The sequence below is a fragment of the Streptomyces sp. XM4193 genome (assembly GCF_023072595.1).
GTDB lineage: Bacteria > Actinomycetota > Actinomycetes > Streptomycetales > Streptomycetaceae > Streptomyces.
Genome location: NZ_JALLGK010000004.1, coordinates 1 through 230,686, shown reverse-complemented (window position 1 = coordinate 230,686; position 230,686 = coordinate 1). Strand labels below are relative to the sequence as shown.

The window sequence follows — 230,686 nt, the reverse complement described above, 5'->3', positions numbered from 1 at the left end:
CTCGCCGCCGTGGCGGAGGGCGCCGTACTGGTCGACACTCGCCCCGCAGACCGTCGGCGCACCGAGGGGGCGATAGCCGGCGCGCTGGTCGTCGAGCGCAACCATCTGGAGTGGCGACTGGACCCGTACAACGAGGGCGCACTGCCGCAGGCCACCAACCGTGGCATCCGCTGGATCGTCTTCTGCGACGAGGGGTACGCCTCGACTCTGGCCGCCGCCTCCCTGCGGCAGATCGGGCTCACCCGTGCCACGGATCTGGACGGCGGTTTCCGGGCCTGGCGCCGAGCCGGCCTTCCCGTCCTCCCACCGACCGGTCCCCACCCGGACGACCCCGTGCCGCCCGCCCACTGACCCGCCGTCGCGCCCCGGCACCGTTCCCCGCCCGTCCGTCCGACCGTCCGTCTGACACCGACGCCGGTCCCGGCCGCCCCAACCCGTCCCTTCGCGCCCGCGGTTGACCGGACACGAGCCCGGTGGACCGCGGGCACGCACGGCCGACGCCCGCTGTTCGCCCCGGGCGCGGGCGCCGCACGCTCCGGCACGCGGGCACGCGGACCGCGCACGCGGGCACGGGCACGGGCGGCCGTTCGCCGTGGGCGATTACGCCGGGAGCCGACCCGCCGCCGGCTCTCCCCCGCCGAGCGCACCATTGCGGCATGCGACTACTGATTCTTGGCGGAACCGACTTCGTCGGAAGGGTGATGGCCGAGGAGGCCGTCGCCGCAGGTCACGAGGTCACCGTGCTGAGCCGCGGCACCAGTCCCGCGCCACCGGGCGTACACGCGCTCGTCGGCGACCGCGAGAGGGACGACGGACTCGACGCCCTCAACGGCGGCGAATGGGACGCCGTCTGTGACACCTGGACCGGCGCGCCCAGGGTGGTGCGCCGCTCGGCCGCACTGCTCGCGGACCGGGTCGCCCACTACGTCTACGTCTCCACCCGTTCCGTCTACGCCCAACCGACACCGGCCGGAGCGGACGAGGACGCGCCCCTGGTGGACGCCTCCCCCGACGCCGGGTTCATCGACTACCCGGCCAACAAGCGCGGCGGTGAGCTGGCCGTACAGGAGTCCTTCGGCGACCGCGCACTGCTGCTGCGTGCCGGCCTGATCCTCGGCCGCTACGAGAACGTGGGCCGGCTGCCGTGGTGGCTGCGGCGGATCGCACGGGGCGGGCGGGTCCTGGCGCCGGGGCCCCGTGATCTGCCGCTGCAGTACATCGACGCCCAGGACCTGGCGCGCTGGACGCTCCGGGCCGTGGACGCGGGTGTCGGCGGGGCGTTCAACACCGTCTCCCCGTCGGGGCACGCCACCATGGGCGAGCTGCTGGCCACCTGTGTCCAACTCACCGGTTCCGACGCGGAGTTGGTGTGGCTCACGCCCGAGGAGATCGAGGCGGCCGGCCTGGAGCCGTGGAACCAGCTGCCGGTCTGGATTCCGCCGGGCGAGCTCCACGACACGATGCACCGCGCCGACGTGAGCCGCGCGCTGGCGGCCGGACTGCGCTGCCGGCCGCTGCGCGAGACGGTCGCCGACACCTGGGAGTGGCTCTCCGCGGGGCCTCCGGTCGAGCTCACCCACCCCCGCCGGGCCACCGGTCTCACCCCTCGGGAGGAGGCCGAGGCGCTGGCCGGGCGCTGAACCGCCACGAGCACCGCTCCCGGCCCGGACACCGCGGGAACACGCCGAGCCGCCCACCACTTCCCGAAGGAGGTGGTGGGCGGCTCGTTGTTCACTCGACCCCTGAGCGGGGGTCAGCCGTGGTGAGCGATGCTCACTTGGCGGCCTCACCGGTGCCGACGTTCAGCAGCACGTTGTCGGTGTCCGCACCCGGGTTGGTGATGGCGTCCTTGGTGCCGGCCTCGACGAGCGCGGCCTCGACGTCGGCCGGGGCGGCCTCGCCGTTCTCACCGAGGTACAGCGCCGCGGCGCCGGCCACGTGCGGGGCGGCCATCGAGGTGCCCGAGATGGTCTCGACCTCGTCCGGACCACCGATCCAGGGAGCGGTGATGTCCGAGCCCGGCGCGTAGATGTCCACGACCGAACCGTAGTTGGAGAAGTCGGACTGCTCGTCGGCGTCCGTGCTGGAGGCGACGGTGATGCCGTCCTCCACACGGGCCGGCGAGCCCTGACCGGCGTCGCTGGACTCGTTGCCCGCGGCGAGGGTGTAGGTGATGCCCGCGTCGATGGACTTCTGGACGGCGGCGTCCAGCGCCTCGTCCGCGCCGCCACCGAGCGACATGTTGGCGACGGCCGGGCCCGAAGCGTTCTCGGTGACCCAGTCGATGCCGGCGATGACGCCCTCGGTGGTGCCCGAGCCGCCGTCGTCCAGCACGCGGACCGCGACGACGTCGGCCTTCTTGGCCACACCGTGCGCGGCACCGGCGATGGTGCCGGCGACGTGGGTGCCGTGACCGTTGCCGTCGTCCGCGTCCTCGTCACCGTCGACCGCGTCGAAGCCGTGGGTCGCACGGCCCTCGAAGTCGGAGTGCTCGATGTTCACACCGGTGTCGATGACGTAGGCGGTGACGCCCTCACCCGCGCTGTCCGGGTAGTTGTAGGCGTTGTCGCCCTCGGTCTCGGCCTGGTCGATACGGTCCAGACCCCACGACGGCGGGTTGTCCTGCGTCGCGTTGATCGAGAACTTCTTGTTCTGCACGACCTTGTCGACGGCCGGGTCGGCGGCGAGGTGCTTGGCCTCGCTCTCCGAAAGGCCCTTGGCCGAGAAGCCGTTGATGGTGGAGCCGTAGGTCTTGCTGACCTTGCCGCCGTACTCGGACACCAGGTCCTTGCCGGCCTTGGCCGCGCCGACCTGGCCGTCCTTCAGCAGAACGACGTAGCTGCCGTCGATGGCACCCTTGGCGTCGGTACCGAAGACGGTGCCCTCCGCCTGGGACGCACCGGCGGGCAGTGCCATCAGGGTGGCACCGGCGGCAACGGCGACTGCTGCACCGATGGCCAGGGACATACGGCGCTTGGAGCTCTTGTGTTGAGCCATGACGAGGGTCCTCCTCGTAATTCTGTGGGGGGCGGTCGCTGCGCCACGGACGTGGTCGTCGTCACGCAGCAGTCGAACCGGCAAGGCAGTTGGGGTCGCCCTCAGCGGGAGATCCCGACCTCACCCCGTTCGGTTGGTTCGCAACTCTGACCGAAAGAGCCCCCTGGCTCAACCATTAGCCGTACGTGTGACATACACAACATTCTTGCGTAACTTCATAGCAGCATAAGGAAGTTGAAAAGCGACACCCTGGGCGATTCCAGCCCCCGGCAGACGAGCCGACACCAATCCGGATGCACGACCAACCTGTGGAGTTCGAGCCGGAGTTGCCGTTCGCCGCATCGAAATCGGACAGCAGTCGGGCAGCCGGCGCACCCATTGCCCCGGCTTTGCCCCGACTTTGACGCGCCTTTGCACCGAGCGCACTGCCCGCCGCACCCACAGACGTTCACAGACGCTCGAACACCCGAACACCCGAACACCCAGACCCCGGATGCTCGGACACGCGGACACGCGAACACCGGGCGCCCGAACACGCGGACGCCCGAACACGGGGCGACATCCGCCGATGCGTGGCGGGGGCTCGGTGTTCGTCGGCGACTTCGCGCTGCGCGACTTCGCGCTGCGCCACCCCGAGCCGTGCGGACACCCGCCACACGGGCTCGCCGGATCAGGAGACCGAGCGGGCATCCTTCCAGGCCGCCTCGAACTCGTCCCAGTACGTACCGAACAGGCCGTCGTCCTCGCTCCGGTACCCGCCCGGACGGGTGTCGCTGTCGTGCCGGAGCGGCGCCCGGCCTCCGCCGCGCAGCACCAGCACCGGCGCCTCCATCCCGCGCGAGCGGCGCAGATAGGACTGCACCACGGCCAGGCCGTCCGGTCCGTCGCCGTCCACCATGTACGCGGTGAAGCGCGGGGTCTCGTCCGAGACCTGGATGTCCACGGCGCCGCTGTCCCGCACCCGGGAGCGCACTCGCCGCATGTGCAGGATGTTCATCTCCACCGCACGGCTCAACTCGCCGCGTTTGAGGCCAAGTTCGCGCTCGCGTCGACGCACCGCGCTGCTGGCCGGGTTCAGGAAGAGCAGCCGCATCCGGCAGCCGGACTCGGCCAGCCGCACCAGCCGGCGCCCCGAGTAGTTCTGCACCAGCAGATTGAGACCTATCCCCATGGCGTCGATCCGGTGCGCACCGCCGAACAGGTCCTCGGCCGGCAACTGCCGCTGCAACCGCACCCGGTCGCGGTGGACCCCCACCACGTCGGAGAACCGCTCGCCCACCAACTGCTCCATGGCGTCCACCGGCAGGCGTCCGGCCGAGGGCGCGAAACTGTCCGCGGGCCCGAGCAGCTCCAACAGCCGTGCGGAGGTGCGTTCGGCCTGGGCCAGCACGGTGGCGGGCAGTGCCCGGTTGCGCGAGACCGCGCTGCGGGCCACCTCCAGTTCGTCCAGGGCGAGTTCGAGCTCACGACGCTGGTCGAAGTACTGCTCGTAGCAGGGCCAGTGCTGCACCATCAGCTCGCGCAGCTGCGGCAGCGTGAGGAAGGAGAGCAGGTTGTCGTCGGCGGGATCGAGCACATACCCCTTGCGGCGGCTCACCTCCCGGACGGCCACCGCGCGCTGCACCCACTCCTGGCCGGTGGGGCCGGCCGCCGCGACGACCCACTCCTCGCCGTGCACCGGCTCGTATATGGGACGCAGCACTCCGGCGACCACCGCGCGCAGCCGCTGCTCGACGAGGTTGAGCCAGATGTACGCCCGCCCCGCGCGCTCGGCGCGCAACCGGACCTCGGCCCAGGAGGCCGCGTCCCAGTCGAGATCGACGCCGATGTCCATGGGCCTGGCCAGCGGCACGGTCTCGGGCTGTGTGCCCGCCGCCACCGAGCCGTCCGCGGTGTCGCCGGCGCCGCGGCCCTCGGGGGCACCACTGTCACCTGACGGGAGCTGAAGCCCTCCCGAACTCACCTGCACACCTGCCTTCCGCCCCACTCCCGGACACGGAAGCCTACTTCTCCCCTGCCGTGCGTCACAGCAGTATCGCCCATCAACTCCCTTGGTATTGCTGATGATCCGCGTTGCTCCCGGCCACCTTCCGGCGAGCAGTGCGGACGGTCCGTGCGGCCCGCCGAATGTGGGCCGACCGCCCACCGGAGTGCGCGACTCCCGCGGGCGGCCGTCCGGGTGCGGTCAGCCCGGTTGGGGTCAGCCCGGATGGACCATGCAGTAGCGGTGCCGGTCGACCGGGTAGCCGGCGCGCGCGAACGCGGCGGCCATCGGATGGTTGCCCAGGTCCGTGGCGGCGGCTATCTCCTGGGCGCCCGCCTCCGCCAGTTGACGGGTGCACTCGGCCAGCAGGTCGTAGGAGTACCCCCTGCCGCGGTGCTCCGGCAGGACACCGATGAACCCGACGATCGGACGGTTCGGATTGCGGGCGGGCGCCTGGAAGCCGACCACCTCGCCGTCCGGCGTGCAGGCCACCCGCCACCATTCCCTGGGCGAGGGGCACCAGTTGAGGAACTCCAGCTCCTCGCGCGCCGCCCGCGCCGGATCGCCGGCGGCCTGTTCGTGGGCGTCCAGACTGCCCTGCTGGATTCGTGTCAGCAGTTCCAGTACGACCTCGTCGTCCGGCTCCGGGCGGAAGACCAGCCGGTCTCCGCGCTCGGGCAGCCCGTCGGCGGGCGTCCATAGGTAGGTGAAGCGTTCGACCAGCTCGCGGTAGCCGGCCGAACGCGCCGCCTCGATACGGCTGTTGGCCTCGGCGTACACCCGCGGATCGGCGCGCCAGCCGGCCGGCAGGATCAGTTCGTACTCGGGGTGGCGCGGCATCGCGCGCAGCAGCTCGACACCGGCCTCCTGGTCGGGACAGTCGAACCAGTCGAGCACCAGGGGCTCCTGGTCCTCCGGGGCCGCCCACCAGGCGGCCCGGGCGACGACGACGCCCTCGCGCTCGGCGACCCACGTCCATTCGGGGCGGTACTCGCCGCCCTCGGCGAGAGTGCGGTAGGGACGGCCCAGCAGCGGCCTGCCCACCAGGCCGGCGTCGGGCAGGGAGGTGAAGACGGCACGCGCCTCGGACTCGGCGAGCGTGCGAACGACCAGAGTGGTCAAGGGAGTTCCTTCCGGAAGGGCGAAGCAGCGCCCCCGGTCAGATCCGTGACGCCCGGTGCGACGGACGGGAGCGTGGAATGCGGTGGATCGGCATCGGGCTCGCCCCCTTCCTCTGTCTCTGTCGTGCGACTGCGAGCGTCGCCGTGACCGTACTCCGTGCCGTGCGCGTTGCGCATCTGCTTTTCGTCGCGCAGCACGGGGCAACCCCTCCCGAACCCCGTCCGCTTCGGCACATCCGTGACGCGCGGCGGCGTACGGGCCCGGGTTCGGCGGCTGCGCACCCCCGAACCCGTCTGGACAGTGACCGAAGCGACCGGAAGAATGCCTGTCCATGACCTCGCTCGAATTCCGTGCCGTCCCGCCGCGTCTTTCGGATGCGGAGCGGGACCAGGCGCTGAGCCTGCTGCGGGAGAGCGCGGTGCGGGGCCAGGTCTCCCAGGACACGTTCGCGAGCCGGGTGGAGCTGATCCTCCAGGCGCAGAGCGCCGACGAGCTGCACAAGGTGCTCCACGACCTCGGGCGCCCCCAACTCCTGCCCGCCGAGGGCCCGATGGTCCGCGCGGTCTCGCGGATGGCCTCCCTGCGCGGCAGGCTCCGCCGGGCATGGACGGCCGAGGACCTGCCCGAGCTGCTGCTGCCCGCCTCCGGGCCGTACGCGCTCTCCATCGGTCGCGCTCCGGGATCGATCCTGCGCCTGACCGATCACACGGTCTCGCGGGCACACGCGCAGGTCCGCTACACCGGGCAGGGCTGGACGCTGCGCGACCTCGGCTCCTCCAACGGCACCTGGGTCAACGAGCGGCGCATCACCGGCGCCGTCACCGTACGGCCCGGCGACCGGGTGCGGTTCGGACGGGTGGGCTTCCGGCTCACCGCCCCCTGATTCCCCGTCAACCCGTGATTCCCCGTCAATCCGCCCGCGTCCGGGGGTGGTTCGGCCCTGACCACTGGCTCCACCACCACCGACCCGCCTCCACCGCGCGCGGGTTCGCGCTCCGGGGCCGCTCAACGGGCCCCGGAGCGGGCGGAGTTCAGCCGTCCGTCACCGGAGTCAGCCGCAGCGAGACGCTGTTGATGCAGTAGCGCTGATCGGTCGGCGTCGGGTAGCCCTCGCCCTCGAAGACGTGCCCCAGATGGGACCCGCAGCGCGCACAGCGGACCTCGGTGCGGGTCATCCCCATGGAGGTGTCGCTGAGCAGCTCCACGGCGTCGCTGCTCGACGGGTCGTAGAAGCTCGGCCAGCCGCAGTGCGAGTCGAACTTGGTGCCGGAGCGGAAGAGCTCGGCCCCGCAGGCGCGGCACTCGTACACGCCCTCGGTCTTGCTGTCGGTGTACTCACCGGTGAACGCCGGCTCGGTGCCGGCCTGGCGCAGCACCCGGTACTCCTGCGGGCTGAGCTCCGCCCGCCACTGCTCGTCGGTCTTCTCGATCTCGTAGGCCATCAGCGCTCTCCCTCTTCGGACGCGGCCAGCCGGGTCAGAATGCGGGGGCCGAGGTCGGTGACGTCCCCGGCGCCCATGGTGAGAACGAGATCGCCGGGCTTGACCATTCCCGCCAACACCTGCGGGATCTGCTCCGCGCCGTCGACGGCCTGGACGTCCGCGCCCGCCTGCCGGGCCGCGTCGATGATCAACTCGCTGGTGACACCGGGGATCGGGTCCTCCCGGGCGGGATAGATCTCCAGCACCAGCGAGGCGTCCGCCAGCGCCAGCGCCGCGCCCATCTCGGTGCCCAACTCCTGTGTGCGGCTGAAGAGATGGGGCTGGAAGACGACCAGCACACGACCCTTCTCACCCGCGGCACCCGCAGCGCCGTCCGCACCGCCCGCGCCGTCCACGATCTCCGCGCCGTCGGCGCCGAGCGCGCCGCGGATCGCCTCCAGATCGGCGGTCATCTCGGTGGGGTGGTGGGCGTAGGAGTCGATCACCTGCACCCCGGCCGCCTCGCCCTTGAGCTGGAGGCGCCGCTTGACCCCGGTGTAGGACGCCAGCGCGGGGGCGAGCTCGGCCACCGGCACGCCCGCGGCGGCAGCCACCGTGAGAGCGGCGACGGCGTTGTGCGCGTAGTGCCGGCCGGGGACGGAGACGGCCAGGTGCACGTCCCCGTCGGCGAGGTCGGCAGCGGCGCCGCCGAAACGCACGACGACTTCGCTGCTCAGCCCGCGCGGCCGTACCGAGAGAACCCGGACGTCCGCCTGCTCCGACTCGCCGTAGGTGAGGACGGCGACGTCCGAGCGGGCGCGAACCCTGGCGGTCAGCTCTCGCGCGCCTTCCTGGTCGGCGTTGACGACCAGGGTGCCGCCAGGCTCGATCCGGTCGACGAAGATCTCGAAGGACTCGTGGATCTCCTCCATCGAGGCGTAGTTGGCGTGGTGGTCCAGCTCCGCGTTGAGGACGACGGCGACCCGGGGTGCGTACCGGTGGAAGCTGCGGTCGCTCTCGTCCGCCTCGGCGACGAAGAGGTCGCCCGCGCCCTGGTGGGCGTTGCTGCCCGGCTCGTCGAGGTCGCCGCCGATGGCGAAGGAGGGGTCGAGCCCCAGGGTGCGCAGGCCGACGGCGAGCATCGAGGTGGTGGTCGTCTTGCCGTGGGTGCCGGCGATCGCGAGGGCGCGGGTGCCGTCCATCAGCGCGGCGAGCGCGTCCGAGCGGTGGACGACCGCGACACCGCGCTCGGCGGCGGCGACGAGCTCGGGGTTGTCCTCACGGATCGCGGAGGAGACGACGACACAGGTGGCGTCGGGTGCCAGATGCTCGGCGGCGTGGCCGATGCGGACGGTGGCACCGAGCGACTCCAGCGCTTCGGTGACCGGCGACCCCTTGGCGTCGCTGCCGGCGACCCGGGCGCCGCGCTGGGCGAGGATCTTCGCGATGCCCGACATCCCGGCTCCGCCGATGCCGATGAAGTGCGGCCGTTCCATCGAGGGCGGGATCGCCGGTGCCATAGATTCAGTCTCCCTGGTCGTCGCTGTCGGCTCCGATTGTCGCACCCGGACGCCCGTCGTCGGCCCCGCGGCCCGGCGTGGGCGGCGCACCGGCCGATACAGCTCGCACCCACCCGCGCCACGCGCGGGACGCACCTCACTCCGAGTGCGCGAAGAGCTTGAGCACGGGTACGCCGACCCGGTGCCTGGCCCTGGACGCCCAGTCGCGGTGGAAGAACTCCTCCACGAAGTGCGGTGCGGTCAGCACGATCACCTCGTCCGCGCCGACCTCCTCGACGACCGCGGTCAGCGCGTCGAGCGGATGACTGTCCACCACCCGGCCCTCGGCCCCGAACCCGAGCTCGCGCAGGGAGCGCACCGAGTGCTCCAACGCCACCCGGGCGGGCTGCCCGGCCTCGTCGCCCTCGGGCTCGTCGGCCTCGCGCACCGCGTCCTCCAACTCGCCGAGCGCCACGTCGTCCAGCGCGCGCAGCAGCCGGTCCTGGTGACCGCGCGGCTGCATCAGCACGAAGAAGGTGACGTCCTCCTCGCCGTGGAGGGTGCCGACCATCTCCACGTCGGTGGGCACCAGGGGCTTCTCGATCATCAGTACGGTCGTGAACACGGTGGCGCCCTTCTTCTCGCGGTCGGCTCGGAGCCGGGGCGGAGTCCGCGCTCCCACACCCGCGCGGATCTTCCGAGGTGTCGCTGTCCGCTTGTCGCTGTCGGTATGCCGCTGTCCGTATGCCGCTGTCCGTCCAAGCTAAGCGGAATGCCTTATTCCGGCGATTGCCGCACCCTGCGGTAGCGCGTGAAGAGAAAGCCGGCCTCCTCCAGCAGCGAGTCCAGTGCGAAGTCCGAGGGAAGCTCAAGGTCCGGGCCGTGCGCGATCCGCGGGGCGCCGCCGGCCACCAACCGGGGCGCCACGGTCAGGCACAGCTCGTCCAGTACGTCGGCGGCGGCGAACTGCCCCAGCAGCGCCGGGCCGCCCTCGGTGAGCTGCCGCCGCAGTCCGCGTGCGCCCAGCAGCGCGGGTACGCGGTCCACCTCCACCGCCGCGCCCTCCCCGGCGAGCACCACCTCGACCCCGGCCCCGCGGGCCGCGGCCAGCCGGTCCGGCGGCGCCCCGGCGCCCGTGACCAGCAGCGTCGGAGTCGTGGGCGAGGTGAACAGTGGGCTGTCGAAGTCCAGATCGAGTCCGGAGGTGACCACGGCGATCGCCGCCGCCGGGGTCTGGCCCGCCGCCGCCCGCCGCTGCGCGAACGCCTCCCGCGGCTTGGCGCCCCCGTAGCCCTCCTGCCGCACGGTCTGCGCACCCACCACGACGACGTCCGCCAGCGCCCGCAGTACGCCGAAGATCCGCATGTCGGCAGCGCAGGAGAGGGGTTGGGAGCGGCCGTCGTGATGTGCGGCGCCGTCCAAGGAGGCCACCATGTTGCCGCGCAGCCAGAACTGCCCCTGCTCCAGCGGCGGATAGGCGTACCCGTCGGCGATTTCCGTCAGGCTCCACTGCCGGTCGGCCGTGCTCGGCTCCGCCGCCTCGGGCGCGGTGGAGCCCGGTGCCTCCCCGCCGGACGGAGCGCTTCGTGCGGCCGGCTCGTGCCGCGCGGACGGCTCGGACACGGGACCGGCGAGGGGGAACAGACGTCGCATGGCCGCAGTGTGGCACGGGACACCATGGCCCGGCGGGCGGCCCCGAGCACCGTAGAGTGAGGAGAGTGTCAAGTGTCGCGCCCCGATCCGCAGAAATCTCCGGTCCCGCAGCCGGCCGTCCCGCGTCGCAGGAGGAGACCCCGCACTCGCTGTGCGAGCGGGAGCCGCATGTGCCCGCGGAGCGGCTGGTCGCCGAGATGGTGCCCCCGCCCCGCTTCGGCGAGGTGCGCTTCGACACCTACATCCCGGACCCGCAGCAGCCGAGCCAGACCGAAGCGGTACGGGTGCTCGAGGACTTCGCCCGCGGCCTGGACGGGGCGTCGGCGACCGGGAGCGGCAAACGCCGCTGGTTCCGTCGTGAGCCCAAGCCCTCCGGGAACGGGCCGCGCGGGGTCTACCTCGACGGCGGATACGGCGTCGGCAAGACCCATCTGCTCGCCTCGCTGTGGCACGCCACTCCGGCCGACCCCGCGCACAAGGCGTTCGGCACCTTCGTGGAGCTGACCAATCTGGTGGGCGCGCTGGGATTCCAGCAGACCGTCCGCACGCTCAGCGACCACCGGCTGCTGTGCATCGACGAGTTCGAGCTGGACGACCCGGGCGACACCGTGCTCGTCTCCAGCCTGCTGAGCCGGCTGGTCGAGGAGGGGGTGGCGCTCGCCGCGACCTCCAACACGCTGCCCGGCAGGCTCGGCGAGGGCCGGTTCGCCTCGGCCGACTTCCTCCGCGAGATCCAGGGGCTGGCCGCGCACTTCCGGCCGCTGCGCATCGACGGCGAGGACTACCGCCACCGCGGTCTGCCGGAGGCGCCGAAGCCCCACGACGAGGACACCGTGACCCGGGCCGCGTACCGTACGCCCGCCGCCAGCCTGGACGACTTCCCGAGCCTGCTCAACCACCTCTCCCGGGTGCACCCCAGCCGTTACGGCGCGCTCTGCGAGGGCGTGGACGCCGTATGCGTCACCGGGGTCGAGCCGGTGCCCGACCAGTCGACGGCGCTGCGGCTGGTGGTGCTGGCCGACCGCCTCTACGACCGTGAGGTGCCGGTGCTGGCCTCCGGGCGGCCGTTCGACGAGCTGTTCAGCGAGGAGATGCTGCGCGGCGGCTACCGGAAGAAGTACTTCAGGGCGATATCGCGGCTGACCGCGCTCGCCCGGGACGCCGGCCGGCTGGTGGACGACTCGCGCTGAGACCGCGCCGCCGTCCCCGTCGGACGGAGGGGAACTCCCCGTCCGACCGCGACGTTCTACCGCATGAGGCCCTGCAGCTCCCCCGACTGCAGGGCCTCACCACTGTCCGCGGCCGACCGCCCTCGGGACGGCGGCCGCGGTGAGTGCGGCGGCCGTCAGGCGAGCCCGGCGATCAGATCGCCGACCTCCTTGCGGCGCCCGGTGTAGAACGGCACCTCCTCGCGCACGTGCATCCGGGCCTCGGAGGCGCGCAGATGACGCATCAGGTCCACGATCCGGTGCAGCTCGTCGGCCTCGAAGGCGAGGATCCACTCGTAGTCGCCCAGCGAGAAGGACGCCACCGTGTTGGCGCGCACATCGGGGTAGCCGCGCGCCATCTTGCCGTGGTCGGCCAGCATCCGGCGACGGTCCTCGTCCGGCAGCAGGTACCAGTCGTAACTGCGGACGAAGGGGTAGACGCTGATGTAGTCGCGGGCGCGCTCGTCGGCCAGGAACGCCGGGATGTGCGATTTGTTGAACTCGGCGGGCCGGTGCAGCGCCATGTTCGACCAGACCGGCTCCAGCGCGCGACCCAGCTTGGTGCGGCGGAAGCGGTTGTAGGCGTCCTGGAGTGCGTCGGAGGTCTCGGAGTGCCACCAGATCATCACGTCCGCGTCCGCGCGCAGCCCGGAGACGTCGTAGGTGCCGCGCACCGTGACGTCCTCGGCGTCGAGCCGCGCGAACAGCTCCTCGACCTCCTCGGCCCAGCCGGAACGGTCGTCGGGCAACACGTCCCGCAGCCGGAACACGGACCACAGGGTGTACCGGATGGTCTCGTTGAGGTCCTTCGCCTTCTTGCCGGCGTGGGGTGATTTCTCCGAAGCAGCAGTCATGGCCCCATTCTCGCGCGCCGCCGCGAGCACTCTGCACCGGCCTCCCGCGTACGCGGACGCCCGCGGCCGGCGCCGCTCAGACCAGATGCGTACGGGCCCCGACCGAGGTCACGACCTCGTCGACCGCGCGGCTCGCCGACGCCACGCACGCCGGGATGCCGACCCCGTCGTACGCCGCACCGCAGACCGCCAGCGCCGGCCGCGCCGCGACCGCCGCGCGGATGCGCGCCACCCGCGCCAGCTGCCCGACCGGGTACTGCGGCAGGCCCTGCTCCCAACGCGTCACGCGCTGTCCCACCGGACGGGCGTCGATGCCGGTCGCCTCGCGCAGATCGTCGAGCGAGAGCCGCAGCAGCTCCTCGTCGTCCCGCTCGTACGCGCCGCGTTCGCCGTGGCGGCCCACGGAGGTGCGGACCGCGAACAGCTCCGGATCGCTCGCCGAGACCCAGTCCCACTTGTTGCCCACCAGGGTGGCCGCCTTGATGGTGCGTCCGTCCACCGGCGGGACGAGGAAGCCGCTCCCGCCCGGCAGCCCGGCCAGGTCGCGGCGGCGGAACACGTACGAGCAGAGCGCCGTGGCCGCGTACTCAACGGAGTCCAACTCGACTGCCGCACGGGGGACTTCGGCACGCAGCAGCCGCGCAGCCGGCCCTGCGGGCAGCGCCACGACGACGGCGTCCGCGCGCCGCACCGTGTCGGTGCACTCCAGCTCCCAGCCCTCGCCGGTACGCCGCAGAGCCCGTGCCCCGACGCCGGTCAGCACCGTGCCGCCGGCCGCGCGCACGGCGCTCGCCACCGCCTCGGGCAACCGCCCCACGCCGCCCTCGATGCCCAGGAAGACCGGTGGTGCGACCTCGCCGGCCGCCTCCCTCGCCAGCGCAGCCGCGCGGGTCGCCGACTGAACCGAGCGCACCGCACCCATCAGCGTGCGTTCCTCGGTGGCGGCGGTGTAGAGCTGGGGAACGGCCGCGCGCAGCGAGATCCGGTAGGCGTCACCCGCGTACACCCCGCCGAGCAGCGGCTCCACCAGCCGGTCGACCACCTCGCGCCCCAGCCGCGAGGCGACGTACTCGCCGACGGCTACGTCCTCACCGAGGTCGGAGGGCGGCATGACGGCGTCCTCGGCGATACGGGCCAGCCCCTCGGGGGAGACCACGCCGCGCACGCTCTCCGCGGTGCCCGGAACCCCCATCACATGTCCCTGGGGCATGGGCCGGATCTCGCCCCTGGTCCAGATCGCTCCGCCCGCGACGTTCGGCGGGCGGAGCGCCTCGCCGAGTCCGACCTCGCGGGCGAGTCGGACGGCCTCCGGCCGGCGGGCGAGCATCGCCTCCGCGCCGAGATCGACGGTGACTCCGGCGACCTTGCCGCGGCGCAGCTTGCCGCCGAGCCGGTCGCCGGCCTCCACCAGCGTCACCGTGAAACCGCGGCCCAGCAGTTCGTGGGCCGCCGCGAGGCCGGCGATGCCGCCGCCGACGACCAGTGCGTGCGGCGGCGCGGCCTCAGCGCGCGGTGCGCTCATGGACATGGGCGACGAGACGGGTCAGCGCCTCGGGGTCGGTGTCGGGCAGTACGCCGTGGCCGAGGTTGAAGATGTGCCCCTCCAGCCCCTCGGCGGCCCGGAGCACCCGGTCCGCCTGCTCGGCGACGGCGCTGTGCGGGGCGAAGAGCACCGCCGGGTCGATGTTGCCCTGCAGCGCACGGCCGGGGCCGACCCTGCGGGCCGCCTCGTCCAGCGGGACGCGCCAGTCGACGCCGACGACGTCCGCTCCCGCCTCCCCCATCAGACCCAGCAGCTCGCCGGTGCCGACGCCGAAGTGGATGCGCGGCACGCCGTAACCGGCCACCGCGTCGAAGACCTTGACCGAGGCAGGCATGACCCGCTGTCGGTAGTCCTCGGGGGCGAGCGCTCCCACCCAGGAGTCGAAGAGCTGCACCGCGCTCGCGCCCGCCTCGATCTGCACCGAGAGGAAGGATGCGGTGATCCCGGCGAGCCGGTCGAGCAGCTCCGCCCACAGCTCCGGGTCGCCGTACATCATCGCCTTGGTGTGCTCGTGGTTGCGGGACGGGCCGCCCTCCACGAGGTAGCTGGCGAGAGTGAACGGGGCGCCGGCGAAGCCGATGAGCGGGGTGCCGCCCAGCTCCCGGGTCAGCATCCCGATCGCCTCGGTCACGTACGGCACGTCGTCCGGACCGAGCGGACGCAGCCGCTCCAGGTCCGCGCGGCTGCGGATGGGCTGCGCCACGACGGGGCCGACGCCCGGCTTGATGTCCAGATCGATGCCGATGGCCTTGAGCGGCACCACGATGTCGCTGAAGTAGATGGCCGCGTCCACGCCGTGGCGGCGCACGGGCTGGAGCGTGATCTCGGTGACCAGGTCGGGCCGCATGCAGGAGTCGAGCATGGCGATGCCCTCGCGCAGCTTGCGGTACTCCGGCAGCGATCGGCCGGCCTGCCGCATGAACCAGACAGGGGTGTGCGGCACCGGTTCTCGGCGACAGGCCTTGAGGAAGGCGGAGTCTGCGGTCGCGCTCGGCGGGCCCTTCGGGCGGTCATCGGCAGTCACGCGTCCGAGTCTCCCACGGGCTCCGACATGCCGAGCACGCGCCGGGTGTTCCTACCGTCGCACACGGTCCGTAGCCCTTACCCTTCGGCCCATGGCAGCGGCACGAGCACAGGCGGCGGAGGGTATGAACGACGACGGGGAGGCCGTGCCGACGGCGTTTCGGAACGCCGTGGCGACTCTGGACGAGATCACTCCCCGCACGGAGATCCGGCTCGACCCGCTGCCCGCCCCCAAACGTCTGGCTCCCTACGCGTTCGCCCTGGAGGCGTCGCTCGGCGTCGACGACGAGGAACTGGCCGACGGCCGCTTCGTGCTGCTGCACGACCCGCAGGGCCAGGACGCCTGGCACGGCACGTTCCGCGTGGTGACGATGGCCCGCGCCGAGCTGGAGCCGGAGATGGCCGCCGACCCGCTGCTGCCCGAGGTGACCTGGTCGTGGCTGACCGGCGCGCTCCAGGCCCGCCGGGTTCCGTACGGCGCCTCCAGCGGCACCGTCACCCGCGCTTCCTCGCACTACTTCGGCGGGCTGGCGGACCGCGAGGCGCAGGCGGAGATCGAGATCCGCGCCTCCTGGTCCCCGGCGGGGCACGGCTCCTCGATCACCGGACAGCTGGACGCGGGGGCCCATCTGATGGCGTGGTGCGAGCTGCTGGCCCAGTGCGCCGGCCTGCCGCCGGAGAGCAGCCCCGAGGCGGGCGTCGTACAGCTCCCCCAGCGTCGCGGGCCCCAGCCGGGCTGACCCCGGACCCGGGCTGCCCGCTCCCGTCGTCCGCAGCGTCACCGCGTCGCGCGTCAGCGCATCACCGCGCCTCGCCCTGCCGCCGGCCTGCCACCGCCCTGTCGTACGCCCTGCCGCCGCTCGGGTTCGGCGCGACCCCTGTCCCGTCCGCAACATCCGGCAGGGCGTACGACGATCCGGGCAGGTGCGCGATTTTCAGCCGCGCCTCTGGTGGATTCACGCCGTTCTCGACACGGATTTCCCGAGGCTCGCGCGCGCCGCACACCACGGAAACGCGGGCCCGTATTCGGACAGCCGAGGGGAACGGACCGGGCGCCGACTCGACCTTCTGTCCGATTTGCGAGATTTGTACTCACTCGTTCGTGATCTTCCCCTAAAGCAGCCCGGGAGAGCTGCCGAAGGTTTGGTTGACCCTTCCACGAGGGATCGTCCCCGGCTTCACCCCCGAGCCGGCCGTCCCCAATCTCCTCTCCCAGGAGGCCCGGTGTCTGTTCTCCTCGAGCACCCCACAAGCCTGGTCGCCTACCGCCCGAACAAGCCGACGGCCATGGTCGTCATGGCTGACCCCCGAGTCCGTTCCACCGTCACCCGCCATCTGTGGGCGCTGGGCGTACGGGACGTGATCGAGGCGTCGTCGGTCGCGGAGGCGCGTCCACGAGTAGGCAACCCACGAGACATCTGCGTCGCCGAGGTCCACCTCCCCGACGGGTCCGGCCTCACGCTGCTGTCCGAGACCCGCGCGGCGGGCTGGCCCAACGGCCTCGCACTCTCCGCAGCCGACGACATCGGCGCCGTACGCCACGCCCTGGCCGGCGGCGTCAAGGGCTACGTCGTCACCGGCACCCGCAACAACCTCGCCGTGGGCCACCGTCCCGGCGCCGCCCAGATCGGCATGGCCGCCGCGCGGATGCACCGGCGTCCGCACGGCGCACCGGGCCACCCGGGAGGCCACCGGGAGCTGTCCGGCCGTGAGGTCGAGGTGCTGCGCCTGGTCGCCGAAGGCCAGTCGAACAAGGCGATCGGTGTGTCGATGGGCCTGTCCGCGCTCACCGTCAAGAGCCACCTGGCGCGCATCGCCAGGAAGCTCGGCACCGGTGACCGCGCCGGAATGGTCGCCGTCGCACTGCGCACCGGCATCATCCACTGAGGAGGCCGACCGGCCCGCAGCCGGAGCCGAGCGCTCCCCCGGGGCCTCCGGTCGGCCGCCCGAACCACCGGACCGACTGACCGACCCATCGCCGGCGAGACCCGCCGCACCCGAGCACCTGCCGACGGACCCTTCCGCCGGCAGGTGCTTCGCTCATCACCGGCCCGGCTACCCTTGCCTGGTGACCGAAGCCCATGAGACCGCGCGAGAGAAGACGACAGCAGCCACCGCACAGGACGACGGTTCCGCGGCCGAGGGCCCGGCGCCGGTACCCCTGCTCGCGCCCCGGGAGGGCACCCCGGAGGTCACCGCGTCCGCCGACGCCCTCGCCGAGGTCGTACGGGCGTTCGCCGCGGCCGAGGGCCCCGTCGCCGTGGACGCCGAGCGCGCGTCCGGCTACCGCTACGGCCAGCGCGCCTATCTCGTGCAGCTGCGCCGCGAGGGTGCGGGGACGGCGCTGATCGACCCGATCGCCTGCCCCGATCTGACTTCGCTGCACGAGGCGCTGGCCGACACCGAGTGGGTTCTGCACGCCGCGACGCAGGACCTGCCGTGTCTGCGCGAGACCGGCATGGTCCCCAGCCGGCTCTTCGACACCGAGCTGGCGGGCCGACTGGCGGGCTTCGCCAGGGTGGGTCTCGGCGCCATGGTCGAGAACGTCCTGGGATACAGCCTGGAGAAGGGCCATTCCGCGGCCGACTGGTCCACCCGTCCGCTGCCCGATCCCTGGCTGCGGTACGCCGCGCTCGACGTGGAGCTGCTCACCGATCTGCGCGACGCGCTGGAGGAGGAGCTCCGGGAGCAGGGCAAGCTGGAGTGGGCCCACCAGGAGTTCGAGGCGATCGCCTCCGCTCCCCCGCCGCCGCCCCGCAAGGACCCCTGGCGGCGCACCTCGGGAATGCACAAGGTCAGGCGGCGCCGACAGCTCGCCGTCGTGCGGGAGTTGTGGACCGCGCGCGACGAGGTGGCGAGGCGGCGGGACATCTCGCCGGGCAAGGTCCTCTCGGACGCCGCGATCGTGGAGTGCGCACTGAACCCACCGGCGGACGTGCGGGCGATGGCCGCGCTGCCCGGTTTCGGCAACCGCGCCGGTCGCCGCCAGCTGGGGCAGTGGCAGGAGGCGGTCGACCGGGCGCTGGCACTGACCGAGCAGGAGCTGCCGGTCCAGGTCAAGCAGCCCAGCGGCCCGCCGCCGCCCCGCTCCTGGGCGGACAAGGACCCGGCCGCCGCGGCCCGGCTGTCGGCCGCGCGGTCCGCGATCAGCTCGCACGCCGAGCGGCTGCGGATGCCCCAGGAGAATCTGATCACCCCCGACACGGTGCGGCGGCTCTGCTGGGAGCCGCCGGCCGACCCGTCGCCGGAGAGCGTCGCCGAGGTCCTGCGCGGTCTCGGGGCCCGCCCCTGGCAGATCGAGCAGACGCTCCCGCTGCTCGTGGGCGCGCTCACCGCACAGTCCTGAGGCTTCCGGGCCGTCCCTCTGTGACACGCACCGCACAGCTTCGCCGGGCCCTGGCCTTGCCTAGCAGTTACTGGCAAGTAGCATGGGGGCAGGAAGCGTGCCGCGAGGCGGCCCGCAGTCTCCCGGGCGAAACAACCCCGGAACCCCGGCCGCACTCTGTAGGAGGAGAGCCAACGTGCCTCGTACCGCAAGGGACGTCGTCTTCGTCGACGGCGTCCGCACCCCGTTCGGCAAGGCGGGCCCCAAGGGCATCTACCACGAGACCCGCGCCGACGATCTGGTCGTCAAGTGCATCCGTGAGCTGCTGCGTCGCAACCCCGACCTGCCGCCGGAGCGCATCGACGAGGTCGCGCTCGCGGCGACCACCCAGATCGGCGACCAGGGCCTGACCCTGGGTCGTACGGCGGGCATTCTCGCCGGGCTGCCGCAGTCCGTTCCCGGCTTCAGCGTCGACCGCATGTGCGCCGGCGCCATGACCGCGGTGACCTCCACCGCCGGTTCGGTCGCCTTCGGTGCCTACGACGTGGTCGTGGCCGGCGGTGTCGAGCACATGGGCCGCCACCCGATGGGCGAGGGCGTGGACCCCAACCCGCGGTTCGTCTCCGAGAAGCTGGTCGACCAGTCGGCCATGTTCATGGGCATGACAGCGGAGAACCTGCACGACCGCTTCCCGCACCTGACCAAGGCGCGCGCCGACGCCTACGCGGTGGCCAGCCAGGAGAAGGCGGCCAAGGCGTACGCCAACGGCAAGATCCAGCAGGACCTGGTGCCGGTGTCGATCCGCCGCACCAACCCCGAGGGCGGCGAGACCGGTTGGGGCCTCGCCACCGCCGACGAGCCGATGCGCCCCGGCACCACGCTGGAGAGCCTGGCCGGGCTCAAGACCCCCTTCCGGGCCCACGGCCGGGTCACCCCGGGCAACGCCGCCGGCCTCAACGACGGCGCCACCGCCTCGCTGATCGCCGCCGAGGACGTGGCCCGCGAGCTCGGGCTGCCGGTCCGGATGCGTCTGGTCTCCTACGCCTTCGCCGGTGTGGAGCCGGAGGTCATGGGCATCGGCCCGGTCCCCTCCACCGAGAAGGCCCTCGCCCAGGCAGGTCTGTCGATCGACGACATCGGCCTCTTCGAGGTCAACGAGGCCTTCGCCGTCCAGGTGCTGGCCCTGCTCGACCACTACGGCATCGCCGACGACGACCCGCGTGTGAACCAGTACGGCGGCGCGATCGCCTACGGCCACCCGCTCGCCTCCTCCGGTGTCCGGCTGATGACGCAGCTGGCCAGGCAGTTCGAGGAGCAGCCGCACGTCCGCTACGGCCTGACGACGATGTGCGTCGGCTTCGGCATGGGCGGCACCGTGATCTGGGAGAACCCGCACTTCGAAGGGGCAGGCAAGTGACCACCACCGCAGAGCTGTTGAAGGGCGCGGCCGAGCTCTTCCCCGACGAGGTCGTGACCCAGGCGCACGTACGCCACCTCGACCTTCCGCAGGGCGCCGGCCGGTTCGCGCTGATCACGCTGGACAACGGCTTCGACCACTCCAAGCCGACCACCTTCGGCCCGGCCTCGCTGGCGAACCTCAACACCGCCGTCGACCAGGTGGAGAAGGAGGCCGCGAACGGTGAGATCGTCGCCGTCGGCCTCACCGGCAAGCCGTTCATCTTCGCCGTGGGCGCCGACCTCAAGGGCGTCGAGCTGCTGAAGAAGCACGAGGAGGCCCTGGCCATCGGCAAGGGCGGCCACGACGTCTTCAAGCGCCTGTCCGGGCTGGCCGTACCGACCTTCGCGTACTACAACGGTGCCGCGATGGGCGGCGGTGTCGAGGTCGGACTGCACTGCACCTACCGCACCGTCTCCAAGGCCGTGCCGGCCTTCGGCCTGCCCGAGGTCTTCCTCGGTCTGGTGCCGGGCTGGGGCGGTTGCGCGCTGCTGCCGAACCTCATCGGTCCGGAGAGCGCCGTCAAGGTCATCATCGAGAACTCGCTCAACCAGAACCGTCAGCTCAAGGGCCCGCAGGTCTTCGAACTCGGCATCGCCGACGCGCTGTTCGAGGGTGCTGACTTCCTCGAGGAGTCGCTGAAGTGGACGGCCTCCGTCCTCAAGGGCGACATCGAGGTCGAGCGTGCCGACATCGACCGCGGCGAGGCGTGGGACAACGCCGTCGCGCAGGGCAAGGCCTTCGCGGACAGCAAGGTGCACGGCGCGGCCCCGGCCGCCTACCGTGCGCTGGACATCATCGCCGCGGCGAAGAACGGCGACCTGCGCGCCGGATTCGACGCCGAGGACAAGGCGCTGGCCGACCTCATCATGGGCGGCGAACTGCGCAGCGGCATCTACTCGTTCAACCTGGTGCAGAAGCGGGCCAAGCGGCCGGCGGGCGCGCCGGACAAGAACCTGGCCCGCCCGGTCTCCAAGGTCGGCATCGTCGGTGCCGGTCTGATGGCCTCGCAGCTCGCGCTGCTCTTCGCCCGCCGTCTCGAGGTGCCGGTCGTGCTGACCGACATCGACCAGGAGCGGGTCGACAAGGGCGTGGGCTACGTCCACGAGGAGATCGACAAGCTGCACCTCAAGGGCCGCGTCAACCAGGACGGTGCCAACCGTCTGAAGGCGCTGGTCACCGGTTCGCTCGACAAGGCCACCGCCTTCGCCGACGCGGACTTCGTGATCGAGGCCGTCTTCGAGGAGATGGGCATCAAGCAGAAGGTGTTCGCCGAGGTCGAGGCGGTCGTGCCCGAGCACGCCATCCTGGCCACCAACACCTCCTCGCTCTCGATCACCGAGATGGCCTCGCAGCTGAAGAACCCCGAGCGGGTCGTGGGCTTCCACTTCTTCAACCCGGTCGCGATCCTCCCGCTGCTGGAGATCATCCGCGCCGAGAAGACCGACGACGCCTCGCTGGCCACGGCGTTCGCCGTCGCCCGCAAGCTGCGCAAGACCTCGGTGCTGGTCAAGGACGCCCCCGCGTTCGTGGTCAACCGCATCCTGACCCGCTTCATGGGCTCGGTCCTCGGCGCCATCGACGAGGGCACCCCGGTGGAGGTCGCGGACCGCGCACTGGCACCGCTGGGTCTGCCGATGTCCCCGGTCGTGCTGCTCGACCTGGTCGGCCCGGCCGTCGCGCACCACGTCGCCGGCACCCTCAACGCCGCCTTCCCCGAGCGCTTCGGCGTCTCGGAGAACCTCGGCCGCGTCGTCGAGGCCGGCAAGCGCAACCTCTACCGCTACGACTCCGGTGCGCCGGAGCTGGACGCCGAGGTCGCCGAGCTCTTCCAGGTCGGCGACACCGTCCTGACCGAGGAGCAGGTGCGCGACCGGGCGCTGGACGCCATCGCCGAGGAGATCTTCCTCATGCTCGACGAGGGTGTCGTGGCCGAGCCGCAGGACATCGACCTGTGCCTGATCACCGGCGCCGGCTGGCCGTTCCACCTGGGCGGCATCACGCCGTACCTGGACCGCGCGGGCGTCAGCGAGCGGGTGCGGGGCCGGAAGTTCCACGCACCGGGCGTCGCCAGCGTCCCGGCGTAGGGCGCTGCTCCCGCCGGCCCCGAGGGGGCGGGGCGGGACCGGACCGCGGGCCTCGTTCGCACCTTTCGGGTGCGGGCGGGGCCCGCGGGCGCACCCGGGCTCGGCGGCAGCGCACCGGATGCCACAACGGCGCCACGGCAGCGCCACGACGGCTCCGCGGCAACGCGGGCGGACGTCCCGCCGCGGCCCGCTGCGGCCCGTCCGCGCACCCGTCACCGGGCCGCCGGGGCCGGGGTTCGGCTGACTACACTGCCGGGATGACCTACCTCATTACGGGCGGCGCCGGCTACATCGGCGCACATGTGGTCCGGGCGATGACGCAGGCGGGCGAGCCGGTCGTGGTGCTGGACGACCTCTCCAGCGGCGTACGGGAGCGGGTGCCGGCCGAGGTTCCCTTCGTGTCCGCCTCGACGCTCGACCGGGCGGCGCTGGACCGGGTGTTCGCCGAGCACGACATCCGCGGCGTCGTCCACCTCGCGGCGAAGAAGCAGGTCGGCGAATCGGTCGAGCAGCCGCTGCGCTACTACGACGAGAACGTCGGCGGGCTGCGCACCCTGCTGGAGGCCGCGGTGGCCGCCGGGGTGCGGGAGTTCGTGTTCTCCTCCTCCGCCGCGGTCTACGGCTCCCCCGAGGTCGACCCGGTCACCGAGAGCACCCCGTGTGTGCCAATGAGCCCGTACGGAGAGACGAAGCTCGCGGGCGAGTGGCTGGTGCGCGCGGTGGGCCGGGCGCACGGGATGTCCACCGCCTGCCTGCGCTACTTCAACGTCGCCGGGGCCGCGTCCCCGGAGCTCTCGGACACCGGTGTGTTCAACCTGGTCCCGATGGTCTTCGAGCGGCTGACCGACGGCGAACCGGCCCGGATCTTCGGGGACGACTACCCGACTCCCGACGGCACCTGCGTGCGCGACTACATCCACGTCGAGGACCTCGCCGACGCGCATCTGGTCGCGGCCCGCCGCCTCTCCGAGTGGGCCGGTGACGGCACTTCGCGCGATCTGACGCTCAACATCGGTCGCGGCGAGGGTGTTTCGGTGCGCGAGATGGTCGACCTCGTCGCGGAGGTCACCGGCCGTCCCGACCTGGCGGTCGATGTGACGGAGCGGCGTGCGGGCGACCCGCCGAAGGTGGTCGCCTCCGCGGAGCGGATCGCGGCCGAGCTCGGCTGGAAGGCCCGTCACGACGTACGGTCCATGGTCGAGTCGGCCTGGGCGGGCTGGTTGCTGCGCCATCCGCAGGCGGCGGGCGACCGCTGAGCAGGCGGGCGGGGAGACGGCTGTGAGCGGGGAGCGCACGGACCACGGTCCGCCGCCGCTGGTGCTGGTGGATGCGGCGAACGTCGTCGGTTCGGTGCCGGACGGCTGGTGGCGCGACCGTCACGGGGCGACCGAGCGGCTGCGCGACTCCCTGGCCGAGCGTGCGGCGCCGGGTGTGGCGGGTTTCGGTCCGCCGGTGGAGCTGGTGCTGGTGGTGGAGGGCGCCGCCCGCCGGGTGGCCTCCGCATCGGCGGTGCGGGTGGTGGCGGCGACGGGCAGCGGCGACGACCGGATCGTCGAGCTGGTGGCCGCGGCGGAACCGGGGCGAGCCGTGCTGGTCGTCACCGCCGATCGCGAACTGCGCGAGCGCGTACGGGAGTTGGGCGCGCACACCGCCGGCCCGCGCGCCGTACGGGAGGGCTGAACGCCGTACGGGTGGGTTCAACGCCGTACAGCAGGGCTGAACGCCGTGCGGGAGGGCTGAACGCCGACGGGCACGCGCAGGTCCCGGGGCGGTGAGCGCCCGCCTCAGCGCGGCGCGGCGGGTCCGCTTTCGGCGGGCTCGGGCCGGTCGGCGGGCTCCCTGGGTTCCTCGCGGTCGGCGCGCCCGGCCGGGTCCGCCCGGCCCTCGGTCCGGCCCTCGCTCCGGTCCTCGGCGTCGCTCCGGCCCTCGGCGTCGGTGCGGTCCTCGGCGTCGGTGCGGACGTAGACCACCGCACCGCTCACCACCGCCATGCGCTCGTACTCCCCGGCGAGGATGCGCTTGAGCCGCGGCATGCGGGCGGGCTCGTACGGCTGGCCCCGCGAATCGTCCACGATGACGCGCGGCGGGTCCGCCCGCAGCTCGGCCAGGAGCGTGGGCCAGGAGCCGTCCATGCCGTACCGCTCCCCCACCGTCGGACCGTCCCGACCGCCGCTGAAGTTGGTCAGCAGTCCGGCGGTGAGGTAGCGGGAGGCGGGCGGGCGGTCGGCGAGCCAGTAGTGCTCGGGGTGCATGCCCCAGAACAGCACCCGGTCCCCGGGCTCGGTACGGGTCTGTACGGCCTTGGCCAGGCGTTGGGAGTGCTCGACACCGGGATGGGTGGTGTTCGCCGCCCAGCCGACGAAGACCGTGGCGGTGACGGCGGAGCAGGTCACCGCCAGCCGCAGCCAGTCGACGGCCAGCAGCTGGAGCGCACCCGCCCCCAGCAGCGCGAGCGGCGGCAGCAGCTGGAGGTAGTAGTGGCCGAAGAAGTGGAAGCCGGTGACGACCGCGAGCCCGGAGGCCGCCAGCCACACCCAAAGGTCCGGGGTGAGCACACTGCGGTGCGCCAGCTTCCGCCGTACGACCGTGACCAGCGGAATCACCAGGCCGAGGCAACCGACTGTGAAGATCAGCGTGTTGACCAGGCCGCGGCCGAGCACATGCAGCTCCGAGCCGGTGAACGAGGCGTACGAGCCGGACCCCGTCACGGTCCAGAACAGGCTCTGCCGCACGCCCAGGAGCAGCCCGGTGGCCACCAGCGGAACGGCGAAACCGGCGAGGACGGTCAGCAGCGCGCGATGCCTGGCCCCACCGCGCGGAGTGCCCCGCCACAGCAGGAAGAGCACCGGGATCAGCACCGCACCGCCGGTCTGCTTGACCAGGAACGCGCCGGCCACCGCGATCCCCGCCGAGGTCCACCGCCCCCGGTCCGCGCACCACATGGCGGCGGCGGTGAAGGGCAGCATGAAGATCTCGAAGTTCGCGGCCTGGGCGTCCTCGGGGTTCAGCCCCACCGAGGCGAGTACGCACAGCACCGCCGCGGTGGCGCCGGCCCGGTTGCCCCAGCGCCGACGTGCGATCGAGGCGACCAGCAGCGCGGTGGCGGCGACCGCCAGGACGGCCAGCACCCGCAGCGGCCACAGCGACTTGTCGCCGAAGAGCGCGAACGCCCCCTGGTAGAGCAGCGGGGCCAGCGGCGGTTTGCGGTCCACCACCGTCTCGTACATCACCCCGCCCGCGGCCAGCATTCTGGCCTGGGTGGCGAGGAAGCCCTCGTCCGGGTTCCAGATGGGCTGGAAGAAGGAAGGCAGCCGGGTCAGGGCGGTGAGCAGCAGGACCACCGGCAGCAGCCGCAGCCAGTACCGGCGCGAATCCCAGCGGGTGAACTGGGTGCGCAGCACCCCGAGGGCCGCATCGCCCACGCTGCGCGCTCGCTCGGCGACGCTCCGGACCGGGCGCACGGGCCGCTCGACCGCCGGGTCGGCGGGGGCAGCGGCCTCGGCGGAGATGCTGCCCGATGGCTCGGCGGTCGGCATGGTTCCAATCTATCCGGGGCGGTGCGCACCTGCGCAAGCGACCTCGATCGGGCCGCGACCTGGGACATTCGTCGCGCAGGGCGACAATCCGGAGCGTTGTGAACGGGGTTCGCCGGCGCGCGGGCGGCGACTGCGAGGCAGCCGCACCGGACCGCCGCACACGGGTTCCCGCGGCGCCGGTCGGGCTCCCCGTACGAGGGGGAGCCCGCCCGGCGGCCGGCTCAGTCGCCGATGCTCTGCTCGCCCGCCCCGGCGGGGGCGAAGCCGTCGTCCTCCCGGCGCACCAGCCCGGTGATGCGCCGCGCCAGGTCGGGAGCGGTGAGCCCGATCTCGGCCAGCACCTGGTCCCGCGAGGCGTGGTCGAGGAAGCGCGGCGGAATGCCGTAGTCGCGGAAGGGCAGGTCGACACCGGCGTCCCGCAGCGCCTGCGAGACGGAGCTGCCGACGCCGCCCGCGCGGCTGTTGTCCTCGACCGTGACGACCACCCGGTGCTGGGCCGCGAGCGGCGGCAGCGCCTCGTCGACCGGCTTGACCCAGCGCGGGTCGACCACCGTAGAGCTGATTCCCTCGCGCTCCAGCAGCTCGGCGAGCTCCAGGCACATCGGCGCCAGCGCGCCGACGGAGACCACCAGGACGTCCGGGCTCTCGGTGCCCGGCTCGCGCAGCACGTCCATCCCGCCCACGGTGCCGACCGCCGGTACGGCGGGGCCGACGGCGCCCTTGGAGTAGCGCACCACGGTGGGAGCGTCCTCGACGGTGACGGCCTCGCGCAGCTGGAGCCGCAGCTGCGCGGCGTCGCGCGGCGCGGCCAGCCGCAGGCCGGGAACGACCTGGAGGATCGACATGTCCCACATGCCGTTGTGCGAGGCGCCGTCGGTGCCGGTGACACCGGCCCGGTCCAGCACGAAGGTGACACCGCAGCGGTGCAGCGCCACGTCCATCAGGACCTGGTCGAAGGCGCGGTTGAGGAACGTCGCGTAGACCGCGAAGACCGGGTGCACCCCGCCGGTGGCCAGACCCGCCGCGGAGACCGCGCCGTGCTGCTCGGCGATGCCGACGTCGTAGACGCGGTCCGGGAAGGCCTCGGCGAAGTCGTGCAGTCCGACCGGCCGCAGCATGGCGGCGGTGATGGCGACGATGTCCTTGCGCTCGCGGCCGAGGTGGACCATCTCGTCGGAGAAGACGGAGGTCCAGTCGGGGGCGGAGGAGGTGGAGACGGGCAGGCCGCTGTCGGGGTGGATGACGCCGACGGCGTGGAACTGGTCGGCCTCGTCCTGACGGGCGGGACGGTAGCCGCGGCCCTTCTCGGTGAGGCAGTGGACGATCACGGGGCCGCCGAAGCGACGGGCGCGCTGGAGCGCGGACTCCACCGCGGCGATGTCGTGACCATCGATCGGGCCGACGTACTTCAGGCCCAGGTCCTCGAAGAGGCCCTGGGGGGCGACGAGGTCCTTGAGGCCCTTCTTCGCACCGTGCAGCGTCTCGTAGAGCGGCTTGCCCACGACCGGGGTGCGGTTGAGCATCTCCTTGCCGCGGGCGAGGAAGCGCTCGTAGCCGTCGGTGGTGCGCAGGGTGGCCAGATGGTTGGCGAGACCGCCGATGGTCGGGCCGTAGGAGCGCTCGTTGTCGTTGACGACGATGACCAGCGGGCGGTCCTTGGCGGCGGCGATGTTGTTCAGCGCCTCCCAGGCCATGCCGCCGGTGAGCGCGCCGTCGCCGATGACGGCCACGACATGGTCGTCCAGGCCGCGGACCTGGTGGGCCTTGGCGATGCCGTCGGCCCAGCCGAGCACCGTCGAGGCGTGGCTGTTCTCGATGAAGTCGTGCGGCGACTCGGCGCGCGAGGGGTAGCCGGAGAGGCCGTCCTTCTTGCGCAGCCGGCTGAAGTCCTGGCGTCCGGTGAGCAGTTTGTGGACGTAGGACTGGTGACCGGTGTCGAAGAGCACCTTGTCGCGCGGGGAGTCGAAGACCCGGTGGAGCGCGATGGTCAGCTCCACGACCCCGAGGTTGGGGCCGAGGTGCCCGCCGGTCTTGGAGACCGACTCGATGAGGAATTCTCTGATCTCGCCGGCGAGCCGGTTCAGCTCCTCGTTGCTCAGTCTGTCCAGATCACGGGGCTCCGTGATCCGCGCCAACAGTCTGTTGGGCCCGTCCGTTACAGTCTCGGCTCGACTCACGTCACGCGGCACCTTTGGCACTGAGCCTCCTCGCTTGATCACACCGGCTCGGATTCAACCGATCCGGGAAGTCTAATGTCCGCGAGGCGCGCGCATGGGCGTGCGGGTGTACTCAGCACTGTCAGACAGGTCACCAGAAGCAACTCCCGCGGTCACGCACCGGAAAAGGTGCGCGACCGCGGGAGGACGCCGAAAGGCGGCTGCGGTACGGGATTTCGGCTCAGGTGCGGCCGGCGGTCTTCTGGGTGCGCCGGGAGACCGAGTCGATCACGACGGCGGCGAGCAGCACACCACCGGTGATCATGTACTGGACGTGGGCCGGGCTGCCGAGCAGCGCGAGGCCGCTGGCGATCGAGCCGATCACCAGCATGCCGAGCAGTGCCGACCAGACCTTGCCGCGCCCGCCGAAGAGGCTGGTGCCACCGATGACCGCGGCGGCGATGGCCTCCATCAGCAGGTTGCCGGAGCCGGCGCCCTGGTTGGCGGCGGCGATGCGCGAGGCGATCATCAGTCCGCCGAACGCCGCCATGGTGCCGGCGAAAGCGAACACCGAGATGCGTATCGCCACCACGTTGATGCCCGCACGGCGTGCCGCCTCGGTGTTGCCACCGAGGGCGAACACTTTCCGTCCGTAGGTGGTGCGGCGCAGCACGAGGTCGAAGACGACCAGCACCACCAGGAAGATCAGCAGTGCCAGCGGCAGACCGCGGTACTGGTTGAGCATGTACGCCGCGGCGAAGGCGAAGACCGCCAACACCCCGGTGCGCACGGCGATTTCGGCCAGCGGGCGCGAGGGCACTCCGGCGGCATCGCGGCGCTTGGCGTCCAGGTACTGCGCCAGGCCGAAGACCAGCACGGCGACCGCGGCGAGCCCGTAGGCGGCGGCGACGTCGTCGAAGTAGTGGCTGGTGAGCTTGGCGACCAGGCCCTCGTCGTCGAGGTTGATGGTGCCGCTGCGGTCCAGCACCTGGAGCATCAGGCCGTTCCACGCCAGGAGTCCGGCGAGGGTGACGACGAAGGCGGGTACGCCGATCCTGGCGAAGAAGAAGCCGTGCACGGCTCCGGCTGCGGCGCCGGTGGCGAGCGCCGCCAGCAGCGCGAGCCACTCGGGCGTCCCGTTGTTGACCGCCATGACGGCGAAGACCGCGCCCGCGAGTCCGCTGACGGAGCCGACCGACAGGTCGATCTCGCCCAGCAGCAGGACGAAGACGATGCCGACCGAGATCAGTCCGGTGCCGACGATGTAGATGGAGAGGTTGCTGAGGTTCTGCGCCGACAGGAAGCTGCTGTCCAGGGACTGGAAGATCGCCCAGATGACGATCAGGCCCACGACGACCGGCACCGAGCCCAGTTCACCGCTGCGCATCCGGCGCAGGAACTCGGTCGCGTAGCCGCGGAATCCCTGCTCGCGCACGAGCAGCCTGGGGTCGACGGCGGTGACGGCGGCAGCGGCGGGCGGCTCGGCTGCGGGCCCGCTGCCCACGCCGCCTTCCGGCTCGGGGGACTTGGACACGTCGGTGCTCACTTCTTGTCCTCCGCGATACGCGCCGTACGGCGGGTCACGGCGTTTTCCGTGGCGCCGGTGATGGCGGAGATGATCTCTTCCTGCGAGGTGGTCGCCACATCGAACACCCCGTTGTTGCGGCCGAGTCGAAGTACCGCGACCCGGTTGGCGACCGCCTTCACATCGGCCATGTTGTGGCTGATGAGGATGACGGCGAGTCCGCGCTCGCGAAGCCGTTCGACGAGGTCGAGGACCTGGGCGGTCTGCTCGACGCCGAGCGCCGCGGTGGGCTCGTCGAGGATCACCAGTCCGGGCTCGCCGAGCATGGAACGGGCGATGGCGACGGTCTGCCGCTGGCCGCCGGAGAGGGAGGCGACCGGGATGCGGACGCTGGGGATGCGGATGGAGAGCTGGTTCAGCAGCTCGCGGCTGCGGCGCTCCATCTCCACCTCGTCGAGCACGCCGGCGCGGCGGATCTCGCGGCCGAGGAAGAGGTTGCCGACGACGTCGAGGTTGTCGCAGAGCGCGAGGTCCTGGTAGACGGTCGCGATGCCCAGGTCCTGGGCGTCGTGCGGGCGCTGGACCTGTACGGCCGCGCCCTTCCACAGCAGCTCGCCTTCGTCGGCGGGCCCGACGCCGGCGATCGCCTTCACCAGCGTGGACTTGCCGGCACCGTTGTCGCCGACGAGAGCGACGACCTCGCCGGCGTTCACCTCCAGGTCCACCTCGGTGAGGGCCTGGACCGCGCCGAATCGCTTCGACACTCCGCGCAACGCCAGCACTGGCGTAGCGGACATGGGATCAACTCCTTGAGAACGTACGCCGTCCGCGGGGGTGCGGACGCAAGGGGGCGCACGTGGGACGTACCTGGGCTTGACGGGTCTGACCGCCCGGCCCGGCCCGGAGAGCGGGGACTGCACCGGGCCGGTGCCGGGCGGAGCGGGAGAAACTCCGGGTGGCGAGGGGGAACGCGGACGGGCGGGCGGCGCCGGTGCGGCACGGGGCCGCGGCGCCGACCGCCCGGCGGGCGTTACTTGATCCCGGCCTTCTCGCAGGCGGTCTTGTACTTGGCGGTGCACAGGTCGCTCACCTTGTACAGGCCGTCCTTGATGACCGTGTCGTTGATGTTGTCGACGGTCAGCGAGATCGGGCTGATGAGGGTGGCCGGCACGTCCTTGGTGGTCGGGCTGTCCACCGTGGTCTCCGCCTTGACGTCCTCGCCCCGGCCCAGCGCGATCGCCATCTCGGCGGCGGCGTCGGCCTCGGGCTTGTACGGCTTGTAGACGCTCATGTGCTGCTCACCGGCGATGATCCGCTGGACCGCGGCGACCTCGGCGTCCTGGCCGGTGACGGGCGGCAGCTTGTCGTAGCCGGCGCTCTTGAGCGCGGTGATGATGCCGCCGGCCATGCCGTCGTTGGCGGAGTAGACGCCGACGATCTTGTCCTTGCCGAGCGCCGCGAGGGCGCCGTTCATGTTCTTGTTGGCCTCGCTCGGCTTCCACTCGGTGGTGTCGTAGGACTTGCCGATCTTGACCTTGCCCTTCAGTACGGACTCGGCGCCCTTCTTGTACGAGCCCGCGTTGGGGTCGGTGGGCGAGCCGTTCATCATGACGATCTGGCCGTCCTCGGCCTCGTCGCCCAGCTCCTTGAGAAGCGCGGTGCCCTGGACCTTGCCGACCTCCTCGTTGTCGAAGGAGGTGTAGGCGGAGATCGGGCCCTCGGCCAGGCGGTCGTAGGCGACGACGGGGATGTTCGCTCCGTCGGCCTTCTTGACCGAACCGGCGATGGACTTGGAGTCCACCGCGTCCAGGATGATCACGTCGACCTTCTTGGTGATCATCGAGTCCATCTGCTGCTGCTGGACCGAGGCGTCCTGCTTGGCGTTGACGTAGGTGACCTTGCAGTCGCCGCAGAGTTCCTTGATCTTCTTCTCGATCAGCGGGCGGTCGAAGTTCTCGTAGCGCGCGGTCTGGTCCTCGGGCAGCAGCAGCCCGATGTTGAGCGGACCGTCCTTCTTCTTCTCGCCGGAGTCGCTGCCTCCGTCGGCTTCCTTGGCGCTGCCGCACGCGGCAAGCGACACGGAGAGCGCGGTGACGGCCAGAGCGACGGCGGTACGACGCACGGTCGCGTTCATGTGGGTTACCTCCCTGACAGGGCCGCGTCCCTGCGGCCGAGGTGGCGTGAAGTCAACCCCCACCCCAAGGTGGCGTCAAGAAGTAAATCCTTAACGAGATGGCAACGATGCCATTCGTATGCAGAGTGAACGCTCAGTGGTGCGGGAGGAGTTCACCGCGGTGAGCGTCGGCAGGTGCGGAAACAGGGGCAGCAGGAACCGCCCCGTGGACCGTCGGCGGACCGGACGTAGGGCGGACGCCGGGGTTGGCCGGCGGGGTCGACCGGCGTGCGGGAGGGCGCCGGGCAGTGCCGCTCGGAGCGGCCCGCGGGGCGTGGAGGCGTTTCTTGCCGGCGCTCGGTGGCGCTCGGCGGAGTTCGGTGTTGGGTCAGCGCGAGGCGGCCACCGCCTCGGGCGGTGCGGAGAGCAGGGGCGCGTCGCCCATCTCGTTCAGCACCAGTGCGAGCGCGCCGAGCACCTCGGCGCGCGAACCGAGCGCCCCGGACACGACGGACAGCTGGCGGGCGGCGCTGGGGATCGCGTAGCGCGCCACCGAGTCCCGCACCGGGTCCAGCACCAGGTCGCCGGCCTCGGCGAGGTCGCCGCCGAGCACCAGCCGGCTGGGGTTGAGCAGGTTGCAGAGGTTGGCCACGCCCCGCCCGACGTGCCGGCCGACGTCCGAGACCACCCGCTGGCAGCCGGGGTCGCCGTCCCTGGCCAGGGTGACGACCTGCGGCATGGTGAGCTCGGAGCCGTAGCCCGGCGCGAGCAGCGGCAGCACGTACCGGGCGGCGGTGAAGGTCTCCAGACAGCCGCGGTTGCCGCAGCGGCAGACCGGGCCGGACTCGTCCAGCGTGATGTGGCCGATCTCCCCGGCGGTGCCGCCCGGGCCCCGGTAGACCTGGCCGCCCATCACCAGTCCCGCGCCCACGCCGCTGGCGACCTTGATGTACGCCAGGTCCGCGACTCCGCGACCGCTGCCCCAGACCAGCTCGCCCAGCGCCCCGAGGTTGGCGTCGTTGTCCACGTGCACCGGGGTGCCGAGCCGGGCCTCCAGCTCGTCCCTGGGGTTGGTGCCGGCCCAGCCCGGGAGGATCGCGGTGGAGCCGAGCGTGCCGGTCTCCACGTCGATCGGTCCGGGCACCCCGAGGCCGACGCCGATGATCTTCCGGCGGTCGATGCCCGCGGAGTCCAGCAGCTCCTTGACCAACTGCTCGGCGCGGTCGAAGCCCTGGGAGGCGGAGGCGTCCACGTCGATGGGCTCGGCCTGCTCGGCGAGCACCTTGTGCGCCAGGTTGCCCAGCGCCACCCGCAGATGGGCGTGCCCGAAGTCGATGCCCACCACGATGCCCGCGTCGCCCGACAGCGAGACGCTGCGGGCCCGACGGCCGCCGGCGGAGGTCGGGGTGACGTCGACCGTGCCGCTGTCCTTCAACTCACGAACGATGTTGGAGACGGTCGCGGCCGACAACCCCGTCGACCTCGCGATCTCCGCCTGGGTGAGCGAGCCCGCCATCCGTACGGCCCGTACGACGCGCTCCAGGTTGGCCCGGTGCAGAGAGGACTGCGACCCCGGTGTCTCCACTACTGCTCCACTCCCGCCTGGGCGTGCGGCACGCCGGCCACCCGCCCGCCGCGCCAGCTCGACTGGGTACGGCCTGTGTCCAACACATGAACTCCAAGGGGACCCCGGCGGCGTACCCTCCGTCAACCCCTTGAAGACCGCAGCCGCTCAGATGGGCACGTCGAAAAGGCGATGAGCGACACCGGAGTGCCGCTCATCGCCGTGGCCCCGGGCTTCTCGATGCCCGCCCCGCGTACGACTGTTGACCGCTCGACGCCCGTACGGACGCCGTACGGGCGCTACTTGACCGCGCCGGCGGTCAGGCCCTGCTGGACCTGGCGCTGGAAGATCATGTAGACGACCAGGATCGGCACCATGGCGATCGAGAGCCCCGCGAACAGCGCGCCCCAGTCCCCCTCGTAGCCCTGGGCGACCGAGAGTTCGGCGAGTCCCTGGGTGAGCACCGCCCGGTCGGGGTCCTCCGCGTTCAGCGCCAGCGGCAGGAAGTACTGGTTCCACTGCCCCAGGAAGTTGAAGATGCCGATGCTGATCAGGCCGGGCTTGGCCATCGGCAGCATGATCTGGAAGAACGTCCTGGTGTGCGAGGCGCCGTCGATCGTCGCGGCCTCGGCCACACCGCTGGGCAGGGTGCGGAAGAACGAGGTCATGAAGAACGTGGTGAACGGCAGCGAGTAGGCGATGTAGACCAGGATCAGACCGGGCCTGGTGTCCAGCAGCGCCAGGTTGTCCAGCACGAAGAAGAGCGGGACCACCGCGAGGATGATCGGGAACATCATTCCGCCGGCGAACAGCAGATAGACGAACCGGTTGCCCGGGAAGGTGTAGCGGGCGATCACGTACGCGGCCATCGAGCCGAGCAGCATCGTGCCGGGCAGCGAACCGGCCAGGATCAGCACCGAGTTGAGGGTGTACTGGCCGATGTTCGCCTCGGACCAGGCGTTGGCGAAGTTCTCGAAGCTGAGCGAGGTCGGCCAGCCGAACGGGTTGCCCTGGATGTCGCCGGAGTCGCGCAGCGAGTTGACCATGACCCAGATCAGCGGGCCGGCCGCCATGATCGCCCACACGACGAGGATGCCGCCGGAGAAGACGTTGAGCACCCCGCCCTCGCGCTCCTGGCCGCGCTGCTCGCGCCCGGAGCCCTTCGCCTCGGCCTGCGCTCCCTCTGCGTCGGCCTGTTCGGGCGTGTCCGGTTCGGTCGTCTCGGTGGCCGCCATGGTGTGCTTCTCCCCGCTCATCAGTACTCGATCCGCTCGCGACGGCTGAACAGCATCATCACGACCGAGAAGGCCATCGTGACCAGGAGCAGCAGCACTCCGATCGCGGTGGCGTAGCCGGCTTCGCCGGAGTCGAACGCCTTCTTGTACAGGTAGACCGGGGTGACGAGCGTCGAGTCGCCCGGGCCGCCCTTGTTGATGGTCATGATGTGCACGATGGCGAACGCGTCCAACGCCTGGATGCCCATGTAGATCCAGCCGGTGTGCACGGTGTCGCGGATCAGCGGCAGCGTCACCCGGAAGAACGTCGTGGGCCGGCGGGCGCCGTCCAGCAGCGCCGCCTCGTAGATCTCCTTGGGGATGGCGCCCATCGCGGCGGAGAACAGCACGACGTAGAAGCCCACGAACATCCAGCACAGCACGAACAGCACGCACCACAGTGCGATGTTCGGGTCGGCCAGCCAGTTCTGGGTCAGCGAGTCGAGACCGGCCAGCCGCAGAACCTCGTTGAGCGGGCCGGTGATCGGGTCGAACATCGCCGCCCAGACCACACCGATGATCGCGACCGAGATGACCTGGGGGAAGAAGTACACGATCTTGTAGAACTTCGCCCCGGTCACGCCGGAGACCGCTTCGTTCTTCTTGCCCCGGCCGCCGGCCTGGAGCATGAACGCGAAGAACAGGCCCATGGCGAGGGTCGCGAGCGGCGCCACCACCAGCAGGAAGAGGCTGTTGCGCATCGACTGCCAGAACGTCGGATCGTCCATCAGCCGGCTGTAGTTGTCCAGGCCGACGAAGGAGAAGTCCGAGCTGAAGCCCGTCCAGTCCGTCAAGGAGTAGTAGAACGCCTGGAAGAACGGCGAGATGACGAAGATGGCGTACAGCACCAGCGGAATCGACAGGAACCAGAACACGAACCGGTACTTGTCCAGGCTCCGGTAGCGCCGGTCGTTCTTCACCCGCGGTGGTGTGAAGCGGGGCGGGAGCAGGAAGGCGCTCGCGAAGAGCGGCCACTGGGAGATCGGCAGAGGGTCGGGTCTGCGTGCCCCGGCCTTTGCGCCACTTCGCTCGGATGTCCCGCCGGTGGACCTCTCGTCCACTGTGCGGACGTCGTTCTTCATGCCGCCCCGCTTCATCACTTCACCACTGCGCGGATCACTTGTCCGTCCGATTCCTCACGCGCCCGACGGCGCGGAATCAGGCGTGCTTGTACTTGTCTGCGCCGTCGGCCTTGGCCGCCCGGTCGGCGTGCTGCTGACACTGCTTCACGGCCTCGGCAGGCGAGAGGTCGCCGGCCATCATGGTGGCGATGGTGCCGCCGATCCGGTCCTTGTGCAGCTCGATGTGCCAGTCGGGCAGGCGCGGAACGATGATGTTCTCGCCGGCCGCCTTGTGCATGCCGTTGGCGGCGGTCAGACCCGGCATCAGGTCCATCCCGTCCGCCGCGCCCTTGACGCAGGTGAGCGCCGAGACGAGCTTGGTGAAGTTCTGCGCGGACTCCTTGCCGAGCATCACCCGCAGCCACTCCATGCCGCCCTCGACGTTCTTCGCCTGCGCCGGAACCATGAACGGCTCGCTGGCCTCGGCCCAGATCGTCTCGAAGGGCATGGCGTCGGACTTGTCGAGACCGGTCGAGGGCGCGACGGCCATGCCGAAGTCCTTCGGCGTGGTCTTCTTCGTCTCGTTCTCCACCCAGGAGCCGTTCGGGAGGAACAGCGCGCGGCCCTTGTTCCACTGGGTCTGGGACTGGATGTGGTCGATGCCCGGGGTGCCCTTGAGTACGTAGCCCTTGGCGTACAGCTCGTGGTACGCCTCGAACGCCTTCTTGACGGCGTCGTGCCGCCAGGCGTTCGGCTCCAGGTTGTCGATCGCCTTGATGACGTCGGCGCCGCCGATCTTGGCGATGAACGGGTAGAGCGTGAAGGCGAAGTAGTAGGGGTGCTTGCCGGCGTACGTCCAGCCCGCGATCCCCTCCTTCTTGGCCTTGGCGCAGACCGCGAGCATCTCGTCCCACGTCTTGGGGTACTCGACCTCGAGCTTCTCCAGCGCCGGCTTGGAGTACCAGGTGCCGTAGACGGTGTACGAGTAGTTGAAGTGGTACACCTCCTTGCCGCCGAACTGACCCTTCTCGATGGTCCCCGGCAGCAGGGTGTCGCGTACCTTCTTGTCCGGGTCGTCCAGCGAGGGGGCGTCCAGGAGCGGAGTCAGGTCTGCGACCTGGTCCTTGGAGATGAGACTCGCGACGTCCATCTGCTCCGCACCGGAGTTGTTGATGACGTCCGGCGGATTCCCCTTGACCAGCAGGGGCTGCATCCTGGTGCGGATCTTCTGCGTCCGCTCGTGCTTGACCTTGCCGAAGCTGCGCTCGTAGACCTTGTGCGCGTCGGTGGCGTACTCGTCGCCGTAACCGCCGTTGAAGATGACGACCGAGAGCCCGGCCTTCTCATTGACCTCAAGCGGGTTCTTGGCGCTCTTCTCGCCCTTCTCGACCTTGTCGCTGTCGCTGCCACCGCCGGTGGCACAGGACGACAGCACTCCCATCGCCGGCAGCGCGAGCGCACCGGCGGCGGCTGACCGCTTGATCAGGTCGCGACGGTTGACCTCGGTTCCCATGCTCAAGTCCTCGCCTTCTCACAGGACTCTGGCGGTGCTGCGGTCGCCCGTCGGCGCCAAGAAATGGCGAAGGGGTCCGACACCGCTGTCGGTTGAAGCTCGGATCGTTTATGTCGGGAGCCGCCTGCTCGGCACACACGGCGTTCCGAGTTCCGATAGGTATAGTCCACTCGACTGTACTGGGCAAGATCGAATGAGCACTCGGACGGGCATCTTTCCCGAGTTGAGACCTGCGGCAGGACGAGTCAGGGCCGTATTCCGCGAAGTGCGGAATACGGCCCTGAGCTGTGCTATCGGGGGCAGCCTCGACAACCGCCCCCGCTGGGCGCCTACTTGGAGATCAGCGAGCGCAGCACGTACTGCATGATGCCGCCGTTGCGGTAGTAGTCGGCCTCGCCCGGGGTGTCGATGCGGACCTTGGCGTCGAACTCCACGCCGCTGTCCGTGGTGACCTTCACCGTCTCCGGGATGCCGCCGTCGTTGAGCGCGGTGACGCCGCTGAAGGAGAAGGACTCCTCACCGGTCAGGCCCAGCGACTCCGCGGAGGCACCCTCCGGGAACTGGAGCGGCAGCACGCCCATGCCGATCAGGTTCGAGCGGTGGATGCGCTCGTAGGACTCGGCGATGACGGCCTTGACGCCGAGCAGCGCGGTGCCCTTGGCCGCCCAGTCGCGCGAGGAGCCGGAACCGTACTCCTTGCCCGCGAGGACGACCAGCGGGATGCCGGCGGCCTGGTAGTTCTGCGAGGCGTCGTAGATGAAGGCGACCGGCGCGCCGTCGACGGTGAAGTCGCGGGTGTAGCCGCCCTCGGTGCCCGGCGCGATCTGGTTGCGCAGGCGGATGTTGGCGAAGGTGCCGCGGATCATGACCTCGTGGTTGCCGCGGCGGGAGCCGTAGCTGTTGAAGTCGCGACGGGTCACACCGTGCTCGGTCAGGTACTGGCCGGCAGGGGTGTCGGCCTTGATCGCACCGGCCGGGGAGATGTGGTCGGTGGTGACCGAGTCGCCGAGCTTGGCGAGCACCCGCGCGCCGGAGATGTCGACGACCGGGCTCGGCTCCATCGTCATGCCCTCGAAGTACGGGGGCTTGCGGACGTAGGTGGACTCGGCGTCCCACTCGAAGGTGTTGCCGGTCGGGATCGGCAGCGCCTGCCACTGGGCGTCGCCCGCGAAGACGTCCTCGTAGGACTTGTTGAACATGTCCTCGCCGATGGCCGAGGCCACGACCTCGTTGACCTCCTGCTCGGAGGGCCAGATGTCGGTGAGGTAGACCGGCTTGCCGTCGGTGTCGGTGCCGATCGGGTCCTTGGTGATGTCCACCTTCATGGAGCCCGCGATGGCGTACGCGACGACCAGCGGCGGGGAGGCCAGGTAGTTCATCTTGACGTCGGGGTTGATCCGGCCCTCGAAGTTGCGGTTGCCGGAGAGCACCGAGGTGACGGCCAGGTCGTTCTCGTTGATCGCCCTGGAGACCTCGTCGTCCAGCGGACCGGAGTTGCCGATGCAGGTGGTGCAGCCGTAACCGACCAGGTGGAAGCCCAGCTTGTCCAGGTACGGCGTGAGGTTGGCCTTGTCGAAGTAGTCGGTGACGACCTTCGAACCGGGCGCGAGGGTGGTCTTGACCCACGGCTTGCGGGTCAGCCCGCGCTCAACGGCCTTCTTGGCGACCAGCGCGGCGCCGACCATGACGTACGGGTTGGAGGTGTTGGTGCACGAGGTGATCGCGGCGACGGTGACAGCGCCGTGGTCGATCTCATAGGTGGAACCGTCGGGCGCGGTCACCGTGGTGGGACGCGAGGGCACACCGCCCGAGGCCGCCGGGGCGTCGGAGGCCGGGAAGGACTCCTTGCCCGCCTCCTCGTCGTCCGGGACGTAGTTGCGCACGTCCTGGGCGAACTGCTGCGAGGCGTTGGCGAGGACGATGCGGTCCTGCGGACGCTTCGGGCCGGCGATGGAGGGGACGACCGTGGCGAGGTCGAGCTCGAGCTTCTCGGAGAAGTCCGGCTCGGCGCTCGGGTCCAGCCACAGACCCTGCTCCTTGGCGTACGCCTCCACCAGCGCGAGCTGCTGGGGGCTGCGGCCGGTGAGCCTCAGGTAGTTGATCGTCTCGTCGTCGATCGGGAAGACCGCGGCGGTCGAACCGAACTCCGGCGACATGTTGCCGATGGTGGCGCGGTTGGCGAGCGAGGTCTGGGCGACGCCCTCGCCGTAGAACTCCACGAACTTGCCGACCACACCGTGCTTGCGCAGCATCTCGGTGATGGTGAGCACCAGGTCGGTGGCGGTGGTGCCCGGGCTCAGCTGGCCGGTCAGCTTGAAGCCGACGACGCGCGGGATCAGCATGGACACCGGCTGACCGAGCATCGCGGCCTCGGCCTCGATGCCGCCGACGCCCCAGCCGAGCACACCGAGGCCGTTGACCATGGTGGTGTGGGAGTCGGTGCCGACGAGGGTGTCCGGGTACGCCTGGCCGTTGCGGACCATCACGGTGCGGGCCAGGTGCTCGATGTTCACCTGGTGCACGATGCCGGTGCCCGGCGGGACGACCTTGAACTCGTCGAAGGCGGTCTGGCCCCAGCGCAGGAACTGGTAGCGCTCGCGGTTGCGGCCGTACTCCAGCTCGACGTTCTGCGCGAACGCCTCCTGGGTGCCGAACTTGTCCGCGATGACGGAGTGGTCGATGACCAGCTCGGCGGGCGCCAGCGGATTGATGCGGGCCGGGTCGCCGCCCAGCTCCTTGACGGCCTCGCGCATGGTGGCCAGGTCCACGACACAGGGCACACCGGTGAAGTCCTGCATGATCACGCGGGCCGGCGTGAACTGGATCTCCTGGTTGGGCTGGGCCTGGGAGTCCCAACCGCCGACGGCCCGGATGTGGTCGGCGGTGATGTTGACGCCGTCCTCGGTGCGGAGCAGGTTCTCCAGCAGGACCTTGAGGCTGTACGGCAGCCGGGCGGCGCCCTCCACCTTGTCCAGCTTGAAGATCTCGTACGAGTCGTCGCCCACCTGCAGTGTGCTACGAGCGTCGAAGCTGTTCGCCGACACGACAGTCTCCTTCAGTGCATGATTCGCGCGTACTGCCACGATCCTGCCGTCACAGGACCTTGCTCTTGCGTTAAGGTGCACCTAAGTTAGGGTCACCTTAGTAATCGTGGCGGCGGTACGCCCTTCGGCAGATATCTCGATGTCGAGATAACTCTAGTACATCGCCACCCCATGGTGATGCCGCACCCCCGCCGATCAAGCGCATCGCCACCCGCAGCGGGGGCGTCGCCGTGCTCGCCCGGTTGTTGCCGGAACGCAACGACCGGCGTGCGAGTTCCCGGGCCGCGCACGGGTCCGGGGTTCTCGCGCGCCCGAGTCCGCGGACGGCCGGGGCGCCGCACGAGCACCGGGCCGGCGGGCGAAGAAGCCTCCGCGGGCTCCGGACCGGCGACGGACGGGTTTCAGTGTGCGAGTCCACTGCGGACGAGGTCCAGGACCTGTTGGTCACTCAGGCCCAACACCCGCGCCTCGTCGACCAGTTGCTGCACGGTGCGCACCAACTGGGCCTGGGCCGCCGGATCGGCTCCGCCACTGACGACCGCACCCCTCCCCCGGCGCAGCTCAATCAGACCCTCCTCGCGCAGCCGCTGGTAGCCGCGCAGCACGGTGTGCATGTTGACTCCGAGCGATTCGGCCAACTCCCTGGCCGCGGGCAGCCGTTCGCCTCGCGCGACGCCGCCGTCGGCGATGGCTCCGCGCACACAGGAGGCGATCTGATCGCTGAGCGGCTGCGTCGCGGCGGGATCGATTCGGAAGAGCACGTCGGTATTGTCCGATACTCCCGGGCGTCCGGTTACTTGCCGTCGACGAGGGTGTTGAGCAGCGCCGCCGCGGTCCGCGAGTCGTCGACCGTGACCACGAACTCCCGGCCGCCCACCAGCTCCACGGTGAGCGCCTCCCCCGCCCGCGTGACCAGACCGCTCCGCCCGGCCCTGACCCGGTAGCCCCAGCCCTGGAAGTCCTTCATCGGCGAGATCCGCTGACTGCGCGCACCCTCGATCCGCTCCAGCGGAATCGTCTTCCCGACCCCCGCCAGCACGCCGGAACCGATGCGCACACCCCGACGGTCGACGGTGACCCGCAGAGACAGGAAGGCCAGCGGCAGCAGCCCGAACAGCAGCGAGGGCAGCGCCGCCAACCAGGCGCCGAGGGCAGCGGCCAGCACCGCGGCGAGCAGCACCGAACCGACGACCAGCAGCCCGAGGCCCGTGGTGCCGACCGTGCGCGTCCAACTCGCCTGCTGGCCGGGACTCATCGACAGTCGCGGCGCAACCCCCGAACGCTCACCGGGCTCGGGTGCGGGGTCCTGCGGGCCGAGGGCGGCGAGACGGAACCCGATGAAGCCGGCCAGCAGGACGACCACCGCCCCGGCCACCATGTGCCGACCCGACAGTGCGACCCCGCGGGCGCTCTCCAGGTCGAGCTGGAGCACGAGGGTGCCGATGAACAGATAACCCATGAGCGCCGCACAGCCGTAGGAGACCGGGTAGACCAGGCGCCGGGCCTCCAGCGGCATCCGACCGAAGTACTGCATCGCGCCGAACAGCGCCCCCATTCCGACCAGCACAGCCAGCGCCGGCCAGACCATCCCCGCCTGCGAGCTGTACCCGTCGGCCGTCATGCCGTTGAAGTGGATGGCCACCTCCTCGGGCAGCCGCCCGCTCCACATCGCGAACAGCGTGCCGTACACGAGCGCGATGGCCGCGTAGGGCAGTACGAGCACCGCTGCGCGCCGCAGCCGAGTGTCGTGATCCATGGTGCACCTCCCCGTTTATTGTTTGCACACTACTAGAACAATAGGCGCACAGCCAAGAGCGCACCACCAAGCCGACCCCTCCCCCGTACGGCCGTGCCCAAGTCGTCGACATCTCATATCTGAGATAAGGTCGCACGCATGAGCGATGACTACCTGGCCCGCATCGGACGACTCATCAGGGACGCCCGCCAGCACCGGGGTTGGACGCAGAGCCACCTCGCGGAAGCGTTGAACACCAGCCAGAGCGCGGTGAATCGCATCGAGCGCGGCAATCAAAACATCAGCCTTGAGATGATCGCCCGAATCGGTGAAGCCCTCGACAGCGAGATCGTCTCTCTGGGCTACTCCGGCCCGATGCACCTGAGGGTCGTGGGGCGCAGGCGCCTGTCCGGCTCCATCGACGTCAAGACGAGCAAGAACGCCTGCGTCGCCCTGCTGTGCGCCTCCCTGCTGAACAAGGGGCGCACCGTGCTGCGCCGCGCCGCCAGGATCGAGGAGGTCTTCCGACTCCTGGAGGTGCTCAACTCCATCGGTGTGCGCACTCGTTGGATCAACGACGGCGCAGACCTCGAGATCCTCCCGCCCGCCGAGGTCGACCTGGCCGGCATGGACGCGGACGCCGCACGCCGCACCCGCTCGATCATCATGTTCATGGGTCCGCTGCTGCACCGCGTCGACCGCTTCCGCATCCCCTACGCCGGCGGCTGCGATCTGGGCACCCGCACCGTCGAGCCGCACATGCAGGCGCTGCGCCGCTTCGGCCTGGAGGTCACCGCGACCGACGGGATGTACCACGCCGTGGTGGACCGCTCGGTCAAGCCCGACCGCCCGATCGTGCTGACCGAGCGCGGCGACACCGTCACCGAGAACGCCCTGCTGGCGGCAGCCAGGAGCGAGGGCGTGACGATCATCCGCAACGCCTCCTCCAACTACATGGTCCAGGACCTGTGCTTCTTCCTGGAGGAGCTGGGTGTCCGGGTCGAGGGCGTCGGCTCCACGACCCTGACGGTGCACGGCCGCGCCCAGATCGACGTGGACGTCGACTACTCCCCCTCCGAGGACCCGGTCGAGGCGATGAGCCTGCTGACCGCCGCAGTGGTCACCGAGTCCGAACTCACCGTGCGCCGCGTACCGGTGGAGTTCCTGGAGGTGGAGCTGGCGGTCCTGGAGGCGATGGGCCTGGACCACGACCGCACCGCCGAGTACCCCGCCGACAACGGCCGTACACGGCTGGTGGACCTGACCGTGCGGCCCTCCAAGCTCGAGGCGCCGATCGACAAGATCCACCCGATGCCGTTCCCCGGACTCAACATCGACAACGTGCCGTTCTTCGCCGCCATCGCGGCCTCGGCACACGGTTCGACCCTGATCCACGACTGGGTCTACGACAACCGCGCCATCTACCTCACCGACCTCAACCGCCTCGGCGGCAGACTCCAACTGCTCGACCCCCACCGCGTACTGGTGGAGGGCCCGACCCGCTGGCGCGCCGCCGAAATGATGTGCCCACCCGCACTGCGCCCCGCCGTCGTCGTACTGCTGGCGATGATGGGCGCCGAGGGCACCTCCGTACTGCGCAACGTCTACGTCATCAACCGCGGCTACGAGGAACTCGCCGAACGCCTCAACTCCGTCGGCGCCCAGATCGAGATCTTCCGCGACATCTGAGCCGCGAGCTCTGCCGCACCCCGTCCGACCCTCAGTTGCTGCGGGTTCGGACGGGGTGCGGTGGCGTGTCCGGGGCTTCAGGCCTGCGGACGGGAGTTCAGGGAGATGTCGGGGTTCATCAGGAGTCCGGCCTCGCCTCCGATCCCTATACTGGATCAGGTTCGGACGACCGCACACGGCCCGGAGATCCGTTCCAGGGGGACAGGTGATTGACGCATACGTCGCCGAGCTGGACCGCGCGCTGCGCGGCCCGCGGGCGGCCAAGGCCGACCTAATCGCCGAGGCCCGCGACGGGCTGCTCGATGCGGCGGACGCCTACGAGGAGGACGGCCGACCGCGGCAGCAGGCCGAGCGGAGCGCGGTCGAGGAGTTCGGCACGGTGCGGGAGATCGCGTCGGAGTACCAGACCGAGCTGGGCCTCGCCCAGGGGCGCCGCACCGCGATCCTGATCTGTGCGGTGATGATCCTTCAGCCGGTGGTGTGGTGGGTGCTCCAGGTGCTAGGCGGCGCCGGCACCCACCAGGGCAGCAGCCGGGCCCTCGAAGCGGCCGAAGCGGCTGTTCGATGGTCCGGCGGCATCGCCATCGCGGTCGGAGTCGGCGTGCTGCTCGCGGCGGGGGTGGGCGTGCGCTACCTCGGCGCCCGGCGGCTGGTCGCCCGCATCACGGGCTTCTTCGCCTTCACCGTATGTGCCGTGTTCGCCGTCCTCGGCGTGCTGATGACGCTGGGGAACTCCGCGGCCGACTCATTGCTGAGCCTCACCGGGCTGCCGGTCACGCTGCTCGTACTCGGCGTCCCGCTGGCGGGTATTGGCCTCTCGGGGCGGCGCTGCCTCGGCGCAGCCTGACGCACGTCCGGCAGACCGCCCGCAGCACCAACTCCGCAGCGGGCACCGCCGGTTGACCGCGCCGCCCGCGAGGGCGGGCACGACGCGGAGCCGGCGGACGCACCGGCGCCACAGGTGCTCCCCGTCAGGTGGAGGATGTACCGGGACGCAGCACGCCCTCCACCACAGCGGCGAAGTCCCTCCACTCCGATCGCTCGGTGACCAGCGCCTGCCGTCCCGCCTTCGTCAGCGAGTACGTGCGGCGCTTGCGCCCGGCCACCTGGAGCCACTCGCTCTGGAGATATCCGGCCCGCTCGAGCCGGCGCAGGGCGGGGTAGAGCGATCCGGTCGGAAGATCCAGCGCTCCCCCGCTGCTGACCTGGAGTGCCTGCATGACGGCATAGCCGTGCAGGGATTCCTTCTCCAGGACCGCGAGGATCAGGGCGTCGAGGTGCCCTCTCAGTGCGTCAGGCTTCATGTGGGCAACCTACAAGACATGCTTGAGTAGGCAATCTGCATATAGACGGGCTCTTTCCTGGAGACCGGGGCAGGAGGTCGAGCCACCGTGGCAACGCTCGAACGGATTCCGCCCACGACGGAGGAATCGCCGCAGGAACCGCTGAGCGCGCTCGAACGACTCGCGCTCGCCTCGGGCCGCCTCGGGCCGCCTCGGAACGTCTTCCCGCTTTACCGACATGACTAGGCTGTCTACATGTAGAGTGCCTATCTCGAAGGTGGCGGTTCGAGCGGCGGGAAGGAAGACCGATGACCAGAACGGATCTCCGCAGTGACCTGCGAACCCAGCCGTGGGCGCTGATCGCCGCACTGGGAGCGGTCGGACTCGTCCGGCCGGTGCTGAGCATCATCGACGCCTACGACTCCGGGCCGTTGGAGAAGCCGGTCGGCCCGATCCTGTTCACCGTGCTGATCGCCGTGGCTTGGGTGGGCGCGGCCGTGGTGCTGCGGATCGCGCAGCCGGTGCTGACGCTCGCGCTGGTGGGGGTCGCGTACGGCGTGTTCGCCACCGTGCTGAACATCGCGCTCCAGCCGATCAAGGACGACGCCGAGTTGATCCCGGTGCCCGGGATGATCGCCATGATCTTCTTCAACGCCCTCCAGGGCGCGGTGCTCGGACTCATCGCCCTCGGCCTGCAGCGCGCCACGGGCCGCGCCGCCCGCTGACGCGGCCCGAAAGCCGCCGAAGGGGCACCCGCGTGGGGGGCGGGTGCCCCTTCGGCGTGTCCGACGCCGCCTCATCTCCGGGCGTACACACAGGAGTTCAGCACGCGGCGCCGACGGAGGCGGTCAGCCCGGGCGGGGCGAGGCGCACCTGTGTCGCTCGTCGTCCGCTCCGGCCGAGAACGCCGCGCTCGCTGCCGGTCGGTGTGGCTGTTACGGGGTGGGAGCCGGTGCGGAGATGTTCGGGGGCGGTTGCCAGGCGGTGGCGCAGAGGGAGTCGGTGACGGCGGCGGTGTAGCGGGCGGCGGCGAGCCAGTTGAGGGCGAAACCGTCGCTGTCCGCGGGCAGGAGCCGGCCGAAGTGGTCGCGGGCACGCCGGCCCGCCGTGGAGCGAAGCGCGGTGAGCAGACCCGCTGCGGTGGGCAGACCGGCACGGCGCAGCCGGTGCGCTTCGGCCGTGACGTCGCCGAGCATGCCGAGGGCGGCGCGGCCCGCGGGGACCGCCTGTTCGACACGTCGCTCCAGCAGGTGGAGCGGCGACTCCCCGCGATGGACGGCGGGTTGGACAGCCGCGGGGTGCACGGAAGCGCCGGGGTCGGGGAGGTCTGCGCGGCGCAGGCGGTCGAAGCCGAGGTCGACCGTGCCCTCCTCGGTGGGGTGGGCGCAGGCGAGCAGCGCGAGCCGGGGGTGCGGGGCGGAGATCAGGCGGCCGATGATCCGCAACCGCGTCCCCGGTGCGGTGGCGAGGAGCGTGAGGTTGTCGCGGTGGGGCAGCGCGGGGTCGTCGTCGGCGACGGTGAGGCGTACGGAGACCCCGCCGTCGCACCGGGCGAGCAGGCACATGCCACCGGACTCCCGTACGGCGCCGCGGAGTTGGACGTCGAGAAAGAGCAGATCGCTGCCCGCGGCGCCCGGTTCGGCGTAGTGGGAGGCGGATCGCAGTGCGCGAACGACCTGTTCGGCGGGCGGGACCTCCCAGAGGGCGGCGAGCGGTGGCTCCGACCAGGCCGCGCCTGCGGCCGTGACGGCTCTGACGCCCTTGCCCGCGCCCAGCCTGCCGTCCGGGGAGACCGTCGCACCGGAGACCAGGAGCCCGGCCCGGCCCAGCTCCCGGTGGCTGAGGGCGGTGTCGCCGAGCCGGACGGCGCGGTTGGCCACGCCGGTGGCGCGGGACGCCCCGCCTGTCGCCACGTCGCCGACCGTGTACAGCCGCCCGTCGGACGCGGCCGTCCAGGTGCGGGCGCCGGCGTGGCCGGTGTCGGTGACCACCGGTTCGGTGAAGAGGCCGTAGAGCCGCAGCGAGCCGTCCGGGCTGTACGGCCAACGGGCACGACCCCGTACGGCGGCCAGCTCCGGCCCGCGGGCGGTGCCCACGCGGTGCGCGGTGCCCAGCAGTTCGGCGAGGGCGGTGACGAGGTCGACGGTGCGGTACGAGGCGTCCCCGGCACGGGCGGCGCGCAGCAGGGTGACGACGGCGAGCGCGGCGGACGCCCCGCGCGGCAGCTGCCGCAGCCGGGCGGTGTGCGCGGCGCGCAGCAGCGCGGCCTGCGCGACGGCGCCGGCCCCGTCCACTCCGGACTCCAGCACTGCGGCGGCGGCCGACCAGAGGCCGGCGGCGGCCTCGCACTGAGCCGGTGTGGCGCGCTCCTCGTCCGTGGGCGGGGCGGCGCCGCCCGGGGCCGGGACGCTGGCGGGGGCGATGGGGTCCGCAGTGAGGGCTGCGTCCGGGCCGGATTCGGGGCCCGTGGCGGGGGCTGCTTCGGAGGCGGGCTCGGACGTCGGGGCCGGGGCCGGTTCGAGGGCCGGGTCGCGTTCGGGGGCGGAGTCGGGTTCGGGGGCCGGGTCCGGGACGGGGGCGGCGGAGGCCGCGGCCGCGCGGTGGACGCAGGCCGGGGCGAGGAGGCAGCCGCAGGTGATGTCGTCCACCGAGCCCACCACACCGCCCGGGGCGTGCAGCCGCAGCTCGGTGTCGTCGTCGACCGCGATGGTGACCGTGTCCCCGTCGCGGTGCGTCGGGCGGGTGGCGAGCTTGGTGACCGCCGCGTCCAGCCGCTTGCGCAGCCGTACGGACAGCTCCTCCACCAGGGTGGCCGCGACCTCCGGCGCGACGGGCGGGAGCGGGACAGTGGTCATGCGATCTTCTCCCCTACCCAGCGGGCGAGTTCGAGTGGGCTGAGCGCCGCCACGGGCATCCCGGCGGCGACGACCTGGCCGGCCACTCCCGTGGAGTAGCAGGGCCGGCCCGCGTCGTCGAGGCTGGCGCACCCCAGCACGTGGCAACCGGTGGCGACCAGGGCCCGTACCTCCGACAGCAGGCCGCCCAGCGGCGCGCCCTCTTCGAAGTCGCTGATGAGGACGACGATTGTGCGGCTGGGCACCGTGATCAGGCTGCGCGCGTGGCGGAGCCCGGCGGCGATGTGCGTACCCCCGCCCACGCTCACCTCCAGCAGGAGGGAGAGCGGGTCGTGGACATGACCGGTCAGGTCGAGGACCTCGGTGGAGAAGGCGAGGAAGTGGGTACTCAGAGCCGGAACCCCGGCCAGTACGGAGGCGGTCAGCGCCGACCAGATCGTCGACGCCTCCATGGACCCGGAGACATCGGTGACCAGGATCAGGTGCCAGTCGGCGGACCGGCGGGCGCTGCTGCGGAACACCGGCTTCTCGGGAACGACCCGGACGCTGCCGTCCTCGGCCCGGCGGGCGGTCGCGAGATTGGCGCGCAGGGTGCGCGGCAGGTCGAGCCGTCCGCCCGGACGGCGGGTGGGGCGTGCCAGCGTGGCGCCGGTGAGAGCGGGCCGCAGTCGTGTGGCGAGCTGCCTGGTCAGCTCCTCCACCAGGCGGGCGACCAGCGGGCGGAGCGCCGCGAGCCGCGCCTCGGGAAGGCCGCCCGCGTAGCGCAGCACCGTGCGGAGCAGCTCCACGGAGGGGGTGGCGGCTGCCGGATCGAGCTCGGTGAGCACGTCCTGCCGACCCGTCGCGGCTGCGGCGGCGAGCACCTCCTCGCGGACGCCGGGGCCGAAGAGCGCCGCGAGCTCCTCGGACCAGTCGCGGACGCCGGGGAACGGCGCCTCCCGACCGCCGCGGTCGCGGGCGGGCGCCGGCAGTTCGCCGCGCGAGCCCTCGCCGCGGCCCGCACCGTACAGCTCGTCCAACGCGGTCGCCAACCGGACGGCTCCGGACGGCAGTTGATCCGTCCGCCGCCCCAGCACGAGGCGCCACCGGTCGGCGGGCGCGAGTGTCGGGACGGGCGCGAGTGTCTGGACGGGGGTGGTGGCGGAGGTCGTCGAGGGGGTGTGCCTGCGGGAGGGTCCGGTCTCCGTTGCGGAGACGGCCTCGGGTCCGGAGGTGCCCGCGGTTCCGGGCACGGGCACGGGCACGGGGACGGGGACGGGGACGGGGACGGGATGAGCGTCGGGGGCGGTGCCGGTTGCGGGCGCGGGGGTGTCGGGGTGCGTCGGGTTGACGGCCGGTGGTGCGGTCGATGCGTCGGCGAGTGCCGAGGGCGCGGGAACGGACGGCTCGGCGCCCGTGTCCACCGGGGGTGGGACGGGGAGGGCGAGGCCGGCCAGGAGGTCGCGGGCGGCGAGGTCGGCGACCGTACGGCGTGCCAGCTCGGCGGGATCATCGGCGTCGGCGAGGTCGATCCGGGTGCCCAGTCGCTCCTCGACGGTCGCCAGCAGCCGGTCGCGGTCGGCCGGGCTGAGGGTGTCGAAGCCGCCGCGCAGCGCGGGCAGCCGGGCCAGGAAGGCTGCGTCGGCCAGTGCGACGACCCGGTGCAGCAGCGGGTCCAGCGCCGAGGATCCGACGGTCAGAAGCGGCCCCGCCACGGTCAGGACACCGGTGAGCCGGGCGGTGAGTGCGGCTCTGGAGGAGCTGTCCGCCGCCGCGTCCACCCAGGAGGCGACACGGGTGCCGAAGGCGTCTGCCTGCTCCAGCCCCGTGAGCACCCGGACGGCGCCGGCGGCGGCGGCGATCAGCGGGGCGCCGTCGGCTGCCAGCCGGGCGAGCGCGTCGGCGAGCCGGATGCCGCCCAACCGGTCGGCGCGCTGGGCGAGTTCGAGCAGCGCCCGGGCGTCCTCCGCCTTCTCCGAACCCGTGAGCCCGTCGACCTGACGCACCGCCGCCGAGGTCAGCAGCTCTCTCGCGTTCTCGACGCCGGTCACCTCCGGAACGGGCAGGTGTCCCGCTGCGATGCGGTCCAGGAGGTCGAGTCCCGCGAGGAGTTCGGGCAGGGTCCCGCTCGCGGGGAGCACCGCGGCAAGCTCCGTCAGACGGGCCTCGGCGAGCGCCGGCAGCGCGCACTGCGCCGCGTCCGTGAGCCCGCGGACGACCTGCGCCGCGGTCGGACCGCCCTCCGCGCGCTCGGCGGCGTGCCGCCCCCGCAGCACGCCCTCGGCCGCCTGGGCGGAGGTGACGCCGCGTACTCCGGCGGCCGTGAGCATCGCGGCGGTGGCCGGGGTCCAGCGCACCTGCCAACGGGTGGTGAGCCCCTCCGAACCCGCCGCGCCGGTCACCGCCTGCTCCTGCCCGTACGGGATGCCGCATGCGGTCAGCCTGCGGAGCAGCAGTTCGCGGCGCCCGTCGAGAGCGGAACGGGCCGGGTCGAGCCGCAGGTCCCGCGGCGTCTTCTCGTGCACGTCCGCCGGGCCGGGCAGGGACAACGCCTCGGTCTCGGCCTCCACCGCGGGGCCCAGACCGCTGCGCGGCGCGCCCGCGGCCGGGCGCCCGGAACGGGTGCCGACGAGTACGCGCTCCAGCGCGCGGGCGACGGCCCGGCCCGTACCGTACGTCTCTCCCCGGCCGAGCACTGTCTGCACGGCTTCCAGCAACTCACCCCGGCCGGGGGCGGGCAGGTCGCGCAGCCGGGCCAGGTCGCCGGCGACCCGCACGATCTCCCGGCCGTCCGCCGGACCGTAGGGATGGCCCTCCTCCCGCAACGCGGCGCAGAGGCGGACCGCGGTGCGGATCAGCGCCTCGTGCAGGGCGCCCGGGTCCCCCGCGGCGTCGAGCACGATGTGCTGCCACTCCGGGTCGCGGATACCGGCCGGATAGCCGGAGCGGGAGTCGAGCAGGGGGTAGGTGTACGGGATCAGCGAGACGGTGCTGCCCTCCGGCGCGGCGCCGGAGCCGGCGTGCGACGCGGAAGGCCCGGCGTACGAACCGGGGTGCGGGCCGGCGTGCGGGTCCGTGCCCGGCCGGGGGTCCGGAGCGGGTCGGGGCGCGGTGGGCGGGTGCGGGGTACGGGGTGCGGCGGTGTGCGGTGCGTGCGCCGCGTCGGCCGTCGACGTGGCCGCCTCGACGGCGGGCGTCAGCAGCGCGGGAGTGTGGAAAGCACCCACCACGACGGCGGGACGCAGCCCGCTCGCCAGGGCTTCGGCCACGTGCCCGCGCATGCACGCCTCGCGCGCGGGATCGGTGGGGTCCACCTCGCGCCGCGCCTCGGCCTCGTACCGCAGCGCCCAGCCGACGAGCAGCGCGGCCCGCCGTACCGCTTCGGGCGTGGAGCCGGGCGCGGGGGCCTCCACCAGCCGGTCCCACAGATCGTCACCGTCCCGCCCGGTCAGCCGGGACCGGAGAGCGTCGGTCAGACCGCTCCCGATGTCGGAGGCGGCAGCGGTGGGACCGGGCGGAGGCGCCGCCGCTGCCGATGAGGCCGACTCCCCCTGCACGGTGTCGACTTCGGCGTCCGCCGTGCCCGAGTCCGGCGCCGACAGTCGGCCGGCATCCGGTGCAGGCTCGCGGTCGGCACCCGGTTCGGCCCCGCGGTCGGCGTGCGGTGGGGTGCGGGAGTACCCGCCGTCGGCCAGGGGCAGGTCGCAGGCCACCGCCGGGACGCCGTTGCGTGCCGCCCAGCGCAGAGCGGCCAGCTCCGGCGAGAAATCCGCGAACGGGTAGAAGGCGGGCGCCTGCCCGGTGGCCGAGCCCTGGCCGCCGGGCAGCACGGCGGCCAGGGCCACCGGTGCGCGGGTGTCCTCGTGGGCGAGCCAGCCCAGCCACGGCTGGAACTCGGCGGGCAGCTCGACCAGGAGGACGTCGGGCGCCGCCGCGTCCAGCAGGGCCGGTACGGCGGCCGCGAGGGAGGGCGCGTGGTGGCGCACTCCGATGAGGTACGGCAGCCCCGGCCCGTCCGCCGCGAGCGCCGCCACCGCGGCGTCGGGCCCCACGGGGCCGGTGGGATACACCGGCCCGGTGGGAGCCGGCGGCCCCGTCGGATCCACGCCGGTGGCGGGGCCCTGCTGCGTGACGGCGGGGCGCCGGCCGGTGGACGGGACGGCGCCCGGTGCGTCGGAAGCCTGCGAAACGGCGGGGGCGGCGGCAGGCGCTGCCGCCCCGGCGCCCGTCTGCGGCTCGGGGGTGGTCGGTTGGTCCATCGGCTCAGTTCTCCAGCACCGCGCGCAGGTCCCACAGGGCGCGCCAGGTCGACGAGCCCTGCTCCGCGCGTCTGCGCACCGCGCCGTCCCAGTAGCCGAGCAGGCGCGCCGCGTCGGCCGGATCGTCCTTGCGCACGACGCCGAGCAGATGGCCGGGCAGCAGCGACAGCACGTCCCGGTCGCCGGGGAAGTACGCGGCGGCCAGGCCGAGGGAGCCCGCGACCGAGACCGCCTCCGCCGTACTCATCACCGTGGAGGGCCGTTCCACCTCCCAGCCCTCGGCGGAACGTCCCTCGCGCAGATCCCGGAAGGCGGTGACCAGCGCCTCCAGCACGGCGTCGTCGACCTGGTAGGCCGCGCCCGCGCGCTCCACCGCGGCACGGGACTGGCGGCGCACGAGCGCCGCCTCGGCGTCCACGTCACCGATGGGGCCGACCGTCTCGAAGTTGAAGCGCCGCTTCAGCGCGGCGGACATCTCCGACACGCCCTTGTCCCGCAGGTTGGCGGTGGCGATGAGGGTGAAACCGGGTGCCGCATGTGCCAACGCGCTCTCGCTGCCCGCCAGTTCGGGGACGGCGATACGGCGTTCGGAGAGCAGCGAGACCAGCGCGTCCTGCACCTCGGGCAGGCAGCGGGTCACCTCCTCCACGCGGGCGACCGCGCCCCGCGTCATGGCCGTGAGCACCGGGGAGGGAACCAGTGCCTCCTCCGTGGGGCCCTGGGCGAGCAGCAGCGCGTAGTTCCAGCCGTACTTGAGCTGGTCCTCGGTGGTGCCCGCGGTGCCCTGCACGGTGAGCGCGCTGGTGCCGCAGACGGCGGCCGACAGCAGCTCGGAGAGCATGGACTTGGCCGTGCCGGGCTCTCCCACCAGGAGGAGCCCGCGCTCACCGGCGAGGGTGACCACGCAGCGCTCGACCAGGGCGCGCTCGCCGACGAACTTCTCCTCGATCACCAGGCGGCTCGGCACCCCGGGGTCCGCAGCCGCGTCCTTGGGCAGACTCAGCGCCTGCCCGGCGCTGCCCGTCACGAACAGGACGACGGCACGCGGCGTGAGGCGCCAGCCTGGCGGGCGGGGTCCGGTGTCGTGAGCGGCGAGGAAGGCCAGCTCGGTGGCGTACCGGTCCTCGGGCGGGGTGATCTGCCGGTGCTGGTCGGCGGCTGTCGCCGCCCGGGGCCGGGCGGCGGCGCCCGGGCCGGCGGTGGGGTCGGTGCTGGTGGTCGTCATCGGCGGCGGCCCTTCCGGGATGCGCGGGTTTCCAGTTCTTCGAAGGCCGGGGCGTCGCCGTCCCGGACCCGTGCCCAGGCCGCCGCGAACAGCGCGGCCACCGGCCGGTCGGGCACGGTGCGGATGTCGCCGACCACCGGGTAGAGACTTTCCTTCCAGGTCTCCAGCGGCAGGGCGGGCGACCGCCGCTCGCGCCAACCGCAGGGCAGGAAGAGCGTGCGTCCCGCTCGGGACCGCTTGGCCTCGGTGACCAGGCTGCCGGCGGCGAGCTCGGCGCGGGCCTTCTTGATGCGCGCGGGCTTCCACTGCGTCCAGCGGACGCAGTTGCGGTCCGTGGGGTCGGGCAGGGCGAGCAGCATCAGGTACAGGGTGGCGGCGTCCGCACTCAGACCGAGCGCTTCGGCGGCCTCCGCCACCAGCTCGGGCACCGTGCGGGACGGGTCCTGCGCCGGATGGTGCGCAGCCGGCGCGGAGTCCGGGTCACCGGTGGCACCCGCGGGCAGGCCGGCCGAGACCAGGGCGTCCGTCTCCTCGCCGAGCAGGGCACGCAGTGCGCGCAGGTCGAGGCCGGAATGGGTGTCGATCATGCCCTCGACGAGACCGAGGACCGGATCCTCGGACCCCGTCAGACCGGCCGGGCGGATGAGCAGTCGTTCGTGGCCCCGGCCGCGGTCGGGCGTCAGCAGCAGCGCCTCGCCGGCCCGTACCAGCCCGTCGGCGTCCGCTCCTTCGGCCTCGGGGAGGCCGAAGGCGGCGCGGATCGGGGCACCGATCGGCCCGCCCTCCTCCGTCCAGGCCAGGCCGAGGTCGAGCACCAGCTCCGGGTCGGCGAGACGGGCGCGCAGTGCCGCGAGCCCGGTGGGCAGGTGGGACCGCAGCGGATGCCGGTGCGGCAGGTCGTAGGCCAGGACGCGCATCGCGGTCAGGGCGCCGTCGATCGCACCGCGGGCACCCGCCCGCCGCAGACCGGGGCTCCGCCCGTCGGAGGCGGCGGTGCCGTCGGCGAGCCAGTCCCGGGAGGCCGCGTTGAGCACCAGGTCGATCGCTCCGAGCGTGGCGCCCGACAGATCGAGGTCCAGCTCTTCGGGGACGCGGACGAGGGAGCCCAGGCGCTGCCGCCAGACCTCGGCGGCGGCCGGGACGTCCGGTCCGGTGGACCAGAGCGCGGCCGGGTCCGCCGGCAGCAGCGCGCGGACCAGCGCGTGTCGGTCGTCGCGCGGCAGGGCGTGCAGCCTGGCCTGCGCCGCCTCGAAGGCACGGGTCTTGGTGCCGAGCAGGGTGAGTGCCTCGGCCTCCGGCTCCTCGGTGGCGGCCGACAGCAGGGCGACGGCCTGGAGCGGCCCGATGCCGGTGGCCGTGTGGAACGCCTCTGCCGCCTCCGGGCTCCACGGCGCGGCCCCCTTGGCCCGCACCAGCGCGGTGAGTCGGGTGAGCCGGTCCACGGCTGTGCCGTCGCGGTGCACGCGCTCCCGCTCCAGGGTGAAGCCGGGCACGGCGCCGAAGGCTCCGGTCGGGTCGTGGTCCAGGGCCAGCCAGCGCCCGACCTCGTCGGCGTACCGGTGGCAGTCGTCGAGGATCACGATGGTGCGGGAGCCCTTGCGCAGCACCTGGCCCAGGCGCGGCACCGGCCGGTGGTCGTGCTGCCCGGGCGTGCCGGCGTACGGCTCGAGGAGATGCACCTGCCGCACGGTGCCCGCCGGATCCGCGAGCGGCCCGGCGGCGAGTGCGTCGAGCAGGACGAGGAGCCCTTCGCGCTGCTCGGCGGTGACGGCCGGCGAGGCGGCCCGGTAGGCAAGCTCGGGCAGCTTGTCGAGGAGGGAGGTCCAGCGCACGCTGTCCCCGGGCACCGTGTACTCGTCCCGCTGCCAGCCGTCGACCGCGCTGAACGGCGACTTCGTCGGCACCGGCGGGCCGAACGCGGGCTCACCTCCGAGCACGTGGTTGACGGCGAGGATCCCGCGGATCGCGGTCCACTCACGGCCGCCGCGCCACCACGAGCCGTGGATGCGCTCGGAGCCCCAGGCGGTGGCCTGCCGCAGGGTCCGGTCGTCGCCGTGCTCCGGCTCGTGATCGAAGAACATGCCCTCGGTGCGCGCGGTCCTCGCGGGCCGCTCGGACTGCGCGGGCTCGGGCGGCCTCAGGAACCGGTCGACCGCGACGGCGTGCCGCACCGCGACATCGACCATCGCGGTGACTCCGGCACGCAGCCGCGCATCGGTCACCTCGGGCAGGATCAGGGCGACGACCTCCTCGCTCATCTGCCGCGACGAGGGCCCGGTGTACTTCTCGACGCTCCGGACCGCCTCCAGGTGTTTGCCGATGGCGACGGCGACCTCGTCGAACAGCTGCTGCGCCCGGTCCCGGGTCAGGGTCCGCAGCGCCGCGGAGCCCGCCTCGTCCCGCGGGCGCAGGGCGTGCCAGTAGGCGACGGGCGGCAGGTACGGGGTGCCCGCCGCGATGTGGCCGACGCCGGAGTTGTCGGGAGTGACGGACCACAGGCTGCCGCCGGTGCCGTCGGTGTCCGCCGGATGGGCCTCCACGGCCGCATGGCGCCGGACCAGGATCGGACGTGCCCCGCCGGGCAGGGCGAGAGCGCCGAGCGGGACCGCGTAGCCGTCGGCCAGCGGGCCCGGCAGGGTCACCGTGGTGCCGTCCGGGCTGCCCGCCTCGGCCCGGTGGCCGTCCGCGGGCGCGGAACCGCCGGGATCGGCGACCGTGCGGCGGACCCAGCGGCCGAGGACGGCGCCGTCCGTGCCGAACGGGGTGGTCTCCAGGCCGGGTTGGAGCGGCAGCACCTGGCAGTGCTCGGCGAGCAGCCGGCTGCCGTCCTGTACTCCGGAGCGCAGGAAGGCGGGCAGTGAGGCGCGGCCGTGGGTGCCGGTGGCCGGGTCGTACTCCAGCCACGCGTGCTGCGTGCCCTGGTGTCCGGCACGCCAGTGGCCGGTGCCGTCGGAGAGGACCGCGCGGCGCGGCGGAAGGTCGGTGTCGCCCGCGTGCAGCGCCTTGCCGCCGGTCGCGCGACCGCCTCCGGGCAGCGGCAGGCAGACGTTGTCGGAGACGCCGCCACCGCCCCAGCCGGCGATCTGCTCGCCGCCCGGGAGGAACACCTCGGCGGGACGGTTCGACCAGTAGCCGTGCTGCTTGCCGCCCTCCCACCAGACGACCAGCAACTCGCCGTCGACGTAACGGAATCCGAGCGACCGCCACTGGTCGACGTCCGCGGGCAGCCGCAGGGTGTGCCGGAGCAGGACGCCCTCGGGGCCGACGACCACGGCACGCTCGCGGGTGCTCAGGATCAGGGCGGGCCAGGCGCCGGTGATCTCGACCTCGGCCGCGCGGTGGTTGCGCGCCTGCGGCGTGGCGGCCGCTTCCGCGGCCAGCTCGGTGTACGCCTCGTCCAGTGCGGGCCAGCCCAGCTCGTCCGGGACGCCGGCGCGCAGGGCGGCGGCGAGCACGGGCACCACCGAGTGGGCCCCGACGAGGCTGACCGCCTCCGGCGCGACCTTCTCGACCACCCGTCCGAAACCGGCCAGTCTGCCGAGCGCGGACCGCAGGCCGGGAAGGCCGCGGGCGGTGGTGTACTCCTCGGCGCGGGCGGTCAGCCACTCGCGCAGCACCACGGAGAGCACCGGGTGCGCGGCCAGTGCCCGGAGCTCCGATTCGTCGGACCTGTTGTTCCGGCCGCTTCCTCCGAGCTCGCCGACGGCGTGGCTGAGCCGGGCGCGGAACTCCGGGCTCCGTTCGACGGCGGCGAGGTCGCGCGCGCCGGGCGCGGTGTCGGTGAGCCAGCGGCCGAGCGCGAAGCCGGGGGGCCGCCCGTAGCCCTGGGCCTGCTTCTCCGGCTGGGCGACGGGTATGCCCTCGGTCAGGCAGTGGTCGAGGACGTCGAGGTCGGCCGTGCAGTGCCAGCGGCCGTGGAAGAGCTGGACGGGTCGTCCGTCGGCGCGCAGCCGGTCCGCCATGCGGGCGAGCAGCGCGAGGGTCTGCGGGCTGCGGCCCGAGCAGGACCGGTCCCGCTGGCGGTACGCCTCCCAGCGGCCGAGCCAGTCCGCCGGCGAGACGGACGGCGCCTCCTGCGCTGTGCCCGACTCCCCCGCGACGGCCGGGAGTTCGGTGAGCAGCTCCTCGGCGCCGGCCTCGGCCAGCAGCGTGAGCCAGGCGTGCTCGCCGGTTGCGGACCGGTCGCCCTTCTCGGTGAAGGTCTCCGGGAAGAAGCCGGTGAGCCGGGCGCGCACGGCCGGGTCCTGCCGGCCGAGAGCGACGACCGAGGAGCGGTAGGCCGTCCAGAACGAGGCGGGGGCGCGGACCACTCCCGGCGAGCCGATCAGGTCCGCGACCAGCTCGCGCTCGGCAGCGGCGCGGTCCAGCCCGGTGGCCTTGAGCAGTGCGCGCACGTCCTGCGGCAGCGCCGCGTAGGGCGGCACACCCGCGGAGCAGCGCTCGACCAGCAGTCTGCGGAACTGAGCCCAGGCTTCGGCCGGGGAGAGCCGGTCGGTGAGGTCCCGCACGTACTGCCGCAGGGCCTTGACGGTCAGCGCACCGGCGAAGGCGAACTCCAGGAAGACCGCCCGCTGCCGGTCCTCGTCCACGACGAGGCCGTGCACCCGCTCCGCCTCGCGGGCCTTGCCGAAGAAGGTGGCCGCGTACGTGGTGTTCTCCGCCTGGAGGAAGAGGCGGGCGACCTGCTCGTAGTAGGTGGGCAGGAAGTGCGGCACGGCACGGCCCAGCCGGGTGCCGAGCTCGTCGAAGCCCTCCTTGGCCGCGCCGGCACGGCTCCTGGCCTGGCGGCCCAGCCGCTCGATGTCCTTGACCAGGGCCAGGGCGTGGTGGCCGTTGGCCGGGTCGTTGACCAGGGCCCAGGCGGGGAAGCCCAGTGTCACCCGGCGGACCTGGCCCACCACGGGGGCGTCCTCGGTCCGCGACAGCCCGAGGAACTCCAGCGCCAGGTCCTCGGCCTCGCCGAGGGTGCCGGGCACCAGGCGGACGACGGGCCTGTCCCCGAGGGCCGGGTGGGTGTAGGTGCGGGCGGTCAGTGTGTCGGCGTCGTCCCGGTCAGTGGTGCCGGCGGGAAGAACGGCGTCCGCGTCGAGCAGGGCCGCGATACGGGTCCCGGAGTCACCGTCGGTACGGCCGGGGAGCGCGGGGGTGTCAGGGCGTGTGCCCGTGCCCGTGGGGGTGTGTGTCGTGGTGGTGCTCATGCCGCCTGCTCCTCGTCTTCCACATCGCGGCCGGCGTAGAGCGCCGCCGCCATGCGCATGCCGTCCGACCATGCGACGGGGCCGACCTCGGCCGCCGTCAGAGTGCGCCCCGAGGAGTCGGTCCAGCCCAGCGGGCCCGTCTCGGTGCCGTACGCGTCGTATCCGTCGTGCTCGCCGATCCAGATGCGGGCCTCGACGGTGACGCCGTCCTCCACGACCGGGCAGACGGCGTACCCGCCGCGGGAGCGGTAGCCGAGCTGAGTGGTGCGGCTGTGCAGGAACCGCAGTTCCTTGAAGACACCGCCCGCGTAGGTGTCCACCGAGACGGTCTCCGGTGCGAGGCCGGGCGGACGGTGCCACACCTCGCGGAACAGCTGCTCCACCCGCTGGTCCATCTCCAGCTCGACCGCGAACTCCCGCAGCTCGTCGAGGTCTTCGAGGAGCACGGGATGCGGAACGCGCACCACGTCGGGGGTGATGCGGACGGTGTCGCCGTCCAGGTCGACGAGGCCCAGACCCCGCTCGGGGTCCACATCGCGCAGGAACCCGGCGACTCCGCCGTCCGCGCCGGTGACGACCATGTCGCTCAGCGCCGCCCGCCAGGCCGGGTCGGGCCAGACCCGGGCGAGCACGGTGGTGGGGACGGGCAGCGAACGCACCATCCACTGCTCGACGTCGGACAGGCAGCGGGCTTCGTGCCGCTCCAACCACTCGCCCAACTGCCGGAGCCCGACGACCGCCGGCTCCTCCTTCAACTTGGCCGGTACGGACTTCAGCCGCCGACCCTTCCCGTTGCGGCAGACCAACCTACCGGCCTCCAGGGCGACTTCGTAGTCGCCCGCGGATACCCACCCCATGCGCTGTGCTCCCCGTTGTGCCCCGCTGCGCCGCCGGACGGCGGCACGCTGATGAGACCCGCCGACGGATGCGCACCGCGGCGAGTAGCAGAGACTCTAGGCCCACCGACTGACAACGCGACCAGGCACGTTCACGCTCCGGCACGTTCACCCTCCGGCCCACCCGCGCCCGGACAACCCGCCGGCCCGATACGGTCCGGCCCGCCGGCACCGCCGAACGACCGGGCGGCCGGCAGCCGTACGAGAGTCGGCAGTTGGGGACCGAGTTGGGGACTGGGGCGGGCTCTGCGCAGGCACGGTGCGGTGCTGAGGTGGAGACGTCCGCACCGGGTTGCTGCTCGCCCCGGCAAGTTCAGGACCGGCGGACACAGGCCCCTCCGGTTCGCCGCCCGGCCGGAACCGCTCACGCGCAGACACCGGACGTGCCGGCCGTCCGCCGCAGTCAGCGGGTTGGCGGGTTGGCGGGTTAGCGGGTTGGCGGGTTGGCGGGTTGGCGGGTTGGCGGGTTGGCGGGTTGGCGAGCGTCGCATCTCGCCGTAGAGAGCCTTGCCTCGTTGTCGCACCACGGCACGCCTGCGCGACCGGCTCGTCGAATCTGAGCACATCCGCCTGGTCCGCCCCGATCACCGACCGGTGGCCGCCGGGCTTTCCCCCCCAGTGCCGGAACGTCGGCGGGGCGGGGAGCGGGTGACCCTCGTTCCCCGCCCCGCGCGGGCGTTCACGAACTCGCGGCGTTCACCGGGCAGTTGTCTCCGGGGGCCGGGTGGTGGCGGGTGGCGCGTCGCAGACGGTGCCGTCCGCGGGCAGCTTGCCGTGGATCAGTGCTGCGTCGACGGCCGAGTCGACGCACTTGCCGCTGGAGCGGTACGAGGTGTGGCCGACGCCCTCGCGGGTGAGCAGGACGGCGCCCTCCAGACGTTCGGTCATGGCTTCGGCCCAGTGGTGCGGGGACACGTTGTCCAGTCGGCCGCCGACCACCAGGATCGGCGGCGCTCCGGCGGCGGTGAGCGCCTCGGTGTGGCGGTCCTTGTTCTCGGCCGGCCACAGTGCGCAGTTGAGGGCGCTGTACGCGGCCCGGCTGCCGAGCCGCTCGCCGCGCTCGGTGATCTTCCTCGCTGCGGCGCGGTGCGCGGACAGCTCGCCCAGGTCCGGCCAGTCGGCGCACCTGACACCGGTGTGCGGCTCCTGGAGAGTGGCGAACGGACCGCCGAAGGGCGCCACGGTGACGAAGGTGGCCACGACGAGCAGGCCTCTGCCGTCGCCGTTCTCCGCGGCGAGCAGTGCCTCGGTGAGCCTGGGCCACAGCTCGCGGTTGCCCGCGGCGGCCCGTACGGCTTCCAGGGCCACCGCTCCGTCGAGCCGTCCGCCCGGGGTGATCCCCTCGACCGGCGGCACCTCCAGCGGGGACGCCTCCAACTCGGTGATCAGGGCGTCGAGTGCGGCGCTCGGGTCGCCGTCGCCGAAGGCGCACGCCTCGGCCCCCTCGGTGCGGCAGCTCTCGAACCAGGCGTCGAGCGTCTCCTCGTTGGAGCGCGCGACGTCGTCCAGCAGCTTCAGGGGTTCGTGCTGCCACAGGTGGGTGTCGACGGGTGCGTCGATGACCATCTGCCGGACGCGGTCGGGGAAGAGGGTGGCGTACATGGGGCCGACCACAGTGCCGTACGAGGCGCCGTAGAAGGTGATGGTGTCCTCGCGCAGAGCCGCGCGCACCTGGTCCAGGTCGCGGGCGACGTTGTCGGTGGACAGGCTCGCCAGGAACTCCGGGCTCTGATGCTTCCGGCAGCCCTCGGTGAAGGTCCGGGCGTCGGCGAGCAGTTGCTCGTACGGCTTCCCGCCCGGCACGGTGGGATCGCGGTCCTCTGCCGCCTGCTCGGCGCGCTGCTCGTCGGTGAGGCAGCGCACGGCTTCGGACTCGCCGACCCCGCGGGGGTCCATTCCGACGACGTCGAACCGGGCGAGCAGGTCGGGCGAGTACGGGCCCTCGCCGGCGGCGGCGTCGATGGACTCCACCGTCTCGGTGGCGGGCACCCCCGGACCGCCGGGGTTGATGAACAGGCTCCCGATGCGCCGGCCCGGGTCGGTGGCACGGTGTCGGGTCACCGCCAGCGCGATCTGCTCCCCGCCGGGATCGTCGTACTCCAGCGGCACTTTGACGGTGGCGCAGTCCAGTCCCCGACCGCACTTCCTCCACTCGGCCGGTTCGGGAACGGGCGCCGGTGAGGTCTTCGCGGCGTCGTTCCCCTCCCCGGGGGTGGGTGCGCCGGTCGCGGTGCAGCCGGTGAGGGCCAGGGCGGCGACGGTCAGCAACGAGGCGATCCGCAGGGGCACGGACGGGCTGTGCGGCAGTCGGTGTGAGAAGGGCATGGCGTCGACGCTAGGCAGCCCGGCTGCGCGGAACATCGGCCGAAGAGCCCGAACCGGCCGACCGAAGGAGGACCGGAGCGGCTGCGTCCACCGCCGAAAGGCCGGGGCGCCGCCGAGAGGCCGGGCGTCGCGGACCGGGGCAGGGGGCCGGGCAGGGCAGGCCTTGCCGTCGGTCACTGCCCGGGGGCGATCCCGGCCTCCTGGACGAGGAGCGCCACTTGGACCCGGTTGTTGAGGTCCAGCTTGGTGAGGATCGCCGACACGTGGGTCTTGACCGTGGTCAGGCCCAGGTGGTGCCGCGCGGCGATCTCCGCGTTGGTGCGTCCGGCGCCGATCTCGGCCGCGACGGTGCGCTCCCGTTCGGCGAGCGTGTCGAGACGGCGTCGGGCGGCCTCCCGCCGGGCGTCCTGCTCCGAGTCGGCGACGCGCGCGATCAGACGGTGGGTCACCTCGGGCGAGAGCACGGAGCGGCCCTGCGCCACATGCCGGATGGCGACGACGAGTTCGTCCGGCGGGGTGTCTTTGAGCAGAAAGCCCGCGGCCCCGGCCCGCAGGGCCCGGAGCACGTGGGCGTCCGCGTCGAACGTGGTGAGCACGATGACCTGCGGCGCCGGTTGCACACCGCGCAGCGTCTCGGTGGCGGCGAGCCCGTCGGTGCCGGGCATCCGAATGTCCATCAGCACCACGTCGGGCCGGTGGCGGCGGGCCAGCGCCACCGCCTCGGCGCCGTCGCCCGCCTCGGCCACCACGCGCAGGTCCGGGGCGCCGCCCAGCATCATCTTGAGCCCGAACCGCACCACCGGGTCGTCGTCCGCCACCAGCACGTCCACGAGGGGGCGTTGGTCCGCCGTGCCGTCGGCGGGAACGTCGTCGGCAGGGTTGGGATGCGTCACGACGGCCAGGGTAGTCGCACGCCGACGCGCCAGCCGCCCGACTCCGTCGGCCCGTGGTCGAGCTGTCCGGCGACCAGCCGTGCGCGCTCCCCCAGCCCGTGCAGGCCCTGCCCGGAACCCGCGCTCCGCGCCGCAGAGTCCGTCGGCGGCGGGCCCGGCGGAGCCTCGTTCACCACTTCCGCGCTCAGCCCGCCGCCGGGCCGGCCCGCCATCCGGACCACCACGCACGCGCCCGGGGCGTGTTTGCGGGCGTTGGTCAGCCCCTCCTGGACGAGACGGTAGAGCGTGCGGCCCTGGGTCTCCGGAACCTCCCGCCCGCCGGTCGTCAGCCCGTCCTCGTCCTCCAACTCGACCGGTGCACCGGCCTGTCGGGCCTCCTCGATCAGCTCCGGCACGTCCCCGAGGCCGGGCAGCGGCAGTTCTCCCACCGGCGCCCGCAGCACACCGATCACCTCGCGGAGGTCCTGGAGCGCACGGTGCGCGTTCTCCCGCACCACCTCGGCGGCCCGTACCCGGTCCTCGGCGGGAGCGTCCGGGTAGTACGTGAGGGCGCCCGCGTGCACGCTGAGCAGCGACAGGCGATGCCCGAGGACGTCGTGCATCTCCCGTGCCAGGGCTTCCCGCGCTTCCCGTTCGGCGCGCTCGGCCCTCAGCGACGCCTCGACCTCGGCCGCCGCCGCCCGCTCCCGCAGGGAGGCGAGCAACGCCCGCCGGTTGCGCACGGAGAGCCCCCACGCCACCGTCGCCAGATGCCCCGTGCCGATGACGGCGAACACCATGAGCGGCGCCGCGGTCTCGGGCCACCACAGCTGGTACGACGTGACCGCCGCGAGGCTGATCGCGCACACTGTCGCCGTGGCCCTGTTGGAGCGGTGCACGGCGACGGTGAAGAGTGTGGCGACCGAGGCCGCCGCGACCGTCTCCGAGTACGCGCTCGCCACGGCCAGCGCGACGCCGAGCACGACCGGGAAGCGACGGCGCCACCACAGTGCGAGGCAGCCGGCCACCCCGGTGGCCAGGTCCGCGCGGAAGATCCAGGTGTGCGCCGCGGCCGGGTCGTCGAGCAGGCCGGCCACGGTGATCCCGCCCACCGCGACGGCCATCGCGAAGATGACGGAATCGACGAGCAGCTGACGGGCCCCGCGCCCCGGCGTCTCTGTCTTCGCGCTCACCGGCCCGATCCTAGGTCGCGTGCCCGGTCGGCGAAGCCGACGGGGTTGACGGCTCGATCGCGGGGGCCTCGGACGGGTCGGGCGAGGGTGGGGTCCGTCGCGAGCACGGGCAAAGTCGGCAACAGCGAGCGCTCAGAACCGTGTTGAGCTGCGGAGACGGGATCGCTGCCGGGCAATAGCGGGCTCCTGGTTTGGGTTGGGGAAGCCCGAGCAGTAGCGCCATGTACTGGACATCTCTGCAAGGAGCCGCACATGGCAGACACGAGTGGTCGGCGTCCCGCGTCGACCGCCACCCCCCATCACCGCAGACTGCGTGCCGCCGCCGTGGCCGTCGCGGTCGGAGCTCCGCTGCTGCTCGGAGGCGCTCCCGCCGGAGCCGTGACCACCGCCGACGCCTCGCCGCGCACCTCGGACGCACACTGCGTGCAGGACCTCGGGTCCGGCGGGCTGGAGTGCTACGCCACCTTCACCGACGCCGTCGACGCGGCGACGGGTGGTCGGATCTCCGACGCACCTGCGGGCGTCGAGGCGGCCGAGGGCGACGCCCGACTGCACGGCCGCACCGCCGAGTTGGCCCGCGACAGGGACGCGATTCGGGCCGGCGAGGTCATCCAGGGCACCTTCTTCGACGAGACCAACTACGGCGGCGGCTCGCTCACCGTCCGTGGTGAGGCGCCGTGCAAGAAGGACGGCTGGGTCGACTGGCAGCTGACGCTGGACGACGAGTGGAAGGACCGGATCTCCTCGGTCCAGCCCTGGGCCGAGTGCTGGATCTGGCTCTACCCGGAGCCGGATCTCGGCGGCGAGCGGGACGGACCGTTCAAGGAGAACACCCCGGACATCGGGTCGTTCATGAACGACCGCACCCAGTCCATCGGCTTCAGCTGACGCGGCGGCGCACCCCACTGCGCTGCTCGTCTCCCCACACAACCCCCCCACGAAGAGAGAGCCGGAAACGACGATGGCCAAGAGAAGCTCACTGACCGTCCTGCTGGCCGCCGCGGCGACCACCGCGGGTCTGGTGCTGATGCCCGGGGCCGCGCAGGCCGCCGACGCCCGTGACCACGAGGACCCGCCCACCTCGCGCGAGCTCCTGGACAAGTGCGACAACGGCACCAACAAGTGCATGTTCCACCCGGACTCGCCGCCCGAGTTCTTCAAGGGCGACGGCCACCAGGTGGGCGACAGCGCCTTCAACTGCACGCCCGACAACCAGACTTCGAGCGTGACCTGGTCCGACACCACCACCGAGACCACCAGTCTCGGCATCTCGCTGAGCGTCGAGGCCGGCTACGCGGACGTCTTCAAGACGACCCTGCAGACCAGCTACGAGCAGAGCTGGTCCAGCTCGCACACCGAGTCGGAGACGACCAACCTGACGGTGCGGCCGGGTGACGTGGGCACCATCAACCGCGCCCCCGAGATGCAGCGGGTGAAGGGCACCTACGAGCTGCACTTCGAGGACCGCTTCCACGGCCACTACTACTGGTACGTGCCGTTCGAGGCGACCGGCCCGGTCCCCGAGGGCACCAGCTCCAAGACCCAGCACACCAGGGCGATGACGGACCAGGAGCGCGAGGAGCACTGCGGCTGATCCGGTCGGCGTCAGGGCGGAGGCTCCACGGGGTCGGGGCCTCCGCCCTTCGGCAGCACCCGGGCGGCGGGAGTTCCGCGCACCGGCCCGACGCCGTGGCGGCGCCCGCCCGTCGAACGTCCGACTCCCCCGAGGCCGCGCCGGCTGTACGGTCTCGGTAGTCCTCCCACCTCGTCCCCGATGTCACAACTGCCGCAGGTTTCACACCACACGGGTTGATACTTTTGTCACCAAGCGACACAGTGGCGTTCGATGACACTGACACGGAAGCAGTGGCCGAGGTGATGAGGGTGCGGAACGCCGCAGCGGCGCGCAGGGCGGAAGCGATTGCCCGCCAAGGCCGACGAGGCTCGGAGCCCCTCCCCCGGCACCGGCCCGAGCTGCGCACCGGGCCGCACACCGCGGCGCTCTCCACCGGCGCGGTTCGACCCACGTCCCCGCGGGGGCCCGGCCGTTCGGTGTCCGGCACACCTGCGGCGGAGTGGTGACGCCGATGTCCTCCGACCACATACCCGAGCGTTCGTACGCGGAGATGCTCGCCGCCTTACGGAACAAGATGTTCACCGGTAGATCGGCCGAACTGCGGCTGCTGCGCGAGCTGTTGCTCGGCGAGCGGCAGGGCTGCTCGGTGGTGTGGCTGCACGGCATGGGTGGCGTCGGCAAGACCGCGCTGCTGCGTCGGTTCGCCGACGAGGCGCAGACGCACGGCCGGGTCGCCCGTACCGTCGACATGCGCCATGTGAAGGCCGAACCCGAGGCGTTCGAGGCCGCGTTGGCGGCGCAGGGGCCCACCGAGGACGCCCATGTGCTCGTCGTCGACTCGGGTGAGCTGCTGGGGCCGGTCGAGGGCTGGTTGCGGGACGTCTTCCTGCCGCGGATGCCCTCCCACCTTCTGGTGGTCGTCGCCGGGAGGAAGCCGCCCTCGGTGGAGTGGCGCACCGACGCGCAGTGGTGGCACGTGCTGCGCAGCGTGCGGCTGGGCGGCATGAACGACGCCGAGGCCGCCCAACTCCTGCGCAACCGGGGCGTGTCGGAGCACGCGACCGCCGCTCTGGTCCGGGCCGCCCACGGGCTTCCGCTCGCCCTCGTCCTGCTCGCCGACCCCGGCGACCAGGGCATGTACCCGGCCGACCCCCGCGACGACGGCGCCTCCGGGGCCGGGCCGCGGCACGCCACCGGACTGCACGGCTCCCCCGAACTCGTCGGCGAACTGCTGCGGTTGCTGCTGCGCGAGTCGCCGACACTGCCGCAGACCGACGCGCTGCACGTGCTCTCGCTCGCCCGCGTCACCAGCGAGGAGCTGGTGCGGTACGCCCTGGACGTCCCGGCCGCCGAGGGCAGAGAGCTGTGCGACTGGCTGCGCGGACTCTCGTTCGTCCAGAACACGGCCGAGGGCCTGGTGCCGCACCCCCTGGCGCGCGACGCGCTGCTGACCGATCTGCGCTGGCGCGGACCGGAGAAGTACGAGCGCCTCTTCCGCCGCCTGTACGGCTACCAGATCGAGCGCGTACGCCAACGCACCGGCTCTCGCTGGGTGTTCGGGGCCGGGCTGGCACATCTGGGGCGCACCCACCGGATCGCCTGGGACGCCGTCGACTGGCGCGACTCCGACCGGCAGCGGCTGCGTCCCGCCGGCCCGGACGATCTGGAGGAGGTGCTGGCGAGCGTCGAGAAGGAGCACGGAGTCGCCGCCGGCCGACTGGCGCTGCGGTGGTGGCAGCACCAGCCGACGGCCTTCACCGTCGCCGAGGACGGCCTCGGGCGGATCGTCGGCGCGGTGGTCGCCCCGTGCCTCGAGGCGGGATCGACGAGGATCCCGGACGATCCCGTCGCCCACGCGGCACTCGCGCACACTGCCGACCGCTCGCCGCTGCGGCGGGCCGAACGCCTGCTGCTGGCCCGCTGGATCACGGGGAGCACGGCGGCGGCGTGCTCGGCGCTGACCACGCTGTGGGCGACGACTCCGGGGTTGGCGATGAGCTGGACCTGCGCCCGGGAGGCGCCGCGCGGGCTCGCGTCGATGCTCACTCTCTACGGCCACCGGCGGGCGGGCACGGTGCACGGTCCGGAGGGCGAGCGCGTACTGCCGTTCGTACAGGACTGGCGCGGTACGCCGTTCGACCGCTGGGCCGCGACGCTGCTGACCCGGCTGCTCGCCGACGAGCCCGCCGTCGCCCGCGCGCCGGAGGCCGGAGCCGAACCCGTCATGCCCTGGCCGGAGTTCGCCGACGCGGTCAAACACGCCTACCGCAGCGCGCTGGATCCGCGCCAGCTCGCGGAGAGCCCGCTGCTGGCGACCCGGCTGGTGTCGCTCGGCGGGGACGCCTCGGAGCTGCGCGAGGCGCTCGTCGAGACGGTCGCGCAGCTGCGCTCGCACCCCGGGCGGCGGCAGCTCGGCGACGTGCTGGAGGTCACCTATCTGAGCGGGCCGCGCAGCCAGCAGGCCGCCGCGAGCCGCGCGGGACTGTCCTTCGGCACCTACCGCCGACGGCTCTCCTCGGCGCTGACCAGGGCCGCCGAGCTGCTGCGAGAGCGCGAGTTCTACGGCCCGATGCCCAGGTGAGCACGGAAACAGTCCCGCGGGCACTGCTCACCTTGTGCTCATTCCGCGCTCATCGCGCCCTCGGGAGCGGCACGGTGCGGAGGTCCGATGGTTGACTGCCCGGGTGTGGAATGTCCGGAGAGGTCCGCGCAACCACTGTTGAACACCTGCGAGTTGGGAACGGACGTTGGCTGAGACGGAGCAGGACGACGAGAAGCGGCGCCGGCGGGCGCGGTTCGTCGACGCGCTGGCGACAAGCGCCCAGCAGCCGGGCGAGCGGTCCCGCGTAGGCACCAGGATCGCGGGCGCGGTGGCCATCATGGCACTCGCCGCCGGCGCCACCCTGGGCCTCGGCGCCTGGCGCACGTACCAGAACGCCGAGGAGGAGAAGAAGCAGCAGGTGGCCGCCGAGCAGGCGGCCGCCGAGAAGAAGCTCACCGAGTCCCACGCCGCCGAGCAGCGGGAGCGGGAGAAGCGCGAGGAGGAACGCAAGAAGAAGGAGGAGGAAGAGAAGAAGAAGGCCGACGCGGAGGCCGCGAGGCAACCACCGCCGCCGCCCCCGACGCCCACCCCGGAGAAGGACAGCGCGGCGGACACGCTGCGCGACAACCGGGCCAAGGGGCCGCAGCTGCGGTCCAAGGTGCTGCTGAAGAACGTCGCGACCGGTCTGTGCGCCGATGTCCCCGGCTACGGGCCCGGCAAGACCGGCAAGTCCATCAACCAGCACCGCTGCAACGGCACGAGCAAGGACAACCAGCTCTGGGACATCCGTATCCAGTACGAGGACCGGGGCCCCGGCGGTGCGCCACTGGCGATCATCGCCAACACCAAGGACGACCTGTGCTTCGACGTGCCGACCCGCGGCCCACAGCCGCCCGGCACACCGCTCAGCCAGGCGTACTGCCACCCCGGCATCGAAGAGGACAACCAGCTCTGGTGGTTCGAGGACACCGGCAACGGCTCCTTCAAGATCCGGAACTTCGCCAGCAACCACCAGTGCCTGCGCGTCGGCAAGGCCGCCGAGGGGCACCACGACCGGCGGTTGATCCTGCAGAGCTGCACCAACGGACCGGAAAGCGCCTGGCGCATCCAGCGCTGACCGCGTCCCGCTTGCCCGCACCGCGCTGCAGCTGCAGCTGCACGCACTGCACTGCACTGCACCTGCGGCATCGGCCCCGCACGGCCCAACGGCCCTGCGGGGCCGTGCTGTTGGGGCGGCAACCGAACCCCGCACCGGCACGCACGGGCGGCGTTCCCACCGCGCCACGTCCTCGGACGCCGCGCCGACACCGCACGCCGAGCAGCACCGCGCCCGGGCACGGCACGGTCGGGCACGACCCAGCACGTCACGTCACGTCCACGACACTGATGCGGGCGCGGCCCGACGCGAGCGAGGGCACGGGCAGGAACGCCGCCAGGCACGCGCGTACACACCCAGCCACACCGACGCGCCTGCCCCGGCGGGGAGTTCCGCCGGGGCAGGCGCGTCCGCCGACCGGTTCGGCGCGCGGGTCGTCCGTCAGGCCAGGGAGTCCAGCGGGTAGCGGGACCCGCCGACGCCCTCGCGGCACCGGTCGGCGGCCAGTACGCCGGCCATGCCGGGCATCGTGGACCAGGCGCGTTCGCCGGCCGCGCGCTGGTCCTGCTGCTCGTGCCTGGCCTGCTCCAACTCCTCCTGCACCGAACGGTGTTCGCGGTCGAGCCGGTCGCGGTGCTGTGTCGCCCTGGTCAGCGCCTCGGCTGTGACGGCCTCCCGCCGCTCGGTCTCCTCCACCCGTTGCCGTGCGGCGGTGACCTCGCCGGTCAGCCGGTCCACTTCCGCGACCGCCCGGCGCACCGCCTCGCCCGCCGACTCCGCCGGGGCGGTGGTGGCTTCGTCGGCGCCGTCGACGGGCAGGGCGGCGGCGATGCGCTCCGCGTCGGCCCGTACGGTGCCGGCGGCGGTCAACTGCCCGGTGAGCCGGTCCAGATCGCCGACGGCCGCGGCGCGGTCCGTCTGCCCCACGGTGTGCGCGTCGGCTGCCTCGGTGAACGCGTTCCGGGAGGCGGCGAGTTCGGCCTCCAGCTGGTCGCGCAGCGGCGCCAGCCGGGCCTCCCCGGCGGTGGCGTCCGCCTCGGCGGCGGCGGTCCGGGTGACGGTGTCCATCGCCGCGCGCAGCCGGTTCCAGGTGTCCGCCGTGGCGGGCGTGTGGTCGGCGAGCACTCCCTGCGAGGTGAACGGCCAGAACCTCAGGCCGGTCGTCCCGCGGGTGACCAGCTCCACCGGTCGCCCCGCCGCCTGCGCGGTGCGCACGCCGATGTGGAGGGCGCGGGCCAGCCGCGTCCCCTCGGGGTCCTGACCGACATCGAGCCAGAGCTGGACGCCCTCGTGCCCCTCGCCCATGGCCTGTGCGAGGACTGCGGGGAGTTCGCTGACGGGGTGGGTGGCCCAGTCGCGCGTGCCGGCGTCGGGCTGGTCGCGCAGCAGCGCCGGCAGATCGTGGACTCGCGAGGCGCTGCGCGGCCCGATGACGCCGTGGCCGAGCAGATCGCGGTCGAAGACCCTGGTGACGGCGCTGCCCAGTACGTACCGGGTGCCGTTCGGGCCGCTCACCCGCACCACCGTGTCGACCAGCACCTCGTGGTTGCGGGTCGTTCCGCCGGACGCGGGTGCGGAGGTGTCGCCGTGCTTGGCGCGGTCCCAACCGCCCCCGGTGGCCGAGCTTCCCTCGCCCCGGGTGACCTGCTGCCGGGTGAGGAACGGAACGGTGACACCGAGCAGTTGGAGGTTCGCGTCGTTGCCGCTGAAGGTGGACGAGTAGCTCACCCCCACCGCCGACCCCGCCGAGGAGGAGCCGCTCGCGGTGTGCGAGACGGTGCGCAGTCGGTCGACGGCGATGTCGTCCGCGCTGGTGACGGGCCGCGGGTTGTGCAGGGTGACCTCCAGCCGCGGTCCGGTGTCCGCCTCGTCCTCCACCCACGCACCGGGCATCGCCGGGGTGAGCCCGGCAGCCGTGCGCGGAGTGCCGACGCCGATGTCCCCGGCGCGCACCAGCTCGCCCAGCCGCACCGCGATGGCCTCCGGCGGCGCGTCGACCGGCAGGCTCAGCAGCCCGTCGGTGTCGGGCGCCACCTCCCGCAGCGCGTCGGCGAGTTCGTGGAACGCGTTGAAGCCCTGCACGGGGACGTCGCCGGTGGGCGTCAGCCGGGAGCGGTCCACGAAGGGCCGCGCCCCGGTCGGCTGCACGCCGGACGGGCGGGGTGCGCGCACCGGTTCGCGCGGGTCGGTCTCGCTCGTGCGCGGCGCGAGGGGCGGTTCGTGCCGATGCGGGGCGGCGGTCTCCGAGCCGGCGAAGCGCAGCCCGACCGAGGCCGGTACCTCGACCGTGCGGGTGGGCCTGCCGTGCAGCAGTCTGCCCAGCCGTTCGGCGAGCGGTCCGCCGTCGCGTCCGGTGAGGGTGATCCAGCCCTCCTCCAGCAGCCCGCCGACCAGGTCCGGCGGCCACTCCCAGATCAGCTCGGAGCGCACGGTGGCGGTGAGCACATAGGGGACGTCGTCGAAGTCGGCGGCCGCGCGGGTGCGGGTCCAGTAGCGGTCGTCCGCGGAGACCTGGTTCCTCGTGGCGCCCGAGCGGGTGGCCGAGGCGGAGAGCACCGGGCCGGTCCGGTCGGTGCGCACGGGGTGCCCGGGCCGGGGGTAGCGGGTGATCAGGTTCGCCGTGAACTGCACGCCGCGGGCGCTCTGTCGGGCTCCGGCACGGGTGTTGGGGCTGTGTGCGCCGACCTGTTCCAGTCCCGTTCCGTCACCGGCGGGGCGGCCCCGCAGCCGGCGCAGTGCCGGGGTCTGGGCCTGCGGTGCGGCGCTGAGCGCCACCTCCACAAGCCGCGCCCCGTGCCGGGTGTGGTGCCGGAAGTACAGGCTGACGGTGCCCCGGCCCGGCAGTGCGCGCAGCTGGCCGGGCGAGGCCAGATCGGCGATGCGGGTGGCGACGCCGGCGAGGTACGAGGGGTGGCCGGGCCGGGTGGCACCGGGCGCCTCCCGCTCCACCAGCGAGAGCAGTTCGCCGCGCATCCGGTCCCGGCTCTCCCCGCGCCGGATCGGGTCGTCGAGCTGGGTGACGGACCTGGCGCTGCCGAAACCGAGGCTGCCGGTACGCGCGAAGCTGTCCGGCAGCGGCACGACCGGCTCCGGCAGCATCGGCCGGGGAATGCCCGGCACTCCGGCGAACCACGGTGCGTACCGGGCCAGTTGGCTCTCGTAGAGCCGGAACTGCACGGCCCTGGGCAGGTCGATCGCGACGGTGACCTCGCCGTGGGAGCCGAGTCCGAGCAGCTCGCCGACGACGTTGCGGGTGCCCTGGCGGAAGGTGACCAGCAGGGTGGCGTCGGTGGTGATCAGGTGGTGCGGGCCGGTCTCCACCGGCACCCGGGTGACGGAGGTGCTCGCCGACCGCTCCGAGGTGTCGTCGACGCGCCGGTTGGCGGCGATCCTGCCGCCGGGGTTGGCCTGCGGCGTCTCCGGCGGCGCCTGGAGCGCACCGACCGAGACGCCGGTGTCGCGGGTGGACGCCACCGTGTGGGTGTGCGCGGCGAAGTCCGCGGCGGTCTGGTCGGACTCGCCGTAGCCGCGGAAGGTTCCCCGGTGCACGGGGTGGTGCAGATAGCCCTGGATCTCCGCCGACAGCTCCTGGTCCGCCCCGAGGCCGGGGAAGACGAGGCCCTCGATGACATGTCCGCCGTTGAAGATCTGGTGCGCCCGCCCGATCAGGTCGGCCACCCGGGTCTGGTGGTCCATCGCCTCGGTCGCGAAGGCGCTGCGGTCCGCGGCGTCGGAGCCGGCGAGGTACGCCGCCGCTCCGCTGCCCGCCGCGGCCACCGGTCCCGGCACGTACTCGCCCGCGCGGGCGGCCAGTTGGCCGAAGGTCCCGGGGTCGGGGTGGCCGGGGTGGGTGCCCGCGGCCAGTGCCCGGAACGCCTCACGGATCGCCGCGGAGGCGCGGAAGAAATCCACGTTGGCGTCGTCGGGCAGCCGGACCAGCCCGGGCTGGGGCCGGCCCCGGTCGTCGGTGAGCCGCAGTCGACGGTGGTCGTCGAGCGCGCTGCCGTCGGTGCGCGGCACACGCAGGAGGTCGCGCGCCGGGGAGGGCGTGATCTGCTCGCCCGGCGGCACGGTCCGGTCGTGCGCCACGATCAGCGTGACGTGCCCGGGGGTGGACCCGCTCGTACCGGGGAGGTTCGCACCGGACAGGCTCCCGGTCCCGGTCCCGCCGAAGCGTACGACCGGCTCGGGTGCGTCGCCCTCGAAGAGGTCGAGGGTGAACCGCGCCGGCACCGAGAAACGTTCGGTGCCGCCCTCGGTGCTGTTGAACTGGTCGGTCCCCGCGGCCGATCCGGCACTGGCGCTGCGGATCTGCCGACGGCCCCAGACGCGGTCGCCCGTGGTGTCCAGCGCCCAGCCGCCGTTCTCCAGCGGCCAGCGGGGGCCTCCGCCGCCGCCGGCCGTGACACCGAGCTGGTGGCTGTGCAGACGTCCGCCGCGCGCCGCGTGGGAGCTGAAGGTCACGCCCTCCACGTCGGGCAGGCGGCGCTCGTGCACCGACGGCGGCGCACCCGCGCTGCCGGGCGGTGCGGTGCGGTCCCGGGTCGCGCCCAGACGCAGCTCCACGCGCCTGGTGCCGGCGGTCAGGCCCGGCAGTTGGAACCAGACTGACCTGCCGCCCTCGACCGCGTCCGGCATCGCGGCGGCCTGGCCGAGCGCGGAGCGCGCCTGCTCGAAGCGGCGCAGGTTCGCCAGTTGAGCACGTACTCGCGCCTCGTCGAGCGGAACGCGGGAGGTCTCGGCCGCGGGCAGGAAGCCCTCCGCACGCAGCCACTCCTCCGCGTCCCCGAACATCCGCTCGGTGCCGCGCACCGCGACGGGCACGGCCGAGACGCCGATGCTCTGGAGGTTCTCCAACTGCTCCGGCAGCTGCCGGCGTTCGGCCGGTGCGGGCTCCTCGCCGAGCACGGTGGAGCGCTGCGGCAGCCGAAGCCGCAGACCCTCGCGGTAGGGCCCGTACGTGCTCCGGGTCTCGCCGCCGCCCGCCCGGTGCAGCGTCAAGGTGTAGGTGACATCGGCGGGGGCCACCAGATGGGAGCGGCCGGTGGACAGCGCGTGCATCAACGACGCTCGGCTGGAGGTGTTCAGCGTGTCGCTGGTCTGGAAGGACGCGCCCGCCTTGCCCATCACTCCGCCGCCGACCCGGGTGGCCGCGTTCGGATGGTCGGCCGCGGTGTCGGGCGTGAACTGCGGCCCGCCGCTCCCGTCCAGTCCGACGCCGCTGGTCAGCCGTGCCGAACGGTCCACGGCGGAACCGTGGCTGAGCCAGGACTCCAGCCCCGAACCGCGGTCCGGCGTCTGCGAGGTGGCCGCCCCCGGGCTCAGCCGCGCTGTCAGTCGCAGCACACCCACGGCAAGGCCCTCGCCGTCGTACAGCACGGGCGAGAAGACACCTCCGTCGCGCTGCATCGGCGCGGTGCCGCGGAGCGTGCGCTCGGAGAGGAACTCCTCCAGCGCCCGCGCGGACTCGGTGCCGAGCCCGCGCAGCACCGCGAACTCCTCGTCCGCCCGCACCTCGCCGAGAAGCCGGCCCGGTTCGAGGACGTCGTCCACGCCCCACAGGCGCGAATCGTCCGGCCCGGCCGGCTGCGGGAGGACCGTCCCCGGGGCGGCGGTGCCGTCTCCGAACGCGCGGTGCTCGGGGAACCAGACCGTCACCGGCCCGTGCCCGGCCTCCGCACCCCAGGCGTTCGGGGACGGGTCGCCGTCGATCCGCAACTGCCACTGGCCGGTGTAGTCCACCGCGTGCGTCAGCTCGTCGACGCGCTGAACCGTACGGGTCGACAGATCCTCGCTGACGGCGACCGACTGGTTGAGCTGGTGGTGGGTCAGGTTGAGGGTGAGCGCGCCGTCGAACCAGCGCAGCGGCCCGGCGGGGCCGAGGTAGATCGCCGGCCAGGAGACCGGCACCGTGCGCAGGGTCCCCGAGCTCTCGCTGCCCGACTCGCTCTGGCTGCCCTCGGCCTGACGCTCCACCCGTGGCGCGCGCGCGAACTCGGCCAGGCTCTCGTTCCGCGCGGCCGGCGAAGCGTCGGTCAGCCGGAACCGGATGTCGACGGTGTGCTCGTGGTCGCCCACGGTCACGGTGATCCGGTGGCCGCCGGACGAACGCAGATAGGGCAGATGGAGTGCGATCTCCGAGACGCTCAGCAGATCGCGCAGCTGGGCGTCTACCCGCTGCTCGTGCTCGCTGCCCGGAGTGACACCCAGGCGTTCGCGGATCTGCCGGTACAGACCGTCCAGCACGTCCGCGCCGGGCGGTTCGACCAGCACCAGTCCGACGCTGCCGTCGTGCTGGGCACCGTACCGGCGTGCGTACGCGGAGAGTTCGCGCGCGGCGGTCGTCCCGGTCGTCGTCGGCTCCGTACCCGCCACCGAACCGTTGACCGCGGTCCCGGCGGGAGCCGGGGTGCGGGTCTCGGCGGCGGCCGGGGTGTGGGTGGTGGGCGGTACCGGCGCCGGGGTCTCCGCGACGATCGGTGCCGGGGTCTCCGCGACGATCGGTGCCGGGGTCGACGTCTCCGTGGTTGGCAGAGCCGGGGTCGACGTTTCCGTGACGGCGGTCGAGGTCTCCGTGGTCCGCGGCGCCGACTCGGTGACGGGCTCGGTGACGGGAGGCGCCACCGGCTCCGCGACGGGAGGCGTTGCGGCCTCCGCGACAGGAGGCGCCACCGGCTCCGTGGCGGGAGGCGCGACCGGCTCCGTGGCGGGAGGCGCAACCGGCTCCGTGGCGGGAGGCGCGACCGGCTCCGTCACCGCAGGCGCAACCGGCTCCGTGACGGGAGGCGTTGCGGGCGTGGCGGGCCGGGGCTGCTCGTTCGCCGGCCTCGGATCGAGTCCGAAGAAGACCTGCGGCTGCGACTTCTCGGCCCCGGCCGACGCGGGCCGTGCCGCGCTCGGGCGCGCGGGCGCGGGTGTGGCCGGCCCCGACGTGGCGGAAGCGGAACGCGCGGGGCCGGACGGAGCGGACGGACGTGCCGTGCCGGATGTCGAACTGCCGCCCCAGGTGAACCCGGTCTGCTCGGTGGGGGTGCTGACGTCGAGCGGTCGGGCCGTGCGCGCGGTTTCTGCCGGCTCGGTCGCCGACCAGGCGCCCGTGTACGGGCCCGGGTTGGCGTCGTGGATCAGCGCGACCGGACGGCCGTTCTGCGGGCCGACGGTCCAGGGCGCATCGCCCGAGGCCAGGACGGTCAACCGCACGCCGAGCAGCGGTGCGGCGGCGGCGAGCAGCAGTCCGTCGGAACCGCCGATGCCGGTGCGGACCCCGCGTACCGACTGCTCCTGTTCCGCCGGTGCGGTGAGCGGTCCGGTACTGCCCGGAGCGGTCAGCGCGTCGAGTTCCGGCCACAACCGCCGTTCGGCGGCGGGCCGTTGGAGGTCGTTGGCGAGCGCGTCGGCAACGGCTGTCCGCAGCTCCTCCGGCGAGGCGGGCCAGCGATGGCCGACCAACTGGCCGCTCTCGCGCGGTGCCACGGCGATCAGCGCGTGCGCCGCCGGGTCCCCCTGGTCGAGGACGTACACCGGTGAGAGCTCGCGTTCGGCGAGCTCGGTCTCCAGCGAACGCGGGGCGGGCGCCGGTGAGTTGACCGCCTCTTCGGCGGGCGGCAGAACGGAGAGTTCGATCGCCGAGGGTTCGGTGCGGTAGGTGTCCGTTTCGGTCGGCTCCGCGGGCGGGGTGCCTCCGGCCTCCGGTACGGGTGTGCCGGAGGTCTCGGCGGCCGGCGTCGAGGCGGCGGACGTCGAACTCGTGGACGTCGATGCCGCCGGTGTCGATGCCGTCGGTGTCGGTGTCGGTGCAGGCGGGGCCGGGACGGTCGGCGCGGGTGCGCTCGGCGCGGAAGCGGGCGGAGTCGAAGCGGGCGGTGTCGAAGTGGCCTGCTCCTGCGGGCGGTTCGCCTCGGGCCGGTCATCGGCCCGTGGCGGGTCCTGCACCGGGGTCGGTGCGGAGGACCGTTCCTCGGCGGCAGGGTCCTGCGCCGGGGCCGGGGCCCGGTCCTGTGTCTGCTGCCAGTTCCGGACCGGGACGCCGTCGGCGTCCAGCCGGGTGAGCGGAATCTGCACCGAGGGCCGGTCCGGCGCGGAAGGCACCATCCTCAGGCCCTGCGCATCCGGTACGGCGGTGAACGGATCGCTGAGCGGGTCGAGTCGGGACCAGGTCTCCTCGACCGCGTCCAGGTTGGCGACCCGGCCGATCCAGCCGTTGTCGCCGCGCAGATACGCGCCCGTCGGCTCATGGATGAAGTCGTCACCGAAACTGCGCCAGCCCTCCGGCGACAGTTCCAGCCCGTCCGGCAACCGCACCCAGCCGGCCTCGTTCAGCTCGTAGCCCGGCAGGCGGGACGACGAGGACTCGATCGACTCGGGGACCGGCAGCGCCACCGGGGTCCACTCGCCCGCCGGCCGGTCCGTCAGCCGCACCGCGGGGGCGGGGCCCGTCTCGGCGTCGGGAACCGTCACACCTCCCCAGCGCGGTTCCATCAACGTCACCTCGCGCCCCACGCTCCACTGCGCCTCCAGCGGATCCACTCCGTGGTCCGCCGAACCGCCACCACCGTGCCGGGGCTGGAAACGCATGTCGTACATGCCGGGCTGGCGGCTCAGGTACCCGCGGTCGATGTGGCCGCCGGTCTGGTCCATCTGGTTGCTGAGCTCGTCCGCGTCGACTGTGCGGTGGCCGAAGTCCAGGTAGTCGAGCCCGTCCGGGCGGAACGCCTCGGCACGCGGCGTGATGAGCGCCTGCGCGTCGCGAGTCGGATCGAACGGCTGGAACTGGCCGTTGAGCAGGAACGGGAAGTTGAACTCGACCGCCGTCGACGGGCGCGCACCGCCCTGCCAGGCGTCCAGCACCACGATCTCGCGCGGCCGTTCCGGATAGCCGATGGCGACGAACACATGGTCCGTGTGAGGTGCGGCTGCGCGCGGCCAGGGCTCCCCCGCCACGCGTTTGAGGCCCACTCGCCAGATGGTCACGCCCGGCGGCAGGTCCGTCCGCCGGTTCAGCAGCGCAAAGGCCATGGAGGCGTGCTCGTCGCAGTTGCCCACGCCCCTGATGTCGGCCCTGGCCGCCATCTGCCCCAGGTGCTCCTGCATGGTGCGGGGGTCCTGGAGCGGTGGGGTGTTGCGCGCACGGTGCAGCATCTCCATCATCCCGACGCCGTGCGCCGAAACCGCTGCCGCCTGGTTGGCCGCGCCATAGCTGATCCGCTGCCGCGTCTCGGCGATGACCTCCTGGCCGATCAGCACGAGCCGCTGCTGCGTCGTCAACGGAGCCGGCACCGCAGGAGCCGGACGCGGCGAGGTGTCCACCTCCATCGAGTCCCGCCCACCGACATACGGCGACGACGACGGAGCCCGCGACGAACGCGGCGAATCGACCTCCATCCGCTCCTCATAGCGAGACCTGCGCGAAGTCGACTCCACCTCCATCTCCTCGGGATACGTGTACACATACGTACGACTGCCGGAACCGCCCGAACGCGAACCCGACGCATGACTGCTGTAGCCGCCGGAACGCGAACCCGACGAACGCGAACCCGACGCGTAACCGCCGCCCGAACGCGAACCCGACGAACGCGAGCCGGACGCGTAGCCGCTCCCCGAACGCGAACCGGACGAACGCGAACCACCGGAACGCGAACCGCCGGAGTGTGAACCTCCTGCGTAGCCACCGACGCCCGAGTACCGACTCCCGGAGTAGCTGCCGCCGTAGTAGTCGTACTCACGAGGCATCCCACCGCGCAGACCCAACGGCCCACCGGTCAGAATCGACTGCGCGATCGCCTCACCGCGCGCGTTCAGCGGCCTGGTCCGCCGGATCCAACCCGGCAGGGCGTCGTACTCCTCCAACGCCCGTTCCACACCCACCGGTTGCGCACCCAGACGATCCAACTCACCGTTGACCGCATCCAGCAGAAACCCGCGCGAGAGCGGATCCAGCTCGGCCGCCACCGGAGTCGGGAGAGTCGAAGGACCCCCGATCTCCATCTCCCCCGTACGACCGGCACCACCCGCCGCTCTGCCGCCCATGCGCTCGGCAGCGGGGGCAGCGGCGCCGGTTCGTTCGGTCACCGGTACCGGAGCGCCGTCGGAGTCGAGCCGGGTCAACGGCACCTGGACCGACGGCCGGTCGGTCCCGACGGGCACCATTCGCAGGCCCTGCCCGTCGGGCACGGCGGTGAACGGAGTGCTCAGCGGGTCGAGCACGGACCAGGTGTCCTCGACGGCGTCCAGGTTGGCGACCCGGCCGATCCAGCCGTTGTCGCCGCGCATGTACGCGCCGGTCGGCTCATGGATGAAGTCGTCACCGAAACTGCGCCAACCCTCCGGCGACAACTCCGCACCGTCCGGCAACCGCACCCAACCGCCGTCGTTCACCTCATAGCCCGGCAGGCGGGACGACGAGGACTCGACCGAATCCGGCACCGGCAGCACCACTGGGGTCCACTCGCCGACCGGGGACTCCGTCAGCCGTACCGCGGGCGCGGGACCGGTCTCCGCGTCGGGAACGGCGACGCCGCCCAACCGCGGTTCCATCAGCGTCACTTCACGACCCACCGGCCACTGGGCCTCCAGCGGATCCACCCCGTGGTCCGCCGAACCGCCACCGGCCCCGTACCGCGGTTCGAAGCGCATGTCGTACATGCCGCGCTGCTGCCCCAGGAACCTCCGGTCGGCCTGGCCGCCCGTCTGGTCCATCTGGTTGCGCAGCTCGTCGGCGTCCACGGTCCGATGGCCGAAGTCGAGATAGTCCAGACCGTCGGGCCGGAACTGGTCGGCACGGGGCGTGATGAACGCCTGCCGGTCCCGGGACGGGTCGAAGGGTTGCAGCCGCTCGTTGAGCAGGAACGGGAAGTTGAACTCCACCGCCGTCGCCGGACGGGCATCGCCCTGCCAGGCGTCCAGCACCACGATCTCGCGCGGCCGTTCCGGGAACCCGATCGCCACGAAGACATGGTCCGTGTACGGAGCAGCCGATCGCGGAAACGGCTCCCCCGGAACGCGGTTGAGACCCACGTGCCAAATGGAGACGCCCGGCGGAAGGTCGGTGCGCCGGTTGAGCAGCGAGAACGCCATCGCCGCGTGCTCACCGCAGTTGCCGAGACAACGAATGTCGGCCCTGGCCGCACTCTGCCCCAACTGCTCCTGCATCGTGCGGGGATCCTGCAACGGCGCGGTGTTCCGCGCACGGTGCAGCATCTCCAACATCCCGACACCGTGCGCCGCGACCGAGGCCGCCTGGTTGGCAGCCCCGTAACTGATCCGCTGCCGCGTCTCGGCGATGACCTCCTGGCCGATCAGCACGAGCCGCTGCTGCGTCGTCAACGGAGCCGGCACCGCAGGAGCCGGACGCGGCGAGGTGTCCACCTCCATCGAGTCCCGCCCACCGACATACGGCGACGACGACGGAGCCCGCGACGAACGCGGCGAATCGACATCCATCCGCTCCTCGTAACGAGACCTGCGCGAAGTCGACTCCACCTCCATCTCCTCGGGATACGTGTACACGTACGTACGGCTGCCGGAACCGCCCGAACGCGAACCCGACGCATAACTGCTGTAGCCGCCACCGGAGTAGGTGGAGTAACCGCCACCGGAGTAAGCACCGCTGGAGCGCGAGCCCCCGGAACGCGAACCCGACGCGTAACCGCCGCCCGAGCGCGAGCCGCTGGAACGCGAGCCGGACGCGTAACCGCTCCCGGAACGCGAACCACTCGACCGATGACCGCCGGAACGCGAACCACCCGAGCGCGAACCACCCGAGCGCGAGCCGCCGGAATGCGAGCCGCCGGTGTAGCCACCGACGCCCGAGTACCGACTCCCGGAGTAGCTGCCGCCGTAGTAGTCGTACTCACGAGGCATCCCACCGCGCAGACCCAACGGCCCACCGGTCACGATCGACTGTGCGATCGCCTCACCGCGCGCGTTCAGCGGCCTGGTCCGCCGGATCCAACCCGGCAGGGCGTCGTACTCCTCCAACGCCCGTTCCACACCCACCGGTTGCGCACCCAGACGATCCAACTCACCGTTGACCGCGTCCAGCAGAAACCCGCGCGAGAGCGGATCCAGCTCGGCCGCCACCGGAGTCGGGAGACGCGAGGGGCCCTCGATCTCCATCTCCCCCGTACGACCCGCGCCGCCCGTCGGGGCGCCGGCGCCCGGCCGCTCCGCCGGGGCTGCCGCGGGCACCGTGCCGCGACCGGTCACCGGTATCGCGGTGCCCTCCGGGGTGAGGCGGGTGAAGGGGACCTGGACCGACTCGCGATCATCCGTGGTGGGCACCATCCGCAGGCCCTGGCCGTCGGGCACGGCGGTGAACCCGCTGGTGTGCGGGTCGAGCACGGACCACGCGTCCTGGACCGCGTCCAGGTTGGCGACCCGGCCGATCCAGCCGTTGTCGCCCCGCATGTACGCGCCCGTCGGCTCATGGATGAAATCGTCACCGAAACTGCGCCAACCCTCCGGCGACAACTCCGCACCGTCCGGCAACCGCACCCAACCGCCGTCGTTCACCTCATAGCCCGGCAGGCGGGACGACGAGGACTCGACCGAGTCCGGCACCGGCAGCACCACCCGGGTCCACTCGCCGACCGGTTCGTCGGTGGACTGCACCGCGGGCGCCGGACCCGACTCCAGGCCCGGCAGCGCGACGCCCCCGAACCGCGGTTCCATCAGCGTCACTTCACGACCCACCGGCCACTGGGCCTCCAGCGGATCCACCCCGTGGTCCGCCGAACCGCCGCCGAACCGGGGCTCGAACCGCAGGTCGTACATTCCCGGCTGATTGCGCACGGCGGCCGGGTCCACCGGTTCGCTGCGCGTGACTCCCTGGCTCCTGAGCTGCTCGGCGTCGACCGTCCGGTGGCCGAACTCGAGGTAGTCGACGCCGTCGTGGGGCATGTGCACCGAACGCGGCGTGATCACGGCGTGCTCGTCGGTCCTGGGGTCGAACGGCTGGGCACGCTCGTTCAGCAGGAACGGGAAGTTGAACTCCACCGCCGTCGCCGGGCGGGGATTGCGCTGCCAGGGGTCGAGCACGACGATGTCGCGCGGGTACTCGGGGTAGCCGATCGCAAGGAAGACGTGGTCGGTGTGCGGTGCCTGTGCGACCGGACCGGTCTCGTTCTCCTGCCGTGCGAGGCGTACGTTCCAGAAGGACACGCCCTCGGGCAGGTCGGTCCGCCGGTTCAGCAGGGAGAAGACCATCGACGCGTGCTCGTCGCAGTTGCCCACGCAGCGGATGTCGGCGGTCGCCGCCATCTGCCCCAGCCTCTCCTGGTGGGTGCGCGGTGGCTGGAGCGGCGCCGTGCCGCGGGCGCGGTTGAGCGCGACGAGCATGCCGAGTCCGCCGCGCGAGAGCGTTTCGACCTGGTTCGCCGGACCGTTGCTGATCCGCTGCTGAGTCTCGGCGATGGCCTCGCGGCCGACGTCGAAGAGGCGCTGCTGGATCTGGGGGTCGAGGCGCGGCACGTCGTTGAAGACGCTCTGGTCCACGTCCATGGAGTTCTGCTCCAGCCCGCGCCAGACCGTGCGACCGGTGCCCGCGGCGGCTGCCGACTCCCCTGTCGCCGGAGGCGGTACAGGCACGTCGAGCTGCATCTCCGTGTCCTGGCGGTCGACCGGAGTCGTGGACCGCTCGGGCGAGTCCACCTCCATGCCGTCGACCGCACGCGGCGGCGCCGAAGTCCCCTGCCCCGCCCCGGGCCCACCGACCGGAGTCGCGGCCCGTTCCGGGGTGTCCACATCCATACCGTCCTGGGAACGGGGCGGCACCGAAGTTCCCGCGCCCGGCTCCGGCCGAGCCACCGGAGTCGTGGAACGCTCCGGAGTGTCCACGTCCATACCGTCCTCGGAACGGGGCGGCACCGAAGTTCCCGCGCCCGGCTCCGGCCGAGCCACCGGAGTCGTGGAACGCTCCGGGGTGTCCACGTCCATACCGTCCTCGGAGCGGGGCGGAGCCGTGATCCCGGGGCGGCCCTGGGGAGTTGAGGGCCCGGCCTCGGTCTCCACCTCCATCTCGGTGGTGTAGGTGGGACTGCCGCCCGGGAGGGTGGTCCGCTTCCCGTCGACGATGGTCTGCGCCATCGCCTCGCCCTGCGCGCGCAGCGGCGTCGTGCGCCGCACCCAGCCGGGCAGCTGGTCGTAGCGCTCGAGCGCCTCGTCCAGACCGATCGGCGGCTGGTGCAGACGGTTCAGTTCGTTGTTGACCGCGTCGAGGAGGAAGCCCCGGGACAGCCCGTCGAGGTCGGCGGCGACCGGCGTCGGACGCGACGAGGGGCCTTCGATCTCCATCTCACGACCGTGACCGCCCGAACCGGCGGTACCCGTACCGGTGCCCTGGCCGGTACCGGTGCCCTGGCCGGTGCCCGAACCGGTGCCGGTACCGGTCGGGGCGGCGGGACGCCGGTCGGAGGAGGACGTCGGGGTCTCGCGCTCCGCGGTCGGACTCGGCGTTCCCTGCTGGGAGTTGGCCGAGGCGGGCGGAGGGCTCGACGAGGCGGGCGGCGCGGTGACCGGCGGCACCGTGGCCGGCGGCGCGGTGGCCGGCGGTTGGGTGCGTCCGGTGTCGTCGGCCGCGGTCGGAGAGGTGGTCGGTCGGGTTGTTCCGGCGCCGGAGGAGCCCGGGAGGGAGGACTCCGAAGTGGGTCCGGTCGGGGGCGCGACCGGCGTGGTGGGCTGCGTGGTCGGCTGCGTCGCGGGCGGGTTGACGGGCGGGGCGGCGGAGCCGGGGCCGGCCGGGCCGGGTGTGGCCGTGGCCGGCGGGCCCGACGCGGGCGGCGGAGTCGTCGGCGCGCTCGCCGGCGGGACGGTCGGCGCACCGGGCGGCGGGGTGACGGCGGGCGGGGTGGTCGCGGGCGGCGGGGCAGTGGTGTCGTTCTCGCCCTGGGCGGGGCCCTGAACGGGCGTGCCGATGGGCGGGGAGGCGGTCTCGCCCACCTGGCCGAGGCCGCGGTTGCCACCGCCGACGACCGAACCGTCCTGCTGGCGGTCGGACGTGCCGGACTGACCTGTCTGACCTGTCTGACCTGTCTGACCTGTCTGACCGGACTGCGGTACCTGCCCCGACTGGCCCGACTGACCGGACCGCGGCACCTGCCCCGACTGGCTCGGGTCCGGGCCGGTGGTGCGGCCCGGACCGTCGGACATGCCGGGTCCGACCACGGGTGTGTCCGACCCCGTGGGCCTGGTGCCGCTCGTGTTCGGCAGGTCCTCTCCACTGGACGCCCGGCGGTCGCCGCCGCGTCCCTGGGTGCCGTCGTGGGCCCGGTCGGGGCCACTGGTGGTGTCCCTGGTGGGCTGCGTCGTGCCTCCGCCGCCGCGCGACTCGTCCGGTCCCGAAGTCGGGGGCGCGGCCGGGGCCTTGGTCTGCGGCGGCTTTCCTGTCGCGGGCGGCGGGTTCTTCGACGGCCCGGTGCCGGGAGGTGCGGCGGTGCTGCTGCCGGGATCGGGCGCGCGATGCTCCGATCCGCCCTGCCCGTGTGGCGAACCACCGGGTGCGGAGGGCCTGTTGGTGTCCGTGCCCGAGTGGCTGTCGGGGCGTCCGCCGGGGCCGCGGCCACCGTCCGAGGTCGGCGTCTCCACATAGGTGGTGGTGCCGTTGCCCTGGTTGGAACGGAGTCCGCCGCCGGGACGGTCCGAACCGCCGCCGCCCGGCCCTCCGGTCGCGTTGCCGTCCTTCAGATCGCCCATCGTCGCGGGCCGGTCGTGACCGGGGCCGGAGGGGCGGGCAGGCGGCGCGCCCTGGCCGTCGCCCGTACGGTTCGGGCCGCGCTCCGGGCGCGGGCCGGTGGTGCCGTACGGGTCCTTCTGGTCTCCGCCGAGCCGCCTGCCCTCGTTCTGGAAGGGGTCCGAACCGAGCGAGCCGCCCTGCTTCGTGCCGCCGTCACGGGTCGGCGGCGCGGGGACCGGTGTGCCGTACGGGTTCTCCTGCGGCCCGCCCAACCGGCGACCCGGACCCGACATCGGATCCGAACCCCCCGAACCACCGCTCTTCGACTCACCACCACGATCCGGCGGCCCCGGCTTCGGCGTACCGTACGGATTCTCCTGCGGCCCGCCCAACCGGCGACCCGGACCCGACATCGGATCCGAACCCCCCGAACCACCGCTCTTCGACTCACCACCACGATCCGGCGGCCCCGGCTTCGGAGTGCCGTACGGGTTCTCCTGCGAACCGCCCAACCGACGACCCGGACCTCCCATCGGATCCGAACCGCCGCCACCCCGCGACTCGCCGTCCCGGCTCGGCGGCCCCGGCGTCGGCGTACCGTACGGATTCTCCTGCGAACCGCCCAACCGACGACCCGGGCCTCCCATCGGATCCGAACCGCCGCCACCCCGCGACTCGCCGTCCCGACTCGGCGGACTGACCGGGGTGCCGTACGGGTTCTCCTGCGACCCGCCCAGCCGTCGGCCGGGGCCGGGCATGGAGTCCGAGCCGCCGGAGGAGCGGTTGTCGTGGGTGGCCGGGTAGTCGTGGCCGCGTCCGGTGGGTGTCGGACCGGGGCGCCCGCCCGTGCCCGGCGGAACACCGTCCGAACCCGGGCGCGAGGCCGGACCGGGTGTCACCCCGTCAGAACCCGAACGCGAGCCCGGACCGGGCGCCGCCCCGTCCGCACCAGGACGCGAGACCGGACCGGGCGCCACCCCGTCGGGACCCGGACGCGAACCGGGACCGGGCGAGACTCCGCCGCCGTCGCCGGGACGCGAGACGGGACCCGGGGAGACCCCGTCGGGCCCGGGTCGGCGTCCGGGGGCCGGCGGCGCACCGTCGGCGCCGGGACGCGAGACGGAGTCCGGCCCCAGCCCGCCGCCGGGGCGGCCGTTGCCGCCCGCGGGTGCGCCGCCGGGGCTGCCGCCTCCGTCGGGCCTGGCGGCGACCGGCGTGGGACCGCCCTGGCCGGGCCCTCGACCCGGTGCGGGCATCGGGGCCGGCGGCGGCGCTGCCTGGGAGTTGCCCGGACGTCCGCTCTGCGGCGCACCGATGTCGCCTCCGCGCTCGCCGCCCGCGGGTCCGCTGCTGGTGGTGCGCGAGTCGTGCACGGAGACGTTGCCGCCGATGCCGCCGTTGCCCCCGCCGTTGCTGCCGGGGCGTGCCACCGGGGCACCGTCGCCGCCGAGGCCGCCGGGCTTGACCACCGGGCCGTCGCCCGAAGGCCGGGAGACGGGCGGGGTGTTGATGCCGTCTCCGCCCACCCCCTTGGTGCCGCTGATGTCTGCACCGGGCTTGGGAGTGGGCGGGGGCTTGGGGACGTTGGAGCCGGGGATGCTGCTGGGGCCGCCGCCGAGTCCGCGCGCGGGCGGGCTGGCGTACAGGCCGCCCGCGATGCCGCCTACGAATCCGCCGATGCCCGCGCTCCACGCCACGGACTCCCAGTCGATCTGGTAGTCGGTGCCGGCGATGCCCGAACCGATCGCGCCCAGCGCGATGTTGCCGCCGATGCCGGTGGCCGCGCCGATCACCGCGCCGCCGCTCAGCCCGGCGATGGTGGTGGTGATCGGGCCCATGGCGGAGGCGACCCTGGCGATCACCGGGAGCAGGGTGGCGATGATCCTGGTGACCATCGACAGCAGGTTGCCGATCATCGGGCCGAGGTAGAAGAAGATCGCGCTGAGGATGGCGCCCAGGATGTCCGCCCACATGGCCGCGTTGAGCTTCTTCGCGTACTCGTCGGCGGCCTCCTTCAGCTGGTCGGCGTAGCGGTGGATGGTCTGGCCGACGGTCCACGCGGTCTCGGCTGCGGCGTCGATGTTGCCGGCCAGCGCCCCGGTCCAGGCGAGCCTGGCCGCGTTGCCGGCCGGGCCGGTCATGCCGAGCGACTCGACGTGGCCGTCCACGGCGACCCGACGCTCGTGCAGCTCGTCGCCGAGACTGATCCAGGCGTTGCCCAGGGCGTAGATCTCGTCGAGCTTGATCGTGTCGAGTACGGAGTCCGCGTCTGCTGCCATGGTGGGTACCGCTCTCCCTGGGCGTACTGCCTGTTGCGCTGCGGGTGTTGCCGTGTGGGTGGTGCTGTGGTGCGGGTGGTGCTGTGGTGCGGGTCGGGCTCAGCCGTGGTGCTGTACGGGGCCGGGCGGCCGGTGGGGGCTCACCCGGGCCGCTGTGCGGACGGTGGTTCCCCGCAGATCGGATCGACCTCCGGGGAACCGCTCCGACGCATCAGCCGCTCAGCTCGGCGGCGGGCGGGGACGCGTCCGCGGAGCCGCCGCGGACGCCCTTCGTGCGCTTCTCCCCCTGCTCGCTCTGCTCGTCCACCGCGACCTGCATGAGCACCGGTTCCTGGCTGCGGCGCACCAGCGTGCCGCGGCCGGGCCGGGTGCGCCTGGCGCGTTGTTCGCCGATGAGCACGCCCTCCCGGTGGTCTCCGGAGAGCAGGAGCCCGTCGGTGCCGACCTCCTTGAGCTTGCTCATCACCGGGTCGGAGAGCAGCGCGCGGGCCGCACCGCCGACGCGTCGCGCCAGCACGAGGTGGAAGCCCAACTCCTCGGCCTGCGGCACGAACTGGGCCAGCGGCGCCAGCGGACCGCTGCCCATGCTGCCGCCGGCCAGGTCGTAGTCGTCGGCGACCACGTACAGCTCCGGGCCCTGCCACCAGTCGCGTGCGGCGAGTTGGGCCGCGGTGACGTCGGCCGGGGGCATCCGGCCGCGGAGGGTCTCGGCGAGCGCCTGCGCCTGGGCGGCGACGAGCTCGGCGTTGCCGCCGCGTGCGCCGAGGTACTCCTCGGGCACCGTGTCCAGCAGGCTGTGCCGGTAGTCGACCACCATGAAGCGCAGTTCGCGCGCGCTGCGCTGGGCGGCGAGACCGCGCATCCAGTTGCGCAGGAAGGTGGTCTTGCCCGCCCCCGAGTCGCCGAAGACGACGAAGTGCGAGGAACCGTCCGTCAGATCGAGGCCGACCGGACGCAGATCGGACTCGCGCAGTCCGACGGCCACCTCGCCGTCGCCGAGGCCGCGTCCGTGTCCCTCCCAGCGCTCCGCGGGGTCGGGGGCGCCGATGGCGGTCAGCTCCCGGACGGTGATGCGGTCCGGCAGTACGCGCAGTGCCGGCGCGGCGGCCTTCGGCCAGCTCTCCGCGAGCCGGGAGACCAGACGCCGTTCCGCGGCCGCGAGTTCGTCCGTGGAGTCCACCCCGTCCAGACGGGGCAGCGCGATCTGGTGGATCAGTCCGGCGGAGACCAGTCCGCGTCCCGGTACGCCCCGGCCCAGCGCCCTGGCGGTCGGCCGGCTGATCTCGGACTCGGTCGGGTCGTTGAGCCGCATCTCCATCCGGCCGGGGATGTTGTCCCGGAGGCTGACGCGGATCTCCGCCCAGCGGTTGGCGGTCAGCCACAGATGGACGCCGACGCCCAGGCCGCGGGCGGCGATCTCGGTCAGGGTGACCACGGCGTCCTCGTCGGCGGCGTGCAGGGCGGCCCAGTTGTCGACCACCAGCACGATGTCGGCGGACCGTACGCCCTCGGGCAGTTCGCCGGCCGCGCGGCGCTCGCGCAGCTCCACGGCGGACTGGATGCGCAGATCGTGGAACATCTGCTCGCGGGCGGTGACAAGTCGGCTCACCTCGGCGAGCGTGCGCCGGATGCGCTCCTCGTCCCGGCGGCCGGCCACTCCGGCCATGTGCGGGGCGTCGGCGAGCGCGTGCAGACCGCCACCGCCCATGTCGATGGCGTAGAACTGCAGCTCGTCCGGGGTGTGGGTGAGCATCGCGCTGAGCAACGCGGTCCGCAGGAACGTCGACTTGCCGCTCTGCGGCGCACCGACCAGGGCGAGGTGGCCCTGCCGTCCCTCCAGGTCCATGACGAGCGGACGCTGCTCCTGGCGCGCGGGTACGTCCAGTACGCCGACGGGGAACTTCAGCCGCCCCGCGTACGGCCACTGGGGACAGCGCAGTCCGAGCTCCGGGTCGGGCTCGGCGTCGCCGAGCAGCGGGTCGAGAGGCACGTGGGCGGGCAGCGGCGGCAGCCACACCTGGTGGCCGGGCGCGTCCTCGTTGACCAACCGGTCGACGGCGATCTGCAGTTCGGTGGCGCCGCCCTCGGGGTCCCACTCCCAGGCCGGGGTCTCCTCCTCGTCGGTCACGATCGGCGGCAGGTCCCCGTAGACCTCGTACGCCACCGGCAGGGCCGCTCCCGGTGAGGCATCGGCCTCGTGGTCGCGGTAGGGCGCGGAGACGTGCGCGACGCGGAAGCGCTCGTAGATCGACTCGTCGACCTTGAGGTACGCGGAGCCGGGCAGTGCGGGGAGCGTGTAGGCGTCGGAGGTGCCGATGACGGCACGGGACTCGGCGGCGCTGAAGGTGCGCAGACACATCCGGTAGGACAGGTGCGACTCCAGCCCGCGCAGCCGGCCCTCCTCCAACCGCTGCGTCGAGAGCAGCAGATGCATGCCCAGGGAGCGGCCGACCCGGCCGATCTGGACGAACAGGTCGATGAAGTCCGGCTGCTGGGAGAGGAGTTCGCCGAACTCGTCGACGATGATCAGCAGGTAGGGCAGCGGTTCCAGCGGTTTGCCGTCGACATCGGTGGCACCGGCGGCGTGACGCAGCTGGTACTCGCGCACCGAGTCGACGTTGCCGGCCCGGCGCAGCATCTGCTGGCGGCGCTGCTGCTCGCCCTGGAGCGCCTTGCGCATCCGGTCGACCAGGGCCATGTCGTCGGCGAGGTTGGTGATCAGGCCGGAGACGTGCGGCAGTTCGGTGACGCCCGCGAAGGTCGCGCCGCCCTTGAAGTCGACGAGCACGAAGGCCAGGTGCTCGGGCGCGTGCACCAGCGACAGACCGGTGACCAGGGTGCGCAGCAGTTCGCTCTTGCCGGAACCGGTGGCGCCCACGACCAGTCCGTGCGGCCCGATGCCGCCCTGTGCGGACTCCTTGAGGTCGATGTTCAGCGGCTCGCCGGTGCCGGTGACCCCGATGGGGACGCTGAGCAGCTTCCGGTCGTCCGGTGCGCGCCGACCGGCGGCGGGATCGAAGGCGGCGATGTCGGAGAAGCCGAGCATGCCGGAGAGCGAGACGTGCTCGGAGAGGACCTGCTCGCGCTCTCCGGACAGCCGCAGCGGCGCCAGCGAACGGGCGGTGGCCGCCAGGACCCCGGGCGCGACGGTGTCGGCGGCGGCCTTGTCCACGGTGGCGTACAGCTGGGAGGAGCGGCCCTCCAGGAGCAGCGCGCCGCGGGCGTCCGTGCGCGCGCGCACGTCCACCCGGCCGGGCTCCGAGCCCTCCTCCTCGACCAGGCAGACCACGTGGACGCCGAGTTCGGGTCCGGCCTCGGTGATGAGGTCGGCCAGCAGCGAGGAACGGGCCCACTGGGCCTTGGGGTCGTACTCGTCGAGGAAGATCACCAGGCGGCTGCGCGGGGCACTGTCGCGGTGCACGATCAGCCGGCTGGAACGCTCGGCGCGGGCGGCGGCGGCCTGGTCGTAGGCGGTCTGGAGGTGGTCCCTGATCCCGGCGAAGTCGTCGGCGAGCAGCGGGACGATCTCCTGCTCGCGACGTTCCTCGTCGCTCTCCGGCTGCTGGGTGTGCGGCAGCCACTTCGCCCAGTCCCAGGCCGAGTGGCCGCCGGAGACCACGGCGACCCGTACATCGTCGGGGGCGTGCAGCACGGCGAGTTGCACCAGCAGGTTCTGGGCCAGTTCACGGGTGCGCGCACGCGGGCCGAGCAGGCTCACCACGCCGGAGCCGCCGAGGTCCAGCCAGGCCGCCTGGCCCTCGACGGTGCTGTGGGTGCGGACCAGTTCGGCGGCGGCGTGCTCACAGGAGATGTCGATCTCGACCGTCGGGTCGCTGGGCTCGGAGGTGGTGAGGGTGTGGGAGAGCGGCGCCGTCCCGGTGCCCAGCCGCAGATGGAGGAAGTCGCTGTCGCCCGGGCGGCGTTCCCAGATGCGGCGTCGGCGCGAGGCGACGGCCCACAGCCGCTCGGGGTGCGGATGGCGCCAGGCGTCGGCGGTGCGCTGGGCGGCCTTGGTCCGCAGCGCCTGCTTGCGGATTCCGGCGAGGTACTCCATGTACCGCTCGCGCTGGCGGAACTGGTTGCGTCGGCGGCTGCCGCGCATCTGCATGCGCACGCCGATGGTGATACCGACGGACACCACGACGAAGGCGATGCCCAGCAGGATCATCCACGGTCGGCCGAAGGCCACCATGTACGCGGCCATGCTCACGCTGGAGAGCAGCGGAAGCAGGATCATCAGCCAGGTCGCCGCGCCCTGCGGCTGCGGACGCTGGGGCGCACCGGCGAGTTTGGTGCCGCCCTCCGGCGTCGGCGGGGGCGTCATGCGGACGGGGCGGTGGAAGGGTATTCGACTCACGGTGGCTGCCTAGCGGGACGGTCGGGGGTGCTGGGGCACGTGCTGCGGGGTGCTGCGGTGCGGAAGTGCTGCGGTGCGGAGGTGGTCGGCCGCGGTGGTGCGCGGCGGCGGGCCGGGTGAGCGGCCCACCGGGGACGTCACTTCGGGAAGGTCAGGGTGACGGCGGTGTTGTTGGTGTCCGTCTGGTTGTCGGGCTTCTCCGTCGGGTACTCCTCCTTCGATCCGCCGTCGCCGTCCTCCTCGGGCTGCAGGCCGTCGTGGAAGTCCGTGAAGATGGAGGTCACGCCCCTCTCGGCCTTGCTGAAGTTGGCGGCGGCCCGGTCGAGGCCGCCGGCGAGAGCGGAGAGGACGCCCTTGCCCGGCTCGTCCTCGGTGCCGAACAGGCGGGTCATGACGTGCATCCACTGCTTGTTGACCGCTTCGGCGTCCGTCGCCGCCTGGCCCTGCCAGGCCACCCGCAGCGCGCTCAGCTCGGTGTTGATGGTGGAGAGGCTGTCCGCGACCGTCTGCGAGAGGGTGTTGAGGCTCTTGGCGGTGGCGCTCATGCCGACGGGAGAGACGTTGATGGTGGAGGTGTTGTAGTCGGTCTCGCTGTCACTCATGCGGTGCCTCTCCTTCGGTCCCTGCCGGTCGCTGACAACGGTCTCCGCCGGTCTTGCCGGTCTCTTCGTTCGCTTCGTTCGCTGTGCTCGCCGAAGTGCCGGTCGACGGTGACCAGGGCGTCGGCCCGTCAACTGCCCGACGCCACCGGCACGCTGACAAATAGCCATACAAGTGATAAACCTGGCGCGGGTTCCTCGGGGCTGTCCGCCGGCAGCCCGCAGACCGGGCGCCGACGCCACCGAGCGCCGCCCGAGGAGCCGCGCGAGAGACCAGGGAGACGCCGTGACCGAGCCGATCGAGTCCAAGTACGACGAGACACCGCTGGACGAGCCCGAGGAGGGGGAGGGCGAGGAGGAGACGACCGAGGACAACGGCCGGGACCTGGCGTACATGGTCCCGGAGACCGAGGTCGCCTGGGACGAACTGCCGTCCTTCAACAAGGACCCCTCGGACCTCTCCGAGGACTCCGGCGACGGCGACCAGGACGAGAACAGCGACCCCTCGGCCGACTTCAAGATCAACCTCGAGACCCTGCGCACCGCCGAGACCTCGATGCTCGCCGAGGCCAACGGTGCCGTCACCAAGTACGAGGAGGTGCGCGCGCTGGTCGCCTCCGTCAAGGACACCGTCTTCGGGCAGGGCGCCACGTCCAAGGGCGCCGAGGGCAGCGGCCACACCAGCGGGCAGGCCGGCTACAACCCCTCGGTCGGCAAAAGGACCAAGAACCCCTTCGCCGAGGCCGGTGAGGCGTTCGGCGCCGAGATGAACCCGGCACAGGAGCGCGCCCTGCTCCAGGTCGCCAGCTCGCTGAACAAGCTGGGCGAGTACATAGCCCGGCTCAACCACTCCGGCCAGGTCTACGCGCAGGCCGACCGCCAGTCGAACTTCCCCGACCCGCCGCCCACCACCTGAGCCGGCGCACCGTGCCCCGCACCCCGTGCCGCGGACAGCCGCCGGCCCGGGGTGCGACGTCTGCCGGGGGTACGACGTCGGCCCGGGGCCTGCGAGGCGGGCGCGGGCCCAACGGGCCGCGCCACGGCGGGAGTTCGCCCGGGCGCGGTACGTCCCCCGCACCACGCCACCCGGCGCGGGCGCGCGGCCGACCGACCCCGGCACGGGGTGCGCGGCACGCGGCGCGGGGTGCGCGGCGGGCGTCGTCGGGCGGCTCGGGGGTGCGGGCGCTTCAGACACCCTGCGGGTTCCCGTCGCCGAGGTTGTCCAGGTTGGTGCTCTCCGCGTCCAGGTAGTTGCGGTGGCTGGTGTCCATCCGGTTGACGATGTCGTCCAGCAGGGACTCCAGTTCGTGCTCGACGGTGTGGAACCACTTCTTCACATCGTCGAAGCTGCCGTGGGCCGGGCTCGACCAGTCCTCGGCGATCTCGTTCATCTTGCTGTCGATCGACGCCATCGTCTCGGAGATCGACTTGGACTGCTTGCGCACCACCTCGGTCGCGGACTTCAGGTCCGCCAGGTGGGCACGCCATTCCTCGATCGACACTTCCTGCGCCATCAGCCCAACACCCGCCTCTCGTCCATGAGTTGTGCTCTGCCTGCCGCGTTCACGGAAAGCTCGGTGTGCTCCGGTGGCCGAGTGCGCGCCGGCGTCCCGCCCCGCTCCGGTGAACCAGAGGGCTCCGGACAGTCAGAGGGCTCCGCCGGGTTGTGCGTTCCCGACCCGCCGCCACGAGTACCGGGGCTCACCACAGCCCTCCCGGCGGCAGGTCGTCGGGCAGCAGGGTGGTGAGCACCGCCGCGTCCGCCTCGGCGAGGTCGAGCGCGGCGAGGTCCAGCTGGGACACCCGCTGCGCGTGCCGCTCGGTCATCCGCTGGAAGACCTGCCGCGCGCTGCGCCCGTTGCCGAACTGGTCGCCCCTGGGCACGGCCTCGAAGTGGTCGTTGAGCGCCGCGGCTGTCTCCGGCGCCAGCGTGTACTGGTGGTCGGCCGCCTGGTGCTCGACGATCCGCACCAGCTCGGGCGAGGTGTAGTCCTCGAAGTGCAGGGTTCGGGTGAAGCGCGAGGCGAGTCCGGCGTTGGACTCCAACAGCCGGTCCATGTCGCCGGGGTAGCCGGCCACGATGACCACCACCTCGTCCCGGTGGTCCTCCATCAGTTTGACCAGCGTCGAGACGGCCTCGGCGCCGAAGTCGGTCATCTGACCCTGCGGCACCAGGGAGTACGCCTCGTCGATGAAGAGCACGCCGCCGAGGGCGCGCCGGAAGACGGCGGCGGTGCGGGGCGCGGTGTGGCCGACGTACTCGCCGACCAGCTGGCCGCGGTCGGCCTCCACCAGGTGCCCGCGCTCCAACAGGCCGAGCGCGGCGAGGAATCCGCCGTAGAGACGGGCGACGGTGGTCTTGCCGGTGCCGGGGTTGCCCGCGAAGACCAGGTGCCGGGAGAGCGGCGGCGGTGCGAGTCCGGCGGTCTCGCGGACCTTGACCATCTGCATCAGGTTGGTCAGCGTCACCACGTCCCGCTTGACGCCGTCCAGGCCGACCAGGCGGTCGAGTTCACGGTGCAGCGCGGCGAGTCTGGCCTCCGCGCTCTCCTCCTCCTCGGAGTCCCGGTCGCCGGTGTCCGAGGAGTTCGCCTCCGTCCCGCCGTCGCCGCCGGTGCGTCCCGGTACGGCGACCACGGTGACGCCGTCGGCGGTCGAACCGCTCGCGGCGCCGGTCAGCCGGGGCTCGGCGACACCCTCCACCCGGCAGTCCTCGGCGCGGATCTCCGCCTCGTCGTCGCTCAGCAGATCGGACTCGGAGCCCTCGACGCTGCATCGGCGCAGCAGCAGTCTGGCGCGTGCGCCCGCGTAGACGGCCGGGAAACGGCTGCCGGTGAAGCGGCAGTCCTCGTACCGGCCTTCGCCGCCCTCCTCGACGAAGAGCGCGTTCTTCGCGGCGTCGGCGACCGTCAGCCCGCGCACCCGAGGACGCGCACCCGCGCGCACGACGACACCGCTGCCGCCCGCCCCGCGGATGGTTCCGCCCTCGACGACCGGGGTGCTGTCCTCCTCCATCAGCAGACCCGAGCCGCCGCCGGGAGCGATGGTCAGCTCCTCCAGCAGCGCTCCGGTGGCACGGCCGACCCGTACCCCGCTGTCGGTGCTGCCGGTGATCTCGCACTCGGCCAGCAGCGGACGGTGGTCGGTGCGCAGCCGTACGCCTTCCCGGCCGCCGCGCACCCGGCAGTCGCGCAGCACGGCGTCGCCGTCCTCCACGCAGACGCCGCTCAGCTCCGCGTCGGCCACCTCACAGCGTTCGGCCAGCAGCGCGGCCCGGCCGGTGACGCGCACACCGTGTTCGGCCGTGGCTCCGACGGTGCAGTCGCGCAGCCGGGTGCGGGCCGAGCCGCCGAGGTGGACGGCGGTGTAGGCGCTCTCCCGGACGGTGCAGTCGGTGAGCGAGACCTGTGAATCCCCCACCGCGTACAGGCCGTTGGCTCCGGTGCGGGCGAAGGTGCAGCCGGTCGCGGTGACGCGCGCGGTCTCGCTCACGACCAGCGCGGTGTCCTGACAGTCCACGGCCCGCACCGAGACGAGTTCGGCGATCGACTCCGCGGTGGCCAGCACCGCGGCGCCCTCGGTGTGGTGGATGTGGCAGCCGTCCAGCAGTACCGCGCTGGTCCCGTCCACCAGCGCGCCGGCGCCGGAGGTGCGCAGGATCTCGCAGTTGCGCAGCCGTACGCCCTGCTCGGCCCGGGCGGAGGCGGAGCCCGAACCGCCGGTTCTGGACGCGGCCGCGGTCTGCGGTGCGGCCTGTCCGGCCTGCGACGTCGCCTGCTCACGGGGCTCGTCGCCGCCGGGCAGACGTCCCGCCCGGCCGCGGGTCCACAGTCCGGGTCCGCCGGAGCCGTGCAGACGGCAGTCGCGGAGGTTGGCGGTGGCGTGGTCCTCCACCAGTACGGCGACGGTCCCGCTGGCCCGTATCTCGCAGCGGGCGAGGGTGGTGTGCGCACCGGCGGTGGCGCGCACGCCGCATCCGGTGGCGCCGTCGACCAGTCCTTCGGTCAGCTCGACCCGTGCCTCGTCCTCGACGAAGACGCCGTCGCCGGTGCAGTCCGAGACCGTCAGGTTCTCCAGTGCGGTGCGGCTGGTGCCGGTCAGGCGCACCGCGACGCCCTCGGTGCGGCGCACCGCGCAGTCGCGCAGCAGCGGCGCCGCACTGCCGGTCACCTCCAGTCGGCCTCCGGTGATCTCGCAGTCGTGCAGCGCCGGTTCACCGTCGCGCAGCAGCACCGCGGGTTCCCTGGGGGTTCCGGCGGAGAGGTGGAAACCGCGCAGCTCGACCCGGCCGCCGTGCACGGTGACGGCGGGGCCGCGGGAGGCGACCAGCCGCACCTCGCCCTTGGCGACCAGGGTGACGTCCTTGTCCAGCACCAGGCTCTCGGTGTAGGTGCCGGCCTGCACGGTGATGACGGCGCCGGGCGCGGCGGCCCTGACCGCCGCGCCCACTGTGCGGTGACCGCCCCAACTGCCGGGGGCGACCCGCTGTCCGACGGCCTTCACCGCTCGCGCTTTCCCACGTCCCGGCAGCGGCCCGGGCAGCGGGCGGCCGTCGGAACGCCGTGAGCCGCTGCCGCGGGTACGGCACGGCTCGCACCGCTCGCGCGGCTCATGGGCCCGGAGGCCGGCGGACGACCGTCGGTCACAGTCCGCCCCCGAGGTTGGCCAGCCAACCGAAGAGGCCGAACACCGCTGCGGTCAGCGGCAGACTCGCCACCGTGAGCAGGGTGGTGACGGCGCCGGGCCAGGTCGGGCGCTCCGGTTCGATCGGGCGCAGAGCCGCGTTGAAGGCCAGGAACAGCCCGCACACGACCAGCGCCGCGCCGCCCCCGAAGGCGGCCAGCGGCCCGAAGGCGGGCGAGTCGAAGAGGTACTCCGGCACACGTATCGCAAGCGCCAGCAAACCCACCACACCCGCGGCCAGTTGGGGCACGACGGCGGTCAGCACGCGTACGGTGCCGGCCTGCAGCAGCAGCCCGACGCTCACGACGGCGGCGAGCGCCAGCCCGGCCCCGCCGCGGGAGGAGGAGAGCACGACCAGCGACACCGCCAGGGCCGTACCGGTCACGACGCTCAGCAGGGTGAGCAGCCCGTTGCCCCGTCGTACGACGGCGGCGACGTCCTCGTTGTCGATCAGGGGCGCGCCGGTGTCCGGACCGGACGGCACGAGCACCGCGATCTGGCTGGTGACGCGCGGCAGTAGCGTGGCGAGCAGGAAAAGCACCATCGCGACCACGGCGGCGGAGCCGGTCATTCCCGCGCCCAACACGGTCAGCGGCAGGACGAACAGCGCCGCCAGCGCGGTGAGCGCCAGCAGAACCGCGGTGGACGGGGCGGGCAGCGCGACCAGCGCGAGCGTCGCACCCACCACGGCGGTGACCGCGACCAGTACCGGCGTGGCGGTCGGGCCCTGGATCGGCGCCCCGAGTCCGACACAGGCCATCAGCGGGCAGGCGGCCAGCGCGAGGATCTGGCGCACCGCGGGGGGCAGCGGCCAGTTCTTGCGCTGGGCGTACCAGGCCAGCAGCGGCACGGTCAGCGCGGCGAGCGCGAACAGCACCGCGGCGAGCGCCGCGAGACGGTGCGCGCCGAGCCACGCCGCGGAGACGACCATGACGAACAGTCCGGCGCCCAGTACGCACTGGGCGCGGCGCCGACCGTCCCACAGCGTCTTGTCGTCGCGGGCGTCGGCGACCTGGTCGTCCAGGTCGGTGACGGTCAACTCGCCGAGTTCACCGGCCCGGTGGTCGTGCAGATAGAGGGTGGCACCGTCGAGGATGCCCGCCTCGGCGAGGGATTCGCCTGGCGCCAGCGGCTCCGCCCCCGGTTCGGCCAGCGACCACACGGGCGGGTTGGCCTCGGGTTCGGTCTGGCCGCACATCGTGGCGAGCCTGGGTGCGTACTCGGCGATCGGGGCTCGCGCCGGAAGCGCGAGGTCCACACGTCTGCGTTCGCCGACCACGGTGACCCGGCAGCGTTCATCGGGCACGGGTTTTCCTTGTTGTCCGGCGGCGGTGGCCGCTGCGGGTCAGCTGCGCCAGGTGGAGATGTTGGACCACTCGGCTTCGCTGTAGTTGTTCCAGTTGACGTTCATGGCGTGGGCGATGCGTCCGAGCACGCCGTCGGGGCCGAAGAGGCCGTTGGCGGCGATGTCCCAGTTGTTCTGCATGTCCTGGTAGTACGTGGCGGCCTCGCTCTCCCGCCATGCCTCCGCGAGGGGCGCCAGCTTGGACTTGAGCGCCTGGAGTTCGCCGGAGATCTCGCCGGCCCGGGTGTTCAGCGTGGTGCCCGCCGCCGCGAGCCCCTCACCGACGTAGATCTGCGTGCCCTCGATGTTGGCCATGACTAGCTCCTCGAAGTCGCCCCGATCCGCGGACCGAGGGGCGGGTGGCTCGGTGTGGGATCAGTTGAAGTTGGTGGACGGCGGCTTCGGCACGTCCGCACCCAGCGCGGTGAGGTTGCCGAGGTTGCGCTCCTCGGACTCCTTGTAGTTCACGTAGGTGCCCTGGAGACCCTTGGAGATGCCCTCCAGCGCGTCGTGGAGCATCCGCGCGTAGATGTCGTACTCCTGCATGAGGGTCTGGAACTGGCCATGGGCCATGCCCTGCCAGCTCGCCCCCAGGCTGGTCACGTAGGTCTTCAACTCGGCCAGCTGACCTGAGATCTCGGTCGCGGTCGCTGACGTGCTGGTGACGGCGTTGGCCAGGTACTCCGGAGTGACCCGGTACGTGACACCGCCGACGTTCACGGAAGGCTGGTCAGCCATAAGTGGAATCCGCCCCTCTCGCCTGGTTCGGGGTGCAGTCAAGCACCGTCGTGGATCAGGCCGGAACGCCGCGAACCCCACTGAGCAGAGGCTGAGCACGTTCTGAGCGCAACTCATGACGAAAAGCCCGTACCCGCGAGCACTCCCGGCACCGCGGCAGCGGCGGACGGCAGGCGCGGGGCCGTGAACCGCCGTACCCGCCGGCGCCGTTCGCCCCAGGTCGGGCCCGGGACGCGGCCCGGCGGCAGGCGTCCCCGCACCCCCGCGGGAAGGTGCCGGGCGACCGGGTTGGGCAGCTCGTCAACACGCTGGCAGGGGGCGTCACTTAATGTCACTATGGCACTCGATGTAGCGCGGCGGACGAGGAGCGACGGATGGCCGGTGCGGCGTCGCCCGGACGCGGGCGGGGTGGCATGAGCGAACAACGGCGCCACCGGCTGCGTCTGGAGATCTCCCGCGAGGCCGCGCGCCTGTTCTGGGCGCACGGCGTGGACGGCACCAGCGGCGATCAGATCGCCGACGCGGTCGGGCTCTCCACCCGGACCATCTGGCGCCACTTCCGCAGCAAGGAGAGCTGCGCCGAACCGATAGTGACACAGAGCGTGGCGTGGGAGATGACCACACTGCGCGAATGGCCGCCCCACCTCTCGCTCGAGGAGCACTTCGAGGAGCGTTCGCGCCGGTTCGCCAGCGAGGCCGACCCCCTGGAGACGGCCGACATCGGCCTGGGCGTGCGCATGATCCGCCTCGGCGACACCGAACCCGCCATCCGTACGGCCTGGTTGATGGCGTGCGACCAGTTGGAGCGCGAGATGGCGGAGATCGTCGCGACCCGGCTGGGGCTGGCCGTCGGCGATCTGGAGGTGCGTCTGCACGCGGCGGCGGCCTCGGCCTCGCTGCGGGTGATCAACGAGTACATCGGCGCCGCCCTGCTCGACGGCGTCGACCCCCGGGAGTTCGCCGACAGTCCGGCACGCATCGCGCGGGCGGTCCGCCGGGCGACCGCGGGCGCGGTCGGCGACCCCGTCGTACCGAGTGCTGGTGCTGGTGCTGGTCCTGGTGCTGGTGGTCCCCGCCCCGGTCCCGGCTCCGCAGGGCCGAACGGCGACGGAGTCGGCTGAGCTTCTTGAACGGCGGGTGGAGCCCGCCGGCATCCCCGGTGCGCTGATCGGCGGCGTCAACGCCGTTGCGTGGACGGCGGGTTCAGGCGGAACGAGCCGGGGACGCCGGTGCCGCACCGGGACGCCGGGCCCGGGAGCCGCGCAGCGGACGAGAGGCTCGGCGAGGTGGCCCACTCGCTGGGGCCGCACCGTCGCTGGGGCCGCGCCGTCGCTGGGGCCGCACCGGGAGCGGACGGACACGATGGGCGTCCGGACACGGTGTGCGTCCGGACCGGCCGGCGGGTGCCCGCGCCGCCCGTACGGAGGTGTGCGCGCCGGGGCACGCACCGTTCCGTACGGGCGGCTCGCCCGCGAGGGCCGCGGCTCAGCGGGAGATGTCCCCGGAGCCCAGGAGGTCCAGCTCCTCGCGGCGCGGCAGCCCGCGCCACTCCCCCTCGGAGCTGACCGAGAAGGCCCCGCACACCGCGCCCCGGCGCAACCGGCCCGGCACGTCCTCGCCGTCCAACAGCGCGGAGAGATAGCCGGCCACGAACGCATCGCCCGCGCCGACCGGGTCGACGGAGGTCACCGGCAGCGCGGGCTGCCGGTGCTCACCCTCCGCCGACAGCGCGAAAGCGCCGTCCGGGCCGAGCTTGACGACCGCCTCGACGGGTCCGAGCGCCCGAAGCGCCCGCGCGGCGCACGCCGGACCGTCCCCCGCCGCGCCCCGCTCCGGACCCGAGGCCGGGGGTCCGGGCACGGGCGCCGGGGCGACCAGCGCGGCCTCTTCAAGGCCTGCGAAGACCACGTCCGTCTCGGCCAGCAGCTCGGTGAAGACCTCGGCGGCACGGTCCTTCGACCACAGCAGCGAGCGGTAGTTGAGATCGAACGAGACCAGGGTGCCGGAGGCCCGGGCGGTGCGCGCCGCGAGCCGTACCGCCTCCAGCGCGCTCGCGCTGAGCGCGGGGGTGATACCGGTCAGATGCAGCACCCGTGCGCCGGCGACGAGCCGCGGTTCCACATCGTCCGGGCCGAGCCGCGAACCGGCCAGCCCCTTGCGGTAATAACTGATCCGCACCCGGTCGGCCGTACGGCTCTCGCGCAGCATCAGCCCTGTCGGCCGGTCCGGGTCGAGCCGTGCGGCGGAGACGTCCACGCCCTCTCCGCGCAGCGTGTCAAGCAGCACGGTGCCGACCGCGTCCGAACCGACTCGTCCCACCCACGCCGCACGGTGGCCGAGCCTGGTCAACCCGATCGCGACGGTGGCCTCGGCGCCGGCGAGCCCGAGCCGCAGGGTGCTGCCCTCGCGCAGCGGGCCGGTCTCCCGGGCCCCGAGGAGGCCCATCACCTCGCCGATCGTGACCAGTTCGGGCCGTCCGGCGTTCATCCGAGAGCTCCCAGCAGCCGCTCGGCCCGCTCCCGCAGGAGGTCGAGGCCGCCGCCCTCGCAGGCGTCGCCGAGGAGCGGCGTACCGAGTCCCACCGCGACCGCGCCGGCGCGCAGATAGCCGGCCGCCTCCTCGATCCCCACTCCCCCGGTCGGCACCAACGGCACCTGCGGCAGCGGCGCCCGTACCGCGCTCAGATGGGACGGTCCGCCGCTGCCCGCGGGGAAGAGCTTGACCATGCTCGCGCCCAGCCGCCAGGCGGTCAGGACCTCGGTGGGGGTGAACGCCCCCGGCAGCACGGCCACTTCGAGCCTGCGCGCCTCGGCGACGACCTCGGGCACCACCGCCGGTGAGACGACGTAGCGTGCCCCGGCCTCCACCGACAGCGCGACCTCCGCCGCGGTCGTCACGGAGCCGACGCCCAGACGGAGGGTGTCCGGGGCGTCCGCCGCCATCTCGCGCAGGGCGTCCAGCGCACCGGGCGTGGTGAGCGTCAACTCGACGACTCCCACACCGCTTTCGTGCAGGGCGCGGGTCACCTCGGCGAAACGCGAGGCGGTCGAGGAGCGAAGGATGGCGATCGCGGGTGCCGCGGACAGCGCCGCCCGCAGCTGACCGTCATGACGCGGTGGGTCCTCCCCGCTCGTCGGCGGCACCGCGCCGGCGGGAGACAGCGGCCCGGGGTGCCCCGGCCTTTCGTTCGGGTTGGACGCTGTCGGGCTCGCGGCACCCGGAGGGGTCCGGTCCTGGTCTGGGCGCATCTGCTCCATCCACTCTCTGGCCGCAGCGCCCTGGGGCGTGCGCGGCTGTCCGCCGCACGACCGCGCGGCTTCGGGGGCCGGCGACTGTGCCGGCCGTACGTTCGGCGCCCGCCGCACTCGGACGCGGGGCGACTGTCGGCCCCGGGGCAATGGTGCCCGGCCGGCGGCGCCCTGCGCCAATGCGGGTACGGGACGGCCCGTCCGGCTGTCGACCCCGGCCCCCGCACCCGACGGTGCCGACTCCCCTCGTTCCGACGGCGGTTGGCCCGCCGGGACCGTTCCCGTCCGGTGGGAGTTTTTTCCTGGCACCGAGCGATGAGTTCCGACGACACCGTCCGTCTGTCCCTCCGAGAACACCGCCCCGCCGCACCCCGCGTCGGACAGCCCAGGGATCGGAACAGTCATGACACGCAAGATCTTCGTCAACCTCCCCGTCAAGGACCTCCCGGTGGCCAAGGACTTCTTCGAGAAGCTCGGCTTCGAGATCAACCCGGACTTCAGCGACGACAACGCGGGCTGTGTCGTCATCAGCGACACCATCCACGTGATGCTGCTGACCGAGACGCTCTACCGGACCTTCACCCCCAAGGAGATCGCCGACACCGCCACCTCCGGCGAGACGATCCTCTGTCTGAGCGCCGACAGCCGCGAGGAGGTCGACCGGCTCGTCGAGCTGGCGCTGGACTCCGGCGGCAAGCCGATCGGCGAGACCCAGGAGGCCGAGGGGATGTACGGGCGCGCCTTCCAGGACCCGGACGGCCACCACTGGGAGGTCATGTACATGGACATGTGAGCGCCGGCTCGTCTGGGGCGCACCTGCCGGGGCCGATCCTCGACGGACCGGTCCCGGCAGGTGTGCGGCGGCGACCCGTACGGGGGTCGGGTCGCCGCCGCCTCATCCGTACAGAGTGCGTGGCCCGGGGTACGCGGCTCAGCTCTCGGCGGTGCGCTGGTTGCCGCCGCGCTGCTGCCAGTACCGGCCGTCGGCCGGGCGCTCGCCGCCCTTGGCCGCCACGCCGACTCCCAACACCGCGTGCGCGTCCAGGAGCTGGCCCTTCTTCCCGTACGCGAGATCGCGCGTCAGCACGGTCCGTGAACCGAGGAAGGCGAAGGTGTCGCGGTCGAAGACCCACTCGGCGCGGGTGCCGCTTCGACGGTCCTCACGGGCGATGCCCACTCCCTTGCGGCCGAGCGCGTCCTGCGCCTCCGGCACCTCCACGACACCGGGCACGCCCGCCGCCGCGCGGTAGAGCGCCGCCGCGGTCCGGGGCGGCAACAGGGTCTCGGCTGTCAGCGTCCGGATCTGCTCGAAAACCGCCTGGTCGCGGCCCCGTTCGGCGTCGTCCGGGGTCAACTCGTAGAGCAGGGTGCGCAGTTCGTTCGGATCGGTGGGCAGCTGTGAGAGCCAGCGATAGGTCGGACGGTCGATGCCCGGACGCGCGTCCTGCGGCCGGTCCCCGAGGTCGAGGTTGAGCGGCTGCACCTCGCCGTCGATCGCGATGTGTCCCAGCTGCTCCACCGGCCCCGGCTGCTGCGCGTACCAGAATTCCCGGTCCCGCAGTGGCCCCAACTCAATTCGCCCGCTGCCGAGTTCGGCCTCGCGCACCTTGCTGCGCACATACACATGGCTGTCGTCCGGCACCTCGACCGGCTTCAGCGACTCAGCGGCAGCGGAGGCGTCGTGCAGTACCCGCACCGCCCCCGCAGAGGTGCCCGGGCCTCGTTCCTGGCCAACCCGGCTCTCGCTCCGCGTGGTCGGCACCTCCTCCTGGCCGGTGACGGTGACCGCGGTGACCACCACACCCGCGAGCGCGAGCGCCGCAGCGGGCGCCAGCACCGCCGGACGCAGCAGACGGCGACGGCCGGACGTACCCGGTCGGGGGCGGTCTGTGCCGACGGCGCTCCGGGCGGCGGCGAAGCTTGCGGCCGGCGCGCCCTGCTGGTGGGGGCTGTCCGTGTACGCCTCGGAAGCGGACCGGTGGATCTCGTTCATCAGCTGTTCCCTGTGGTGAGCCAGTCGGCCCGGCAGGAGGTCGAACTCCCCCGAGGCAGGCACCAGTTCGGCCGTCGCGTCGCGCAGGTCACGCTCCTGGCGCCGCTGCTCGCCGCCGCCGTCGGTTCCGTTCTTCCTCATCGGTTCCCCTCCTCGCCGGGCAGGGCGACGAACGCCGCCCTGCCCCTTACCTCGCCGCGAACGACGTGTGGTTCCCGCCCATTCCATCCGCGACCGACCTTTGGCTCCGGGCCGGCCTCCGGGTCCGGGCCGGCGGGCGCGTGCTCCGCGAGCCGACGGTCGGCAAGCGTGCGCAGCCGGGCCCGTGCGCGGGAGAGCCGGGAGCGCACCGTGCCGACGGGTACGCCGAGCGCCTGCGCGGCCTGCGCGTAGTCGAGCCCCGACCACACGCAGAGCGCCAGCACCTCCTGCTCGTGCGGACGCAGCCGGCCCAACACCTCGCGCACCGCGGCGAGTTCGCGACGGTCGTCGACCCGTCCGGCGGACACCTCGGCGAAGTCCTCCACCTCGCGCGGACTGGGCCTGCTGGTCAGGAACGCCCACCGGCGGGCCGCCCCGCGCCGATGGTGGCGCACCTTGTTGGTGGCGATGCCCAGCAGCCACGGGCGCAACGGTCCACCGTCGGCCTCCACCCGATCGCGGGTGCGCCAAGCGGTCAGGAACGTCTCAGACATGACGTCCTCCGCCGACGTGACATCGCCGGTCAGCCGCAACGCATGGCTGTACACCGCCCTCGCGTCGCGGTCGTACAGCTCGGCGAACGCCGCGCGCTCACCCTCCCGCACCCGCAGTCGCAGCAGTTGCTCCTCCGACGGGCCACCGGGCGGCGAACCACCGCTGCCAGGCTCCTCTGGTTCCTCTGATTCCACGTAGGTCACACCTCTGACTTCCCGCCGCGGCAACAGCGTTCCTGTGAGGTGGGCCACCGGGCGCCCGCTCCGGACGAACCGCGACAGCGGTAACGAGAGAGCCGCCACATCCGGCCATAATGGCGCCCGTTCGTTGGCCGGTACACCGTGCTGTTTCCCACAATCAGCACGCACCGGTCATGACGTTTCACCTCATAAGCCGCGTGCGACCCCGAAGTTCGCCACTCACCGCGACCGACGGGCGCATTGCCGCGTGGCCGTATACAGCGGCGGACTCCACCCCTGCGTTGTGACCTCGGTTAGCTTCACCCTGCACATCTGCCTGGGGGGGCTCTATGGGTGTGGTATTGCCGGATTGGGCGGACGAGGTCCTCGACCTCATCGGAATCGCCTGGCCGAACGTGGACGAGGACGACTTCCGCGAAATGGCCACCGCCATGCGGGAATTCGCCACCGCACTGGAGACCGGGGGCGCAGAGGCACAGCAGGCCGTCAACGCTTTTCTCGAATCGAGCAGCAGCCCGGCGATCGACGCGTTCGGCACTCACTGGAACAAGATCAACGGCCGACATCTGGCCAACCTCGCACAGGCCACCCAGCTCGCCGCGACGGCCGCCGAGATCGCCGCCTATCTGATCACCGCGGCGAAGATCGCGGCCCTCGTCCAACTCGCGATACTCGCAGCCCAGTTGATCGCGGCGGCAGCGGCAGCGCCGTTCACCCTCGGACTCTCCTCGCTCGGCGGTGCAGCAGCCGTCCAAGCCACCCGGATGGTCGTCAAACAGCTGCTCAAGGAGGCGCTGCGGGCCATCGTCGAGCAGGTCGCCGCCATGGCGCTCGGCCCGGCGTTCGAGGCCCTCGGCTCCATGGCGGGCGACCTCGCGATCCAGGGCGCGGCCACCGCGCTCGGCGCGCAGGACGGCGTCGACCTCCGGCAGACCGGCCAGGCCGGCAAGGACGGCCTGCGCGCCGGACTCGACGGCGGCGACACGGTCATGGAGCTCAACAGCGCGGGCGGCGGGCCCTCGGCGGGCTCCAAACGCCCGATGCAGTACGACCTGGACGGCCTGGACGAACTCGGCCCGAAAATTGCCAAGTTGGGCGCGAACGTCACGTCCGACAGCGACTCGAAACTCGGCCGTGCCAAACGGCGCCAGAGCAGGACCCGCGGCAAGGACGAACTCGCCAACGCCGCCAACGAGGGCCTGGACAAGGCGCTCGACGGCATCGAGACCGGCGCGAAGAAGCTCGGCAAACACATGGAGAAGGTCGTCCCCGGCGGCCTCAAGAAGATGTCGCGCAACCACCGCGACAACGACAAGGACGCGGCTCTCTCCCTCGACGCCCTCGGCAAGCGCACCGACAACGGCACTCCCATGTACCTCATGGGCGACGACGGCAGCATCCGCCGCCTGCGCCCCGACGGCAGCACCTCCGACCTCACCCCCGACGACAAAGCCCGCATCGGGCTGTCACCGGAGAACATCGGCAGACCGAGACCCGGAGAAAAAGGGGCCAGGCTAAGCGAAGGAACGCCGGGCAATCGACCGGGCGTACAATCCACCGAAGTTCCGTTCGGCAGCACGGATCTGTCCAGAGCGACACAGCTTGCCAGGCATTCACAGGAGTCCTACGGAAACAACAAAGAAGGAAAAGATTTCCGCAGCAACAACTATGCCGCGTCGAGGATCACCGGCGCGGGAGATTCCAGTGACTTCATATTCGTGACGCGCAGCAACGGCTACCGACACTCCGAGCGAATGGTGATGCCTTTCATCAGAGAAGACCAGGCGGATCGAGTAACAGCGATGTACTCGGAGCGAGAACCATGCACGACCGGCGCACAGTGCAGTGCATGGATCAAAGAGAAATTCCCCCACGCAGACATCACACACAGCGTGGAATACGGCGCCTCCGGGGAATCGAGACAACGCAGCAAAGAAGTAATGCAGGACTATCTCAGCACCCTGAGAGCAAACAGAGAGCGTTGACGACATGGGAATTACGTACGAAGACCTGCTCGAAGTGTTCAACGAGGACGACATCGTTCGATCCGACCAGATCGAAGGCGCGGAGACGGTGGCCCCATCCGTTCTCCACACCCTTGAGAATGTCGGAGTGCCGACACCTCCGAGCCCGTGGTTCGAATACGTCGAGGATATCGGATCCTCAGAGACGGTTCTTGAGATCGACGAACCCATCAGGCAAGCTCAAGGAATTACGTCCTCCGCCCTTCTGTGCATCGCCGAGATCCCCTATGACGCGATCGCGCTGGACCCGGCAGACGGAAAGGTCTACTGCGTGCCCGACGGGGGTTCGATCTACCAGCTCAACACGTCGCTGGAGAATTACGTTCACTTCCTCCTCGTCCTGCACCGCCACGCGCTGCCGCGAGAGACCGACGGGGAGTGGGACCTCGACACAGAGGACCCGGAGGCCGCGAGGCAGCAGATTCAGCGGCTGTGGCGCGAAGTTGACCCCGCAGCACTCGGGGTCCGTGAATCTGCCTGGTACAGAATCCTGCTGGACTTCGTCGACCCCGAGGCCCACCACCACTCGGACGCCGTGACATACCCGTACCCGTTCTTCGAGGAAGACCTCATCCGCGCCCATGGAGGCGAGAACGGATGAGCCGCGCCACCTGGCCGGCACCCCACACCCAGAAGGCTTCCCGAAGAAGAGGGGGTCGTGACAAAGCGAGCAGAAAATACACGGAGAACAGACAGGACTGCACCGTCCGTCGAATCTGCGAACCGACAGAAGCAGGCCACCAATGGCAGAGAGAATCAGCCACGATCATTTGATGAGCGTCTTCACCGACAAGCAGATCCGCCGGTACCCGCTGGAAGCAGTCTGCGACGTGGAGAACCCGCAGGCGCGCGAGGCACTGACCAGCATCGGATTACCCGCCTGGCCCCAGATATGGTTCAAATTCCCCGACCCGCCGCACCGGCCGGAGACCCTCGGAGACTCTTCGTACTACCGCCGGATCGTCGAACTCGGCAACGGTCCGATACCACCCGAAGCCCTTGACTGGCACGTTCTCGCCACCTTCTCAGTGAACAAGATCGTGCTGAACACCCACACAGGCGAGGTCCATTACATTCGTCCGAACGAAGACGACGCCTACGTACTCCACAGATCCTTGGGAAGCTTCATTCAGTTCCTCTGCGCACTCAAGAAGAACGCACCGATGACACCGGACGAAGACTTCGAGGATTTCTTCGAGCTCGATCTGGACCTGGTTCGGTCGACGCTGCAGGCGGAGTGGCGCGAGATCGAACCATACGCGCTGAGAAGGAAATCGTCCGTCTGGTACGAGGTCCTGCTCATCCTCCACGACCCCGAAGCGTGGCACGGCGAGGACGCCGAGAGTTATCCGTACCCGTTCTTCGAGGAGGACGTCATCGCTGCCCACACGGCCTCATGACGCAAGAAGGCATGTTGTCCGCCGACGACCGTACGGGACCTGCGAGGAGGGAGAACCGGCTGGAGCCCGCACTCGACACGGAGCGGGCCGGCACCCCCGGTGCTCGCCGGACTCGAATCCCGGCCCGGAAAGGAGATCCGTTGGAGAACCTCATCACCCGAAACGAGCTGCTCGAACATTTCACAGAAGACCAGCTGATCACGTACCCGGAAGAGGCGATAGAACACGTCACGGACAGGACGGCTCGAAACATACTGCGCAGCACAGGGCTGCCATCGTGGCCAGTGATCGGCTTCGAGTTCTCTGCCACTCCGACCGAAGGCCCCCATCTCGTACGGGATTGGGAGAACCTGAACCAGTACCTCGAAGGAGATTCGCACCTCCTGCCCGCCGACGCCGACGACTGGTTGGTACTGGCCACCTACTTTCCCTTTGTGGACCACCTTCTGCTCGACCCGCGCGTCGGCGGTGTCCATCAAGTGCGGCACGGGACGGACGAGTTCTGCCGCACAAACACGGATCTCAGTTCCTATGCACGCTTCCTCCTCTGCCTGAAGCGGGAGGCGCCGATGGACCCCGACAACGACTTCGAAGATTTCTTCGATCTGGACACCGAGGCCGTGCGACACCGTCTCCAGGAGCAGTGGAAGGAAATCGACCCCTGCGCTCTGGGGTTTCGCTCGTCACTCTGGTACGAACTTCTCCTGGTCATGCACTTCCCGGAGGCGTACCACGGTTCGTCCGCGGTTGAGTTTCCCTATCCGTTCTTCGAAGAATCCCTGATCAACTCCTGCACCAACGGTCAGGGACCCGACCAAGGTTGACGCACTCACGACGCACTCACGACGCAGGCGCCTGTCTCGCCCCGTAACAGCGTGGCCGGCCTTCTCTCCATCAATGCTCCGATTCCGCTGACCGGCGACACTGCCGGCATCTGCTGTGACGGTTTCGGAGAACTTCCGCCGACCGCCTCTCGGGGTGTCGGCACCGGGTGGCTGCGGCGCCCTAGGATCTGTGTCAACGGAGCTGAAACGAATGAGGGTTGACGGTGGCTGACAGCGGAGCAATGCGTGAGTTCGCCCTCCCCGAGGGCGCCGATCCGTTCAATGTGTCCGCGGCGGCGCGGCGAGTGGCCGGGTTGCGGGTGCCGTTGCAGGTCGGTCCGTACTTCCGGACGAGCGCTCAGGAGCCGGTGGTGCTCGGGGAGTTCGCGGCGGCTTCCGGCAGGCAGGTGCGCCAGGAGCGCTGCGCGGGCTGGGCCCGGTTCGGGACCGACAGCGGCTTCGAGCTCTGCGCGGACGGCGACGGGGTGGTGCGCGCCGTGCTGCTGGACTACCAGGAGGACCACCGCTTCGTGAACTCCTCGCCCGAGGCGTTCGCCACCGGCCTGCTGGATCTGCGCCGGGCGCTGGGCGTCATCCTGGGTACGGACGATCCGCAGGCAGCATCCACCGCCTACGACTCGCTGTCGCAGCGGCTGCGGGAGACCGACCCGCAGGCGTTCGAGGAGCGGGAGAGCTGGTGGCCGCTGGTGCTGGACGACATCCGCGACACCGCCAACGCCCAGTGGTACGCGGCGTTCGAGTATCTCGACCACTCGGGACAGAAGCAGATCGTCACCCAGGGGTCGGCCGTCTCGCTCCACCCCGAGGAGCGGCTGTGGGACTCGCTGCGGTCCGCGGGTCTCGAGGCGGCGCAGGTGCTGCGCGTGCACACCGATCTGGAGCCTTGCTTCATGCCGGGCCACTACTGCTCGATGTGGCTGGCCCAGGTGTTTCCCGAGGCGGGGATGACGCACAGCTTCCCGTACGGCGAGAGCGCGGAGTCGCGGGCGGCGGGACTGCGGCGGATGGCCGAGGAAGCCGGCTCGTGACCGGGAACGGCGCGGCCCCGGGCAGCGGAACGCACGACGGCGCGACGCAGCACGGCGCAACGCACGACGGCGCGGCGCAGCAGGGCGGTACGCCTGGCGGCGGGGCAGCGACCGGGTGGAGGCCGGACCTCTCGGCCTGGCCCCCGGCCGAGGGGGTGGCGGCGGAGCACGGGCGGGCGCTGCTGGCGTGGGTGACGGCCGACGAGCCGTCCAGGACCCGGCTGTGCCTGGTCAGAGGTGCGCGGGCGAGCGGGAAGAGCGAGCTGCTCGCCTGGTTCCTGGCGGGTTCCGCGAGTTCGCCGCGGACCGCCGCGCATGCCATGGCACCGGCGGCCGGGCTTCATGCGGACGCGGTGGCACGGGAGTTGGGCAGGCAGCTGGGGTACGGGCCGGTGTCGGTGGAACGGCTGCTCGCCCGGATCGACCTGGACGAACGACCGCTGCTGCTGGTCGTCGCCGATCTGCACCGGGCGGGCCGGGGCCCGGCCGACCGCCCCGAGGCGCTGCCGGAGACGGTGTGGCACAGGGTGCTGCTGCCGCTGCTGGCCCGGCCCCGGGTGCGGTTGCTGGCCGAGGTCGGTGGTGGGGAGGTGCCCACGCAGCCGCCGGCTCCGGCGCCGACCGCTCCGTTCCCGCAGGTGCCACCGCAGCGGCCCGCCGACGACCACGGCAAAGTGGGCCAACAGCCGTACGGGCAACCGGAGAAGCCCGCGACCTCGCCCCGCTCGCCGGAGTTCACGGTGATCGACCTCGGCGACGGCGGGCCGAGCCGGCCGGCCGAGCCGTCGACGGAGGCGCCGACCGCCGGCGCACAGGACGTGCCGCGCACCGAGGACGGCAGGCTCCGGTGGGATCTGGCGCCCGCGGCGGCGCGCGAGAGAGCCCTGGACGACGCCTGCGCCTCGGGCGACGCCGCCGGCGTGGGCGCGCTGCTGAGCGATCCGGGGTTCCTGCTGTACGGCTCGGCGGTGGCGATCGACGCCTGCCTGGCCGACGAACGCCTGCCCGCTCCACCCGGGCTGCGGGAGACCTGGCGCCTTGCCGCGCCGCAGCTGACCGACACCACGTACGGGGCCGAGGAGCGTGCGGCTCTGCTGCACGCGGCTGCCACCGCCCACACACCCGCGCTCGCCCGCTATCTGCTCCCGCTCGTGGAACGCCACCTCTGGCACGCCCGCTGGTGCCGTACGGACGCGCCGGTGACCGCCCTCGGCGGACGCGCGCACCCGACGAACGCCACGAACGGCCCGGACGCGGAGGGCACGGTGCTGGCGGTCGAACCGACCGGCACCGTACGGCAGTTGGACGGCGAGACGGGCGAGTTCGTCTCCGCGCTGCCGCTGACGCACGAACGTGCCGGGGTGCGCGGCGTCGCCGTCCGCACGGACGGGACGATGCTGCTGCTCGACGGGGACGCCGGTCTGTACGCGCTCACCGGGGAGGACGAGGGGACGGCGGCGACCGTGCTCGGCGGCATCACCGCCCACCACGGGTACGCGGCGCTGCGCCGGCCGGAGGCCGGGGTGACGGCGCTGGCCCAGTGCCCCGTCTCGGGCAGCACCGTGCTGGGCGACCGCGACGGAAACGTCCATGTGTGGGAGATCGACGAGTACCGGCCGCTGCCGGTGACGCAGTCGGTGCACCGCGCGCCGGTGCTGGCCGTGGCGGCGCTGACGCTGGAGGGCGGCGTACGGCTCGTCTTCAGCGCGGGCATGGACGGGGCGGTGCGGATGTGGGCGCCCGGTTCGCCGCCGATGGACGAACCGGTGGAGCAGCGACCGGTGTTCGCCACCGCGCTGGCCGCGAGCCGCACACGGTACGGGCCGGTGCTGGCGGTGGCGTGGAGCGATCTGTCGTTGAGTCTGTGGCGGATCGAGGACGGTGCGCTGCGACGTCTTCCGCTGCTCGCGGAGGCGGACGCCATGGCGCTGGACAGGACCGGCTGCCTCGTGGTCACAAGTACCGCCGGTGTGTGGGGACTTGGCCTCGACCTCGACGCGCTCTGGGCGTGAGGAGCGCGCCGACACCGGGCCCGGGCCGCGCGCCGGCGCGCCGGACCGTCCGCCGACACCGGACCCGGACCGCTCCGGAGCCGCACCCGGAGCGTGCCGGCGCCGAAACACGGCGTACGGCAGGAGCCGGACGGCAGACCTAGCCGGGGAGGACGGCGATGCCGTCGAGTTCGACGAGGGCCTCCTCGTCCCAGAGGCGGACGACGCCGACCAGCGCCATGGCCGGGTAGTCGCGGCCGGCCAACTGCCGCCAGATGCGGCCGAGTCGGGGCGCGTGGGCGCGGTATTCGGCGACGTCGGTGGTGTGGACGGTGACACGGGCGAGCCGGTCGGGCGAGCCGCCGGCGGCGTGCAGGGCGGCGAGCAGATTGGTCAGCGCCTGCTCGAACTGGGCGGGCAGGTCGTCGCCGACGATCCGGCCGGTGGCGTCCAGAGCGGTCTGGCCGGCGAGGAAGACCAGACGGCTGCCGGTGGTGGTGACGGCGTGCGAGAAGCCGGTGGGCGGGGCGAGATCGTCGGGGTTGACGCGGCTGAAGGACATGTGGCGGCTCCTGGGTGGGTCCGGCGGCGGCACGGGCGGGTTGGCGCTCAGGCGTACAACTGCTTGGCGATGATGCTGCGTTGGACCTCGGTGGCGCCTTCGTAGATGCGCGGGGCGCGCACCTCGCGGTAGAGGTGTTCGAGGGGGTGGCCGAGTTCGAGCGCGGCGGCGCCGTGGATCTGCACCGCCGCGTCGACGACGTACTGAGCGGTCTCGGTGGCCTGGAGCTTGGCCATCGCGGACCGGAGCGCGATGTCGGGATCGTCGCGGTCCAGAGCGGCGGCGGCCGCGTAGACCAGCAGTCTGGCGGCTTCGGTACGGGTGGCCATCTCGGCGAGTTGGTGGCCGACCGACTGGAGGTCGCGCAGTGCGCCGCCGAAGGCGGAACGCCGTGCGGCGTGGTCGAGCGCGGCGTCCAGCGCGGACTGCGCCATGCCGACGGCGAACGCGCCGACGCTCGGCCGGAACCGGTTGAGGGTGCGCATCGCGACGGTGAACCCGCCGCCGCTGTCCCCGAGCCGGTCCTCGGCGGTGACGGGCACGGCGTCGAAGGCCAGACTCCCGATGGGGTGCGGGGAGAGCATCGTCAGCGGCTTCCCGGTCAGGCCGGGCCGGTCGGCCGGCACCAGGAAGGCGGTGACGCCGCGCGCGCCCGGGCCCTCGCCGGTGCGGGCGAAGACGGAGTAGAAGTCGGCGCACGGGGCGTTGGAGATCCACTTCTTGCTGCCGGTCAACCGCCAGCCCGCGCCGTCGGGTTCGGCGCGCAGGGCGAGCGCGGCGGCGTCCGAACCGGCCTCCGGCTCGCTGAGTGCGAAGGCGGCGACCGCCCGTCCCGCGGACACCTCGGGCAGCCAGCGCTCACGCGCCGCAGCGGAACCGTACAGCGCGACCGGGGTGGCGCCGAGGCCCTGGAGGGCGAGCGCGGTCTCGGCCTCGGTGCAGCCGTACGCCAGCGACTCCCGCAGCAGACAGGTCTCCAGCGCGCGGTTCTCCCCGCCGCTGCCCTCTCCCGGCACCCCGCCCGCGCCCTCCGGGGCGGTGGCGGGCAGGAGGCGGCGGATGAGTCCGTGGTCGCCGAGGGCCGCGAGCAGCGGCCGGTTGACGGCGCCGGGCGGCAGGTCGGCGTGGGCGGCGAGCGGGCGCAGGGTCTCGACGGCGAGGGTGCGGAGCTGCCGGCACCACTGCCGCTGCTCGGGTTCCAGCGCGAACGCGGTCATCGACACGCTCCTCAACGGCTGCTTATCGCGATGTGTTGACTGTCGTCACCATCACGCTACGCTCAACGCCACGGCAGGCACACCGCAGGACACGCTCTTTTTCGGGCCGCCGCGAGGGGAGATCCCGCCATGGAGCTCAGCCCGTCCGCGCACCAGGACACATTCGCCCGCGACCATCTGCCCGACCGCGAGCTGTGGCCGCAACTCGACTTCGCGCTGCCGGAGTTGCGCTATCCCGAGCGGCTCAACTGCGCGGTGGAGCTGCTGGACGCCACGCTCGCGCGGCACGGCGGCGAGCGGCCCGCGCTGCGCACCACCGGGCCGGACGGCGTAGAGACCCGGGTGTGGAGCTACGAGCGGCTCAGGTCCGAGACCGACCGGCTCGCCCATGTGCTCACCGAGGACCTCGGCGTACGGCCCGGCAACCGGGTGCTGCTGCGCGGGCCGACCTCGCCCCGGCTGGCGGAGTGCTGGTTGGCGGTGCTCAAAGCGGGGGCCGTGGCGGTGACCGTACTGGCCGCCCACCGGCGCAGGGAGCTGCGCACGATCTGCGAACTCGCCCGGGTGCGGCACGCGTTGTGTGCGGCCGAGTCGGTCGAGGAGCTCGCCGCGGCGCAGGTGCCGGACCTGCGCACCCTCACCTGGGACAGCGGCTGCGAGGCGGTGGACGAGAGCCCCGGCGAGCTGGAGCGGCTGGCCGCCGCCCGGCCGGACCGGTACGAGGCGGTGCGGACCGCCGCCGACGATGTGGCGCTGATCGCCTTCACCTCCGGAACCACCGGCCGCCCCAAGGGGTGCATGCACTTCCACCGCGATGTCCTGGCCATCGCGGACACCTTCTCCGCGCACGTTCTGCGGCCCACCGAGGGCGACGTCTTCGCCGGCAGCCCGCCGCTCGGGTTCACCTTCGGACTCGGCGGTCTCGTGGTCTTCCCGCTGCGCGCGGGGGCCTGCGCGGTGCTGGAGCAGTGGAGCGGGCCGGACCGGATGCTGGAGGCGATCGCACGGCACCGAGTGTCGGTGCTGTTCACCGCACCGACCGCCTACCGGGCGCTGCTCGCCGGGCTGGACTCGGGCGACGTCTCCTCGCTGCGCCGCTGCGTCTCGGCCGGCGAGAACCTGCCGGCCGCCACCTGGGAGGACTGGCACGCCCGCACCGGGCTGCGACTGATCAACGGCATCGGCGCCACCGAGATGCTGCACATCTTCGTCGCCGCCGCCGACGAGGACGCCCGGCCCGGCCGCACCGGTCTGCCGGTCCCCGGCTTCACCGCGCAGGTGCAGGACGCGGCGGGGCGCCCGCTGCCGGACGGCGAGCCCGGGCTGCTGGCCGTGCGCGGACCCCTCGGCTGCCGTTATCTCGCGGACGAGCGCCAGCGCGACTACGTGCGCAACGGCTGGAACCTCACCGGCGACACCTATGTGCGCGAGCCGGACGGCTGGTTCCGCTACGTGGCCCGCGCCGACGACATGATCATCTCCTCCGGCCACAACATCGCCGGGCCCGAGGTCGAGGAGGCGCTGCTGCGCCATCCCGATGTGCTGGAGGTCGCGGTGGTCGGCGAGCCGGACGAGAAGCGCGGGCAGCGGGTCGTCGCGCATGTGGTGCTGCGCGAGGGCGTGGAGCCGGGCGAGGCGACGGCGCGCGGGCTGACGGAGTTCGCCAGGGCCGAGCTGGCGCCGTACAAGTGCCCGCGGCAGCTGGAGTTCACCGAGGCACTGCCGCGCACGCCGACCGGCAAGCTCCAACGCTTCCGACTCCGCCGAACTCCCGCGCCCGGCACCGCTCTAGAGTGACCGCGTGGCAGACCAGCACACTCCGGGTTCACTCGTTCTGACCTTCTTCGGCGCGTACGGGCGCGAGCTCACGCCCTCGGGGCGGTTGCCGATCGCGGCGCTCATCCGGCTGCTCGGCGCCGTCGGAGTGGACGCTCCGGCCGTACGCTCGGCGGTCTCCCGGCTCAAACGCCGCGGGCTGCTGGAAGCGGGCGCACCCGAGGGCGCACGCGCCGACGCGGGCTACGCCCTCTCCCCCGCCGCCGCACAACTCCTCGCCGACGGCGACCGACGGATCTATCAGCGCCCGGTGCCGGACGGCCGGTGGCTGGTGGCCGTCTTCTCGGTGCCGGAGAGCGAACGCGACCGGCGCCATCTGCTCCGCTCCCGGCTGGGCAGGCTCGGATTCGGCAACGCCGCGCCGGGCGTCTGGGTCGCGCCCTCCCACCTCGCCGAGGAGACCCGGCACACCCTGCGCCGCCTGGAGCTCGCCGAGTACGTCGACCTCTTCCTCGGCACCCACGAGGGCTTCCGACCGAGCGCGGAGACCGCCGCCCGCTGGTGGGACCTGGAGTCGATCGCCGCACGGCACCGCGACTTCCTGGCCGTGCACGAGCCCGTACTGGCCGCGCTGGAGTCGGACGGTCCGACGGCCGAGAGCGGATACGCCGCCTACCTCCGGGCGCTGGACGCCTGGCGGCAGCTGCGGTACGCGGACCCCGGCCTGCCCGACGCCGTCCTGCCGCCGCACTGGCCCGGCACCCGTTCCGAGCAGGTCTTCGGCGAGCTGCACAAGCAGCTCCACGAGCCGGGCGCGCGGTACGCCGCGTCCCGTCTCGCACCGGGCTGAACAGGCCGAACACACCCCGTGCGGACGGCCGGTGGCCGGCCGGCGCCACCGGTGTCCGGGCTCGCGCTGCCGGGGTCCGGGTGCCGGAGTTACGCTGAAATCGTGTACTCACGGCGGCGTCGGCGGTACTTCGCGCTGATGACGGTCAGCTTGACGTTGTTCGTCAGCGCCTCGGCCTTCGTGCGTCTGTTCTCCGTTCCGCTCGCGGTGGCGATGTGCGTGGTGGCGGCGGTCATTCCGCCGGTCGCCGCCATCTCCGCCAACCGTTGGGACGAGGACGACCACTGGTGGGACGAGCCTGGCCCGGGCAGCGGACACGACAGGGGCCCGGGCGGCGGACGAGGGCCGGACGGGGGCTCCGACAGCGGGCAGGACGGCGGCAGCGGGCGGCCGGATCCGCACGGCGGTTCCGCCCCGCACGGTGGCGGCCCGGTCGACCGACCGCCCACCGGTCTGCTGCCGCCCGAGCCGCCGCCGCACGATCCGCAGCCGCCGAGCCGCCACACCCGTCCGCCGGACACCTCCGGCCGGTACCCTCCGCGGTCGCAGCCGCCCGGCTCGGGCCCGTCCCGCAACGGCCCGTACGGAACGCCGCCGGGCCCGTACGGCGCTCCACCGCCCGACCGCGGAGGACCACCGGCCGGCAACCACCCGCCCGGGCGTCCGTCCCGGCAGCACCCGTCAGGCGGGTGGTCGGCGGAGCCACCGTCCCGGTCCGCGCAGGAACCGACACTCGACGAACTGCTGTGGGAGGAGGAGCTGCGCGGCTACAACGGCGAACGATTCCGCCGCGGCGACTGAGTGGCATCGGAGCCCCGACAGCCCTTGGACGCCCCGCACCCCGTACCCCGTCCCTCCGGACCACCGCGGGCGACGGACCACCGCGGGCGACGGACCACCCCGACCCACCGGACCACCGCGGGCGACGGACTCTCCGAGCGGCCCGGACCCACAAGCCGGAACACCCCGATCCCGTGCGCCGTTACAGACTCAGGCGCGGTTTGGGGCCGTCGGCGCGGCCGGTCGGCGGTCGGCGGCTTCCCGCGGCGTACGGGAGCGGCCAGGGCGCACCGGGCCCGCTGTACCCCTGCTCGGCGGCTGCGTGCAGGGTCCAGTGGGGATCGTGGAGATGGGGTCGGGCGAGGGCGCAGAGGTCGGCGCGGCCGGCCAGGATCAGCGAGTTCACGTCGTCCCAGGAGGAGATCGCGCCGACCGCGATGACCGGTACGCCGGCCTCGTGCCGGATGCGGTCGGCGTACGGCACCTGGTACGAGCGTCCGAACTCCGGCTGCTCGTGGGCGACGACCTGGCCGGTGGAGACGTCCACCGCGTCCGCACCGTGCTCGGCGAAGGCGGCCGCGATGCGGACCGCGTCCGCCGCGGTGGTGCCGCCGGGTGCCCAGTCGGTGGCGGAGATCCGTACGGTCAGCGCACGCGCGGACGGCCAGACCTCGCGCACGGCGTCGAACACCTCCAGCGGGTAGCGCAGGCGGCCTTCGAGGTCTCCGCCGTAGGCGTCGGTGCGCAGGTTGGTGAGCGGTGAGAGGAAGCCGGACAGGAGGTAGCCGTGCGCGCAGTGCAGCTCCAGCAGATCGAATCCGGCGCGGGCGGCCCGGCCGGCGGCGGCGGTGAACTGGTCGCGGATCTCGGTCAGTCCGCGCCGGTCCAGCTCGCGCGGGGTCTGGCTGACGCCCGGCAGATGGGGCAGCGGCGAGGGGGCGACGAGCGGCCAGTTGCCGTTCGTCAGCGGCTGGTCGATGCCTTCCCACATCAGTTTGGTGGAGCCCTTGCGCCCGGCGTGGCCGAGCTGGACACCGAGGGCGGTGCCCGGTGACTGCTCGTGGACGAAGTCGACGATCCGGCGCCAACCGGCCTCCTGCTGCTCGTTCCACAGTCCGGTGCAGCCGGGCGTGATGCGGCCGAACGCGCTGACGCAGACCATCTCGGTCATCACCAGGCCGGCGCCGCCGAGTGCCAGGCCGCCCAGGTGCACCAGATGGAAGTCGCCGGGCACTCCGTCGACCGCCCGGTACATGTCCATCGGAGAGACGACCACGCGGTTGCGCAGGGTCAGCGGGCCGAGGTCGAAGGGGGTGAACATCGCCGGGGTCCCCTCGGGCACCCCGGCCTCGCGCTCGACCTCCGCGACGAAGTCGGCGTCCCGCAGCCGGAGGTTGGCGTGGGTGACGCGGCGGCTGCGGGTGAGGAGGTTGAAGGCGAATCGGTGCGGCGGCTGGTCGACGTACCGGGCCGGTTCCTCGAACCACCGGAGGCTGGCGTGCGCGGCCCGCTGGGTGGAGGTGACGACGGGACGCCGCTCCGCCTCGTAGGCGGCCAACGCGGCAGGTGTGTCCGGCTGTTCGCGCAGGCAGGCGGCGAGGGCGAGCGCGTCCTCGACGGCGAGCTTGGTGCCGGAGCCGATGGAGAAGTGCGCGGTGTGGGCGGCGTCGCCGATCAGCACGGTGTGCCCGTGCGACCAGCGCTCGGTGACGACCGTCTCGAACGCCGTCCAGCGGGAGTTGTTGCCCCGCAGCGGGCGGCCGCGCAGGGTGCGCCGGAACCACCTGGCGCACCTTTGGGCCGACTCCGCCTCCCCGCACCGGTCCAGTCCCGCGGCGCGCCAGACCTCCTCGCGCATCTCGACGACGGCGGTGGAGGCGTCGGCGGCGTACGGGTAGGCGTGCAGCTGCATCACGCCGTACGGGGTCTCGGCGATCTCGAAGCGGAAGGCGTCCAGGGCGAAGTCGGTGGCCAGCCAGATGTAGCGGCAGCGGTGGGCGGTGACGCGCGGCGCGAACACCTGCGCGTGGGCGGCCCGGGTGGTGCTGTGCACCCCGTCGGCGGCGACCACCAGATCGTGTGCGGCGGCCAGTTCGTCCGGGGGCGGCGCGGGCGCGCCGAAGCGCAGGTCGACACCTAGGTCGCGGCAGCGCTCGTGCAGCACCGCGAGCAGTCGCCGGCGTTCGAGGGCGGCGAAGCCGTGGCCGCCGGAGGTCAGAGTGCGTCCGCGGTGCAGGATCTCGATGTCGTCCCAGCGCACGAACTCGGCGCGCAGGGCGGCGTACACCTCCGCGTCGGCGTGCTCGATCCCGCCGAGCGTCTCGTCGGAGAGGACGATGCCGAAGCCGAACGTCTCGTCGGGACCGCGGCGTTCGTGGAGGGTGACCTCGCGGTCCGGGTCCAGGCGTTTGAGCAGCGCCGCCGCGTACAGCCCGCCGGGTCCGCCGCCGACCACCGCGATGCGCACGGCGCTAGCGCCCCTGCCAGCGGGGCCTGCGCTTCTGGGTGAACGCGGCGTGGAACTCGGCGTAGTCGGCGCTGTTCATCAGCAACGCCTGGGTGGAGGCGTCGAGTTCGAGGGCGGCCGACAGCGGCATGTCGAGCTCCGCGTTGAGCAGCGCCTTGGTCTGGGCGTGGGCGAGGGCCGGTCCGTCGGCGAGCCGGCGGGCGAGCAGGCCGGCGGCGCTGTCGGCCTCGCCCGGCGCCGTCAACCGGCTGATCAGGCCGATGCGTTCGGCCTCCGCGGCCTCGACCGGGCTGCCCAGCATCAGGATGCGGGTGGCGTGGCCGAGCCCCACGACCCGCGGCAGCAGATAGGCCGCGCCCATGTCGCCGCCGGAGAGGCCGACCCGGGTGAAGAGGTAGGAGAAGCGGGCACTGGGGTCTGCGACCCGGAAGTCCGCGGCCAGTGCGAGGACGGCTCCGGCGCCCGCCGCAGCGCCGTGCACCGCGGCGACGACGGGGAACGGCGCCTCCCGGACCGCCCGTACGACCTGCCCGGTCATCCGGTTGAAGTCCAGCAGCTCGGCGGTGTCCAGGTCGAGTGTGGCGCCGATGATCTCCTCGACGTCGCCGCCGGAGCAGAAGCCGCGCCCCTCGCCCGCCAGCACCAGTGCGCGCGCGGAGCGCTCCCTGGAGAGCTCGGCGAGCAGATCGCGCAGATCGGCGTAGGCGCCGAAGGTCAGGGCGTTGAGCTTCTCGGGCCGATCCAGGGTGACCGTCACGACGCCGTCGTCGCGCTCGACCCTCAGATGTCGCCATTCGTCGGTGCGGGATGCGGAACCGGTGAACGGGCTCATGGACGGAACGTATCACTGGAACGTGACTGTCGTCACGACTGCGCGACAACCCTCCGGGAGCACCGCGTCCGCCGGGAACGGGCCGCACAACGGCGACCCACACACACCGCGGCGCGGGCGCGACTCAGCCGAGCGTCGCCACCAGCACCGCCTTGATGGTGTGCATCCGGTTCTCCGCCTCGTCGAAGACCAGTGAGCGCTCGGACTCGAAGACCTCGTCGGTGACCTCCAGCGACTCCAGCCCGTAGCGCTCGTGGATGTCCCGCCCCACCTGCGTGCCCAGATCGTGGAAGGCGGGCAGACAGTGCAGGAACTTGACCTCCGGATTCCCGCTGGCCGCCAGCGTCTCGGAGGTGACCGCGTAGGGCGCGAGCAGCTTGATGCGCTCGTCCCACACCTCGGCGGGCTCGCCCATCGAGACCCACACGTCGGTCGCGACGAAGTCCGCGCCGCGCACACCCTCCTCGACCTGCTCGGTGAGGGTCAGGCGGGCGCCGCTGTCGGCCGCCAGCGCCCTCGCCCGCTCGACCACCTCCTCCGCGGGCCAGAGCGCGCGGGGGGCCGCGATGCGCACGTCCATGCCGAGCAGCGCGCCCGTGATCAGGTACGAGTTGCCCATGTTGTTGCGGGCGTCGCCGAGATAGGCGTACGCGATGCGCTCCAGCGGCTTGGCGCAGTGCTCGGTCATCGTCAGCACGTCGGCGAGCATCTGGGTGGGGTGCCACTCGTCGGTGAGGCCGTTGTAGACGGGGACGCCCGCGTGTTCGGCCAGCTCCTCCACCGCACTCTGCGCACTGCCCCGGTACTCGATCGCGTCGAACATCCGACCCAGGACGCGCGCGGTGTCCTTCACCGACTCCTTGCGGCCCATCTGGGAGCCCGCGGGGTCGAGGCAGGTGGTGCTCGCGCCCTGGTCCGCCGCCGCCACCTCGAAGGCGCACCGGGTCCTGGTCGACGCCTTCTCGAAGACCAGCACGAGGTTCTTGCCGCGCAGCCGCTGCTGCTCGGTGCCGAGCCTCTTCGCCGCCTTCAACTCGGCGGCCAGCGCGACCAGTTCGCGGAACTCACCGGCGCTGAAGTCGAGCTCCTTGAGGAAGTGCCGGCCCTTGAAGTCTGTCGTCATGACGGCACCCCTCGCCCGTTCACGGAAAAAACCATCACTCGCAAGTGTATACGCACCAGCGCATCGCTATGCAGGATCGTTGGGTGACTCGTCTCTCACCCCTTCCGCCTGCCCGCCCCCGGATCGGGCGGGCAGTCGGAAGGGGCGGGCAGGCGGAGGGGCGGTGGTGCCTCCGGGTCAGGCGACCGGGTCCCGCTCGATCGGACAGCTCATGCAGCGCGGACCGCCGCGTCCGCGCCCGAGCTCACTGCCCGGGATCTCCAGCACCTCGATGCCCTGTCGCCGCAGATGGGTGTTGGTGGTGACGTTCCGCTCGTAGGCGATCACCACGCCCGGCTCCACCGCCAGCACGTTGCAGCCGTCGTCCCACTGCTCGCGCTCGGCCGCGTGGACGTCCTGGGTCGCGGTCAGCACCCGGATGCCCCCGACGCCCAGCGCCGCCGCGATGGCGTGGTGCATCTGCTCCGGCGGATGGTCGGTGACCTTCAACTCCTCCGGACTGCCGCCCGGTTCGATCGTGTACGAGCGCAGCATCCCGAGCCCCGCGTACTGGGTGAAGGTGTTCCCGTCGAGCATCGTCATCACGGTGTCCAGATGCATGAACGAGCGCCGCTTGGGCATCTCCAGCGCCACGATGGTGCGCGCCGAACCCGCCTCGAAGAGCGCCCGGGCGAGCGTCTCGACCGCCTGCGGAGTGGTCCGCTCGCTCATCCCCACCAGCACCGCGCCCTCACCGATGACCAGTACGTCGCCGCCCTCGATCGTCGAGGGATGCGCGCTCTCGCCGCGCGACCACTCCCGGAACCCGCCGCCGGTGAACATCGGATGGTGGTGGTAGATCGCCTCGAAGTGGACGGTCTCGCGCTGCCGCGCGGGCCACCGCATGGCGTTGATCGCCACCCCGTCGTAGATCCAGGCAGAGGTGTCCCTGGTGAAGAGGTGGTTGGGCAGCGGATTGAGCAGGAAGTCGTCCATCTGCATCACGTGGAAGGCCACCGAGGTGGGCTCCGGTTGACGCTCCAGATACTCGCGCTTGGTCTCACCCCCGATCAGCACCTTCGCCAGCTCGGCCGAGTCCAACTCGTCGTACGCGGCCCGGAGATGGTCGACCGCGAGCGGCCCGTACTCCTTCTCGGAGAACACCCGGTCCAGTATCAGATGGCGAGCGGCCGGCACCTGGAGCGACTGCGCGAGCAGATCCCCGAAGAGGTGCACCTCCACACCGCGATCACGGAGTGTGTCGGCGAACATGTCGTGCTCCTGGCGCGCGCGGCGCACCCAGAGCACGTCGTCGAACAGGAGGTCGTCCTTGTTCGTGGGGGTGAGCCGCTTCAGCTCAAGATCGGGGCGGTGCAGGATCACTCTGCGCAGGCGCCCGGCCTCAGAATCGACATGGAATCCCATGCGCCCATCCTGACCGGACCTCCCCGGAAAACCCAGCTCCGCGAGATGACGGTTCCGCCGCTCTGCCCGGGCCCGGGCCCACTCATGCCGCTGCGGACCGCCGCGGTCACTGCCGCGGTCACTGCTGCGGTCACTGCTGCGGTCGCTGCTGCGGGCCGGACTCGCCACCGGACGCGGGCGGTTGTGGCCCGGCCAGCGTGCCCGCCAGCGCGGCGATCCGGTCCGGGCCCACCCGGCAGCAGCCGCCGATCAGCCGGGCCCCGGCTGCGCGCCAGCCGAGCGCGTCCACCGGGTCGAAAGCGGCCGGCCCCTGCCAGCGGCCGTGCTCGAAGCGCTCCCCGCTGTTGGGGTAGACGACCACCGGCTTGCGCGTCGTCGAGGCGGCCAGCTCCACCGCCTCGGGCACCTCGCGCGGTGCGCAGCAGTTGACGCCCACCGCACACAGCTGCGCGTTGCCGGCCGCGAGCGCGAAGGCGTCCGCGAGCGGTTGGCCGGCCCGGGTGCGCCCGTCCTCGACGGTGTAGCTCAGCAACAGCGGCACGCCGCAGCCCTGCGCGGCGGCGAGCATCGCCTCCGCCTCCACCACGTCCGGCACGGTCTCCAGCGCCAGCACATCGGGACCCGCAGCCGCCAACGCCTCGATTCGGGGCCGGTGGAAGCGCGTCAGCTCACGCACGCTCAGCCCATACCGCCCCCGGTACTCGCCGCCGTCCGCGCACACCGCGCCGTACGGGCCGACCGAAGCGGCCACCCACACCGGCTCCCGGGCCTGCTGTCCGGCCGCCCGCGCCAACCGGACGCTGCGGGCGAAGAGTTCGTCGGCCTCCGCCGGTGCCACCCCGGCCCGGGCGAAGCCCCGCGCAGACGCCTGGTAGCTGCCGGTGATCAACACCCTTGCCCCCGCCCGCACGAACGCGAGATGCGCCTCGTACACGGCCTGCGGATCGTCCGCCAGAAGACGGGCGGACCACAGCTCACCCGAGAGGTCGCAGCCCTGGTCGACCAGCCGGTCCGCCAAGCCGCCGTCCAGCACCAGGGTTTCGGCGGCGAGCGCCTGCGCGAGCGGGGGCTGCCGGGTCACCGGGCGGACGACGGCGCCAGTTGGGACTGGACCTGCGCGGAGATCAACTCCAGGTGGTCCAGGTCCTCCAGATCCAGAACCTGGAGGTAGACGCGGGAGGAACCGGCCTCCGCGTACCGTCCGAGCTTGTCCACGATCTCGGCTGGCGAGCCGGCCAGGCCGTTCTCCCGCAGCTCCGCCGGATCCCGGCCGATGACCGCCGCACGTCTGGCGACCTCGGCGTCGTCCCGGCCGGCACAGACGACCAGCGCGTTGGAGTACACCAACTCCTCGGGCGCACGGCCCTGTTCCTCGGCGGCGGCCCGCACCCGGCCGAACTGCCGGCGGCTGTCCTCGACCGAGGCGAAGGGAATGTTGAACTCGTCGGCGAAGCGCGCCGCGAGACGCGGCGTGCGCTTGGCCCCGTGGCCGCCGACCAGCACCGGGATCCGGTCCTGGGCCGGCTTCGGCAGCGCGGGCGAGTCCTGGAGGCGGTAGTGGATGCCGTCGTGGCTGAACGTCTGGCCCACCGGCGTCCCCCACAGCCCGGTCACGATCGCCAGCTGCTCCTCCAACCTGGCGAACTTCTCCTTGGGGAAGGGGATGCCGTACGCCGCGTGCTCCGCCTCGAACCAGCCCGCGCCCAGACCGAGTTCGACGCGCCCGCCGGACATCGCGTCCACCTGCGCGACCTGGATGGCGAGCACACCCGGCAGTCGGAAGGTGCCGGCCGTCATCAGCGTGCCCAGACGGATCCGGCTGGTCTCCCGGGCGAGCCCGGCCAGGGTGATCCAGGCATCGGTGGGGCCGGGCAGCCCCGTCGAGTCGCCCATCGCCAGATAGTGGTCGGAGCGGAAGAAGGCGTCGAAGCCCAGGTCCTCGGTCGCCTTGGCGACGGTGAGCAAGGTGTCATAGCCGGCGCCCTGCTGGGGCTCGGTGAAGATGCGTAGGTCCATGACCACCATGGTCCTACGCGCCGCCGCCGACACCGCGACAGGCGTGCGGTACGGCGGGGCGCGGGCCCCGAGGGCCGAGTGCCGGGCGTCGGGCCGGTCAGACCGGGAAGCGCTCCTCGTTGCGGTCGATCTTCGCGCTCAGCGCGGCCGACGCGTCGATGCCCAACACCTGGCAGAACTGCAGCAGATAGGCCAGCACGTCGGCGACCTCGTCCTCCACCCGGGCGGCCTGGGACGGCTCGGCCATGATGCGCTGCGACTGCTCGGGGGTCAGCCACTGGAAGATCTCCAGCAGCTCGGACGCCTCCACGCTCAGTGCCGCCGCCAGGTTCTTCGGGGTGTGGTACTGACCCCAGTCCCTGGCGACGGCGAAATCGGCGAGCCGCCGCTGGAGCGCGGCGAGTTCGGCGGCGGGCGGCCCGCCGTCGGCGGTGCGGGAGGCGGTTGGTGAGGGGGAGCTGCTCATCCCCCAGGTGTACCACCCGCGGGCACCGGAACACCGCCCAGCTTCACCACGCTCGCCCCGTCCACGGTGTCCGCGAGCGCCGCGTCCTCCATGGTTGCCAGCAGCCGTACGTGGCCCTCCTCGCCCATCCGCCGCGCCAGCGCGAGGAGTTCGCGCGCGTGGTGGGGCTCCAACCCGAGGTCGAGGTCGTCGGCGAGGACCACCAGCGGCTGCTGCGCCGCCTCGCGCACCGACCGACCGGACCGCATCGAATCGTCCAGCAGCGCCCTGGAACCCGTCAGCAGCACGAAAGCCTGAGCGACGCAGCGCAGTTCGGCGTCGGAGAGCGCGTCCAACGGCGTACGGCCGGCCGCTCCGCGCTCCAGCACGGCGCGCACCAGCCCGGGCTCCGCCTCCGTCGTCGGGCCCGCGCTCAACTCGGTGACCAGGTCCTCCACCCGGGGCCCGGTGCAGATCTCGCTCAGCAGCGCGGCGAGCTCTGCGTGGGACTCGCACTCCCCGCGAGTGCGGCGCAGCACGGCCGCGATGTTCTCGCAGCTGCTGCGCAGGCGGCTCTCGCCGACCGGTGCCGCGGTGCGCATCAGCGACGGACGCGGCGCACAGACGAAGGCCGCACGCAGCGCACGCACCGTCTGCTCCGCCGCGGCGAGAACCTGCCGCTGCCCCTGGGTGGAGCCGGCGACGCGCAGCGGCAGTACGGGAGTTGCCAGCCGGTCGTCGGGCAGCGGCCCGCTGGTGACGGCCTTGACGCCGGCCGTGTGCCACTCGGCCTGGACGACCGGGCGGCGCGGATCGCGCAGCGCGGTGGAGAGCAGGACGCGGGAGTGGTCGGAGAGCCGTTCCCCGACCACCCGCAACGAGGGCTCCGCCTGCACGGCGAGGTCCAGGCGCACCTCGCCGACCGGGCCGGTCACGGTGACGCCGATGCGGAAACCGCGCCGGCCGAGCTCGTCGGGCCCTGCGGAGCGCGGAACGTAGGAGCTGGGCCCGCCCTCGGCCGTGCCGAAGACCTGCCGCAGGCTCTCCCCGGCAGCGAGGCGGGAGAGCGCCTCGTATGCCTCGACGACGGTCGAACGGCCGCTACCGGCGGGGCCGGTGACGAGGGTCAGCCCGCTCATGGGCACCCGCACACGCCGCGCGCCCCGGAAGGCGGACAGTCGGAGCTCGGTGACCTGCGGCAGCACGCTGCTGGAGGATTCGGGACCACTGGCGGTTACGAGGCTCATGACCAGGGAAGCTAACTCGTTCGGCACCGGATGAACCGTTACACCCCTTGGCCCTTCCCACTAACGGATGACGGCGTCTGGCGGTGGGGTGGACGTTTTCGGCGCGTCGCGGCTCCCGGCCGTCCTCCGCGACGCCCTCGGCGTGCGTCGCGCCACCGCCGGCACCGGCGCCCGGAGTTCACGTCCGACGGACCGGCCGCCGCACCTCGTCCGTCACACGGACCTCGTACGTCACACGGGTCGGGTCATGCACGGCGGGTACGCCGGAACAGTCGCGGCGGGTGCGTCACGGCGGACGTGTCGCGGCCGACGCGTCACACACGCCGGGCCGTCGCATGGGCGCGTCACACACGCCGGGCGGATCGTGCCGGGCGGTGGGTGGTGGGTGCCGGTGGTGGGCGGCCGGGCGCCGGGCACGGGCCGACCGGCGTCACGACCGTCGCGGCGGTCACGTCGAACTGCCCGTCCGCCGGCGGACGTCGTCCGCTACACCCGGCGCGTCGCCACGAACTCGCAGAGGGCGTCCAGCACCCGCAGCGCCGGGGTGTTCGGCAGTCCGCGCAAGGCACCGCGCGCCAGGGCCAGTCGCCGGTCCATCATCTCCGCGGCCTCCGCCATCGCCGGCGACTCGCGCAGCAGGGCCATCGCCCGCTCGTGAGCCGGGCCCGCCAGCTCGGCGGAGGGGTCCAGCAGAGCCCGCAACTCGGCCGTGCCCGGGCGCTCGTCGGCGCGCGCCAGCAGAACCGGCAGGCTGGCGACGCCGATCGCCAGGTCCTTGCCCTGTTCCTTGCCGGAGAGCGAGGAGCGCGAGGTGATGTCGAGCAGATCGTCCGATATCTGGAACGCCACGCCCAAGTGCTCGCCGTAGGTGCGCAACACGTCCTCGGTGCCTGCGGGGGCACCGCCCTGGAGCGCGCCCGAGCGCAGCGAGAGAGCGATCAGCGAGGCGGACTTGTCCGACACCACGTCGAAGTAGTGGGTCAGCCGGTCGACCGAATCGCCCGGGCCCACCATCTCCTTGAGCTGCCCGCTCACCAACCTGCTGGACGCCTCGGCCTGGAGCGGCACCACCTCGGGGCCCAGCCGCGCCGAGAGTTGCGCGGCCTTGGCCACCAGCCAGTTGCCCGCCATCACGCCGACGGGGTTGCCCCAGCGCGCGTTGACGCTGGGCACTCCGTGGCGCATCAGCGCACGGTCCATCACGTCGTCGTGGCACAGGGAGGCGGTGTGCACCAGCTCGGAGATGACCGCCACCTCAACCACGCCGTCCGCACGCGGATCGCCGAACTCGGCGCCCAGCAGCGTCAACGCGGGGCGCAGACGCTTGCCGCCGGCGACGACCAGATGCCGGACCACCTCGGAGACATGGGGGTCCTTCGCCTCGTCGAGGCAGTCGAGCAGCCGCTGCTCGACCACCTCGAGATTGCCCGAGAGTCGACGCTCCAGCTCCTTCTCGGCCGCGGCCACCCTGGTGAAGATCGAGCGGCGTCGCAGCTTCGTGGTCAGTGCCGGCATCGGCATCCACCCCTCCTCGGGGGTCGCCCCCTCAACAATCCACACGCACCGTAGAAACCGCACGCCCGTCCGAGAAGGAAACCCCCGACGCCTGACCACAACTGGACAACCCCCGCCCCGACCAGCACGAACGACTACACACCCGCACCCCCGCCCTGGCACCTACCTGCCACCACAGCGACGAGAGGGCGTTCGTGGTGGTCGGTCGGGGGTGTGGGTCAGGCGCGGCCGGAGTTCATGTCCATGAGACGGGCGAGGACGCGGCCGCCGGAGGCGTTGACCCCGTCGTGCTCCCACTCGTTGGTCACCCAGGCGCGGGCGGCGCCGACCCGGGCCACGGTCTCCAGGGAGAGTCCCGCGTCGACGTACATGTCGTCGTGGTAGACGACCGCGGCCAGCGGGACCGTGTTCGAGGCGAGTCGGTCGAGGTCGTAGAGCGGCGGCCAGTCCGTCCGTTCGGCGATCAGCCGGGCGGCCTCGGCGAAGGGCCGCAGTCCGCGGATGTCGGAGAACATCCAGGGGAACATCATCTCGCCGGTGAGCAGCAGCGGGTCGGCGTCCTCGTCGAACTCCGGGTGGCGGGACAGCGCCCGGGCGGCGGCCCAGTCCGTCGCGGCGCCGCCGGTGGCGTAGATGGACTCCTGCATCAACACGAAGAGCGGGTTGTCGACGAACCCGGTGAGGCCGGCGACCTGCTGGAGGAAGGTTTCGGTGGGCAGGCCGTCGGCGTCGCACGCCTCGTCCAACAGCCAGTGCAGACGCTCGAACCCGTCGCCCATGCCGAGCATCAGGCCCAGGGTGCGCAGTCGTCGCACGGTGAGCCGGTCGCCGTCCGGCAGGCGTACGTCCTCCTCCCGGAGCACGTCGGCCAGCCGGCGCAGTACGGGGGCGTCGGCCGGGTAGCGGGAGTAGAAGTCCCGCACCCGGTCCCGGACTCTGGGGAAGGTACGGGCGTAGACCTCGTCGGCGCCGGCCTCCAGTCCGGGAAGCCCGCCGGTGACGTGGCACGCCTTCAACCCCTCGGGCGCGCGCGAGAGATAGGCCAGCGTGAGGAACCCGCCGTAGCTCTGCCCCAGGGTCTCCCAGGGCTGGTCCCCGCAGAGGCTGCGACGAATGTGCTCGGCGTCCGCGACGATGGAGTCGGCCCTGAAGTGGCCCAGATGTTCGGCCAGTTCGGCGGGCTCGGCGAACCCGGCGGCCGCACGGGCGGTCATCGGGGTCGAACGTCCGGTGCCGCGCTGGTCCAGGAGCAGCACCCGGTGGGTCTTCAGGGCGTGCGGCAGCCAGCCGGGCCGACCCGCCACCGGCCGCGGGGACTTCCCTCCCGGACCGCCCTGGAGGTACAGCAGCCACGGGAGCTGCTCACCGGCCCTCGCCGGATCGACCACCTCCCGGGCGAAGACCTCGATGGTGCGCGCGTCCCCCGCGTCCCCGTGCACCAGCGGGACGGTGAAGACGTGGTCGGTCGTGGCGTACTTCGGCAGCACGGGCAGCTCCTCGCGAACGGTCTCTGCCGCCGATTGGACCACCCCTCCCCCGCAGACCCGCAGGCCGGCCCTTCGCCCGGAACCGCTGCGAAGCGTGAGTGGGGCCGTGCACGCCGGTGTCCGGGTCCGCGGTCAGCTCCAGTGCTCCGGCCGCACGTACTTCCGGCCGGTCCGGGGATCCTCGACCACCCCGGGGAGCTGGGCCTGGCGCAGCCTGGTCTCACTGATCGTGAAGGCGGAGGGAAGCAGCTTCGTCAGCTCACCGGAACGCCGGTTGGGCGGGAACGCGGGAACGATCGTCAGCTGCGGGTTGACCCGGCGCGAGGACCGCACCGCCGGGCACAGATCACTGTCCGCGCTGATGACGAGCACGCTGTCCACCGTTCTCGAGGCGGCGATCTCCATGAGGGCGACGGCGATGTTGACGTCCGTCTCCTTCTCCTCGTAGCTGGTCCAGTCGACTCCGCAGGAACGGCACCGCATCCGCTTGCGCTGGTAGCGCCCCTCGACGACGGAGAGGACGCCGACGTTGTGGGAACTCAGCGCGCTCAGGTAGGTCCGCCGGCGGGCGATCGCGTCCTCGTCGTCCAGGACGGGGGCGGTGAAGTACCGGACGTCGACGATCTCGTCACGAGGCCGGAGCCGTGACGCCAGGCTCACGTGGTCCAGCCACAGGTACTTGCGGCCCCGCTGCTTCTTCATGCCGTGGTACAGGTTGTAGCCGTCGACCAGGACAGCGGTCCGCCCCATGAACTCCCCTTCGCGCACTTCCGGACACCGCATGCGAAGAGCGTGTTAGCATCGCACGCATAACCCCCCCGAGGGCGTGAGCATCTCGGGTTGACGGCCCCGCAAGGGGCCGTTCTTGTTGCCTCAGCCTAGTTGCCCGAATCTGCCGCGCAGGCGGAACCGGGTTCGCGCTCCGAGCGCCCCCACTCCGAACGCCGGCCCGGTCCTGCCGGCCGCCTGCTCGTCGCCCGCCGGTTCGTCGCCCGCCGGTTCGTCGCCCGGCTCCGAGCACGGCCCGGTGCGGGGTGCGTGGCCGGCGGTCAGAGCGGGAGGTCGTCGGGGAGGAGGCGGAACGCCTTGTGGCGGCCCAGTGGGCGCACGGCGCGGAAGTCGCGGCGGTCCAGAGTGAGGACGGCGTCGGTGTCGTATTCGGCGGCGAGTGCGACGTTCACGGCGTCGGCGAGATCGAGGTCGAGATCGCGGTAGCGGGCGCGTACCGACTGGGCGGTGCCCAGATGGTCCTCGGTGATCTCCGGCAGGACGATCCGGCCGCGCCGTGCCCACTGCCGGATGTCGTCGACGGCGCTGAGCGCCGCCTCCCTGCCGAGTTCACGGGTGGCCACATGGTCGATCTCGGCGAGCAGCAGCGGTGACATCACCAGCAGTCCGGCCGCCATGAGGGCCTCGCCGGACGCCCGGTGCTCGGGGTGCCGCGAGTCGAGCGCGGCAAGCAGTCCGGACGTGTCCGCGATGACGATGATCACGCGGCGTTCCCGGTCCCGCTCTCACGACGCACGGCGTCGGCGACGGTCTCGCGCACCCGGCGCTTGCCGGGCGTACGGCCTGTGCCCTCGAAGGTGCGGGAGAAGAGGGGCTCGTCCCACACTCGGTTCGCCATGGCCGCGAGATGGATGCCCTGGCGGATGATCTCGGCCTCGCTGACGCCGCGCCGCTTGGCGGCCTCCTTGATGATGGCGAGGTCCTCGGGATCGGCGTAGACATTGGTTCGCTTCATGGACATGTACCAACGCTAACCCATGTACCAGGTCGATGTACGTCGCGCGGCGCGACCTGGCAGGCTGGAGGGACACGCGGGCCGGGGGCCGGGCCGGACGGCAACCGCGGGACGTGATCCGAACGCCTCGGAGGGGAGTCGCCATGACCACCGCCACCACCACGGCGAAAGACCTGTTCATCATCGCCATGGACCCGGCGCACGCCGTCGGGCAGGGCGATCTCTCGCTCGCCCTGGCGGGCGCCGAGCTGATCGACCTCCTCGACTCGGGCACGGTCGAGGTGCGCAACGACCGCGTACTGCCCGCCGGGCGGCCCGAACCGGCCGATCGGCTGCTCCGGGACGCGGCGGCGGCTGTCGTCCGGCAGACACCGTACGAACGGGTCGAGGACTGGCTCTGGCGCCGGGGCAGCGAGCTCTCGGCCGCCTACCAGTCCGCGCTGGAGGAGGACGGCGAGCTGACGCAGCGGCGCGACGGCCGACTGCCCTTCGGCCCGGACCGGGTGGGGACCGTCGACACCACGCCCGCGCACCACCGGGCCGCCGAGCGCTGGCGGGAGGAGGAGCCCGTACTGGTCGCCCTCGCCTCGGCGTTGGGCATCGGCGAGCAGACCGACGCGGAGGCGGTCGGCGAGGAGCCGGTGGACGGCGGGCCGGAGGGCGAGGAGCCGGACGGGGGCGGGCCGGGCCGGTGGGAGCTTCCCGAGGAGGAACGGGCCGCCGCGGAGGCTGCCGCGGCCGAACCGGTCGCCACCGAGCCAGGGTTCGAGAACGAAGCGGTCACGACCGTGGTGGCCGCCGTGCACGACGCGGTGATGGAGCTGGAATCCGTACGGCAGCGGCGAGCCATCGAGAGCTCGGCCTTCGCCAACCTGTGGCGAGGAGTCTGACGGACCGCCCGGCACCCGGCACCCGGCGGTCCTGTGGCTGGTGATCGTGTGGCCTGTGGCGCCCGTGACGGTGGCAGGTCCGTTGGACATGGGTCCGGCACAGCCGCCCGCGTCCGCAGGTCGCTCGCCGTCCGTACGCCGCTCTCGTACGTACGCCGCGCCCAGTGCGTACGGCACGGGCCGCGCCCGACGCTGCCGTCGGGGCAGGGTCCGCAGCCTCGCGAGGAGACGCGCCGAGGGCGGCCCGGCGCCGAACCGCCCCGCGTGGAAACGGGGTTGGGCCTCTCAGTCCTCGGGTTTGCGGTGCACGCTCACGGCGTAGCCGCCGCCCTCGTACGGCTGCCCCTCCCAGGTCGCGAACCGGTCGGCCAGGGTGAGCCCGGCGGCGGCGCAGTGACTGTCGTACTCGGGCAGGGTGATCGAGGGCGGCACCGGCAGATGTGCCGCGTCCAGCCCGAACCCGGCCACCAGGAGGCCGCCGGGCCGCAGCGTCGCCGCCAGTCGGGCCGTCGCCGCCGCCTCGGTGCCGGGGGCGAGGAGCGGAAAGATGTTGCCGGCCGCGACCACCAGATCGAAGCCCGCACCGTCACGGTCGTACGTCGCCGACGGAGCGGAGGGGTCGGCGGAAGCAGTCCCGGCCGGGCCCGGGCCGACGGAGCCGCCTTCGGCTGCGTCGAGCGAGGCCGGATCGAGTGCGGCCGGGTCCAAGGTGGCCAAGTCGGCCTGGATCCACACCAGTTCGGGTGCCTGTCGGCGTGCCACCGCCAGCATGGAGGCGTCGAGATCGACCCCGACGCAGTGGTGGCCCAGCTCGGCCAGCCGGATCATGACGCGGCCCGTACCGCACCCGGCGTCCAGCACCCGTGAACCGGGCGGCACCAACGCCGCGCAGAAGCGCGCCTCACCGTCCATGTCCCGACCGCTGTCCGCGAGCGCCGCGAACCGCGCGGCGTACTCCTCCCCGGACACCCCGCCGGTCAACTTCTCCCAACGACTCATGACGGACAGCGTAGGCCCGCCGGCCCGTTGACCCGCTCCGGGCTCCGGTCCCCGGGCTCCGGGCTCCGGGCTCCGGTCCCCGGGCTCCGGGCTCCGGGCTCCGGGCTCCGGGCTCCGGGCTCCGGGCTCCGGGCTCCGGGCTCCGGGCTCCGGGACGGTCGTACGGCCGCGCTCTCGGACAGCCGCGCTCCCCCGCGGCCCGGCGGCTGCACCGCGTCCGCCGGTCGCGTTCCGTTCGGGTCAGGCGGTGGGGGTCGGCGACGTGACGGGGGCGGGGGCGGGAGCGTCGGCGGGCTCACCGAGCATGGCGGAGGCGCGCTGCACCGCGTCCTGCGGGTCGGGTGCGGGCGCGGCCTCGGGGAGGGTGCGGCAGGTGAATCCGAGCTTGGTCATGGCCCGGGTGACTTCGCCGGCGCTGAAGTCGCGACGGTCCTGCCTGGTGATGACCTGGCCGACCTGCATGACGGGGTAGTTCCGGCGTCCGATGGTGACGAACTCACCGGTGCCGGGCTCGGGCTTGACGCCCTTCATCGACTCCAGCACACCGATCTTGGTGAGCTCGAAGGGGAAACGGGCGATGACGCAGCGCATGTGGCCTCACAGGGAGCAGGAACGAACGGATGGGCGGGTCAACAGGTTCCGATGTGGTGCAGCCGCGGCCGGTGATCCGCGGGTTGGGCCCGCGGATCACCGGTTCCCGAAAGGCGCCGCCCCGGGTGCGGGGTCACGCCGGCGCAGCGGTGCGGTGCGTGCTGTGCGACGGCGGCCGCGCGGGCGGGGCGGCTCCCGTTCACGAACGTCCCGACGAACCTCCGCGACGGGCCGGGGTCCTCGTACCGGAGCGGCGGGCCGCCGCCGGTGCCGCGCCGCGGCGGCGGTTGCGCGGCGGGGCGCTGCGCTTGGGCCGTTCGACGACAGGTGCGGTCACCACGACCGGGACGCCGGAGGGGGCCTGCGCACCGGTGATCCGGCTCAGGGCCTCGTCGCCCGACTCGACCTGGGTGGTGCGCGGCCGGATGCCGGCGTCCGACATGAGGCGGTCCATGGCTCGGCGCTGGTTCGGCACGACGAGGGTGACGACGCGGCCGGACTCCCCCGCCCGCGCGGTACGGCCGCCCCGGTGGAGGTAGTCCTTGTGGTCGGTCGGCGGGTCGACGTTCACGACGAGGTCGAGGTTGTCGACGTGGATGCCGCGCGCCGCGACGTTGGTCGCCACCAGCACGCTGACATGGCCCGTCTTGAACTGCTCGAGGGTCCGGTTGCGCTGCGGCTGGGACTTGCCGCCGTGCAGCGCGGCGGCCCGGACCCCGCTCTTGAGCAGGTCGCGCGTCAGCCGGTCGACGGCGTGCTTGGTGTCCAGGAACATGATCACGCGGCCGTCGCGGGCCGCGATCTCGACGGTGGCGGCGTGCTTGTCGGTCGCGCGGACGTGGAGGATGTGGTGCTCCATCGTCGTCACCGCGCCGGCGGAGGGGTCGACGGAGTGGACGACCGGGTCGGCCAGGTAGCGCCGCACCAGGCGGTCGACGTTGCGGTCCAGGGTGGCGGAGAACAGCATTCGCTGGCCTTCCGGACGCACCTGGTCGAGCAGCCGGGTGACCTGCGGCATGAAGCCCATGTCGGCCATCTGGTCGGCCTCGTCCAGCACCGTGATGTCCACCGCGTCCAGACGGCAGTCGCCGCGCTCGATGAGGTCCTTGAGCCGCCCGGGGGTGGCGACGACCACCTCCGCGCCACCGCGCAGCACACCGGCCTGCCGGCCGATCGACATTCCGCCGACGACCGTCGCCAGCCGGAGCCGGACGGTACGGGCGTACGGGGTGAGCGCGTCCGTCACCTGCTGGGCCAGCTCACGCGTGGGTACGAGGACCAGTGCCAGCGGTCGGCGGGGCTCGGCCCGCTTTCCGGCGGTGCGGGCCAGCAGCGCGAGGCCGAACGCCAGGGTCTTGCCGGAGCCGGTGCGGCCGCGGCCCAGGACGTCCCTGCCCGCCAGCGAGTTGGGCAGCGTCGCGCCCTGGATCGGGAAGGGCACGGTCACGCCCTGCTTGGCGAGCTCGGCGAACAGCGGCTCGGGCAGGTCGAGTTCGTCGAAGCCCTCGACCGCGGGAAGCCCGGGGACGGTCGTCTTGGGGAGCGCGAACTCGCCACCGACCGGGGCCGGACGGCGGCCGGCACCGCCGGAGCGTGCACCACCGCCGGAACGGCCTCCGCCACCGGGTCGTCCGCCACTGCCGGAACGGCGCTGGGCCGGCGGACCGCCGCGGCTTCCACCGCTGCGGCCGGCTTCGCTGCCGTCTCCGCGGCCACGGGTGTGGGCGCGTCCGTCGTTGTTACGTCTGCGGTTCATGAGGAACCTTCCTCGAAGCGGCACACACCGAGGAATTTCCACAGCGCGAAGCGGCGCTGAAAATCACAAGCATGAGCCGAAGATGCAATGTGCCGGCAACCGTCCGGCGATTCCACGGATTCCTCCGCGTCTTTTCGCCGCGTCGCGGTACTTTCGAAATTCTGCGAAAACGCAAGCAGCCGGAACCCGGCATCCCAGGGATGCCGGGCCCCAGCTGCGACTTGAGTCAGCGTCAGGAAACGACGATGTTCTCGGCGGTCGGGCCCTTCTGGCCCTGGCCGATGTCGAAGGTCACCTTCTGACCCTCGTGCAGCTCACGGAAGCCCTGGGCCGAGATGTTCGAGTAGTGGGCGAACACGTCGGGGCCGCCACCGTCCTGCTCGATGAACCCGAAACCCTTTTCCGCGTTGAACCACTTCACGGTACCGGTGGCCATGTCAAATCTCCTCTGGGGCAGTACATCGGAACCGCACTGTACGAATTCCGTGTCGCCGCGATGATTACCCCAACCGGAAACGACCGGCTAATTCATGGAGACTCACCGGCGGAAACCTGCCGGGAGCTCGAAGTCCTGGGAACCACAACTGCAACCGGGCGAACAGTAGCACGACGGGCTACACTGTGCGTCGCCGAGCCATTTCACCGCCCCCGCCGGGGCGGCGCGCCCCGGCCGCGGAAATCCTGGGCAGCACCCGGGAAACCGTCCGGCGGAAACGGACAATGGCCGCCCGGAAAGTGAAGTTTTCGGCGAATCCGCCCGCTCCGGTCGTCCGACAGCACCGGCAGCACCGGCTTTGAAGCCCCGCCGCGATCTGCCACCGGTCCCCCCGGGCCACTCGCCGTTCCGGTCCGCTCAGACGTGGATGCGTCGGCCCACGATCGTCGTCGTCGCGTCGGGCACGTCCAGCAGGTCCGCCGGATGCGAGGTGAACCGGTCGAGCAGCCGGTAGATCCGCCACCGGGCCCGCGAGGCGGGGCCGCGCGGCCGGGGGGCCACCCGTGACTCCGACAGTACGTAGCTCGCGCCGGCGTGGCCGGGCAGGCCGGGCTCGACGACCGAGGCCGCGGTGAGCACCGCACGGGGACGGAAGACGTCGTCGTAGCCGATGTCGACCCGTACGACCCAGACGCCGACGTCGGCTCCGGTCGCGTCGACCGCGGGGGTGCTGTCGGTTCCGGCCGCGGGGCGGTCCAGCGTCCGGCAGCGCAGGATCACGACCCGCTCGTGCAGGCTGTGCTCGTTCTCCAGATGCATCCGCACGGCGAGCGGCGCGCGCTCGTGGTCCTGGCCGACGAAGACGGCGGTGCCCCGGGGGCGGGCGAGCCCGGCGCCGCGGGCCCGCACCTGTTCGACGATCTCCCCGAGCGGCGGTTCGAGCCGCCGGGTCGCGCGGCGGACCCGGGCCTGCCCGGTCCACCAGGCGTACATCACCGACGCCAGCGACAGCGTCACGACCATCGGCAGCCAACCGCCGGTGCGCACTTTCGGCAGGTTGGCGGCGAGGACCGCGAGGACGAGAACCAGCACCGTCACGGCGACGGCCAACGCGCCCCAGCGGCGCGACAGCGCCAGTCGCGCGGTGAGCAGCAGCGAGGTGACGGTGATCGTGACGGTCACCGCCAGCCCGTACGCCGAGGCCAGCGCCGCGGAGCTGCCGAAGCCGACCACCAGGAGGACGACTCCGGGCAGCAGCAGCCAGTTCACGACCGGGAGATAGGTCCGCGGCCCGCGCACCGTGGTGTGGGCCGGCGGCAGCAGACGGAGCCGACCGGCCTGGTGGACCACGGTGAAGGTGCCCGTGATCACCGCCTGGGACGCGATCACCGTGGCCGCCGTCGCCACCACCACGGTGGGCAGCAGCAGCCACGTCGGCACGAGTGCGTAGTACGCCGAGCCCACCGCGCCGCCCTCGGCGAGGACCGCGGCCTGGCCCGCGTAGGTGAGCAGGAGGGAGGGCATCACCGCGAACATCCACGCCCTGGTGACCGCACGCCGCCCGAAGTCGCCCATGTCCGCGTACAGCGCCTCGGCCCCCGTCACCGCCAGGACGGCCGCGCCGAGCGAGAGGAACGCCGTGTGCGGATGCTGCACGAAGTGGAGCACGGCCCAGTGCGGCGACAGCACCGCCAGCGCCTCGGGATGCCGGACGATCGCCGTCAGACCGAGCCCCGCACTCAGCGCGAACCAGCAGGCCATGATCGGCGCGAACCAGCGCGCGATCGACCGCGTGCCCCGCCGCTGCACCAGGAAGAGGGCGATCAGGACCACCAGCGCCACGGGGACGACGAAGGCGGCGAGGTCCGGCGCGACCACCTCCAGCCCCTCGACCGCCGACAGCACCGAGATGCCGGGGGTGATCAGACTGTCCCCGAAGAACGCCGCCGCCCCGACGATCGCCAACGCCGTCAGCGCCAGGCGCATCCGCGGCGGAGTGCGGGGGTCGCGGCGCAACAGTGTGAGCAGCGCCAGCAGTCCGCCGTCGCGGTGGTTGTCCTCCCGGAGCAACAGCCTCACGTAGAGGACCGCGACGACGCTCACCATCAGCCAGACCACCGTCGAGGTCGCCCCGTACACCATCGCCCGCGAGGCGTCCGGCGTCGTCTGCAGCACCGCGTCCATCGCGTACAGCGGGCTGGTGCCGATATCGCCGAACACCACCCCCAGCGCACCCAACGCCGCGCCGGGCCCGACGGCGCGCACCGCGCTCGCGCCGGTGCTCACTCCGCCCCCGCGGCCGGAGCCGACAGCGGGCGCGGGGACGGACGCGCGAGCAGACGAGCCGCCGGGCTCGGGTGCGGGAACGGAGGCGCGAGCCGACGAGCCGCCGGGCTCGGGGGCGGGCGCACGGCCCGACGCAGGTGAGCGGGCGGTTTCCCCCGGGCGGGCCGGGGTCGGGGCCGCGGCGGGAGGTCCCGTACGACCGGGCCGCGGCCCGCGTTCGGTGGAGCGGCGGACCTCACGCCCACCAGCGTATTTCCGCCGGCCCTCCCCCGCCGTCCGCGACCGGAAGCCCCGACGGCAGGCGATGGCGCACGACGCGACCACCGACGCGCACGCCGGCGGTGGTGCAGCGCCCGAAGTCGCCGAGCGCCGCCGTGCGGGAGCGGCGTTGGAGGCATGGCCCGCCCGGGTGGCCGCTACGGCTTGTCGGCGCTGCGGGCGTGGCGGGCGAGCATCGTCGTCACGGCCTCGTCGACGGCGCGGTCGACGTCGGCCGGCGTGGGGTCCCAGTCGGGGAGCAGCATCCGCGGCCACAGCACGTAGTTGGCGATCAGCCCGAGGAACTGGTTGGTGGCGCTCGTCGCGTCGGGAACCACCGCGGTGCCGGCGGCGTGCTGGGCCTCCAGATAGTGCTGGACGGAGATGAAGTACGGCAGCTTGCCCAGCTCGAACTGTGCCCGGCCCAGCTCCGGGAACCGCGGCAGTTCGGCGATGACGATGCGGAAGAGGGCCGCCATCGCGGGCCGGCCGATCAGGTCGGCGTACTGGCGGCCGATCACGCTCAGCCCGGCGCCGAGGTCGTCACCGGTTCGCGGTACGGGCGCGGTCGGGCCCGGCCCGCCCTCCCAGTACTCGACGACGATGGCCTCGAAGAGCGCCGCCTTGGTGGGGAACTGCTTGAACAGCGTGGACTTCGAGACGACTGCTTCCTGCGCGATCTTCGCCAGCGAGGTCCCGTCGTAGCCCCGCTCCAGGAACAGCTTGGTGGCCGCCGCGGTGATCGCCTCGCGCTTGCGCCGGGCGAGTTGCTGGTGGTGGGCGGAGAGTCCGGCGTTCATCGATCCAGAGTATGCCCCGGGCGAGGCGAGTCACTTGACTCGCCTCCCGGGTGATGCTTCTGTGAGGTGAGGCGAGTCGCTCGACTCGCCATCGGTCCCGGGGACACTCCCCGGCCGGCGTCGTTCCGTTCCCGAGGGAGAAACACCATGGAATCAGGCAGGATCGCACTGGTTACCGGCGGCAATCGCGGGCTCGGCCGGGCAACGGCCCAAGCGCTGGCCCGGCACGGACTGCACGTCGTCGCCACCCACCGCGGCGACGCACAGGGAGCCGAGGAGACGGTCGAGCAGATGCGGAGGGCGGGCGTCTCAGCCGCCGCACTGCGGCTGGACATCGGCGATGTGGCCTCCTTCCCCGCCTTCGTCTCCCAACTGACCGCGCAGCTGGAGCGCTGGGGGGCGAGCCGGTTGGACGTACTCGTCAACAACGCCGGGGTCGGGGTGTTCGGGCCGCTGGAATCGGTCACGGTCGACGACTACGACGCGATGATGGACACCAACGTGCGCGGGATGTTCTTCCTCGTACAGGCGCTGGCTCCCGTGCTGGCCGACGGCGGACGGGTCCTCAACGTCTCCTCCTCCCTCAGCCGCCACACCAGCGCAGGCACCGCCGTCTACTCCGCCTCCAAGGCGGCGGTCGAGGCGCTCAGCCGGACGTGGGCGGTGGAGCTGGGCGCACGCGGTATCCGTGTCAACGCCGTCGCGCCGGGCCCGACCGCCACCGACTTCAACGGTGGCGCCATGCGGGACGATCCGCAGATGCGCGAGAGCCTGGCCGCCCTGACCGCACTCGGCCGCGTCGGCGAACCGGACGAGATAGGCGACGCCATCGCCGCACTCGCCTCCGAGGATCTGCGATGGGTCACCGGCCAACGCATCGAGGTGTCCGGCGGCGCCCTCCTGTAGCGACGCCCGCCGCCACCGAGGCGTCCCGACCGTCACCGAGGCATCCCGACCCGACCGACAGGACCGGCAGGACCGGCAGCGGGAGCAGCGGAGGCCGGGCAGGGCTCGGCGCAACCGTGCTCCGCCCGAACTCGCCGGACCCACCGGCCACTTCACCACCAGGCGCGCCACGCTTCGGCCCGGCCCCTCCGAACTCCCCACCCATCGCACCGACATGGGCACACGAGGCCGGGAGAGGAACCGTCCGGGACATCAACCCGGGGCCCCGCCGCCGCAGTTCGCAGCTCCGAGCACAAACCGCGGTGACCTTTGACCGTCCGGCACTCCGCAGCAACACCGTCCTCGCCGGGAGCCTCGGCGACAGGCCGGTCGACACGGCCGAAGAGAGCCGGCGGTTGCCGTGACTTCGACCGCTCGGGCCAGGGCCGTCATCTGCTCCCTCCGAGCCTCGACGCACGAGCCGGCCCGCTCCCGCCGACGCGTCCGGGGATCGGAGGCAGCGGTCACGGACCAGCCGCGCCGGACACGGGACCGGGGACGGCGCACCCCGCCGTCCCCGGTCGAACGAGTATTGGCACGGCCGCAGTTGGGCAGGGCCGGGGCCTTCGGTTCGCCGGGGACAGCGGGGTACGCCGTCGATCTCGATCAGGCCGCCGGGAGCGAGGGCCCGCCGGGAGGTGAGTGCCCGCCAGGGGACGAGGACGGCCGATCGGGTAGGTGCGGGGCTACGGCGGCCGGGACAGCATCGACCGGCAACGGCCGTCGGGGGGTTCGAGGCCGCAGGGTGCGCGCAGCCGGTCACTTGATGAAGTCCTCCACGACCTTCGGCGGCCAGGTGCCCACCTTGAGGACGCCCATCGAGTAGGCACGGGAGACGAGGGCCGCGCGGTTGGGAACCTTCAGCGCGCGGAGCAGTCCGGTGACGTGGTACTCGACGCCCTGACGGCTGAGGTAGAGGCGGGAGGCGAGGGGGATGGTGGAGACCCCGGCGGCGATGCCCTCCAGGATCCGGGCGTCGATCTCGCTGAGGATCCGCTTGCGCGGCGCGACCGCGGCGACCTCCTCGGTCTTCTCCCCGGCGGCGGACATCACCACGAGGATGGCCGCGACGTCGGGGGTGTGGCCGCCGCGGACCGCCATGGCGCTCAGCGGCAGCATGGAGGCGTCGGCCTCGCTGCCGACCGCGATGACCTCGGTGGCGAACCGGTGGCGCTTGCCCTCCAGCATCCGGGCGAACTGCTGCATCAGGGGCTGCTGGACGCTGGGGTGGACCAGGTCGCAGAAGCGCGTCCCGCAGAGGTCGGAGGCCGGCCGACCGAAACGCCGGTCGAATTCCTGGTTGACCTGCTGGATGGTGAGGGAAGGATCGAGACAGGCGACGTAGGCGTCGTGCCTGTCGAATCCGTCGGTGGCGGCTGTGGCGGACGAAGCAGTCGCTCCGTCGGTTTGCGCACGATCAATGAGTGTTGAGTGGGGGGTGGGGGTCAAGGAACTCGGAACCCTTCTCCAATTGACACATGCCGGTGACTGGGGCATGAGTCCCGGCAATGGGACAGAGAACCTGCACGAGCCTTTGTTGAAAAGGCGTTGCAGTGGTGCAGATGTTGCGGATATTACGAACGTGACTAAGCGCCGGTCAACGTCGTCGCCACCCGATCGGCCAATCCTGTGGTTTCCCCTTCGGTAGGTACGGTCCCGTACCGAAGAGGTACGGCGCCAAGGGGTTCGGTGTACGGTCCCCTCCCCGCCGAAGCCCCTACCGAAGGGGTTCGGCAGAGGGTTCGGTGTACGCCCGGAACCGCTTCCCGCAGCCGTCACGGCAACCACGGGCGCAGCCACGGTGAGCACCACGGACATTGCTCGCGGCCGAAGGTGTCGCCCTGTCGCGACGAGCGGAGAACGGCTGTACCCACCAGGGTTGGATACACAGGTCCGTACCTTGCGGGGGGAAAGCCCGGCCATTCCCGTTCCGGAGATATCCGGGCACACCTGGAACGCATACGGAAACACAGGCGGCAACGCAGGGGGCGACAGAGTGGGCAGCGAAGGCGGAAACGGGTCGACGCGGCGCTCCGCATTATCCGGATAAAACCTCGGCGTCTTCGCCCCGTATTACTTGAGGACGTCGTCGGTTTCCGAGCCGGCCACCAGCCCGATGAGTTCCCGGCGTCCCGGGATACCCACTTTCCGATAGACGTGGGTGAGGTGTTTCTCGACGGCCCGGGAGCTGACCCGCAGTTCCGCGGCGATCTCCTGGTTGGTCAGCCCGCGGCAGGCCAGACCGGTCACCCGGCGCTCGGTCGGGGTGAGCAGATGGTGCGGGAAGGCCGCGGGCGCGGTCCGGTCCCCCGTACCGTTCACGGCGCGCTCCGCGAGGACGGGCGCACCGCAGGCGCTCGCCAGAGTGGCGGCCTCGCGGGCAAGCGCCTCCGACTCCGGCCCGCTGCCCAGGCGTTCGGACAGGGACAACAGCGCGCGGGCCAGCTCCAGTTGGTTGGCGGATCCGCGCAGCACCGTCACCGCCTCGCGAAGCAGGGCGACGCCCCTGCCGCCGTCCTCCAGTCGGCCGAGCAGCCGCATGGCCCGGCCGACACCGAGGGGCGCGCCCCACTGCTCGGCGCGCGCGAACTCCTCCTCGGCGAGAGCTCGGGCACTGCGAGTGTCCCCCAGGCGCTGGTGGACACCGACGGCCCAGGAGCGCCAGGGGAAGAGGACCGGGTTGTGCCAGCCCGCGGCCTCGAGTTGGCGTCCGCAGGAGCGCAGTGAGTCCAGTGCACCGGTGTGGTCGCCGGCGGCGATCTCGCCGGTGGCCTCCAGCAGGCGGAGTATGCCGGTGAGGGTGAGCCCCTGGGGGCTGATGCGGCTCGCGCGGCGCAGGACGCGCTCCGCGAGGTCCGGGTCACGGGATTCCAGGGCGACGATTGCGTGCGTCATCGTCGCGACGGTGCCGAGGGTGTCGTGGGCGGTCTCGGTCATGCCGAGGGCCGTTTCGGACTGTTCCCTGGCCTGGGCGAGTCGGCCGCGGCCCAGGTGGACCAGGGCCTGTTCGATGTGGACCAGCGCGTTGGCGGGAGTGGTGCCCCGTGCCTGGGCCCGGTGTTCGACGGCGAGCCAGGAGTCGACGGCCTCCACCGAGTCGGCGGCGATCATCGTGATGATCACCAGGGGCAGGGTGGAGTGGACGCGGGCGGAGGTGGCGGGTTCGCGGTCGAGGATGCGTCCGGCGAGCCGTACCACCTTGTCCGCGCGCATCCGGCAGCCGAGGGTGACGGCGCCGAGCAGTGCGATGGTCAGCTCCCGCTCCGCGGCGGTGTCCAGGGGCGGTTCGGGGCCGAGCTCTTTGAGCCGCTCGGCCGCGGCGGTGAGCATGGCGGGGTCCTCGTGGCCGCAGTGGCGCAGCCTGGCCTCCAGCCGCAGTGCGAGATCGCGGTCGACACCGGTGAGCAGTTCGGCGGGGCCCAGTCCTTCTTCCGCCTGGCGCAGCAGCTCGACGACGGTCGGCAGGGCGGGGCCGAGCGGAGTGGGCGAGATGCGCAGCGCGGCGACGGCGCGGTCCCGGGCCTCGGGCAGCAGCGTCATCGCCTGCGCGATGTGGCGTTCGCAGGCCAGGGGGTCGAAGCCCCTTTCCGCAGTGGCCAGTTCGACGAGGAGGCGGGCCCGGTCGACGCCGTCGGCCGGGCTGTCGAGCAGGGCACGCTGGAGGTAGCGGGCGGCAGCGTCGGGGGCGCCGCGGCGCAACGCGGTGTCGGCCGCGGCGCGCAGCACGTCGACGGCCCACGGCTGGTGGCGGGTGACGACGGCCATGAGCTGGGCGGCGACCTGCTCGGCGGGGGCGCCCGCGGTGTACAGGAGGTTCGCGGCCTCGTCGCGCATCCCCTCCCGCTGGGTCATGGTCAGGGTGGACTCGGCGGCGTCGCGCACCGCGCGGTGGACGAAGCGCGGCTCGTCGGCGGCGAGCATCCCGAGGGCGCCGAGGGCGCGCAGGGCGCCGGTGTAGCCGAGGGAGTCGAGTCCGGCGAGCCGGGCCAGCGCCGGCGGGTCGGCCTGTTCGCCGAGGACGGCGATGGCGGCGGCGAGGTCGCGTACGGGCGCGGGCTGGGTGCGCAGGATGCTGGCGATGCGTTCGCGCAGCTGGGAAGGGGCCAACCCGCGTACCACGTCGGCGTGTTCGGCCAGCGGGCGGCGGCCGAGGACCTCGGTGCCGATGAGGGCCGCCTTCAGGAACAGGGGGTTGCCCGCGGAGACTTCGTGGCAGGCACGGACGAACTCCTCGTCGCCGGACTCGCCGAAGCGTTCGTGGACGAGGGCGTGGGCGGCCTCCAGGCTGAGCGAGGCGGGCCGCAGGGTTTGGGTGGCGGCCTCGCGCACCTCGCGGATGAGGGTGTGCTGGGTGCGCGGCTCACCGTCGCGCAGGGCGCAGACGATGACGGCCCGCAGCCCGTGCAGCCGCTTGGCCAGATAGGTCAGCCAGCGCAGGGAGGGCACGTCGGACCACTGGAGGTCGTCGACGAGGATCATGAGCCGGTGCTCGGTGTTCACGTTGACGATCAGGGAGAACAGCCCGTGCAGCACCGCCTCGGTGGCGGCGATCGCCTGGTCGGCGCCGGGCGGGGCCGTGTCGTCGGCGAGGATGTGGCCGGCCAAGGAGGCGTGGGCGTCCATCCAGCGGTCGCGGTACTCCTCGTCGGCGTCACTGAGCAGCGTCTCGAAGAGCTGCCGTACGACGCCGAAGGCGAAGTCCTGTTCCATCGGGGCCGCGTTGGCGCGCAGCACCCGGATGTCGCCGTGGCCCTCGGCGAGTCCGGACAACCGCTGAAGCAGTGCCGTACGGCCGATGCCCAGTGGGCCGGTCAGCAGGATCAGGGAGGACCGCCCGTCGGTCGCGGCGCCGAGCGCCGCGTCGACCAGTGCTGTCTCAATGTTGCGCTCCAGCAGCATTGGGGCTGTCCTCCGATCCTTGGGACGGTGCCCTCAGTTCCTCGCGTCCGCGGATGCGGAGCTTGCGGTAGACACCGCTGAGACGCAGCTCGACGGTGCGCGTGGTCACGGAGAGGAGCGCGGCGATCTCCCGGTTGCCGAGACCGCGGGCGGCGAGCGTCGCGGCCTCGTGCTCGGCGTCGCTGAGGCACCGCCACGCGGCGGGAGTTCGGGCGCCGGAGCGCCGCCGGACGTCGGACGGCGCGGTGTCCGCGGGTCGTTGAGCCCTGCCGAGGTGGGTCGGGACGTCGGTGCCCGCGGTGTCCGCGAGCAGGGTTGCGACGAGATCGTCGGTGCGGCCGCCGGGGCCGGCGGCGACGACCGACCTGCGCTCGGCCTCCTCGCGTTCGACGGACGCCAGTTCGAGCACGGCGCGGGTGTAGGCGGTACGGGCGGGAGCGTCGCTGAGGGTGGCGACGGCCGCGCGGAGGTGTTCGACGCGGTTCGCGTCGGTCACCATGGCGAGACCGAGCTCGGCCCGGCCGAGGGAGCTGGCGGCGCCCCAGCGCCGGGCGAGAGCCAGCTCCTCGTCCGCCAGTCGCTGGGCCTCCTCCCCCGAGCCGAGGTCGTGCGCGGCCTCGGCGGCGAGCGAACGCCAGGGCACTTCGGCCGGGTTGGCGCAGCCGAAACGCAGCAGCCAGCGACCGGCGGCGCGGAAGTACTCCCGCGCCTGGAAGGGGTCGTCGTCCACGCGCGCTATGACGCCCTGGGCGAAGAGCATGTAGGCGGTGGTGGCGCACTCCCGGGCGAGGCGGGGCATCGGCCGGGCGGCGGCCTCGCGGGCCCGGTCCAGCCGGCCGTTCTGGATGTCCGCGACGATGCCCAGGGAGGTCCAGTACGAGAGGAAGAGCGGATGACGCCGGGCGGGCGGCAGTTCCGCCTCCGCCGCGGCCAGGTCCCGGGCGGCGCCGGCGGGGCGCCCGTGCCGGATGTGCAGGTCGGCGCGGACGGCGAGGATGTGCGCGACGGCGATCGAGGAGCGTTCCTGGTGGGCCTCGGCGAGCATCGTGGCCAGGTGGGGCTCCGCCTCGTCGCCGTCGTCGGTGAGCATCATGGTGCGGCAGGCGAAGAGGCGGGGGACCACGAGCGGGGGGCGTCCGGCGGGGTCCGGGGCGAGGGCGGCGCGGGCCAGCCGGCGGGCCTCGTCGATGTGGGCCCCGGCCATGGCGTGCTGCCAGGAGCGCAGTCCGGCGACGGCCGGGCTGTGCGAGTGCTCGGGCAGGGCGGGCGCCGGGAGGATGTCGAGTTCGTTCGCGTCGTGGCGCAGCGCGTCGGCGATGCGCAGCAGAGCGGTGAGTTCGTGGTGCTCGGCGAGCGCGGGATCGGCGGGCCCGCTCGCTCCGGGCGGGACGGCGGACGCCGCAGGTCCGGGGGGCGGGGCGGGGGCCGGGCCGCCCGGGCTCGGGCAGTGGGCCGCGGCGTGGGTCCCCGGCGACTTGGGGGGAATCGGCGGGACGGCGGCGTTCGGGAGTACGGGCCCGCTCCCCCGTCCGGGCCGCGCTCCCTGTGCGGGCCTGGGAAGTTCACCGGATTCGGCCAGGGCGAGCCGCGGGGAGCGGGTGTCGCCGCCGAGCAGGCACAGGTCGATGGCGCGGGAGCGCAGTCCGGTGCCGGGAGCGCGGATCAGTCCGTGCAGGCGTCGTTCCGCGGCGGCGGGGACGGTGACCATCTCGGCCGAGGCGAGCTGGAACTCGATGCGGGGGCGGGTCCGGGCGTCGAGGGGTTCGTCCAGTGCGCGGGCGAGATAGCCGACGGCGCGGTCCCGGCGTCCGTCGCGCAGGGCGTCGGTGAAACCGCGGCGCAGGGTGTCGACGGCCCAGGGGTCGCCGACCGGTCCTGCCAGCAGCAGCAGATCGGCGATGCCCTGGTCGTCGGCGGCGACCCGCTGGGCGAGCCGGGCGGCGCGGACGTAGAGGTCACCGCGGTCGGCGGCCGTCATCTCCTCCAGTATTCGGGCCCGCACCACGCTGTCGCGGATGTACGGGGCGCCGTCGCGAAGGGTGGTCAGGCCGCTGGCCTGGAGTGTGGCGCGCAGCCTGGCCTCGGGCACCGCGTGCGGTCCGGCGAGCCCACAGACCAGCGGGAAGTCGAGCAGGTCGCCGCAGACGGCGAGGGCGCGCAGGGCGTCCACGGCCGCCGGATCGTGCAGTTCGCTCAGGGCCTTGGCGGCGTGGTCGCCGACCACTTCGGCGGCAACCGTGCGGAGGTGGTCGAGGTCCTCGGCGCCGGGGTGGTGCCCGGCACGGGTGAAGCGCGACAGGACGTCGTGGATGACGGCCGGGATGCCGCGGGTGGTCTCGGCGACGGCGGCGGTGAACTCGGGGTCGCCCGGGACGCCGCAGACCGCGTGGACGGCGGCGGCGGTACCGCTCGCGGTCAGGGGCGGCAGCGCGAGTTCGACGGTGCTGACGGTGCTGGTGAGGGAGGTGCCCACGCTCCACTCGGGCCGGGTGATGGCGGCACCGGTGCTGCTGGTGAGCAGGGCCAGCGGCGCCCGGGGCAGACGCCGGGCCAGCGCCTCCAGCCAGCGCAGGGAGGCCGTGTCGAGCCACTGGACGTCCTCCACCACGAGCAGGGTGGGACGGTCGCGGGCGGCGGTGAGGAGCCCGCCGAGGCCGGGCAGTCCGCCGGAGCCGTCCCGGGTGGTGAACAGGCGCGGGGCGATGTCGCGGTCCTCGCCGGCGAGGAGCTGGGCGACGACGCCGTACCGGAGTTGGTGCTCGGCGGGGGTGGCGCGGGCGGTCAGCACTCTCAGCTCGGTGTTGCCGGCCTGTTCGACGGCCCAGCGGAGCAAACCGTTCTGGCCGAGCCCTGGCTCTCCGCTCACGGTGACCACGGCGGGGCGCGCGGACCGGAGCTCGCCGATCACGGCCGAGAGCACAGCCTGTTCCCGGTCACGCTCCAGGAGCAGGAACTCGAGGGGCAACATCTGATTATCTTAGCTACGCATGGGAACAGGGTTGCCCCGTGCAACGCGATCTTCTTCTCGTCGACGCGCCGTGTTCTCCGTAGTTCCCCGGAGTTCCGCGGAGTTCCCCGGAGTTCTCCGGAGTTCCGCGGATCAGCCGCTCACCCGGGAGAGAACGGGTGGCGGCCCGCCCGCGCGCAGTGTCTCCGTCAGATCGCGGCGCCGGCCGACGCCCAACTTGCGGTAGACGCTGGTCAGATGGAGCTCCACCGTGCGTACGGTGACGAAGAGGGACTCGGCGACCTCGCGGTTGCCGGCTCCGGAGGCGACCAGCCCGGCCACCGTGCGCTCGGTGCCCGTCAGCATGTCCAGCGGTGACGCGGTGATCTCCCGCATCCGGCCGCCCGCCTCGACCAGGTCCTCCCTTGCCTCCCTTGCAAGTGCCACGCAGCCGCCGCGCCGGGCCAGTGCGACCGCTTCCCGCAGATGACCCCGCGCCTCCCGCACCGACCCGCCCGCCAGCGTCGCCCGCCCGAGCAGCAGCAGCGCCCGCGCGTGCTGGGCCCGCGCCGGCGAACCCTCCAGCAGGGCGACCGCCTCGCGCAGCAGCGCCATTCCGGCCGGGCCCGGCGTGGCGGCGCCGCGGGCCAGGGCGGCGTACCCGAGGGCGCGCGGAGTCCCCCACCGCTCGGCCAACGGCGCGCCGTGGGCGGCGGCTTCGCGGGCCTCCGCGACTCGTCCGAGCCCGCCCAGCAGACAGGCCGCCTCCAGCCACCAGGGGGCGAAGACCGGATTGCGCAGCCCCGCCGCGTCCAGCGAGTCGCCGCAGGTGCGGTACGCCTCCAGCGCCCCTTCGGGATCGCCGGCGACCGCCCGGACCCGGCCACGTGCCATCAGGTACCAGTGGTACTCCCAGACGAAGCGCTCCAGCCGGGGCCGTCTGACGGCGACGAGGGAATCCTCGGCCCGTGCCGCCTCGCCGCGTTCGGCGAGGGCTGCCGCGTACGCGGTGTACGGCCTGACCGCGCTGTCGTCCCCGCGGTCCTCCCCGAGGATCTCCAGCGAGCTCTGGGCGTCCGCCAGCGCGTCGGCGACCGCGCCGTTCTCCAGGCGGTACAGCGAGCGGGTGGCGAGGGCGAGCCCGTACGTCCGCACCGCGGCGGTGTCCCGGCTGCCGCGCAGCACTGTCTCCACCGCGGCGTCGGCGGCGCGGTTCTCGTCCGCGAGCGAGAGAGCGAGCGAGGCGGGCAGCAGCGACGACGGGCCGAGCGGGACACCGGGCGCGCGCACCGCGCGGCGCGCCCTGCGCACGCTCTCGGCGGCGGGATGGCGGCCGTCGACTGCGGCGAGCACGCCGAGCATGGCGAGCTGCTGGCGCTGGGCGGGGGTGTCCCCGGGCGGCGGGGCGAGGCCCGCGGTGCGGCGCAGAACGTCCGGGAGGGTCGACTTCTCGTCGGCGCCGACGATCAACAGGGCGGACTCGGCGAGGGTGCGCAGTTCGCGGTCGGCGGGCTCGGGATCGCTTCCCAGTTCCCTGTCGAGGTCCGCCAGCGCCCGGGTCAGGACCCGGGCCCCGTCCGGGGACCGCTGGACGCTGAGGCAGGTGAGGGCGAGCCGGACCGCCGTCGCGGCGCGGGCGCGGACATCGGTGGTGCGGGCGTGCGCCTCCTGCAGCAGACCGACCGCGCGCTTCGGATCGGTCTCGGCGAGGGCCTTTCCGAGCCGGGCCGGCACATCCGGGTCGTCCGGGTCCGCCTCCCGCACCCGTTCCAGGTAGCGGGCGGCGGCCTCGGCGGCGCCGCGCTGCTCGGCCCGGGCGGCAGCGGCTCGCAGTACGGAGGTGGCCCAGGCGTCGCCGGGTCCGGGCACCGCGAGGAGCTGGACGGCGGTCTCCTCGGGGCAACGCCCGATGTCGCTGAGCAGCCGGGCGGCCCGCAGCCGCAGCCGGGCCGCCCCGGCGGCGTCGAGCTGGTCGAGCACGGCGGCGCGCACCAGCTCGTGGACGGGTTCGCGGCGGCCCATCCGGACCAGCCCCGCCCGTCCGAGGATCTCCACGCCCTCCTCGACGTGCAGAGTGGAGAGTCCGGCGAGGGCGGCGAGGTGGGCGGTGTCCTCGGCGCCGAGGACGGCCAGTGCGAGCAGCACCTCGCGCACCCAGCCGGGCCGGCCGGCGAGCACCCCGTGCACGGTGGTGGCGACGACCTGTCCAGCGGCCTCGGTGATGTGCCGGGCGCCCTCCTCGTCGGGGCCCAGGCCGGCGGAGCGCAGTTCGCCCAGCAGCCGTACGACCGCCAGCGGGTTGCCGCCGGTGACGGAGACCAGCCGACCCACGAACGCCGGCTCGGGCCGGTCCCCGGGAAGGTGCCCGGCGGTCAGCTCGGCCACCTCCGAGGCGTCCAGCGGGCCCAGGCGCAGCGATTCCGGCAGATGGTGGGCGGCCAGGCCGGCGAGGGCTTCGGGGCCCGCGGCTCCGGCCTCCGTGCGGTGGGCGGCCACCACCAGGAGCGGCAGTCCGTCGGCCCGGCGCAGCAGAAAGTCCAGCCAGTGCAGCGAGCGTTCGTCGCACCAGTGCGCGTCGTCCAGGACCAGGACCAGGGGGCCCGAGGCCATGAGGTTGACGGCGAGTCGGTACAGGCCCTGGAGGACCGAGAAGGTGTCGGGCGCGGCGCCGGGGTGGTCGGGGTCCTCGGGGTCGGTGACGAGGGCGGCGAGCGCGCGCCGGGCGCCGCCGTCCAGGAGCGGTGAGGTGCGGCCCTTGCGGCTGGTCAGTCCGAGTCGGCCGTACAGTGCGCGGACTCCGCTGTAGTCGGTGGCGGCCTCGGCGGCGCGGCAGCCGCCGTACAGGACGGTCATGCCTGCGAAGGGGCCGTCGGCGGCGGCCTGCAGCAGCGCGGTCCTGCCCACGCCGGCCGGTCCGTCCACGAGTACCAGTCGGGGTCGACCCGCGCGCGCGGCGGCGGCGTGCCGGGCCAGGGACTCCAGCTGACCGGCCCGTCCGACCAGGGACGGTACGGAGGTGACGGCACTGGCCCGATCGCTCACTTGCTCTCCCTCGCGCCTCGACACGGCCCGGCACGGCGGCCGGTGACCGTGGCGCGGGCAGTCCCGCCGCCGGCGGTGATCACCGGCCATCAGGCGCACATGCCCTGCCGGAACCTCATCTACGCACACTCCGAGGCCCTCGGGAGGCGCCGGAGCAGAAGTCTAAGGATTTCCCCGGTCGCCGCCATGAGATCAAGTGAGAGTGCGGTGGGCAACGCCCGTGTCCGAACCCGGCCGGCGCCCCGCACGACTTCCGCGCCCGTTCCCAGGTGACCGGCGGACCGCGGCGACCACCGGCAGTCACTTCGCGAAAGGGCGTTCCCTCCATGACCTCCGCCGCCCGGCCGATCCTCTTCGTCAGCCTCCCCGAGAGCGGGCTGCTCAACCCGCTGCTGGTGCTCGCGGGCGAGCTGGCCCGACGGGGCGTACCCGATCTGTGGTTCGCCACCGACGAGCACCGGCGCGGCGACGTGGAGGCGCTGGGCGACGCGTCGCCGGTCTCGTTCGCCTCGCTGGGCGAGGTGGTGTCCGAGCTGTCCGCGGTGACCTGGGACGACGACGTGTACCGCGAGGTCACCCAGTCCTCCCGGTTCAAGGCGCACCGCGCGGTGGTCCGGCAGTCGTACAAGCCCGCGCTTCAGGCCCGCAAGTACCGGGAGTTGGAGAAGGTCGTGGACGAGGTGCAGCCGGCGCTGCTGGTCGTCGACTGCGTGGCCGGTTTCGCCGTCGATCTGGCCCTGGCCCGGAACATCCCGTACGTGCTCAACGTTCCGTTCGTGCCCAGCAACGTCCTGACGTCGCACAACCCGTTCGGCGCCTCGTACACGCCAAAGGGTTTCCCGGTCCCGAACTCCGGGCTGCCGCAACGGATGTCGGCACGTCAGAAGCTGGACAACGCCCTGTTCAAATGGCGCACGCTGGGCATGTTCCTGAACCCGGACATGGGCAAGGTGCTGCGCGAGGACGCGGCGATCCGCAAGGAACTCGGTATCGCCCCGCCCAATGCGATGACCCGCGTCGACCGGGCTGCCGCCGTGGTCTGCTCCTCAGTCGCGGAGCTGGACTACGCCTTCGAGATCCCGGAGAAGGTGAACCTGGTGGGCGCTCTGCTGCCGCCGCTGCCCGAGGCGCCGGACGACAACGAGGTGTCCGACTGGCTCGACCGGCAGTCCTCGGTGGTCTACATGGGGTTCGGGACCATCACCCGGCTCACCCGCGAGGAGGTCGGGTCCCTGGTGGAGGTGGCCCGCCGGATGGCGGACACCCACCAGTTCCTGTGGAAGCTCCCCTCCGAACAGCAGCATCTGCTGCCGCCCGCCGAGTCGCTGCCCTCGAATCTGCGGGTGGAGAGCTGGGTTCCCTCGCAGCTGGACGTACTCGCCCACCCGAAGGTCTCCGCGTTCTTCTCGCACGGCGGCGGCAACGCCTACCACGAGGGCGTCTACTTCGGTAAGCCCCAGGTGGTGCGCCCGCTGTGGGTGGACTGCTTCGACCAGGCAGTCCGCGGCCGGGACTTCGGCATCAGCCTGACCCTGGACAAGCCGCACACCGTCGACCCCGACGACGTGGTCGACAAGCTCACCCGCGTCACCACCGAACCGTCGTTCCGCGAGCGGGCCGAGCGGCTCGGCGCCCTCCAGAAGGCGGCCGGCGGGCGCAAGACCGCCGCCGACCTCGTGGTCGGCCTGCTCCCCTCGGCGTGAGCATCCCGCCCCCGCCCGCCCCCACTCCGCGTCAGCCAAGCGACAGCAGCGAGGACTTCATGGCCTTCACCCACCCCGTCTCCCGGCCGAATCTGGACGGCCGGGAACTGGAGTACGTCACCGACGCCGTGTCCAGCGGCTGGATCTCCTCCCAGGGCCCGTACGTCCAGCGGTTCGAGGAAGCCTTCGCCCGGTGGAACGGCGTCGCCCACGGGGTCGCCTGCTCCTCCGGCACCTCCGCCCTCACCCTCGCGCTGCGCGCGCTGGGCATCGGACCGGGCGACGAGGTGATCGTGCCGGAGTTCACCATGGTGGCGTCCGCCTGGGCCGTCACCTACACCGGCGCCACCCCGGTCTTCGTGGACTGCGGTGACGATCTGAACATCGACGTCGCCCGGATCGAGGAGAAGATCACCCCGCGCACCCGGGCGATCATGCCGGTGCACATCTACGGCCGGCGCTGCGACATGGACGCGGTGATGGACCTCGCGCACCAGTACAACCTGCGTGTGGTGGAGGACTCGGCGGAAGCACACGGGGTGCGTCCGGTGGGTGACATCGCGTGCTTCTCACTCTTCGCCAACAAGATCATCACGGCCGGCGAGGGCGGTGTCTGTCTCACCGAGGACCCGCGCCTGGCACAGCAGATGGCGCATCTGCGGGCGATGGCCTTCACGCGGGACCACAGCTTTCTACACAAGAAACTGGCCTACAACTTCAGGATGACGGCCATGCAGGGCGCCGTCGCCCTGGCCCAGGTCGAACGGCTCGACGAGATCCTCGCCACCCGCCGGGAGATCGAGGCCCGCTACGACGCGGGCCTGAAGGACATCCCCGGCATCACGCTGATGCCGGCCCGCGACGTGCTGTGGATGTACGACCTGCGCGCCGAGCGTCGGGAGGAGCTCCGCGCCCATCTCGACGCGCGCGGTGTGGAGACCCGGCTGTTCTTCAAGCCGATGAGCCGCCAGCCCGGCTACCTCGACCCGGTGTGGCCGACCCTCAACGCCCACCGGTTCAGCGAGGACGGCCTCTACCTGCCCACGCACACCGGACTGACCGCAGCCGACCAGGAGTACATCACCGGCGCCGTCCGGGAGTTCTACACCGGGGGCTGACCGGGGCCCGCCGCTGCGGGCCCCCGTACCCGCCCGCCGGGCCCGACCGGGCCCGGTCCGCCGACCACAGCACGAGACCCGCCCAGGGCGGGACGAGAAACAAGGAGCGGACATGACGACCAGTCCCGGCCCCACGGTGGTCGACTTCCCGTTGCGCACGCCCGAGGAACCGCTGCCGCTGTCCCAGTACGCCTCCCACCGCGGACAGAGCGGCCTGGTCAGGTCCTATCTGCCGAACGGCGTGCCGATCTGGCTGGTCACCCGGCACGAGGACGTGCGCGCGGTGCTCACCCACCCCAGGATCAGTGCCAACCCCGACAACGAGGGGTTCCCCAACGTCGGCGCGACGATGGGCGTCCCCAAGCAGGACCAGATCCCCGGATGGTTCGTGGGGCTGGACTCCCCGGAGCACGACCGGTTCCGAAAGGTACTCATCCCCGAGTTCACCGTGCGCCGGGTGCGCGAGCTGCGGCCCGCCGTGGAGCGGACCGTCGACGAGCGCATCGACGCCATGCTGGCCGGCGGCAACACCGCCGACCTCGTGGAGGACTTCGCGCTGCCGGTGCCGTCCCTGGTCATCTCCTCGCTGCTCGGAGTGCCCTCCGCCGACCGCGACTTCTTCGAGTCGCGCACCCGCACGCTGGTCGCCATCCGCACCTCGACCGACGAGCAACGCGCCGTCGCCACCCGCGAGTTGCTTCGCTACATCAACCGCCTCATCGCCATCAAGGACAAGTGGCGCGGCGACGATCTGATCAGCCGGCTGCTGTCGACGGGCCAGCTCAGCCACGAGGAACTCTCCGGCGTCCTGCTGCTCCTGCTGATCGCCGGGCACGAGACCACCGCGAACAACATCGGCCTCGGAGTGGTGACGCTGTTGTCCAACCCGGAGTGGATCGGCAGCGACCGGGTCGTGGAGGAATTGCTGCGGCTGCACTCGGTGGCCGACATGGTCGCGCTGCGCGTCGCCGTCGACGACGTGGAGATCGCCGGACAGCAGATCCGCAAGGGCGAGGGCATCGTCCCGCTGATCGCCGCCGCCAACCACGACACCGAGGCCTTCGGCTGTCCGCACGCCTTCAACCCGGAGCGCACCGAGCGTCGGCACATCGCGTTCGGGTACGGCGTCCACCAGTGCCTCGGACAGAACCTGGTCCGGATCGAGATGGAGATCGCCTACCGCAGGCTGTTCGATCGGATCCCGACCCTGGAACTGGCCGTTCCGATGGACGAGTTGGCGTTCAAGTACGACGGGATTCTGTTCGGCCTGCACGAGCTGCCGGTGCGCTGGTAGCCACCGGCACCCGGTGGGGCCGGACGGTCCCGGCCCCACCAGGACACCTCCATCCCACCTTGAGGAGCCAACGATCATGCGTGTCACCGTCGACAGGGACCAGTGCGTCGGAGCGGGCCAGTGCGTGCTGAACGCGCCCGACGTCTTCGATCAGGACGACGACGGTGTCGTCGTCCTGATGACGGAGGGTCCCGACAGCCAGGACCGGGACGCGGTCCGCGCGGCGGGCGACCTGTGCCCGTCCCGCTCGATCACCGTCCACGAGGACTGACACCGCTGCCCGACCCCCGGCCGGCGGGCTCCCGCCGGCGCGAACCACTGAAGGGACACACACCGTGACCACCGCTGCTGACGAGATCGCGGCCCGCTGGCTGCGGCGCTACCACCCGGCCGACGCCGACGCCGTCCGGCTGGTCTGCTTCCCGCACGCCGGCGGTTCCGCCAGCTTCTACCACCCGGTCTCGGCGCGGTTCGCGCCGACCGCCGAGGTGATCTCGCTCCAGTACCCCGGCCGCCAGGACCGACGCAAGGAACCCTGTGTGGCGGACCTGGGCACCCTCGCCGACCAGATCACCGAGCAGCTGCTCGCGCTGGACGACCGGCCCACCGTCTTCTTCGGGCACAGCATGGGCGCCGCCCTCGCGTTCGAGACGGCGTGGCGGATGGAGCAGAAGGGCGCCGGCCCCCGCGAGGTCATCGCCTCCGGTCGCCGCGCCCCGTCGACCACCCGCTCCGAGGAGGTCCATCTGCGCGACGACGACGGCATCGTGGCCGAGATGAAGCGTCTCAACGGCACCGCCGCCGGTGTCCTCGGCGACGAGGAGATCCTGCGGATGGCGCTGCCCGCGCTGCGCGGCGACTACCGCGCCATCGAGACGTACTCCTGCCCCGCCGACCGCCGTGTGGCGTGCGACCTCACCGTTCTGACCGGCGACGCCGACCCGCTCACCACCGTCGAGGAGGCCGAGCGCTGGAAGGACCACACCACGGGCGGGTACCAACTGCGGACCTACGCGGGCGGCCACTTCTTCCTCGTCCAGCATCTCGCCGCGGTCCAGGCCGAGATCGCCCGCGCCCTGGCCCCGGCCTCCTGAGCGTCCGGCCCGGGGGGTACGGGCCGCCTCCCGGGCAGGCGCTGGAGCCGTGACCGAAGCACACCGACCGGCGCCGTGCCCGAGCACGTCCGGCTCGGCCGTGGCCGCCGCGCGGCAGGAGAACCGCCCGCGGCCGGACGGCACCCCCGTCCGTCGCCTCCCACGTCACTTTCCGCTCACGCGTCTCCTGGACTAGGACACCATGCGCACACTTCTCGTGGACAACTACGACTCCTTCACCTACAACCTCTTCCACTACCTGTCGCGGGTCAACGGGCGGGAGCCGGAGGTCATCAGCAACGACGACCCCGCCTGGCGGCCCGGGCTGCTCGACGGGTTCGACAACGTCGTCCTCTCCCCCGGCCCCGGCACCCCGCACCGCCCCGCCGACTTCGGCCTCTGCGCCGAGATCGCCGCCGAGGGCCGGCTGCCGGTGCTCGGCGTGTGCCTGGGCCACCAGGGCATCGCACTCGCACACGGGGCACACGTGGGCCGCGCCCCGGAACCCCGGCACGGCAGGACCTCCGCCGTGCGGCACGACGGCACCGGACTCTTCGAAGGGCTGCCGCAGCCCCTGGAGGTGGTCCGCTACCACTCCCTGGCCGTCACCGAACTGCCGCCGGACCTCGAAGGCACCGCGTTCTCCCCGGACGGCGTGCTGATGGCGCTGCGCCACCGCACCCTGCCGCTGTGGGGCGTGCAGTTCCACCCCGAGTCGATCGGCACCCGCGAGGGGCACCGGCTGCTGGAGAACTTCCGCGGCCTCACCGAACGCCACGGCCGCCCCCGGAACCGCGCCGCCGCCTCCGCCCGCCCGACCGCCCCCGAACCGGAGCCGCCGGTGCGGGAGTTGCGGGTGCTCGTCGAGCAACTGCCCGCCCGCTTCGACGCGGAAGTCGCCTTCGATGCCCTGTTCCGGGGCGGCGAGCACCCGTTCTGGCTCGACAGCAGCCGCCCCGACGACCGTCTCGGCCGGCTCTCGGTGCTGGGCGACGCCTCGGGCCCGCTCGCCAGGATCGCCAAGGCCGACGTCACCGCGGGCACCGTCACCGTCACCGAAGACGGCGCCACCCGCACCGTCGACAGCCCGTTCCTGACCTGGCTGGAGCAGGACCTGGCCGGGCTGCGCACCCAAGTGCCCCCGCTGCCCTTCGAGTTCGCCCTGGGCTGGGTCGGCTACCTCGGCTACGAGCTCAAGGCCGAGTGCGACGGCGAGGCCGCGCACCGCTCCCCCGACCCCGACGCCACCCTCGTCTTCGCAGATCGGGCCCTGGTCGTCGACCACCACAGCGACACCGGCTATCTGCTGGCCCTCGCCGAGGACGGCCGGGAAGACGCGGCACGCGCCTGGCTCGCCGACGCCGCCGACACCCTGCGCGGCATCGCGGGACAGCGACCCGGCCCGTGCGCCGAGACTCTCGAATGCACCACGGGGCCGGTGGAGCTGCGCCACGACCGGGACGCCTACCTCAAGCTGATCGACGTCTGCCAGCAGGAGATCGCCGCGGGCGAGACCTACGAGGTCTGCCTCACCAACATGGCAGAGACCGAGACCGACCTCGACCCGTGGCAGGCCTACCGGGCCCTGCGGCGCGTGAGCGCGGCACCGTTCGCCGCGTTCCTGCACTTCGGGCCGGTCGCGGTGCTCAGCAGCTCGCCCGAGCGCTTCCTGCGCATCGACCGGCACGGCGCCATGGAGTCCAAGCCCATCAAGGGCACTCGGCCGCGCGGCGCCACCCCGGAGGCCGACGCCCTGCTCGCCGACGACCTGGCGACGTGCGAGAAGGACCGCGCCGAGAACCTGATGATCGTCGATCTGGTCCGGCACGACCTGGGCCGCTGCGCGGCGGTCGGATCGGTCGTCGCCGACCCGGTCTTCCAGGTGGAGTCCTACGCGAGCGTCCACCAGTTGGTGAGCACCGTGCGGGCCAGGCTGCACGCGGACAGCAGTCCGGTGGCCGCGGTGCGGGCGGCGTTCCCCGGCGGGTCGATGACCGGCGCCCCCAAGATCCGCACCATGGAGATCATCGACCGCCTGGAGGGCGGCCCCCGCGGCGTCTACTCGGGCGCCATCGGCTACTTCTCGCTGACCGGCTCCGTCGATCTGTCGATCGTCATCCGCACCATGGTGCTCAGCGGCAACCGGCTGCGCTACGGCGTCGGCGGCGCCGTCATCGCCCTCTCCGACCCGGCCGCCGAGTTCGAGGAGACGGCCGTCAAGGCGACCCCGCTGCTGCGGCTGCTGGGCGCCGGGTTCCCGGGCCGCGACACGCCCGACGACGCGTCCCGGCCCCAGGGACACGCGCAGGAACCGGCGCTTCCCTAGGGCCCGTTGCCGCGGTGCGGTCCGGCGGCCGGAGGCGGTCGCCGGACCCGCCCCCGTTCCCCGCCCGGCCGCTCCGCGCCGCTTCCCCGGGCATCTCTAGGGAAAACACGGCCCGCGCGGCAAGAGTCTGGAGCGGTTCTCTCTCCATGACGGCGACGCTCGACCCCCGGGAGTGATGGTGCCCGTCCACACCCACGACTATCTGATCGATCCCCCCGGTCGCGCCCTGGACGGGCTGACCCTGCCCACGGTGTTCGACACAGCCGTGCGCCGGGGCGCCGACTCCGTCGCCCTGCTCGCCGACGACCGCACACTGACCTGGAACACCTGGCGCACCGAGGTGGACGCGCTGGCGCGCGGCCTCCAGGCCGCCGGAGTGGGCCCCGGTGACGTACTCGCCCTGCACCTGCCCAACTGCTGGGAGTACCTGACGCTGCATCTGGCGGCCGCCTCGATCGGCGCCGTCACCATGCCGGTCCACCAGGGCAACGCCCCCGTCGACGTGCTGGCGCTCCTGGAGCGGGTACGGCCCGCCGCGGTCGCGCTGCCGCCGCGCGACCGCGAGGACGCGGGCCCGCTCTCGGCGACCGCGCTGCGCGAGGCGGTGCCCTCGCTGCGGACCGTGCTGGTCGCCGGGGACGAGGCGGCTCCCGGTGAACAGACCGTCAGCGGTCTGCTCACCCGGTGGGCAGGGCAGCAGCCCGAACCCGTCGACGTGCGGCCCGAGTCGCCGTTCCTGCTGCTGCCCTCGTCCGGCACCACTTCGGCGCGGCCCAAGATCTGTCTGCACTCGCACGACACGCTGCTCACCAACTCGCGGGCGGCCACCGAGGACTCCGCCGAGGCGTTCGCGGGGACCGTGCTGACCGCGTGCCCGCTGACCCACTGCTTCGGACTCCAGTCGGTGTACTCGGCGCTCTTCCGCGCCGGCCGTCACGTGCTGCTGCGCACCTGGGACGGCGAGCGGTTCATGGAAATGGCCGCGCGGCACGACCCGAGCGTGGTCGTCGCGGTGCCCGCCCAGCTGCACGACATCGTGACCCGGGCAAAGCGTCTGCCGGACAGCGGCGGGCTGCGGCCCGACCGGATCCTCACCGCGGGGGCCGCGCTGCCGCCCGCGCTGGTGCGCGAGGTGCGGCAGACCCTGGACACCACGCTGATCGTGGTGTGGGGCATGTCGGAGGCGGGCAACGGCACCAGCAGCCTGGCCGCCGACCCGCCGGAGGTGGCCTCCGGCAGCGTGGGCCGACCCGTCAGGGACTCCGAGATGCGGGTCATCGGCGAGGACGGGCTGCCGTGCCCGCCCGGTGAACCGGGCGAGCTGCAGTACCGCGGGCCCACCCTGTTCCACGGCTACTACGGGGAACCTGAGCTCACCCGCTCGGTGCTGACCGAGGACGGCTGGCTGCGCACCGGCGACCTCGCCTCGATCGGCGCCACCGGGCTGGTCTCCTTCCACGGCCGGTCGGCGGAGCTGATCAACGTGGGCGGCCGCAAGTTCAACGCGGTGGAGATCCAGACCCTGCTCGCGGACATGCCGGACATCGGCCCGCTCGCCGTCGTCGCCCGACCCGATCCGCGGCTGGGCGAGTACCCGGTCCTGGTGGTCACCGAACGGACCGCGCCGAGCGACACCCCGGCAGCGTCCGGCACACCGGCAGCGTCCAACGCCTCGGCAGCGTCCGGCACTTCGGGACGCGGCACCGTCTCGCTGGGGGACGTCACGGCGTTCCTGCGGGCGTCCGGGACCGCCGAGTACAAGATCCCGCTGGAGGTCGTGGCGCTGCCCGCGCTGCCCCTCACCCCGGCCGGGAAGGTCCACCGCCGGGCGCTCGAACAGCACCTGGCCCAGAGCACCGACCAGCCCGCCGGCGGCGGGGAGCACACGCCGCGCCCAACCCTGCGGGACGCGCTGGCCCTGGTCGTCGAAGCCGTCACCGAGGTGCTGGCCGCCGTACCGGGCAAGGACGCCCCCGCCGCCCCGATCGGCCCCGACGTCACCTTCCGCGCCCACGGCCTGGACTCTGTCGCCTCCGTACGGCTGCGCAACGCGCTCGCCGAGGCGACCGGACTGACCCTGCCCGCCGGGCTGGCCTTCGACCACCCCACTCCGCAGGAGCTGGCCCGCGAACTGGCCGGCCTCAACGGGCCGCAGACCGCGGAGACCGCCCGGCCCGCGGACGCCGACGAGCCCGTCGCGATCGTCTCCATGGCCTGCCGGCTGCCCGGCGGCGCCACCTCGCCCGAGGCGCTCTGGGAGCTGCTGCGCGAGGGCACCGACGCCGTCACCGGCTTCCCCGAGGACCGCGGTTGGGACCTCGACGCCCTCTTCGCCGACACCCCCGAGGGCGCCGACGCCCCCGGTACCTCGGTGGCCCACGAGGGCGGATTCCTGCGCGACGCCGCCCACTTCGACGCCGGGTTCTTCGGGATGTCCGCGCGTGAGGCGCTCGCCACCGACCCGCAGCAGCGGCTGCTCCTGGAGACCGCCTGGGAGGCGGTCGAACGCGCCAGGCTCGACCCGGCGACCCTGGCGGGCAGCCGGACCGGTGTGTTCACCGGCGCGATGTACCACGACTACGCGGCGGGAGCCGCCGACCCCGCGGGCGAGCTGGAGAGCCTGCTGCCGGTGGGCACCGCCGGCGGCGCGCTCTCCGGCCGGATCGCCTACACCCTGGGACTGAGCGGCCCGGCCCTCACCGTCGACACCGCCTGCTCCTCGTCCCTGGTCGCCCTGCACCTGGCGTGCCGCTCGCTGCGGTCCGGCGAGTCGGACCTGGCGCTGGCCGGCGGGGTCGCGGTGATGTCCACGCCCGCCGCCTTCGTCGGCTTCTCCCGGCTGCGGGGCCTGTCCCCCGACGGCCGCTGCAAGTCCTTCGGCGACGGCGCCGACGGCGCGGCCTGGTCGGAGGGGGCCGGGCTGTTCGTCCTGGAGCGGCTCTCCGACGCCCGCCGCAACGGCCACCCCGTACTCGCCGTGATCCGCGGCTCCGCCGTCAACCAGGACGGCGCCTCCAACGGGCTCACCGCCCCCAACGGCCCCGCGCAGCAGCGGGTCGTCCGGCAGGCCCTCGCCGACGCGGGGATCGGCGCCGACGAGGTCGACGCCGTCGAGGCGCACGGCACCGGCACCACACTCGGCGACCCCATCGAGGCCGAGGCGCTGCTGGCCACCTACGGGAGCGAGCGCCCCGAAGGACGGCCGCTGTGGCTGGGCTCCGTCAAGTCCAACCTGGGCCACACCCAGGCGGCCGCGGGCGCCGCCGCCCTCATGAAGATGGTGCTGGCCCTGGAGCACGAGCAACTCCCGCGCACCCTGCACGCGGACACCCCGACCACCCGGGTCGACTGGAGCGCGGGCACCGTGCGACTGCTGTCCCGGGCGCGGGACTGGCCCCGCGAGGACGGCCGCCCGCGCCGGGCCGGGATCTCCTCCTTCGGCATCAGCGGCACCAACGCGCACCTGGTCCTGGAGGAGGCGCCCGCCGCCGACCCGGGCCCGGAGGTGCCCGAGGGCGCCGCGGACGGCGCGGACGGCGCGCCCGTGGCGCCGTGGCTGGTGTCGGCGAAGGACCCGGACGCGCTGCGCGGACAGGCCCGGCGGCTCGCCGGGTACGCCGCCGCGCATCCGGAGGTCTCCGCCGCGGACATCGCCCACTCGCTCCTCACCACCCGCGCCGTGCACCCCCACACGGCCGTGCTGACCGGCTCGGACCGGGCCGGACTCCTCGCCTCCGCCGAGGCGTTCGCGCGCGGCGAGACGCCGGGGAGCGCCGGACGCGGTCCGCGGGGCGGCGGCCGGGAGACGGCGTTCGTCTTCACCGGTCAGGGCAGTCAACGCCCGGGCATGGGCCAGGGGTTGGCCGCCGCGTTCCCGGTCTTCGACACCGCGCTGCGCGAGGTGTGCGCGCTCCTCGACCCGCTCCTGGAGCGGCCGCTGTCCGAGGTGCTGCGGGCCGACCCGGAGAGCACGGACGCCGCGCTGCTGGACCGCACCGGGTACGCCCAGCCCGCACTGTTCGCCTTCGAGGTCGCCCTGTACCGGCTGCTGGAGTCCTGGGGCGTGGTCCCCGACCGGCTGGTCGGACACTCCGTCGGCGAGATCGCCGCCGCACAGGTCGCCGGGGTGCTGTCGCTCGCCGACGCGTGCGCCCTGGTCGCCGCGCGCGGGCGGCTGATGGAGGCGCTGCCGCCGGGCGGCGCGATGGTCGCGGTGCGCTGCACCGAGGCGGAGGCGGGCGCGCTGCTCGCGGAGTGCGCCCCCGAGGTCGTGGTGGCCGCCGTCAACGGGCCGTCCTCCGTGGTGCTTTCCGGCGCCGAGGACGCGATATCCGCGCTGGTCGCCGAGGCCGCGGCGCGCGGGCACAAGACGCGGCGGCTGGTGGTCAGCCACGCGTTCCACTCGCCGCTGATGGATCCGATGCTCGCCGAGTTCCGGGCTACGGTCGCCGAACTCTCCTTCGCGGCACCCGCGATGCCCGTGGTCTCCGGGGTGACCGGCAGGCCGCTCACCGCTCAGGAGGCGGTCGACCCCGAGTACTGGGTGCGGCACGCCAGGGACACCGTCAGGTTCGCCGACGCGGTCGCGACTCTCGACGCCGAACACACCGGCGTGTACGTCGAGTTGGGGCCGGAGGCGGCCCTCACCCCGATGGTCGGCGAGTGCCTCGGCGACCGCGACCCCGACACCGCGCCCGCCGTGTTGCCGGTGCTGCGCGGCGGCGCCGACGAGGCCGGGTCCGCGCTCGCCTGCGCGGTGCGCCTGCACGCGCTCGGGCTGCCCGTGGACTGGCGGGCGGCGCTGCCGGGCGCCAGGACGGTGACGCTGCCCACCTACGCCTTCCGGCACGAGGCGTACTGGCTGGCGTCGGTGCCGCTGGGCGCCGTCGTCACCGGTCCGCTCCCGGACGGGGCCGGAGCGGCCGGCACGGGCCCGGAGCTGGCCGAACGGCTGGCCGGGCTCACCGACTCCGAGGCCGAGAGCCTGGTCACGGAGTTGGTCCGGGGCGAACTCGCGGCGGTGACCGGCGGCGGGCTGCCGTCCGACGCGGGAGCCGAAGTCGCCTTCACCGAGCTGGGGGTCACCTCGGTCACCGCCGTGGAGCTGCGCAACCGGCTGACCGCCGCCACCGGCGTCCGACTGCCGCCCACCCTGGTCTTCGACCATCCCTCCCCCGGCGCGGTGGCCAGGCTGGTGTGCGACGCGCTGCGGGACACCCGCCCGCGCCCCCGCCGTGATCCGGCCGCCCTGGTCGACGAGTTGGAGACGCTGCTCGTCTCCGGCGCGACCGTCGACTCGGACACCGCGGCCCGGCTGCGGGCCCTGGCGGGCCGCTGGACACCGTCCAGGGGCGGCGCCCAGGCACACGGCACGGACCGGGGCACGGGAACCTTCGACGTGGCCGACGCCTCCGACGAGGAACTGTTCCGCCTCATGGACGGCGACCCGGCGTGAGCGCGCCGCGTCCCCCGGCCCCGAACAGCCGCAGGCTCAGGAGTGGCCCGCACCCCGAAGACCCGTACCGCGAACGCCCGCCCGGCGTACGCCCGTACGGCGAACGCCCGTACCGCGAGGGCGCCCTGCCGGCGGCCGTGTTCCGGGTTCCGGCGGGGCCGGGTCCCCTGTCCCCGCGGCCCGGGGCCGGGGCGCGCGGTCGCCCGCGGTCCCGGCGCCCGATCCGGCCGTGACCGGCCACGATCGTCAGTCCCCCGCCCTCCGCGGGCGGGGCACTCACGCGGGGGCCCGGTGTCCGGGCCCCCGTCGCCCATCCGGCCGGTGATCCACCGACCGCACCACCCACCAGCGGGAGTACATCTCATGAGCGGGCTCATCACGCCCCCTGTCACCCGGCCGGGACCGGCGCCGGGCTCCGGTTCCGGAGACCTGATGATCGAGGTGGACAACGTCACCAAGTCCTTCGGCTCGGTCCACGCCCTGGACTCGGTGAGCGTCGCCGTCCCGCGCGGCACGGTCCTCGGGCTCCTCGGCCACAACGGCGCCGGCAAGACCACTCTGGTCAACATCCTCACCACCGCGCTGCCGCTCACCTCGGGGCGGGCCCGTGTCGCGGGCTTCGACGTGGCCGACAACCCCGTCGAGATCCGCCGTCGCATCGGCCTGACCGGGCAGTTCGCCTCGGTGGACGGGCAGCTCAGCGGCCGCAAGAACATCGTGCTGATCGCCCGGCTGCTCGGCGCGGGACGTCGGGCAGCCGCGGCGCGCGCCACCGAACTCCTCGAACTGTTCGGCCTGACCGAGGTCGCCGACCGGCGGGCGAGCAGCTACTCGGGCGGGCTGCGGCGGCGGCTCGACCTCGCGGTGTCGCTGGTCGGCGCCCCGGACGTGCTCTTCCTCGACGAGCCGACCACCGGACTCGACCCGACCAGCAGGCTCAACCTGTGGGAGATCGTCGAGGGCCTGGTCCGGCAGGGCACCACAGTGCTCCTGACGACGCAGTACCTGGAGGAGGCCGACCGGCTCGCGGACACCATCACGGTGCTGTCCGCGGGACGGCTGGTGGCGTCCGGAACGGCGGCCGAGCTGAAGGCGACCGTCGGGCGCCGCACGGTCACCCTCACCCTGGACACCGGCGAGGACCTGGTCAGGTCGCGCGCGGCGCTGCACGTCGCGGGCTTCGCCGCGGTCAACGGGGAGGACGGGACGCGCACCCTCGTCGTCCCGGCCGAGACCACGCGGGAGATAGCGGGCGTCATCAGGACCCTGGACCAGGCAGGCGTCGAGGCGAGCGAGCTGGCCTTCGGCGAGCCCAGCCTCGACGACGTGTACCTGGCGCTCGCCGACCGCTCCGCGGTCCGGGCCCCGGCGTGAGCGCCCCGCGCCCCACTGCGGCGCGGCACCCAGGACCCGACGAGCCCCGCGCCACCCCGGCGGACGCCCCCGCCGACCGACGTCCCCCGTGGAGGACCCGATGACCACCCAGCTCACCCCCACGGCCGGACCGGCGCCCCGCGTCGCGGCCGCCGACCGGCCCGTGTCCGGCGGGAGTTCGTTCCTCGCCCAGGTCCGTGTGCTGACCGGGCGGTCGCTTCGCGCCATGGTGACCGATCCGGGCATCGTGCTGTTCGGCCTGATCCAGCCAATCGTGATCCTGTTCGTGCTGACGCAGGTGTTCAGCAAGATGGGCATGCCGCCGAACTTCCCCGAAGGGGTCAGCTACCTCGACTACGTGCTGCCCGCCATCCTCGTGGACAACGCGGCACAGTCGGCGATGCAGTCCGGAGTGGGTCTGGTCGAGGACCAGAAGAACGGCATGGTCGCCCGGCTGCGCTCGCTGCCGGTGCACCCGGGAGCGCTGCTCGTGGCGCGGAGCCTGGTGGGCCTGGTCCGCAGCGCCGTCCAGGTGCTGGTGATCATGGTGCTGGCGATGACGGTGCTCGGTTACTCGCCGCACGGCGGCCTGGCCGAACTGGCGCTCTCCGCCGGTCTGACGCTGTTCATCAGCTTCTCGCTCGGCTGGGCCTTCATCGCGGCCGGTGCCTGGCTGCGGCGGGCCGAGCCGCTCCAGAACCTCGCACTGATCTTCATCTTCCCGCTGATGTTCGCGTCCAGCGCCTACGTTCCGGTCGCGGACCTGCCCACCTGGCTGCAGGTGGTCGCGAACGTCAACCCGCTGACGTACGCCATCGACGCGACCCGCGCGCTCGCCCTGGACATGCCCGGCCTCGACCACGCGTTCCCCGCCGTGGCGATCTGTGTGGTGATCACCGTGGTCGGTGCGGTGGCCGCCCTCCGCGGCTTCCGCCGGCCCCTCTGACCCCTCGCGCGAACTCCTCCGCACGCACGGGGGAAGAGGCCCGCGGACGTTGATTCTCAGCGTCCGCGGGCCTCTTCTCGTGTCCGGAACCGGGCCTCGGGCCGTGCCCGTTTCCGGTCAACCGGAATGAGTCAAACAGGCAGGGCGGGCACACACATCAAGCCAGGGGCTGGCCGGGCGCGCCGAGTTGTCCGATTCCGTACGTTTGAAAGCGGGCACCACGAGGCATCGGAACGGACCCGGAAGCCCCGAACACGCCCTGGGCCGAGGGCTGGTGGCACCGGTCGCGGCCGGGGATCGGTCGTCCCGTGCGAAGGCCCGACCAGCGCAGCTGCGAAGAGCGGCGAACCGGTCGGAAACAATCGGAAGCCCTCGGGGCCCGGTGCCCGTGTTCGGGCACCGGGCCCCGAGGGCTCTTCCGGTGAACGCCCCCTTGGGGCGGGATTCGGTCAGTCGCGGCCCAGTTCGTTGTCGAGCATGTCGAACATGTCCTCGTCGGAGGCCGACTCGAAGTCGAAGGACTCCTCCTCCTGCGGTGCCGCGCCGCCGCCGGCTCCATGTGCCTCGACGCGCAGGGACTGCCACTTGCCGCGCAGCACCTCCAGCCGTCCGGCGACCTGGTCGAAGAGCTCCGGGTCGACCTCGACACCCGCCAACGCCTTCTCCAACCGGTCCAGTTCGCCCAGGACCGCGCCGGGTCCCTCGGTCGGAGCCGGGGCGACCCTGGCGTACAGGTGGTCGACCAGCTCGCTGGGCGTCGGGTAGTCGAACAGCAGGGTGGCCGGAAGCCGTACCCCGAGCAGGCCGCCGAGCCGGTTGCGGAGTTCGACGGACGTCAGCGAGTCGAAGCCGAGGTCCTGGAAGGCGCGGGTCGGTTCGACGTCGGCGAGTCCGGCGTGGCCCAGCACGGTGGCGATCTGGCCGCGCACCAGGTCCAGCAGGACGTCCTGGCCCTCGGCGGGGGTGAGCCCGGCGAGCCGCGCGGCGATGTCGGCGGCCGCGGCGGCGGCGCCGGCGGGGGCGGTGCGCCGAGCGTTGACCCGGATCAGCGACCGGAACAGCGGCGGCACCTCGCCCCGGGCGCGCAGGGCGCCCAGGTCCAGCCGGACCGGCATCAGGTCCGGGGCGCAGGTGCTTCCGGTGACCGTGTCGAAGAGGGCCAGGCCCTGTTCGGGGGTCATCGGGGGCATTCCCGCGCGGGTCATCCGGGCGATGTCCGCCTCGCCGAGTTCGCCGGTCATGCCACTGCCCCGGGTCCAGGGACCCCAGGCGAGGGACACGGCGGGCAGTCCGCGCTCCCGGCGGTGACGGGCCAGCGCGTCGAGGAAGGCGTTGCCCGCCGCGTAGTTGGCCTGTCCCGCGTTGCCGAGGACGCCCGCCACGGAGGAGAAGAGGACGAACGCGTCGAGCCCGAGCCCCTCCGTCGCCTCGTGCAGGTGCCAGGCCGCGTCCGCCTTGGGCCGCAGCACGTCCGCAAGGCGCTGCGGAGTGAGGGAGTCGACGACGCCGTCGTCCAGCACGCCGGCCGCGTGGATCACGGCGCGCAGCGGACGGTCCGCGGGAACGGCCGCGAGAAGCGCGTCGACGGCGTCCCGGTCGCCGACGTCGCAGGCCGCGACGGTGACCTCGGCGCCCGACTCCCGCAGGGCGGCGGCGAGTTCGTCCGCGCCGGTGGCGGCCGGACCGCTCCTGCTGACCAGCAGCAGCCCGCGGACGCCGTGTTCGTCGACCAGGTGGCGGGCGACCGCGGCGCCGAGGCCGCCGGTCCCGCCGGTGACCAGGACGGTGCCGTTCGGGTCCCAGACCGGGCTGGTCCCTTCGGTCCCTTCGGTCGCCTCGGTCTGCGCGCCGGCCTCGGAGACGGTGGCCCGCACCAGGCGGGGCGCGAGGAGCCGTCCGTCGCGCACCGCGAGCTGCGGTTCGGCGGAGGCCGCCGCGACGGCCAGGACCGACCGGACCTCGGCGCCCGGCTCCAGATCGAGGAGCGTGAACCGGTCGGGGTGCTCGGCCTGCGCGGCACGCACCAGCCCCCAGACGGCGGCCGCGGCCGGGTCGCTGCCGTCGACGGCACCCCGGGTGACGACGGTCAGACGGGCGGCGGCGAACCGTTCGTCGCCGAGCCACTCCTGAAGCCCCGTCAGGACCCGGGCGGCCGCGGTGCGCGCGGCCTCCGCGGCGTCCGGGCCGGTGGTGACCGGCAGCAGCACCACGTCCGGAACCTCGTCGAGGTCCGCGGCGCGGGCCACGATCCGCGCGTCGAGATCGTCACCGAGCAGGTCGGCACAGGGGCCGACGACGGTGAGCGGGCCGTCGGCCGTCGCCGCGGTCTCCTCCGCGGTGACCCACTCGACGGTGAACAGTGAGTCGCGGTGGGCTCCGTCGCCGCCGAGCTGAGCCGCGGAGATCGGCCGGGTCACCAGCGAGGCGACCTCGGCGACGGGCGCGCCCGCGAGGTCCGCGACGGCGATGGCGAGGGTGCCGTCGTCGGCGCGGGAGAGCCGCAGCCGGACCGTGGCGGCGCCGGCGGCGCGCACGGCCACCCCGTTCCAGGAGAACGGGACGCTGCCGCCCGATCCCTCTCCCTCGCCGTCCCCGGCGAGGGCGGTGGCGTGCAGTCCGGCGTCGAACAGCGCGGGGTGCAGGGTGAACGCGCCGCCATCGGTGCCGTCGGGCAGAGCGGCCTCGGCGAAGACCTCGCCGTCCCGGCGCCAGGCGGCCCGCAGACCCTGGAAGACCGGTCCGTAGCGGAATCCGGCGTCCTCGAACCGCTCGTAGAGCCCGTCGACGTCGAGCGGTTCGGCTCCCTCGGGCGGCCACACGGTCGCGTCGAAGCCGGTGTCCGGGGTGTCGGCGAGCGCGGTCGCCAAGGTGCCCTCGGCGTGCGAGGTCCAGGGCGCGGACGGGTCGTCGGCGGGCCTGGAGTGGATACCGAGGGTGCGGCGGCCCGACTCGTCGGGGCCTCCCACGCCGACCTGGATCTGAACGGTGCCGCGCTCCGGGAGGACCAGCGGCGCGGCGAGGGTGAGTTCCTCCACCCGGTCGCAGCCGAGTACGTTCCCGGCGTGCACGGCGACCTCCAGCAGGGCGGTCCCGGGGACCAGTACGGCGCCCATGACCTGGTGGTCGGCGATCCAGGAGTGGCTGCCCCGGGAGAGCCGTCCGGTGAAGAGATGCCCCTCGGTGCCCGCGAGTTCCACCGCCGCGCCGAGCAGCGGGTGGTCGGCGGCGCCGAGACCCGCGGCCTCGGCGCCCGCGCCGCGCGCCATCAGGTCCTCGGGCCAGAAGCGGCGGCGCTGGAAGGCGTAGGTGGGCAGTTCGACGCGGCGGGCGCCGAGGCCGGCGAAGAACGCCGCCCAGTCGACGCGGACGCCGTGGCCGTGCAGCCGGGCCAGCGCGTCGACGAGCGCCTCGTCACCGGGTCCGGTGCGGCGCTGCGCGGCGACCGTGACGGCCTCCTCGGGGAGCGTTTCGCGGGCCATCGCGCAGGCGACGCCGTCCGGACCGAGTTCGAGGAACCGGGTGGCGCCCGCCGCGCGCAGGGTGGCGACACCGTCGGCGAAGCGGACCGCCTCACGGACGTGCCGCACCCAGTAGTCGGCGGAGCACAGCTCCTCCTCGCTCGCGGTGGCACCGGTCAGGTTGGAGACGACCGGCAGGACCGGCGGCTGCGGGGAGAGCCCGGCGACGACCGCGCGGAACTCCGCCAGCATCGGCTCCATCAGCGGGGAGTGGAAGGCGTGCGAGACGCGCAGGGCGGTCGTGCGGCGGCCCTGCTCCCGCAGGATCGCGGTGATCTTCTCGACGTCCTCGGCGGCGCCGGAAACCACCACGGAGGCGGGCCCGTTGACGGCGGCGACGGAGACCCCGTCGGTGAGGTGCGGCAGCACCTCCTCCTCGGCGGCCTGGATCGCGGCCATCGCACCGCCCTCGGGCAGGGCAGCCATCAGCCGGCCGCGTGCGGCGACCAGGGCGCAGGCGTCGGCGAGGGAGAACACCCCGGCGACGTGGGCCGCGGTGATCTCGCCGATGGAGTGCCCGGCCACCAGGTCGGGGGTGACGCCCCACGACTCGGTGAGCCGGTGCAGAGCGACGCCGAGCGCGAAGAGCGCGGCCTGGGCGTACGCGGTGTTGTCGAGAGCGGCCTGGTCCTCGCCCCACACGACCTCGCGCAGCGGCCGGTCCAGATGCTCGTCGAGTCCGGCGCAGACCGCGTCGAACGCCTCCGCGAAGACCGGGAACCGGGCGTGCAGATCGCGGCCCATGCCGAGCCGCTGGGAACCCTGTCCGGGGAAGAGGAGCGCCAGAAGCCCCTCGCCGGTCGTGGTGGCGGGTTCCTCGCCCCGCGCGACGGCGCCGAGCGCGGCGAGCATCTCGTCGCGGTCTGCGCCGGTGACGGCGACCCGCTGCTCGAACGCGGCCCGTCCGGTGGCGAGCGCGTGGGCGACGTCCAGCGGTCGCACGGCGTCGTCGGCCGTCAGCCGGGTGTGCAGCCGCTCGGCCTGGGCGCGCAGGGCGTCCTGGTCGCGGGCGGAGAGCAGCCACGGCACGACCGGTGCGGGGGCGTCGGGCGCGGGGGCGTCGGAGGTGTCGGCCGGTCGGGGCGCGGCCGGCGCCTGCTCGACGATGATGTGGGCGTTGGTCCCGCTGATGCCGAACGAGGAGATGCCCGCACGGCGCGGACGTTCCTCACCGGTCCACGGGTGCGCCTCGGTGAGCAGTTCCACCGCGCCGGTGCTCCAGTCGACCTGGTCGCTCGGCGCGTCCACGTTGAGGGTGGCGGGCAGCAGGTCGTTGCGGAGCGCCATCACCATCTTGATGACGCCGGCGACACCGGCTGCGGCCTGCGTGTGCCCGATGTTGGACTTCACGGAGCCGAGCAGCAGGGGCCTGTCCTCGGGGCGGTCCTGGCCGTAGGTGGCCAGCAGGGCCTGGGCCTCGATGGGGTCTCCGAGGGTCGTCCCGGTGCCGTGCGCCTCGACGGCGTCGACCTGGTCGGCGGCGAGCCGGGCGTTGGCGAGGGCCTGCCGGATGACGCGGCGCTGCGAGGGCCCGTTGGGCGCGGTGAGTCCGTTGCTGGCGCCGTCCTGGTTGACGGCGGAGCCGCGCACCACCGCGAGCACTTCGTGGCCGTTGCGCACGGCGTCGGAGAGCCGTTCGACGACGAGGAAGCCAGCGCCCTCGGAGAAGCCGGTGCCGTCCGCCGCCGCGGCGAAGGACTTGCAGCGGCCGTCGGGGGCGAGGCCGCCCTGCCGTCCGAACTCGGCGAAGACGGCGGGCGTCGACAGCACCGTGACACCGCCGGTGACGGCGAGGGAGCACTCGCCCTGGCGCAGCGCCTGCACGGCGAGGTGCAGGGCGACCAACGAGGAGGAGCAGGCGGTGTCCACGGAGACCGCGGGGCCCTCCAGTCCGAGCTTGTAGGAGACGCGTCCGGTGACGACGCTGCCGTTGCCGTCGCTGCCCGGGTAGTCGTGGTACATCACGCCGGCGAAGACGCCGGTCCTGCTGCCCCGCAGGGTGTGCGGGTCGATTCCGGCCCGCTCCAGCGCCTCCCAGGACATCTCCAGGGCGAGACGCTGCTGCGGGTCCATGCCGAGGGCCTCGCGGGGCGAGATCCCGAAGAACCCGGCGTCGAAGTCGGCCGCCCCGTCGAGGAAGCCGCCCTCCCTGGCGTAGAGGCCGTCGGGGTGCCTGGCCTCGGGGTCGCGCAGGATCGACAGGTCCCAGCCGCGGTCCTCGGGGAACGGCACGATCGCGTCGTCGCCGGTGGTGACCAGTCGCCACAGGTCCTCGGGCGAGGAGACGCCGCCGGGGTAGCGGCAGGCCATGCCGACGATGGCGATGGGTTCGTGCCGGGCCGCGGTGAGCCTGCGGTTGTCGCGGCGCAGCCGGGCGGTCTCGGCGCGCGAGGCGTCGGTCCCCGTGGCCGTGTCGCCCTCCCCCTCGCTGACGGTTCCCTCGTCCTCGTCGAGGGTGGCGAGGAGAGCGTCCCGTTCGGTGTCCCCGAGATCGCCCGATTCACCGGCGAGTTCCAGCAGGGTGTCCATCAGACCGGCGTCCCGCAGGCGCCGGGCGGGGATGGCGGACAGTGCACGGCGGACGCCGTCGTCCTCCCCGGCCGCGGCGGCTCCCGCATCTGCCACCAGGTGGGCGGCGGCGAGTTCCTCCTCCACGACCGTGGCCACGGCGAGGGCGTTGGGGTGGTCGAAGACGAGGGTTGCGGGAAGTCGCAGCCCGGTCTGGGAGTTGAGGTGGTTGCGCAGTTCGGTGGCTGCCAGGGAATCGAACCCGAGCTCCTGGAAAGCCCGTTCCGCACCGATCGCCTCAGCCGAATCGTGCCCGAGAACGGCGGCGACCTGCGACCGCACCAACTGCAGCACCGCACGATGCCGCTCACCGGCAGGAAGCGCCGCGAGACGCGCACCCGGCGAAGACGAGCCAGCGGCCGAAGCCGACGCCAGAGCGGCAGAGGAACGCCGTGCCGGAGCCAGACCCCGCAACAGAGCCGGGACCTCATCGGTACGAGTGCGCAGAGCAGCAGTGTCCACCCGCAGCGGAACGACCGTGGCCTCCGCCCGGTCCAGACCCGCGGCGAACAACGCCAGACCCGCATCGTGGGACAGCACCGGCAGACCCTGTGAGGCCATCCGACGCCGGTCCACCTCCGACAAATACTGACCCAACCCCGCACCCACATCCCAGAAACCGAACGCCATCGACGTCGCCACCAAACCCTCAGCACGACGACGCGCAGCCAACGCATCCAAGAACACATTCGCCGCCGCATAACTGCCCTGACCAGCCGTCAACACCAAACCACCAGCCGACGAGAACAGCACAAACGCCGCCAAATCCAGCCCGGCCGTCGCCTCGTGCAACCACCACGCCGCATCCGCCTTCGGCCCCAACACCCCATCAAACCGCTCAGAGGTCAGATCACCGATCAGACCGTTGTCACCGACGCCGGCGGCATGCACCACCGCGAGCAGACCACGATCCGCAACCAGCGTGTCGACAAGGCCCTGCACGACGTCCCGATCCGAGACGTCACAGGCCCGCACCTCCACAACCGCACCCAACTCGACCAAATCAGAGACGAGTTGGCCGGCGCCCGGGGCGTCCATACCCCGACGAGAGGTGAGAACGAGATCGCGCACACCACGCTCAGCAACCAGATACCGAGCCACCACCGCACCCAAACCACCCGTACCACCCGTAACCAGCACCGCACCGTCGCCATCCAGCGCAGGAACAACACCCTCGGCCTCGGGCAAACGCGTCAGCCTCGGGACCAACACCTCGCCCCCACGCACCACAACCTCCGACTCACCCGACACCACAGCAGCCAAAGCCACATCCAAACCAGCCGCAGACCCGTCCGCATCCACGGAACCGTCCGCGTCCAGGTCCACGACGGCGAACCGGCCCGGATTCTCGGCGCATGCGGCACGCAGCGCACCCCACACCGGAGCCTGCACCACATCACCCGCACCACCCACAGACGCCGCACCACGCGTCACCACCACCAAACGCGACCCCACAAACCGCTCACCCACCAGCCACGAACGCACCACACCAAGCGCCTGGTCCAACACACCACGCACAGCCACCGGCACATCCGCCCCGACATCCGGCACCACACTCAACACCACCACGCCAGGCACCACATCACCCGACTCCGCCACCTCCGACCACTCAGCCCACACCGGCACATCCACCACACCAGCGCCAACCGACACCCACTCAGTCCCGTACAACGCACCCGATTCCGCTGAGGCGGCGCCGAGTTGGCCGGCGTCGACCGGGCGGCTCACCATCGAGCCGACGGTCAGGACCGGGGCTCCGGTGACGTCCGCGACGCGGATGTCCATGCCTCCGTCGTCGGAGGTGGTGATCCGTACGCGGACGGCGTCAGCGCCGACGGCGTGCAGGGAGACGTTGTTCCAGGCGAACGGCACAACCGTGGTGCCGTCGTCGGAGGTGGTGCTGTCGTTGAGGATGGCTGCGTGCATGGAGGCGTCCAGGAGCGCGGGGTGCAGACCGAACCGGCCCGCCTCCTGCGACTCCGACTCCGGCAACGCCACCTCGGCGAAGAGCTCCTCGCCCCGCAGCCACGCCGCCTTCAACCCCTGGAAAACCGGCCCATAACCGTAACCACGCTCACCGAACACCTCATACGCATCCTCCACCGGCAACACCTCCGCACCCGCCGGAGGCCACTGCGACAACTCGAACCCAGCAGCAACCACACCCTCCGCCAGGAAACCGGACGCATGAGTCGTCCAGTCCTGCTCGGTGCCTTCGGGCCGGGAGTAGACGGCGACCGTACGGCGGTCCGCGTCGCGGGCGCCGACGACGACCCGGACCTGGACGCCGCCCCGCTCGGGCAGCACCAGCGGCCCGGCGAGGGTCAGTTCGTCGAGGGTCGGGCAGTTCGCCGACTCGCCTGCCGCGAGGGCCAGTTCGACGAGGACGGCGCCGGGCAGCAGTACCCGGCCGAGCACCACGTGGTCGGCGAGCCACGGCTGCGCCTCCACCGACAGACGACCCGTCAGCACCACACCACCGGAATCCGGCAGCGTCACCACCGCACCCAGCAACGGATGGTCCGCCGCATCGACACCCGCGCTGCTCGCGGCAGGGGCGCCGTCGGTGGCGGTGAGCCAGTAGCGTCCGCGCTGGAAAGCGTAGGTCGGCAGGTCGACGGCGCGCGCGCCGGTACCGGCGAAGAAGCCCGCCCAGTCGACGGCCAGGCCGGCGGTGTGCAGCTGGGCCAGGGCGGTGAGGAGGGCGTCGGGCTCGGCGCGGCCCTTGCGGGCGGCCGGTACCAGCAGCATCTCGGTGCCACTCTCGCCGTCCGGGTCGGCGTCGAGGCAGGTGCGGGCCATGCCGGTCAGGACTGCCTCGGGGCCGATCTCGACGCAGCGGTTCACGCCGGCGTCGCGCAGGGCGTCGACGCCGTCGGCGAAGCGGACGGCAGCGCGGACGTGGTCGACCCAGTAGTCGGCGGTGGTGAGTTCGCCGGCGCGGGCGACCCTGCCGGTCACGTTGGAGACGACGGGCAGTCGCGGCTCCTGGTAGGAGAGCCGTGCCGCGATCTCGCGGAACTCGTCCAGCATCGGGTCCATCAACGGCGAGTGGAAGGCGTGCGAGACACGCAACGCACTCACCCGGCGACCCTGCTCCCGGAAATGGTCGGCGACTGCCTCGACAGATTCCGCCACACCCGAAACCACCACGGACGAAGGCCCGTTGACCGCAGCCACCGACACACCCTCAACCGACTCCAGGTGCGGAAGGACCTCGGACTCCGTCGCCTCAACCGCCCACATCGCACCGCCCTCCGGAAGCGCCTGCATCAAACGACCACGGGCGGCGACGAGAGCACAGGCGTCCGCCAGGGAGAACACACCGGCGACGTGCGCCGCGGCGATCTCGCCGATGGAGTGTCCGGCAACGAGGTCGGGGGTGACGCCCCAGGCCCCGAGCAGCCGGTGGAGGGCCACCTCGAAGGCGAACAGGGCCGCCTGCGCGTAGACCGTGCGGTCCAGCATCTCGGCGTCCTCGCCCCAGACGACCTCGCGCAGCGGCCGGTCGAGGTGCTCGTCGAGCGCCGCGCACACCGCGTCGAACGCCTCGGCGAACACCGGGTGTCCGGCGTGCAGTTCGCGGCCCATGCCCAGACGCTGCGCACCCTGCCCGGTGAAGAGGAAGGCGGTCGTACCGACGGACCGCGCGGTGCCCGACACCACGCCGGGAACGCTCTCGCCGGCGGCCAGTGCGCGGAGCCCGGCGAGCAGTTCCGCCCGGTCGGCGCCCAGCACCGTCGCCCGGGATTCGAGCGCGGTGCGGGAGGTGGCCAGCGCGTACGCGATGTCCAGCGGGTCCGTGTCGGGGCGCCGCTCCAGGTCCTCGGCCAGGCGGGCGGCCTGGGCGCGCAGGGCCTCGGGGGTGGCACCGGCAACGGTCCACGGCAGTACGGCGGGCGCGCGGTCACCGGTCGGGGCGCCCGTCTCCTCGGCGGCCGGGACGGGCCCCTGCTCCAGGACGACGTGCGCGTTGGTTCCGCTGAGGCCGAACGCCGAGACGCTCGCCCGGCGCGGCTGCCCGGTGGCCGGCCACGGCCGTTCCTCGGTGACCAGTTCGGCCCGGCCCTCGGTCCAGTCGACGTGCGGCGACGGACGGTCGACGTGCAGAGTGCGCGGCACGGTGCCGTGCTCCATCGCCATGACCATCTTGATGACACCGGCGACACCGGCGGCGGCCTGCGCGTGGCCGATGTTGGACTTGATGGAGCCCAGCAGCAGCGGACGGTCCTCGGGCCGGTCCTGGCCGTAGGTCGCCAAGAGTGCCTGCGCCTCGATCGGGTCACCCAGCGTCGTACCCGTGCCGTGCGCCTCGACCACGTCCACCTCGGAAGCGGCGAGCCCGGCACTCCGGAGGGCCTGGCCGATCACACGCTGCTGGGAGGGGCCGTTGGGCGCGGTGAAGCCGTTGGAGGCTCCGTCTTGGTTGACGGCGGTGCCCTTGACGACGGCGAGCACCCGGTGCCCGTTGCGCACGGCGTCGGACAGCCGCTCGACGAGGAGCACACCGACACCCTCGGACCAGCCGACGCCGTCCGCCGCGCCCGCGAACGCCTTGCAGCGGCCGTCGACCGACAGTCCGCGCTGGCGGCTGAACTCGACGAACATGCCGGGCGTCGACATCACGGTGGCGCCGCCGGCGACCGCGAGGGAGCACTCGCCCGACCGCAGTGCCTGAACCGCGAGATGCAGGGCGACCAGGGAGGAGGAGCAGGCCGTGTCCACGGTGACGGCCGGGCCCTCCCAGCCGTAGGTGTAGGAGAGCCGCCCGGAGACCACGCTGCCACCGGCGGTGCCGGAGGGCGACACGTTCAGCGCGTAGTCGTGGTACATGACGCCGGCGAAGACACCGGTCCGGCTGCCGCGGAGGGTCGCCGGGTCGATGCCGGCCCGCTCCAGCGCCTCCCACGAGGTCTCCAGCAGCATGCGCTGCTGCGGGTCCATGTAGAGGGCCTCGCGGGGCGAGATGCCGAAGAAGCCGGGGTCGAACTGGGCCGCGTCGTGCAGGAAACTGCCGCGCCGCGTGTAGCTCTTGCCCTCCTTGCCCGGCTCCGGGTCGTAGAGGTTCTCGATGTCCCAACCCCGGTCGCCCGGCAGGTCGGAGACGGTGTCGACACCGTCTTCGAGCAGTCGCCACAGCTCCTCGGGGGTGGTCACCCCGCCCGGGTAGCGGCAGGCCATGCCGACGATGGCGATGGGCTCGTCGTCGATGCGGTCACCCGCACCGCCCCGCACCGGTTCGGCCGTCCGCACGGTCTCGCCGACGAGGCGGGAGGTGATGTGCTCGGTGACCGCGAGGGCGTTGGGGTGGTCGAAGACGAGGGTTGCGGGAAGTCGCAGCCCGGTCTGGGAGTTGAGGTGATTGCGCAGCTCGGTGGCGGCCAGGGAGTCGAACCCGAGCTCCTGGAAAGCCCGTTCCGCACCGATCGCCTCAGCCGAATCGTGCCCCAGCACCGCGGCGACCTGCGACCGCACCAACTGCAGCACCGCACGATGCCGCTCACCGGCAGGAAGCGCCGCGAGACGAGCACCCGGCGACGAACCCTCCGCCGAAGCCGACGCGAGGGCGGCAGACGAACGCCGGACCGGAGCCAGGCCCCGCAGGAGGGCCGGGGTCTCGTCGGTACGGGTGCGCAGAGCAGCAGTGTCCACGCGCAACGGCACGACCGTTGCTTCTGCCCGGTCCAGACCCGCGGCGAACAACGCCAAACCCGCATCGTGCGACAACACCGGCAGACCCTGCGACGCCATCCGACGCCGATCCACCTCCGACAAATACTGACCCAACCCCGCACCCACATCCCAGAAACCGAACGCCATCGACGTCGCCACCAAACCCTCAGCACGACGACGCGCAGCCAACGCATCCAAAAACACATTCGCCGCCGCATAACTGCCCTGACCAGCCGTCAACACCAAACCACCAGCCGACGAGAACAGCACAAACGCCGCCAAATCCAGACCCGACGTCGCCTCATGCAACCACCACGCCGCATCCGCCTTCGGCCCCAACACCCCATCAAACCGCTCCGAGGTCAGAGCACCGATCAGACCGTTGTCCCCCACACCGGCCGCATGCACCACCGCAAGCAGACCACGATCCTCAACCAGCGTGCCCACCAGACCCCGCACCGCGTCCCGGTCCGAGACGTCACAGGCCCGCACCTCCACAACCGCACCCAACTCGACCAAATCGGCAACGAGTTGACCCGCACCCGGAGCATCCAGCCCACGGCGGGAGGTCAGAACCAGATCACGCACACCACGCTCAGCAACCAGATACCGAGCCACCACCGCACCCAAACCACCCGTACCACCCGTAATCAACACCACACCCTCGCCATCCAGCGCAGGAACAACACCCTCAACCTCGGGCAAACGCGCCAACCTCGGCACCAGCACCTCGCCCCCACGCACCACGACCTCCGACTCACCCGACACCACAGCCGCCAAAGCCACATCCAAACCATCCACGGCCCCGTCAGCAGAAGCGTCGAGATCCACGACGGCGAAACGGCCAGGGTTCTCGGCGCATGCGGCACGCAGCGCGCCCCACACCGGAGCCTGCACCACATCACCCGCACCACCCACAGGCGCCGCACCACGCGTCACCACCACCAAACGCGACCCCGCAAACCGCTCACCCACCAGCCACGAACGCACCACACCAAGCGCCTGGTCCAACACACCACGCACAGCCACCGGCACATCCGCCCCGACATCCGGCACCACACTCAACACCACCACACCAGGCACCACATCACCCGACTCCGCCACCTCCGACCACTCACCCCACACCGGCACACCCGCACCAGAAACATCCACCGACACCCACTCAGTCCCGTACAACGCACCCGCGGTACCGGAAGCGGCGCTGAGCTGCTGCGCCGAGACCGGGCGACTCGCGAGGGAGCCGACGGTCATGACCGGAGCTCCGGTGATGTCGGCGACGGAGAGGGAGACCGCGTTGCCGTCGAGCTTCCCGACGCGGACGCGGACGGCAGTGGCGCCGACGGCGTGCAGGGAGACGTTGTTCCAGGCGAACGGGACGACGGTGTCACCGTCGACGTCGTTCAGAATCCCGCCGTGCATCGCGGCGTCCAGAAGCGCGGGGTGCAGACCGAACCGGCCCGCCTCCTGCGACTCCGACTCCGGCAACGACACCTCGGCAAAGAGCTCGTCGTCCCTCAGCCACGCTGCCTTCAACCCCTGGAAGACCGGCCCATAGCCGTAACCACGGTCACCGAACACCTCATACGCATCCTCCACCGGCAACACCTCCGCACCCGCCGGAGGCCACTGCGACAACTCGAACCCAGCAGCAACCACACCCTCCGCCAGGAAACCGGACGCATGAGTCGTCCACGGCGCGTCCGCCTCGCCCTCGGCGCGGGAGTAGATCGCGAACGTCCGACGCTCGTCGATCTGCGGGCCCGCGACGACACGGATCTGGAGGCCGCCGTCCTCGGGCAGCACCACCGGGGCGGCGAGGGTCAGTTCCTCAAGGGTCGAGCAACCTGCCGCGTCGGCGGCGGCGAGGGCCAGTTCCACCAGGCCCGCGCCGGGCAGCAGTACCCGGCCGAGCACCACGTGGTCGGCGAGCCACGGCTGCGCCTCCACCGACAGACGACCCGTCAGCACCACACCACCGGAATCCGGCAGCGTCACCACCGCACCCAGCAACGGATGGTCCGCCGCATCGACACCGGCCGACCTCGGGTCTGCCGCCGTCGTGGCGGTGACGGCCGGCCAGTAGCGCTCACGCTGGAAGGCGTAGGTCGGCAGGTCGACGGCGCGTGCGCCGGCAGCGGCGAAGAAGCCCGCCCAGTCGACGGCGACACCGGTGGCGTGGAGCCGACCCAGGGCAGCGAGGGCGGTGGTCTCCTCGTCCCGGTCCTTGCGGAGCAGGGGGACGAAGGCGGCGTCGCTGTCCTCTCCCGCGCTGGTCCGCGCCATGCCGCTGAGTACGCCGTCGGGGCCCAACTCAAGGAAACGAGCGGCACCTTGCTCGACGAGCGCGGTGATTCCGTCGTGGAAACGGACCGCCTCACGGACATGGGTCACCCAGTAGTCCGCAGTGGTCAACTCGCCCGCCTCGGCGAGACGGCCGGTCACATTGGAGACCACCGGCAAACGCGGCTCCCCGAACGACAGACCATCAACGACCTCGCGGAACGCGTCCAGCATCGGGTCCATCAGAGGCGAGTGGAAGGCGTGCGAGACACGCAGCGCGCTGACCCGGCGACCCTGCTCCCGGAAGTGGTCGGCGACCGCCTCCACAGACGACGCCACACCCGAAACCACCACGGACGAAGGCCCGTTGACCGCAGCCACCGACACACCCTCAACCGACTCCAGGTGCGGAAGGACCTCGGCCTCCGTCGCCTCAACCGCCCACATCGCACCCCCGTCCGGAAGCGCCTGCATCAGACGACCACGAGCGGCCACCAGAGCACAGGCGTCCGCCAGGGAGAACACCCCGGCGACATGCGCCGCGGCGACCTCGCCGATGGAGTGACCGGCCACGAACTCCGGCCGCACACCCCACGACTCGACCAGACGGAACAGCGCCACCTCGACAGCGAACAGACCCGCCTGCGCGTACTCCGTACGGTTCAGGACATCGGCGTCCTCACCCCACACCACCTCGCGCAACGGACGCTCCAGATGCGCGTCAAGACCGGCACACACCGCATCGAACGACTCCGCAAACACCGGGAAACGCCCATACAACTCACGCCCCATACCCAGCCGTTGCGAACCCTGACCAGAGAACAGGAACGCCGTACCACCGGTACGGGCAGCACCAACGACGGCCGCGGGGTTCGACTCACCGTCGGCGAGTGAGGTGAGGGCGGCTAGGGCGGTGTCGCGGTCGTCCGCGAAGAGAACGGCGCGGTGGTCGAAGACCGCCCGCTGAGTCGCCAGCGAGAACGCCACGTCCCACGGGGAGTTCTCACCGCCGGCGGTCAGGAACTCGCCGAGCCGCACGGCCTGCGCCCGCAGCGCTTCCGGCGTACGACCCGAGAGCACCCACGGAACGACACCCCCGACAACCGGAGCCACCTCCGCGACAGCCCGCTCCTCGAGCTGCTCCTCGGGCTGTTCGAGGATCACGTGCGCGTTGGTGCCACTGATACCGAAGGAGGACACACCGGCCCTGCGGAGTCGTTCCTCCCCCGGCCACTCCTGATCGGCGGTCAGGAGTTCCACCTCGCCCGCCGACCAGTCGACGTGCGAGCTGGGTGCGTCCACGTGCAGAGTGCGCGGCAGCACGCCATGGCGCATCGCCATCACCATCTTGATGACACCCGCAACACCGGCCGCAGCCTGCGTATGACCGAGGTTGGACTTGACGGAGCCGAGCCACAGCGGCCGGTCCTCGTCGCGGCCCTGACCGTAGGTGGCCAGCAGCGCCTGCGCCTCGATCGGATCACCCAACGTGGTGCCGGTGCCGTGTGCTTCGACGACGTCCACCTCGGACGCCGACAGACCACCGCTCGCCAACGCCTGCCGAATCACTCGCTGCTGCGACGGACCGTTCGGCGCAGTCAGACCGTTCGACGCACCGTCCTGGTTCACCGCCGAACCACGCACCACCGCAAGCACCTTGTGCCCGAGACGGCGTGCATCCGACAACCGCTCCAACACCACCATGCCCACGCCCTCCGACCAACCGGCGCCGTCGGCGGAGTCGGAGAAGGCCTTGCAGCGGCTGTCGGGCGAGAGTGCGCCCTGGCGGGAGAACTCGACGAAGGCGGTCGGGGTGGCCATGACGGTCACGCCACCGGCGACCGCGAGGGAGCACTCCCCCGAACGCAGCGCCTGCGCCGCCCAGTGCATGGCGACCAGCGACGACGAACACGCTGTGTCGACGGTGACCGCGGGGCCTTCAAAGCCGAACGTGTAGGAGACGCGGCCCGAGGCCACGCTGCCCGCGCTGCCACTGCCCCGGTAGCCCTCGTACTGGTCGTCGGTGAGGATGCTGCCGTAGTCGTTGTACATGACGCCCGCGAAGACACCGGTCTGGCTGCCTCTGAGCGTGGCCGGGTCAATACCCGTCCGCTCAATCGCCTCCCACGTCGTCTCCAACAACAACCGCTGCTGCGCATCAGTCGCCACAGCCTCACGCGGACTCATCCCGAAGAACTCCGCGTCGAACTCCCCCGCACCGTGCAGGAATCCACCCGACCGCGTATACGTCGTACCCGCCACGCCCCGGTCGGGGTTGTAGAGAGACTCCACATCCCAACCACGGTCCGACGGGAAATCCGAAACGGCGTCGACGCCCTCCGACACCACCCGCCACAGATCGTCGGGAGAGGAAACCCCACCCGGGTAGCGGCACGCCATACCCACAATGACGATCGGGTCGTCCGCCACCGAGGGCAGCGCCGACACCGGGATCGCGGTCGCAGCCTCGGTGCCGAGGACGCTGTCCAGGAGGTGGCCGGAGAGGAGTTCGGCGGTGGGGTAGTCGAAGACGACGGTTGCGGGCAGCCGCAGCCCCGTCGCCGTACCGAGCCGGTTGCGCAGCTCGACTGCCGTCAGCGAGTCGAACCCGAGATCCCGGAACGCCCGGTTCGGGTCGACGGTCTGGGCGCCAGAGTGCCCGAGCACCACCGCGATCTGACCGCGCACCAGGTCCAGCATGGTCTCGCGGCGTTCCGTCTCACCGAGGCCGGTGAGACGGGCGGCGAGACCGGTGGCCGTGGCCGAGCCCGCGCCCGCGGCGGTCCGCCGGACCGGCGTCCTGATCAAGCCGCTCAGCAACGGCGGTACCTGGCCCTGTGCCCGGAGTGCGGCGAGGTCGAGGCGGACGGGAAGAACGACCGGCTCACCCGAAATCAGGGCCGCGTCGAACAACGCAACACCCTCCTCCGCCGTCACCGCAGGCAGACCCGAACGCGCAATACGCCGCCGATCCGTCTCCGACAACGACTCCGTCATCCCCGCATCCCCAGACCACGGACCCCACACCAACGACACACCCGACAAACCACGACCACGCCGATGCGCCACCAACCCATCGAGGAACGCATTCCCCGCCGCATACGCACCCTGACCCGCACTACCAAACGTCCCCGCCACCGACGAAAACACCACAAACGCGTCGAGGTCCAGGCCCTCGGTCGCCAGGTGGAGGTTCCAGGCCGCGTCCACCTTCGGACGCAGGACCTTCGCCAGCCGCTCGGGAGTCAGCGACTCCAGCATGCCGTCGTCGAGAACGCCGGCCGTGTGCACCACCGCACGCACCTCGTACCGCGACACCAGCTCCGCGACCGCACCGGCATCCGCGACATCACACGCCTCCACCGAGACCCGTGCGCCCGAAGCCGACAGCTCCGCCGTCAACTCCTCCACACCCTCGGCCGACCGACCACTGCGACTCACCAACAACAAGTCCCGCACACCGTGTTCGGCGACCAGATGACGGGCCATGACCCGACCCAGACCACCCGTACCACCCGTCACCAGGACACACCCGTCCCCACGACCCCACTCCGGACCGTCGGTCTCACCCGCGGACACCCGGGCCAGACGGGGCACCATGACACGGCCGTCACGGACAGCCGTCTCCGGCTCACCGGTCGCGACAGCCGACAGAACCAGAGCAGGGTCCGAACCCTCCGCCAGATCCAACAGAGCGAACCGGCCAGGGTGTTCGGACACCGCCGAACGCACCAGACCCCACACCGACGCACCAGCCAGATCGACGCCGTCCACCACACCCGACGTCACCAACACCAACCGAGAACCAGCGAACCGCTCCTCGGCAAGCCAGGAACGCACCAGGCCAAGAACACGCCCGGCAACCTCATGCACCGAACCAACAACACCAGCACCGGCACCAACACCAGCGCCCACACCGACGAGCACCGTCGCCGGAACCTCCTCGACAACCGACAACGCCTCCAGATCCGCGAAACCAACACCCGGCAGCTCTGGCAGATCGGCACCCAGGAGTCCCACCACAGGCGCGTCGGCGGGAGCGGTGGCCGGGGTCCAGTCCACGCGGTACAGCGCGTCGCGGCTCGGGGAGTTGAGCTCGCTCGTGGCCAGCGGGCGCACTGTCAGGGCCTGTACGGAGGCGACGGGTTCACCGGCGGGGTCGGCGAGTTCCAGGCCCATGGTGCCGTCGGCGTCCCGGGTGAGCCTGACCCGCAGGGCGGTGGCGCCGGAGGCGTGAAGCCCGACGCCCTCCCAGGAGAACGGGACTCCGCCGCGGCCGTCGTCGTCGATCGCGAAGGCGTGCAGCGCGGCGTCGAACAGGGCCGGGTGCAGGCCGAAGGAGGCGCCGTCCGACTCGTCGTCGAGCGTGATCTCGGCGAAGAGGGCGTCGCCCCGCCGCCAGGCGGCACGCAGCCCCTGGAAGGCCGGCCCGTAGGCGAACCCGGCCTCGGCGAGTCGGTCGTAGCACTCACCGACGTCGACCGGGGTGGCGTCGCGCGGCGGCCAGAGGGTGGCGTCGAAGTCCGTGGGGGACACGGCTTCGGGGGCCAGAACTCCGGTGGCGTGGACGGCCCACGGGGTGTGCGCGTCGCCGTCCTCGGCCCGGGCGTGCACGCCGAGAGCGCGGCGGCCGTCCTCGTCCGGGGTGCCGACCCGCACCTGCACCTGGACGCCGCCGCGTTCGGGCAGAACGAGGGGCGCGGAGAGGGTGAGTTCCTCGACGGTCGCGCAGCCCACCTCGTCGGCGGCACGCACGGCCATCTCCAACAGCGCCGTGCCGGGCACCAGGACGGTGCCGCGGACGACGTGGTCGGCGAGCCACGGCTGGGCCTGCGTCGACAGTCGTCCGGTCATCACCAGACCGTCGTCGTCGGCGAGTTCGACAGCGGCGCCGAGCAACGGGTGCCCGGCCGCGTCGAGTCCGGCGAAGCGCACGTCTCCGGGACGGGTCGCGGTGACGGCCGGCCAGTAGCGCTCGCGCTGGAAGGCGTAGGTCGGCAGGTCGACGGCGCGTGCGCCGGCAGCGGCGAAGAAGCTCGCCCAGTCGACGGCGACACCGGTGGCGTGGAGCCGGCCCAGGGCGGTGAGGGCGGTGGTCTCCTCGTCCCGGTCCTTGCGCAGCAGCGGTACGAAGACCGCCTCGCTGTCCTCGCCCGCGCTGGTCCGCGCCATACCGCTCAGCACACCGTCGGGGCCCAACTCCACGAAACGAGCAACACCTTGCTCCGCGAGAGCGCGAACGCCGTCGTCGAAGCGGACCGCCTCACGAACATGGGTCACCCAGTACTCGGGGTCCTCCACCTGTCCGGGCTCTGCCAGGGCCCCGCTCACGTGGGAGACGAGCGGGATGCGGGGAGCGGCGAACGTCAGGCCCTCGACGACCTCGCGAAACTCGTCCAGCATCGGGTCCATCAACGGCGAGTGGAAAGCGTGCGAGACACGCAACGCACTGACCCGGCGCTCCTGGTCGCGGAAGACGGCGGCGACCGCGGCGACGGCTTCCTCGGAACCCGAGATCACCACGGAGGAGGGGCCGTTGACGGCGGCGACGGAGACGCTGTCGGTGAGGTGCGGGAGCACCTCACCGACGGTGGCCTCGATCGCCGTCATCGCGCCGCCCTCGGGGAGGGCCTGCATCAGACCGCCACGGGCGGCGACGAGAGCGCAGGCGTCGGGCAGGGAGAACACCCCGGCGACGTGCGCCGCGGCGACTTCGCCGATGGAGTGTCCGGCCACGAACTCCGGCCGCACACCCCAGGATTCGACGAGACGGAACAGCGCGACCTCGACGGCGAACAGGCCGGCCTGCGCGTACTCGGTGCGGTTCAGGACATCGGCGTCCTCACCCCACACGACGTCACGCAGCGGACGCTCCAGATGCGCGTCGAGACCGGCACACACCGCATCGAACGCCTCCGCGAACACCGGGAAACGCCCATACAACTCACGCCCCATACCGAGGCGTTGCGAACCCTGACCGGAGAACAGGAACGCCGTACCACCGGTACGGACGGAGTCCTCGACCACGGCGGGGTTCGGCTCACCGTCGGCGAGGGCGGTGAGGGTGGCGAGGGCGGTGTCGCGGTCGTCCGCGAGGAGAACGGCGCGGTGGTCGAAGACCGCCCGCTGAGTCGCCAGCGAGAACGCCACGTCCCACGGGGAGTTCTCACCGCCGGCGGTCAGGAACTCGCCGAGCCGCGCGGCCTGCGCCCGCAGCGCTTCCGGCGTACGACCCGAGAGCACCCACGGAACGACACCCCCGACAACCGGAGCCACCTCCGCGACAGCCCGCTCCTCGAACTGCCCCTCGGGCTGTTCGAGAATCACGTGCGCGTTGGTGCCGCTGATACCGAAGGAGGAGACGCCCGCGCGGCGGACATGCTCGACGCCGGACCACTCGTGGTCGTCGGTGAGGAGTTCCACCTCGCCCGTCGACCAGTCGACGTGTGAGCTGGGTGCGTCCACGTGCAGAGTGCGCGGCAGCACGCCATGGCGCATCGCCATCACCATCTTGATGACACCCGCAACACCCGCAGCAGCCTGCGTGTGACCGAGGTTGGACTTGACGGAGCCGAGCAGCAACGGCGCCTCGCCGTCCGCCCGCTGACCGTAGGTGGCCAGCAGCGCCTGCGCCTCGATCGGATCACCCAACGTGGTGCCCGTGCCGTGCGCCTCGACCACATCCACCTCGGACGCCGACAAACCACCACTCGCCAACGCCTGCCGAATCACCCGCTGCTGCGACGGACCGTTCGGCGCAGTCAAACCATTCGACGCACCGTCCTGATTCACCGCCGAACCCCGCACCACCGCAAGCACCTTGTGCCCGAGACGGCGTGCATCCGACAACCGCTCCAACACCACCATGCCCACGCCCTCCGACCAGCCGACACCATCGGCAGAATCAGAGAACGAACGGCAACGACCATCAGCGGAAAGACCACCCTGACGGGAGAACTCAACAAACGTCATCGGCGTCGACATCACCGTCACACCACCGGCAACCGCCAAAGAGCACTCCCCCGAACGCAACGCCTGCGCCGCCCAGTGCATGGCGACCAGCGACGACGAACACGCCGTGTCGACCGTCACCGCCGGCCCCTCGAAGCCGAACGTGTACGAGACGCGGCCCGAGGCCACGCTGCCCGCACTGCCACTGCCCTGGTAGCCCTCGAACTCGGGGCCCGCCAGCAGGTTGGCGTAGTCGTGGTACATGACGCCCGCGAAGACACCGGTCTGGCTACCCCTGAGCGAGACCGGGTCAATACCCGTCCGCTCAATCGCCTCCCACGTCGTCTCCAACAACAAACGCTGCTGCGCATCAGTCGCCACAGCCTCACGCGGACTCATCCCGAAGAACTCCGCGTCGAACTCCCCCGCGTTGTGCAGGAATCCACCCGACCGCGTATACGTCGTACCCGACGCATCCCGATCGGGATTGTAGAGAGACTCCACATCCCAACCACGATTCGACGGGAAATCCGAAACGGCGTCGACGCCCTCCGACACCACCCGCCACAGGTCGTCGGGAGAAGACACCCCGCCCGGGTAGCGGCACGCCATACCGACAATGACGACCGGGTCGTCCGCCACCGACGGCAACGCCGACACCGGCACCACAGAATCCGGCTCCACCACACCGAACAACTCGTCCAACAAATAACCGACCAAAGCATGCGCAGTCGGATAGTCGAAGACCACCGTCGCAGGCAACCGCAGACCCGTCGACGCACCAAGCCGATTCCGCAACTCAACAGCAGTCAACGAATCAAACCCGAGATCCTGGAACACCCGACCCGGGTCCACCGTCTGCGCACCCGCATGACCGAGCACCACCGCGATCTGACCACGCACCAGATCCAGCAGCACCTCACGCCGCTCCTCAACACCCAGAACAGCCAGACGCTGCACCAAACCAGCCGTCGCAGCCGAACCACCGGCAGCCGAACGGCGCTTGGGGATGCGGACGAGTCCGCGCAGCAGGTGGGGGATGTCGTCCTGGCCGCGGAGGGCGGCGAGGTCGAGGCGGACGGGAAGAACGACCGGCTCACCCGAAACGAGGGCCGCGTCGAACAACGCAACACCCTCCTCCGCCGTCACCGCAGGCAGACCCGAACGCGCAATACGCCGCCGATCCGTCTCCGACAACGACTCCGTCATCCCCGCATCCCCAGACCACGGACCCCACACCAACGACACACCCGACAAACCACGACCACGCCGATGCGCCACCAACCCGTCAAGGAACGCATTCCCCGCCGCATACGCACCCTGACCCGCACTACCAAACGTCCCCGCCACCGACGAAAACACCACAAACGCGTCGAGATCCAAACCCTCGGTCGCAGAGTGCAGATTCCAAGCCGCATCCACCTTCGGACGCAGAACCCTCGCCAACCGCTCAGGAGTCAGCGACTCCACCATGCCGTCGTCGAGAACGCCGGCCGTGTGCACCACCGCACGCACCTCGTACCGCGACACCAGCTCCGCGACCGCGCCGGCGTCCGCGACATCACACGCCTCGACCGAGACCCGTGCGCCCGAAGCCGACAGCTCCGCCGTCAACTCCTCCACACCCTCGGCCGACCGACCACTGCGACTCACCAACAACAAATCCCGCACACCGTGTTCAGCGACCAGATGACGGGCCATGACCCGACCCAGACCACCCGTACCACCCGTCACCAGGACACACCCGTCCCCACGACCCCACTCCGGACCGTCGATCTCACCCGCGGACACCCGGGCAAGACGGGGCACCATGACACGGCCGTCACGGACGGAGAGCTCCGTCTCCTCCACGGCGAGAGCTGCGAGGAGCGACTCCCGGTCCGTGCTGTCGTCGGTGTCCAGCAGGGCGAAACGGCCGGGGTGTTCCAGCGACGCGGAGCGCACCAGGCCCTGTACGGGCGCGGCGCTCAGATCGGTCGCGGTGACGAACACCAGCCGGGACTCGGCGAACCGCTCTTCGGCAAGCCAGGAACTCACCAGGTCCAGCGCCCGGGCGGCGGCACCGTGCGCGCTCTCGACGACGTCGGTGGCGGTGCGCCCCTCCGGAACGTCGACGAGGACGACGCCCGGTACGGCGTCGGCCGCGGCGAGGGACTCGAGGCTCGCGTACGGGGCGAAGCCGTGGTCCCCGAGGCGTGCGGTCCGGTCGCCGAGGACCGCGACCGCGTCGGCTTCGACCTGTGCACCAGTGGCCGGAACAGCCTTCCAGTCGACGCGGTACAGGGGTCGCGACGCGTCGGGCGTCGCGGTTCCGGAGCCGGCCGCGCGGACGGTGAGGGACTCCACCGATGCGACGGGCGCACCGGTCGGGTCGGCGAGCCGGACGCCCAGGGTGTCGTCCCCGGTGCGGGTCAGCTGAACCCGGAGCGCGGACGCGCCGGACGCGTGCAGGGAGACGCCCTCCCAGACGAACGGCACACCGCTCGGGGCGTCCTCGTCACCGAAGGCGAAGGAGGCGTGCAGGGCCGCGTCGAAGAGGGCCGGGTGCAGGCCGAAGTCCGCGCCGTCGACGCCGTCGGGCAGTGCGACCTCGGCGAAGACGTCGTCGCCGCGCCGCCAGGCGGCACGCAGCCCCTGGAAGACGGGACCGTAGCGGAGACCGGCCTCGGCGAGGCGCTCGTAGCTGTCGGTCAGGTCGACCGGGGAGGCGTCCTTCGGCGGCCACACAGCCGCGTCGAACCGGGCGGGTGCGGCGGCAGGGGTGAGAACGCCGGTGGCGTGCGGGGTCCACGGCTGACGTTCGCCGCCGCCGTCGTCCTCCCGGGAGAGGACGGAGACCGGACGGCGGCCCCGGTCGTCGGGGGCGCCGACGCTCACCTGGATACGCACCGCGCCGCGTTCGGGGAGCACCAGGGGTGCGGCCAGGGCGAGTTCCTCGACGGAGTCGCAGCCCGCCTCGTCGGCAGCCCGGACGGCGAGTTCCAGCAGGGCCGTACCGGGTACCAGGACGGCACCCTGGACGATGTGGTCGGCGAGCCAGGGGTGGGAGCGCGTCGAGAGGCGTCCAGTCATCACCAGGCCGTCGGCGTCGGCGAGTTCGACGGCCGCACCGAGCAGCGGATGGCCGGCGGCGCCGATGCCGGCCATCCGGATGTCACCGGTCGAGGCGGTGGCCGCGGTGGGCCAGTAGCGCACGTGCTGGAAGGCATAGGTGGGCAGGTCGACGGGTCGACCGCCGGCGCCGTCGAGGACCGTGGCCCAGTCGGCGGCGGCACCGAGGACGTGGAGCTGGGCGAGTGCGGTGAGGGCGGTGGTCTCCTCGTCCCGGTCCTTGCGGAGCAGGGGTACGAAGGCGGCGTCGCTGTCCTCTCCCGCGCTGGTCCGCGCCATACCGCTCAGCACGCCGTCGGGGCCCAACTCCAGGAAACGAGCGGCACCTTGCTCGACGAGCACGGAGATCCCGTCGTGGAAACGGACCGCCTCACGGACATGGGTCACCCAGTAATCCGCAGTGGTCAACTCACCGGCCTCGGCGAGACGGCCGGTCACATTGGAGACCACCGGCAAACGCGGCTCCCCGAACGACAGACCCTCGACGACCTCGCGGAACGCGTCCAGCATCGGGTCCATCAGAGGCGAGTGGAAAGCGTGCGAGACACGCAGCGCACTCACCCGGCGACCCTGCTCCCGGAAGTGGTCGGCGACCGCCTCCACAGACGACGCCACACCCGAAACCACCACGGACGAAGGCCCGTTGACCGCAGCCACCGACACACCCTCAACAGAGTCCAGGTGTGGAAGGACCTCGGACTCCGTCGCCTCGATCGCCCACATCGCACCGCCCTCCGGGAGCGCCTGCATCAGACGACCACGGGCCGCCACCAGAGCACAGGCGTCCGCCAGGGAGAACACACCGGCGACGTGGGCCGCGGCGATCTCGCCGATGGAGTGACCGGCAACGAACTCCGGTCGTACGCCCCAGGATTCGACGAGACGGAACAGCGCGACCTCGACGGCGAACAGACCCGCCTGCGCGTACTCGGTGCGGTTCAGGACATCGGCGTCCTCACCCCACACGACGTCACGCAGCGGACGCTCCAGATGCGCGTCAAGACCGGCACACACCGCATCGAACGACTCCGCAAACACCGGGAAACGCCCATACAACTCACGCCCCATACCCAGCCGTTGCGAACCCTGACCAGAGAACAGGAACGCCGTACCACCGGTACGGGCGGCACCGACGACGGCCGCGGGGTCGGGTTCGCCCACGCACACGGCCGCCAGCCCGCGGACGGCGGTCTCCCGGTCGCCGTCCATCAGGATCACGGCGCGGTGGTCGAAGGTGGAACGCTGGGTGGCGAGGGAAAGTGCGAGGTCGGCCGGGCGCAGCGCGGGGTCCGCCTCGACCTGGGAGAGGAGGCGGGCGGCCTGTGCCCGCAGGGCCTCGTCCGTGCGGCCGGACAACGTCCAGGGCACGATGCCCGGGGCCGGGGAAGCGACGCTGTCACCCGTGTCGGGTGTCTCGGCGGCCGGCTCGGGCTGTTCGAGGATGACGTGGGCGTTGGTGCCACTAATACCGAAAGAGGACACACCGGCCCTGCGGAGTCGCTCCCCCGACCATTCGTGGTCGTCGGTGAGGAGTTCCACCTCGCCCGTCGACCAGTCGACGTGTGAGCTGGGTGCGTCCACGTGCAGAGTGCGCGGCAGCACACCGTGGCGCATCGCCATCACCATCTTGATGACACCCGCAACACCCGCAGCAGCCTGCGTGTGACCGAGGTTGGACTTGACGGAGCCGAGCAGCAGCGGCGCCTCGCCGTCCGCCCGCTGACCGTAGGTGGCCAGCAGCGCCTGCGCCTCGATCGGGTCGCCCAGCGTCGTGCCCGTGCCGTGCGCCTCGACAACGTCCACCTCGGACGCCGACAAACCACCGCTCGCCAACGCCTGCCGAATCACCCGCTGCTGCGACGGACCATTGGGCGCAGTCAAACCATTCGACGCACCGTCCTGATTCACCGCCGAACCCCGCACCACCGCAAGCACCTTGTGCCCCAGACGGCGTGCATCCGACAACCGCTCCAACACCACCATGCCCACGCCCTCCGACCAACCGACACCATCGGCAGAATCAGAGAACGAACGGCAACGACCGTCGGCGGAAAGACCACCCTGGCGGGAGAACTCAACAAACGTCATCGGCGTCGACATCACCGTCACACCACCGGCAACCGCCAAAGAGCACTCCCCCGAACGCAACGCCTGCGCCGCCCAGTGGAGCGCCACGAGAGACGAGGAGCAGGCGGTGTCGACGGTGACCGCGGGGCCTTCGAAGCCGAAGGTGTAGGAGACGCGACCCGAGGCAATGCTGGGGGCGCTGCCGTTGGCACGGAAGCCTTCGTACTGCTCGTCGACGAGCAGGTTGCCGTAGTCGTTGTACATGACGCCCGCGAAGACACCGGTCTGGCTGCCCCTGAGCGAGACCGGGTCAATACCCGTCCGCTCAATCGCCTCCCACGTCGTCTCCAACAACAACCGCTGCTGCGCATCAGTCGCCACAGCCTCACGCGGACTCATCCCGAAGAACTCCGCGTCGAACTCCCCCGCACCATGCAGGAATCCACCCGACCGCGTATACGTCGTACCCGACGCATCCCGATCGGGATTGTAGAGAGACTCCACATCCCAACCACGATCCGACGGGAAATCCGAAACGGCGTCGACGCCCTCCGACACCACCCGCCACAAATCGTCGGGCGAAGAAACCCCACCCGGATAACGGCACGCCATACCCACAATGACGACCGGATCATCCGCCACCGACGGCAACGCCGACACCGGCACCACAGAATCCGGCTCCACCACACCGAACAACTCGTCCAACAAATAACCGACCAAAGCATGCGCAGTCGGATAGTCGAAAACGACCGTCGCAGGCAACCGCAGACCCGTCGACGCACCAAGCCGATTCCGCAACTCAACAGCAGTCAACGAATCAAACCCGAGGTCTTGGAACACCCGGTCCGGGTCGACCGTCTGGATGCCGGCATGACCGAGCACCACCGCGATCTGACCACGCACCAGATCAAGCAGCACCTCACGCCGCTCCTCAACACCCAGAACAGCCAGACGCTGCACCAAACCAGCCGTCGCAGCCGAACCACCGGCAGCGGACCGACGGTTCCTGCGTCGGATCAGGCCGCGCGTCATCGGGTGCGGGTCTGCCTGCTCGCGCAGTGCGGCGAGGTCGAGGCGGACGGGCAGTACGGCGGGTATGCCGGTCGTCAGGGCCGCGTCGAAGAGAACGGCGCCCTGCTCAGGGGTCAGTTCAGGCAGCCCGGCGCGGGCGATGCGGTGGACGTCGGTACCGGAGAGGGTGCCGATCATGCCGGCGTCCTGGGTCCACGGGCCCCACGCGAGGGAGGTCGCGGGCAGGCCGAGGGAGCGGCGGTGGCAGGCGAGGGCGTCCAGAAAGGTGTTCCCGGCCGCGTAGTTGGCCTGTCCCGGGCCGCCGAGCACGCCGGAGAGGGAGGAGAAGACGACGAAGGCGTCGAGGTCCAGGACCTCGGTCGCCAGGTGGAGGTTCCAGGCCGCGTCCACCTTCGGACGCAGGACCTTCGCCAGCCGCTCGGGGGTCAGTGATTCGACGGTGCCGTCGTCGAGAACGCCGGCCGTGTGCACCACCGCACGCACCTCGTACCGCGACACCAGCTCCGCGACCGCGCCGGCGTCCGCGACATCACACGCCTCGACCGAGACCTGTGCGCCCGAAGCCGACAGCTCCGCCGTCAACTCCTCCACGCCCTCGGCCGACCGACCACTGCGACTCACCAACAACAGATCCCGCACACCGTGTTCGGCGACCAGATGACGGGCCATGACCCGACCCAGACCACCCGTACCACCCGTCACCAGGACACACCCGTCCCCACGACCCCACTCCGGACCGTCGGTCTCACCCGCGGACACCCGGGCCAGACGGGGCACCATGACACGGCCGTCACGGACAGCCGTCTCCGGCTCACCGGTCGCGACAGCCGACAGAACCAGAGCAGGGTCCGAACCCTCCGCCAGATCCAACAGAGCGAACCGGCCAGGGTGTTCGGACACCGCCGAACGCACCAGACCCCACACCGACGCACCAGCCAGATCGACGCCGTCCACCACACCCGACGTCACCAACACCAACCGAGAACCAGCGAACCGCTCCTCGGCAAGCCAGGAACGCACCAGGCCAAGAACACGCCCGGCAACCTCATGCACCGAACCAACAACACCAGCACCGGCACCGGCACCGGCACCAGCGCTCACACCGACGAGCACCGTCGCCGGAACCTCCTCGACAACCGACAACGCCTCCAGATCCGCGAAACCAACACCCGGCAACTCCGGAAGATCGGCACCCAGCAGGGCGGCCGGAGCGGTTCCGGGTTCGGCGTCGGCGGCCGGGACCCAGTCGACCTGGAAGAGTGCGTCACGGGTCAGGACATCCGCCGCCGAGGGCGTGGAATCGACGGCGCGCAGCACCAGGTTCTCGATGCTGGCGACCGGTGCGCCGTCCGCGTCGGCCACGGCGACGGTCGCGGACGCGTCGCCGGTGCGGGTCATGCGGACCCGCACGGCGCGGGCGCCGGAGGCGTGCAGACACACCCCTTCCCAGGAGAACGGGACGACGCCCCTGGCGAGGCCGGCGAGGGCCGAGATCTGGAGAGAGGCGTCGAGCAGCGCGGGGTGCAGACCGAACTCGTCGCCGTCGGCACCGTCGGGCAGGGCGACCTCGGCGAAGACGTCGTCGCCGCGCCGCCAGGCGGCACGCAGCCCCTGGAACAGCGGACCGTACTCGTAGCCGCCGTCGGCCATGCGCTCGTAGAGGCCGCTGATGTCGAGGAGTTCGGCGTCGGCCGGGGGCCAGACCGTGGAGTCGAACTCGAGGGTGCGTTCGCCGGGAACGAGGACGCCGGTGGCGTGCTCGGTCCAGGAGTGCGGGTCGTCGGCCCCCTCCGCGCGGGAGCGGGCGGTCAGGCTGCGGCGACCGGTGGAGTCGGCGGCGCCCACGTGCAGGTGGAGTTGGACTCCGCCCTGGGCGGGCAGGATCAGCGGGGCGGCGAGGGTGAGTTCCTCGACACGCTCGCAGCCGACCTCGTCACCGGCCCGGACGGCGAGTTCGACGAAGGCCGTGCCGGGCAGCAGGACGTTGCCCATGACGGTGTGCTCGGCGAGCCAGGGGTGGGTGCGCAGGGAGAGCCGAGTGGTGAGCAACAGGCCGCCGGTGTCGGAGAGTTCGACGGCAGCGCTGAGCAGGGGGTGTCCCGCGGCCCGGAGTCCGGCGGACTCCACGTCCGCGCCGACGGTGACGCTGGGCACCGGCCAGTAGCGCTCGTGCTGGAAAGCGTAGGTCGGCAGGTCGGTGAGCCGGGCGCCGGTTCCGGCGAGGAGGGCGGTCCAGTCGACGGCGACACCGGTGGCGTGGAGTCGGCCCAGGGCGGTGAGGGCGGTGGTCTCCTCGTCCCGGTCCTTGCGCAGCAGGGGGACGAAGGCGGCGTCGCTGTCCTCTCCCGCGCTGGTCCGCGCCATGCCGCTGAGTACGCCGTCGGGGCCCAACTCCAGGAAACGAGCGGCACCTTGCTCGACGAGCACGGTGATCCCGTCGTGGAAACGGACCGCCTCACGGACATGGGTCACCCAGTAGTCCGCAGTGGTCAACTCGCCCGCCTCGGCGAGACGGCCGGTCACGTTGGAGACCACCGGCAAACGCGGCTCCCCGAACGACAGACCCTCGACAACCTCGCGGAACGCGTCCAGCATCGGGTCCATCTGAGGCGAGTGGAAGGCGTGCGAGACACGCAGCGCGCTGACCCGGCGACCCTGCTCCCGGAAGTGGTCGGCGACCGCCTCCACAGAAGCCGCCACACCCGAAACCACCACGGACGAAGGCCCGTTGACCGCAGCCACCGACACACCCTCAACCGACTCCAGGTGCGGAAGGACCTCGGCCTCCGTCGCCTCGATCGCCCACATCGCACCGCCCTCGGGAAGCGCCTGCATCAGACGACCACGGGCGGCGACGAGAGCACAGGCGTCGGGCAGGGAGAACACCCCGGCGACGTGGGCCGCGGCAACCTCGCCGATGGAGTGACCGGCAACGAACTCCGGCCGCACACCCCACGACTCGACCAGACGGAACAGCGCCACCTCGACAGCGAACAGACCCGCCTGCGCGTACTCCGTACGGTTCAGGACATCGGCGTCCTCACCCCACACCACCTCGCGCAACGGACGCTCCAGATGCGCGTCAAGACCGGCACACACCGCATCGAACGACTCCGCGAACACCGGGAAACGCCCATACAACTCACGCCCCATACCGAGGCGTTGCGAACCCTGACCGGAGAACAGGAACGCCGTACCACCGCTGCGGACGGAGTCCTCGACCACGGCGGAGTGGGGTTCGCCCTCGGCGAGGGCGGTCAGGGCGGCGGCGGTGGTCTCCGGGTCGGTGGCCAGGACGACCGCGCGGTGGGGGAAGGGGGCGCGGCTGGTGGCGAGGGAGAGCGCGATGTCGACGGGGCGCGGCGGCGGGGTGGTGGTGGTGAGGTGGGCGCCGAGGCGGGTGGCCTGGTCGCGCAGGGCGGTGGCGGAACGCGCGGAGAGCGGCCAGGGAATGACGGCCGGTCCGACGAGCGCGGCCGGGACGGTGGCGGGCGCCCCGTCGTCGGAGGCGTCGGAAGCGTCGGAGGCGGCAGCTGCGTCGGAGGCGGCGGGGGCCTCGGGGGCGTCGGTGTCCTCCGTGGGCGCCTCGGTGGCCTGTTCGAGCAGAACGTGGGCGTTGGTGCCACTGATGCCGAAGGCGGAGACGCCCGCACGGCGGGGGTGGTCGGTGTCGGGCCAGTCGGTGGCCTCGGTGAGGAGGGCGACGGAGCCGGCCGTCCAGTCGACGCGGGAGGAGGGGCTGTCGACGTGGAGGGTGGCGGGCAGCAGACCGTGGCGGATGGCCATGACCATCTTGATGACGCCGGCGACACCGGCGGCGGCCTGCGCGTGGCCGATGTTCGACTTGATGCCGCCGAGGTGCAGCGGGCGTCCCTCGGGGCGGTTCTGGCCGTAGGTGGCGAGGAGGGCCTGGGCCTCGATGGGGTCGCCGAGGGTGGTGCCGGTGCCGTGCGCCTCGACGGCGTCGACCTGGTCGGCGGCGAGCCGGGCGTCGGCGAGTGCAGCCTCGATGACGCGGCGCTGCGCGGGGCCGTTGGGGGCGGTGAGGCGGCTGCTGGCGCCGTCCTGGTTGACGGCGGAGCCGCGCACGACGGCGAGGACGGGGTGGTTGTTGCGGCGGGCGTCGGAGAGCCGCTCGACGAGGAGGACGCCGACGCCCTCGCCCCAGGAGGTGCCGTCGGCGGCGTCGGAGAACGGCTTGCAGCGGCCGTCGGCGGCGAGGCCGCGCTGCCGGGAGAACTCGGTGAAGAGTTCGGTGGTCGGCATCATGGCGGCGCCGCCGGTCAGGGCGAGAGAGCACTCCCCCGCGCGCAGGGCGCGGACCGCGAGGTGGAGGGCGACGAGGGAGGAGGAGCAGGCGGTGTCGACGGTGACCGCGGGGCCTTCGAGACCAAGGGTGTAGGAGATGCGGCCGGACAGAACGCTCATGGCTCCGCCGGTGAGGTTGTGCCCCTCGGTCTCGTCGGCGGTGCGGGCCACGGAGCCGTAGTTGGTGTCGGCGCCGCCGACGAAGACGCCGGTGTCGGTGTTGCGGAGCGCGGCGGGGCTGATCCGGGCGCGTTCGACGGCCTCCCAGGCGGTCTCCAGGATGAGCCGCTGCTGGGGGTCCATGGCGAGGGCCTCGCGCGGCGAGATCCCGAAGAAGTCGGCGTCGAAGTCGGCCGCCTCGTGCAGGAATCCGCCCTCGCGGACGTAGCTCTTGCCGGAGGTGCCGGGGTCCGGGTCGTAGAGACCGTCCAGGTCCCAGCTGCGGTCCGCGGGGAGCGGGCCGACGGCGTCGGTGCCCTCGGCGACCAGGCGCCACAGGTCCTCGGGCGAGCGGACCCCGCCGGGGAAACGGCAGGCCATGCCGATGACGGCGATGGGCTCGCCGTCCCGTGCCTCGACCGACTCCAGCCGCTGCCGGGTGCGGCGCAGATCGGCGGTGACCTTCTTGAGGTAGTCGCGGAGCTTGGCTTCGGAGCTTGCCATGGGGTGGTTCCTCTGAGTTCGAGAAGGACGCGTTCGGCCGGACCTGGGGCGGGAGCGGTGTCCGCCGACGCGCGGTGCGGGCGCGTCGGCGGAGACGGCGGCTAGGCGAGCCCGAGTTCGTTGTCGATGAGGTCGAACATTTCGTCGTCCGTGGAGGTGTCGAGGTCGGCGGCGTCCTCTTCGGTGTCCTGGGTGGCGTCGAGCTTCCACTGCAGGGCCTTGAGGCGTTGGGCGAGCCGGACGCGGTCCTGGTCGTCGAGGGCGGCGCCGCCGACGGCGGCTTCCAGGACGGCCAGTTCGGCGAAGACGGCCCGGTCCGGTTGCTCGGCTTCGGTGCCGAGTTCGGTGCTCAGGTGCTGGACCAGGGCGGCGGGGTCCGGGTGGTCGAAGATCAGGGTGCTGGGGAGGGTCAGCCCGGTCTCGGCGTTGAGGCGGTTGCGCAGTTCGACGGCGGTCAGCGAGGACATCCCGAGGTCGAGGAAGCCGCGGTCCGCGTCGAGGGAGTCGGCGGAGGCGTGGCCGAGCACGGCGGCGAGGTGGCCGAGGACGGTGCGGTGCAGGAGTGTCTGCCGCTGGGGGCCGTCGAGCTCGGCGAGCCGGGCCCGGAAGTCGGCCGGTGCGGCTGCTCCGGTGACGGGGGCCGCAGCGGTGCGGCGGGCGGCCGGGCGGGCGAGGGCGCGCAGCAGCGGGGGCGCCTCGTCGGCGCGCAGGGCGCGGGTGTCGAGGCGGACGGGGACCAGTTGGGCGGTGTCCAGGAGGGTCGCGGTGTCGAGGAGGCCGAGGCCCTGGTCGGCGGTGAGCGGACGGATGCCGGAGCGTTCCAGACGGGCGAGGTCGGCGTCGTTCAGCGCGCCGGTCAGGGCGCTGCGGTCCTCCCAGAAGCCCCAGGCGAGGGAGTGCGCGGTGAGGCCGCGGGCCCTCCGGTGCTCGGCGAGCGCGTCGAGGAAGGCGTTGGCCGCCGCGTAGTTGGCCTGTCCGGGGCCGCCGGCGACACCGGCGTAGGAGGAGAACATCACGAAGGCGCTGAGCTTGAGGTCGCGGGTGAGTTCGTGGAGGTGCCAGGCGGCGTCGGCCTTGGGGCGCAGCACCGTGGTGAGGCGTTCGGGGGTGAGCGTGTCGAGGAGGCCGTCGTCGAGGACTCCGGCCGCGTGGACGACGGCGGTCAGCGGGTGTTCGGCGGGTACGGCGGCCAGGACCCGGGCGAGCTGGTCGCGGTCGGCGGTGTCGCAGGCGACGATGTCGGTTTCGGCGCCGAGGGCGGCGAGTTCGTCGCGCAGGGCGCCGGCGCCGGGGGCGTCGGGGCCGCGGCGGCCGGTGAGCAGCAGGCGGCGGACGCCGTGCCGGGTGACGAGGTGGCGGGCGACGAGGCTGCCGAGTACGCCGGTGCCGCCGGTGATGAGGACGGTTCCCGCGCCTGTGCCGTCGCCCCAGGGCGCGGCGGTGACGGGTGCGGGGGCGCCGTCGGGGTGGTCGGCGCGGACCAGGCGCGGCACGGTGACGCTCCCGGCGCGGACGGCGAACTGGTTCTCGCCGATGTGCTCGGCGCCGGTGAGGGCCTGCGCGAGGGCGGTGGTGGAGCTGTCCTGTCCGTCGGTGTCCGCGAGCAGGAAGCGGCCCGGGTGTTCGGTCTGCGCGGAGCGCAGCAGGCCCCAGGCGGTGGCGTCGGCGAGGGCGGGGACGGTGTCGTCCGGCCCGGTGGCGACAGCGCCCTCGGTGAGCAGCAGGAGCCGGGTGGCGGCGAAGCGGGGTGCGCGCAGCCAGTCCGTGGCGAGGGCGAGGGCCCGGCGCGCCGAGGTGTGTGCGGCGGTGACGGTGTCGTGATCGGTGACGAGGTCCCTGGCCGGGTGGTCGCCGGTGGCGGTGTGGTCGGCGGTGATCGGGTGGTCGGTGGTGATCGGGTGGTCGGCGGTGGCGTGTGCGGCGACGACGAGGGCGGGGTGGGGGGTTTCGCCGGAGTCGAGGGCGGCGGTGAGGTCGGCCAGGTCGCGGTGGACGCGGACGGTGACGCCCGCCCGCTCCAGGGCGGCGCTGAGGGGTCCGGGGGCGCCAAGGAGGACCCAACTGCCGTCGGCCCCGGCGGTGTTGGTGTCGTCGGCGACGGCGTCGGTGGTGTGGGGGGTCCAGACGACGCGGTGCAGTGCGTCGGGAGCGGTGGTCGCCGGGAGCCGGTCCGGGGTGGCGGGCCGGGTGGTGACGGTGCCGGTCAGGACGGGTGCGCCGGCCGGGTCGTGGGCCTGCACGGTCCAGGTCGCGTCGTCGCCGGGGGTGAGGCGGACCCGGAGCCGGGTAGCGCCGACGGCGTGTGCGGTGACGGTGCGCCAGGAGGCGGGCAGATGGGGGGCGGTGGCGTCGCGCGGGGTGGCGACGAGGGCCAGGAGCCCCTGGAGGAGCGCCGGGTGGAGGCGCAGCCGGGCCGCGTCGGCGTGTGCCGCCTCGGGGAGTTCGATGTCGGCGAGGCAGGTGTCGCCGGTGCGCCGCAGGGCGCGTACGGCGGTGAAGGGGTCGGCGAGGTCGAGGCCGGCGCGGTGCACGGTGTCGTGGGCGGCGGTCGTCTCGTCCGCGTCGTCGGCCGTGCCCTCGACGGCCGGGGCGTCGACGGGTGCCTCGGTGGTGGCGGCGCTCAGGGTGCCGGTGGCGTGGGTGGTCCAGGAGGTGTCGGGGTCCTGGGTGCGGGGGCGGGAGTGGAGGGTGAAGGCGCGGCTGTCCGCGTCGCCTGCGGTGTCGGAGACGGTGAGCTGGAGTTCGACGGCGCCGTCCTCGGGGACGGCGACCGGGAGGTGTTCGTCCAGGGCGGCGACGACCGGGAGGCCGGTCTCGTCACCGGCCCTGACCGCCCAGTCGAGCAGGGCGGTGCTGGGTACGACGGCGGTGCCGTGGACGCGGTGGGCGTCCAGCCAGGGCTGCGCGTCGAGGCTGAGGAGGCCGGTCAGGACGGCTCCGCCGGAGGCGAGCCGGACGGCGGTGTCGAGTCCCGCCGGGTCGGCCTGCGCGTCGGTCGCCTCCAGCCAGTACCGCTCGCGCTGGAAGGCGTAGGTGGGCAGGTCGACGGGGAGGCCGTCGGCGACGGCGGGGCTCCAGTCGACGGGGAGGCCCGCCACGTGGGCGGCGGCGAGGGCCGTCAGGACGCGTGCGGTGCCGCCGTCGTCGCGGCGCAGCGAACCGAGGACGAGGGCCTCGGTCCCGGTGGCGGCGGCGGTGTCCTCGATGCCGACGGTGAGCACCGGGTGCGGCGCGCACTCGACGAAGACGTCGTAACCCTGGTCGAGCAGGGCCCGCAGGGAGTCCTCCAGACGGACGGTGGAGCGCAGGTTGCGGTGCCAGTAGGGGGCGTCCAGCGCGGTGCCGGAGAGCCAGTCCGCGGTGACGGTGGAGAAGAACGGGATGTCGCCCTCGCGGGGTTCGACGCCGGAGAGGGCGGCGGGCAGGCTCTCGGCGAGCCGGTCGACGTGCGCGGAGTGGGAGGCGTAGTCGACGGGGATGCGGCGGGCACGGACGCCCTGCGCCTCGCAGGCGGCGAGGAGGGTGTCGAGGCCCTCGGGGTCGCCGGAGACCACCACGGACGCGGGTCCGTTGACGGCCGCGACGGAGACGCCGGGCAGGTCGGCGGCAAGGGCCGCGACCTCGTCGTGCGGGGCGGTGACGGCGGCCATGCCTCCGTGACCGGAGAGTTCACGGGCGATGGCGAGGCTGCGGACGGCGACGATCTCGGCGGCGTCGGCCAGGGAGAGCGCGCCGCTGACGGCCGCGGCGGCGATCTCGCCCTGCGAGTGGCCGAGGACGGCGGCGGGCTTGAGCCCGTGGGCCCGCCACAGCGCGGCGAGGGAGACCATCACGGCCCAGGTGGCGGGCTGGACGACGTCGACCCGGTCGAAGGTGGGGGCGCCGTCGGCCTGCCGCAGCACGTCGGTGAGGGACCAGTCGACGTGCGGGGCTAGGGCGGCCTCGCAGGCGGCGACGGACTCCGCGAAGACCGGTGAGGCGTCGAGGAGTTCGGCGCCCATGCCGGCCCACTGGGAGCCCTGGCCCGGGAAGACGAGTACGGGCCTGCGGTCGCGTCCGGCGCGAAAGTCGCCGCTGACGACGTGCGCCGAGGGGGCGCCGTCGGCGAGGGCGGCCAGCCCCGCGCGGAAGTCGCCGGGGGCGGTGCCGATGACGACGGCGCGCTTCTCCAGCAGGGCCCGGCGGGTCAGCAGGGAGTGCGCGATGTCCGCGGGGTCGGTGTGCGGGTGGGCGTCGAGGTGGGCCAGGAGCGCCTTGGCCTGGCCGCGCAGGGCGGCGTCGCCGCGCGCGGAGAGCAGCCACGGCAGCGGCCCGGTGGTGGTGTCGTCGTCGGGCGCCGCGGTCGGCTCGTGGGGGCTCGCGGGCGCCTCCTCCAGGATCACGTGGGCGTTGGTGCCGCTGATGCCGAAGGAGGAGACGGCGGCGCGGCGCGGCCGGGACTCGGCCGAGGCGGGCCACTCGGTGGCCTCGGTGAGCAGCCGGACGCCGTCGCCCTCCCAGTCGACGTGCGGGGTGGGCGCGTCGATGTGGAGGCTCTTGGGGAGGGTGCGGTGGCCGAGCGCCAGGACCATCTTCATGACGCCGGCGACGCCGGCGGCGGCCTGGGTGTGACCGAGGTTGGACTTGACGGAGCCGAGCAGCAGCGGCTGCCCGCCGTCCCGGTCGCGTCCGTAGGTGGCGAGGAGGGCCTGGGCCTCGATGGGGTCGCCGAGGGTGGTGCCGGTGCCGTGCGCCTCGACGGCGTCGACCTCGGCGGGGCTGATGCCCGCCTCTGCCAGGGCCGCGCGGATGACGCGCTGCTGGGCGGGGCCGTTGGGGGCGCTGAGGCCGTTGGAGGCGCCGTCCTGGTTGACGGCGGAGCCGCGGATCACGGCGAGTACCCGGTGGCCGTTGCGTTGGGCGTCGCTGAGGCGTTCGACGAGGACGACGCCGACGCCCTCGGCGAAGCCGGTGCCGTCGGCGGCGGCGGCGAAGGGCTTGCAGCGGCCGTCGGCGGCGAGGCCGCGCTGCCGGGAGAAGTCGACGATGATCTCGGGCGAGGACATCACGGTGACGCCGCCGGCCAGCGCCATCGTGCACTCGCCGCGCCGCAGGGCCTGGAGCGCCATGTGGAGCGCGACCAGGGACGAGGAGCAGGCGGTGTCGACGGTGACCGCCGGTCCCTCGAGGCCGAGGGTGTAGGCGACGCGGCCGGAGACGATGCTGTTGGCGTTGCCGTTGTTGACGTATCCGGCGATCTCGTCGGGGACGTGGCGCACGCGCTTGAGGTAGTCGCTGGAGGACAGGCCGGCGAAGACGCCGGTGCGGGTGCCGCGGGCCGAGCGGGGGTCGATGCCGGCACGTTCGAAGGTCTCCCAGGCGGTCTCCAGGAGGAGGCGCTGCTGGGGGTCCATGGCGAGGGCCTCGCGCGGCGAGATGCCGAAGAAGTCGGCGTCGAAGTCGGCGACGTCGTGCAGGAATCCGCCCTCGCGGGTGCGGGAGCTGCCTTCGTGGGCGGGTACGGCGTCGTAGAGGGTGTCGAGGTTCCAGCCCCGGTCGGCGGGGAACGGGGCGATGGCGTCGGTGCCGTCGGCGAGGAGCTGCCACAGGTCCTCGGGCGAGCGGACGCCGCCGGGCAGTCGGCAGGCCATGCCGACGATCGCGAAGGGCTCGTCGTCGCCGTGCGGGGCGTGCACCGCGACGGGCGCGGCGGGTGCTGCGGTGACGCCGTCGAAGAGTTCCTCGTCGAGGAAGGCGGCGAGTTCGGCGACGGTCGGGTGGTCGAAGACGAGGGTGGCGGGCAGCCGCAGGCCGGTGGCGCCGTTGAGGCGGTTGCGGAGTTCGACGGCGGTCAGGGAGTCGAACCCGAGGTCGCGGAAGGCGCGTTGGGCGTGCAGCAGGTCGGGGTCGGCGTGGCCGAGGACGGCCGCCGCGTAGGTGCCGACGAGGTCGCGCAGGGCGGCGTGCCGGTCGTCGGCGTCGAGCCCGGCCAGTCGTCCGCGGAGGGCGTCGGTGCCGGTGGCGGTGCCCGCGGCGGCGGTGCGGCGGGCCGGGTCCCGGTACAGGGCGCGCAGCAGGTGCGGTGTCTCCTCGCCGGCGGCGGGGAGTTGGCCGGTGGAGAGACGGATCGGCACCAGGTGCGGACGCTGTTCGGCGAGGGCGGCGTCGAAGAGGGCCATGCCGTCGGCGGCGGAGAGCGGCAGGACGCCGGAGCGGCGCACCCGGGCCAGGTCGGTGGCGTCGAGCTGGCCGGTGAGGGCGCTGGTGTCGGCCCACAGGCCCCAGGAGAGGGAGGTGGTGGGCAGTCCGGCGGCGCGGCGGCGGTGGGCGAGCGCGTCGAGGTAGGTGTTGGCGGCGGCGTAGTTGGCCTGCCCGGCGTTGCCGAAGACTCCGGCGCCCGCCGAGAACAGCACGAGGTCGGCGAGGTCGAGGTCGCGGGTGAGGCGGTCGAGGTTGCGGACGGCGTCGGCCTTGGGGGCGAGGACGGTGCGCAGCCGGTCGGGGGTGAGGGCTTCCAGGGCGCCGTCGTCGACGGTGCCCGCGGCGTGCACGACGGCGGTCAGGGGGTGTTCGGCCGGGACGGCGGCGAGCAGCGCGGCGAGGGCGTCGGGGTCGGCCGCGTCGCAGGCGGCGACGGTGACCTCGGCGCCGGACTCGCGCAGTTCGGCGGCGAGTTCGGCGGCGCCGGGGGTGTCGGGTCCGCGCCGTCCGGTGAGGAGGAGGTGGCGCATGCCGTGCCGGGTGACGAGGTGTCGGGCGAGGATGCCGCCGAGGACACCGGCGCCGCCGGTGACCAGGACGGTGCCCTCGGGGTCCCAGGTGCGCGGCAGGGTGAGGACGATCTTGCCGTAGTGCTTGGCCTGCGCCATGTGCCGGAACGCGGCGCGGGAGTGGCGGATGTCCCAGGTGACGGTGGGCAGCGGGGTGAGGGCTCCGGTCGCGAAGAGGTCCGTGAGGTCGCGGAACATCTCCTGGATGCGGTCCTCGCCCGCCTCGCGCAGCTCGTACGCCTGGTAGAGGGCGACGGCCGGGTGGTCGGCGGCGACCTGTCCGGGGTCTCGGACGTCGGTCTTGCCCATCTCGACGAGGCGGCCGCCGGGGGCGAGCAGGCGCAGGGAGGCGTCGATGAACTCGCCCGCGAGGGAGTTGAGGACGACGTCGACGCCGCGTCCGCCGCTGGTGGCGCGGAAGCTGTCCTCGAAGTCGAGGGTGCGGGAGGAGGCGAGGCGGTCGCCGGCCCAGCCGTCGGCGCGCAGCAGGTCGCGCTTGTGGTCGCCCGCGGTGCCGTAGACGTCGGCGCCCCAGTGCCGGGCCAGTTGGGCCGCGGCCATGCCGACTCCGCCCGCGGCCGCGTGCACGAGTACGGACTCGCCCGCCTGCAGCTGGGCGAGGTCGCGCAGGCCGTAGTAGGCGGTGAGGTAGGCGACGGGCACGGAGGCGGCCTGGGCCCAGGTCCAGCCCTCGGGGGCGGGCGCGACCATGCGGGCGTCGGCGACGGCATGGGTGGCGAAGCCGCCGGAGACCAGGCCCATCACGCGGTCGCCGGGGGCGAATCCGGTGACGTCCGGTCCGACGGCGGTGACGACACCGGCCGCCTCGGCGCCCAGGAGCACGGCGGGGCCGGGGTACATGCCGAGCGTGTTGAGGACGTCGCGGAAGTTGAGTCCGGCGGCGCGCACCTCGATGACGAGCTGTCCGGCCGCGGGCGTGGTGAGGTCCTCGGGGCAGGGCACGAGGTCGAGCTTGTCGACGGAGCCCTTCTCGGGAATGTCGAGCCGCCAGGTGTCGGCGCCGGCGGGCACCGCGAGGACGTCGTCGCCGCGGGGGCGGGTCAGGCGCGGGGCGTGCGCGGTGCCCTGGCGGAGGGCGAGTTGCGGCTCCCCGGAGGCGAGGGCGGCGGGCAGTGCGAGCCAGGAGTCGGTGTGCGGGTCGAGGTCGGCCAGGACCAGGCGGCCCGGGTACTGGGACTGGGCGGAACGCACCAGCCCCCAGACGGCGGCGCCGCGCAGATCGTGTGCGGGGTCGCCGCTCGCGGTGGCGACGGCGCCGCGGGTGACGACGACCAGCGGGGTGGCGTCGGTGCGGTCGTCGGCGAGCCACTCCTGGACGGTGGCGAGCACCTCGTCGAGGACGGTGTCGGGGACGTCGGAGGCGCTGTCCCCGTCGGCGGCGGTCCCGGCGAACAGGACGGCGACGGACGGGAGTTGTGCGACGGCCTCGGAAACGGTGGCACGGCGGGGCAGCGGGTCGCCGCTGCCGTCGGGTGCGGTGGGCACGGCGGCGGGGTCGCCGAGAACGGCCCAGCCGGTGGCGTCGGGTGCGGTGGCGGGCGGGGCGACGGCGGTCCAGTCGAGCCGGAACAGCCAGTCGCGGGCGGCGCGGGCCGACGCGTCGAGGGTCTCGGCGGCGACCTCGCGGACGGTGAGCCGCTCGATGGCGGCGACGGGCGCGCCGGTGGGGTCGGTGAGGTGGACGGAGACGGTGTCCCGGCCGTCCGGGGAGACCCGTACCCGCAGAGCGGTCGCGCCGGTGGCGTGCAGCGCGACCCCGGACCAGGCGAACGGCACCACGGTGCGGCCGTCGGTGGCGCCGGGGGCGAGGTGGGCGGCGTGCAGGGCCGCGTCCAGGAGCGCGGGGTGGATGCCGAAGCGTCCGGCGTCGCCGGCGACCGCCTCGGGCAGGACGACCTCGGAGAACAGGTCGTCGCCGCGGCTCCAGACGGCGCGGACGCCCTGGAAGACCGGGCCGAATGCGTAACCGCGGTCGGCGAGCGTCTGGTAGAAGCCGTCCGAGGCCAGAGCGGTGGCGCCGCGCGGCGGCCACACGGTGAAGTCCTCGGGCCGCTCGACGGCGGGGGCGCCGGGTTCGACGAGCGTGCCCTGGGCGCGCAGGGTCCAGACGTCCTCGGTGTCGCCGTCCGGTCCGGTGGCGCGGGTGTGCACGGTGACGGGTCGGCTCCCGTCCTGGTCGGGTTCGCCGACGCCGATCTGGACCTGGACCTCGCCGCGCTCCTGGAGCACCACGGGTGCCTGGAGGGTGAGTTCGTCGACGCGGCCGCAGCCCAGGACGTCGCCGGCGCGGATCACGGACTCGACGAGCGCGGTGCCGGGGACGATCACGGTGCCGGACACGGCGTGGTCGGCGAGCCAGGGGTGGGTGCGCAGCGACCAGCGCGCGGTGGCCACCAGGCCGTCGCCGCCCGCGAGTTCAACGGAGGCGCCGAGCAGGGGGTGGTCCGGCGAGTCGAGTCCGGCGGAGCTGACGTCGCCGCCGAGGTCGGCGAAACGCGGCCAGTAGTGCTGCCGTTGGAAGGGGTAGGTGGGGAGGTCGACGCGGCGGGTCCGGACACCGTCCCAGTGGACGCCCCAGTCGACGTCCGCACCGAGCGCCCACGCCTCGCTCAACGAGAGAGTGAAACGCTCCAAACCACCCTCATCACGCCGCAACGTACCCACCACACCCGCACGCACCCCCACATCCTCAATCGTCTCCTGAACACCCGTCGCCACCACCGGATGCGCACTGATCTCCGCAAACACCTGAAAACCATCAGCCAACAACGCACGCGTCGCCGCCTCGAACTCCACCGTCCCCCGCAAATTCCGATACCAATACGCACCATCCAACCCACCCATGTCCATCACAGAACCCGACACCGTCGAATAGAACGGCACCCCACCCGAACGCCCCACCACCGGAGAAAGCAACTCCGCCAACTCACCCTCAATACGCTCCACATGAGCAGAATGAGACGCATAATCCACCGCAACCCGACGAACCCGAACCCCCAACCCCTCACACCGCTCCACAAAAACATCCAACGCATCCCCATCACCCGACACCACCACCGACGACGGCCCATTCACCGCCGCCACACCAATACGACCCCCGAACTCCCCCAACAACGACCGCACTTCCTCCACACCCCGACCCACCGAAACCATCCCACCCAAACCCGAAAGAGCCCGCAACGCCCGCGACCTCAACGCAACAACCCGCGCACCATCCTCAACCGACAAACCACCCGCCACCACCGCAGCAGCAATCTCACCCTGCGAATGACCCACCACCGCAGCAGGCTCCACACCACCCACACGCCACACCTCAGCCAACGACACCATCACCGCCCACAAAGCAGGCTGCACCACATCAACCCGCTCCAACGACGCAGCACCCTCAGCCCCCTTCAACACATCCAACAACGACCAATCCGTAAACGCCTCCAACGCAACAGCACACTCAGCAATACGCGACGCAAACACCGACGACGAAGCAAGCAACTCCACCGCCATACCCACCCACTGAGAACCCTGACCCGGGAAAACGAACACCACACCACCGGAACCCTCACCCGCGGTCGCCTCGACGACCCGGGCGGACGCCTCGCCCGCGGCCAGCGCGTCGAGACCGGCCAGGAAGGTGTCGGTGTCCCGGCCGACGACGACGGCACGCCGGTCCATCGGCGCCCGGGTGACGGAGAGGGCGTGGGCCACGTCCAGCGGCGCGGCGCCGGAGGCGCGCACCCGAGTGGCCAGCCGCGCCGCCTGCTCGGCGAGCGCGTCGCCGGTCTTCGCGGAGATCACCCAGGGCAGCCAGCGGCCGTCGGCGTCCGCACCGGCGCCCGCACCCGCGGAAACGTCGGCGGACTCGGCGTCCGCACCGACCGGCTCGGCCTCCTCCTCGGCCCGGTCCTCGGCCGGCGCCTCCTCCAGAACGAGGTGGCCGTTGGTGCCGCTGATGCCGAAGGAGGAGATGCCGGCCCGGCGCGGCCGGCCCGTCTCCGGCCACGGGGTGGCCTCGGTGAGCAGCCGGACCGCGCCGCTCGACCAGTCGACGACGGGGGTCGGGTTGGTGATGTGCAGGCTCCTGGGCAGCACGCCGTGCTCCATCGCCAGGACCATCTTCATCATTCCGGCGACACCGGCGGCGGCCTGGGTGTGGCCGATGTTCGACTTCAGGGAGCCGAGCAGCAGCGGCTGCCCGGGAGCGCGGTCCCGGCCGTAGGTGGCGAGGATGGCCTGCGCCTCGATGGGGTCGCCGAGCGGGGTGCCGGTGCCGTGCGCCTCGACGACGTCGACCTCGCCCGCGGTGAGCCCGGCGTTGGCGAGGGCCTGCCGGATGACGCGCTGCTGGGAGGGGCCGTTGGGCGCGGTGAGGCCGTTGGACGCGCCGTCCTGGTTGAGAGCGGAACCGCGCACCACCGCGAGAACCGGATGACCGTTGCGACGCGCGTCCGACAGACGCTCCAGCAGGACCAGACCGACGCCCTCGGCGAAGCCCATGCCGTCGGCGCCCTCGGCGAACGCCTTGCAGCGACCGTCGGCGGCGAGACCGCGCTGCCGGGAGAACTCGACGTACGGCTCGGGCGTGGACATGACGGTGACACCGCCGGCCAGGGCCATCGTGCACTCACCGGTGCGCAGCGACTGAAGCGCCAGGTGCAGCGCGACCATGGACGAGGAGCAGCCGGTGTCCATGGTGACGGCGGGGCCCTCGAAGCCGTACGTGTAGGAGAGCCGGCCCGAGGCGATGCTGGAGGCGTTGCCGGTCATCAGGTGACCGGCCAGCTGCTCCTGGGCGGCGGCGCCGCCGAGCCTGACCTGGTAGTCGGTGGTGATGCTGCCGATGAAGACACCGGTGGCGCTGTTGCGCAGGGTCTGCGGGTCGATGCCGGCGCGCTCGAACGTCTCCCAGGACGTCTCCAGCAGAAGCCGCTGCTGCGGGTCCATTGCGAGCGCCTCGCGCGGCGAGATCCCGAAGAAGGCCGGGTCGAATCCGGCGACGTCCCGGATGAAGCCGCCCTCGCGGCTGTAGGTGGTGCCCTGCCGCTCGGGGTCCGGGTCGTACATCGCGTCGAGGTCCCAGCCGCGGTCCTCGGGCGGGGTGGAGACGACGTCGAGTTCGGCCGCCACGAGGTCCCAGAGTTCCTCGGGCGAGGTGACGCCGCCGGGGAAGCGGCAGGCCATGGCGACGACGGCCATCGGCTCGTCGGTGACGCCCGCGGAGACCACCACGGGCTGGGCGGCGGGGCGTTCGTCGCCCAGCAGCAGGCTGCGCAGGTGGGCGGCGACCTCGGTGGTGTTGGGGTAGTCGAAGAGGAGCGTGGTGGGGAGGGCGACGTCGGTCGCGGCGGTGATGCGGTTGCGGACCTCGACGGCGGTCAGCGAGTCGAACCCGAGGTCCTTGAAGGCGCGGTTGACGTCGATGGCGTCCGGTGAGGAGTGGCGCAGCGCGGTGGCGACCTCCGCCCGGATCAGGTCGGTGAGCAGGCGGTCCTGTTCCGCGGGGGCGAGGCCGCGCAGCCGCTCGCGCAGGGCGTGGGTGTCGGGAGCGGTGGCGGCGGCCGACTCCAGGGCGCGACGGACCTCGGGCAGGTCACCGAGGAGCGGGCTGGGCCTGGCCGCGGTCAGCACGGCCGCGTAGGACTGCCAGTCGACGTCGACGACGGTGGCGTGCGGTACGCCCTCGGCGACGGCGGCGCGCAGCGCGGCGACGGCGGTCTCGGGGGCCATCGGGGCGAGTCCGTCGTGGCTCATGCGATCGGCGAGCACGTCGGCGGTGGCCATGCCCGCGTCGGCCCAGGGACCCCACGCGACGGAGGTGACGGGCAGCCCGGCGGCGCGGCGCTGTTCGGCGACGGCGTCCAAGTAGGCGTTGGCGGCGGCGTAGTTGGCCTGTCCGGCGTTGCCGAGGACGCCGACGATCGACGAGAACAGCACGAACATCGTCAGATCGTGACCGCGGGTCAGCTCGTCGAGGTTCGCGGTGCCGAGGGTCTTGGGGCGCAGTACGGCGTCGAAGCGGTCCGGGGTGAGGCCGTCGAGGACACCGTCGTCGAGGACGCCGGCGGCGTGCACGACGCCGGTCAGCGGCAGGTCGGAGGGGAGCGAGTCGAGGAGCCGGGCAAGCTGGTCGCGGTCGGCGACGTCGCAGTCGGCGACGGTGACCCGGGCGCCGAGGCCCTCCAGATCGCGGACGAGGTCGACGACGCCGGGTGCGTCGGCGCCGCGGCGACTGGTGAGGACGAGGTGGCGGGTGCCGGAGGCGGCGAGCGAGCGGGCGACGTGCGCGCCGAGCGCGCCGGTGCCGCCGGTGACCAGGACGGTGTCGTGGGCGTCCCAGCCGCCGATGCCGTCGTCGTCGGCGCCGGGGGCGTCGGTGGCGGACGCGTCGGCCGCGGTGTCGGCCGCGGACGCGTCGGGGGCCTCGGTGGCGGGGGCCGGGTCGGGCAGGGGCATCCGGGCGAGGCGGCGCACATGGGCGCCCGAGGGCCGTACGGCGATCTGGTCCTCGGTGCCGCCGAGGAGCGCGGCGAGCCGGGACAGGGTGCGGGCGTCGGGCGCGGCGGGCAGGTCGACGAGACCGCCCCAGCTGTCGGGGAGTTCGAGGGCGACGGACCGGCCGAAGCCCCAGGTCTCGGCCTGGACCGGCGAGGTCAGCGGGTCGCGGCTGTCGACTGCGACGGCGCCCCGGGTGAGGGCCCAGAGGCGGGCTCCGCTGCCGGACAGGGCATGCACCAGGTCCTTGGCGGCGGCGAGGCCGCGCGGCAGGGCGGGGTGGTCGGGGTGGGGGCGCTCGTCGAGGGCGAGCAGGGAGAGCACACCGGTGGTGTCGGGGCCGTCGAGGAGCGCGGCGAGGGCCGCGGTGTCCTCGTCGCCGGTGAGGTCGTGGCGCTCGACGCGCAGGCCGCGGGCGGTGAGGGCGCCGAGGACGGTGGCCACCCACGGGTCGTCGGCGTGGCCGGCCGGGACGAGGGCGGGCCAGCGGCCGTCGGGGACCGCGCCGTCGGCACCGGTGAGGGGGGACCAGGTGACGCGGTAGCGCCAGGAGTCGAGGGTGGAGAAGAGGGTGCGTCGGCGGCGCCAGGTGGCGAGTGCGGGCAGGAGCGTACCGAAGGCCTCGACATCGTCGCCGGTGACCTCCAGTACGGAGGACAGACGGGTGATGTCACCGCTCTCGACGGCGGCCCAGAAGTCGCCGTCGGCCGCGTTCCCGGTGGCCGCGGTGGCGGCCGACTCGGCGGGGGTCAGCCAGTACCACTCGCGCTGGAAGGGGTAGGTGGGGAGGTCGACGCGGCGGGTCCGGGCACCGTCCCAGTGGACGCCCCAGTCGATGTCCGCACCGAGCGCCCACGCCTCGCTCAACGAGAGAGTGAAACGCTCCAAACCACCCTCATCACGCCGCAACGTACCCACCACACCCGCACGCACCCCCACATCCTCAATCGTCTCCTGAACACCCGTCGCCACCACCGGATGCGCACTGATCTCCGCAAACACCTGAAAACCATCAGCCAACAACGCACGCGTCGCCGCCTCGAACTCCACCGTCCCCCGCAAATTCCGATACCAATACGCACCATCCAACCCACCCATGTCCATCACAGAACCCGACACCGTCGAATAGAACGGCACCCCACCCGAACGCCCCACCACCGGAGAAAGCAACTCCGCCAACTCACCCTCAATACGCTCCACATGAGCAGAATGAGACGCATAATCCACCGCAACCCGACGAACCCGAACCCCCAACCCCTCACACCGCTCCACAAAAACATCCAACGCATCCCCATCACCCGACACCACCACCGACGACGGCCCATTCACCGCCGCCACACCAATACGACCCCCGAACTCCCCCAACAACGACCGCACTTCCTCCACACCCCGACCCACCGAAACCATCCCACCCAAACCCGAAAGAGCCCGCAACGCCCGCGACCTCAACGCAACAACCCGCGCACCATCCTCAACCGACAAACCACCCGCCACCACCGCAGCAGCAATCTCACCCTGCGAATGACCCACCACCGCAGCAGGCTCCACACCACCCACACGCCACACCTCAGCCAACGACACCATCACCGCCCACAAAGCAGGCTGCACCACATCAACCCGCTCCAACGACGCAGCACCCTCAGCCCCCTTCAACACATCCAACAACGACCAATCCGTAAACGCCTCCAACGCAACAGCACACTCAGCAATACGCGACGCAAACACCGACGACGAAGCAAGCAACTCCACCGCCATACCCACCCACTGAGAACCCTGACCCGGGAAAACGAACACCACACCACCGGCACCCTCACCCGCGGTGCCGGTCACGGTGGCGGGCGAGGACTCTCCGGCGGCCAACGCGTCGAGCCCGGTGAGCAGTTCGCCGGTGGTGCGGCCGACGACGGCCGCACGGTGGTCCATGGCGACACGGGTGACGGACAGGGCGTGGGCCACGTCGAGGGCGCCGGCGTCCGAGGAGCGGACGGCGTCGGCGAGCCGGGCGGCCTGCTCGCGGACCGCCGTACGGGTCTTCCCGGAGATCACCCAGGGCAGCCAGCGGCCGTCGGCGCCCGTGCCGGCGTCCAGCCTGGCCGGGTCGGCGTCCACCGCTACGGGCTCGGCCTCCTCCTCGACCCGCTCCTCGGCGGGTGCCTCCTCCAGGATGAGGTGCGCGTTGGTGCCGCTGACACCGAAGGAGGACACTGCGGCCCGGCGCGGACGGCCGGTCTCGGGCCAGGCGGTGTGGTCGGTGAGGAGCTCGACACCGCCGTCCGCCCAGTCGGCGTGCGGGGTCGGCGCGTCGATGTGGAGGCTCTTGGGGAGGGTGCCGTGCCGCATGGCCTGCACCATCTTGATGACGCCCGCGACACCCGAAGCGGCCTGTGTGTGGCCGGTGTTGGACTTCAGGGAGCCGAGCAGCAGCGGCTGGGCGTCGCCCCGGTCGCGTCCGTAGGTGGCGAGGAGCGCCTGGGCCTCGATGGGGTCGCCGAGAGTGGTGCCGGTGCCGTGCGCCTCGACGACGTCGACCTCGCCCGCGGAGAGGCCGGAGTCGATGAGGGCCTGGCGGATCAGGCGCTGCTGGGAGGGGCCGTTGGGCGCGGTGAGGCCGTTGGAGGCACCGTCCTGGTTGAGAGCGGAACCGCGCACCACCGCGAGAACCGGGTGACCGTTGCGGCGCGCGTCGGACAGACGCTCCAGCAGGACCAGCCCGACACCCTCGGACCAGCCGGTGCCGTCGGCGCCCTCGGCGAACGCCTTGCAGCGACCGTCGGCGGCGAGACCGCGCTGCCGGGAGAACTCGGTGAACATCTTCGGCGTCGACATCACGGTGGCGCCGCCCGCGAGGGCGAGAGAGCTCTCCCCCTGGCGCAGGGACCGGACCGCGAGGTGGAGCGCGACCAGCGAGGAGGAGCAGGCGGTGTCGACGGTGACGGCCGGGCCCTCGAAGCCGTACGTGTAGGAGAGCCGGCCCGAGGCCACGGCAACGGTGTTGCCGGTCAGGAGGTGTCCGGCGACCTCCTCCTGGCGGCCCCGGGAGGCGCCGTCGTAGTCGCCGTGCCCGGTGCCGACGAAGACGCCGGTGCTGCTGCCGGTGAGGGTGTCGGGGACGATCCCGGCACGCTCCAGCGCCTCCCAGGACGTCTCCAGCAGAAGCCGCTGCTGCGGGTCCATGGCGAGCGCCTCGCGCGGCGAGATCCCGAAGAAGGCCGGGTCGAACTCGCCCGCGGTGTGCAGGAATCCGCCCTCGCGCGTGTACGTGGTGCCGTGGTGCGCGGGGTTCGGGTGGAACAGTCGGTCCAGGTCCCAGCCGCGGTTGTCGGGGAACGCGGAGATGGCGTCGACACCCTCGCGGGCCAGGTCCCACAGATCGTCGGGGGTGCGGACACCGCCCGGGTAGCGGCAGGCCATGCCGACGACGGCGATGGGCTCGCGATCGCGGTCCTCGGCCTCGCTCAGCTGCTGCCTGGCCTCCTGAAGGTCGGCGACAGCCCGCTTCAGATACGCGCGGAGCTTGTCCTCGTTCGACATCAGGTAGCCCACCTCTCCATGAGATTCCGGAAACGCGAAGTTCGACGAACGGCGATCTCCGAACTCCACGACCCGACCGTTCCGAAGGCCAGTCTGGCGATCTCGGACTGCGTGTTTCCCTAGAGCATGGGGACGTTGCGGACGTACGGGGCCCGGCTGCGGGCGGTACGGGCGCGGAGGACTGGTGATTTCCCTCGACTGTTTTCGCTAACGGCGGGCGCCGCCGGGGCCGGTGTCGGAAGTTTCCGGCGGTTCGGCGTTTGCGGGAGCACGCCGAAGGCCCGGGACCGGCCGCAGCGCGACGGTCCCGGGCCTTCGGGGGAACGTGTTCCTCAGCCGGCCGGCACCGTCGTCGTCCGCGCTTCCGCGCGGTCCTCCAGTGCGGTGAGCCACTCGTGGACGAGGTCGGCGGCGGGCCCCGAGTCCTCACGGATGAGGGACAGATGGTCGGAGTCGAGGGGCAGAACGTCCGCGCCCGGAACGACCGGGACGAGGAGCCGCTCGGGGTCCGGCGCGGGGACGCCCTCGATGAGCGCCCGGGTGCACTTGATCTCCAGGACGGGCGCGCTGGTGGGCTGCACATCCAGGGAGTTGAGGAGCACCATCCAGCGACCCATCGCCGAGAGCCTCGAGTTGGTCAGGCGCACCGGGGAGTCGTCGACGGCGGTGAAGTTGAACTTCATCATGCCGTTGTAGTCGACGCCCTCGTCGCTGTTGTGCTGGATGCTGAGGGTGTCGAGGAGCACGACGGCGGTGGGGCGGATGCCCCAGGTGCTCTCCAGGACACCTGCCGCCGCGTAGGCCAGGGAGCCGCCGGAGGAGTGGCCGACGAGCACGAAGGGATTGCCGTCGGCGGCCTGGAGGGCGCTCTCGGCGATGACCCGGGCGGCAGCGGCGGCGTGGGCGGGCAGCGCCTCACCGGTGTTGAAGCCGACGAGCGGCAGGGCTGCGACGTTGCGGCGTCCTCGGAAGTGCCCGGAGAGGGTGGCGTACTGGTGGACGCCACCGTTGGCGGTGGGCGCGCTGACGCAGACCAGCCGGGTGGCGGCAGGTCCCTCGGCGAGCGTCACCGGCCAGGGCAGGTCCTCCAGTTCGGCGGTGACCTCGAAGGAGGGGCGGAGTGCGGCGACGGTGGCGAGCATCCGCTGCGCCTCGCGCAGCTTGCCCTGGGCGAGGCCGTCGAGGAAAAGGCGCTCCATGGAGTCGTTCTCGGTGGGGCCGCCGGCCGCGCCGGTCTGCGGGGCCGCGCCGCCCTGGGCACCGAGTTCGGTGCGCAGCCAGGCGGTGAGGCCGTTCGGGGAGCCGCTGTCGTAAACGATGCTGGCGGGCAGCTGGAGGCCGGTGACCTCGCTGAGCCTGCGGCGCAGTTCGATGCCGATCAGGGAGTCGAAGCCGAGTTCGAGGAAGTCGCGCTCAGGGTCGATCTCGGTCGGGTCGGTGTGGCCGAGCAGTTCGGCGGAGCAGGCGATGACCAGGTCCAGCAGGGCGCTCTCCTGGTCGGCGGCGCCGAGCGAGGCGAAGCCCTCGCGGAAGGAGGCCGCGTCGAGGCCCCGGGCCGGAGCGGCGGCCGAGGCGGTCCGGCGCGGGGCGGTGACCAGTCCGCGCATCAGCGGCGGCACCTCGTCGGCGTGGACGGCGGCCGGGGGCGTGCCGAGGGTGGTGGCGACCACGAACGGGGTACGGCGGGCCAGCGCCGCGTCGAGCAGTTCGAGCGCGCGGTCGCCGGGCAGGGCGTCGATGCCGCGGGAGCGGATGCGCTGACGTCCGGCGTCGGTGAGGAGCTCGCTCGCCATGCCGTCGTCGAGGTCCCAGGCGCCCCAGGCGACGGACAGGGCGGGCAGGCCCTGGGCGGCGCGGTACTGGGCGAGGGTGTCCAGGAAGAGATTGGCGGCGACGTAGTTGGCCTGGCCGGCGCGGGCCGTGACACCGGAGATGGAGGAGTAGAGGACGAACGCGTCGAGGTCGAGGTGGCGGGTGAGGTCGTGCAGATGCCAGGCGGCGTCGGCCTTGGGGCTCAGCACACCGGCGAGGCGCTCGGGGGTGAGGGAGGTGACGACGGCGTCGTCGAGGGCCCCGGCCGCGTGGACGATCCCGGTCAGGGGATGGTCGGCGGGCACGTCCTCCAGGAGGGCGGCCAGGGCTGCCCGGTCGGTGACGTCGCAGGCGGCCACGGTGACGTGGGCGCCCGACTCGCGCAGTTCGGCGGCGAGTTCGTCGGCGCCGGGGGCCTCGGTGCCGCGCCGTCCGACCAGCAGCAGCCGGGTGACGTGGTGCTCGGCGACGAGGTGGCGGGCGGTGAGCGCGCCGAGGGTGCCGGTCCCGCCGGTGATGAGGACAGTGCCGCCGCGGGCGCCGCCGAAGAGGTCGGGCCTCTCGGGTCCGTCCTGGTCCCCGGCGGGCGGGGGCAGTTGGGCGAGGCGGCCGACGAGGAGCCGGCCGGAGCGGACGGCGTTCTGCGGTTCGTCGGCGGCGAGGATCTCCTCGAGGGGCAGCGCGGTGCCAGGTTCGAGGTCGACGAGGGTGAGGCTGCCCGGGTGTTCGGCCTGGGCGGTGCGGACCAGGCCCCAGACCGCGGCGCCCGCGAGGTTGTCCGCCGGGTCGCCGGTCGCGGCATCGACGACCCCGCGGGCCACGAAGACGAGCCGGGCGCCCGCCGGCCGGGGTGCGGCCAGCCACTCCTGGAGCAGGGCGAGGGTGGCGCGGGTCGCCCCGTGAGCGGCGGCGACCGGGTCGTCGCCGCTGTCGGGCACGGGCACGAGGACGACGGTGCCGTCCTCGGTGACCTCGTCGAGCGAGGCGAGGGTGGTGCCGGTGCCGAAGGGGTCGGCGCCCAGGCCGGCGCGGGGGCCGGGGGCGGATGCGCCGCCGGGATCGGCGGGCACCCAGTCGAGGCTCAGCAGGCACGCCCGATCGGTGGCGCCGGGGCCGAGCAGCCGGGCGGCGGACGAGGGGCGCAACGCGAGCGCGCCGACCGACAGCACGGGGCGTCCCGCGGAGTCGACGGCGGCGAGGGAGACGGTGTCCTCGCCGCCCTTGCCGATGCGCACCCGCAGCCGGGAGGCACCGGAGGCGTGCAGGGTGACGTCGGACCAGGAGAACGGCAGCAGCCCCTGGTCGGCGTCCTTGAGGTCGACGTACTCCACCGCGTGCAGAGCGGCGGTGAGCAGCGCGGGGTGCATCCCGAAGAAGGCGGCGTCGTCGGCCCGGGCGGGCAGTTCCAGCTCGGCGAAGACGTCGTCGCCGCGGGTCCAGGCGGCGCGCAGCCCCTGGAAGACGGGTCCGTACTCGGTGCGCTCGTAGAAGCCGGTGAGGTCGACGGGGGTGGCGTCGGCGGGCGGCCAGGCGCTCTCCTCGAAGGGCACCCCGTGCTCGCCGGGAACGAGAACGCCGTCGGCGTGCTGGGTCCACGGCTCGTCGGCGGGCGCGTCGGCGGGCCGCGAGTGGATGCCGAGGGGGCGTCCCCCGGAGGCGTCGGGGGTGCCGACGGTGACCTGGACGGCGACGGCGGCCTTCGGATCGAGAGCGAGAGGCGTGGTGAGGACGAGTTCCTGGACCCGGCCGCAGCCGACCTGGTCACCGGCGCGGACGGCCATTTCGAGGAAGCCGGTGGCGGGGAAGAGAACATGGCCCCCCATCGTGTGGTCCACGAGCCAGGGGTGGGTGCGCAGCCCGACCTGCCCGGTGAGCAGGACGCCCTCGGACCCGGCGAGCGAGACGGCGGCGCCGAGCAGCGGGTGCTGGGCCGGAGTGAGTCCCGCGCCGGGGATGTCGACGGCGTGGGCGAGCGGACGGGGCCAGTAACGGCGGTGCTGCCAGGCGTAGGTGGGCAGATCGGTGCGGTGGGCGCCGGTGCCCTCGAACCAGGCGGGCCAGTCGATCCGGACACCGGACACGTGCATCTGGGCGAGGCCGGTGAGCAGTGCGTCCTGTTCCGGCCGCTGGGCGCGCAACGCGGGTACGGCCACGGTGCCGGCGGCGTCGGTGGAGTCGAGGGTCTGCCGGGTGAGGGCGGTGAGGACTCCCCCGGGCCCGACCTCCAGGAACACGTCCGCACCCGCGTCGGCGAGCGCACGCACCCCGTCGGCGAACCGCACGGTGCCACGCACATGCTCCACCCAGTAGCCGGCGGTGCTCAGTTGACCGGGCTCGGCGAGGGCACCGGTGACGTTGGAGACGACCGGGATCTTCGGCTCGGCGTACGTGAGCCCCTCGGCGACCTCGCGGAACGCGTCGAGCATCGGGTCCATCAGAGCCGAGTGGAAGGCGTGACTGACCGAAAGACGCTGCGTCTTGCGACCCTCGGCCGCGAACTCCGCGCCCAGCGCCAGGACTTCGACCTCCGGCCCCGCGATGACGACGGAGTCGGGTCCGTTGACGGCGGCCAGCGAGACGGCGTCGCTCAGACGACCGTTGACCTCCGCCTCGGTCGCCTGGACGGCCACCATGGCGCCACCGGACGGCAGTTCCTGCATCAGACGGGCACGCGCGGAGACCAACGCACACGCATCGTCGAGTGAGAACACCCCGGCGACGTGCGCGGCGGCAATCTCACCGATCGAGTGACCGGCCACGAACTCCGGCCGCACACCCCACGATTCGACCAACCGGTAGAGCGCGACCTCGACGGCGAACAGTGCGGGCTGTGTGTAGCCCGTGGAGTCGAGCCGCTCGTCCTCCTCGGCGAACAGCACCTCCCGCAGCTCCGGAACTTCCAGACGCGCCAACGCCGCGTCCAACGCCTCCGCGAACACCGGGAAACGACCGTACAGTTCACGACCCATCCCGGCCCGCTGCGAACCCTGACCCGAGAACAACACCGCAAGCGAACGCTCCACGGCACGACCCCGCGCCACCTCCACCGGACCACCGTCAACACCCTGCACACCCGCCAGCAGCACCGCCCGGTACTCGAAGGAGGAACGACCGGTGGCCAACGAGAGGCCGACGTCCAGCGCGGAGGCGCCGGTGACGGACGTGACGCGGGCGAGCTGGGCGTCCAGGGCGTCGCGGGTCTTCGCGGAGACCGTCCAGGGGACGACGGTGGGGGTGGCGGTCGGCTTCTCGGGTTCGCCGTCGGCCGGTTGCGCGTCCGGCGCCTGCTCGATGACGACGTGGGCGTTGGTGCCGCTGATGCCGAAGGACGACACACCGGCACGGCGCGGGCGGCCGGTCTCCGGCCACGCGTGACGCTCGGTGAGGAGTGCGACGTTGCCCGCGCTCCAGTCGACGTGCGTGGACGCCTCGCCGATGTGCAGGGACTTGGGCAGGACACCGTGTCGGATGGCGAGGATCGTCTTGATGACGCCCGCGACACCGGCGGCGGCCTGCGAGTGGCCGATGTTGGACTTCACCGAGCCCAGCAGCAGCGGACGGTCCTCGGGGCGGTCCTGACCGTAGGTGGCCAGCAGCGCCTGCGCCTCGATCGGGTCGCCCAGGGGGGTGCCGGTGCCGTGTGCCTCGACGGCGTCGACGTCGGCGGAGGAGAGTCCGGCTCCGGCCAGCGCCTGCCGGATCACCCGTTGCTGGGACGGCCCGTTCGGCGCCGTGAGGCCGTTGGACGCGCCGTCCTGGTTGACGGCGGAGCCGCGCAGTACGGCGAGGACCTCGTGACCGTTGCGCCGTGCGTCGGAGAGCCGCTCCAGTACGAGGACGCCGGCGCCCTCGGACCAGCCGGTGCCGTCGGCGTCGTCGGCGAAGGCCTTGCAGCGGCCGCTGGTGGAGATGCCTCCCTGGCGGGTGAAGCCGGAAAATCCCATGGGCGTCGACATGACGGTGACGCCGCCCGCGAGCGCGAGGCCGCACTCCCCGTTGCGCAGGGCCTGTGCGGCCAGATGGATGGCGACCAGCGAGGCCGAGCAGGCGGTGTCGACGGTGACGGCGGGGCCCGCGAGGTCGAAGGCGTAGGACAGTCGCCCGGAGACAACGCTCGCGGTGAGGCCCGTGGTGGCGTGGCCCTCGGCGTCCTCGCGGGAGTTCATGACCACGCCGACGTAGTCGACGCCCGCGGTGCCGACGAAGACGCCGGTGCGGCTGCCGCGCAGCGACACCGGGTCGATACCGGCCCGCTCCACGGCCTCCCAGGACGTCTCCAGCAGGATGCGCTGCTGCGGGTCCATGGCGAGCGCCTCGCGCGGAGAGATCCCGAAGAACGAGGCGTCGAAGGCGGCCGCGTCGACAAAGCCGCCCTCACCCGCGGCGCTGCTTCCGGCGCCCTCGCCGTTGAGGGCGTCGAGGTCCCAGCCGCGGTCGGCGGGGAAGGGCGTGATGCCGTCGCGGCCCTCGTCGAGGAGGTTCCAGTAGTCCTCGGGGGAGTTCACCCCGCCGGGCAGCCGACAGGACATGCCGACGACGGCGATGGGCTCGCGCCCTCGGGCCTCGGCCTCCTCCAACCGCTTGCGGGTCTTGTGCAGATCGGCCGTGACCCACTTGAGGTAGTCGACGAGCTTCTTGTCATCGGGCATGACGGGTGGAACCTTCCTGTGGTGGATCAAGCTCGTCTCAGCGGTCGCCCAGCCGGCCCAGCTCGTTGTCGATGAACGCGAAGACGTCGTCGGCGCTGGCCGATTCGAAGTCGTCATCGACGGACGAGTGGGTCGGCTCCGGGGCGGCGCCGCGTACCTTGTCCAGCATCTGTCCGAGGCGCAGGGCGAGGCCCGCGCGGGTGATCTCGTCCGGGTCGCCCGCCGCGAACAGCGCTTCGAGCCGGTCGAGTTCGGTGAGGAGCGACGGCCCCTGCGGGGTGTCCTCGCCCACCAGCTCGGAGACGAAGTGCTCGGCGAGCGACGTGGGGGTCGGGTAGTCGAAGACCAGGGTCGCCGGCAGGCGCAGTCCGGTCGCGGTGGAGAGGTGGTTGCGCAGTTCCAGCGCGGTCAGGGAGTCCAGACCGAGGTCTCGGAACTCCTGGGTGATGTCGACGGACTTCGGGGAGGCGTGCCCGAGGACCCGTGCGGTCTGTTCGCGGACCAGGTCGGTGAGGTGCCGGACCCGTTCGGCCGCGCCGAGTTCGGCGAGCTTGGCACCGAGCGCTGCGGAGGCCCCTGCCGCGTCGGTGGCGGCTGCGGTGCGCCGCCCGCTGCGGACCATCGAGCGGAACAGCGGTGGCAGGTCCTCGATGGCGGCGCCGCGCATGGCACCGGCGGCGAGACCGACCAGGACGAGGAAGGTCTCGTCGGAGCCGCGCGCGATGTCGAACAGCTCGAGGCCCTGCTCGACCGGGAGCGGCGGGAGGCCGCCGGACTGCATGCGGCGCATGTCGGTGTCGGACAGCGTGCTGGTCATGCCGCCGTCGTGGGCCCACGGACCCCAGGCCAACGAGGTGCCGGCGAGGCCGAGTTCGCGGCGGTGGCGGGTGAGGGCGTCCAGGAAGGAGTTGGCGGCTGCGTAGTTGCCCTGGCCGGGGCTGCCCATGACGCCCGCGATGGACGAGAACGGCAGGAACGCGGCGAGGTCCAGGTGCCGGGTCAGCTCGTGCAGGTGCCAGGCGGCGTCCACCTTGGGCCGCATGACGTCGGCGAGTCGCTCCGGTGAGAGCGAGGCGATGATGCCGTCGTCGAGGATGCCCGCGGTGTGCACGATCGCGGTGAGCGGGTGCGCCGCCGGCACCGAGCCGATCAGGACGGCGGTGGCGTCGCGGTCGCTGGTGTCGCAGGCGACGACGGTGGCCTCGGCGCCCAACTCCCGCAGCTCGGCAGTGAGTTCGGCGGCGCCGGGCGCATCGGCGCCGCGTCGGCTGGTGAGCAGCAGATGGCGCATCCCGGCGGCGGCGAAGCGACGGGCGAGGTGTCCGCCGAGCGCGCCGGTGCCGCCGGTGATCAGTACGGTGCCGTCGGGGTTCCAGCGCGGCGGCATCGTCAGCACGATCTTGCCGACGTGCTTGGCCTGGCTCATGAAGCGGAACGCCTCACGGGCCCGGCGCACGTCCCACGTCCTGACCGGCAGCGGCGACAGCGCCCCCGCGGCGAAGAGTTCGAGGAGTTCGCCGAGGAGTTCCCTGTTGCGCTCGGGCCCGGCCTCGCCGAGGTCGAAGGCCCGGTAGCGGACGTCGCCCGTGGAGTGGGGGTCGCGGATGTCGGTCTTGCCCATCTCCAGGAACCGGCCGCCGGGGGCGGTGATCCGCAGCGACGCGTCGACGAACTCGCCCGCGAGCGCGTTCAGCACCACGTCCATCGCCGGGAACTTGTCCGCGAAGGACAGGTCGCGCGAGGAGGCGATGTGCTCGTCGTCGAGGCCCAGGGCCCGCAGCGCGTCCCACTTGGACTCGCTCGCCGTCGCGTACACCTCGGCGCCCAGGTGACGGGCGAGCTGGATCGCAGCCATGCCGACACCGCCGGCACCGGCGTGGATCAGCACCTTCTCCCCCGCCGACAGGCCGGCCAGATCGCGGAAGGCGTACAGAGCCGTCAGGAACACCAGCGGTACGGAGGCCGCCTCCTGCTGGGTCCAGCCGTCGGGCACACGGGCCAGGTAGTGCTGGTCGGCGACGACGACGGGGCCGAAGCCGCCGCCGACGGTGCCCAGGACCCGGTCGCCGACCGCGAGTCCGGTGACGGCCTCGCCGATCTCGGTGACCACACCCGCGGCCTCGGTGCCCATCGGGACCGACTCGCCGGGGTACATGCCGAGGGCGTTGAGGACGTCGCGGAAGTTGACGCCGGTGGCGTCCACGGAGACCCGGACCTCGTGCCCGCCGAGCGGCGCGAAGACCTCGGGGCAGGGGACGAGGGCCAGGTTGTCGAGGCTGCCCTTGCCCGTGGTGTCCAGACGCCACGGCACATGGGCCGGGGCGAGCAGACCGGGTGCGGTGGTGAGCCGTTCCAGCCGGCCGACGAGCGGGGCGCCGTCGCGGACGGCGAACTGGGCGTCTCCGGAGGCGAGGAGACCGGGCAGGTCGGGCAGCAGGGCGCGCAGCGCGTCCTGGTTGTCCGAGGCGCCGGCGGTGTCCAGGTCGAGCAGGACGAACCGGTCGGGGTTCTCGGACTGCGCGGAGCGCACCAGGCCCCAGGCCGAGGCGGCAGCCAGGTCGTGGACGGTCTCGGTGTCGGTGGCGGCGATCGCGCCGCGGGTGACGAAGACCATCCGGGAGTGGTCGAGCCCGTCGGTCGCCAGCCACCGCTGGAGCAGGTCCAGGGTGTGGGTGGTCAGCGCGTGGACCGCGCCCGGCACGTCGCGGCCGGGCCCGTACAGGTCGTCGCCGACGGCTCCGTCGAGCGGGACGAGGACGAAGTCGGGGACGCCGGAGGTGTCGCCCTCGGGGCCGGTGAGGTCGGTGAGGGTGGCGCCGAGGAGTTCACCGCCGAGGGTGGCGGCGGTCAGGCCCTCGGTGGGCTTGACGTCGGGGGCGGCCGTCCACTCGAGTCGGAAGACCGGCTCCTGGCCGCCGGTGGCGACCGGGGCGCTGGGCACGGTGGGCGCGCGCAGCACCAACGACTCGGCGGAGAGCACCGGGACGCCCTCGGCGTCGGCGGCGGTCACCCGTACCGACTCGTCGCCGAGCCGCAGGATGCGCACCCGGAGCGTGGTGGCGCCACGGGCGTGCAGGGAGACGCCGTTCCAGGCGAACGGCAGCAGCGGGTTGTCCGCGCTGCCGACACCGAGGTAGCCGTTGGCGTGCTGTACGGCGTCCAGGAGCGCCGGGTGCATCCCGAAGTACTGGGCGTCACCGGCGACTTCCTCGGGCAGGGCGACCTCGACGAAGGCTTCCTCGCCCCGGACCCACACCTGGCGCAGCCCCTGGAAGGAGGGCCCGTACTCGGTGCGGCTGTAGTCGCCGTCGAACTGGACGGAGACGGCGTCGGCGGGGGGCCAGACGGGCACTTCGAAGGTGTCGGCGCGCTCCTCGACAGCGAGGAGGCCGTCGGCGTGCCGGGACCAGGGTCCTTCGACGACGTCGGAGGGACGGGAGTAGAAGGTGATGGTGCGGGAGCCGTCGTCTTCGGGTGCGCCGATGACGACCTGGACGGAGGTCGGGACCTTCGCGTCGAGGACCATCGGGGCGGCGAGGACCAGTTCCTCCACCCGACCGCAGCCGACCTGGTCCGCGGCGCGGATCGCCATCTCCAGGTAGCCGGTGCCGGGCAGGATGACCGTGCCGCCGACCTTGTGGTCGAGCAGCCAGGGGTGCACGTTCAGCGAGATCTGGCTGGTGAAGAGGGCGGCCTCGGAGCCGGCGAGCGGAACGGACGCACCGAGCAGGGGGTGTTCGGCGGAGATCAGTCCGGCCGTGCTGATGTCGCCGGTGAGGGCGGCCGGGCGGGGCCAGTACCGCTCGCGCTGGAAGGCGTAGGTGGGCAGGTCGGTGCGGCGGGCGCCGGTGCCGTCGAACCAGTCGCTCCAGCGGACGCGTACGCCGTTGACGTGGAGTCCGGCCAGCGCGGTGAGCAGCGCGGTCTCCTCGTCGCGGTCCTTGCGCAGCGCCGGGAAGGCGACGGCCTCCTCGTGTCCTCCCTCGTCGAGGGTCTGCTGGGCGAGGGCGGTGAGGACTCCCCCGGGCCCGACCTCCAGGAAGGCGTTGACGCCGGCCCCGGTCAGGGCGCGGACCCCGTCGGCGAACCGGACGGTGCCGCGCACATGCTCCACCCAGTAGGCGGCCGTGCACAGTTGACCCGGTTCGGCGAGAGCGCCGGTGACGTTGGAGACGACCGGGATCTTCGGCTCGGCGTAGCTGAGCCCCTCGGCCACGGCGCGGAAGGCGTCGAGCATCGGGTCCATCAGCGACGAGTGGAAGGCGTGACTGACCGAGAGACGCTGGGTCTTGCGGCCCTCGGCCGCGAACTCCGCGCCCAGCGCGAGCACTTCGGCCTCCGGCCCCGCCAGGACCACGGAACCGGGCCCGTTGACGGCGGCCAGCGAAACGGCTTCGGTCAGACGCGGCGAGACCTCGGCCTCGGTCGCCTGGACAGCCACCATGGCGCCGCCGGACGGCAGTTCCTGCATGAAGCGGGCGCGGGCGGCGACGAGAGTGCAGGCGTCGTCCAGCGAGAAGACCCCGGCCACGTGTGCGGCGGCGATCTCACCGATGGAGTGACCGGCCACGAACTCCGGCCGCACACCCCACGACTCGACCAACCTGTAGAGCGCCACCTCGACGGCGAACAGCGCCGGCTGCGTGTGTCCGGTGGAGTCGAGCAGGGCGGCCTGCTCGGAACCCACCTCCGCGAACAGCACCTCCCGCAGCTCCGGCACGTCCAGACGGGCCAGCGCGGCGTCCAGCGCCTCCGCGAACACCGGAAAACGGTCGTACAGTTCACGACCCATCCCGGCGCGCTGCGAACCCTGACCCGAGAAGAGCACTGCGAGGGAGCGGTGGGCGGCACGGCCCCGGGCGGCCTCGACGGGCGCGCCGCCGGGTCCTGCGAGGAGCACCGCACGGTGGTCGAACAGGGCCCGACCGGTGGCGAGCGAGAAGCCCAGGTCGAGCGGGTCGGCGGTGTCGAGCGCGGTGACGGCCGACGCCTGTGCGTCCAGGGCCTGTTCCGACTTGGCGGAGACCGGCCACGGCACGACGGTCGGGGTGACCGTGCGGGCTGCGGGGGTCGCGGGCTCCTCCGGCGCCTCGGGCGCCTGCTCGATGATGGTGTGGGCGTTGGTGCCGCTGATGCCGAAGGAGGAGATGCCGGCCCGCCAGGGGCGTCCGGTCTCGGGCCACGCGGACTCCTCGGTGAGCAGCCGGATCGCGCCGGCCTCCCAGTCGACGTGCGTGGAGGGCCGGTCGACGTGCAGGGTGCGCGGCAGCACGCCGTTGCGCATCGCCATGACCGTCTTGATGATGCCGGCGGCACCGGCGGCGGCCTGGGTGTGGCCGATGTTGGACTTGATGGAACCCAGCAGCAGCGGACGGTCCTCGGGGCGGTCCTGGCCGTAGGTGGCCAGCAGCGCCTGCGCCTCGATCGGGTCGCCCAGCGGGGTGCCGGTGCCGTGGCCCTCGACGGCGTCGACGTCGGAGGTGGTGAGTCCGGCGCCGGCCAGCGCCTGCCGGATCACCCGTTGCTGCGACGGGCCGTTGGGCGCGGTGAGGCCGTTGGAGGCACCGTCCTGGTTGACGGCGGAGCCGCGGACCACGGCGAGGACCTCGTGGCCGTTGCGGCGCGCGTCGGAGAGCCGTTCGACGACGATCAGGCCGACGCCCTCGGACCAGCCGGTGCCGTCGGCCGCGTCGGCGTACGCCTTGCAGCGGCCGTCGGTGGAGAGGCCGTTCTGGAGGGTGAAGCCGGAGAAGCTGGACGGCGTGCTCATCATCGTGATGCCGCCCGCGAGGGCGAGGTCGCACTCGCCCGCACGCAGCGCCTGCATCGCCCAGTGCAGGGCGACCAGCGAGGAGGAGCAGGCGGTGTCGACCGTGACCGCCGGACCCTCGAGCCCGAAGGTGTAGGCGAGTCGCCCGGAGACGACGCTCGCGGCGAGACCGGTGCCGGCGTGGCCCTCCAGGTCCTCGCGGGAGTTCATGACGAGGGTGGAGTAGTCCTGGCCGTTGGTGCCGACGAAGACACCGGTGCGGCTGCCGCGCAGTCCGTCGGCGTCGATGCCGGAGCGTTCGAACGCCTCCCAGGTGGTCTCCAGGAGGAGCCGCTGCTGCGGGTCCATGGCGAGCGCCTCGCGCGGCGAGATCCCGAAGAACCCGGCGTCGAAGTCGGCGGCGCCCGAGAGGAATCCGCCGCGCAGGGTGGCGCTGCGGCCACGGCCGTCGGCGCCGCCGCTGGTCAGGGTGGCGAGGTCCCAGCCGCGGTCGTCGGGGAAGACCTCGACGCCGTCGCGGCCCTCGCTGAGCATCGCCCACAGGTCCTGCGGGGAGCGGACCCCGCCGGGCAGCCGGCAGGCCATCCCGACGATGACGACCGGGTCCTCGGCCAGCGCCGCGACGGCGGCCGGGTCGACGCCCCGGGCATCGGGTTCGCCGAGCAGCGCCGTGACGAGGTGCTGGGCGATCGCCTTCGCGGTCGGGTAGTCGTACACCGTGGTGGCGGGCATCCGCAGGCCGGTGGCGAGGGCGAGCCTGTTGGGCAGTTCGATCGCGGTGAGCGAGTCGAAGCCGAGGTCGCGGAAGTTCCGGTCGGGGGCGACGGCCTCCGGTCCGGGGTGGCCGAGGACGGCCGCCGCGTGCCTGCGCACCAGGTCCGTGAGGAGCCCGACCCGCTCGTCGGCGGGCAGCGGGCGCAGCCGCTCGGCGAGGCCGGATGCGGCGGTCCTGGTCCGGTCGCGGGTGTTCTCGGCGTCGGCCAGGGCCTGCCTGGCCTCCGGCAGATCGCGCAGCAGCGCGTTGCCGCGCATTCCGATCAGCCCGTCCAGGACCTGCGGCTGACGCGGGTCGAAGAGGACCGGCGCCGCCTCGGGCCCGGTGACGGCCTGCCGGAGTGCGGCGAGCGCCAGATCCGGGTGGACGGCGGGGTGTCCCGTGCCGGTCTGCTGGGGGCGCGGTGCGGCGGTGTCGTCGCCGATCCAGGCGCCCCAGCCGATGGCGGTGGCGGGCAGTCCGGCGGCGCGGCGCCGACGGGCGAGCGCGTCGAGGACCGCGGTGGCGGCGGCGAGGTTGGCCCGGCCCGCGGTGCCGATGGTGCCGGCGACGGACGAGCAGAGGACGAACGCGTCCAGGTCGAGGCCGCGGGTCAGCTCGTCCAGATGGAGGGCGGGCACTGTCCTGGCGTGGTGCAGAGCGGCGAACCGGTCCGGGGTGAGGTCGTCCAGTACGCCGTCGTCGACGACACCGGCCGCGTGCACGACCGCGGTGAGCGGGGTGGCGTCCGGGATGTCGGCGAGGACGGCGGCCAGGGCCTCCCGGTCGGCGGCGTCGCAGGCGACCAGGGTGACGTGGGCACCCAGTTCGGTGAGTTCGGCGCGCAGGGCGTCGGCGCCGGGGGCGTCCGGGCCGCGGCGGCTCAGGAGCACCAGGCGTTCGGTGCCCGCACCGGCCAGCCAGCGCGCCACGTGGGCGCCCCGGCCACCGGTGCCGCCGGTGACGAGAACGGTGCCGCGCGGCTGCCAACCCGCGTCGGGCGCGGTCTCGGTCGCGGGGACGAGCCTGCGGCCGAAGACGGCGGAGGCGCGGACGGCGACCTGGTCCTCGCCGTCGTGTCCGGTGAGTACGGCGGCGAACCGGCGGGCGGCCCGTTCGTCCAACTCGGCGGGGAGATCGACGAGACCGCCCCACACGGCGGGGTGTTCGAGCGCGGCGACCCGGCCCAGGCCCCAGACCGCGGCCTGCTCGGGCGCGGTCACGGCCTCGGTGCCCGCGACCGTCACCGCCCCTCGGGTCAGTGCCCACAGCGGGGCGCCGACCTCGGCGTCCAGCAGTGCCTGCACCAGTACCGCGGTGGGCGCCGCGGCGGTGTCGGGGGCCCCGGCGGAGTCGGCCAGGGCCAGCAGCGAGACCACGCCGGTGAGCGCGGCGCCGTCGGCGGCGAGGCCGCGCAACCGGGCGGCCAGAGCGCCGCGTTCGACGGTGTCCACGGTGAAGCGTACGAGGTCGGCACCGCCGCTGCCGACGGCGTCCAGGACGGCGGACGTCCACGGGTCGTCGGCGTGCGCGGCGGGCACCACGGCGAGCCAGGTGCCGGTCGGCGCGGGCGCGGCGGCGGGCAGCGACAGCGGCTTCCACGTCTCGCGGTGCCGGTTGGAGTCGACCATGGCCTGGTCGCGCCGCCTACGCCGCCAGGTGGAGAGGGCGGGCAGCACGGCGCCGAGGGCGTCGGTGTCCACGGCCAGGTCGGCGGCGAGGCTGGTCAGATCCTCGCCCTCGACGGCGGACCAGAACTCGCCGTCGAGGGGACCGGCGCCACCGGTGGCGGGATGCCGGGTGTCGGGCCAGAAGCGGGAGCGCTGGAAGGCGTAGGTGGGCAGTTCGACGCGACGGGCGCCGGTGCCGTCGAGGGCGGCGGCCCAGTCGACGCGTACGCCGGTGACATGGAGCCCGGCCAGCGCGGTGAGCAGCGCGGTCTCCTCGGCGCGCTCCTTGCGCAGCAGCGGCACGGCGACCGGGGCCTCGGTGTCGGCGGGGTCCGCGAGGTCGAGAGCGTCAAGGGTCTGCCGGGTGAGGGCGGTGAGGACTCCCCCGGGCCCGACCTCCAGGAAGGCGTTGACGCCGGTGTCGGCGAGCGCGCGGACCCCGTCGGCGAACCGTACGGTGCCGCGCACATGCTCCACCCAGTAGGCAGCGGTGCTGAGTTGACCCGGCTCGGCGAGCGTGCCGGTGACGTTGGAGACGACCGGGATCTTCGGCTCGGCGTACGTGAGCCCCTCGGCGACCTCGCGGAACGCGTCGAGCATCGGGTCCATCAGAGCCGAGTGGAAGGCGTGACTGACCGAGAGGCGCTGGGTCTTGCGGTCCTCGGCGGCGAACTC

113 protein-coding genes (1 of these 113 cut by a window edge) are annotated in these 230,686 nt (G+C 72.6%); 41 read left to right on the top strand and 72 right to left on the bottom strand.

What is annotated here, in order from left to right; translation table 11 throughout:
* Positions 1-351 carry the 3' portion of a rhodanese-like domain-containing protein gene (locus MTQ01_RS13980; RefSeq protein ID WP_374207735.1) on the top strand. Its footprint begins 135 nt before the window's first position, so the window shows 351 of its 486 coding nt (coding positions 136-486); the start codon falls outside the window, past its left edge; the stop codon is at positions 349-351.
* 305 nt (positions 352-656) lie between these two features.
* On the top strand, positions 657-1,640 hold the full coding sequence (locus MTQ01_RS13975) for an NAD-dependent epimerase/dehydratase family protein (protein ID WP_247490260.1): 984 nt from the start codon (positions 657-659) through the stop codon (positions 1,638-1,640).
* Positions 1,641-1,773: 133 nt separating this feature from the next.
* Here the strand turns inward: MTQ01_RS13975 and MTQ01_RS13970 are convergent, their stop codons facing one another.
* The 3 genes from MTQ01_RS13970 to MTQ01_RS13960 all read right to left on the bottom strand — a co-directional run bounded on the left by MTQ01_RS13970 (position 1,774) and on the right by MTQ01_RS13960 (position 6,103).
* Positions 1,774-2,997: a S8 family peptidase gene (locus MTQ01_RS13970; protein WP_247490259.1), complete on the bottom strand. Its 1,224-nt coding sequence runs from the start codon at positions 2,995-2,997 to the stop codon at positions 1,774-1,776.
* 670 nt (positions 2,998-3,667) lie between these two features.
* Positions 3,668-4,960 (bottom strand): SAV2148 family HEPN domain-containing protein, encoded by a 1,293-nt coding sequence (locus MTQ01_RS13965; RefSeq protein ID WP_247490258.1) that lies wholly within the window; start codon positions 4,958-4,960, stop codon positions 3,668-3,670.
* A 237-nt stretch (positions 4,961-5,197) separates the two neighbouring features.
* Positions 5,198-6,103, bottom strand: coding sequence for a GNAT family N-acetyltransferase (locus tag MTQ01_RS13960; protein ID WP_247490257.1), 906 nt, complete (start codon positions 6,101-6,103; stop codon positions 5,198-5,200).
* 331 nt (positions 6,104-6,434) lie between these two features.
* Between MTQ01_RS13960 and MTQ01_RS13955 the strand changes: the two genes are divergently transcribed.
* Complete coding sequence (locus MTQ01_RS13955; RefSeq protein ID WP_247490255.1) at positions 6,435-6,986, top strand: DUF1707 and FHA domain-containing protein; 552 nt, start codon at positions 6,435-6,437, stop codon at positions 6,984-6,986.
* Positions 6,987-7,134: 148 nt separating this feature from the next.
* Here the strand turns inward: MTQ01_RS13955 and msrB are convergent, their stop codons facing one another.
* From msrB to MTQ01_RS13935, 4 genes are all read right to left on the bottom strand, one after another.
* Positions 7,135-7,545, bottom strand: a complete 411-nt coding sequence (gene msrB / locus MTQ01_RS13950) for a peptide-methionine (R)-S-oxide reductase MsrB (protein WP_247490253.1) — start codon at positions 7,543-7,545, stop codon at positions 7,135-7,137.
* Positions 7,545-9,044, bottom strand: coding sequence for a UDP-N-acetylmuramate--L-alanine ligase (gene murC / locus MTQ01_RS13945; protein ID WP_247490251.1), 1,500 nt, complete (start codon positions 9,042-9,044; stop codon positions 7,545-7,547). The genes msrB and murC overlap by 1 nt, the downstream gene beginning before the upstream one ends.
* A 136-nt stretch (positions 9,045-9,180) precedes the next feature.
* Positions 9,181-9,648, bottom strand: coding sequence for an indole-3-glycerol phosphate synthase (locus MTQ01_RS13940; RefSeq protein WP_247490250.1), 468 nt, complete (start codon positions 9,646-9,648; stop codon positions 9,181-9,183).
* Between the two features lie 152 nt (positions 9,649-9,800).
* Positions 9,801-10,676 (bottom strand): pyrimidine reductase family protein, encoded by an 876-nt coding sequence (locus tag MTQ01_RS13935; RefSeq protein ID WP_247490248.1) that lies wholly within the window; start codon positions 10,674-10,676, stop codon positions 9,801-9,803.
* 95 nt (positions 10,677-10,771) lie between these two features.
* Here MTQ01_RS13935 and zapE point away from each other — a divergent pair, with 95 nt between their 5' ends.
* Positions 10,772-11,866, top strand: coding sequence for a cell division protein ZapE (zapE, locus tag MTQ01_RS13930; protein ID WP_247490682.1), 1,095 nt, complete (start codon positions 10,772-10,774; stop codon positions 11,864-11,866).
* Positions 11,867-12,021: 155 nt separating this feature from the next.
* On the opposite strand, the gene hemQ is transcribed toward zapE, so the two are convergent.
* The 3 genes from hemQ to hemE form a co-directional block, all read right to left on the bottom strand.
* The gene (gene hemQ, locus MTQ01_RS13925; protein WP_247490246.1) at positions 12,022-12,738 is read right to left on the bottom strand and encodes a hydrogen peroxide-dependent heme synthase; all 717 of its coding nucleotides are present in this window, start codon (positions 12,736-12,738) and stop codon (positions 12,022-12,024) included.
* A gap of 76 nt (positions 12,739-12,814) precedes the next feature.
* Positions 12,815-14,260 carry a protoporphyrinogen oxidase gene (hemG, locus tag MTQ01_RS13920; protein WP_247490244.1) on the bottom strand — a complete coding sequence of 482 codons (1,446 nt, stop codon included), beginning with the start codon at positions 14,258-14,260 and terminating at the stop codon, positions 12,815-12,817.
* Positions 14,241-15,305 carry a uroporphyrinogen decarboxylase gene (gene hemE, locus MTQ01_RS13915; protein WP_247490242.1) on the bottom strand — a complete coding sequence of 355 codons (1,065 nt, stop codon included), beginning with the start codon at positions 15,303-15,305 and terminating at the stop codon, positions 14,241-14,243. Before hemE ends, hemG begins: the two co-directional genes overlap by 20 nt.
* A 91-nt stretch (positions 15,306-15,396) precedes the next feature.
* Between hemE and MTQ01_RS13910 the strand changes: the two genes are divergently transcribed.
* From MTQ01_RS13910 to MTQ01_RS13880, 7 genes are all read left to right on the top strand, one after another.
* Positions 15,397-16,044, top strand: coding sequence for a DUF3000 domain-containing protein (locus MTQ01_RS13910; protein ID WP_247490241.1), 648 nt, complete (start codon positions 15,397-15,399; stop codon positions 16,042-16,044).
* Between the two features lie 484 nt (positions 16,045-16,528).
* On the top strand, positions 16,529-17,191 hold the full coding sequence (locus tag MTQ01_RS13905) for a response regulator transcription factor (protein WP_216815129.1): 663 nt from the start codon (positions 16,529-16,531) through the stop codon (positions 17,189-17,191).
* A gap of 181 nt (positions 17,192-17,372) precedes the next feature.
* A complete protein-coding gene (locus MTQ01_RS13900; RefSeq protein ID WP_247490240.1) occupies positions 17,373-18,650 on the top strand; it encodes a ribonuclease D in 1,278 nt (425 codons plus the stop codon).
* Positions 18,651-18,825: 175 nt separating this feature from the next.
* Positions 18,826-20,046, top strand: a complete 1,221-nt coding sequence (locus MTQ01_RS13895; protein WP_247490238.1) for an acetyl-CoA C-acyltransferase — start codon at positions 18,826-18,828, stop codon at positions 20,044-20,046.
* Entirely contained in the window at positions 20,043-22,172 is a 2,130-nt protein-coding gene (locus tag MTQ01_RS13890) for a 3-hydroxyacyl-CoA dehydrogenase NAD-binding domain-containing protein (protein WP_247490236.1), read from the top strand. Before MTQ01_RS13895 ends, MTQ01_RS13890 begins: the two co-directional genes overlap by 4 nt.
* Before the next feature lie 257 nt (positions 22,173-22,429).
* Positions 22,430-23,428: a UDP-glucose 4-epimerase GalE gene (gene galE / locus MTQ01_RS13885; RefSeq protein WP_247490234.1), complete on the top strand. Its 999-nt coding sequence runs from the start codon at positions 22,430-22,432 to the stop codon at positions 23,426-23,428.
* Positions 23,429-23,450: 22 nt separating this feature from the next.
* On the top strand, positions 23,451-23,852 hold the full coding sequence (locus tag MTQ01_RS13880; RefSeq protein ID WP_247490232.1) for an NTP pyrophosphohydrolase: 402 nt from the start codon (positions 23,451-23,453) through the stop codon (positions 23,850-23,852).
* Between the two features lie 104 nt (positions 23,853-23,956).
* On the opposite strand, the gene MTQ01_RS13875 is transcribed toward MTQ01_RS13880, so the two are convergent.
* The 12 genes from MTQ01_RS13875 to MTQ01_RS13820 form a co-directional block, all read right to left on the bottom strand.
* Positions 23,957-25,708 (bottom strand): glycosyltransferase family 39 protein, encoded by a 1,752-nt coding sequence (locus MTQ01_RS13875; RefSeq protein ID WP_247490230.1) that lies wholly within the window; start codon positions 25,706-25,708, stop codon positions 23,957-23,959.
* Between the two features lie 221 nt (positions 25,709-25,929).
* Positions 25,930-27,846, bottom strand: a complete 1,917-nt coding sequence (gene dxs, locus MTQ01_RS13870; RefSeq protein ID WP_247490680.1) for a 1-deoxy-D-xylulose-5-phosphate synthase — start codon at positions 27,844-27,846, stop codon at positions 25,930-25,932.
* Between the two features lie 259 nt (positions 27,847-28,105).
* The gene (locus MTQ01_RS13865; protein WP_247490228.1) at positions 28,106-29,410 is read right to left on the bottom strand and encodes a sugar ABC transporter permease; all 1,305 of its coding nucleotides are present in this window, start codon (positions 29,408-29,410) and stop codon (positions 28,106-28,108) included.
* Positions 29,407-30,186, bottom strand: coding sequence for an ATP-binding cassette domain-containing protein (locus MTQ01_RS13860; RefSeq protein ID WP_247490227.1), 780 nt, complete (start codon positions 30,184-30,186; stop codon positions 29,407-29,409). Before MTQ01_RS13860 ends, MTQ01_RS13865 begins: the two co-directional genes overlap by 4 nt.
* A gap of 233 nt (positions 30,187-30,419) precedes the next feature.
* Positions 30,420-31,523 carry a sugar ABC transporter substrate-binding protein gene (locus tag MTQ01_RS13855; protein ID WP_247490224.1) on the bottom strand — a complete coding sequence of 368 codons (1,104 nt, stop codon included), beginning with the start codon at positions 31,521-31,523 and terminating at the stop codon, positions 30,420-30,422.
* A 367-nt stretch (positions 31,524-31,890) separates the two neighbouring features.
* Entirely contained in the window at positions 31,891-33,087 is a 1,197-nt protein-coding gene (locus tag MTQ01_RS13850) for an ROK family transcriptional regulator (RefSeq protein ID WP_247490222.1), read from the bottom strand.
* 278 nt (positions 33,088-33,365) lie between these two features.
* Positions 33,366-34,322 carry a carbohydrate ABC transporter permease gene (locus tag MTQ01_RS13845; RefSeq protein WP_247490220.1) on the bottom strand — a complete coding sequence of 319 codons (957 nt, stop codon included), beginning with the start codon at positions 34,320-34,322 and terminating at the stop codon, positions 33,366-33,368.
* Positions 34,322-35,422, bottom strand: a complete 1,101-nt coding sequence (locus MTQ01_RS13840) for a carbohydrate ABC transporter permease (protein ID WP_247490218.1) — start codon at positions 35,420-35,422, stop codon at positions 34,322-34,324. The genes MTQ01_RS13845 and MTQ01_RS13840 overlap by 1 nt, the downstream gene beginning before the upstream one ends.
* 76 nt (positions 35,423-35,498) lie before the next feature.
* On the bottom strand, positions 35,499-36,914 hold the full coding sequence (gene ngcE / locus MTQ01_RS13835) for an N-acetylglucosamine/diacetylchitobiose ABC transporter substrate-binding protein (RefSeq protein WP_247490678.1): 1,416 nt from the start codon (positions 36,912-36,914) through the stop codon (positions 35,499-35,501).
* Positions 36,915-37,243: 329 nt separating this feature from the next.
* A complete protein-coding gene (gene acnA, locus MTQ01_RS13830; protein ID WP_247490216.1) occupies positions 37,244-39,958 on the bottom strand; it encodes an aconitate hydratase AcnA in 2,715 nt (904 codons plus the stop codon).
* Positions 39,959-40,359: 401 nt separating this feature from the next.
* Positions 40,360-40,719 (bottom strand): GntR family transcriptional regulator, encoded by a 360-nt coding sequence (locus MTQ01_RS13825; protein WP_247490214.1) that lies wholly within the window; start codon positions 40,717-40,719, stop codon positions 40,360-40,362.
* A 32-nt stretch (positions 40,720-40,751) separates the two neighbouring features.
* The gene (locus MTQ01_RS13820) at positions 40,752-41,714 is read right to left on the bottom strand and encodes a DUF1648 domain-containing protein (protein WP_247490212.1); all 963 of its coding nucleotides are present in this window, start codon (positions 41,712-41,714) and stop codon (positions 40,752-40,754) included.
* Positions 41,715-41,852: 138 nt separating this feature from the next.
* On the opposite strand from MTQ01_RS13820, the gene MTQ01_RS13815 reads away from it, so the two are divergent.
* Together MTQ01_RS13815 and MTQ01_RS13810 are read left to right on the top strand one after the other, a co-directional pair.
* Positions 41,853-43,382, top strand: a complete 1,530-nt coding sequence (locus MTQ01_RS13815; RefSeq protein WP_247490211.1) for a UDP-N-acetylglucosamine 1-carboxyvinyltransferase — start codon at positions 41,853-41,855, stop codon at positions 43,380-43,382.
* A gap of 205 nt (positions 43,383-43,587) precedes the next feature.
* The gene (locus tag MTQ01_RS13810; protein WP_247490209.1) at positions 43,588-44,229 is read left to right on the top strand and encodes a permease prefix domain 1-containing protein; all 642 of its coding nucleotides are present in this window, start codon (positions 43,588-43,590) and stop codon (positions 44,227-44,229) included.
* 124 nt (positions 44,230-44,353) lie between these two features.
* Here the strand turns inward: MTQ01_RS13810 and MTQ01_RS13805 are convergent, their stop codons facing one another.
* Positions 44,354-44,686, bottom strand: coding sequence for a PadR family transcriptional regulator (locus MTQ01_RS13805; RefSeq protein ID WP_247490207.1), 333 nt, complete (start codon positions 44,684-44,686; stop codon positions 44,354-44,356).
* Positions 44,687-44,973: 287 nt separating this feature from the next.
* Here MTQ01_RS13805 and MTQ01_RS13800 point away from each other — a divergent pair, with 287 nt between their 5' ends.
* Positions 44,974-45,390, top strand: a complete 417-nt coding sequence (locus tag MTQ01_RS13800) for a hypothetical protein (RefSeq protein ID WP_247490206.1) — start codon at positions 44,974-44,976, stop codon at positions 45,388-45,390.
* A gap of 210 nt (positions 45,391-45,600) precedes the next feature.
* Here MTQ01_RS13800 and MTQ01_RS13795 read toward each other — a convergent pair whose 3' ends face one another.
* The 8 genes from MTQ01_RS13795 to MTQ01_RS13760 form a co-directional block, all read right to left on the bottom strand.
* Complete coding sequence (locus MTQ01_RS13795; RefSeq protein ID WP_247490205.1) at positions 45,601-47,520, bottom strand: hypothetical protein; 1,920 nt, start codon at positions 47,518-47,520, stop codon at positions 45,601-45,603.
* Positions 47,517-51,758 carry a DUF5682 family protein gene (locus tag MTQ01_RS13790; protein ID WP_247490203.1) on the bottom strand — a complete coding sequence of 1,414 codons (4,242 nt, stop codon included), beginning with the start codon at positions 51,756-51,758 and terminating at the stop codon, positions 47,517-47,519. Before MTQ01_RS13790 ends, MTQ01_RS13795 begins: the two co-directional genes overlap by 4 nt.
* Before the next feature lie 4 nt (positions 51,759-51,762).
* On the bottom strand, positions 51,763-52,983 hold the full coding sequence (locus MTQ01_RS13785) for an AAA family ATPase (protein WP_247490201.1): 1,221 nt from the start codon (positions 52,981-52,983) through the stop codon (positions 51,763-51,765).
* Positions 52,980-58,181 carry a hypothetical protein gene (locus MTQ01_RS13780; RefSeq protein WP_247490199.1) on the bottom strand — a complete coding sequence of 1,734 codons (5,202 nt, stop codon included), beginning with the start codon at positions 58,179-58,181 and terminating at the stop codon, positions 52,980-52,982. Before MTQ01_RS13780 ends, MTQ01_RS13785 begins: the two co-directional genes overlap by 4 nt.
* On the bottom strand, positions 58,178-59,038 hold the full coding sequence (locus MTQ01_RS13775) for a DUF4132 domain-containing protein (protein WP_247490197.1): 861 nt from the start codon (positions 59,036-59,038) through the stop codon (positions 58,178-58,180). Before MTQ01_RS13775 ends, MTQ01_RS13780 begins: the two co-directional genes overlap by 4 nt.
* A gap of 735 nt (positions 59,039-59,773) precedes the next feature.
* A complete protein-coding gene (locus MTQ01_RS13770) occupies positions 59,774-61,402 on the bottom strand; it encodes an alpha/beta hydrolase (protein WP_247490195.1) in 1,629 nt (542 codons plus the stop codon).
* A gap of 173 nt (positions 61,403-61,575) precedes the next feature.
* Positions 61,576-62,295 carry a response regulator gene (locus tag MTQ01_RS13765; RefSeq protein WP_374207733.1) on the bottom strand — a complete coding sequence of 240 codons (720 nt, stop codon included), beginning with the start codon at positions 62,293-62,295 and terminating at the stop codon, positions 61,576-61,578.
* On the bottom strand, positions 62,292-63,467 hold the full coding sequence (locus tag MTQ01_RS13760; protein WP_247490193.1) for a histidine kinase: 1,176 nt from the start codon (positions 63,465-63,467) through the stop codon (positions 62,292-62,294). Before MTQ01_RS13760 ends, MTQ01_RS13765 begins: the two co-directional genes overlap by 4 nt.
* A 252-nt stretch (positions 63,468-63,719) precedes the next feature.
* On the opposite strand from MTQ01_RS13760, the gene MTQ01_RS13755 reads away from it, so the two are divergent.
* From MTQ01_RS13755 to MTQ01_RS13740, 4 genes are all read left to right on the top strand, one after another.
* Positions 63,720-64,355 (top strand): hypothetical protein, encoded by a 636-nt coding sequence (locus MTQ01_RS13755; protein WP_247490192.1) that lies wholly within the window; start codon positions 63,720-63,722, stop codon positions 64,353-64,355.
* 73 nt (positions 64,356-64,428) lie between these two features.
* Positions 64,429-65,061 carry a hypothetical protein gene (locus tag MTQ01_RS13750; RefSeq protein WP_247490191.1) on the top strand — a complete coding sequence of 211 codons (633 nt, stop codon included), beginning with the start codon at positions 64,429-64,431 and terminating at the stop codon, positions 65,059-65,061.
* 493 nt (positions 65,062-65,554) lie between these two features.
* Positions 65,555-67,624 carry an AAA family ATPase gene (locus MTQ01_RS13745; RefSeq protein WP_247490189.1) on the top strand — a complete coding sequence of 690 codons (2,070 nt, stop codon included), beginning with the start codon at positions 65,555-65,557 and terminating at the stop codon, positions 67,622-67,624.
* Positions 67,625-67,790: 166 nt separating this feature from the next.
* Entirely contained in the window at positions 67,791-68,702 is a 912-nt protein-coding gene (locus MTQ01_RS13740) for an RICIN domain-containing protein (RefSeq protein WP_247490186.1), read from the top strand.
* Positions 68,703-69,122: 420 nt separating this feature from the next.
* Here the strand turns inward: MTQ01_RS13740 and MTQ01_RS13735 are convergent, their stop codons facing one another.
* From MTQ01_RS13735 to MTQ01_RS13725, 3 genes are all read right to left on the bottom strand, one after another.
* Positions 69,123-86,627: a hypothetical protein gene (locus MTQ01_RS13735; RefSeq protein WP_247490184.1), complete on the bottom strand. Its 17,505-nt coding sequence runs from the start codon at positions 86,625-86,627 to the stop codon at positions 69,123-69,125.
* Positions 86,628-86,838: 211 nt separating this feature from the next.
* Complete coding sequence (eccCa, locus tag MTQ01_RS13730; RefSeq protein ID WP_247490183.1) at positions 86,839-90,984, bottom strand: type VII secretion protein EccCa; 4,146 nt, start codon at positions 90,982-90,984, stop codon at positions 86,839-86,841.
* Positions 90,985-91,121: 137 nt separating this feature from the next.
* Positions 91,122-91,586, bottom strand: a complete 465-nt coding sequence (locus MTQ01_RS13725; RefSeq protein WP_247490181.1) for a WXG100 family type VII secretion target — start codon at positions 91,584-91,586, stop codon at positions 91,122-91,124.
* Between the two features lie 283 nt (positions 91,587-91,869).
* Here MTQ01_RS13725 and MTQ01_RS13720 point away from each other — a divergent pair, with 283 nt between their 5' ends.
* Positions 91,870-92,499: a hypothetical protein gene (locus MTQ01_RS13720; protein ID WP_247490179.1), complete on the top strand. Its 630-nt coding sequence runs from the start codon at positions 91,870-91,872 to the stop codon at positions 92,497-92,499.
* A 271-nt stretch (positions 92,500-92,770) separates the two neighbouring features.
* On the opposite strand, the gene MTQ01_RS13715 is transcribed toward MTQ01_RS13720, so the two are convergent.
* The 5 genes from MTQ01_RS13715 to MTQ01_RS13695 all read right to left on the bottom strand — a co-directional run bounded on the left by MTQ01_RS13715 (position 92,771) and on the right by MTQ01_RS13695 (position 98,349).
* Positions 92,771-93,097 carry a WXG100 family type VII secretion target gene (locus MTQ01_RS13715; RefSeq protein WP_247490178.1) on the bottom strand — a complete coding sequence of 109 codons (327 nt, stop codon included), beginning with the start codon at positions 93,095-93,097 and terminating at the stop codon, positions 92,771-92,773.
* 187 nt (positions 93,098-93,284) lie between these two features.
* Positions 93,285-96,086: a right-handed parallel beta-helix repeat-containing protein gene (locus tag MTQ01_RS13710; protein ID WP_247490176.1), complete on the bottom strand. Its 2,802-nt coding sequence runs from the start codon at positions 96,084-96,086 to the stop codon at positions 93,285-93,287.
* A 139-nt stretch (positions 96,087-96,225) separates the two neighbouring features.
* On the bottom strand, positions 96,226-97,572 hold the full coding sequence (gene eccD, locus MTQ01_RS13705) for a type VII secretion integral membrane protein EccD (RefSeq protein WP_247490173.1): 1,347 nt from the start codon (positions 97,570-97,572) through the stop codon (positions 96,226-96,228).
* Between the two features lie 39 nt (positions 97,573-97,611).
* Positions 97,612-97,926 carry a WXG100 family type VII secretion target gene (locus tag MTQ01_RS13700; protein WP_247490171.1) on the bottom strand — a complete coding sequence of 105 codons (315 nt, stop codon included), beginning with the start codon at positions 97,924-97,926 and terminating at the stop codon, positions 97,612-97,614.
* Between the two features lie 60 nt (positions 97,927-97,986).
* A complete protein-coding gene (locus tag MTQ01_RS13695; RefSeq protein WP_247490169.1) occupies positions 97,987-98,349 on the bottom strand; it encodes a WXG100 family type VII secretion target in 363 nt (120 codons plus the stop codon).
* Between the two features lie 413 nt (positions 98,350-98,762).
* Here MTQ01_RS13695 and MTQ01_RS13690 point away from each other — a divergent pair, with 413 nt between their 5' ends.
* Positions 98,763-99,470 carry a TetR/AcrR family transcriptional regulator gene (locus MTQ01_RS13690; RefSeq protein WP_247490167.1) on the top strand — a complete coding sequence of 236 codons (708 nt, stop codon included), beginning with the start codon at positions 98,763-98,765 and terminating at the stop codon, positions 99,468-99,470.
* Between the two features lie 364 nt (positions 99,471-99,834).
* Here MTQ01_RS13690 and MTQ01_RS13685 read toward each other — a convergent pair whose 3' ends face one another.
* The gene (locus MTQ01_RS13685) at positions 99,835-100,836 is read right to left on the bottom strand and encodes a sugar kinase (RefSeq protein ID WP_247490165.1); all 1,002 of its coding nucleotides are present in this window, start codon (positions 100,834-100,836) and stop codon (positions 99,835-99,837) included.
* The gene (locus MTQ01_RS13680) at positions 100,833-101,492 is read right to left on the bottom strand and encodes a bifunctional 4-hydroxy-2-oxoglutarate aldolase/2-dehydro-3-deoxy-phosphogluconate aldolase (protein WP_247490163.1); all 660 of its coding nucleotides are present in this window, start codon (positions 101,490-101,492) and stop codon (positions 100,833-100,835) included. The genes MTQ01_RS13685 and MTQ01_RS13680 overlap by 4 nt, the downstream gene beginning before the upstream one ends.
* A gap of 508 nt (positions 101,493-102,000) precedes the next feature.
* Between MTQ01_RS13680 and MTQ01_RS13675 the strand changes: the two genes are divergently transcribed.
* Positions 102,001-102,390: a VOC family protein gene (locus MTQ01_RS13675; protein ID WP_247490162.1), complete on the top strand. Its 390-nt coding sequence runs from the start codon at positions 102,001-102,003 to the stop codon at positions 102,388-102,390.
* Between the two features lie 138 nt (positions 102,391-102,528).
* On the opposite strand, the gene MTQ01_RS13670 is transcribed toward MTQ01_RS13675, so the two are convergent.
* Positions 102,529-103,731, bottom strand: a complete 1,203-nt coding sequence (locus tag MTQ01_RS13670; RefSeq protein WP_247490160.1) for a CU044_5270 family protein — start codon at positions 103,729-103,731, stop codon at positions 102,529-102,531.
* Positions 103,728-104,408 (bottom strand): RNA polymerase sigma factor, encoded by a 681-nt coding sequence (locus MTQ01_RS13665; protein WP_247490674.1) that lies wholly within the window; start codon positions 104,406-104,408, stop codon positions 103,728-103,730. The genes MTQ01_RS13670 and MTQ01_RS13665 overlap by 4 nt, the downstream gene beginning before the upstream one ends.
* Positions 104,409-104,815: 407 nt before the next feature.
* On the opposite strand from MTQ01_RS13665, the gene MTQ01_RS13660 reads away from it, so the two are divergent.
* From MTQ01_RS13660 to MTQ01_RS13635, 6 genes are all read left to right on the top strand, one after another.
* Complete coding sequence (locus MTQ01_RS13660; protein ID WP_247490158.1) at positions 104,816-106,471, top strand: nucleic acid/nucleotide deaminase domain-containing protein; 1,656 nt, start codon at positions 104,816-104,818, stop codon at positions 106,469-106,471.
* Between the two features lie 4 nt (positions 106,472-106,475).
* Positions 106,476-107,111: an SUKH-4 family immunity protein gene (locus tag MTQ01_RS13655; RefSeq protein WP_247490156.1), complete on the top strand. Its 636-nt coding sequence runs from the start codon at positions 106,476-106,478 to the stop codon at positions 107,109-107,111.
* A 142-nt stretch (positions 107,112-107,253) separates the two neighbouring features.
* Complete coding sequence (locus MTQ01_RS13650) at positions 107,254-107,910, top strand: SUKH-4 family immunity protein (RefSeq protein WP_282613656.1); 657 nt, start codon at positions 107,254-107,256, stop codon at positions 107,908-107,910.
* 140 nt (positions 107,911-108,050) lie between these two features.
* Positions 108,051-108,734, top strand: a complete 684-nt coding sequence (locus MTQ01_RS13645; protein ID WP_247490153.1) for an SUKH-4 family immunity protein — start codon at positions 108,051-108,053, stop codon at positions 108,732-108,734.
* Positions 108,735-108,976: 242 nt separating this feature from the next.
* On the top strand, positions 108,977-109,783 hold the full coding sequence (locus tag MTQ01_RS13640) for a nucleic acid/nucleotide deaminase domain-containing protein (protein ID WP_247490151.1): 807 nt from the start codon (positions 108,977-108,979) through the stop codon (positions 109,781-109,783).
* Complete coding sequence (locus MTQ01_RS13635) at positions 109,780-111,795, top strand: hypothetical protein (RefSeq protein ID WP_247490149.1); 2,016 nt, start codon at positions 109,780-109,782, stop codon at positions 111,793-111,795. The genes MTQ01_RS13640 and MTQ01_RS13635 overlap by 4 nt, the downstream gene beginning before the upstream one ends.
* A gap of 139 nt (positions 111,796-111,934) precedes the next feature.
* Here MTQ01_RS13635 and MTQ01_RS13630 read toward each other — a convergent pair whose 3' ends face one another.
* Both MTQ01_RS13630 and MTQ01_RS13625 read right to left on the bottom strand, forming a co-directional pair.
* A complete protein-coding gene (locus MTQ01_RS13630) occupies positions 111,935-112,336 on the bottom strand; it encodes a RidA family protein (protein WP_247490148.1) in 402 nt (133 codons plus the stop codon).
* Between the two features lie 47 nt (positions 112,337-112,383).
* Positions 112,384-113,553, bottom strand: coding sequence for an acyl-CoA dehydrogenase family protein (locus MTQ01_RS13625; RefSeq protein WP_247490147.1), 1,170 nt, complete (start codon positions 113,551-113,553; stop codon positions 112,384-112,386).
* 129 nt (positions 113,554-113,682) lie between these two features.
* On the opposite strand from MTQ01_RS13625, the gene MTQ01_RS13620 reads away from it, so the two are divergent.
* Genes MTQ01_RS13620 through MTQ01_RS13610 form a run of 3 tightly spaced genes read left to right on the top strand, consistent with a single transcriptional unit; the run spans position 113,683 to position 116,980 of the window.
* Positions 113,683-115,350 carry an AMP-binding protein gene (locus MTQ01_RS13620; RefSeq protein WP_247490145.1) on the top strand — a complete coding sequence of 556 codons (1,668 nt, stop codon included), beginning with the start codon at positions 113,683-113,685 and terminating at the stop codon, positions 115,348-115,350.
* A gap of 4 nt (positions 115,351-115,354) precedes the next feature.
* Positions 115,355-116,179 (top strand): PaaX family transcriptional regulator C-terminal domain-containing protein, encoded by an 825-nt coding sequence (locus tag MTQ01_RS13615; protein ID WP_247490143.1) that lies wholly within the window; start codon positions 115,355-115,357, stop codon positions 116,177-116,179.
* Positions 116,180-116,197: 18 nt separating this feature from the next.
* Positions 116,198-116,980 carry a DUF3099 domain-containing protein gene (locus tag MTQ01_RS13610; RefSeq protein WP_308294397.1) on the top strand — a complete coding sequence of 261 codons (783 nt, stop codon included), beginning with the start codon at positions 116,198-116,200 and terminating at the stop codon, positions 116,978-116,980.
* A gap of 181 nt (positions 116,981-117,161) precedes the next feature.
* On the opposite strand, the gene MTQ01_RS13605 is transcribed toward MTQ01_RS13610, so the two are convergent.
* The 13 genes from MTQ01_RS13605 to MTQ01_RS13545 all read right to left on the bottom strand — a co-directional run bounded on the left by MTQ01_RS13605 (position 117,162) and on the right by MTQ01_RS13545 (position 131,245).
* A complete protein-coding gene (locus MTQ01_RS13605; protein ID WP_247490139.1) occupies positions 117,162-119,426 on the bottom strand; it encodes a bifunctional salicylyl-CoA 5-hydroxylase/oxidoreductase in 2,265 nt (754 codons plus the stop codon).
* A 4-nt stretch (positions 119,427-119,430) separates the two neighbouring features.
* Complete coding sequence (locus tag MTQ01_RS13600; RefSeq protein WP_247490137.1) at positions 119,431-120,258, bottom strand: enoyl-CoA hydratase family protein; 828 nt, start codon at positions 120,256-120,258, stop codon at positions 119,431-119,433.
* A 124-nt stretch (positions 120,259-120,382) separates the two neighbouring features.
* A complete protein-coding gene (gene argF, locus MTQ01_RS13595; protein ID WP_247490135.1) occupies positions 120,383-121,381 on the bottom strand; it encodes an ornithine carbamoyltransferase in 999 nt (332 codons plus the stop codon).
* Positions 121,382-121,558: 177 nt separating this feature from the next.
* A complete protein-coding gene (locus tag MTQ01_RS13590) occupies positions 121,559-122,785 on the bottom strand; it encodes an arginine deiminase (RefSeq protein ID WP_247490132.1) in 1,227 nt (408 codons plus the stop codon).
* 130 nt (positions 122,786-122,915) lie between these two features.
* A complete protein-coding gene (mmuM, locus tag MTQ01_RS13585) occupies positions 122,916-123,866 on the bottom strand; it encodes a homocysteine S-methyltransferase (protein WP_247490130.1) in 951 nt (316 codons plus the stop codon).
* The gene (locus MTQ01_RS13580) at positions 123,863-124,801 is read right to left on the bottom strand and encodes an LLM class F420-dependent oxidoreductase (RefSeq protein ID WP_247490128.1); all 939 of its coding nucleotides are present in this window, start codon (positions 124,799-124,801) and stop codon (positions 123,863-123,865) included. The genes mmuM and MTQ01_RS13580 overlap by 4 nt, the downstream gene beginning before the upstream one ends.
* 97 nt (positions 124,802-124,898) lie before the next feature.
* On the bottom strand, positions 124,899-125,267 hold the full coding sequence (locus tag MTQ01_RS13575) for a nucleotide pyrophosphohydrolase (RefSeq protein WP_247490126.1): 369 nt from the start codon (positions 125,265-125,267) through the stop codon (positions 124,899-124,901).
* Complete coding sequence (locus MTQ01_RS13570; protein ID WP_247490124.1) at positions 125,264-126,493, bottom strand: ATP-binding protein; 1,230 nt, start codon at positions 126,491-126,493, stop codon at positions 125,264-125,266. The genes MTQ01_RS13575 and MTQ01_RS13570 overlap by 4 nt, the downstream gene beginning before the upstream one ends.
* Before the next feature lie 486 nt (positions 126,494-126,979).
* A complete protein-coding gene (locus tag MTQ01_RS13565; protein WP_308294396.1) occupies positions 126,980-128,014 on the bottom strand; it encodes a polyprenyl synthetase family protein in 1,035 nt (344 codons plus the stop codon).
* Between the two features lie 212 nt (positions 128,015-128,226).
* On the bottom strand, positions 128,227-129,495 hold the full coding sequence (locus MTQ01_RS13560) for an alpha/beta fold hydrolase (protein ID WP_247490123.1): 1,269 nt from the start codon (positions 129,493-129,495) through the stop codon (positions 128,227-128,229).
* A 132-nt stretch (positions 129,496-129,627) separates the two neighbouring features.
* Complete coding sequence (locus MTQ01_RS13555; RefSeq protein ID WP_247490121.1) at positions 129,628-130,278, bottom strand: NYN domain-containing protein; 651 nt, start codon at positions 130,276-130,278, stop codon at positions 129,628-129,630.
* A 266-nt stretch (positions 130,279-130,544) separates the two neighbouring features.
* Positions 130,545-130,988, bottom strand: coding sequence for a PIN domain-containing protein (locus MTQ01_RS13550; RefSeq protein WP_247490119.1), 444 nt, complete (start codon positions 130,986-130,988; stop codon positions 130,545-130,547).
* The gene (locus MTQ01_RS13545) at positions 130,985-131,245 is read right to left on the bottom strand and encodes a CopG family transcriptional regulator (RefSeq protein ID WP_247490118.1); all 261 of its coding nucleotides are present in this window, start codon (positions 131,243-131,245) and stop codon (positions 130,985-130,987) included. The genes MTQ01_RS13550 and MTQ01_RS13545 overlap by 4 nt, the downstream gene beginning before the upstream one ends.
* A gap of 137 nt (positions 131,246-131,382) precedes the next feature.
* On the opposite strand from MTQ01_RS13545, the gene MTQ01_RS13540 reads away from it, so the two are divergent.
* Complete coding sequence (locus MTQ01_RS13540; RefSeq protein ID WP_247490116.1) at positions 131,383-132,129, top strand: GPP34 family phosphoprotein; 747 nt, start codon at positions 131,383-131,385, stop codon at positions 132,127-132,129.
* Positions 132,130-132,414: 285 nt separating this feature from the next.
* Here MTQ01_RS13540 and MTQ01_RS13535 read toward each other — a convergent pair whose 3' ends face one another.
* The 6 genes from MTQ01_RS13535 to MTQ01_RS13510 form a co-directional block, all read right to left on the bottom strand.
* Complete coding sequence (locus MTQ01_RS13535; RefSeq protein ID WP_247490114.1) at positions 132,415-133,128, bottom strand: class I SAM-dependent methyltransferase; 714 nt, start codon at positions 133,126-133,128, stop codon at positions 132,415-132,417.
* Positions 133,129-133,368: 240 nt separating this feature from the next.
* Positions 133,369-133,719, bottom strand: a complete 351-nt coding sequence (locus MTQ01_RS13530) for an SCO5918 family protein (protein ID WP_247490112.1) — start codon at positions 133,717-133,719, stop codon at positions 133,369-133,371.
* 199 nt (positions 133,720-133,918) lie between these two features.
* Entirely contained in the window at positions 133,919-135,475 is a 1,557-nt protein-coding gene (locus MTQ01_RS13525; protein WP_247490111.1) for a DEAD/DEAH box helicase, read from the bottom strand.
* 232 nt (positions 135,476-135,707) lie between these two features.
* A complete protein-coding gene (locus MTQ01_RS13520; protein WP_247490109.1) occupies positions 135,708-135,911 on the bottom strand; it encodes a cold-shock protein in 204 nt (67 codons plus the stop codon).
* Positions 135,912-136,328: 417 nt separating this feature from the next.
* Entirely contained in the window at positions 136,329-138,197 is a 1,869-nt protein-coding gene (locus MTQ01_RS13515; RefSeq protein ID WP_247490107.1) for a KUP/HAK/KT family potassium transporter, read from the bottom strand.
* A gap of 416 nt (positions 138,198-138,613) precedes the next feature.
* Positions 138,614-139,255 (bottom strand): TetR/AcrR family transcriptional regulator, encoded by a 642-nt coding sequence (locus tag MTQ01_RS13510; RefSeq protein ID WP_247490105.1) that lies wholly within the window; start codon positions 139,253-139,255, stop codon positions 138,614-138,616.
* Positions 139,256-139,402: 147 nt separating this feature from the next.
* On the opposite strand from MTQ01_RS13510, the gene MTQ01_RS13505 reads away from it, so the two are divergent.
* On the top strand, positions 139,403-140,161 hold the full coding sequence (locus MTQ01_RS13505) for an SDR family NAD(P)-dependent oxidoreductase (protein ID WP_247490103.1): 759 nt from the start codon (positions 139,403-139,405) through the stop codon (positions 140,159-140,161).
* A 798-nt stretch (positions 140,162-140,959) separates the two neighbouring features.
* On the opposite strand, the gene MTQ01_RS13500 is transcribed toward MTQ01_RS13505, so the two are convergent.
* From MTQ01_RS13500 to MTQ01_RS13485, 4 genes are all read right to left on the bottom strand, one after another.
* Complete coding sequence (locus tag MTQ01_RS13500; protein ID WP_282613655.1) at positions 140,960-141,649, bottom strand: PAS domain-containing protein; 690 nt, start codon at positions 141,647-141,649, stop codon at positions 140,960-140,962.
* Positions 141,650-142,273: 624 nt separating this feature from the next.
* Positions 142,274-145,099 carry an AAA family ATPase gene (locus MTQ01_RS13495; protein ID WP_247490101.1) on the bottom strand — a complete coding sequence of 942 codons (2,826 nt, stop codon included), beginning with the start codon at positions 145,097-145,099 and terminating at the stop codon, positions 142,274-142,276.
* On the bottom strand, positions 145,077-148,067 hold the full coding sequence (locus tag MTQ01_RS13490; RefSeq protein WP_247490099.1) for a LuxR family transcriptional regulator: 2,991 nt from the start codon (positions 148,065-148,067) through the stop codon (positions 145,077-145,079). Before MTQ01_RS13490 ends, MTQ01_RS13495 begins: the two co-directional genes overlap by 23 nt.
* 132 nt (positions 148,068-148,199) lie before the next feature.
* Positions 148,200-151,088 (bottom strand): LuxR family transcriptional regulator, encoded by a 2,889-nt coding sequence (locus MTQ01_RS13485; RefSeq protein WP_247490097.1) that lies wholly within the window; start codon positions 151,086-151,088, stop codon positions 148,200-148,202.
* A 326-nt stretch (positions 151,089-151,414) separates the two neighbouring features.
* Here MTQ01_RS13485 and MTQ01_RS13480 point away from each other — a divergent pair, with 326 nt between their 5' ends.
* The 9 genes from MTQ01_RS13480 (at position 151,415) to MTQ01_RS13440 (ending at position 166,398) form a co-directional block, all read left to right on the top strand.
* Positions 151,415-152,791 carry a glycosyltransferase gene (locus MTQ01_RS13480; protein WP_247490095.1) on the top strand — a complete coding sequence of 459 codons (1,377 nt, stop codon included), beginning with the start codon at positions 151,415-151,417 and terminating at the stop codon, positions 152,789-152,791.
* A 59-nt stretch (positions 152,792-152,850) separates the two neighbouring features.
* The gene (locus MTQ01_RS13475; protein ID WP_247490668.1) at positions 152,851-153,909 is read left to right on the top strand and encodes a DegT/DnrJ/EryC1/StrS aminotransferase family protein; all 1,059 of its coding nucleotides are present in this window, start codon (positions 152,851-152,853) and stop codon (positions 153,907-153,909) included.
* Between the two features lie 112 nt (positions 153,910-154,021).
* Positions 154,022-155,203 (top strand): cytochrome P450, encoded by a 1,182-nt coding sequence (locus MTQ01_RS13470; protein WP_247490093.1) that lies wholly within the window; start codon positions 154,022-154,024, stop codon positions 155,201-155,203.
* A gap of 76 nt (positions 155,204-155,279) precedes the next feature.
* Entirely contained in the window at positions 155,280-155,474 is a 195-nt protein-coding gene (locus MTQ01_RS13465; RefSeq protein ID WP_247490091.1) for a ferredoxin, read from the top strand.
* A 64-nt stretch (positions 155,475-155,538) separates the two neighbouring features.
* Positions 155,539-156,297, top strand: a complete 759-nt coding sequence (locus MTQ01_RS13460) for a thioesterase II family protein (RefSeq protein ID WP_247490089.1) — start codon at positions 155,539-155,541, stop codon at positions 156,295-156,297.
* A gap of 202 nt (positions 156,298-156,499) precedes the next feature.
* Positions 156,500-158,623, top strand: coding sequence for an aminodeoxychorismate synthase component I (pabB, locus tag MTQ01_RS13455; RefSeq protein WP_247490087.1), 2,124 nt, complete (start codon positions 156,500-156,502; stop codon positions 158,621-158,623).
* 175 nt (positions 158,624-158,798) lie between these two features.
* Entirely contained in the window at positions 158,799-164,078 is a 5,280-nt protein-coding gene (locus tag MTQ01_RS13450) for a type I polyketide synthase (protein WP_247490085.1), read from the top strand.
* A gap of 363 nt (positions 164,079-164,441) precedes the next feature.
* On the top strand, positions 164,442-165,452 hold the full coding sequence (locus MTQ01_RS13445) for an ATP-binding cassette domain-containing protein (RefSeq protein ID WP_247490083.1): 1,011 nt from the start codon (positions 164,442-164,444) through the stop codon (positions 165,450-165,452).
* 100 nt (positions 165,453-165,552) lie between these two features.
* Complete coding sequence (locus MTQ01_RS13440) at positions 165,553-166,398, top strand: ABC transporter permease (RefSeq protein WP_247490080.1); 846 nt, start codon at positions 165,553-165,555, stop codon at positions 166,396-166,398.
* Between the two features lie 449 nt (positions 166,399-166,847).
* On the opposite strand, the gene MTQ01_RS13435 is transcribed toward MTQ01_RS13440, so the two are convergent.
* The 4 genes from MTQ01_RS13435 to MTQ01_RS13410 form a co-directional block, all read right to left on the bottom strand.
* Positions 166,848-198,569, bottom strand: a complete 31,722-nt coding sequence (locus MTQ01_RS13435; protein WP_247490078.1) for a type I polyketide synthase — start codon at positions 198,567-198,569, stop codon at positions 166,848-166,850.
* Positions 198,570-198,670: 101 nt separating this feature from the next.
* Positions 198,671-215,356: a type I polyketide synthase gene (locus tag MTQ01_RS24960; RefSeq protein WP_282613654.1), complete on the bottom strand. Its 16,686-nt coding sequence runs from the start codon at positions 215,354-215,356 to the stop codon at positions 198,671-198,673.
* Between the two features lie 332 nt (positions 215,357-215,688).
* Positions 215,689-221,817 (bottom strand): type I polyketide synthase, encoded by a 6,129-nt coding sequence (locus MTQ01_RS13415; RefSeq protein ID WP_247490076.1) that lies wholly within the window; start codon positions 221,815-221,817, stop codon positions 215,689-215,691.
* Positions 221,818-221,854: 37 nt separating this feature from the next.
* Positions 221,855-230,686: type I polyketide synthase (locus MTQ01_RS13410; RefSeq protein ID WP_247490074.1), on the bottom strand; the 8,832-nt coding region annotated here is incomplete at its 5' end.

Excerpts from the sequence above, each read along its gene's own strand:
- MTQ01_RS13975 (WP_247490260.1), top strand. The coding sequence starts at position 657 with ATGCGACTACTGATTCTTGGCGGAACCGACTTCGTCGGAAGGGTGATG.
- MTQ01_RS13970 (WP_247490259.1), bottom strand. The coding sequence starts at position 2,997 with ATGGCTCAACACAAGAGCTCCAAGCGCCGTATGTCCCTGGCCATCGGT.
- MTQ01_RS13955 (WP_247490255.1), top strand. The coding sequence starts at position 6,435 with ATGACCTCGCTCGAATTCCGTGCCGTCCCGCCGCGTCTTTCGGATGCG.
- msrB (WP_247490253.1), bottom strand. The coding sequence starts at position 7,545 with ATGGCCTACGAGATCGAGAAGACCGACGAGCAGTGGCGGGCGGAGCTC.
- murC (WP_247490251.1), bottom strand. The coding sequence starts at position 9,044 with ATGGCACCGGCGATCCCGCCCTCGATGGAACGGCCGCACTTCATCGGC.
- MTQ01_RS13935 (WP_247490248.1), bottom strand. The coding sequence starts at position 10,676 with ATGCGACGTCTGTTCCCCCTCGCCGGTCCCGTGTCCGAGCCGTCCGCG.
- hemQ (WP_247490246.1), bottom strand. The coding sequence starts at position 12,738 with ATGACTGCTGCTTCGGAGAAATCACCCCACGCCGGCAAGAAGGCGAAG.
- hemG (WP_247490244.1), bottom strand. The coding sequence starts at position 14,260 with ATGAGCGCACCGCGCGCTGAGGCCGCGCCGCCGCACGCACTGGTCGTC.
- MTQ01_RS13910 (WP_247490241.1), top strand. The coding sequence starts at position 15,397 with ATGGCAGCGGCACGAGCACAGGCGGCGGAGGGTATGAACGACGACGGG.
- galE (WP_247490234.1), top strand. The coding sequence starts at position 22,430 with ATGACCTACCTCATTACGGGCGGCGCCGGCTACATCGGCGCACATGTG.
- MTQ01_RS13875 (WP_247490230.1), bottom strand. The coding sequence starts at position 25,708 with ATGCCGACCGCCGAGCCATCGGGCAGCATCTCCGCCGAGGCCGCTGCC.
- MTQ01_RS13860 (WP_247490227.1), bottom strand. The coding sequence starts at position 30,186 with ATGTCCGCTACGCCAGTGCTGGCGTTGCGCGGAGTGTCGAAGCGATTC.
- MTQ01_RS13855 (WP_247490224.1), bottom strand. The coding sequence starts at position 31,523 with ATGAACGCGACCGTGCGTCGTACCGCCGTCGCTCTGGCCGTCACCGCG.
- MTQ01_RS13845 (WP_247490220.1), bottom strand. The coding sequence starts at position 34,322 with ATGAGCGGGGAGAAGCACACCATGGCGGCCACCGAGACGACCGAACCG.
- MTQ01_RS13840 (WP_247490218.1), bottom strand. The coding sequence starts at position 35,422 with ATGAAGAACGACGTCCGCACAGTGGACGAGAGGTCCACCGGCGGGACA.
- ngcE (WP_247490678.1), bottom strand. The coding sequence starts at position 36,914 with ATGGGAACCGAGGTCAACCGTCGCGACCTGATCAAGCGGTCAGCCGCC.
- MTQ01_RS13820 (WP_247490212.1), bottom strand. The coding sequence starts at position 41,714 with ATGGATCACGACACTCGGCTGCGGCGCGCAGCGGTGCTCGTACTGCCC.
- MTQ01_RS13815 (WP_247490211.1), top strand. The coding sequence starts at position 41,853 with ATGAGCGATGACTACCTGGCCCGCATCGGACGACTCATCAGGGACGCC.
- MTQ01_RS13805 (WP_247490207.1), bottom strand. The coding sequence starts at position 44,686 with ATGAAGCCTGACGCACTGAGAGGGCACCTCGACGCCCTGATCCTCGCG.
- MTQ01_RS13800 (WP_247490206.1), top strand. The coding sequence starts at position 44,974 with ATGACCAGAACGGATCTCCGCAGTGACCTGCGAACCCAGCCGTGGGCG.
- MTQ01_RS13795 (WP_247490205.1), bottom strand. The coding sequence starts at position 47,520 with ATGACCACTGTCCCGCTCCCGCCCGTCGCGCCGGAGGTCGCGGCCACC.
- MTQ01_RS13790 (WP_247490203.1), bottom strand. The coding sequence starts at position 51,758 with ATGGACCAACCGACCACCCCCGAGCCGCAGACGGGCGCCGGGGCGGCA.
- MTQ01_RS13785 (WP_247490201.1), bottom strand. The coding sequence starts at position 52,983 with ATGACGACCACCAGCACCGACCCCACCGCCGGCCCGGGCGCCGCCGCC.
- MTQ01_RS13780 (WP_247490199.1), bottom strand. The coding sequence starts at position 58,181 with ATGAGCACCACCACGACACACACCCCCACGGGCACGGGCACACGCCCT.
- MTQ01_RS13775 (WP_247490197.1), bottom strand. The coding sequence starts at position 59,038 with ATGGGGTGGGTATCCGCGGGCGACTACGAAGTCGCCCTGGAGGCCGGT.
- MTQ01_RS13770 (WP_247490195.1), bottom strand. The coding sequence starts at position 61,402 with ATGCCCTTCTCACACCGACTGCCGCACAGCCCGTCCGTGCCCCTGCGG.
- MTQ01_RS13755 (WP_247490192.1), top strand. The coding sequence starts at position 63,720 with ATGGCAGACACGAGTGGTCGGCGTCCCGCGTCGACCGCCACCCCCCAT.
- MTQ01_RS13750 (WP_247490191.1), top strand. The coding sequence starts at position 64,429 with ATGGCCAAGAGAAGCTCACTGACCGTCCTGCTGGCCGCCGCGGCGACC.
- MTQ01_RS13745 (WP_247490189.1), top strand. The coding sequence starts at position 65,555 with ATGTCCTCCGACCACATACCCGAGCGTTCGTACGCGGAGATGCTCGCC.
- MTQ01_RS13735 (WP_247490184.1), bottom strand. The coding sequence starts at position 86,627 with ATGGCAGCAGACGCGGACTCCGTACTCGACACGATCAAGCTCGACGAG.
- MTQ01_RS13725 (WP_247490181.1), bottom strand. The coding sequence starts at position 91,586 with ATGAGTGACAGCGAGACCGACTACAACACCTCCACCATCAACGTCTCT.
- MTQ01_RS13715 (WP_247490178.1), bottom strand. The coding sequence starts at position 93,097 with ATGGCGCAGGAAGTGTCGATCGAGGAATGGCGTGCCCACCTGGCGGAC.
- MTQ01_RS13700 (WP_247490171.1), bottom strand. The coding sequence starts at position 97,926 with ATGGCCAACATCGAGGGCACGCAGATCTACGTCGGTGAGGGGCTCGCG.
- MTQ01_RS13695 (WP_247490169.1), bottom strand. The coding sequence starts at position 98,349 with ATGGCTGACCAGCCTTCCGTGAACGTCGGCGGTGTCACGTACCGGGTC.
- MTQ01_RS13690 (WP_247490167.1), top strand. The coding sequence starts at position 98,763 with ATGAGCGAACAACGGCGCCACCGGCTGCGTCTGGAGATCTCCCGCGAG.
- MTQ01_RS13685 (WP_247490165.1), bottom strand. The coding sequence starts at position 100,836 with ATGAACGCCGGACGGCCCGAACTGGTCACGATCGGCGAGGTGATGGGC.
- MTQ01_RS13675 (WP_247490162.1), top strand. The coding sequence starts at position 102,001 with ATGACACGCAAGATCTTCGTCAACCTCCCCGTCAAGGACCTCCCGGTG.
- MTQ01_RS13670 (WP_247490160.1), bottom strand. The coding sequence starts at position 103,731 with ATGAGGAAGAACGGAACCGACGGCGGCGGCGAGCAGCGGCGCCAGGAG.
- MTQ01_RS13660 (WP_247490158.1), top strand. The coding sequence starts at position 104,816 with ATGGGTGTGGTATTGCCGGATTGGGCGGACGAGGTCCTCGACCTCATC.
- MTQ01_RS13655 (WP_247490156.1), top strand. The coding sequence starts at position 106,476 with ATGGGAATTACGTACGAAGACCTGCTCGAAGTGTTCAACGAGGACGAC.
- MTQ01_RS13650 (WP_282613656.1), top strand. The coding sequence starts at position 107,254 with ATGGCAGAGAGAATCAGCCACGATCATTTGATGAGCGTCTTCACCGAC.
- MTQ01_RS13640 (WP_247490151.1), top strand. The coding sequence starts at position 108,977 with ATGCGTGAGTTCGCCCTCCCCGAGGGCGCCGATCCGTTCAATGTGTCC.
- MTQ01_RS13630 (WP_247490148.1), bottom strand. The coding sequence starts at position 112,336 with ATGTCCTTCAGCCGCGTCAACCCCGACGATCTCGCCCCGCCCACCGGC.
- MTQ01_RS13625 (WP_247490147.1), bottom strand. The coding sequence starts at position 113,553 with ATGACCGCGTTCGCGCTGGAACCCGAGCAGCGGCAGTGGTGCCGGCAG.
- MTQ01_RS13620 (WP_247490145.1), top strand. The coding sequence starts at position 113,683 with ATGGAGCTCAGCCCGTCCGCGCACCAGGACACATTCGCCCGCGACCAT.
- MTQ01_RS13600 (WP_247490137.1), bottom strand. The coding sequence starts at position 120,258 with ATGAGCCCGTTCACCGGTTCCGCATCCCGCACCGACGAATGGCGACAT.
- argF (WP_247490135.1), bottom strand. The coding sequence starts at position 121,381 with ATGACGACAGACTTCAAGGGCCGGCACTTCCTCAAGGAGCTCGACTTC.
- MTQ01_RS13590 (WP_247490132.1), bottom strand. The coding sequence starts at position 122,785 with ATGGGATTCCATGTCGATTCTGAGGCCGGGCGCCTGCGCAGAGTGATC.
- MTQ01_RS13580 (WP_247490128.1), bottom strand. The coding sequence starts at position 124,801 with ATGGACCTACGCATCTTCACCGAGCCCCAGCAGGGCGCCGGCTATGAC.
- MTQ01_RS13575 (WP_247490126.1), bottom strand. The coding sequence starts at position 125,267 with ATGAGCAGCTCCCCCTCACCAACCGCCTCCCGCACCGCCGACGGCGGG.
- MTQ01_RS13570 (WP_247490124.1), bottom strand. The coding sequence starts at position 126,493 with ATGAGCCTCGTAACCGCCAGTGGTCCCGAATCCTCCAGCAGCGTGCTG.
- MTQ01_RS13565 (WP_308294396.1), bottom strand. The coding sequence starts at position 128,014 with ATGCCGATGCCGGCACTGACCACGAAGCTGCGACGCCGCTCGATCTTC.
- MTQ01_RS13555 (WP_247490121.1), bottom strand. The coding sequence starts at position 130,278 with ATGCGGTGTCCGGAAGTGCGCGAAGGGGAGTTCATGGGGCGGACCGCT.
- MTQ01_RS13545 (WP_247490118.1), bottom strand. The coding sequence starts at position 131,245 with ATGTCCATGAAGCGAACCAATGTCTACGCCGATCCCGAGGACCTCGCC.
- MTQ01_RS13540 (WP_247490116.1), top strand. The coding sequence starts at position 131,383 with ATGACCACCGCCACCACCACGGCGAAAGACCTGTTCATCATCGCCATG.
- MTQ01_RS13535 (WP_247490114.1), bottom strand. The coding sequence starts at position 133,128 with ATGAGTCGTTGGGAGAAGTTGACCGGCGGGGTGTCCGGGGAGGAGTAC.
- MTQ01_RS13530 (WP_247490112.1), bottom strand. The coding sequence starts at position 133,719 with ATGCGCTGCGTCATCGCCCGTTTCCCCTTCGAGCTCACCAAGATCGGT.
- MTQ01_RS13525 (WP_247490111.1), bottom strand. The coding sequence starts at position 135,475 with ATGAACCGCAGACGTAACAACGACGGACGCGCCCACACCCGTGGCCGC.
- MTQ01_RS13520 (WP_247490109.1), bottom strand. The coding sequence starts at position 135,911 with ATGGCCACCGGTACCGTGAAGTGGTTCAACGCGGAAAAGGGTTTCGGG.
- MTQ01_RS13510 (WP_247490105.1), bottom strand. The coding sequence starts at position 139,255 with ATGAACGCCGGACTCTCCGCCCACCACCAGCAACTCGCCCGGCGCAAG.
- MTQ01_RS13505 (WP_247490103.1), top strand. The coding sequence starts at position 139,403 with ATGGAATCAGGCAGGATCGCACTGGTTACCGGCGGCAATCGCGGGCTC.
- MTQ01_RS13495 (WP_247490101.1), bottom strand. The coding sequence starts at position 145,099 with ATGCTGCTGGAGCGCAACATTGAGACAGCACTGGTCGACGCGGCGCTC.
- MTQ01_RS13490 (WP_247490099.1), bottom strand. The coding sequence starts at position 148,067 with ATGTTGCCCCTCGAGTTCCTGCTCCTGGAGCGTGACCGGGAACAGGCT.
- MTQ01_RS13480 (WP_247490095.1), top strand. The coding sequence starts at position 151,415 with ATGACCTCCGCCGCCCGGCCGATCCTCTTCGTCAGCCTCCCCGAGAGC.
- MTQ01_RS13475 (WP_247490668.1), top strand. The coding sequence starts at position 152,851 with ATGGCCTTCACCCACCCCGTCTCCCGGCCGAATCTGGACGGCCGGGAA.
- MTQ01_RS13470 (WP_247490093.1), top strand. The coding sequence starts at position 154,022 with ATGACGACCAGTCCCGGCCCCACGGTGGTCGACTTCCCGTTGCGCACG.
- MTQ01_RS13465 (WP_247490091.1), top strand. The coding sequence starts at position 155,280 with ATGCGTGTCACCGTCGACAGGGACCAGTGCGTCGGAGCGGGCCAGTGC.
- pabB (WP_247490087.1), top strand. The coding sequence starts at position 156,500 with ATGCGCACACTTCTCGTGGACAACTACGACTCCTTCACCTACAACCTC.
- MTQ01_RS13450 (WP_247490085.1), top strand. The coding sequence starts at position 158,799 with ATGGTGCCCGTCCACACCCACGACTATCTGATCGATCCCCCCGGTCGC.
- MTQ01_RS13445 (WP_247490083.1), top strand. The coding sequence starts at position 164,442 with ATGAGCGGGCTCATCACGCCCCCTGTCACCCGGCCGGGACCGGCGCCG.
- MTQ01_RS13440 (WP_247490080.1), top strand. The coding sequence starts at position 165,553 with ATGACCACCCAGCTCACCCCCACGGCCGGACCGGCGCCCCGCGTCGCG.
- MTQ01_RS13435 (WP_247490078.1), bottom strand. The coding sequence starts at position 198,569 with ATGGCAAGCTCCGAAGCCAAGCTCCGCGACTACCTCAAGAAGGTCACC.
- MTQ01_RS24960 (WP_282613654.1), bottom strand. The coding sequence starts at position 215,356 with ATGTCGAACGAGGACAAGCTCCGCGCGTATCTGAAGCGGGCTGTCGCC.
- MTQ01_RS13415 (WP_247490076.1), bottom strand. The coding sequence starts at position 221,817 with ATGCCCGATGACAAGAAGCTCGTCGACTACCTCAAGTGGGTCACGGCC.